Here is a 230686-nt window from a genome sequence, read left to right as displayed (position 1 = left end):
GTGGGACTGCAGACAGACCCAACAGTTGACCGTCCTGAAAAGAATAGACCAACACAGTCAGTTGTAGAGCGTTACATTCAGCTTAAAGCGTGCCGCTTTGTAGACGAGATCATTCCCTACACTACCGAGCAGGACCTCGAAGACATCCTACAGGCGTTCCCAATCGATGTGCGAATCATTGGAGAGGAATACCGCGAGAAAGATTTTACAGGAAAAAGCTATTGTGAGAAAATGAAAATCAAACTGATTTATAACAGAAGAAGACATCGCTTTTCCAGCAGCGGATTAAGAAAAGAAGTATACCAGAGAGAATCACTAAAACTAGTATGATATGATACATCCCGATACCGAAGTTCGTTTTATAAGCCCTGAGAAAGGATATGGCGTTGTAGCTACCAAACTGATCCCAAAAGGCACCATCACTTGGGTTCAAGATGATCTGGACCGTGTCTTTAAACGAAGCGAACTCCACAGCTTAAACCCGTTTATCAGAAGCCATCTGCACAAATATTCTTTTACCAACAGGCACGGAGATTTAGTGCTTTGCTGGGACCATGGAAAATTTGTCAACCATAGCTTCAATCCGAGTTGCTTTAGTACACCTTATGACTTTGAAATCGCCATACGAGACATCCATCCCGGCGAGGAACTTACCGATGACTATGGTTATTTAAACCTCGAGGAGCCCTTCAGCTGTATTGATGAAAACACCGATCGTAAGACGGTCTATCCTGACGATATTCTGCGATACCATCAACAGTGGGACGCACTGCTTTTGGAGCATGCGCGGGAAGTCCTTAAACTAGACCAAGCTTTGCTGGATCTGGTTCCAAAGAAAACTTGGTGCGAGTATATCAGTGCGGTGTACAACCCTTCCAAAATGCGCTCCATACTGGAATGCTATTATCAGCCCGAACCTTTGCTAAACGGCATGGCTCAGCGCTAAAGAAAGAGCCAAGAAAAGAACAATAGGAACTGTAAACAAATAAAAAGTATGCCTTCAGAAATTGTAATGAAATGCAGCGCTGCGCTGAAAAGAAAAAAATGGAATGTCTCCTTTGCAGAAAGCGTCACCGCAGGCCGTCTTGCCTCTGAGTTTTCAATGACCAAAAATTCCGGAGCTATCCTTCGCGGAGGAATCGTATGCTATGAGGCATTTGTTAAAGAACAACTTTTGCATGTGCCTCACGAGATGATTCAAAAGCATAGCGCAGAATCTGCCGAAGTCACCAAACTTCTCGCCCAACAGACAGCAAAGCTCTTTAATGCAAAGGTAACGGCCGCCATTACAGGACTTAGCTCGCCAGGAGGAAGCGAAACTCGCCAAAAACCAGTTGGCACCATATTCTTTTATATCATCACTCCTACAGAGCAAATACGCCACCGCGAGCTCTTTCATGGAACACCAGAGCAGATTGTGATGCAGGCTGTAGACAAGACTGCTCAACTGATCAATGATGCCATAGAAAGGTTATAGGTGGTAAATATATAAAATAAAAAAGACCTGCAATCATATATAGACTGCAGGTCTTTTTTTGCGCGAAAAGCTCTTATTGCTCTTGCGATTCCTCTTCTTCCGAAGCGTCAAAATTAATGGTGTTGTAGGCGGCCTCAGTGAGAATGGTATCAGCTTGTTTTTCCTCTTCAAGAGTCTGCTGGAGCAATTTTGCTGCCTCCTCTTCATTTAGAGTCAGGGCAAAAGCCGCAAGAGTTCCATAAGAAGCAATTTCATAATGCTCAATTTTTTGGGATCCCGCAATGATTCCCGCATCACGAACTGGACCTAGCTCAGTTTCCTCCATAATGCTTTCCCCTTCTTTAATGAGCCCTTCCATGGCTTCGCATTTTTTAGCGGAAGCCTTCACTCCTAAAATTTCAAAAACCTGCTCAAGCCTAGCCACTTGTTCTTGTGTTACAGCCAAGTGATCGTTTATTGCCGTGATCAAATTCTCCGAAGACGCATTCTTAGCCATTTTTGGAAGCGCTTTAGTAAGCGCTTTTTCCGCCCAATAGATGTCTTTAAGAGAATCTACAAATAATTCTCTAAGCCCTTCAGCCGCATTGGATTTTGCTGGCACGGCTTTTCCTCTGCTCTGAGCCTGTTTTGCCGGAGCCTTTTTGGCAGGCGCTTTCTTTGCTCCTGTCTTTGCAGTATCTGCTGTTTTCATAATATGCAATTTTTCAATTAAACTATACCAAATCTAAAGCCCAAAGCCAGCCCGCGCTTACAGAATTCTGTCTTAAGCTTATAAAATAAGCATCCATACCAAAAAGAGCATCATGGCAATTCTATAAAAATAAAACCTTACGTTGAAAAGATATCTTTGGGCGACCAGCTACATTTAGCGTTTAACCGCAAAACAAAAAGAAATGATAGAGAAAATTGACGCCCCCGAAAATGTTGCGGCCTTTAGAGCGAAAGGCACTGTAACAGCCGAAGATTACAAAAATGTGTTAGCTCCTGAAGTCTCCAAACTTGCAGAAAGGATCAATGAAATAAACTTTCTATTTGTAATTGACACCGATATCGAAAACTTTACAGCCGCCGCTTGGATGCAGGATGCCCTACTAGGTCTTAAAAATCTGGGAAAATGGAACCGCGCTGCAATCGTCACGGACTCCTCTAGAGCCATATCTTTTACCAATGGCTTCAGCTATCTTGTTCCAGGAGAATTCAGAGGCTATAAAAAAAATGACTTTCATGAAGCACTAAGGTGGGTACGCACTGGAGAAGAACCAGAAAATAATTAAAAACAAATCAGTAACATCCTTTCACTAAGAGAGCTAAGCTAATAATTAGGATTGCACTCATCAAAAGATTATTGACTATTCGAACTTTCTAAAACTAAAAAACGTCTTTTCAGACGTTTTTTAGTTTTTATCCTCAATTCTTCTTCTCAGCAGCTCCTTGAAAGACTCCTCTTCCACATGCTGGAGTGTTGAATGGATAATTTCCGTAAAATTCTCCTCACTCCAGCGTGAGGACGCATAGGTTAGCGTGGGCCCTGTATAGACATCTACCACAAAACAGCGTGCGGATGAAATGGAAAAAAATAAGCACGGACAGCGTAACTCCATAAAGAGTAGATAATCCGTCATTCTTATACTCTGGGCAAGCTGCATCACATTCACAAAAAGTAGAAAGGGATCCGTTCCTGCCTCAGAAAGTCTATACCCAGCCTCCCTTAACGATCCAAAACAGAGCAATGCATTTCTCATCTCCAATTTTTTAAAAATCTTTTGGAACAACACACAGTTTCCTTTGCTCCCATCAACTACTACTACAGGTCCAAGCTTATTCATAACTTCTGATTTTAGAATTGACAATCTGGACAAAACTGCAAAAATTGTCGTAATCATTTTTTTACAATCTACAATGCATTTTTACAGGATCACCATGCACTTTAAAACGCAAAAAATTCTAAAGCAACTTCTCTATGCAGCTTCTTAAAAAGAATTGAAGTGACATGGAAATTATATAAATATGAATAAAAATTATGTAAGCAGCACTGTGTAGTGAATTTAAATTTGCCTTACCTAAATCCAACTACCTATGTCTAAAAAACAGCCTACTAAGCTCTTATACTGCTTGTTAACATTTGGCGTTCATGCGAATGTGCTCCCCAGTACCGCGATGCTGAAGATTATGAAAAACACATTCATCGCCTAATCGATTCCACAACTATACAACCCTAAATTGCCCTTATGAACCTAAAAAAAACAAGCACCGTTCTGTATTTATTTATTCTTTATTCTTCTGCCCTTGTAGCACAAGGCGGCCCACCTCCCCCAGGGCTTCCCGATGACACTCCTGATCTGCCTATCGATGGGCAGTGCACTTTGCTGCTGGCGGCGGGCATTATATTGGGTCTAATCGTTACCGTAAAACGCCGAAAATCACACTGAGACTTATTTTTTGTATTTAAATCTTAACCCGAAACTGCACATGAAAAAACTGTCTACTCTTTTTTTGATGGCTGTGAACACTAGCTGCTTTTCCCAGCTATATTTGGCAACAGGGGCAAGCCTTTATGCCAAAAACGAAGTGCTTTATGTCAAAGAAAATCTTCAGCTCAATGCTAATTCCAATCTCTATTTAAGAAATGAAGCCCAGCTCATTCAAGGAGCCAGCCTCTCTAACAATGTTGGTCTGGGCTCTCTTTCAGTTTACCAAGAAGGCACATCAGATAATTTTGAATACAACTACTGGTGTGCCCCTGTCGGAATGCCTTCCAATACAACGGGAAACTCCAGTTTTGGCATCACCATGCTCTCACGTCCTGAAACGGCGATTCTTTCGACCTCTGCGTCGATTCTTCCACAGGGAAGCTATGACGGCGCAGCATCGCCTCTCGCAATCGCTTCCTCATGGATCTATAAACTTACCAATGCCAGCAGTTATTCACAGTGGAGCGCAGTTGGAGCAGCCACCTCTTTAGCTCCAGGCGAAGGCTTTACCATGAAAGGAACCTCTGGCACAGATCTTTTAGATCCTCTAGGACTCGGAATACCTAACAACCCTGGAGGTGCACAGCGCTATGATTTCAGAGGAAAGCCTAATAGCGGCAATATAAGCGTTACTCTAACAACGGGCAACGCCACACTCACCGGAAACCCCTATCCATCGGCTCTGAATCTGAATGCCTTTCTTTTGGATCCCGATAACCTTGCCATAACTGGAGGAACGGCCTATTTCTGGCAACAGGATAGAACCGTAAACTCCCACTATCTTAGCGCCTACCGTGGGGGCTATGGCTCCTATTCCCCTGTGAATGTGAATTCTGAAGGAATCTATGTGCCAGCGGCCTTTAACGCCTATAATCAGGATGGCACCCCAAACGCTGGCCCAGGATCTGGAACAGGAACTATTCTGCAGCGAAGATATTCTCCGATCGGTCAGGGATTCTTGCTGAATGGAACTTCCAATGGCACCGCAACCTTTAAAAATATCCATCGCATATTTTTTAGAGAGGGTACTGGAATCTCACAGTTCGAAAAAAAGACGCCACAATTACAAACGCAAAAGCAGGCAGAAGAGATAGAACCCCTATCCTATTTGAGAATAAATAGCATAATCAATGGCCAATTTACCAGACAACTTGCCTTGGCCTTTCTTTCTCAGGCCACAGATGGACCAGATCCTGGAATTGACGCGTTGAACATGACCACTGATCTGCCTGAAGACGTCAATTTCCGCATTGGCAATGCCTCCTACCTCATACAGGGAATCGCTTTTGATCCCTCAAAAAAAATTCCTTTAGCCGTAAAAGCATCCAAAGAGACGACCTTTAAGTTTCTTATAACAGAAACAGCCCATTTTGATTCCTCACAACCGATCTTTCTCTATGACAGCTCTGATGACTCCTACCATGACATCAGAAACATTGCCTATGAAATCAAAGTCCCTGCCGGTAACCACACCAGCCGCTTCTCCATTGCTTTTAAAGATGATCATAACCTAAGCCTGGAAGAAAACCCAGATTCAGAGCATTTTATAGTTTATCAGGACAGATTATCCAAAGCCATTAAGGCATCTAATCCCCAGCTGCTTACTATTCGCTCTATGTCTCTATACAATATGGCTGGAGAAAAGGTTTTTAAAACAAAAGAGTTACAAACCGAACTCACCTACAGTTTCACTCCTTCTAGACTACCAGCAGGTGTCTACATAATAGAGTTTCTTACCGATGACAATCGCAAGATCACCAAAAAAATCCTGCTCTCTACAGATGGAGATAAATGAGGATAGACGATTACCTAAACAAAAATGAAAACTAAAATAAACGATATGCATACAAAATCTACCCTATACCGAACAGCCCTAACAATGCTGCTTTTTCTACTTCTGACCGAAGCAAATGCCCAAATAGGAATCGGAACGATAACCCCAGATCCTTCCTCCATACTGGATATCTCCTCCACAGCTCAAGGAATGCTGGCTCCTAGGATGAGCACCGCACAGCGTACTGCTATTGCCAGCCCAGCTGAAAGTCTGCTGGTGTTTGACACCACCGACAAAGCGTTTTATTTCTATAATGCTGCAACTTCGGCTTGGATTAAAATGGCCAATGAAAGCACCTTAAAAAGAACCAATTACAAGCTGGTAAAATCAGCTGCTGATCTTGCGCCCGAGCTTGCTGCAGGAGGCGGATCATCGTATTTGCTCAACACCAATACATTATATGAAATCAACGGAACCATTTCTCTTACGCGTCCCATCAACATCAACAATGCATATGTCTCAGGCCTTGATGCCAACGAAGATGTGCTTTCCTATGCCGGTGTAATTTTTCAGGGTAATACAGGAGGCAGCATTCGAAACCTGACCTTAAGAGGTGCCACTGCCTTTGCTATTACGGGGCCAGGCGCGGCGACGTCTTCTTCCCTTCTGGTTCAGAATGTCGTTATAGACGGGATGAGTTCTAGTGTGGGTAGCATATCGGGTATCGGACTCTATTTTGGCAATATCATCCAGTTTGTCAACAATGCGAACGGCATTACTTATTCCAATATCGGCAATCTACTCCTAAATAACCAAGCTTGGGCTTCCAGCAACAATGGAACTTTCGAAACCTTCACGGGCACTTTTGGACTGATACAAAAAAACAGTGGTTTCAGCACCCTAAATGGCGCTGATGTAGCCATAGATGTGAGCAGTGCAACACTTAGCGTAGGAACAGGAGTATTACTTGGCACTGTCTTCTCTGGCACTACAACAAATTCTTCAGGCTACATTAATCGATATGCTGCCGCGTCGACCTACCCTGGCTACAACTTTAGCACAGCTTGGACCGTTGATGCGCCTGGCATACCAAGAGAAGGCGATGCCGATGCAACAGGCGATATTAATCTAGATGCCGCAGTTGGAGCCGGAACCACAACTTCTTTTACTGGAACAGGCACGGCCAGCAGGGTAAAGCTTAACGGTACCACGACTTCAAACAATCTGTTCCGATTCACTAGAGATGGTAATAACAGAATCACCTACAGAGGAAACAAAACCAGATATTTTCAGGTAAACGCATCGGTATCTTATCAGGGAACAGGCTCTGATATTACTCTTATTCTTTATATAGCCAGAAACGGCGTTGTGCTTACTGACACTAAAGTCTATGGTAGGCCTTCTACGGGATTCTTATCCACTGCCGGCATCCTTGCGCTTCCGGTTGTGGGCACGATGCAGCTCAAAAAGGACGATTACATTGAAATATGGGCTGAACGCTACGACGGAACTGGTGGCATGTCCACTGTATCTTTAAACTTAAGCGCCAGATAGGCCTTTCTGCATATCACATTAAAGTAAAAGCTCCGTTATGGGGCTTTTACTGTTCTTGAACCTACATCTGTAAAGCCACGACTTTCCGCATAATGCCAAGAAACTGTCCATAAAACGTAATCTCAGATCTTCCGCTTTAAATATCTTTAAGGAAATCTGAAATCCAAAGAGCAAGGAGAGACCAAATTTATAAATAGACTCCTAGGTCATTTCTGAGATCAACAGCACGGTTATAAAAGTAATAATAGACAAAACCATTACATTAATTATGGTGTCTTTTCTTTTTCTGGATTTAATGGCAGAGGCATTTTTATATACTTTGTATTTTTTATCTTTCTTCATTTTATCTTTTTCAATTAAGCATTTGAAACAGAAAAATCTGTTATCAATCATCTTTTCGAAATATTAGCACTTTCATTAAACTTGATAAATTATATTTAAAAGCGAACCACCTACTACTAGATTTGTTCTCAAGTTCTGAAAGCTAAATTATAATAGCTCAAAAATTGAGATTCACACAATTTCAGGTTATCATTATAAAATTCCCACAACTTTGAAATAGTGTTGCAATAGAAGTCTTCTTCGCTACAAATGTTCTGAGAAGCTAAGCAGTTATACCTTTCATTTTCAAACAAATATCCCATCAATAAAATCTCATAAAAACAAACTTTAGCGCTTTTGTTCGTATCTAACACAATAAGGTTTGAAAATTAAAACCAAAACACAATGATTTAAAAACCAGTATATTAACTATATAAAAAAGGGGAAAATTCCCCTTTTTTGGTAGCTTCTCATTTATCTAATTTAGTCAAATCTTAAAAGCACCCTTAGAAGCCTAATTTTCTAATTACATTCTCCGCCCTAAATCTTATTTCTTCCAATAAAATTTCATTTAGTATTTATAATAATTTTTATCAAAGATGATTTTTGAAGTAATACAAATAATTACAGAACAAGTAAACAACTATCTCGAAGAAATTGGGTTAGATAAATCTGTTGTTCCTGAAAATATTGCTTTTTTAGAATCTCAAAATGATGAAATTACAGACGCGTTAAAAAATGCTGTGGCACTTACAATAATCAATTTAGATGAAGAAGCTACTTTAAAAAACTTCCCAAATCATAGTATAGAAAATACGAAAACCATATATAAGAATAGTGTTATCAATTTAAACTTGTATCTGCTTTTTAGCGCTAACAGAGATAAATATGTCAATTCGCTAAAAGATATTTCAAAAATTATTGAGTTTTTTCAAGGGAAAAAGCTTTTTACTCAAGCCAATACCATCTTTAATAGAAATAGCAGCGCTATGAGTAATGTAGACAACTTTAGGTTTACGGTTGAACTCTACACTCCCACTTTTGAAGAATTAAATTATATCTGGGGAACACTTGGCGGAAAACAGCTTCCGTCGGCTTTATATAAAGTCAGCATGATCCAAATCGAACGCAATATTGCACAAGCAGAAGGACATCTTATTGGTGAATTTACAGGAATAACTAAAAAGAAAGAACAGTCATGAGTTATTCTTCTACATATGGTTTACTGTTTCAAGTGACGCTTCTTCATAATTATTTTTTGAATAATGGAGAAGAGACTTTTGCAAGCATGACAGATGATAAAAAAGAGAAAATGCTGCAGCAATTTAGTCCCGATGCATTTATAACAGTAACGCCAACTTTAGAAACCAATATTGTACTTAAAAACTACAAAATGGTATTTAAAAAAACCAAAACAGGTTTCGGAGTATATGTGAAAGTGAAAGATGAATCGGTCCCATTTATTAAAGTCCCTGCCGATTTGAACTTAAAGTTTTTAATTAATATTAATGATTATCAATTTGAAAATTATACTAATCTTGATTTTGCTCTTACTCGAGCATATTTTTTCAGTAATGTAAAGCCATTGACTGAACCCGTTTCGTTTAAGTATCTTCCAAAAATAAGTGACAACAAACTGATTTCAAATGCCTATCTAGTATCTGAAAAAACCACTGCCGACTTACTTTCAACACTACAGTCGCCAGAACAGCAAAATGTCTTTGGAATTATTTCGCTAACCGCTAAAGGTGACAACAGCTCGGAAGATATTATAGACAATTCGGATAAAATGTTAAGCCCAAACTTTAAAATTCATTTTGACAATAGAAAAACAATTTGGAGATACATCGACCGTAAAGCAAAAACTGTAATTAAAACCAATACCGCAAAACCGCTAACGCGATCTGGTTTTGTAGAAATTGATCCGCTTACAGATTTTACGCCTTCACAACCGGCAGAAAGTCAATATCCAAATCCATCTGTAAAATCAATAACAAAAATCGATAGTGATTACTATTCGGAAATATTTATTTAATAATTAAAAAACAAATCAATTATGGCAACAACTTACAAAACGCCTGGAGTATATGTTGAGGAAATCGTAAAGTTTCCCCCTTCTGTTGCCCAGGTAGAGACTGCGATTCCATGTTTCATTGGCTATACTGAAAAAGCCACGAACAAGATTAATGGAGATTTGAAACTGAAACCAACAAGAATAACTTCTCTTTTAGAATATGAGCGTTTTTTTGGTTTTGCAAAACCAGAGACAACAATTAGCGTTACCATTAATGACGTTTCAACGGAAAATGGAGACACGAGATCTATTGTTGTAGATCAGCCAACTGCAAAACAGCCTTTTTTGATGTATTATTCATTGCAGCTGTTCTTTGCAAATGGCGGTGGTCCTTGCTACATTATTTCAGTTGGGCGTTATGGAAATGATTTAGATGAAGAAGACATTCCAGTCACAACAATCACTAACAGCTCTAAATTGACCGACGGATTGGCTGAATTGGAAAAGGTAGACGAACCAACACTAATTCTATTTCCCGATGCTACAAGAGTGGATGCAATAACTCCAACTGATTTCTATGGATTGTACAATAGCGCATTAATGCAGTGTCAGAATCTTCAAGACCGATTTACTTTAATTGACACTTTAGGTTATGATGAGTCAAGCCCTACAGATCCAAATATAGATGCTTTGAGAGGCGAAATTAGTGCTGAAAAAGACACTATTAAGTATGGAGCTGCGTATTATCCGCACTTAGAAACTATTTTAGACTACGCCTTTGACAGCAGTAAAATTATATTAAAACATTACTCCTACACCGCAAAAGCATATGATAAAATTGCTGAAAGTCTAGTAGCTATCGAAAGTCCAACGTTGGGAATTGATGCAACTGTAGCTAAATTAGTTGATGTTACGACTACTCCTGGAGATATTTCTGGACAAATAAGCGATTTGTTTTTACAGATGTACAGCAATGATGCAACTGGTTTTGATTTAGGCGGGACTTTTGTCAGCAATCCTGCTAAAAAAACAGCATTCTTGGAAAAATTGAATATTCTGCTTACTTCTTTAGAAAGTCTATCCCTTTTAAGAAATTCATTAAACGACGAAGCAAATGCTGCAATCAGCACAATATCTGACGAGGATATGGTTATTGCAAATAACATCACAAGTGCTTTGACTACTTTTAACTCAAATTTTACCGCTGCAAATAAAATTGACTCTGTATATAAAAATTTAAAGACGTTAAAGAAAAAAATACAGGACGAGAACGCAACTGCTAAATTGCTTAAAATTGTATCGACTGACACTGTAAGTTTTGATAAAGAATTAAAAAAACTTGTAGAGTATGCTCCTTTAAATAGTCAAACTGCAATTACAGTATCTACAAATAATTTTTCCAATATAAAAGCTGACCTTCTTGCACTTTTAAATGCTATTAAATCTGTGAGCGGAAAAGATGTAAACAATGGGGCTTTAAACGGAAGAAAATTAAGCACTTTAGAAAGCATCGACAATGCAACTTACAACAAAATTCTTACTGAAATTTACAACCTGCCAATAACTCTTCCTCCAAGCTCTGCTATTGCTGGGGTTTATGCAAGAGTTGACAGAGACAGAGGTGTTTGGAAAGCTCCTGCAAATGTAAGCTTGAATTATGTCATAAAACCAACAGTTAAAATAACAAATACCATTCAGGACAACTTAAATGTTGATACTGTCGCAGGTAAATCTATAAACGCTATCAGAACATTTACCGGTAAGGGAACCTTGGTTTGGGGGTCAAGAACCTTAGCCGGTAACGATAGTGAATGGCGTTATGTACCTGTTCGCCGCTTCTTCAACATGGCTGAGGAATCAATTAAAAAGGCAACCGAACAGTTTGTTTTTGAACCTAACGATGCCAATACTTGGATAAGAGTAAGAGCTATGATTGAGAATTTCTTAATTCTTCAATGGAGAGCTGGAGCTTTGGCTGGAGCAAAACCAGAACAAGCATTTTACGTAAGAATCGGTCTAGGACAAACCATGTCTGCTATGGATATTTTAGACGGTAAAATGATTATCGAAATCGGTATGGCAGTAGTTCGTCCGGCAGAGTTCATCATTCTTCGTTTCTCTCACAAAATGCAGGAATCTTAATTAAAACATCATTAAAAAATATAAATCATGAGTTATCCGTTATCAAAGTTTCATTTCTCAGTTGACTGGGGTGGAACAAAAATAGGCTTTACAGAAGTTTCCGGATTAGATGTAGAAACTGAAGTTATTGAGTACCGTCAGGGCGCTAGTCCAGAGTACAGTAAAATCAAGATGCCTGGCATGCAAAAGTTCTCTAACATTACGATGAAAAGAGGCACTTTCAAAAGCGACAATGAATACTACGCTTGGTGGAATACAGTAAAACTAAACACCATCGAAAGAAGAGATATCACCATCAAATTACTTAACGAAGAGCACGAACCAGTGATTACTTGGAAAGTAAAAAATGCATGGCCGACAAAAGTGCAGTCAACCGATTTAAAAGCTGATGGAAACGAAGTAGCCATTGAATCTATTGAATTGGTCCACGAAGGTTTATCTATTCAAAATGACTAATCATGGCTAATTATTATCCACCCGTAGGCTTTCATTTTCTGGTTGAATTTGACCAACTAGGCACAAAAGAAAAAGACCATCAATTTCAGTCGGTATCAGGACTTTCCGTAGATCTTGAAACAGAAGAATTTGTTGAGGGTGGAGAAAACAGATTCAAACACAAGCTTCCTGTAAAAACCAAATATCCCAATTTAGTTTTAAAAAGGGGAATTCTTATTGATTCTGATGTAATTGAATGGTGCAGAAAAGCAATTGAAAACTTCGAATTTAAGCCTGTTGATTTAACGGTAAAACTCTTGAATCAAGATCACGAACCGTTAATGCATTGGAAAGTGGTACATGCTTATCCAGTAAAATGGGCTGTTGAAGATTTCAGTGCTTTAGAAAGCAAAATTGTTGTTGAAAGCTTTGAGCTTACTTATAATCATTTCACCCTTCATAAAAAATAATGTAGCCATGCCAATTGAAATCAAAGAGCTTCACATCAAAATAAATGTGAACGAAAGTCCAAGTTCAGGCGCAAAACCAGCTTCATCATCCTCTTCTTCTGCAGAAAAAGATAATGTAGCTGAATGTGTCGAGCAAGTAATGAAGATTATCGAACGAAAAAAAGAACGCTAATATGACAACTGGTGAATTAAAAAAACTGAAGATTATTGCCTATAGCGATCCACAATTCAACAGTCCCATTTCGGATATTGAAGAGTTCGTTACTTTGATGAATCCCGAGAAATATACTTTTCATTACAAAATAGAACAAGATACAACTCAAGCCGCTGGAACAAGTAGCCCTGCGCCAAGATTTACAGCAATTGCTCCAGAGGAATTAGAATTGGATTTTGTTTTTGATCGAACCGGTGTTATTGCTGGCAAAGAAAGTACTGAAAACGGTGTTATTGAAGACATTGAGCATTTTAGAAAAGTAATTTTAGAATATAATGGTACAGAACATAAGCCAAATTATTTAAAAATTGCTTGGGGAAGTCTGCTTTTTAAAGGATCTCTTACCGAAATGACCATTGAATATAAACTTTTCAGACCTGACGGAACGCCGATCAGAGCTATTGCAAAAGGAAAATTCAAAGGAGTTGTTGAAGATGAGTTAAGAGCAAAACAGCAAAACAATCAATCTCCTGATTTAACACACACTAGAACTGTAAAGGCGGGAGATACGCTTCCGCTAATGTCTTTTAAAATCTACGGCGATTCAAAATATTATCTCGAAGTAGCAAGAGTCAACAAGCTTATCAATTTCAGAAAACTAAAAATTGGTCAAAAAATATTTTTCCCTCCACTGCAAAAACAACAATAGATGAACAATAGTGACGTCATACAAACCAGTAAAAGTGCCGATTTAGTAACGCACAAATTGCTCATTGAGGGAACTGAGCTGTCTGGCGTTTACCAAGTAATGAGCATTGTAGTTCATAATGAGGTAAACAGAATACCTATGGCGCAGATTATTTTGACCGATGGAGATGCCGCTTCGAGAGATTTTAAATTAAGTAATGAAGATTTGCTTATTCCAGGTAAAAAGATAGAAATAAAAGTGGGCTATCACAGCGACGAAGAAACTATTTACAAAGGAATCGTTTTAAAACATTCTATAAAAATAAAAGACAATTCGTCCCTATTGATTGTAGAATGTAAAGATGAAGCCGTAAAAATGACCATTGGAAGAAAGAGCAAATATTTTTATGATGTAAAAGACAGTGACGCTTTTGAAGACATTATTGGCACTTACGGATTGCAAAAAGATGTAGAAAGTACAAATTATAGCCACAAAGAGTTAGTGCAATACAATACATCCGATTGGGATTTTATTGTCTCACGCGCACAGGCTAATGGAAAATTATGTTTTGTTGAAAATGGCAAAATCTCAGTTAAAAAGCCAGATTTAGCTTCAGAATCAATTGAAACGGTTGCTTTTGGTGCCACAATGCTAGACTTTGATGCTGAGATTGATGCTCGAAATCAGTTTGCTAAAGTTTCATCTTACAGCTGGAATGCGTCCAATCAGGAATTATTAGAAATTGAAGCTAAAGATCCAAGCGTAAGTCTAAACGGAAATTTATCAGCTTCCGATTTATCTGATATCGTAAAACTTGAAAATCTAGAATTACGTCACGGCGGTCATGTTACCGATACCGAATTGCAAGATTGGGCTGATGCTAAATTATTATTTCAACAATTGTCAAAAGTTCGCGGAAGAGTAAAATTTCAAGGTATTCCTGCTGTAAAACCCAATACAATTATCACGCTTGAAGGTGTTGGAGACCGCTTTAATGGCAAAGCGTACGTTACTGGAGTTTTCCATGAAATAGCAAATGGTAACTGGACTGTAAATGTGCAGTTTGGACTAAATCCTGAATGGTTTTCTGAAACGTATGATGTCAATACGCCATCGGCTTCAGGAATAATTCCGTCCATAAAAGGACTTCATATTGGTATTGTAACCCAGCTTCAAGACGATCCGGATGGAGAAGATAGAATTCTGGTCAAAATCCCAATCATCAATAACGAAGAACAGGGAATTTGGTGCAGAATCGCAGCATTAGACGCAGGAGACAACAGAGGCACATTTTTTAGGCCAGAAATTGAAGACGAAGTAATTATTGGTTTTATCAATGAAGACCCAAATGACGCTATTGTTTTAGGAATGCTTCACAGCAGTGCAAAACCTGCTCCGCTAAAAGCATCTGACGATAACCATCAGAAAGGGATTTTTACCAGAAGCGAAATGAAAGTGCTCTTTGACGATGATAAAAAATCGATAGCTATTGAAACTCCTGCAGGTAAAAAAATAACGCTGGACGAAGACAAAGGCTCTATAGTTGTTGAAGACGAAAATTCAAACGTCATTACAATTGACAGCGCAGGAATAAAAATGGAAAGCGCAGGCGATATTTCAATAAAAGCGACAGGCGATGTAAAAATTGAAGGCACCAATGTAAACTTAACAGCAACTGCCCAATTTAAAGCCGAAGGAAATGCTGGAGCAGAAATGTCATCGGCTGCGGTAGCGATTGTAAAAGGAAGCATTGTTCAGATTAACTAATTCATTATCTGAACTCTATCATCCAAAACTTAAACTAAAGGTTAACTATAAAAAATAAGTAGCTATGGGAGCACCAGCCGCAAGAATTAACGACATGCATGTTTGCCCAATGGTAACGGGAACTGTGCCTCATGTCGGAGGACCAATATTACCGCCAGGTTCACCTACAGTATTAATAGGCGGTCAACCTGCAGCTTGTTTAGGAGATATGATTGTTTGCACAGGACCGCCAGACAGTATTATAGCTGGTTCAAGCACAGTGCTGATTGGAGGAAAACCAGCCGCAAGAATGGGAGATTCAACTGCGCATGGCGGAACAATTGTATTGGGATGTCCAACTGTTTTAATAGGCTGATTATGGAAAATAAAGAAGCTTTTTTAGGAACTGGATGGAGTTTTCCGCCAGAGTTCAAAAAGAACAATAAAGCAGTCGTAATGACATCTGACGAAGCAGACATCAAAAGCAGTCTGGAAATATTGCTTTCTACCAAAATCGGCGAGCGCATTATGCTTCCCAGATATGGTTGTAACATGGATGAACTGCTTTTTGAAACATTAGACAGAACACTCAAGACTTATGTTTCAGAACTTATAAAAACAGCGATTTTATATTACGAACCGCGAATTGATGTTGAAAAAATTGACATCACACAAAGTGATGATTTAGAAGGAGAATTATTAGTCATAATTGATTACAAAATAAGAAGTACAAACTCAAGAAGCAATCTTGTTTATCCTTTTTACAAAGAAGAAGGCACTAATGTTTAAAAGTTTATAAGCAATGAGCACCAACGGCAGCCAAATAGACAATGTTATTTTTAAAAGAAATGGAGTGAACCAGGAAGAACGCTTTAGTGACGCTCTAGAGCCTAGCAACCTAAAACTTCATGATTTTACTATTGAAGACTGGTTGTTATTTGCTTATAATTTTGCCAAAGAAGTCAACTTTTTTGACACAAATCACGATAAAACCCCAGAAGGCAATTGGCAGGAGTTTTTTAGCTATTTCGGCTTTTCAAAAGATAATCTTCCAGATGGCATTCCGAAAAGAACAGAGAAAGAATATGCATCATTAAAAGAAAACATTACCAAGACATTATCCGTCACTAATATCAATCAAGACCTTACTCCTCACCTTACTTTGTTTGTGTGCTTCTTGAAATTATTGGAATTATCTCAAAACAAACTTAATCTCATTACCAAAAAGCATTTAGATTTTTTCTATAAAGACATACTTCAAATTGAAAAACTGCCTGCAAAAGCAGATAAAGTCAATATCATTTTTGAACTGGCAAAAAAAGTCGCTGAAGAAAAAATTGCCGTAAACACAGAACTTGATGCAGGAAAAGATCCCGATGGCAAAAAATTAATCTATAAAACCACAGAAGAATTTATTGCCAACAAAGCCAATATAGCATATTTAAAAAGTGTGTATAATGACGTTGATCGAGGCGAAATAAAACAGAGCGAAATTGCCAATTCTCTAGACGGAAAGGGCGAACCTTTAAAAGAAGATTCTCCTTACTGGTTTCCATTTGGATATACTTCCAATGAAGAAAAATATACAGAGCTAGACGATGCCAAATTAGGTTTTGCAATAGCTTCGGAATTATTTAATCTTAAAGAAGGTGACAGAAATATTGATATTACAATCACTTTTGATGATGTTTTAACTTTTCACAATCCATTTAACGTAGATGATCTTTTAGCTAATATTAGTATTTTATATAGCGGAAAAAAAGGATGGGTTGGAAATTTTAAATTGAGCGACAGTCTTCCTTTTAAAGCTGAAAATAGATCTTCAAGCATTAGCGGCAATCAGTTAAAACTGGTTTTTCAAATATCAAAAGATAATCCGGCAATTGTAAACTACGATCAGACAATTTTAGGAGAATTTTTCTCAACAGAATTACCTGTGATTCGATTTTTAATTAATACAGAAGATCCAAAAGGTCATACTCTTTTTAGAAGTCTGGTTACAAAACCCATAACTAGTATTAAAGTAAAAGTTGAAGTTAAGGATGTAAAATCTTTAGTATTAGAAAGCGACACTGGTCTTCTTAATGCCGCGAAACCTTTTTTCCCTTTTACAACTCAACCCGAAAAAAATAGCTCATTTATAATCAACTATCCTGAGATTTTTTCTAAAAAATGGACAGACGCAGATATTAACATAAAATGGAAAAATACTCCATTATCATTTGAAACTCATTATGCCGCTTACAAAAGTAGTTTTATAGAAAAAATAAGCAAAAAGATTTTTATTGACGCCATTTTTATCAAAGATAATATTGAGGCGAAAATGAACGTCAATCAACCTGAAGATGGAATTGCCAAAAAAAACAATTCAGAAATAGAAGCCATTTCAGAAGCCAACCATTCACTTGAAATAAATCCAGACAATCCAATTGTAACAAAGGATTATTTTAAAGCAACATTATCCGTTTTAAACAAAGAAGTTTGGCACGAACAAAATAAAACAGTCAATTTATTTGATGCTGATGAAGGTAATGTATTCGAATCAAATATCCACGTAAAAGGAGATTATGAACTTGGCAAAAGCGGTCCCATTCGATTGACCCTAAATCAGTCATTTTTACATTCACTATTTCCAAAAATATATACTTTGGCGATAATGAATGTGGCGACAGATCCATCAACGCCAATTCCAAATGAGCCTTACACACCTGTTGTAGAAAGCATAAGTTTGAATTATTCTGCAGAGGAAACTATTGATTTTGGTATTTCTGCCTACGAGTCTAACCGAATAAAATTGTTTCATGAAGCTCCTTTTGGACAGCGCGAAGAACATTCTTATTTGAAACAGCAAGCCATCAATAAAGAAATTTTAGAAGTTGAACCAATTACCAATTGTCTAGTTCCTGATTATTGCAATGGAGGCGAATTTTACATCGGTCTTCAAGATGCCGAAATATCACAACAGATTTCACTATTATTTCAAATATTGGAAGGGAGCGAAAATACTGGCGTACCCACCTTTACAGGAAAACAAAAAGTAGAATGGTACATATTGTGCGATAATTACTGGAAAAATCTTGACAAGGATATTTTAGCAAATGGGATAGATAACTTCTTAAAATCAGGAATCGTAAAATTTGGCATTCCAAAACAGGCATCCAATGACAATACATTGTTTCCAGCCAATACCATTTGGATAAAAGCCAAAATGCACAAAGATTATGATGCCGTTTGCAAAGTTATCGATGTGAAAACTCAAGTTGTTACCGCTCAATTTTTTGACAACAACAATAATTTAGCACATTTAGAGAGCACATTACCTGCCAAAACAATATCTAAATTAATTACACGAGTTCCGCAGATTAAAAGCATAGAACAGCCATTTAATTCGTTTGATGGAAAACCATTAGAATCAGATCCCTCCTATTATCTGCGTGTGAGCGAACGCTTGCGCCACAAAAACAGAGCTATAACGCTTTGGGATTATGAGCATCTTATTTTACAGGAATTTCCAAGTGTTTTTAGAGTAAAATGCCTTAATCATACTTTTATTTCGGGTACAGAAACCTCATTTTTATCTCCAGGAAAAGTAACGCTAGTCGTAATTCCAGATATCGTAGACAAAAATGTATTCAATATTTATGAGCCAAGAGTTAGCACAGCCACATTAAACAGCATTGAAAGTTTTATCAATTCTAAAAATTCCATGTTAGTATCTGCTAAAGTCATTAATCCTGATTATGAAAAAGTTATAATCAAACTGGATGTAAAGTTTTATCCCGAATTCGATGAGAATTTTTATAAAAAACAGCTTAATGAAGATCTTATCAAATTTTTATCGCCATGGGCCTTTGATACCTCAAAACAAATCATATTTGGAGTTGAACTGCAACGAAGCATTGTTATCGAATACATCGAAAACCTGTACTATGTAGATTTTTTATCTACTCTGGAAATGGCAATCTATATCGATAAGAAAACAGATAAGGAACATCCTAAACCATTAGAAGACACAGAAAACAATAAAGACAATATTCATCTTTTAGACTTTCAAACCACATTATCACCATCAAGCCCTAAGAATATTTTAGTCTCTGTTAAAAACCACATTATCAGCACCAACATCATAACCTGTAAACCAACAACCCACGAAGAACCTGAAAAATGTCGCTACTAAACCCACATATCACCATTCCTAAAAAATCAGCATCAGAAGATGATTTGGATTTCTTTTATCTAAGAAAAAAAGGAATCGAATATATTGAGTCTTTTGGCAGCAAATTCTGGACTGATTTTAACGAGCATGATCCAGGTATTACAATGCTCGAGATGCTTTGCTATGCCGTTTCAGATCTTGGCATGAGACTCAATCTTCCTATAGAAAATATATTAGCATCTGATGACATCAATAAAGACATTCCAAAGCAGTTTTTTAAGGCTTCAGAAGTATTGTCTTCTAGCCCTGTTACCCAAAATGATTACCGAAAACTATTTATAGACATAGATGGGGTTAGAAATTGCTGGCTCGCCAAACATGAGAAAACGGTTTATGTGGACTGCAAAAAAAATCAGCTTTCTTATGATGTTAACGATTATAATAATCTTGCAACAACTCCGAACTTAAGAAAGTCTTTCGAACTAAATGGTTTGTATGATTTGTATGTAGATTTCGAAAGTTCAAAACCATCAGAAATAGAGATTGTTAAAGAAAAAATAAGAAAGCAGTATCATGCCAACAGAAACCTTTGCGAAGATCTTGTCGATATCAAAAAAGTAGTCGATTATCCTATAAAAATATGTGCTGATATTGAAGTAAATACTGAAGCCGACGAAGAATTGGTTCATGCCAATGTTCTTCATGCTCTTGAAAGTTACTTATCGACAACGGTCAATTTTTATTCGTTAAAACAAATGATTGACAAAGGATATTCGACTTTGGAAATTTTTGATGGTCCATCTTTAGAGAATGGTTTCATTGATACCAAAGAATTGCTTAAAGCCGATTTGAGAAACGAAGTGCGTCTTTCAGATATCATGAGAATAATAATGTCGGTGCCAGATGTAATCTTAATTAAAGATATTTCTTTAGGAAACTGTGGTGGTGATGATTTAGAAAACAAATGGCTTATTTGCCTTGCGCCTTATCAAAAACCAGTTATTTGTGCCAAAAGTGTTTTCAATTACAACAAAGGATTATTGCCTCTGAATATCAATCAGGCACAAGTAAAAATTTATTTAGATGCCATAAAAGCCGAAAAAGACAAAGCTACAACCAACGCCAGTCAGAATAAAGAATTAGAAATACCAAATGGCGAATACCTAAACACCGATTTTTATACCACCATACAAAATGATTTTCCTGAAACTTATGGAATTGGCGAAGTAGGTCTTCCAACCCGAGCATCTATTGAACGTAAATCCAAAGCAAAACAATTAAAAGGATATCTTTTATTTTTTGATCAGATATTAGGGAGTTATTTTAAACAATTAGGTCAGGTAAGCGAATTGCTTTCGGTAAGCGGAAATTTGACCCGAACTCTTTTTACTCAAGTCGTAAAAGACATTGAAGGCGCGAATGACATTGTTGACGGATACGATAATTACACTGACGACAGCATTACAGAACTGCTTTTTGACCAGCAGGATAATAATATCGAAAGAAGAAATAACATTTTGGATCATCTTTTGTCTCGTTTTGCCGAAAATTTCTCAGAATACGTTTTTGTCAATAAAACTATTTATGGCAATACTACAGATCAAGTGGTATTGCGCGACAAAGAAAACTTTTTGAAAGATTATAAAGTTGTAAGCAAAGACCGAGGCAATGCTTTTGATTATTACAAACAGCCTATTGCCAATTTATGGAATACAAATAATGTTTCAGGAGCAGAAAAAAGGATTTCAAGACTCATTGGCATTAAAGATTACAACCGAAGAAATCTTTCCAACTCTTTTGTTCAGATGTACAATTTTATTGATTCAGACAATCAATTGGTATATAGATGGCGTATTGTGGACACAAATAATGAAATTGTACTTTCTTCAACGGCAGAATACTTTGATACTTCTGCTGCAAATAAAGAGCTTTATTTTGCAGTATTGCAAATTATTCAGACTCGGGAATATAAAATAAAAGAAGCCTTTAAAAACGGCACTGTAAAAGATTTATCCATTATTGACAATATCTTAATTCAGAAATCAGACGCTGGGAAATATTCGTATGACATTATAAACCCAGCCATCAAAGACAAGAAAAACCCAAACCGAATTATTGCCCGCAGATTTGAATATTATACTAATCTTCCTGATTTAGAAAAATCGATTCTGGATTTAATTCAATTCATGAAAGAAGATTTTACTGAGGAAGGAATGTTTTTGGTTGAACACATGATGCTCCGCCCAGATGTACATCAAACAATAGTAAATCCAGATACTTTCATGCCAATTTGCGCCGAAGAATGCGGCGATTGCGAACCGATAGACCCTTACTCCTACCGTGTGAGCGTAGTGCTGCCAGGATATACATTGCGATTTGCCAATACCGATTTTAGAAATTATATAGAAAAAATAATCAAAGAAGAGCTGCCAGCTCACGTTCTGGCAAAAATATGCTGGATTGGCTATAGGGAAAAAGATGTGAAAGACCCCGCAGAAAATCAGCTCGTTCAATTTGAAAAAACATACAAAGACTACTTGATTGCCAAAACCGATTTGAATCAAGAGCAGCCAGAACCACAATTAATCAGTTTTATTAAATCATTAACCAGTCTGGACAATGTTTACCCTACAGGTCGACTATTTGATTGCAGTGATGAAAACGAAAGATTGTCAGATAAAATTATACTAGGAAAAACGAATTTAGGATCACTATAAAAAACTATTCCAATGTCAGCTAAACTTTCAACAATAACAACACAATACCGACGATTCACAAAGAATCAGGTACTTACAGAAGGAAACCTTAATGAGGTTGTCGACTTTTTTGACGATCAGGATCGCCTATCCCGCATTTACCTGAGTGGCGTTGGTATAGTTTGCGGACTTTATCCTGCTTATAATGAGACGCAAAAAACGATTTCAATAACACAAGGAACTGGCATAACTACAGATGGTGATCTTTTTAAGTTATATCAGGCAGATGTCTTGGGAAACAAAAAAATCGATTTTGACTCTAAAACCTATACGCATTGCAAAGTTTATGATAATACAAAAGCGGCATACAAACCTTTTTTCTACGGTGGAGCAAATCAGCAATTGCCTCTTTTTGAACTCTTGACAGAAGAACAGCAAAAAAAAGAAAAGGATCCAAATTTTGCTTTAGCACAATTTAAAGCAAATACAAGTTTTGAGCTTAAAGATGCTGTTATTCTTTTGTACCTAGAGTCTTATGAAAAAGAATCTGACCTTTGCGTAAGCCTTTCATGCGATAATCAGGGATTGGAAATTGTAGGCAATTATAAAGTTTTAATTGTCAGCAAAGACGTTGCCGTAAAAATAATGAATTATGACAGCATGATTGGCAAAATCAATTATGGCAATTTATACCATATATTACCAGATTTAAAATCGAACAGAATTGTACTAAAAAAAGAAGATTTTGTTCACCTTGAAGCATTAAAACAAACTTTTACAAAAGGTATTTTCAAAAATAATGTAGTTAAGAATTTGCAGGATGGCTACAATAAGCTTCTGACAGGCTTAAATATGCCAATAGTCTTAGACGTTATTCAAAAAAAAATAACCGAACTATTTAATTTTGATGGAGATCCCATACTTCCTTCAGATTTTCAATATCGATATGATCTGCTTAATGATCTTGTGGATACTTACAACGAAACTAGAGCACTTTTACTCAATTTAGAGGATAGTTACTGTTATCCTGATATTAATGCTTTTCCGAAACACTTAATGCTGGGCGAACTATTCAAATCAGAACCTTATTTTGAATTTCGTCATGCCTTCTACAAATCGCCTTTGCTTACAGGAGAAAGCCTTACTCCTTGCAATGATTGCCTTGCAGATGATACTGATTCTGAAGAAAAAGACATCACATCAGATGAACTGAAAATATGCTATGGCGAAGATACAGCCAGACAAAGAATGTACAGTCTTATTCTAAGAAGTGCAGAATTATTAGAAAATTACAATACAGCCTATGATTTTATAAAAATCACGCCTTCACTGCAACTGGGCAAACTGGGCAAAAAAGCCATTCCTTTTTACAATGATGTAAACGAATCGCTTATTAAGGCTTGGGATTTTGACAAAACCATTTTAGGATTGCAAAAAAACAATGTTAGTTATCACGATGACTTGTTGAATACTAAAAAACCACTTGAAATACATCTTGATAGTGATTTTTATAGAATTGAAGGCCATCAAGGACGCAATTACAAAGAAGCACTAAAAGTAATCCAGCAAATTAGGCTGGATAATGGTCTTGGATTCAACATCATGATTCTGGCAGTAAATGCTAATGAATTGGATAAAACAATCCAAAAATTCACAGAGTATTACCTTAACAAAAATCATGGCTACGAGCATAAAGCAGGTGTAATTCCAGGAGGAACATTCATAATGATCTATTTGGAAGAAAAAGTACCTTATTACTATTATTATAACACCCGAAAACCATCTTTAACTGGAGATTTTGAAAAATTTACAGAAGGCATCCCTATTTTAAATCCAATTGTCGCCGATTTTTCGTTGCCTTATTTATGCTGTGACGAAAACAACATAGGCCTTAGTTTGCCTGTAGATAAAATTTGTTTTGACAGCAAAACACCTCCTCTGCCTTTTAAAGTATCTCCATCTGGAGGTTTTGTAAAAGCCAATGTTAGACCTGACCAAAATGGAGGAATAGCCGTAAACGAATATGGCGCACTTGTTTTTGATCCAAATTTAGTTAGTAAAGATTTAATTGGCCAGCCGATAACCTTTACAGTCAACAATTTTGATACGGATTGTAAAATAACCATTTTCGAAAAACCGAAATTCGATTTTACAGCCGTTCCTTCAAAATCGCCGGGAGCTGACGAAACGGAAATCACTTTTACCATAACTGGAGAAAATATCGAAGGGAATAAATTTACTTGGGACTTCGGAGACAAAACCGATTGGGTTACAGATGATAAAACCCAAATAACACATATCTACAAGTATAATAGCGAATCACAAAAGAAATTCACATTTGATGTTACACTTTACGCAGACAATGGCAATTGTGATTTTAAAGTAACACATCCGGTGACATTTGAAATTTCAGATCTAAAAGTACTGGTCGATGGTAAATTACTTAACAAAATATCTTTTTGCCGAAACGATAAACCTGTGGAACTTACTTTAGAACCTAATGTAAAAGGATCACAAATTTTAGGAGAAGGAGTTCAAGTTACATTCGGAGAAAAATATATGTTTGTTCCAGGTGAAGTATCTAAAGATGTCCAAACTGTAATCATTTTTATAGACGACAAACCATCCAATCTTACCATTACACTTTTAGATCTGCCTATTGCTAGCTTTAGTTATAATGTAGATGCCACGACAGGAATTCTAACCTTAAACAACAATTCTCAAAATGCTGCGGCCTATACTTGGCACATTGACAAGGAAGTAATTGTAACAGATAAAAAAGATCCTATAACGCGACAAACTTCCATGTATAATGAATCTTCAATCTCTGTTTCATTAATTGCTGAGGGTAAATGTGGTTCGGTAACCGATGGTCCAAGATCAATAGAGATTAGAAAAACCGTTGAAGAGAATACATGTCTTGATAATGCAGGTTTATTTATAAATAGCTCCATTGGAACGATCTCCAATCTAAGAGAAATTGCTGTTGTAAATAAATTCAATAGAGAAACCAATCGCTTAATTTCTGAAACGGAAAACAGATTGGCCGAAGTTCAAAAAAATCTTGAGAGCTACATTAGCGGTAAATTAAATGATACTTTATCTGAATTATTTACACAAGAAAATTTCAATTTAATATCCACAGTTGTTAGCACTGCCATCAAACTACAAAATCCAGAACTGATTGCCGCGGTACAAACACTTATATCGCTTAACACCTCATTGTTTTATACGATTTTAAGATGTCAAGATCCAGAAACTTTGAAAGCATCAGAAAAACAGATTATTCCAGTAGAATTACTTTTCAATAATTTATTTACAAGTTTTATCGAAATCAAATTCAATAGCGATAAAGATGGAACATTGAAAGCATTTTTGACTAGCATGCTGAAGGTATTTCCAAAAATCGATTTTATCATATCTTCTTTAAACATACAAATAGAAGCCCTTACAGCCAATGCAAAGCTTAGATAAACATATCATCAATAAAGTTTTCCTTGAGATAAATACCAATTCTAAAGAGAAAGGATATTATCTCAAGGACAATATTGATGCGTTTTTGCAAAAAGAAGTATTCACGCTTTTAGAAAATTATTTTAACGAAGTAGATTCAAAAAATCCTTCACACAGCATACAATTAGACAAGCTCAACCTTGATATTGCTATAAATCAAAATTTAGATTTCGAAAATTTCAAAGAGCAAATCCTAAAAAAAATTACAAATCAAATCAAAGAAGTTTTTGAAAAAGAAGATAAAAACATTGAAGGCTATAAACTCATCAAACCGCAAGAAAAGGAAATAGAAAGCTTCTTTCATTTTCTTGAGACTGGCACAAATGCTTGGTGGACAACTACAAATCATCATTTCAAAGTAGTAAACGACACCACATTTGATGAAATCTTAAATGATGAGAGCTTTTCTTTTAAATGGAACAATTGCATTCAAAAGCCAATTGTGAGAACACGATTTATCAAACAATTTAGTGATGTCCAAATTGTAAACATTATTAAAAAAGGAATATTACTCAAAAAAGATAGCAAAGACAGCAGTACCAAAATAATCAATATTGAAACAATAAAAAAATACATTGAAACCAGTATCGCTAAAAATCAATTGATTCCAAATCAAAGGTTTTTGGCTTGGGAAATAGTTCTTTTGAGTCTTTTGGAAACAAGTGGTACAAGTAAAGCAATTATAAGAGAAAAGCTTTCCCAATTAATTTTAAGCGTATTTGAATTTCATAAAAAAAACATCTTTATAGAACACAAAGATCTTTTTATAAAAGAAATTGAAAATAAGATAGAAAACCAAAATGAACTGGTATTATTGGCTCATCTTGATAAAATTGTTTCAATTATCGAAAAAAAATTAGAGCAAGTTATTTTAAAAGAAACAGAGCTAAATACTATCTCAAACAATCAAGTGACGACACAAACTGAGACAGAAACAAAAAATACATCAGAAACATTAAATGAGGTAAAAATTGAAAGTGAGACAGAAATAGAAAATGCAAAAAAAACAGAAAATCTCACAGAATCAGAAATCGATACAAAAATAGAATCAGAAAGAATACAGGAAAATAACGAAAATCTAGCGCAAGACCAGAGTTCTATTTTGTTTAAAAGCAAAGATGCGGCTATTAGCAATGACAATAAAAATATCGAAAACGTATCAAACAAATCAAAAGAAGAAACTCTTAGCGATCACGAAAAAACAATTGATAAAAAGGATGCTGTTTTTGAAAAAGAAAAAGTCAAAAACGAAAACCGATTTGATGAGAATGACATCATTAGCGAATCCTATGTTGATAATGCAGGTTTGGTATTGATTCATCCCTTTTTAAAATCTCTTTTTGAAAATTGCAAACTGCTCAATAAAGACAATACTATAAATGATCCAGAAGTTGCCGCTCATCTCTTGCATTATGCGGCCACGGGAAAAGAACAGGACTATGAAAATGCTATGGTCTTCGAAAAGTTTTTATGCAATATTCCGATAGCTGAACCTATTGAAAGAAACATTACACTCTCAGAGGAAATGAAGAAAGAAGCCTTCACAATGTTGCAAGCGGTATTGAGCAATTGGGATATCATGAAAAAATCTTCGGCAGAATTGCTTCAAAACGAATTCTTGCAACGCTCGGGGAAATTAGACATTAATGGTGACGCAAGTCCTGTAATCACCATGGAGCGAAAAACACAAGATATTTTGTTAGACAAATTAAACTGGAATTTGAGCATCATCAAATTAGCTTGGAAAAAACGAATCATATATGTGAACTGGTAAATATGAAAAATATGAATATTGATAACACCTCTTTTTTAGAATACGACAAAAAAAATATTCGCAGCCTTCAGCAAATGGCTTTAGAGTTTTTATTCAATAATGTAAATCTTTCTAAAGTAGTCTTTTGCGGAGGTGTTGCAGACTATCTCAATCTTCGCGAATATTATGATATTACCATTAATGATATCGATCTGATTTTTGAAAACGAACTGGATTTACAGCCCATGATGAACAAATTGGAGACAAAAAGATACCTCTCAAAATATTATAAAACAAAAAATGGCGAAGCGTTGGTGCATATTTTCAGAGTTGGAGAAAATTCAATTAATATAGACAGCTTTCAAAGGGATTTTTCAAATTCAACTTATATACAATCACCTTTGTTGGGCAAAATGGTCTGGCATACCTCATTTGAAGAAAGCAAAAAAAATCATAATACTGAGATACATCTCAACACTTCAGCAGTTAAAGGTGTCGATTATCAATGGAGACGATTGTACAAACACAGCCGCAAAGCTTCTTTGTACAATAATGTAACTTTTCTGGAAGAGAAAAACTTAATTCATACGATTAAAAAAAACATTTTATGAAGGAAGAGCCTAGAATAATTTACAGCTTAGATGCATTTCCTATCAGCAACAATAGATGGAATGAAGGCAATAAATTTAAAGAAACTATTTATTCTACTGCTCTAAGCATACTATACAGCCACTTATGGTACAAGGATATTGAACTTTATGCTGATGAAACGGCTTATAAGTTTCTGTATATGCTTCCCTGCAGAGTGACTAAAATTAGCAGCAATAAAGACGCTGTCATTTGGATGAAATCGAAGATTGATGTTATGGAAAAACAAACTAAACCTTTTATTCATCTTGATAATGACGCCTTTATAAAGAAAAAAATAAATTTTGATTTTGATAAAGTAATTGTTGAACAAAATGATTACGAACTGTACGGTATGTATCAATATCGATTGGATTTTTTTAATAAATATACTCAGGATCTAGATTATTGGAAACCCGATTTAGGATATGCTTTCAATTGTGGCGTATTAGGTTTTAGAGACTTAGAACTTCGGGATCAGTTTTTAAAAGCCTATTATACTTTAGAAGAAATTTTTATAAAAAATAATAATCCGGGGATAACAAGAATAGAACCTTGCATTGTTTTGGAGCAGTATAATCTGGCAACACTATTACATCATAAAAATATTAAGCCAACCTTATTGCTGTGGAAAAAAAACTTGTTCGAAAACAGCCAGCTGGCAGATAGAATTGGTTACACGCACATTGCAGGACAAAAAAAATACAGAATTGACATTGTTCAGGAAATAGAAAATAGACTTTCTAAACTGTTTCCGTATTGGTACAAAGAAGTAAAAAATGCTTTGGAGAAAGAAGGCATAGCTTAAAATAAAATGGTATGAAACAACAACACAAGATGATTTACAGCCTTGATGTACTTCCTATAACAAACAACAGATGGAATATGGGAGACAAATTAAAGGAAACGATCTACATGACCGCTCTAAGTATATTATATAGCCATTTGTGGTATGATGAAATTGAGCTTTATGTAGACGAAATAGGCTATAAATTCCTGTATATGCTTCCTTGTGCTGTTACCAAAATGCAAAACGACAATAGAATTGAACTTTGGATGAAATCAAAAATCAATGCTATGGAACTTCAAACAAAACCATTTATTCACATAGACACCGACATCTTTATTAAGAAAAAGATAGATTTTAGTTTTGATGATGTTATAGTAGAACGCAAAGAAGATACTTATGAAGTCCATTATAAGAAGCAGGTAGAGTTTTTTAATAAATACACTAAAAATCTTCCTTACTGGCATACCAATTTGGGCTATTCGTATAACTGTGGCATATTTGGTTTTAACGATCTCAAGCTCCGTGACGAATTTATAAAAAGCTATTACGACTTGGAGAAAATATATATCGAAAACCAAGAAGGCTTTACTTCATTAAAACAAGAAGGTTATGAAACCTGCATTTTAATAGAACAATATACACTTGCATCGCTGTTGAATTATAAAAACAATACTCCGACTATGCTTTTGAAAGGTGACAATATAACCGAACAAGGAAAACATGCCGATAGTATTGGGTATTCTCATTTTTTTGGAATGAAAAAATATGACAAATATGTTGTTGATGAAATTGAACTTCGACTCTCTAAAATATTTCCGTATTGGTATAAGCAAATAAAAAATGCATTAGAGAAAGAAGGTATTATCGCGAATAATCTGCAGTTTGTTTAGAGAAACAAATTAGTATTTCAAAATGATAAAATAATAATCATGAGAGAGTTTGAACAAAAGAAAATAGCCAATCACTCCCCTTCTACTTTTTTTGGACCAAAAGTTCAAAAAAAACTAACTACGGGCACTGTAGGAGACAAATATGAAGTAGAAGCCGACAATGTAGCTGATAAAGTAGTCAACAAACGCAAAACTGGAGGTTTACTGCAAACCAGAAGCGAAGAAGCTGTACAGCAAAAACCTCTTGCAGAAACCATTTCAACAGTTCAAAAAAAGGACTTGGCACAAGAACAGTCTTTGCAAAAAAAGGGCGAAAAAGAAGAAGACAAGAAATTGCAAAAGAAATCGGATAAGGAAGAGGATAAAAAAGTTCAAAAAAAAGGCGAAAAAGAAGAAGACAAGAAAGTCCAAAAGAAATCGGATAAAGAAGAAGATAAAAAAGTTCAGAAAAAGGGCGAAAAAGAAGAAGACAAAAAGGTTCAAAAGAAGTCGGATAAAGAAGAAGACAAAAAAGTACAGAAAAAATGTGCTGAATGTGAGAACGAAGATAAAAAGGCTCAGAAAAAAGAAGAAAAAACAGTTCAAGCAAAACGAAATGAATCGAATTCAGTTGATGAAAACGTAGAAAGTAATCTCAACAGCTCTAAAGGCCGTGGCAACGCTATGGACAAAAATACAAAGCGCGAAATGGAATCGGGTTTTGGAGCCGATTTTAGCAATGTAAACATCCACACCGACAGTAGAGCTGTTCAAATGAGCGAAGAATTGGGCGCGCAAGCATTCACGCATGGCAATGATGTTTATTTCAATAAAGGAAAATACAATCCAGAATCCAAAGAAGGCAAACATCTGCTAGCACATGAACTCACGCATACGATTCAGCAGACTGGATCCAAACAAAAATCAGCGACAATACAAAAATCTATCGAAAACCATTCAGAAGATCTACACGCAGAAAGACCAGAAAACCCACAGTTTAAAGGCAATCCACCATTGGAAAAAGCTAATGATAATCAGATGCTTATTTCTACCGGTCAAAAAGGGCAATATGTTTCAGAATTGCAGCAAGGTCTAATGAAAGCAGGTCAAAATTTACCAAAATTTGGAGCAGACGGCGATTTTGGAAGCGAAACACGAAATGCAGTAATAGGCTTCCAAGAAGAAAATGGTTTGAATAAAATTGACGGTATTGTCGGACCAGAAACTATAGGAGCTTTAGACAATAAACTAGTAGGACAAAAACGAGGTCGTGATAATTGTTGTGGTGAAGCGTCTCAATTACCGCAAACTAGGGATTTTAATGTCGATGATACCTCTGTGCCATCTACAACTTTCTGTTCAAAAGGAAATTTTAAAATAACTTCAACAGCAAATTGGGCCAAACCACATAATGCAAAACATTATCATATAGTATTAACAGCTATACAAGGAGGAACAATACGTAAAACTAGCAGAAGATATGATGTTGGCAGAACAGAAACACAATCATTTGCAGTAAAAACCAAAGACTGTATCTTCTTTAAAGTAGAGATTCAAGTAATTAATCCTGGAGGCAGTCCAAATTTAAAAGGATTTTTTAGCGTAACTAACTAGATGCCAGCATTAAAACAAATACCAAAATCAAATTCTCCGCACTCCTCGTCACATCATGACAAGGGGAAGGAATCTTTTTTTGGTGTTCAGGCAAAATTGAATATCGGAAAATCTAACGATAAATTTGAAGTAGAAGCCGATAGAGTCGCAGACCACGTGGTGGCCAATAAACAAACGCCAAAAGCAGACTCATTCTTTTCGCCATCGCCGGTAGTACAAAAGAAACTGGCCCGCAATGTTCAAAAGCAAGAAGAAAAAAATAAAGAAGCGCAACAAAAAACCGAAACTCAAACCATAACACCTGTTGTACAACTCAAAACCGATTTAATCCAAAATAAACTTGATTCTAGAATAACCGAAAAACGAGAAATTAATCCCGCTTTTTCTGGATCAAAATCATTAATTCAACGCAAGCAAGAAGATAAAGTCCAGAAAAAAGAAGAAACAGTTCAAAATAAAAAAGAAGTCAAAAAACCTGAAAAAGTTTCAAAAAGTACTCCAGCAACCAAACCTTTAATTCAAAACAAAGGAGAAGAAGAAAATGTACAGCAGAAAAAAGAAGAAGAAAAACAAACCTCAGACGAAGAAAAACAACTGCAAAAAAGCGCTGCTGGCGATGCCAATCCTAGCGATAATTCTAATATAGAATCCAAGCTAAACAGCAGTAAAGGCGGAGGCTCTCCTCTACCCGGAAAAATAAAAACCGAAATGGAATCTGGCATTGGAGCCGATTTTAGCAATGTCCGCATACATAATGACTCCAATGCTGTTCAAATGAATAAGCAATTAGGCGCTCAGGCTTTTGCTACGGGAAACAATATTTATTTTAACGAAGGAAAATACAATCCAAATTCAAAAGAAGGCAAGCATTTACTCGCCCACGAATTAACGCATACCGTACAGCAGGGAGCTGCAATTAGAAAAAAACCAGAACCCATCTCCCCTGCTCCAGAAATGATTCAAGGTTCATTCCTCGATTTAGTTCCAGATTGGATTATAGATGAGGCAAGGCATATTCCAGGTTACACTTTATTTACCGTTATAATCGGTTATGACCCGTTACGTCAAATTGATGTAGAACGAACTCCAATTAATCTGGTTGAAGGCTTAATGGGACTTATTCCGTTTGGAACTACCATATTTGACAAGCTTCAGGAATATGGAATTTTACAGCAGGTTTTTGACTGGGTAGAAGGAAAACTAGGAGAACTGGGACTAACAATTGACAGTATTCTTTATTTAGTTGAAGAAGTTTGGGATGAATTATCATTTCCTTACACAGGCATTATTGATTTAGTTACAGAAAAATTCAATGAAGTAGTTAATAGAATAACTTCTTTCGTAAGCGCTACAGTCGATCAGGTAATTACTTGGATAAAAGAAGCCTTAATTAATGTTGCTGAACCTTTATTGGCAGAAAACAAAGCTTGGTCATTAATTAAAAAAATAATCAAATACGATCCATTACGAGATGAGGCTGTAAATGCCACAACTGTAGAAATATTAGAAGATTTCTTAATACTGATAGACAAGCAGACTGAACTTGAGCAAATGCGCGAAAAAGGCACGCTGCAAAAAACTGCCGATTGGCTTGATACTCAAGTTGGAACTTTCAACTCCTTACTTGGCGAACTTCGCGGACTTATCACCTCAGCTTGGGATGCTATTCAGCCATCCAATTTGGTCAATATTGCAGATAATCTCTCTGCGCTTGCCACTCAAGCTGGAGACTTCCTGCAAAGAGTTTGGGATTTTGCTTCAGGTGTGGCGTTAAAAGTATTAGAACTTGTTAAGGAGTCACTATTAGGATGGCTTTCTGCTCAGGCCGCTACCGTAAGAGGGTATTCGCTTGTGAAAGTGATTATCGGAAAAGATCCTTTTACACAAGAAGTCGTACCTCGCACAGTTCCAAATATGATAAGAGGTTTTATGAGCCTTATGGATGGCGGAGAAGAACAATATGCACAAATGGTGGAATCTGGCGCAATAGCCAGAATTGCAGGCGAAATTGAAGCGGCAGTAGAGACACTCAACATGACGCCACAATCTATTATACAGCTCTTTACCGATATTTGGGATTCTATGACTATCGATGACCTTATTCATCCGATAGATGCTTTTACGAGAATCATTGAGAAATTTGGAGAACCTATAGGTCGACTAATTGCTTTTGTGGCTGAAATTGTCCGAATCGTTATTATGGCCATTCTCGAAATCATGAATTTCCCATTTGACCTTATCGGAAATATTATTACAAGAGCTTTAGAAGCGATTGAAGACATCAAGAAAGACCCAATTGGTTTCTTAAAAAATATACTGCGAGCACTTAAACAAGGATTTGTGCAGTTCTTTGACAATATCGTCACCCACTTAATCAATGGCGTAACGGGCTGGCTAATGAGCGAACTAAAAGATGCTAATATTCCAGTTCTCACTGATTTCTCTCTACGTGGTGTTATTACCTGGATTATGGAAGTGCTGAATATCTCGATGGAAAGAATCTGGGAAAAACTAGCCGCACATCCTCGCATTGGCCCTGCAAGAGTAGCTAGAATCCGTAGCATGATTAATACGCTTGAAGGCATTTGGACATTTATTAAAGATGTTCAGGAACGCGGTATGGCAGCCATTTGGGATAAAATACAAGAACAGCTGGGCAATTTATGGAATACCGTTCTCGATGCCGTGAAAAACTTTGTCATGGAACGTATTGTCAATAGAATTACCGCTAGACTTTTAAGCATGTTAGACCCAACGGGAATCATGGCTGTGATAAACGGTGCTATGGCGTTCTTTAATGCAATTCAAAGTTTTATAAAATACTTGCGCGAAATGCTCGAAGTGGTCAATTCGTTTGTCAATGGTGTAGCCGACTTAGCTCGAGGCAATGTCGCCACAGCCGCCGATTATCTAGAAAGAACCATGGGACAAGCTATGCCAGTCGTGATAGGTTTCTTGGCCAATCAAGTTGGTTTAACTGGTATTGGAGCAAGAGTTGGAGAAATGCTTATTGCTGTACGTCAAATGGTTGATGAAGCATTGACTTGGTTAGTGAATAAAGCCGTGGATACGGGAATGGCATTGTTGGACAGAGCAATGGCAATGGGCGCAAGTGTCCGTGATGCTATACTAGACTGGTTAGGTCTGCGAAAACAATTTAATGCAGATGGCGAAACTCACAGTTTATTTTTAAGAGCTGTTGGAGGAGTACCCCAAATGTGGGTGGCTAGCGAAGAAATGCCTTTTGGAACATTTTTAACAACCAAACAAACGGAGATTACAGCTATAACTGATCCAACATCAAAAGCAACAAAACAAACAGCTTTAGATAGAGCAAGTGCTATTTATACAAATGACATTCTAAGAATAAAAAATCTACTAACAACTGAAACGGATCAAGCAAGAAAGACGGATTTACAAAATCAACTTAATGCAAAATTTAATGAAATTGTGCCTTTCCTTGTTATAACTGGAATTGCAAGCGGAGGAAATGTTCCAGATACACGTGTTCAAATTGGAGGTAGCGGAGGTCGCGCTAGTTTTTCAGAAGCTGACCCGCTAACAAAAAAAGGCAGCAGAAAACCTCCTAGAGTATCTGCCGAGCCGTTGGGATGGGCTTCACATATCAAAACGATTGACAACTATGATGACATCTATGTAAGATTACATCTTTTACATTTTGATTTAGGTGGGCCTGGAAATGACACTGGAAATGTTACTCCAGGAAAAAAATCAGAAAACGGTTTAATGTATAACCAAGCGGAACAGAATGCTGTTAATCTAGTACATTCTGAAAATAAAGTTCTATGGTATAGAGCTGAAATTACATCTTATCGATCAGATGCAGGTTTTACAGATTTTGCTGAAGGAATTAGGGTTAGCTATGGATTGAAAGAGAAAAATGCATCTGGAGAATGGGTAAGAGTTGGCGGTATACTTTATGACAATGTATTTGCTGTTAGTAAACCTGATCCTCTTGGCAGTAGCAGCACAATACCTTCAATCAATAATGTTGCAGCACGTTATTGGGATATAGAATTAAAAAATATTTCAAATGCTCCAACTAGAGGCGTGTTTAGAGACTGGGTTAATACAAGAGGATCAGCAAATTATAGTACGTGGCAAGATTTTACGAACTCAACAGCCTTTAAAACCGCTGATTCTAGACATGGTGGAGGATTAGAATCTTGGTTCAGGACTGCAGTAGCGTTAAACAAATTAATTGGATTTTAATAGTTATGAAAAATTACTTAAAAAAAATAGAGCATTTAGTTGCTGAATTAAAAGCAGTACCTAGTATTTCAAACTTAATTTTTGAAAAAAATGCTGGAATAAGAGATGAAGATTTTAAAGATTATGCTGATGAATTTTCGATTAAAGTAGCAAACAATTTAAAAGAATTTTATGCTGAACTGGATGGTTTTTCATTAACATGGAGATATAATCAAATTGCTTCAGATTCAACAAATCAGTCTTTTGAAGGATATATAAACATTTTACCTTTCTACAAAATGTTTCTCGGTGACAATGATAATTTATGGGAAAATGAAATATGGGGAAATCACACTTCTGACAAAGAACTTTCGTTTTACAAGAATCTCAAAATATTTGATTATTTCGAAAAGGACAATATTCATTGCGTCTGCTTAGAGATTTCTCACGACACAATAACAGAAAATTTATGGATTTTTAGAGAAGGTTATCAACCTCTTCCTATGAAAATAAATTTAGAAGAATATATTGAAAAATTAATTGATACAAAAGGATTATGGGGCTGGCAATATTTATATGCTGAAGTAGATCTTTCATTAGACCAATATGAAGGAACTCGAGAAGGCATAAAAGAGTCAATAGCTTTATGGTCAGAATTATTATCTCCAGACGTCTTGGCTAAAATAAAAAAGGATTTTTCTAATGCAAATAAATGATAACTTAAAAAACATTAGTCATGCAAAAAACATTCTACCAAAAAGAGCTGCTTATTAAAGCAACACAACAAAGAAATGGAGCAAATAATAACAAGAAAGACGTCGAAAAAATTCAGTCTTGGCTTAATTTATTTGCTATGCAGCATCCTGGTTCGGGAACGGCAACAGGTATTGATGGCGATTTTGGTCCTGCAACAGAAAAGGCAGTATTGAATTATCAAAAATTCAACGGTTTGCCTCAAAACGGAAATGTCGATCAGAGCTTGTTTGATAAATTGGCATCGCCACTTAAAAAAGCATTTGAAAGTCCAATATCTGGAAGTAATCTGAGAGAATTAATTCTCAATACAGCCAAAAATCATCTCAAAAATCAACCTTTTGAACTTGTCATAAACAACCAAAGCAATACAGGACCTTGGGTTCGAAGCTATATGGACGGACATGAAGGAACGGATTGGTTTTGGTGCATGGGATTTGTTCAGGCTATTGTCGACCAGGCAGCTTCTATTCAAGGAAAAAATTTTAAAACGTTAATGCCTCTGACTTATAGCTGCGATACTGTTGGAACAACAGGTCTTCAGAAAAAAATCTTAACTCGTTTTCAAACAGCCAGAACCAATCCCGCTTTTATAAAACCGGGTGATATTTTTCTTCTTCAAAAAACGCCAAACGACTGGATTCATACCGGAATTGTAACTGCTGTTCATGCCGACACCATCGAAACTATTGAAGGCAATACTAATTCTGGCGGTTCTCATAACGGAAACGCTGTTATGGACAAAATCAGAAATTATAAACAATCTAAGCTTGATTTTTTCTCAATCGAATCATTAGTATAGAAAATGGAAAATGTATTTACCTATATCAAAAACCAATTTGTATTTCAGCTTGATACTCTTTTTCAGGTCGAAAATCCAACGGAAAAACCTTTTTTAGACCAAACTGAGGCGAATGGTTTTATTGACGAATTTATTATCGAAAATAATCTTTCAGAAATTGACGTTCTTATCTTGGGATTAGCTCTGGTTCCGCATATGAAACCCGATTTTCTGAGTTCGATTATTGCCGAATATTTGCCAAATGGCGGCGAACTGCCTGAGTTTGGCGGAATCAAAACAAAAAATCATCGCGGCATTTTGCCAACAGGCGAAACGGCACAGTTTTTAGTTGCTGGAAATGATCTTGAAAACCGAATTTCATTCTACAATTACCTGCACAACCAATCTTTTCTGTATCAAAAAGGCATTATCAAAATAGAAGCGGTCGCGAATGGCGAACCTAAACTAAGCGGTTTATTAATTTTAGAAGATGAATACATCGAAAAATTCATAACCGGAAAAATCCTGAAACCACAACTGAGCAGCATTTTCCCTGCCCAATTAATAGAAACGCAATTAGATTGGGACGATCTGGTTTTGAATTCCAACACTTTAAATCAGATAAAAGAAATAGAAACTTGGCTTAAATTCAACGATATTCTGCTTCACGAATGGAATATGAAAGCCAAAATAAAACCCGGTTTTAGAGTCATGTTTTACGGCGCGCCCGGAACGGGAAAAACCCTTACGGCTTCACTTTTAGGAAAATATACTCAAAGAGATGTTTATAGAATTGATTTGTCAATGGTAATTTCCAAATACATTGGCGAAACCGAGAAAAACTTATCTTCTCTTTTTGACAAAGCGGCCGATAAAGATTGGATTCTGTTTTTTGATGAAGCCGATGCCGTTTTCGGAAAAAGAACCAATGTACGTGACGCGCATGATAAATACGCCAATCAGGAAGTTTCGTATTTATTACAACGCATAGAAAATCATCCCGGATTGGTGATTTTGGCTTCTAATTTTAAAACCAATATAGATGCTGCTTTTACCCGCAGATTTCAATCTATAATTGAGTTTGAAGTGCCTTCTTATGGCGAACGTTTGAAACTGTGGCAAAATAATCTGCCAAAAGGAATTAAAATTGCCGAAGACGTAAATCTTCAAGAACTTTCAAAAAAATACGACATTACCGGCGCCAACATTGTCAATATCATTCAATATGCTTGTTTGAGAACTTTAGAAGACCATAACAAAAGCATCAACTTAAATCATTTGCTTCAGGGAATTAAAAAAGAATATACAAAAGAAGGAAAAATGATGTAACGGAATATGGCAACGACAAACCTAAAACTAACACTTCCATCAAAAGTATTGCCCATAAATACTCGTTAGCGCGGATTTGCAATCCGTGCTATCGTTGTGTTTTTTTTACAAAAATAACCACCAATCTGTAAGATCATGGTTACAAATCCGCGCTATCGTTGTGGGGATAAATCTTTGTGAGCTGGTTTCTATAAGAATTCTTTGGAGAGCTGAAAATGAGAATGAGCCCGATACAATATCGAGCTCATTATGATGAAATTCAATTAAAAATTCGTCTGAAGTTCATTTTCTAAATTTTAATCTTATCATTTTACAATCAATTTTTTAGAAACATTAAAAGCATTAGAATTAATTGTCACAATATATATTCCAGGGGCTAAATGATGGTTGATTTTTGAAGATGAACTGATTTTGTTTACCAAAACTTTTCTTCCGCTGCCATCAGCAACTGTTACAGTTGCTGTATCACCTGCTTTCAGTTCTGGCAAAACAATATTAAATTCATTATTAACTGAAGGATTTGGATAAATGCTAAATACAGAATTCTCAACTATAACCTCAGGAGTATTAACTTTTTTCGCTGTCGAAGTGTTTTCAAACTGCCATTGTGCACTATCCCAATTATTTTGACCTCCAAGATATTGCGCAGAACCATTTAGATTTTCAATATGAATCATCGCTGTTGTCTGCCATCTGTTTTTAATTCTTACCCAAGTTCCATCTACATTTTCAGAAGACCATTGCGCGCTCCACCAGCTGGACTGACCTGCTGTACATTGTACTGCACCAGTTAAATTCTCAATATGCATTATATCTCCTGTACCTACATTTTTAATTATATAGTAAGTGCCATCAATAGCCACTTTTTCCCATTTGTAAGTATTGTTTGATACTGTTGGACCATATCCTACATTGTTTCCGGCATCATATAAATAATTGCCTGTCCATTTGTTTTTAATGGTAAAATAGTTTCCTGTTGCAGCATTTACAGTAATGGCTGCAGTGCTCGTTTTATTTCCGTCAACTGTGGTTACCGTAATTGTAGCAGTACCCGCTGAAACTGCAGTGACTAATCCTGATGAATTAACCGTTGCTACACCTGTATTGTTTGAAGTATAATTAACAGACTTATTAGTTGCATTTGAAGGCAAAACTGTTGGCGTTAGCTGCTGTGTCCCGCCTACAGCCAATGTTGCTGATGAAGGACTTAAACTCACACTTGTTACGGCCACATTTGATGAATTTACTGTTATTGCAGAAGTTGCGGTTTTATTACCATCCTGAGTCGTTACTGTAATGGTAGCCGATCCCGAAGCAACTGCGGTTACTAAACCTGAACCACTTACTGTTGCAACACCAGTATTATTTGAACTATAACTTACTGTTTTATTGGTGGCATTGGCCGGAGAAACAGTAGGAGTTAATTGCTGTGTTGCGCCAACACCTAGAGTTACTGCTCCTGGCGAAAGCGTTACACCTGAAACCGGAACATTTGTAGTGGAACAGTTTCCGCTCTGCGTCCATGAAAATGTGCCAATTGCACTAATTTCTTCGTTAGTTGTGGCATTTCCGCCTCTATTAGAATAATTCATATTGCAATAGGTGCCATTTCCGCTTGGAGAACCTGCAATAAGCACAAAATAGCCTCTGCCCCAGTTTCTGTTCAATACATTGTTATTTGGATATTCTTTACCCGTTCCGTTAACGGTTATGTCTTTAAAAGAAAGATTATAAATACCATCTCCCGATCTTTTACTAATAGAAATTGCATCGTTTCTTGAATCTATAATATCAATGCTGTAAAGCTGAACATTCTTAACCTGACTTCCAGCATTCGTAGCGCTAAAAATATCAATTGCAGCCACCGGATTGTTGTAGGTATCATTAAAAGTTCCGCAGGCTGTTATGGTAATATCATGAATTTCGTGCATACCATCATTGTTAAATGGTGCTCCTGGAAAATTATTACTCACTCTGATTCCTGCTTCCAGATTATCTTTGATGATTAAATTGTAACCTTTGTTATTTTTCCCTCCGTAAATAGCAAGTCCACAAGCGCGCCAACAGTTTTCTGAAGTATTGTATCGAAATGTATTATTGATACATTCGAGTCCGTCAGCAGACCAAATTGCCTGATCGTCGTCTCCATTGTTTCTAAAATTACAGTGTTCTACAATTGAATTCGCTGTTCCTTTGCAAAGATTGATTCCATCAGCATAATTATTTCTAAAACGACAGTGCGATAATGTAAATCCGTCAGCAATTGCTGGTCCACCAGAATTGTATTGCGCAATCCAGGCACCACATTCAAAATGTTCTGCCCAGATATTTTTTACTATTGAACCACTTGTAAAAACTCCGTTTATTGCTTTATAAGAATTACTTCTCGAAGCCGAATTTGTTGTAAGATATAAATCTGTGAATGAAATGTTGCTTGCATTGGCACGTAATCCGCCATTTAAACTGCTCGTATTGGTAAAATTAATCTGTGTATACCACATTCCTGCACCAATTAGCGAAGTGTTTGCTGAACCAAAATATAATTCTCGGTTAACATTATAAACCCCAGCTGGAACAAATATTTTTTTTCCGCCATTTGCATCAATAAAAGTCTGAAGATCGCTTCCGTTTCCTGAATAAGTTACAGCACCTGCAGGAGCTGTAGCAGCTGTTGGCACTGGTTCCATTTCTGCAAAGTCAATATGAATATTACCTGATTCTCTCACCAATTTTAATGTTCCGTTTACAGCAATTTTAGCAGGAAGTTTATAACGAACTTCATCAAAACGCATTCTTGGGTTTTGATTTGTAATTCCGTTATTGTTCGGATTTCCGTTGCTCCACAAATATTCCCAAGACCAGACTGAAGTCAAGGTAAGCGTTGTAAGCTTTGTGTTGCCATTATAAACCCCAATAGTTCCGGATTGTCCGTCAGGAACACTATAGCGAATTACTAATCCGTCAGCAGCTTCATTAAGCGTCCATTGAACGGTCGCATTTGTGGCAGACATATTCACACACTGCTGATCTGAAGCTTCAGACTGAAGATCGGCCTGACTGTATGATTTTGCAGTAACTGAAGCACCATTAGACAATTGACCTAAATTTGCTTCGTACCTTTTATAAGGTGCATCATAATAACCGCGTTGGGCATAGGAACCTGAAGCAAAAAGAAGAAAAAAAAACCATAATATAATATGGTAATATTGGACTCTTCTCAAAAAAATAAAATGTAATTTGTTTCTCATAAGTTTTGGTTTATTAAATAGTTAGTACCTCACGAAAAGGTCATAACGAAACTATACTTAAAAAAGAAATTAAGGTAAAAGTGGACAAAAAATCAAGATCAATACAACGATTTTGTCATTATAAAAATCTAAAAATCAACGAAATACACTTTTTCTCAAAATAAAAAATCAAGAATCAATATAGATGCAAATTTGATAATTAAGGTCTTGAAAATGAGAATATAAAAAAACAACCTTATTTTTTAAACAAATCTATTTACTACAAAAACAATAAATTATATCCATAAAAAAACCAGTGAATCAACTTCACTGGTCTTCTAATCATTTTATATAAACTATCATCTCTTTTAAGATGACTTCTAAAACTAAATTTATTTTGTAATGCCAAACATCATGACCAGTTTATCGTTAAGATAAAAATTAAGCGTTTGGTCTGCTACATCAAAACGCAGGTCTTTATTGCTTAAATAAAATAGCATTTTTTGCTCTGTTTTATTTCCTTCTTCACCAATGCAAGCCATTTTTGTAGTCGCTATTTTATCAAAAGAAATAGTATCACCGCTAGTTTCATAAATTCCAAAGAAGTTATTGCAGCCTGTATTTCCGCTTACTTTCTTTTCTGATGGATTAAACTTAATAGAAGCTTTTCCGTAATCTTGCCCAACATTTTCTAATGCGATTAGTTTCCAATTATTTTTGGCAATAAAACTCCAAAGTTGGTCTTGAGTTGGAATAGAAAATTCCATAACCACTTTGTTCTTAGTATTTTTAAAGTACACTGTATTGTTTTTCTTTACAATTTTGAACTTTTTATTGGTTATTGCAGCGTTAAATTCTTTTTCCAATTTCATGCTTTCGTCGTTACAAGCCATTAAAGTTCCCATAGGAGAATTGGTCTTGATTTGATTTTTTGAAGAAAGCTTCGTGTATTTTACGTTGAAATTATTACATCCGTTTTTACCGCTTATTGTACCAGTTTCGTCATTAATTGTGATAAATGCTTTTCCGTTATTTACCTTTTTTCCGTTTAACTGGGTTAAAATCATTTTGGTATCATAAATTCCTTTTTCCTTGTTTACAGGGGTTTTAGAAATTATGCTTTTTAGTCTATACTGATATGCAGAAGCGTCAGCCGGAATAGGTTCTGGTCTTTTGGTTCTCGTTACCAGAATCTCATATCGATTTCCCTTTTCAAAATTAAAACCTTCAATATGATCATAAAATAACTGCCATTCTTTGTCATTATCATACTTTACCTGTAGACATTCCATAGGGGCAACACCCGTACATGGCGCTTTACTTTCTTTCACAAACATTTTTAAACTTTCCTGACCATATGTAAATGTTGACAATAACACTACTACAAAAACATACATACATTTAAATCTTTTCATTTATTTTAATTTTTTAGAACACCGATTAAGCGCTCTGATTATTCAATGATTTTTTTGCAGGCAGGAATTGTGCCACTTTAAAATTAAGAATGCTTTTAACTTTTCTTTATTATCGCTAAAACCCGTCTTTCTTTAATAATTAAAGTACTACATATTGATAATCAGTTCTTTGTTTCAAAAGGACAAAAAATCTTCTTTGTATTACATTTAAGAATAATTTGACAGGATTTTTACATGTGTTTACATTGAACTGACATCTCTGGAAATGCATTCTCTTTAAAACTGTCTAACAAATCAGCAACAGTCGATATTCTCCATCATTTTCTACAGGCGCTCTATGCACACAAGGCAGTACTTCTTGCTTTGGATGATCTACAGCCAAGCGCCAAAGATGTCCTAAACCTAAATTAATAGGTTTTGCATTTTCATGCAGCTGATAATGCAAATCAAAGTAATTTTCTTTTAAAAAGTCTTCAAACTCCTCTTCTGTTCCATCATGCAGTTCTTTGAGTTTTGCTCTAATTTCTGGAATTAAGATTTTTTGTTCTACTTGCGAATTAGCCACAATATCGCTTGCCGCTCCATGATAGGTGCATAAAAAAGTGTCGGTTGCAATGGGCGAACGGTCTACGTGAAAGGAATACACATCGGTCGAAATGAAATCAAATTCATCATCGCGTTCGTAACATTTCAGTAAATTAAGCGAAGGAGAAGCTCCAAAATCGGCTAATAATTGCAAATCATTTAAGATTATTTCTCTCGCTATATTTCCCTTTTCTGAGAGGTGAAGCGCCATTAGATCTTCTGGAGAAACTTCGGTTATATTTTCTTTTAAAGACAACTTGGCTACAATTTCTTTAAAATCACCATCCAAATTTCTATGCCAGCATAACGCATTCATTTCTCCTTTGAAATCGGTATGCACTAGTTCAGAAAAGGTTGGCACCACTCCTATTTGACTATTTTCAGAAAATGTATTGTTCATAGTAAAATATAAGAAGCTAATGGCTTCCTTATCTTACAAAATTATGCAATAGCGGGCAGTTGAAAAATATTTTGCAGAGGCTTTTTAGATAATAGTTTTCTATGACTGCTTTTTTTTATCCTTGGGATATAATTGCAGATATTACAATCGCAATCGATATTACCAAAACAGGCACAATAGAAAGTAAAATAGTATAGAATAATTCTTCTTGAAAAATGCCAATACTACATGAAGATTTGCGGTCAGCTAAAATGACGTAATTCAATAAAACCCAAATTGGAATAAAGATTATCAGCTCAATTACGCTTTTTAAATAGATCTTTTTAATAAAAGAAAATACCAAAAACACTATTGCTAAGAAAACGGCCGTCAGTAGAGACGCTAAATACACATTTTCAACAAAAGAACAATCTAAAAAACCCAATGATATTCTTTCAGAAAAATTTCCCATCGACCAGCAAATCTCCATATAAGTAATTGTAAAAAGTATTGCCCCCACCAATACTTTTTTCTTTAAACCCCGAACTATTTTATTCGGCATCCTTTAGAGATATGTTTTATTCTTAAGCGGACTATTATCATTAGTAAGCAAGTCATTTGCAATCTGTATCATTCCGCTGTTGTTTGAACCGCCCCAAACGGCTCTTCCAAAAATATAGCTCGTGGTGTATTCTTTCCAAGTAGTACAGTATTTCTTCAAATCGGTGTGGCATTTTTTTAAATATTCTTTGAGTTCATTTTCTGAAAGATAACCCAAATCGTAACAGCAACGCGCTAAGAAAGCCCCTCTTCCGTAATTCCAGCCACTGTCTTTGGTCTTTTTTATTTGAGAAAAATCCGTGATGATGTTTTGTTCCATTAGTTCTGGAATCGTATTATTAAGCTGTCTAAATAAATCTATGTAATGTTCAAACAAGCCTTCTTCTTTTGGCAGATTAGATTTTAAAATGTCCACATAATTTTCTCTATCCTCAAATGCTCGGTAAACGATTTCCATATTTTCGTCTTGGTTTCTGTCGTGCAGATTTTGCAGCACTTCAATAGCTTGCTCTCTATTATAGATTCCCCAATACTCTTCAGCCAATGTGACAATATTAGATCTATTCAAACCTGTTTCATAAGAATTCAAGTAAGCCGACTGCTGTTCTCCATACATGGAGCCAACAAGTAAATGATCTAATAAATAGCCTCTTACAGCATTTTGATTATTTAATCTAAGGCTTTGAAATGAATTCAAAATTTTTGAAAAGAATCCCATAACTCTTTATGCTACTTTTAAATGAGGAACTTTGTTTTGTAAAATATCGAGAAATCTTTCGCCAACTACTTGATATTTGGCTCTAGTTTCCAATTGTTTTTTCAAGTTCAGCATATCTTCGGGAGCAGTTACATAATTTAGCCTATCATGAATTTCAAGCGACAACGGACTTCCGTCAATATAAAAAGTGATGACGTGTGTTTTTGGCAAGTATTCTTCTGAAGATTTAGAATAAACGCCCAATTGCGATTTCAAAACGCCTCCATATTCAAGTTTAGCATCTTCAATTCTGAAATTATCAAAAACAATATGCTCGTCTAATTCGCCCACCGTATTGGTAGTAAAGAAATGCAAATCGTTTCCGCTCAAAACCCAAAAACAATCTGTTTCTACTCTTCTCAGTTTTACACCAATGGTAGATAATGCTGCATTTTTTAGACCATCGGTAATAATTTCTTGAACTTTACTGCTTGTAGATTGTGGCACAGATGCAGAAGTAAATGCATCTATAGCTTTACCTTTCATCCAATGCTTTAATTGTGAAAAATCATTAGCCAATAATTCTTGTTTGTATTGGTCATATTTTGTTCGTTCAAAATTTAAATCAATTTCTCCTTTTGCAGTCTTGTGTTTCTTATTTACATAAATCATAAAAACTATGCCTGCAATTACCAATACAATTGGAATAAAAATTAATGTGCTCATGCTTTTTTTTTGTTTGATTAATTTGTTTTTAGATATTTTGCTGGGTTTAATGTTATCTCAAAGCAAAACGATATTTCAAGACAAATTTTAGAAAAAAGAAAATGAGAATTTAAGCAGATATAAATTCGCTTGAAACGATTAGATATACGCAAATACTTTTTATAAATCCGTTTTTAATTACTTGACATTTTGGCGCAGAAATTTTTAATCACGCTTTAAACGACATTTTGAACAAAGTAAATTGACTTTTTAAGCAAAGTCAGACCTCCAAAGTGTGCCTTACTTTGCATCATAACTTTTAATAATTAAAAAAATGATACAGAACAATTATCAAGGAGCATTACAACAGCCGCTCAATTCAGGATTTAATGCATCATCAACAACCATTGATGTAATCAAAGGAATTAGTCTTGAGGGAAAAAATGTAATTGTGACAGGCGGAAATGCAGGCATAGGTCTTGAAACCACCAAAACACTTGCAAATGCGGGCGCGACAGTAATCGTAGCTGCAAGGGATATTGAAAAAGCTAAGAATAACTTGAAAGGCATTAAAAATGTAGAAATCGAAGCAATGGATATTATAAATCCTGATTCTATTACCGCATTTGCAGATAAATTTATCTCGTCAGGAAGAGCTTTGCATTTGCTTATAAATAATGCTGGGATTATGTGGGTTCCTTTACGCAGAGACAGTCGCGGAATCGAATCGCAATTGGCTACGAATTACTTAGGGCAATTTCATTTGACGCTAAAGCTTTTTCCTGCTCTTAAAAAAGCCAACGGCGCGAGAGTCATTAATGTATCTTCACTTGGACACCATATGTCGCCTTTCAACTTTGAAGATCCAAATTTTCTTCATCGCGAGTATGAAACCTTACAAGCGTACGGGCAGTCAAAAACGGCATGCAACTTATTTTCTCTTGAGCTGGACAATCGTATAAAAGCGTACCATATAAGAGCTTACTCACTTCATCCTGGCTCAATTGGAGGCACAGAACTAGGAAGAGAAGCATCAGTAGAATTATTTCAAAAAATGGGTTTCTTAGATGCAGAGGGAAATATGCTTCCTGAAGTTGCTGCAAGATTAAAGTCAATACCGCAAGGCGCAGCCACAACTATATGGTGCGCCACAAGTCCTTTACTGGAACATATTGGAGGTGTTTATTGTGAAGATGCAGATATTGCTCCATTAGCATCAGAAGAAAGCATCGGAATATATGGTGTCCAGCCCTATTCTTTAGATGAAACCAATGCTAAAAAATTATGGGATTTAAGTGAACAAATGACTGGTGTGTCATTAGCCACTGTAAACTAATATGGGTTTTGAACAAAAAGAAATGATACTTTCTATCTTTGTAATCATAAATTAATCAAATCAATTATGGATCACATATCAAGATATTTAACTCCAGAAATTAAACTTTCCTGCTATGAGGACAAATTCTTTAAATCAGATATCATGTTTGATGATCATATGCTCATTTGGTTTATCTCTGGTGAAACAAAAATTATACAATATGATGCCTCCTTTCTTTTTAAGAAAGGAGATATCTTTTTAATACCAAGAAACCAGCTTGCAACTATAATCAATTATCCCTCAAACGGAGAACCGCACAAAACAGTTGTAATGCACCTTTCTGTTGAACGGCTAAAAAAATTTTATCAGAATATCGAACTTGTAAAGAAACCGATACCTGAAAATAAAATTTATAGTTTTAATAATCATCCTTTGTTAGAAAGCTGCCTGGCTTCGCTTGTGCCTTATTTTGATTTGAAAAGCCATTTCTCAGAAGATTTGGCTTCTTTAAAAATAACCGAAGCTCTAAGCATTTTAAGAGCAATCGACAAAAATGTTGACAATGTACTCGCTAATTTTGATGAACCAGGAAAAATCGATCTAATTGGTTTTATGGAACGTAATTTCATGTTTAACATGCCTTTGGAAAAACTAGGCTATCTTACCGGTCGCAGTTTGTCAACATTCAATAGAGACTTTAAAAAGCACTTTAATACTACTCCTCAAAAATGGCTCACTCATAAAAGACTGGAATTGGCCTATTATCAATTGGCAGAAAAAAAGAAAAAGCCAATCGATGTGTATCTTGAAGTAGGTTTCGAAAACTTATCTCATTTCTCATACGCGTTTAAAAAACTATATGGCATTTCTCCCAAGCAGCTGATTTAAAAAGCATCTTTAACTCCATTCTGGAAATTGAGTTCTATTTAAATCCAATTTTTCAATCGCTTTCATATCAGCATCATCAAGCTTGAAATTGAATATATCTAGATTCTCTATAATATGGGCTTTTTGAGAAGATCTCGGAATAGCAACAATACCACGCTGGTAATGCCATCTTAGACTAACTTGGGCAGTAGTTTTACCATGCTTTTTAGCTATTTGAGTTAATGTTTCATTTGTAAAAAGACCATTGCGCCCTTCTGCAAAAGGTGCCCATGCCTGCATCTGTATAGTATGCTGCTTTAGCACTTTATAATCATTGGACTGCTGAAAATAAGCATGAGTTTCTATCTGATTCACAACTGGTTTTACCTGTGCATAAGACAATAGATCGGCCAACTGTTCAGGATCAAAATTGCTTATGCCAATAGCTCTGATTTTTCCTGCTTTGTAGAGTTCTTCCATTGCTTTCCAAGATCCTTTTACATCGCCTCTCGGACGGTGTATTAGATATAAATCCAGATATTCCACCTGCAATTTTCTTAGTGTTTCTTCAAAACCCTTTTTTGCATTTTCATAACCTGCATCATCAACCCAAAGTTTTGAGGTAACAAAAAGCTGTTTTCTGTCAATGCCACTTTGTTTTATAGCTTTGCCTACCTCTATCTCGTTTCCATACACTTTTGCAGTATCAATAAGGCGATAACCTGCAGATATAGCTTCAACGACAGATTTTTGACAGATCTCACCACTCAGCCCATAAGTTCCAAACCCGAGCATAGGCATCTTTAGACCATTATTCAGTTTAACATCTGGAATGCCTTTAGGCTCTTTATCTATCAAGACATTTCCGAACAGTTTAGGCATACCTAAAATACCTAAGTAAATTCCAGCTGTCGCTAATGAACTATTTTGTAAAAACTTGCGTCGGCTTATTTCGTTTTTTTGGTTTTGAGAATTCATATTTTTGGCACATTAATCAATTCATAATCAGCTAAAAGTAATATATTATTTTTTAAAAACACCAAGTATAAAGTTCTGAATAGTTTCAAAAGGAGTTTTATGATCAATTGTAAAAGAATCCACCAATTGAAAGTTTGATTTAAACCGTTCTGCCAAAGATTTCTCAGAATATTGTCTGATTTCGATTCCGCTGCATTTTGTTGGTCCAGTTTCAGAAAAAGTACCAATTGTCAAAATTCCATTTTTGTTTATTCCTTCACTGGCAATCTGGAGATATTTCAGAATATCTTTTTCTTCTGTCAAAAAATGAAATGCGGCGCGATCGTGCCAAAAATCATATTTATGAAGTGGTTTGAAATCTGTTATGTCAGATACGATCCAATTTACTTTTTCAGCTTCTTTTCCTAAACGGTTTTGGGCTTTTGCAATTGCTTCTTTAGAAATATCTAAAACAGTTATGTCTGAATAACCCAATTTCAGAAGTTCGTCAACCAAAAAGCTGTCACCGCCTCCAATATCAATAATTTTAGCTTGAAACAGAATATTATATTGCTTAAATAGATCTAGTGAAGTCTGAGGAACTGGCTGATACCAGCTAACTTCTGTCAGATCTTTTGTTTGATATATGTTTTCCCAATGTTTCTTTCTATCCATTTTTACAATTTTTAAACCGTTAATTCTTTTCTAAATCTCAGCAATTGTTTCAATAATTAGGAGACCTCATTAAAAAATAAAGATATAATAAGAATAAAAAAGTAAAAATAAAGTGCGGTAAATTATTCCGAAAATGTTATTTAAAAATATTTCGAATTGCTTTTCCTATTTCTGCAAAATCATCATGACTGCTTACAGATCTTTTTTCTGTATTGTTTGAAGCAATTTTAGAAAAAGGATAAATAAGCATATAGTTATTGTTTTTAAACCTGTGATTCAAAAGATCTGGAATATCTCTCATTTTGGGAAAATACGAATGCATTCCTCGGTCACCCATCATAATCACTAGGCCTTCGTTTTCTTCAATGGAAAGTGCTGTCTGTTCTGCATTTTCCCAATTTGAGAAAACATCAAATGTGGCTTCTATAGAGGCTTTTTTTGCAATTCTTTTCAGAATATTCAGCGTTTTCTCTTTTCCATAAAAACTCATTTTTGCTCCAGAATTACGGCCTATATTCCAGATTCTCAACATCGAATGAAAAAATCCAGCATCCAGCTCGGCATCTGCTGGTATAAAAACCAAATATCTTTTAATCGTGGCAGCAGGCTGTACAGCGTGATATACCATCAAATTGATGCTTTTATTTCGAAGATAACCGTTATACAAATTATAGACAAACGAAGCCGAAAAACCTTTTCCGCCTTCAAGCCCTACAATAAGGTCTGTAATTTCTTTTTCTTTTATCACATTACTTATTCCGCTTGCTATATCATTGTCGTGACGTGTAATTGGGTGCAATTCAACATCGGCAGCAGAAGCGGCTTTAATTGCATTTTCTAAAATCCGTTCGGCATTTTTTTCAGAAGATTCATTGGCATCTTCGTTAATTACATTTACAGCATACAGCTGCTTATTTGCAGAGGACTTTACCATCAGTCCAAGATTGACCATTTTTTCAACAGTAGCCTCATGGTTTACTGCCAAAAGTATATTTTCTTTCTCTTCGTTCTTACCCGATACGGTATTGTCTTTATCTGCCTGTGCTATACGCTGTGCACTTGCCATCGATACAAACGATGATACGGTACAAGAAACGAGAATAAGAAGAATACTGCCGTTAAGCACATGTTCATTTAAAAGTCTTATAGGTTCTCCCGCATCATTTTCACCAATAATTATATTATACCCAACCATTACAGATGCCAGTGTAGCTGCCGCAGATGCAGAACTCAGTCCAAAAATCAGCTGTCCCTCATCATTTGTAAGTTTAAATGTCTTTTTCGTTAGCATAGCTGCAACATATTTTCCTCCAATAGAAGCAATAAGCATAATTGATGCTACCCACAATGTCTCCCAACTTTGTATAAAAGCACTAAAATCAATCAGCATTCCTACACTTATTAAAAAGAAAGGAATAAAAATGGCATTTCCGACAAACTCCACCCTATTCATCAACGATGAAGTATGCGGAATTAACTTGTTTAAAGCCAATCCAGCAAAAAAAGCTCCAATGATAGATTCGATACCTGCCAATTCGGCCAAAAGTGAAGCCAAATAAATCATGACGAGTACAAAAAGATATTGAGAGATTTTATCGTCCACATTTTTAAAGAACCAGCGGGCAATTATCGGAAAAACAAGCAGTACAATTAATGTAAAAATGACCATCGAAACTGATAACTTCACCCAGAAAGCTGTTCCGACTTCTCCCTGTGACATTCCGACTACAGCGGCCAAAACGAGAAGCGAAAGCACATCAGTAATCATCGTTCCTCCTACTGTTATATTAACTGCAAGATTTTTGGCAATTCCTAAACCGCTTACCATCGGGTAAACGATTAAAGTATGTGACGAAAAAAGACTGGCAAAAAGAATTGAGGTAAGCAATGAAAATCCCAGTATATAGTAACCACCAACGAGTCCTAAAATAAAAGGAACAGCAAAAGTGAAAATAGAAAAAATGATACTCTTCCATTTGTTCTTTTTAAAATCGGCCATATCGATTTCCAGACCTGCTAAAAACATAATGTACAAAAGACCTGTAGTTCCAGTAACTACTACACTGCTGTCCCTAGAAAGCACTCCAAAACCATTTGGACCTATTAGCGCACCGGCAATAATAAGACCCAACAGATGTGGCACTTTAATTTTATTCAATAAAAGCGGAATGCATAAAATAATGATAATCTCGATAAGATACTTTAACAAAGGATCTTCAATAGGAAAACTTATATGATGTATACTCAGCTGCATAAATTACTTTTTATTGGATGGAGTAAGTTCAACTGAGAATTTTGCGATGCAATTATCTTGACCCGTAATGGTCTGCGTGCCTTTGATTATATTTTTTTTAATATCATCAAGTACCACGCTCACTTTTATTTTGTTTTTAGCAGAAGCTTCTTTTGCCGAATCCAGCACTATTTTATTCTCAAGATATTGTCCTGTAAAAACTCGTTTAATTTCATTATTGCTCAATACATTGGTATACATTCCTGTCGAATCTGATCGGAACTCCCAAGTTTCAGTGCGCTGATCGCCAATGACATAATTACTGCAATTCGATTCCCTGCAGACCATTTTGCTGTTCCATGCCACTTTTAGGTTTTCAGGCCATTCTTTTATTTTTGGAAGCGTATCTTTTACTTTAGAGAGAGACAGTAAACTGTCTTTCATTTTTAACAGCTTTTCGTATTCTGCTTCTTTATCTTGAAACTGTTTCTCCCTTTCTAAAAGTGAGTTTTCGCGCACAATAAGCTCCTGCTCTTTTTTGTTTCCACAAGAATATAATGCAAGTATAAAACCGACAAGAATAAGTCCCTTTAAAGTCATAAGAATTGATTTTGGATTCTACAAGTTAAGCAGAAAAATCCTTTTAACCTTCCAAAAACTGATAAAAAAAGGAAAAATTGTTTTTTAATTTGCAAGGATCTTAAAAGAAAAAGACGCCAATTATAGCGTCTTTTTACGTTTATTGCTTTTCGCTAATATTATTTTTTCAAATCAAATCTATCCAGATTCATTACTTTAGTCCAAACGGCAATAAAATCATGCACAAATTTCTCATGTGCATCAGATGCAGCATACACTTCTGCAATTGCTCTCAATTCTGAGTTTGAACCAAAAACAAGATCGGCACGTGTTCCTATCCATTTAGGCTGTCCAGTGCTTCGGTCGTTTCCTGTATAAAGTTCTTTATCGTTAGAAACGGCTTGCCATTGTGTGTTCATATCCAAAAGATTTACAAAGAAGTCATTTGTCAGGCGACCTGGTCTAGTGGTAAAAACACCATTTTTGCTTCCGTCAGCATTAATATCCAGCACACGAAGACCTCCTAAAAGCACTGTCAATTCTGGCGCTGTAAGGGTCAGTAAATTAGCTTTATCGATAAGCAATTCTTCTGTCAAAACAGATGATTTTGTTTTTCTGTAGTTTCTAAAACCATCTACTTTTGGCTCAAGATATCCAAATGATTCAACATCTGTCTGTTCTGCAGATGCATCCATACGTCCAGGAGCGAAAGGCACAGAAACTGAAGCTCCTGCATCTTTAGCCGCTTTTTCAACGGCAGCAGAACCTCCTAAAACAATTAAATCTGCTAGTGAAACTTTTTTCCCGTCATTTTGCGCTGTATTAAATTCGTTTTGAATGGCTTCTAATTTATCTAAAACCACTTTTAATGCAGTTGGATTGTTTACTTCCCAGTCTTTTTGAGGCGCAAGTCTTATGCGCCCGCCGTTTGCACCGCCTCGCTTATCTGATCCTCTAAACGTAGAAGCAGAAGCCCAAGCTGTTGAAACTAGTTGAGACACCGTTAAACCTGAATTTAATATTCTTTCTTTAAGTTGAGCTATATCCTGATCATTTATTAGAGTATGATTTACTTCTGGAATTGGATCTTGCCATAACAATTCTTCCGCTGGCACTTCAGGTCCTAGATAAAGGGCGCGCGGTCCCATATCACGGTGCGTCAGTTTAAACCAGGCACGTGCGAAAGCATCTGCAAATTCATCTGGATTTTCTAAAAATCGGCGCGATATCTTCTCATAAGCTGGATCCAATCTTAATGATAAGTCGGTTGTAAGCATGGTTGGCAAGTGCTTTTTATTAGGGTCAAAAGCGTCAGGAATAATGGCCTCAGCATTTTTTGCTACCCATTGATGAGCACCGGCAGGACTTTTAGAAAGTTCCCATTCGAAGCCAAATAAATTCTCGAAAAAGTTATTGCTCCATTGTGTTGGCGTTTTTGTCCAAGTTACTTCAAGTCCACTTGTAATGGCGTCTGACCCTTTTCCTGAACCATAGCTATTCTGCCATCCTAAACCTTGCAATTCTAAACCAGCAGCTTCTGGCTCTTTCCCCACATGGTCTGAAGAAGCAGCTCCATGAGTTTTACCAAAAGTATGTCCACCAGCTATAAGTGCTACAGTTTCTTCATCATTCATTGCCATACGACCAAAAGTATCTCTAATATCTTTTGCAGCCGCAATCGGATCAGGATTTCCGTCTGGCCCTTCTGGATTTACATATATAAGTCCCATTTGCACTGCGGCAAGTGGTTTTTCTAGATTTCTACTATGAATATTTCCATCTGCATTATCATCGGATGAAACAACACCATGATCTTTCGGCACGCCTTCAGATCCATCTTTATAACGTTCATCACCACCAAGCCAAGTCGTTTCAGATCCCCAATATACAGATTCGTCTGCTTCCCACACATCGGCACGTCCTCCTGCAAAACCGAATGTTTTAAAACCCATTGATTCTAAGGCTACATTCCCTGTTAAGATTAGCAAATCGGCCCACGAAATCTTTTGACCATACTTTTGTTTTATTGGCCAAAGCAATCTTCGTGCTTTGTCTAAGCTCACATTATCAGGCCAGCTATTTAGCGGCGCAAAACGCTGTTGCCCTGCTCCTGCTCCTCCGCGCCCGTCATGAACTCTGTAAGTACCGGCACTATGCCAAGCCATTCGAATGAAAAGTCCTCCGTAGTGGCCAAAATCAGCAGGCCACCAATCTTGTGAATCAGTCATAAGAGCATGTAAATCTTTCTTTACAGCGTCAAGATCTAGAGTTTTAAACGCTTCTGCGTAATTAAAATCCTTATCCAAGGGATTTGACAATACTGAATTTTGTCTCAGGATATTTACCTTTAACTGTTTAGGCCACCAGTCACGATTTTTTGTTCCTGAAGCCGCTTGCTTGTCCATGCTCCCATTATGAAAAGGGCATTTGCTGATGTCATTTGATTGATTATCCATAGTTGAAAATTTTTATTTTTGACTAAATTACAAACTAATGAAAGAGAAAATTAGGGCTGTAGATTGTAAATACTACTTCCGAAATAGACAAAATCTATTCATGTCTATTTTTAATATTTAAAATACTTATAAATCAGACAGTTTAAAAAAACATCTTTTATTGATGAAAATGACATTTTTCAATATGAGATATTAACTTATAAATTTAATAAAAAGAATCTTTTATTTATATAAAATTTTACAGTACAGCTATTTGCACAAAGTCTGTCCTTAACACTTAAGTATTTCAAGGAAAAATAATGGTCTGAATTCTCCCAAAAGAAGATAAAAAATAGAGCCTGTATTTCTATGTACGTAAAAACGTACTTTATTACTCCTTCCCAAAATTATTATTGCCCAACTTTACACTTTCGGTTCCAATACCATAATCTACTATCTATTATTACTAACTATTAATCGTTTACTAACCTTAAAAAATTAAAAGATGAAGAAATTCTTAAAATTAACCAGTATGCTATTAACCATGGCATTAGTGCTTACTTCTTGTGAAAAGGAACAAGAAGACATGAACGGTCTCCAAACCGCTAAAAAAGAGGCACAGCAAATCGCAAGTAAAGATACTCTTGGATCTAATTCGGCACTGGATGGCAACACAACAGCAAGAGGGACAGCCGGAGCAAGAACAATTACATTGCAAACCAATACCTTATCTTGTCCTGGCGGTTTATGCACATCGTATGGTGTTTGGTCAACTGGCGTTTACACGGTTTGGTTCCAAATGAAATTTAATAACGGATTTTACTGGAGCCGAGGCGGAAAATGCGGATACGGAATCTTAATTGGTGACCAAAATACAGGTGGCGATGCTGCATGGGATGGAAATGGAGGAAGCGCCAGATTTATGTGGTATTGTCCAAACGGATCAAACACAGCTAAAGGAAGCGGCGCTTATCTTCAGCCTTATGTATATTATAGAGATCAGCCAGGACAGTACGGAAATGATTTTGGAAAAAAATATTACATTCAAGAAGGCGTTACCTATAACTGCCAGATATCTGTGAAACTGAATACGGGTTCAAATACAGACGGATATGTAAAGTATTATGTAAATGGTACAGAAATTTTGAATGAAAAGATTCGTTGGGTAACTAATGATGCTAAGAGAAATGTTAATGCTGTAAGCTTCCACACTTTCCGTGGGGGAAGCCAAAGTTATTGGACTGCTCCTGTAACAAGCTCTATCTACTATCCAAGTGCATCTTGGGATGCTCTGTAGTGCATAAGCTTTAAAAAGAATTTGGACCGAAAAAACAAAATATACAACTTCGATGTTTTTATCATTACCAATAAAACATCGGAGTTGTTATTAATACAAAAATCAGACAGGCAAAGGATGCTAATTGAATTGATTTTTAAAAATAAATCCTGAACCAAATTATTGATTCAGGATTTTATTTTTTTAAGCAAATAGAATCTATCTCCAACCCAATGCCGGAGCCACGTGTTCTAGTATAGAAGATAAAATGTGTACATTATAATCTACACCCAAAGTATTCGGAATGGTCAACAGCAATGTATCTGCTTCCTGAATGGCTTCGTCTTGCGCCAATTCTTCAATCAGTTTATCAGGTTCTGCGGTATAGCTTTTACCAAAAATTGCTCTTTTGTCTTGCTCTATATAACCAAAACTATCATTGCCTTTGGCTTGTCCGCCAAAATAATATTTGTCTTGATCGTTGACGAGTGCAAAAATCGAGCGACTGACAGAAACTCTCGCTTCACGCTGATGCCCAGCTTTTTTCCATGCTTCTTTATATAATCTTATTTGCTCTGCCTGCTGAATATGGAATGGTTTTCCATTTTCGTCATATTTAAGCGTAGAACTCTGAAGATGCATGCCGTTCTCTGCTGCCCAAATAGCAGTTGCATTAGATGCCGCTCCCCACCAGATTCGTTCTCTTAATCCTTCAGAGTGTGGCTCTATGCGCAACAGGCCAGGCGGATTTGGAAACATCGGGTACGGATTGGGTTCTGCAAATCCTTCTCCATTTAATTTATCCAAAAATTCCAAAGCTTTTTTACGCCCCATATCGGCATCGGTTTCACCTTCTTCGGGTTCATAACCAAAGTAACGCCATCCGTCAATAACTTGTTCTGGTGATCCTCTGCTTATTCCAAGTTGTAAACGTCCTTCTGATATCAAATCGGCTGCTCCGGCATCTTCAACCATATACATCGGATTTTCATAGCGCATATCGATTACGCCCGTCCCAATTTCTATTTTGCTCGTTTTAGCTCCCACTGCCGAAAGCAACGGAAAAGGAGACGCTAACTGCTGTGCAAAATGATGCACACGAAAGTAAGCTCCATCTATTCCTATTTCTTCTGCAGCTACAGCTAAATCAATAGATTGCAGCAAAGTATCTGCCGCTGTGCGAGTCTTGTATGATGGATGATTAGCCCAATGCCCAAATGATAAAAATCCTATTTTCTTCATAATGGCTTCTATTTTTTATTCTCTCAAATATACGCATCACAACCGAGTAATGCTATACTTTGCATGATAATTACGTTGCAGATAAAATCTTAAAAATTGACATGTATTTTCTAAAAAGCTCATCTTGATTATAAAAACATGTTTCAAATTATAATTTGCAACCCAAGTTTTTTTGTTTCAAGTTATAACTTGAAACATCTCTAGCCCTAATTTTATGCAATTATTCTGACTTTCTGGTCTAATTTTGAAAGACATAAAATATCTGCCCTTAAAATCTCCTCGCCAATTTTTCTGCCTCCCTGCGATTTTCATAATCAATTATTGACAATAACTAAAACAAATACTTTATGGATTGGATTATTACTACATTAAAAGATTATCCCGAACTAGCCATTTTTCTCACCTTATCTTTAGGCTACTTTATAGGAAAATTTAAAATCGGAAGCTTTTCTTTAGGAACTGTAACTAGTGTTTTACTTGTTGGAGTCTTAATCGGACAATTAGATATTGTGATTTCTCCTAACGTAAAATCTGTATTTTTTCTGATGTTCCTTTTCGCTGTCGGATATAGCGTAGGACCACAATTCTTTGGAGGTCTAAAAAAAGATGGGCTGCCTCAAATGCTGTATGCTGCAGTAGTATGCGTTTTATGTCTAATTTGTCCTTATCTGGTAGGCAAAATTATGGGCTACGATATGGGACTGACCGCTGGTATGCTTGCAGGTTCTCAAACCATATCTGCTGTTATTGGTGTGGCCTCAGATACCATAAATCAACTGAGCATTCCTGCCGATCAAAAAGCGGCTTTAATTAATAAAATTCCAGTTGCCTATGCAGTCACCTACATTTTTGGAACCGCTGGATCGGCTTGGCTATTAGCTTCTATTGGTCCAAAATTATTAGGTGGCAACTTAGTAGAAAAAGCAAAAGAACTTGAAATTCAGCTGGGTGGTGATGCCATTGGCGATGATCCGAGTATTGCCTCTGCGTATGATCGCGTAATATACAATGCCTATGAGATTGCTGCACATTCTTATGCTTGTAATAAAACCGTTTTAGATGTTGAAAATGAGTTAGAAAGCAAAGGAAGACGCTTATTTATACAGCGAATCAGAAGAGGAAAAGAAATCATAGATGCTACTCCAGAATTTGTAATTCAAGAAAATGATGTAGTTGCCTTGGGCGGAAGAAGAGAATATATGATGAATTATGTGGCTGTAAATGAGAAAGAAGTTCTGGATATCGAACTTCTTAATTTTCCAGTAGAAGTTTTAAGTGTCTTAATTGTAAAAAAAGAAGTAATTGGCAAAACTCTTGCAGACTTGCGTCATCTCAAATACATGCATGGAGTTGTCATCAGATCATTAAAACGATCTGGAATCCAGATGCCTATATTGCCTAATACCGTAATGCAAAAAGGAGATATGATCGAATTAGTAGGAATCAAACGAGATGTGGATCAAGTTGCCACTCATATTGGTTATCCAGATCGTCCAACAAACTCAACTGATATGGCTTTTGTGGGTTTAGGAATAGTTCTAGGCGGATTACTAGGTGCATTGACCGTCAAAATTGGTGGAGTGCCAATAAGCCTAAGTACAAGCGGAGGTGCCTTAATATCTGGACTTTTCTTCGGATGGTTAAGAGGTCAGCATCCAACTTTTGGGCGAATTCCAGAACCTGCTTTGTGGATTATGAATAATGTTGGATTAAACATTTTTATAGCCGTAGTGGGTATTACAGCAGGACCAAGTTTTATCGTGGGATTTCAAGAAGCTGGCTGGGGACTTTTCATCGCGGGCGCGGCGGCAACATCAATTCCGTTAATTCTTGGACTTCTTATAGGACGATATATTTTCAAATTCCACCCTATTATAAACTTAGGATGCGCCGCTGGTGCAAGAACTACTACAGCCGCCCTCGGAGCTTTGCAAGATGCCGTAAAAAGCAAAACACCTGCTTTAGGATATACCGTAACCTACGCCGTCGGCAATACGCTGCTCATTATATGGGGCGTCGTCATCATTTTAATCATGAGTTAATCAAATTTTATATAATCTCTAAAACAATTTAAATCATGGCAATTGATATTTCAAAAATAAAAACATCTCGAGAGGTCGAGAAAACACTTCAAACCCTAAGTCCGTTTGAAATCAAAAATGAATTAATCCATCTGGCAGAAGAAAGCGCCCTTAAATCGACAGCGATAACCCTTAATGCCGGAAGAGGAAACCCAAACTGGATTGCTACGGTTCCGAGAGAAGCTTTTTTCCTTTTCGGACAATTTGCACTAGAAGAATGTCGCAATGTTATGGAAGAACAAGGCATTTTGGCTGGTATTGTGCAGAACAAAAACGGTGTGGCTTCACGTTTTGAAACGTTTTTGGCTAAACACAAAGATGCTCCTGCTGCATCACTTTTAGAAAAAACATACCATTATGGTGTCGACAAACATGACTTTGACGGCGATGCATGGATCCGTGAATGGATAGAAGCCGTAATCGGATTTAACTATCCTGTTCCTGACCGTATGCTAAGTCAAATAGAGGTCATTGTACACGACTATTTAGTACAGGAAATGTGCGGTACAGGAAACGACAAAGGCAAATATGATATTTTTGCTGTTGAAGGAGGAACTGCAGCGATGTGCTATATTTTCGATTCCTTAATGCAAAACCATCTTACCGAACGCGGTGATAAAATAGCGCTCCTTACTCCTACTTTTACGCCTTATATTGAAATTCCGGAATTAGATCGATACAAATTTGATGTCGTTTACGTACAAGCTAGCGGAGTTGGCGAAAACGGATTCCATACTTGGCAATATCCAAATTCTGAATTAGACAAACTGAAAGATCCTGCTGTAAAAGTTGCCTTTGTAGTAAATCCGAGTAATCCGCCCTCTTCTGCAATGAGCAGTGAGACATTAAATTATATTGCCGATATTGTAAAAAATGATAATCCGGAATTGATGGTCATTACTGATGACGTTTATGGAACATTCGTTAATAATTTCAAATCCTTAATGGCTATTATCCCTCATAATACGATTACGGTTTATTCATATTCAAAATACTTCGGATGTACAGGCTGGAGACTTGGAACCATAGCCATTCATGAGGACAATATATTCGACAAAAAGATTGCCAATTTAAGTCCTGCTCTCAAAAAAGAATTGCATGACCGCTATTCCAGCTTAACATTAGAACCGGAAAAAATCAAGTTTATTGATCGACTGGTTGCTGACAGCCGACAAGTGGCTTTAAACCACACGGCAGGATTATCATTACCTCAGCAATTTCAGATGATGCTTTTCTCTGCATTTTGTTTACTAGATACTCAAGATGTTTACAAAACGCTTACGCAATCTATCATTCATAAACGTCTTAATTTATTGTGGGAAGGATTAGAAGTGCCAATTCTAGAAGACCCAATGCGAGCAGGATATTACTCTGAAATTGATGTTATGGTGGCTGCCAAACATTTTTATGGAGATGATTTTGCCAATTGGCTAAAAACCAATTTCGAACCTGTTGATGTATTGTTTCGCTTAGCCGAAAAAACAGCCATTGTACTTTTAAATGGTGGCGGTTTTGCAGGTCCAGAATGGAGTATCAGGGTTTCTCTTGCCAATCTTCCAACTGATAGTTATCTGATTCTTGGAAAAAATATCCGTAAAATTTTATTGGAATATGTAACCAGCTGGGAAAATTCAAAAAAATAATAGAATTGTAAAATATAAACATTTGATCTATGAAAAATCTATTTACTTTATTATTATCCGTTTTATTAGTAACAGGCATTTATGCTCAAAAATTACCTCGAATTAAAATACTAGCAACTGGAGGAACAATTGCAGGCCAAGGTGCATCTGCAGATCGTTCTGCTTATACCGCGGGACAATTACCTATAAAAGATTTAATTGCAGCAGTTCCAGGAATTGACAAAGTTGCAGAGATTTCAGGAGAACAGATCTCAAATGTAGGAAGTCAGGACATGACTGTAGACATTTGGATTAAACTGAATAAAAGAATAAATGAGATTTATAAAAATAATGAAGCTGACGGAATCGTAATCACCCACGGAACAGATACTCAGGAAGAAACTGCTTATTTTTTATCATTGACAGTACGATATGACAAACCTGTAATTGTTACAGGTTCTATGCGTCCAGCAACAGCCATCAGCGCAGACGGGCCAAAGAATTTGTATGATGCAGTAACTCTCGCAGCTTCAAAACAAGCGGCACACAGTGGCGTTTTATTGGTATTTAACGAATACATTTTTACAGGAAGAAGTGCCGTAAAAACCAGTACAACACACTTAAATGCGTTTACAGCGCCAAACAATGGTCCAATTGGGCAGGTTTATGACGGTAAAGTCATTCTTTATGAAACTCCGGTAAGAAAAGCCAATAAAAATACCCCGTTTGATATTACAGGTTTAACAACTTTACCTGAAGTCGCGATTGTCGAATTATATGCTGATGCACCTGCAACTGCAATTAATGCATATGTAGCATCTGGAGTAAAAGGAATTGTAACTGGCGGTTTGGGTAACGGAAATCTAAATAAGGTAAATTCAGATGCTGCAGCTAGCGCTGTTAAAAAGGGGATTGCCGTTGCAAGAGCTTCCAGAGTACCGTCTGGAAGAGTTACTTTATTTGACGAAACCGATGACCAAAAGCTTGGAACAATTGTCACCGATGATTTGATTCCGCAGAAAGCACGAATTTTACTAATGTTGGGCCTTACACAAACAAGCGATAGCAAAAAACTGCAGGAGTATTTCTTTGAGTATTAAACTTGAAATTGTAAATTATGCGTGTCTTAACTTCAATAATTTTGGGCGTTTTTTTGGCTTCAAGTGTTTACGCACAGCAAGAAAAACAGACTGATACGGTCCTGAATCATAAAACACCACTAATAAAAGCAACAAAAGTTGATTTGCTCAATAATGTTGATTTAATTTTCAATACACAAGTAGGGTTCAACACCTATTTTGATGACGGAAATTACACTGGCAGTAAATTTGAAGTAAATCAGTTTAGATTGGAAATAAAAGGAAAAGTGTATAAGGACAAAGTTTTTTTTAGGTTTCGAGACCGATATACTAAAGAAACTGAACCGCAATCTACCGATAACATCAGCAGTTCTACTGACTTGGCTTTTATTGGTTATAATATATCCAACAGAACAAGTATTGCAATTGGAAAAATGACGGCTAACTGGGGTGGTTATGAGTTTGATATGAACCCTATTGACATCTATCAATACAATGACATTGTTGATAATTCGGATAACTTTCTGACAGGAGTTCAGGTAAACTGGAAATTGAATGCCAACCATGTCTTTTCGGGACAGATCTTAAATTCAAGAACCAAAACTTTTTCTGAACTCTATCAAAATGTGCCAGATGTAGAAGAAGCAAAATTTCCGGCAGCTTACGTTGGAAACTGGAACGGAAGTTTTTTAGGCGGAAAATTCAAAACGATATACAGTTTCAGTATTTTTCAGGAAGCCACAAAAAATGGAAGGCCTGTAAATATGTACTATACGGCATTAGGAAATCAATTTAGAAGCAAAAAATGGCTTTTTCAATATGATTTCAAATGGAGCAGTGAAGATCTAGACCGAACAGGAGTGGTTAGTACTATTATTCCAGATACCGTTTTAGATCATGCCGCAGAAAATGTGTATTATGTAGAACATTGGCTTAGAACGGTATATTCTCTGAATGAACAATGGAAACTTACGGTTATCGGGATGACAAGTAAAGCCTCGTGGAAAGAGATTCCTGATCCGACTGTAAGCTCGAACCGAATTCGTACCGCATACGGCATTATTCCAACAGTAGAATTTTATCCGATCAAAAACTTCAACTTAAAGTTTTTTGCCACATATGTGCAGCGATTCTACAATTATAGCGATTATGCTAAAACAGATTTGGGACAATCGAATATCACAAGCGGAAGAATTATGCTTGGCATAATTTCTCCATTGGTGGTATTGTAATAAATTTAGGTAAGTAAATAACTCAATTAAGAAGCTGGAGCAAATCGTAAAATGCGATTTATTCCAGCTTTTTTTTATTTGTTCTCTCGCAGATTTGGCAGATTGAGCAGATTTAAAAATTATTAATAATTCAAAACTCTCGAAGTTGAGTTTTTTTTATGAGTTGCCTCCAACTTGAGCTAGAGTCAATTCAAATTATACCATATCATTCGTATCCCCGTGGTTGAAACCCACGGGCTATGTATGAATGTATGCGTAACGATTAGGCAAAACTCATAACTCATAACTCATAATTCATAATTCATAACTCATAATTCATAACTCTTTACTCGCTAAATATCGTAAGCGAACAAAACAAATTGTGCTATAAAAAGCAAAAAGCAATATAAGATGCAATAAAACAGACGGATTGTTCCATAAACTCGCACCCGATTGTACGATGGACGTATACAAAACAATAAAAGGCGTTGTCGGCAAAAGGTTGGACAGCCATTGTAATACTAGCGGAAGCGACTCAAACGGCCAACTGTAACCTGTAATCAAGAAAATTGGATAAGTAGAAAAAGCCATCATCTGCAAACAAAGCAATTGCGATTTGAACAAAGAACCAATAAACTGAGCCATCGGAATTAAAGTGACAATGAACAAAAGCAACAATAAACTCAATTCCAATCCGTTGCCTCTCATGGGTAAATTAAGCAATTTGTAATTTACATTTAAAAAGAAAAAGCCATAGGAAGAAAAAAGAATCAGATAGAACAATCCTTTTCCCCAGATGCCATTAGAAATACCAGAACCCAACCATTCGCTCAAACGAGAACGCTGACGCTCGCCTGCAACACTTTCGGATAGACCAATCAGTAAGGTCTGCTGTAAAATCAGAGCTAATAATCCAGGCAACAAAAAGGCTCCATAACTTGATCTTTCATTAAATAACGGACGATAATCTAAATTTACAGGCATTACATTTTCCATAGCAATAGTAGTGCTCATGCCTTCTTTTTTCTGATAATACTGAAGCCTCACTCCCGCCCCAACCGTGAGACATATCTGTTGGACATTTAGTAAGAGATCGCTCGAGGGAAGAAACCTTGCAGCATTGATTGCCAATACAACATTACTTTGTTTTAAACTCAGCAAATTGGCTTCTGTCCCTTCTGGAATATAAAAATAACCTTGGCAATTGCCTTGATACATCTGCTCTTTTGCCTGTTCTAGATTAGAAAAATGAATGAGTTCTACTATCGGAGAATCGTCGATGTTTTGCTGCAGCAAGCGGGATAATCTCGAATTATCATCATCGACAACAGCCAATTTCACATCAAATTCTTCTTTATTGATATAAATGCTTCCGTAAAAAAAAGCATAAAGCAAAGGTGCGATAAGAAGCGTTAGCAGCAAACTATGATCTTTTACTACCTGCGAAGCTTCTCTCAAAAAAAAATTAGTCAGCGATTGTTGCGGTTTCTTTTTCATTTTTAATCGAATTAAATTGACGTTTGAACAACAACATAGCTGTCGGGTACATTACCGCACAGAACAATAAAAGTTTGGAGAAATCTCCTAAAGCATATTTTAAAGGGAGATTCATATAATAGACTTTAAAAAATCCATCTAAAAACGAGGTATAAGGCATAATAAGCGCATAGTATTGGTCGTACCAAGGCATTGCCCATCTCGGAAAAGTAAATCCGCTGAAAACAAAAGCGGGTGAAGTATAGAAAAGGGCAACATCTCCCGAAAGCATTACGTCTTTAAACAAAGCCGATATAAACATGCCAATGCCTATACAGGCTAAAGAAAGCAGTGTATAAATGATAAAAAACTTACCTGTTGCTGCAGAAACACCAATATCAAAAAAGGGAAATATGACACCTACAATGATGATAAAATTAATCCAGCTGATGGCGAGATGCGCAATTGTTTTTCCAACAATTACAGCAACGACAGAACCTCTAGATGAATCGTAAAGTTCGTGCATTGTTTCTGTCACCCATTCATAATTTAAAGCCAGCATAGAACCAATAATTAGAATCATCTGCATACCGACAGTTATTAATCCTGGAACCAAATATTCCTGATAATTATAAGTCGGATTATAAAGCTGATAGGTATTGAGACTAATCGGATTCGCAATTGCCATTGCCCGATCAGATTTCATTCCGGTTTTTACCAATTTCTGCAAAATTACGCCTGTGCTTCCAGTAATTACAACTTCGGCAACAGCCTTATAAACTAATTTGGCAGGAACTAACGCCGCAGCATTAGTATACAAGGTTACAGTACTTGGATGTCTGCTGTAAATATTCTTTTGAAGATTTGCGGGAAAATGTATGGCTCCTAAGATTTTACCTTCTTGTATCAGTTTTTTTACTTCGGCTTCACTGCTTACTCTTCTAGTAATTTGCAATGCTTCTTTTTGCTCTAATAAAAAAAGCAATTCACGGCTAACAGGGCTTTGATCTTCATCCCAAACCGCAAATGCCAAATTTTTAGCCTCCTGCTTCTGATAAATAAGAGCATAGAAGAAAAACAAAGCCGCAGGAACCACAAGCATTACCAAGTAAAACACTTTCAAACTTAGAATGCGCTTCCATTCCCTAACAATTATGTTCTTGATAGCATTCATTAAGGAAGAATTAAAGAAGCTGTCATGCCAGAACGAAGTCCTTTTATCTGTGAAAGGTTTTCAGGCTTTAGTTCTATGGTAAAAGTTCTCAGTTCAAATTCTCCTTTGTCTTTAGACGGAACCCAATTGGCAAATTCCAATGTAGGCGCAATAGAATGTACGGTAGTACTAAACGTTTCAGGTTCGCAGCCTGGAACTTTAACCGATACTTTGCTTCCTACCTTTAGCAGATTTGATTTATCTTGTCTGATATTAAACTTAATTATAGTTGAGTTTTTCTTCTCTATTGTCATGATCGGATACCCAATTGATATAATTTCTCCTTGATGTGTAACCAAACTCGAGATTACGCCATCTGCTGGAGCATATACTTTTGTATTATCTCCAAGTGCCTTCGTCAATTCATAAGCTTGTTCTGCTTGTTTTACAATTGCATTTGCAGTTTTTAGCAATTCAGGTCTTGTACCATTTTTTAGCATTTGCAGATTTAACTGAGCGGTTTCCATTTCTTTTTTCGCAGCTTGAAACTTAAAATAGAAAACATCTTTTTCCTGTCCCGATATAACATCTTCTTTGTATAATCGTTCCATGCGGTCATAAGTAGTGCTAAACAATTTATATTGCTCCTGACTGATTTGATACAATTTAGAAGTGGCTTCAATGAGTTCTGGCCTTGCTCCCTGCGTAAGCAGTTCCTGCTGACCTTTTGCTGCATCTATAGCCGATAACGCCTGCGCTTTAATCGCATTTATTTCGTTAGATCGAAGCACGGCCAATAATTGCCCTGTTTTTACAGTGTCGCCCTGCTGAACAAGCAACGAATCTAATCTGCCTGGGAATTCTGCCGCTACATCAACACTTGATGCATCGACCATTCCTATGAAATTATTTTCTTCGTTATTATCTTTTAAGAAAAAAATCAATCCTGCTATTACTACAAAGATCGGAATGATCAGCGCCCAATAGTTTTTAAATATCTCTTTCATCTATTTAATAAATTGCGTTATTTGACTTGGATTTCCTAAGCTATTAAAATATTCGGCTAATGCCAGATAGTATCCTAATACAGCGGTATAATATCCTTTTTCAATTTCCGTTTCTACCAATAAAGCATCATTCACGTCTTTTGGTGATGACAGCTGATTGTTCATTCTTTTGGTAATTAAACTGCTTGTTGTAGCGGCTTCTTTTCTGGCTGCATCCATGGCATCAACATCGTTTTGAAGAGAACTCATTTTATTCTTAGCTACTCTCGACTGCACTTGAAGCATTAAACTCGAATTCTCCTCTCCTAACTTGGCCTCTTCTATCATCTGTTTCGCGGCCAAAGTTTTTTTGCTTGTCTGTCCGTTGTACAAAGTCCATTGCAATTCCAACCCCACAAACCAATCTGGAATAGAAACCGGTAAATCTTTCTGATATAAGTTGTAATTTCCTATTGCAAAAATATTAGGCAAAGCCATTGATTTGCTGATTTTTTCAGCAGTTTCTGCGTACGTAATTTTGTTGTTTGCAATTCTGTAAACGGGATTTGTAAGCCAGTAATCCTTAACAGGCTTCTCTAGATTCACTGCATTGTATCTCAAGGTGTCTGAAATCACTATTTGGGTATTAAGGTCAACTCCCATAAGCTTATTCAGTTCCAAATGGGCATTTTGCTTTTCCAACTTAATATTGTTGTATTGGCTTTGTGCTTGAATTAAGACCACATTCGTCCAATTCTTCTGGTAAGGAGGCAGTATTTTATTTCTTACTAGCTCTTCTGCGTAATTTTTATTTTTATCTAAAGCATTTACAATCTGTTCCTGTTTTTTAATTAAAGAATTGAGATATAATATTCTGATGTATTGAATTGCAATTAAAAAATCAACTTCTTTACCAGCAAGCTCGACACCAATATCTGCTGAATTGACAACGGATTGAGCCAAATCAATGCTGGAATTTATTTTATTTCCCAAAAAAATAGGTTGACGAACTCCTACCCCCGCAATAAAATAGGATTGCTTGCTTAAACTAGGATTGTAATCTGGATAAATACCGCTAATCACTTTTTTTGAAGCATCGTAAATACGATCCTGAGCAGCCTGCGACAAATTGCCGCCTGTAATTTCATGATAAATTTCGTTGGCAGTATTTACACTTTGCTGCGATGAACCTTCGACAATTCCATCTTTTACCGTTTGCAGATTTATAGTAAGCGGGTTGCTTAAATAAGAATAACTCGACAAAAGATCCACCTTAGGGAAATACCCTTTCTTCTCGGCCTGAAGATTGTATTCGCCTGTTTTTAATGCAGATTTTGCTTGTTTTATGGTAATATTATTTTGCTGTGCTATAGAAAAACATTCCTCCAGAGATGTGGTTTGTGCTTTTGTTTCCAGACAGGATACTAAAAAGCAAAACAAAATACAGGGTTTTAGAAAATTTAGTCTTACGTACATCTATATATTATTCTTATAAATTGAAATTACTTTGAACTAGCGACTTCTTTTGCTGTTTTATTAAAACTGCAGGATAAAATAGAAATGAGATAAAAACTTATTGTTCCAGATAAATCCGGAATTATCCGAATGACCGAATTTAAATTGCTGTTTATGAAAATGGGGTCTTAATCTAAACAACAACGAGAAAAGTATAGCGTATAGACCGATATACCAACTAGTTAAAGATAAGATTTTATTTAATAACTGCCTGTTAATTTTTCTAAAATCATATATTTTTTCTTTTTAAAAAACTAGTAATAAAAAAAGATATTTGAACCTTTTCTAAACATTTGCATGTCTCTTCGCTAGAGCATCAGAACAATTGCCTCCAGCTTTAGCTGGAGGTTACAGAAATTTAAGCATATAGGGCTTTAGCCAAATTTATATACAAAACTTTACTATTTCAAAACCGTTTTCATGCCGCTCCTCTGGAGCTTTTTGTTTCTGTGAAATGGATCCTTCTACAAATATTTTGCTCCGCTGGAGCATTTAAATAACTTTTGCTTTTATAGTGTTCTTCTCCATTGGCATATTTCTTGAAAAAATATTCTTCATTATTAACTGATTTAAAACTATTTATCATGAAAGTTACTTACTACGGGCATTCGTGTTTTTCGGTTTATGCTAACGGAAAACACCTTCTTTTTGATCCTTTTATTACGCCAAACGAATTGGCCAAAGAAGTTGACGTTGATGCCATAAAAGCAGATTATATTTTTATTTCTCATGCGCATTATGACCACATTCTCGATGTAGAACGAATTGCAAAAAATACGGGAGCCAAAGTGCTCGGAAATTTTGAAATCTATAATTGGCTATTGAAAAACGGAATCGAAAATGCGCATCCTATCAACCCTGGCGGTAAATTTGATTTTGATTTCGGAACTGTAAAATGTGTCGTTGCTCAGCATCCCAGCAGTTTTATAGATGGTTCTTATGGAGGAATCGCTTGTGGTTTTGTACTCAAAACTTCTGACGGAAATTTTTACTACAGCGGCGATACTGCTTTGACTTTAGACATGCAGCTTATTCTTAAATTTGCAAAACTTGATTTTGCAGTTTTCCCAATTGGTGACGGACTTACAATGGGTATTGAAGAAGCTATCGAAGCCTCAAAACTGGTTGGAGTCAATAAGATATTAGGCGTTCATTACGACACTTTCGGTTTTATTGTCATGGATCATCAAAAAGCTTTAGATGCCTTTAAAAAGGCTTCACTTCAATTATTTCTTCCTAAAATAAACAGCACTATAGAGATATAAATTGGTTATTCTCTTTGTTATATTTCGCTAAAAGATAACTTTTAGCGAAATATCATCTGCAATTAATGCTGCGCTAAAAAAGATTCTGATTTTTTTTCATGAAAAAAGGAATAGCTGCTGACACTATTCCTTTCAACAGAAAATAGCTATGCGACTATTTTCTGCAATTTATATTTCTGTTTTTTGTTATGTATAGCTCACAAAATTAATGATGTACTGCGCTGTAAGTTCAGGATATTGATGTTGAGGTCCGTGTCCTGTTGCAGTGTAAACAATCATTTGCGTATTTGCCATCTGGTTGACAAACGAGTACCAATTTTCTACAGCAAAACTGATATCATGATCTCCAGAAATAATTAAAATAGGCGTTTTGATCTTCTTTATCTGTTCTCTAAAATTAAGAGGATCATCTCTAAAAGTATCACCTCCTCCAAAATACAATTGAAAAACATCCATAGTAGAAGGGATTTTTCCGCCATCGATTTTTTTATGAATTCGATCATGAGAAGCTTTTGCTGCTAATCGGCTAGATTCTGATTTTGGTTCGAAAAACAAAACAATTTCATCCTCAAAATCGTTTACTGGTTTTAGCGCCGCATCAAAAAATGCCTGTTCTATAGGAATCTCATTTTTCCCCGGCGGATTTGTTCCAACTAAAACCGCATGCGTTACAAGATTAGGATATAATAAAGTTGCCGTTTGTGCCACTAATCCACCGTAAGACCATCCTAGAACAACAATTGAATCCAACTTTAAGTAATCAGCAAGATCTTTAACATCTTTTGCTACAACGGTAATATCTGGCGCAAGACTGCCTGTAGAAGAACCAATTCCAGAATAATCAAATACAATAACATTAAACTTTTCGGCCACCTTTGCCACAAACAGCGGATCCCACGTATCTAACGTTCCTCTAAAACGGTTTACAAAAATTATTGCCTTTCCTTTTCCATACGAGCGATAAGCAATGGTACGATCGCCTAATTCTGCGAAACTTGTTTCTGTGTCATAAATTTTTTCCATAATTATAATTTAAAGATTGAAACCCATATTGTTTTTTGAGGGAGACAAAGATTAAACCAAAACGCAGAGCCTTTAAAATAAAGGATTTACTAGATTTTTTTTTGCTTGAACTTATGATATTTCAAGAATCAAAACTTGTTTTTAACGATATATAATAATTCTGCCACTAGCTGTTCTAACAATGCTTTTATAATCAATACTTTATAAAAAAGGCATTTCTTTTGTTTTCAAACTGTATTACTTTCTGAAAACTAACCTAATAGCTTCGATATGATGTATTTATCTAATAAAAAAACCATTATGTTTATTACTGGAGCATTTGTAAGCCATATTTGTTGGAAAGAATGGATCGTTTTTTTTGAAAGTAAAGGGTATAAAACTGTAGCACCGCCTTGGCCACACAAAAATGAACTGCCTGCTGCCTTAAGACAAACGCATACTAATTCAAAAATTGCTTTAAACGGTTTGAATATTGTATTGGATTACTATATCGAAATTATGGACAAACTTCCTGAAAAGCCTATTCTAATAGGCCATTCTTACGGAGGTCTTTTAGCTCAATTGCTGATTCAGAAAGAATTGGGTTGTGCTGGAATCTGTATCAATTCTATTCCTCCTTACAATGCATTTCATTTTAATTTTTCCTTCTATAAAACCATTTGGGACCTATCAGACATTTTCAGTTCGGCAGCCAAAACTTACTTACTGCCTTTTAAAAAATGGCAACACTATTTTAGCAGCCAAATGACTTTTGAAGAACAAAAAGAAACCTACGAAACATTTTTAATTCCGGAATCAAAATTAATAATGCGTGATATTTTTACGAAAACAGGAAAAATCGATTTTAAAAAGAAACACGAACCTCTTCTATTTATATCCAGTTCAGAAGATGTCTTTACGCCTGCTTCTCTGAATTATGCTAACTTTATAAAATACAAAAATCTGCACTCTATAACTTGTTATAAAGAATTTCGAAATTCAAATCATCTGAGCATAAATCAGGAAAATTGGGAGAATATTGCTGAGTTTATAGCAAATTGGCTGATGAAAGTTACTTAAACATTACTAATCATTTTAAACACATAGAAATATAGTTTAGTCAAACTTAAAAAAGGCGTTTCACTAATTGAAAGAATAGGACAAACTATGTGAAAAAAATAGTTTTCTCTTTACCATGTTTTACACATAGAACATAAAATCTATGTTCCAATGTGTTTATTTTTTAAGATATGACTTAAATAATCCCTTTCTTAATCTCCAGCTTTTTAATTTTAGAATTCAATGTTGACGGATGAATATCCAGAATTTCGGCCGCACCGCCAGATCCAGAAATTTTTCCGTTGCATTTTTTAAGGATGTAAAGAATGTAATCTCTTTCATTTTCTAATATTGTTTTGATCGAAAATGATTCAGCTGGTTGTTCAGGATGCATTTTGGCAGACATCGAAAGTTCTATTTCCTTGATTGTGTTTCCTTCTGTCAATAAAATTGCGCGCTGGATGACATGTTCAAGTTCACGAATATTTCCCGGCCAATTGTAATTCATAATCTGCTGCAAAGCAAAATCAGACAGCGCTGGTGCTTTTCTGCCCATCTTATCACTGTAAAGGGCTATAAAATGATTGGCTAAATCTGGAATATCTTCTTTTCTCTTTTTTAATGGAGGAACCATAATTGGGAAAACATGCAGACGATAATACAAATCCATTCTAAATCTTCCTGCTGCCACTTCTTCTTCGAGATTTTTGTTGGTTGCCGCAATAATCCTAACATCAATTTTCATAGGAGAAGTACCGCCAACGCGCTCAATTTCTCTTTCCTGCAAAACACGCAGCAATTTGACCTGAAGTTCTAGAGACATCTCTCCTACTTCGTCTAGAAAAATAGTTCCACCGTCAGCCAATTCAAATTTACCGATACGTTTATCTAAAGCCCCTGTAAAAGCACCTTTTTCGTGACCAAAAAGCAGTGATTCGGCAAGATTTTCAGGAATTGCTCCACAGTTGATAATAACCAGAGGCTTATCTTTTCTGGGAGATAAAGCATGAATGCTTTGCGCAATTTTTTCCTTTCCTGTTCCGCTTTCGCCAAGAACCAGTACCGAAGTATCGGAAGGTGCTACTTTTCGAATATAATTAAAAACAGAATTCATTTGCGAGCTATTGCCAATAATCCCTTCAAAGCCTTCTTGGGTGCTTACTGGTTTAGCGTTTTTGGCTTCAGCTTTTTTCGGAGCCACACTAAATTCTTCTTTCGAATAGATTTTTGCTATAAACTGCCCGAATATAGGTTCTAGTGAAGTCAAAATTCGCAGATGTTCCTGGGAATACACATTCAGGTTACGGCTGTAAAAAGTAAAATGATAGCTCTGGATTGCGGCAATCGAAAGCGGAAAAACTAAATATGATTTTATTCCGAAATTATGCGAGATCAAAGCTTTTATTGGCGCTTCCTGAAGGTTGTTTATCAGTGCTTCTTCGCTATAAATAATCGGTTCTCGATCTATTTTTGATTTCTTGTACGTTTCATTTATCTCTCTCTCAGACAATTCTGTTATTTGAACAAGTTTCTGCAGGTTAATAATCTGATACTGATCGATATTTCTGCGGACAATTCCGAGATTATCGTAATGTGTACTGGCCACAAAACCAGTCTCTAAATAATCGAAAGGAATAAAAGTCTGAACTGCTTTTGCAAAAGCCAACAAAGCCTCTTCTTTCTTTACATTTGAATTTATGATCTCTGAAATTGCTTTTTGAAGCTGAAATTGCTGTCTCAACTGGCTTTCTAAACTATATTGCTGACGATAAAAAGCGATTTCGAGAGTCGTGAGAACATCTTGCTCTCTAAATGGTTTTACAATAAATCCGTATGGTTGCGTAGTTTTTGCTTCGTCTAAAATACTTTTGCTGGAATTGGCCGAAATAAAGATAAAACCAATATGCTTTTCTTTAAGAATATGTGCTAACTCTATGCCGTCCCGCTTGCCTTTGAGCATAATGTCCAAAAAAACAAGATCTGGTTTTTCAATCTCAATCTGTTCCAAAGCCTGCTCTACCGATCTTGCAATTCCTGTAACTTCATAATTAGCTTTTTCAAGAATAAGCTGTAAATCGTGCGCTTCAATAAACTGATCTTCAACAATTAAAATTCGCTTTTTTAATGCTGAAACTGCAGCTTTATTTCCGTTATCGGCAGACTTTTTCATAAGTGGGTAAATTTTGTCCTACATAACACTTAATTAATTGATACAAAAATAGTTAATTATCACATTTAAAATTAAGCGTTTTCAAATTTAGTTAAATAAAAATCATATTTTACCATAATTTTCTCGTTATTTTGCAAGCCAAACTCAATTGTTTCTCTTTATATTTGTTAATCAAAAACTTACTAAATCTAATCCCATTCAAATTCATGAAGCTGCTGTATCCTTTTTGTCTTCTATTCTTTATTGCAATTAATTCTGAAGCGCAAAATCACCCTGCTACAGCGGGCTATGATTTAAAAAAGAAACGTTTGCTTATACAAACCTGTTCTTCTTATCTGTATAATTCAAATCAAGGATCAATAGATCTAGACAGTGCAGTAGTTTTAACCTGTAAAGCCTATAAACTGCCTATTTCTTTAGCCTATGACGAAGGTTTTAATGATGGTTCTTATTTGATTGGAAAAGATTTAATTGAAAAAGGCAATATCGATGCTGCCAAAAAACTTTTTCAAAAACCAAAAGGTGTAAACAAAGTAAAACTAGCGTTGCAATTGGGAATTTTTTATCTGTTTAAACCCTTTACCAAACCAGATGATATCAAAAATGCGCATCATTTTATAACAGAAGCAGTCAAAATCAGCAATCAGTTAAAAATTCAAAAATGGCAACATCAGAGTTTGATGCTTTTAGGAAAGTTTTATTTCCAGATCAACAATTATCCTGAAAGCAAAAAATGCTTTTCGCAAGTAGTAAACGAATGCCGAAAACAAAACGACAAAGCTGCTTTAGCAGACGCTTTATTCTATCAGGCAACAAACCAATATGATTTAGATCCCGCAAAAGAAAAAATCCTGAAAGAAGCCGAAGCTTTATACAAAACTTTAGGCTTTGAAGAAAAAAGAATAATCACAAAAGCAAGAATATGTACCATCTATTTCTGGCACGGAAAAATAAACGATGCCAAGAAAATCTTATATCAAAATGCTGCCGATATGCGAAAAATTGGCTTCAGGCAGCAGCAATACATTGAAACCACAATTGCTTATATAGAAGGCGTACAATTCAATATTAAAAGTGCTCTTTATTATGCTTTAAAGAGTGTAAAAAGCATGGAGTCTACAAAAGATTACACTTTTGCTGACATTTTTTATATGCGCTTAGGATTGGTGTATTTGCAAATGGGACACACAGATGAAGCCATAAAAATGTCTGAAAAAAGTATTAGATACGGACAAAACATTTTTAGTAGCGGCAGTTGGTACAAAAGTTTTATGACAGCAACCGCATCTTTATCCATGAAAGGAAAAAACAAAGAAGCCATAGAATACATGAATTCTATTACGAGCCACTATCCTCCTCCAAATAAGTTTGACAATATGCTTATGAATTATGGTTACGCCAACTGTTACTGGCGAATCAAAAATTATGGCACAGCCGAAAAGTATTTTATAAAAGCTGGAGAAGCTGCTGATGGTTTAGACTCTCCACAAACCTACAGAGATGTCTGCAACACGTATTCGTCTATTGCTTTATTTTATGCGAATCGAAAAAACCTTCATAAAACAAAATTGTATATCGATAAGATTGATGCTGTATCAAAAAAATATAGCCAGAACTATAATTCTGAAGCGTTGCAAATGTCCTTATACAAATTAGATTCGTTGAACGGCAATTTTAAATCGGCATTAGAGCATCATAAATTGTATAAAAAAATGAGTGATTCCGTTTTAGATTATGCTAAAAACAAGCAGATTGAAGAACTTAGATTCCAATACGAAACAGAAAATAAAGAACAGAAAATCAAATCATTAAATCAAGAAACTAGTTTACAGGAAACAGCCTTAAAAAAATCAAAATTATTAAATACAGTTTCTATATCGAGTTTGGTTTTATTGGTTCTTATTATTGCCTTATTGTACAACAGATATCGTCTGAAACAGAAAAACAATGCCGAACTTGAATTGAAAGAAAAAGAAATCAATCAGAAGAATATTAATCTAAGACATTTACTGGATGAGAAAGAATGGCTTTTAAAAGAAATCCACCATCGTGTAAAAAACAATCTTCAAACTGTAATAAGTCTGCTCAATTCGCAATCTGCTTATCTGGAAAATGATATGGCGCTATCGGCAATTAAAAACAGCCAGCACCGTATTCATTCTATGTCGCTCATTCATCAGAAATTATATAATTCCGAGAATATTTCGACTATCAATATGCCGAATTATATCAAAGAATTGGTCGAATATTTAAGAGAATCTTTTTCGCTTGGACAAAGAATCCGTTTTGAATTAAAAATTGATCCCTTGGAATTGGATGTAGCACAGGCCGTTCCAATTGGACTTATTCTTAACGAATCGATTACAAATTCTATAAAATATGCGTTTCCAGACAACAGAACTGGAATGATTTACGTCACTTTACAGGCTACATCTGAAAACAAATATCTTCTTACCATTGCAGATAATGGAGTTGGTTTTGATGCTAATATAAGCAATAAAAAAATCAACTCATTTGGATTGAGCCTTATAAGAGGTTTAAGTGATGACTTGGATGCCACTTTTTCTATGGAAAACAATAATGGAACGATTCTTAAAATTGAATTTTCAAAGGAATTTCCAATCAATGAAAAGAGAAGATAATTTGAACAGCAGACAATCATTATTTTTATAGCGAAATCTCACGAATCTAAATCCGTTTAGCGATATATAGCGCTTGTAAACGAACAAAAAGCACTAAAACACTGATTATTACACAATATAACGGCATGGCATATAAATTGGTTTTCTACGGAAGTTAACCCTTAAAACCATGTATTATGAAAAATTCAATATTGCTATTAATCATTCTATTTCTAAATTACAGCGAAACTAGAGCATGCGACAAATGTGCCACTTACAATAACAGCGATTTTAAGATTAAATCGGCAACCATTACTCATAAAGCTGATTTGGAACTTACTGTTTGGGATATTAAAGTCGAAGGAACAGCAGGAAAAACAATACCTAAACCTATAGGACAATTAAATGGTGCTCCTGTTTTGGCTTACGTTTTTCCGACTACTCTAAAATCATCTGATATTGGTTTTGGTCAAACTGAGGGAATTGTGGCTCTTGCCCTAACTTCTCATCCTGACTTTGAAGACACACCGCTTTGGGACGAAAATCTAGACGGAAATTATCTCAATGATGGTTTAGTATGGCATGCCCATTGGGTTTTGCTTGTTGAAGACAAACGTGTTGGCGGCGGACTTTCGGTAAAAGAATTTACAAAAGGAGATCCAAAAGTAGTACTGCCTCCAACCAATCCTGGTATGGCTATGTATATGGACAGTCCTGGTTTTAACATCGTAACTAAAGGCAATTCTATAAAAGTTATTGTGCCTAATTCTAGAATTAACAACAAAACCAACTTTAAGTTTGATGCTGTAAGCTGTTATATGGAAGTAAGTACTGGCGCTGGCGGTTCTCATGATTCTGAAGGCACTAAACCAATGCTTGGAGTTTACAAAGTGTATACTGTTGCAAGCGGTAATTTATCATTGCCTTATTCGGTCAAATAAATTAATCTTAAAACAGAATTTTGTTCTTCCTAAAAACAAAAAGCCATAACCCACTGAAAAAGAATATTTTAAATATATAAAATTTGTAAATTTAATGTCCTAAACGAAAAGTTATGCTTCAACAAGAAAACACTGGCTTAATTATAATTGATGTGCAGGGAAAACTTGCCCGAATTGTACAAAACAGTGAAAAGCTGGCTGAAAATCTGGAGAAACTTATCAAAGGCTGTCAAATATTGTCTATCCCGATTGTTTGGGCAGAACAAAATCCAAAAGGCCTTGGAAGAACTATCCCTGAATTGGAAAAATTATTGCTTCATCAGAAACCCATTGAAAAATATACTTTCAATGCATATGAAAATGATGTTTTCAAACAAGCAATTATGGATTCTGGAAGAAAACAATGGCTAATCTGCGGCATCGAAGCTCATATTTGTGTTTATCAGACTGCTATCGGATTATTGTCTAACAATTTTGAAGTAGAAATAGTTATCGATTGTGTTTCTTCACGAGAAACAAAAAGCATTGAAACTGCTATACAAAAACTGCAGCAAAAAGGAGCTTCTGTAACCAATATTGAAATGTGTCTCTATGAATTGGTAAAAGACTCCAGACGAGATATCTTCAAAGAAATTCTAACATTAATCAAATAAAATCATGTCAAAATCAAAAACAATTGTACTTATACACGGAAATTTTGTCAATGACAAAACTTGGGCCGATTGGAAAAAGCACTATGAACAAAAAGGATATACGGTTTACACTCCTGCAAACCCTGGACACGATGGAAATCCTGCTGATTTAAGAACAAAAGTTCATCCAGATCTGACTAAAACTGGGTTTATTGACATCGTCAACAACATCAGCAGATTAATAGATACTTTACCTGAAAAGCCTTTGGTTATTGGACATTCAATGGCTGGTATGGCAACTTTAAAATTGGTAGAATTGGGCAAAGCCGCTGCGGGAGTAAGTATTGACGGAGCACCACCAAAAAATGTGTTTCCGCCATTTCAAACTTTAAAGACTGTAATTCCTGCTTTTGGCTTTTTTTCTTCTTCTAAATATTTTATGGGAAGCCGAAAATGGTACGATTATGCCTTTTTTAACACCATACCTGAAGCACAAAAAAGTATTGCTTTTGAGAAATTTGCTGTGCCAGAAAGTTATAAAGTAAGCCGAGAATTGGTTTTGAATTCTTTCTCCAATATCAATTTTAAAAAACCGCATGAACCTATTCTCTTTGTTGGCGGCGGAAGTGATCATATTTTTCCACCTAACTTAACAGAAACAATTGCCAGTAGATATAAAGAAAATGCAGGACGAGTAGACCTTAAAATATTTGATGGCAAAAGCCATTTTATCTGTGGAGAACCTGACTGGGAAAGTGTAGCCGATTATATTTTAAATTGGTACGAAAACCTATAAAAAAATTGTAATTGAAATAAAAGCCCTGTAGCAAAATATGGTACAGGGCTTTTTTAAAATCAAAAAAAAATTTATTCCGTAGGAATATTGATTACTGTTATTTCAGTCAACAACATCTGCTAAATTCTAATTCGTTTATATTGTATTTATTATTAATTTAGAACTTACTATAAATCAGTTAATTTACTTCTAAATTACAACAAAAAGCGATATGCAGATTTTACCGTCCGCCAGTTTAGCGCCGTTTATAAAAAATTATACTGTTGTTACAATCGAAAAAGATCTCGACAACGAAGTTTTTTATCCAAGCGGATATGTCGATTTGATTATAAATATTTCTGGAGGATTTGCAGCTACTATTATTAACGGAAAACAAAAAGATACTCCTGCAATAGAATTATTGGGACATCTTACGCTTCCAACACGTCTTTCTGTAGCAAAAGGAACGTCCGTACTCATAGCAAGAATTTATCCGTATGCCAGCGCACTGTTTTTTTCAGATCCTCTATCAGAATTTACCAATTATGCCACCGATATGTATGATGTTGCTTTGGGAGAAAATAGAGATTTGTATGACCAGATCATGGAAAGGGACGATTTATTGTCTAAAATAAGTGTTTTAGAAACGTACTTTCTTAAAAAATTAAAGAAAAATGAAACTCGATTAAAAAAAGTTTCAATAGTTCAGAATCTGAGTCAGGAGCTTTTTCGACATCATAAGCAATTGGATTTACCTTTCCTTGCCCACCATTCGGGATTATCAGAAAGGTATATCCAAAAACTTTATTTGTCTAATATTGGCATAAGTCCTGCTGCTTTTACCTCTGTAGTCCGATTTAATAAAAGTCTGGATTTAGTACTCAACACGACAGAATCATTGACGACTATAGCTTACGATAATGGCTATTATGACCAATCTCATTTTATTAAAGAGTTTAAGAAGTTTACTGGCATTACGCCATCTGCATCCAGAAATTCGATGCTAAAAAACGATACCGATTTACAGCAGGCAGTTAACATTGGTTTTTAATCTTGTTTTGCAGGATGATTGCTGCTAAACATATCACGATGCATTTTCCAGCCATCTTTGGTTTTCTTCCAGATCACGATTACTTTTCCGTCATCTAGTTTTTTGCCATTCATATCAGTCATTTCATAAAAACTTTCTTCAGTAACGGCTGTTTTTGCGTCTCCATAAAGATGCTGGATTGTGAATATAACATGCACTTGAGGTCCGCCTCTAAAAAAGGAATCAATTTGTTTTGCTCCGCATTTTGGCTCTCCATTTGGCGGAAATAGACAAGCATCATCCGTATATCTTGCAACAATAGAACCATCGTTCTTGTTGGTAAAGTCGGAGAACGTTTTGTTACTGGCTTCAATAATTTTTTTTACCTCTTTTAAAGCAGGATCTGTGTTTTGGGCATTACACCAAAAAGTAAGCATCATGAATGTGCTTAAAATGATTTTTGTTTTCATGGTTTATATATTTTTTTACAAAGAAAATTATTCTGCTAGCCCAAAAATTGTAAAATAACGAACAACTTTATCATAATTGAAAACAATGCAAAAACCCCGCATCAAAGTTTGATACGGGGCTTTTTTGATGAAATTTATTAAATTCAGATTTATTTCACATCAAACCATAATTTGGTTGTCAGTAAATCTTTTCCTTGATCTGCAACAGCAGCTTGATAACTTGCTCCATTAAGAGATTGTTCTGTACCCGGATAGAAAAGACGTGAAGGAATTTTTCCGTCTAAAACAGTTGCTGGACCAGCAGTTAAGACAGGATAATCCAATCTTCTCCATTCTGTAAATGCATCAAGACCTTGTCCGAAGAAAGCAATCCATTTTTGTGTACCGATTGATTTAGCATAGTTTGAAGCATCATATTTCACGCTTGCCTGATTCAAATACGTTGAAATAGTTGTAGCATTTGTAATTCCAAATTGATTGAAAGACGCTGTAATAGCATTTTTATAATACTGCTCTGCATCTCCAGAAATATATCCTCTTGCCGCAGCTTCTGCCAAGTTAAACAAAGTTTCAGAGTAAGAAGCAATTACAGCAGGCGAAGCTGATGTAAGGAAATAAGTTCCTGGTTTTGATGTTTTTGCAAAACCTTGGCTATTGGCATCACTGTTTGATAATCCGTTAGCACCACCAACATATTTTCCTACGCTTGCATCTGATGGCAATTGTGCAAATACTGGCAAACGCGGATCAGATAATGCATACAATTGATCTACCATAGTTTTTGAAATACGGAAATCGTCTCTCGTTTCAAACCAAGCTGAAGCTGGATTTTGCTGTGGCGAACTAGTGTAAGTGAACTTAAATGTTTCACTTTCGCTGCCGATTAGTCCTGCAGCATCGCTTGTTGCCTCAATTGCAGCTTGTTTCGCCAGAACAGGTTCTCTGTCTGAAATTCTTAAAGCAATTCTCAAACGAAGCGAATTCACAAATTTTTTCCATTTTGCTATATCGCCTTTATAAACCAAATCTCCTGTTACAGAACCGTTAGCAGCATTTAATAAAGATTGAGCTTGTTTCAAATCTTCAAGCAAACCTGTATAAACTTCTTTTTGAGTGTTATACGCTGGCGTTACTTTTTGACCTGCTTCTTTGTACGGAATGCTTCCGTAAGCATCTGTCAGCAATAAAAATGTCCATGAACGTAGCGATAAGGCAATTCCCTTATAGTTAGAATTCGCCTGTGCATCTGGAAACTTTATAATTGTGTTCAAATCTGTAATTAGAGTTGAATATCCTTTATCCCACAATGAAGTGAAAGAAGTGTTCGAAACATCGTAACGGTCTGGTTCTGTATATTGAATTTTAGCCCAATGCTGTACAAAAAGTAATGTTGAGTTAAAGTTATTTGCATCTCCCCAATACAAATCTGCACCTTGTTTTAAAGTACCAGTCAAAAGGTACGGCGCAAGTGGCGTTTCAGTTGCATTTGGGTTTTTATTTATATCGTCAAGAGTATCACTGCAAGAGCTCAGTGTCAATGCAAACAGTATTGTATATGATAGTTTTTTTAGCATGATTCCGAGTTTTTAAAATTTAACATTAAGGTTAAGACTGAAGTTTCTAGTTGTTGGCAACGCTAAACTTTCCAATCCTTGTGCATTTCCTGTATTGAAAGCTGTTTCAGGATCAATATTTGGCGCATCTTTATAGATAAAGAATAAGTTACGTCCAGCTGCAGTAATGCTTGCTCCTTCTAATCCTAACTTTTTAACCAATTTTTTATCAACATTATAAGTTAGTTTGATCTCTCTCATTTTTACAAAAGTTGAGCTATAGATATAGGCTTCGCTAATATTGTATGATGCTTTATAATATTCTTGTGCACTAATCACTTTATTATTTGGCGTCCCGTCAGCAAATACACCGCCGAAAATCATTCCGTCATCATAAACCGTTACACCGCTTGGAGCAGCTCCTCCGCTTACAAGAGTCTTCGGGTTCGCTGTATTATTTCCTGGGTAATAGTAGCTTAATCCGCCGTTTTCAGCGCCACGTCCTGGAAGAGTCTGTGCTAAAACTCCTGTATAGTTTCCTGTTCTGTTAGTTCCAGAGAAAAGTTCACCGCCAACGCTAGCATCAACAAGGAAAGAAAGCTCAAGATTTTTATAAGTCAAAGTATTCGTAAGACCTGCTAAATAATCTGGCGTATAATGTCCTAGAACCTTTTTTGTCGGATCTGCTTTTGGAAGACCGTTTGCTCCTACTACAATATTGCCGCTTGCATCACGCTGATAAGCTGTTCCGTAAAGTGCTCCGTAAGCTTGCCCAACAGACGCCAATACATCAACACCTCCAGAAGAACCAATTGTATAGTTTTTAATATCTCCAGCGTAATCTAGAATTTCTACTTTACTCTTATTTTTTGAATAATTTACAGCCACATTCCATTTGAAGTTTTCCGTTTGAACTGGATTTCCGTCCAATTGCACCTCAATACCTTGGTTGTTGATTTTACCTGCATTTATTAACTGCGAAGTATAACCGCTTGATGCTGTAGTTTTAATTTCTAAAATTTGGTCGAAACTATTTGTATTATAGTATGCTACATCAAAATGAAGTCTGTTTTTCCAGAAAGAAGCTTCTAGACCCACCTCTGTAGAACGTGTTGTTTCTGGTTTTAGGTTTTCATTTAATTTCTTTTGAGAAGAAGTCTGAATTGGGTTTCCGTCAAATGCTGTTTGGAAATTGTAAACCGTAGACAATTGGTACGGATCTGCATCGTTACCTACTTCAGACCATCCACCTCTAACTTTTAAGAAATCAAGTGTACTGCTCTTAATGTTCAATGCATCTGTTAAAACTACACTTCCGTTAAAAGAAGGATAGAAATAAGAACGGTTGCTGCTTGGCAATGTAGAAGACCAGTCATTACGCGCTGTAACGTTTAAGAAAGCATAGTTTCTAAATCCTACTTGAGCAGATGCGTAAGCACTATACACTCTTAATCTTGACAATGAATTTGATGAAGTCAACGGATCTCTAGAGTTAGTTAAAGTATATAAATCTGGAACCGCTAAACGTGGCGCTTTCTGATAATTATTTGCATCGCTATGGTTACGAATATTGAAACCTGCAAGCGCATCTAAACTGAAATCATCATTTAGCTGTTTTGTATATTGAAATATACCCTCAGTATTTTGTTCATTTACTGTGTAAGCATCTTCAGCATACGATCCGAAAGGAGTTCCGTTTGTACCATACTTAATAGTATATTTTCTGCGGTCATTATAATAATCAACACCTGTACGGAATCTGAAGTTAAGTCCTTCAGCCAATTTCGCGTCTAAATGGACATCTCCAATTATACGGTTACGCTGTTGGCTTGTTGTATTGTAATAGGCGTTCCAATATGGGTTACTGTAGTAGCTATTGTTCCAGTTCGTATTCCAGTCTTTATCCAATTCATTAATGTCGACCTGACGTCCGAACCAAAGAAACTGAAGCATTACACCCGCAGCACGCCCTCCTGATGGACCACCTGGCAATTGTGGAGCATTTGTAACAATATAATTTGCATTAACACCAACTTTTACATTTTCAGAAATCTGATAATTGGTATTAATTGTAAAGTTTGTTTTGTTTATTTCACTGTTTGGTACAGTTCCAAGCTGTTTCTGATTGTTTACACCTAAACGGAAATCTCCTTTATCATTAGCTTTTGCAATAGAAACACTATTGTCGTAAGTAAGTCCTGTATTAAAGAAATCTTTTACATTGTTTGGATGCGCTACAAAAGGAACAGCTTCACCTTTAGAATAAAACTGAGGTATTAAACGACCGTCCATTCTTGGTCCCCAGCTTTCATCAACTCCATCATTAACTCCTCCTCCTTTTCCGTCTACGTAGCTAAATCTTCCGTTAGAACCTTGACCAAAAGTATTTTGGAAAGAAGGTAAAGTAGCCACTTGAGAAACGGTTATACCAGTATTAAAAGTAACTCCATATCCTGATTTTTGTCCTTTTCCAGATTTTGTAGTAATAAGTACCACACCATGCGCAGCACGCGATCCGTAAAGTGCGGCAGCATTTGGTCCTTTCAAAACAGTCAAAGTTTCAATATCCTGCGGATTTAAATCGGCAATTGCATTTCTGAAATCACGAGTTGCTCCTCCAAAGTTCAATTGTGAGTTATCTACAGGAACTCCATCTACTACAAAAAGTGGCTGGTTGTTTCCTGCAATAGAAGTTTCCCCACGGATAATAATACGTGAAGATCCCATATCTCCTTGTGAATTTGTAATACGAACACCCGCTAATTTACCCGAAAGACCATTCAAAAAGTTCGTTTCTTTCGTAGTAGCCAATTCTTTTCCTTTTAGTGCCTGAGTCGTATATCCTAGAGATTTCTTTTCTTTTGAAATTCCAAGTGCCGTAACCACAACTTCAGACAATGCATTCTGTTCTTCAGTGAGACTGATAGTGATAGCGTTTTTGTTTACTACAACTTCTTCTTTTTTATATCCTAAATAACTAATTAAAAGTGTGTAAGGGAATTTTTGTCCGGTTTGAAAGAAAAATTTTCCATCTGTATCCGTAACAACACCGTGTGTAGTACCTTTAATGGTTACCGAAGCTCCGATAATTGGCTCTTTTGTAATGGCATCAACTACGGTTCCTTCCAGTTTAGACTGAATTAACGGCTTAGTATCTTGAGCTTTAACTCCTATGGAAATCAACAAAATACATAGCCAAGCATATCTTTTTAATTTTATTTTCATTACTTTGTTTTAGTTTAATAAATAAGGCGAGCCTCGAACAGTTTTAGACTATTCATGCTTTCCTTTTAGAGATGACAATTTCTTTAAACTCTGACCATTTCTGCTGCAACAGAAATGGTTTTCTTTTTTATCTGCAGCACATTCGTTTTTTCATTTTTACTTTTTTTTAGATTATTATTTTATTTGGCCTATACAATTTTACCCCTGTTTCAGGATAGTGTTATTAAAAATTTACAAATGAATTTAAAAGAGGAATTTTAACCGTAGTGATGCATAAGGTGCAAATGTGTTATGCTTTTATATTTCTGAAAATGAAATGATAAGGCTTAAATCTCTGTATTTCTAATTAAATTTTAAACTCTACTAATTTGATAGAACAAAAGTATGTTAAAAATTTTAGTTCCCAAATTTTAATTAAACTTTTTGCAAAAAAAATGTTAATCCCTGTAAACAAAAGGACTTAAGCATCTAAAAATAAAACAGTTATAAAAAATGCGCGTTTTTACAGTTTTATAAGAATTGTACTAATCTTGAAACTCAAAAAATGCTTTTAATAGCATTTTAGCAAAGTTTCGTGCAAAAAAAAAAGCTCCAAGATCATAAGACCTTGGAGCTTCTATTTTAGTATTGAAATATTATAACTCGTTAAACTCGTGCAACGATTTCAATGTAGTTTCATAAAATAAGATGGCCGCGATAAGATTTCCTTTATCAGAATAAGGCATCATTTTTCTTTGGAAATCTACTGTAGTATCTAAGAAAACAGTGGTGCCTTCTGCCTGTCCATCTAAGATTTTTTTATTCTCACTTGTATCTGGAATACCTAAATCTGCCATTGTTACACCAGGTTTAGTAACCAAAGCAATATAAGGAAGTGTTTTTACTAGAACTTTAATACGTTCAATGTACAATTCTAAAAGTTCTCCTTTTTGCATACCACTTAGTTCTTTTTGGTCATGGTATTTGCGGATTAAGGCAGTTGTACTAATGATACTTCTTGGAGCATTTTTTGCCTGTGCAGAAACGGCAGCAGTCGTCAAGAAGAAAAGGACACATAATAAAATAATCTTGCTCTTCATTTTCTTAATAGATTGGTTCTTGAATAAAAGCAAAAATATATAAATTATGTTAAAATGCAACTTTTATACTTTCTTTTTCACAATAAAATTATAATTGTTACGTTGCGATAAGGAAAATATTACAGTAAAACAGGAATTTTGGCTATTTCAGCACATTTTTCCCAAAGCTAATTGTATTGCTTTTATGATTTAATTATTCTAAAACGGCTCGGATATTTAATCCATAAACTTTTTTTGTTTCCGTAATAGTCCATAAATTCTCCGCAGACAAAAACAGCATGCACTTTTGACCAAGCCACAACGCCGCAATATTCAGTTCCAGATTCTTTTTTCAATTTCTGAATCTGTTTGCCTAATGTGAATCCAAGGTACTTATAAATAGTCGGAGTATACACTGTACCGTCTTCTAGATCTTCCAACGCTTTGTCAAAAGTGGCTTCCTTATCAATAATCTGTTTGTATTTTGCCATTACAGCATAAGTCAATTCTGCATAATTGGTAATTTTCTCACTATCGCAGTTGTCCTTGATATAGACAAAACCTGCAGATTCTTTAGCTTTGCTTATTTCTGTAGTGTTCAGGTTGAATGAGGCATTGTTCTTTAAAGTAATTTTATATAAATCGTCGGTTAGCTTTTCGGTTACAAAAAGATTATCTAATCCGTAAACATTTAAAGAAGCTTTAATAAAAGCTATAGATGAACAATTGGTGCGTTCACCTTGCTTAAAACTTTCGAATATTTTATCAGAACTCAATTGAGCGAATGCATTTGAACAGATAAACATTAAAAGTAAAAAAACTGAAGTAACCGATTTCATGCCTTGTATTATATATTGTTTCCCAATTATTATTGAGAGATTGTATTAGATTTTTACAAATCTATAAAAATCATGTCATATTTTTCACTTCTTCACTTTTATCTCTTAAAAAAAGTCTTTTTAAAGAGGAAAATGGATTTGTGATGAAAAGAAGAATAAAAAAACGTCCCAAAAAAACTTCAGGACGCATTAGCATTATTTTTTATCTTCATTATTCAATTTATCATCGAGTTCAGGTTCTTCTCCTTTGAACTTTTTAGTGTCAACATCATAATTTTCATCATTTGTCAACACTTCATCATGTTCTTTATATTGATGTTTCCTTGTATCATTTCGATGATCTCCCCCGCCCTGTTGTTTAGGGTTTGGGTTTTTCTGGGTTTGATTATTCTTTTCCATAATTTCTTCTTTTTTAAAATGATTATTAAAATTAAGTCAAATGCAATGGTCTGGCTTATATAATCATTTTTAAAAATTATAAAATGAAACGGCTTTGGTCAATTCACTTTATTTCGATAAATCCGTTAAATATCGCAGTTTTCATTTTGTCATATTTTGAAAACATCAATAAAACTGCATCATAAACAAGTGGCATATTATTAGGATACAAGAACTTAACTTAAAAACTTTAAAATTATGGGCTTGTATCAACTTCAAAAAACCGCACTTGTCATTATTGATCCATTTAATGATTTTCTTTCTGAAGGAGGAAAATTATTTCCTGTAACAAAAGAAACTGTTGAAGGAAATAAAGTAGTCAGCAACATCAAAAAACTATTGACTGCTGCGAGAGAAAAGAAAATTCAGGTAATTTACGCACCGCATCGCAATACCCAGATAAGAGATTATTTGAACTGGAAATTTATGGCGCCTTCGCACCTAGGAAGCAAAAGCATTACTTTGTTTGAAAAAGGTTCTTGGGGAGCCCAATTTCATCCCGATCTCATTATGCAGGAAGGCGACCTTATTGCGCAAAATCATTGGACTGCCAGCGGTTTTGCCAACACCGACTTAGATTTTCTTTTACGTCAACATGATATTGACCAAATTGTTCTTGCCGGCATGAGAGCCAATACCTGTATCGATTCAACTGCGAGATTTGGTGTCGAACTAGGCTATCATGTCACTTTAATCAAAGATGGAATTGGTGCTTTTAATTGGGAAGAAATTAAAGCAACGGTCGAAACTAATTTTCCGAATTACGGGCATGTTCTTCTCTCTACTGAAGAATTCATAAATAACATCAACTCCTGAGTTATGGAATCTTTTACAGAAAGCACGACAACAGCTATAATTAATGCTCCTTTGGAAAAAATTGATTTGACAGAATGGCTTTTTACTTTAAAAGACAAAGAGTATCAAGAATGTTCTGCATCGCATATTGCGGCAGGAAACTCAATAGCAGAAGATGGACGTAGAATATCTATTAATGTAGAACAGATTGCAGGAAATCTATTAATTCAGCATTATGTTGAAGATATTTCAGAAAGAAATCATTGCGCTGTAAATTCAGTTTCAGATTCTTTGTCTCCTCTTGGGCGCACTACTTTGATAATTAAATGGGAATTGAAGGTTAAAAAGCTATCCGATTCTTCTTGTGAATTTTCCAATCATGTCGTGATTTCGCTTACCGAACATTTCCTTCAATTGCTCCATGAAGCTGGCGTTTCAGATTTAGAACCCGTTCGTATTAATATGAAAGATAATTTGGAAACACATAATAAAGAAGAGACACCATTGTTTGCGGCAAACATTCAGAAAAAAGCTTTGTCTGGCATTTGGAATTAGATTAGCTAATCTAAAAAATACTGATTATCAAAGATTTGACAATTCTTAAACTTCAATATTGAAAATCAGTAGTTTAAACGTAACTTTGCGGCCTCAATAAGTTACAATAGAATATGTGGACTATATGCCATGAATGCCAAGGACAGGGCAAAATAAATCGCGGACTCAGTAAAAAAGCGCAACGTCGTTATCAGATGGAATTAGCTGCATATGAGCAATCGCCAAACTTAAAAACTGCGCCAGTTCGTCCAAAAGCTCATCTGCATTTGTGCATAAATTGTTCAGGATCAGGATTAGTTCAATCTGAAAAGTATCTTGAACCTGATCTCACTAAACCGCATGTTGCCATTATTGGTGCGGGTATAGGCGGAGTTGCCTTAGCAGTAGCCTGTTTACATCGCGGAATTCCTTTTACAATTTACGAAAGAGACGGAGACTTTGATGCCAGATCTCAGGGCTACGGACTTACTTTACAGCAAGCCAGTAAAGCCATGAAAGGTTTGGGAATTATTTCTCTAAACGGTGTAATTTCGACAAAACATATCGTACACAATACCGATGGAAAAATATTGGGCGAATGGGGAACCAGAAAATGGCTGGAAACCGCCATTAAATCACCTGCAAAACGCACCAACATACATATCGCAAGACAATCGCTTCGATTAGCTCTTTTGGAACAGCTTGGAGGAAACAATACTGTACAATGGGGACATCAATTAGTAAATCTTACAGCATCTGAAGAAAGTGTAGAATTAAACTTTCAGGCAAACGGAGAAATAATAACAGCAAAAGCCGATCTTGTTGTAGGTGCAGATGGCATTAGAAGCGCTGTTAGAAGATTTATAATTGACGAAGAAGCAACACCGCTTCGTTATTTGGATTGTATTGTAATTTTAGGGATTTGTCCTTTAAGTTCTCTAGGAGAACTTTCGAGTGATTTGCTAGATGGTGAAACAATATTCCAGACTGCCAACGGAAACGAACGTATTTACGTAATGCCATACACGGCCGATTCTGTAATGTGGCAATTAAGTTTCCCTATGTCTGAGGAAGAAGCCAAAGAATTAAGTACCAAAGGACCGCAAGCCTTAAAAGAAGAAGCCTGCCGAAGAACGCAATGGCACACTCCTATTCCCCAGATTTTGAAAGCCACGCAAGAAAATCTAATTTCTGGATATCCTGTTTATGACCGTGAATTATTAAGTGCATCATTATTAGAAAAAAATCACAATATCACTTTAATTGGCGATGCAGCGCATCCGATGAGTCCGTTTAAAGGACAAGGCGCCAATCAAGCTTTGTTAGATGCTTTAAAGTTGGCTAGAAAAATTTCGAAAGGCTGTAATGCAAAGTCAAAATGGAAAGAAAGAGGATTGAGAGAATGCGTATTAAACGAATTTGAAGCTGAAATGCTCGAGCGAAGTGCCGCAAAAGTTAAAGGCTCTGCCGATGCTGCGCAGTTCTTGCATTCTGAAATTATACTTCAAGAAGGCGATGAACCTAGGGGAAGGTGCCTTAAGAGGGAGAAAGATTCAGAGAAAAAAGACAAAGATTAAAGACGAAAGATTAAAATTCAAAAAGCTAAACAAAATTTGTTTAGCTTTTTTTATATTATTAATTCTCAACCCTATACATGTAAATTAAACAACAATTTAATATTATTTTATAACTGAATTACTTCTCATCTTTTTAATTTTATGATCTCATTTACAAACCATATAAAAAAAACACGTCATGAAAAATTTACAAATAAATTTCAGTCCAAACAATGAAACCTGTACAGACCGAACTTTGGTTTGTAAAGGTGACAATAACGAATTAATATTTCGTAAAACTTATGTAGGCGATTGGGGAGATTGGGATGAAAAACCAGAAGATGCTTTACAAGATAAGCCTCTTTATCTGGATCAAAATACAAGTTTTACAAGTGCAGTTTAAGCGCAAACTGTTATAAAACTATTTAGGCAATACAATTATGTGAAAATTATGAATTATCCTAAAACACTAATTGTGTTGCTTAAATTTTCTTTGTTTATAAAATCCAGAATAAATTCTTTTACTTCGTTGCTTGCTTCTGTTTTTGTTGCAAACGAATTAATATAAAATTCATCATCCTTATCACTAATATGAATAATTTCTGTGTAGCCTTTTGTAATTAAACTGCCTTTTAGTTTGATTACGTTTACCTGTTGCTTCCCATCAAGTTCTTTGCGAACCTGTAATTTTATAGCTCTTTCCATATTCAAATAATTTAAATAATTAACTATCATTCAGTTACTAAATTTAAAACATTTAATCTATCGAAATCAGATTTTAACACTATCCGCAACGTATTATTTATCAACATATTATAAACATTTCTTTTTTTTTTATAATAGAAATGCTAAATACCAGTAAAATCAAGTCTTTCGAGGTTAATTTCCTGTAAATTCTTTGTCGCTAAGAGTTTTCATAAACGCAATAAGGTTTTCTTTTTCGGGTTCTGTCAGCGGAATTTTATTTCCGTTATTTTTAAAAATAGGATCCAAATTTTCTGCTTCCAAAACACCAGTGTCAAAATAATCCAAAACAGATCTTAATGTAGCAAATTGACCAAAACTTCCATAAGGCGCTGTATATTCAATATTACGCAGACTTGGAACTCTAAAACTCATAAAATCAGATGGGATTCCGGTAACTCTTCCTCGTCCTGCTTCATTAGAATCTGTATTTACTGGAAACCCAATATTTCTAAAACTTTGATCTGTAAACAATTCTGTGCTATGACAGCTGGCACATTTCCGCTGAAATGTTGCGTAGCCTGCCGCTTCACTTTCTGTAAACGATTGTCCTTCTTTTCGTTTTACTTTATCATATTTGCTGTTGGCAGAAATTAAAGTGTATTCAAATTGTGCGATACTTTTATAAATCCTGTCAGCAGTAATTTCCTGATCGCCAAATGCTTTTTTAAATAAATCTTTATAAGAAGCATCATCTTTAATTTTTCCGATCACTTCCAGAATCGATGAATCCATTTCTTCATGCGTAATAATTGGCACTAAAGGCTGCGTTTCCAACTGCAGTCTGCTTCCATCCCAATTAAAAAACTTTAAAAACATCAAATTCTGAAGCGGTGGTGCATTTCTTAGTCCAACTCTGCCTTCAATTCCAATTGCTCGCGCATTATGATCTGCAAAAGCATTCGCTTGGATATGACAGCTTGCACACGAAATTGTATTGTCTGCGCTAAATCTTTTGTCAGAGAAAAGTTTTTCACCCAATTCAACTCCATATTTTGTAGGCTTGTTCAAACTCACGTAACTGTTTACTTCTGGAAAATCAGTCGGAATAGACAATGCAAGTTCAGGATTATCAAAATAAGTTTCATCAGAATCACTACTGCTACAAGAAGCGAAAAAGATTACGATTATGATGAAGCCAAATATTTTTTTCATTTAAACGAATTTTAAAATAGAGCCGTCTTTTAATTTCAGACGGCTCCAAAATATATTTAGTTTTCTACACTAGTAACAGAAAACATTCCTGAGATATCATTTGTTCCATTTCCTCCCAAATTATCCACAAATTTTACCATCTGAGCTGCAGTATGAATATTCGGAGTTGCATTATCAGTCATTGTTGTTCCAGTCGATAATGTAATTGTATTGATTTTTCCGCTCAATAACTTATCAAAATCAGCTTTAATTTTGATTTTTGGAGCTTTGCTTCCTACCACTGCGTTTGCTGTAAGGCTTAATGTAATATCTCTGTAAGCATTTACACCTTGAGTATAAGCGCCTTCTTTTCCTGCTACAGTACTTCCAGTATGAATAGACATAACTTTATTATCAGTATCATAAAAACCTTCTACTTTCGTAAAACGGTATCCTGTACCCCATTCCCACATCATTTGAGTATCATTGGCTCCTGCTGCTGCATAAAATTTAGGAAATCTAGTCTGATCTAGAGTATTCTGCTCTGTTTTAATACCCAAACCAAATTTAATCTGTTTGTATGTTGCTGATGGCACATTGCTCAAAACATAGCTCAATGATTCTGTTTTTGCCTGATCGATTACAGTTGCGCCTTTATCTAAATCATTTACATTGTAAGGCACTTCACTCCCATCATCTTTTATAAGACGAATATTGCTGATTACGTATTTTAACTCAGAAAAATGGTGAATTTGCCCTGCTGCAGAAGTATTTGTTGTTGCTGAAGCTGAAGTTGCATCACCTAAAACAATTGTCTTTTCTTTGAAAGTATTATTGAATTCCAGGGTTAAGTTGTTTGCCGCAGGTGTATCGTCATCGCTTGAACATGATACAAATGCTAAAGTAGCCGCTGATAATAAAAGGTATTTTTTTAAAGTTTCCATTATATGATTTTAATTTTTGTATTGCATTCTATTTTAATTAATTGACAAGGACAATTATAAAATAGGCGGCGGTACAAAAATTTCAAGACAAGGTTCTGGCTGACCAGATTCTTTATATAAATTTACTTTTTTAGAATGAATTGCTTTTGGAACAGAAACCGCAAATTCGATATTAGCAATCAAAGCAATATCAATCTTTTTGCTGATGCTTCTCAATTCTAAATCTGTATTTTTTTCGGTTTCCTGAAGTTCTTTTTTCAAATGGCATTTACCATGGCATTGCAATTCTGGCTTGGCTTTGTTAACGCAAAATTCTTTTTCTATAGCATTTTGGTTCAGTTTAAAGTGCACAATGATAAGCGCCTGCTGGAAAGAAACCAGCAGGAACAGAATCGTCATAGTGATACTAAAAACTTTTTTCATTTTACTTGTATAATGATTCTAACACATAAAAACATAGTTTTTAGAAATTTGTAAAAGGTGTTTCACTTTTAATAAAACTCATAGAACTATGTGTTAGAAACTAGTTTCTTTCTTTTTCTTTTCAAGATCACAGAAAATCTATGTTCCTATGTGTTTAAATTTAATCTTGATGTTTTTCTAATTAGAAATTCAATTTTAAAGACGTGAAAATATTACGCCCCATTCTCGGGATATTTCCCCAGTCAGCATACGTACTGTAATATTCATTTAATACATTCTCTGCACCAATCTGAATTGTGCTTCTCACTTTATTGATTGCAAAAGAATAATCAGCAGAAATATTCCAAATGGCATAAGCTGCAGTCAAATCCTCTCCGTATTCCGGACTGTAATTAATTTGCTCAAAATCACCATTGACAGAAGTCTGGATTCCGAAATTTTTATACATATAATGCAATGAAGTCAAATAGCTTAACGGACGTATAAATGGCAGATTTCCTCCTTTATTGTCCATTCCGCGAGCATAAGTCAGCGTTCCTTTCCAGTGCAGATGCTCTAAAATATCGTAGCTTACATTCGCAGACATATTCAAAAGTGTTGCATAATCTAAAGAAGTATAGCCTTTTACCCCAACCGACTGATAATTCATTGGACTTCCTAAACTCAAGATTTTACCAATAATATAATTGTCAATGTAGAAATAGTTGATTTTTCCCTGAATACTTAATCTTTCGTTTGCAAAACCTGCGCTTGCATTTCCTTCATACGAAATTTCATTTTTCAGATTTGGATCTCCGATATAATCGTAGCGGTCAAAACTATTATAAATGTAATATCCGTAACCTTCAGAAACAGAAGGCGCTCTATGACCATAACCCGTTCCAACAGAAAAATTAAACTGATCTATATTTAATTGGTAACTGGCATTTAAACTTGGCAGAAATCTCGTTTTTTCCTGAGGCGCGCCTGGGTGAAAAATCCAGTTGAACTCTATATATTTAGAATAATTGTAGTTCACCCCCAAAGAACCGCCAAGATTCACAGTGCTTTTCTCCGAAAGCTCCCAAGAATTATTCATAGAAAGTCCTGCAAAACGTGTTGTTACCCAGGGCCAGCTATAGGCAAACATGGTTCTTTCGCTTCGATCCTGCGGATACATACGCATTTCTGCAATAGACAAATTATCGTAGGCATTCAACTGAATTTCAGACGAATAGTCATTTCTTTTCAAATTGGCTTTAGAAACTAATCCGTACGTTGTGCTCCAACCTGGCATATCCATATGAACCAAATTCTCAGGACGTGTAGTATCATCCATATAATGTTCGATTGCATTAAAATATACTTTCGTATCCACTACTCTAACCAAACCTTCTTCAAACATTTGTTTGTAAGAAGCCGAAGTAATGAGTGCGCGAGAAAGCCACAAATCCATTGGCAAGGCAGGATAACCTACGTCTTTTGCCACATCAAAAATCGCGTCTAATCGTAATGATGATAAATCGCTGGTTTTATAAGCGAATCCTAATGAAGTATTGAATTTATTGTATTGCGAATGCTTTACTTCATCGTTGTTTCCGTCATGATAATTATCGGCCGTTCGGTAGGAAATGCTTCCGTCAGCCACAAATTTAGTTCCCGAATAAGAGATATTTCCTAAATTGAAAAACTGCTTATTATTAAACTCAAATCCTGTCTGATACGTTCCATTCCATTTCTTTTGAAGTCCAAACGGCGTGCTTTTTCTTTTTAAATCGATGCTTCCTGCAATTGTTGATCCATGCAGGCTTCCCTCTTGTCCCGATTTAATATCGATTGCCGCGAGATTATTGCTTTCTACATAAGACGTAATCGGATCCATTTTATCGGTACACGCGCCAAACACATGCATTCCGTCAATGGTAACCGTAGAACGTTCGGTGCTCATATTGTTCAACAAAGGTTCCCATGCATAAGCTCCACGCTTTATAAAACTGATATTCTCTGACGATGACAAAAATTCATCAACAGAAACCGCCATTTTCATCTCGGTTTCAATTTTCTTTTTTGCGGCGTTTTTTACTGTTACTTCTTCTAAGTTTTTAATACTGTCGTGATGTGCATGCTGGTTTTGAGCCGTTACAGACATTCCCAAAAAAAGTAGCATTATAATATATTTCATGTTATTAGAATAAAGTATCAATATATAGTTCGCTTTTCACGCCTTCAACCCCCGGCGTATGATCGGTCGGAACTACAGTTCCTTTTACGATTAATCCGTTTTGATTCATCATAATTAAATTCAATGTCCAGTTTCCTGTCATCGTATAATTAACCACACCGTGATACAAACCATCATTTCCTTGCGTTAAATCTTTATTATTTGGCGAAGAATGATTGCCCATTGAAGGTTCAGGCATTCTAGGATCTAACTTTAAAGTGTAGCCTACAACTTCTGAATATGAAAACTGTGTTGGATCAGGGAAAGTTCCCGCAGGCGTGGTTGGTTTGTTGTATTTATAAACCCCTGCCACAAGTGGATTTTCTGAAACCATAGGTTTTTGAGGCGAAATCAATGCTATAACATATTGTTCTCCATCATTTCCTGCAAAAGCCGTCATGTTTAGATTTTTATTGGGTTGCTGTGCTACCGAAATATCTTTATTAATCTCATATTTTTGGTTATCAGCCGTAAAACTAATGTACAATTTCCAACTTGCAGTCGTTGAGCTTTCGCCAGTAAAAACAGAATAACCAATGTAGTATTTGTTAGTAGGATCATATGCTAGATTATATTCATGCGGACATGAACTTTTGCTTCCGTCAGCATTGCTCAAAATAGGCAGAAAAGTTACAGCAGAAGAAGTTAGCTCCTGATTGTTTTGAGTGCTCACAATTTTGAAGTGAAGCTCATTATATCCTTTATAGAATTTTCCGTTTAAGGCATCTATGGTTATCTTATAGTTACCGTTAATAAACGAAGCTGCTTCTTTAAATTCGTAGCTTTCAGGAACTTCAGAACCAGTTTCAGCTTCGTAATCTGTTTTATCGATTGTACAGGAAGTAACCGCAAACAATAGTGCGATTATCCAAAAATTAAAAGATTTCATTTGATGATGTTATAAAAAAAGTTCAATATTTAGCACTTGGCCATAAATTTTTGAATATCAAAAAAGAACCAAAATGCTGTGAGCAAACCAAAATATTGGCAGTGTAAATGAAAATGGAAGTGTTTTCCTTTCAATTACAAAAGAAGATCAAAATCAGTTTTAGAAAAATAAATTGAGTAATTTTATCTCAACTAGAATTATAAGCACTAGTAAATCGAGCAAAACAAAACTATTCGAAAATTCAAATTTCAGAATTGGAATTTGGAATTTCACAAATTGGATTTTATAAAAACAACAGGATTTTAATCTCTATACTGTATAGAGAGGAGGATGAAAAGTAAGATTAGAAGCCCCGATAGGTTTCTTTTCAAATAAAATTGAAGTATTCTCTTTTGATTCGATAACTGGAATTGTACTAAAATTAATTTCAGCAGTATTTTGAACGTATACAAGCTCTAATTTATCTTTTAGGCTATCCTGCATTTTTCGTTCGTTATCAGAATATTTTTTAATGCTTTTTTGAAGTTCGCAACGACCATTACAGCTATTAAAAGCTTGTTTGCGTTGCACACAGATGGTTTTTGCAATTTCTTTTTGATTGATTTTAAAAGAAGCATAAACGAACAAGCTGCCAAAAGATGGCGACAGTATTAAAATAGAAAGCGCTATGATAATTACTCTTTTCAATGCTTGTTCAATAGTTGCTGGCAAAAGTACATACTATTTTGTATTTATTTTAACGAATTCTTCATTTTTTATTGGATAATAACTAATCAATTGCATTTGCAAAAAGCGAACTCCTCATCAATTAACGAAATATCGCAAATAAAAAACTTTCTCTTTTCGATAAAGCCTTTAAAATAAAGCCATTGTAAATAAGGCACGTTAATTGGCTACTGTCTGGCATAATTTCCAAATATAAAATGAATAATATGAAAATTAAGCAAACATCCTTCTTTCAGCATGCCCCACCACGTATTCTACACAAAAATTTTCACTTCTTAATCTAGATTAACCGATAGGCCTTTCAATCTGCAATACATTTGCAGTGTAATCATAACAAAACAAAATATAATACCACTTATAAGTTTAAAATTTAAACATATAAATCAATTTAAATTAAAAATATAAACAAATATTAATCTTAAAATCAAAAACCATGAGCACATTTACAGTAAAAGACGGAACAGAAATTTATTACAAAGATTGGGGAACAGGACAGCCAATTGTTTTTCATCACGGATGGCCTTTATCAAGCGATGATTGGGACGCACAGATGATGTTTTTTCTTCAAAAAGGATACAGAGTTATTGCACACGATCGCCGCGGTCATGGACGTTCAAGCCAGACTTCTATAGGAAATAACATGGAAACTTACGCATCAGACATTGCTCAATTAGTTGAGGCTCTTGACTTAAAAGATGCAATTCACGTTGGTCACTCAACAGGAGGCGGTGAAGTAATTCGTTATGCTGCAAAATACGGAAAAGGGCGTATCTCAAAAGCAGTAATCATTAGCGCTGTACCGCCAATTATGGTTCAAAGCGAATCGAATCCTGAAGGTGTGCCTTTGTCTGTTTTTGATGAAATCAGAAAAGGAACGGGTTTTACCAGATCACAATATTTTTATGATTTCCCTATTCCTTTTTACGGATGGAATCGCGAAGGTCAAACCGTTCAAGAAGGAATTAAGCAAAATTGGTGGCGTCAAGGAATGATGGGCTCTGTATTATCTCATTATGAAGGAATTAAAGCTTTCTCTGAAACTGATTTTACAGAAGATCTTAAAAGTTTAGATATTCCGGTTCTTGTGTTGCACGGAGAAGATGACCAGATCGTTCCTTATCATCAAGCGCCAAAATCAGCAAAACTGCTAAAAAACGGAAAATTGATTTCTTACCCAGGATTTCCTCACGGTATGCCAACCACAGAAGCAGAAACGATCAATAATGATATTCTAGCTTTCATAAAATAACTCTTAAAACCTAACTGTCTGCAAAACTTCTTTGCAGACAGTTTAAATCTCTCCAAGTTATGAGTTCATTACAACAACCTTATTTTGAAACCGTTACCGAAGCTTTACAATGGCTAAATGTACAAGGTTTTACAGAAAACTTCAATCTTGATGTAGATTGCATCAGATGCAATACCAACACGCTTAGAATGTCTCCAGAAGAGTTCAGAATCGAATATTTATTTCGTTTCGAAGGTGATACTGATCCCGGTGATGAAGATATTGTATACGGCATAATCTCTGACATTTACAATGTAAAAGGTGTTTTAACCAGCGCTTTTGGAATTTATGCAGATTCAGTTTCTGCTGAAATGATTAAAAAACTTTCTACACATTAATATCAAAATAACAGCCTATCGTAAGAATAACGATATATCGCTAGTTCTCTCGAAAATTAAATACTCTATTGACTAATTATAAAATCTAAAAAATAAACATCATGAAACCATCATCTAACTTATTGACACCAGACAATCACGCCTTAGTATTAATCGATTTTGAAGGTCAAATGGCTTTTGCAACAAGCAATCTTCCTGTACACGAATTGCGTACAAATGTGGCAATCGTTTCTGGAGCATCAAAAATATTTAATGTGTCAACAGTGGTAACTACAGTTGCAGAAGAAAGCTTCTCGGGTCCTGTTTTTCCTGAGGTTGAAGAATTTTATCCAATCGCTACTTCTGGATATATTGACAGAACAACAATGAATACTTGGGAAGACGAAAATGCCTATAAAGCTATTGTAGCAAAAAATAAAAAGAAAATAGTTCTTGCTGGATTATGGACAAGCGTTTGTATTGTTGGGCCTGCTTTATCTGCTATTGAAGAGGGATACGAAGTTTACATTATTACAGATGCCTGTGGCGACGTAAGCAAAGAAGCTCACGAACGTGCCGTACAGAGAATGGTACAAGCTGGTGCAATTCCTATAACTTCTATCCAATATTTATTAGAACTTCAAAGAGACTGGGCGCGAGAAGCTACTTATGGTCCTGTAACTTCTTTAATGAAAAAATATGGCGGTTCTTATGGAATAGGCATTCAATATGCACATACTATGTTGAAACACTAATCTAAAGAGTTCATTTAAACCTATATACCTATCCGAGGCTCTACTCTAAATAATTTAATTATGAAAGCAGATTTAATTTTATTCAACGGAAAAATTCATAGTTTCAATCCAGAAACTCCAAATATAACAGCAGTCGCGATTAAAAACGGAAAATTTATTGGCGTTGGAAATGACAGCGATATCATGCAGTTTGCTTCTGAAGAAACCAAAATAATCGACCTTCAGAATAAGAGAGCTGTTCCAGGAATCAACGATTCGCACATTCACCTTATTCGTGGCGGATTAAACTATAATTTAGAATTACGCTGGGATGGAGTTCCGTCTCTAGCCGATGCGCTTCGAATGCTAAAAGAGCAAGTTGATCGCACTCCAAATCCGCAATGGGTACGTGTAGTGGGCGGTTGGTCTGAATTTCAATTTGCTGAACGCAGAATGCCAACTTTAGAAGAAATCAACGCTATTGCGCCAGATACTCCTGTTTTTATTCTGCATTTGTACGATAGAGCGATTATGAACAGAGCGGCACTGAGAGCTGTTGGATATAACAAAAATACGCCTGCGCCTCCAGGCGGACATATTGAGCGCGACTCAAACGGAGAGCCAACAGGACTTATTATTGCAACACCAAATGCGATGATTTTGTATTCGACTTTGGCTAAAGGCCCTACTCTTTCTTATGAGCATCAGCTTAACTCGACACGTCATTTTATGAAAGAATTAAATCGTTTCGGAATCACCAGTGTGATCGATGCTGGCGGCGGATTTCAGAATTTTCCAGACGATTATAAAGTGGTGAATGAATTGAATGAAAAGAACCAATTGACAGTGCGAATTGCCTACAATCTTTTCACACAAAAGCCAAAACATGAATTTGAAGATTTTTCAGATTGGATTGATACCGTAAAATTATATCAAGGAAATGATATGTACCGCCACAATGGCGCTGGTGAAATGTTGGTTTTCTCTGCTGCTGATTTTGAAGATTTTCTACAGCCAAGACCCGATCTTCCAGAAAACATGGAAGCCGAATTAGAAAAAGTGGTTCGTCTTCTGGTAGAAAACCGTTGGCCGTTTAGACTGCATGCGACTTATAACGAAAGCATTACCAGATTCTTGAATGTATTTGAAAAAATCAACCAAGATATTCCTTTCAACGGACTTCCGTGGATTTTTGACCACGCAGAAACTATTGATGAAAGAAACATCGAACGTGTAAAAGCTTTAGGAGGCGGAATTGCTGTTCAAAGCAGAATGGCTTATCAAGGAGAATATTACACAGATCGTTACGGAGCTAAAGCTGCAGAAAACACACCTCCAATCAAAAAAATGATTGAAATGGAAGTTCCTGTTGGCGCAGGTTCGGACGCCACAAGAGTAAGCAGTTACAATCCGTGGGTTTCCATGTATTGGATGACGGTTGGAAAAACTGTTGGAGGCTTGCAATTGTACAATGAAACCAGATTGAACAGACAAACGGCTTTGGAATTGTACACCAGAGGAAGCGCTTGGTTCTCGCAAGAACAAACAAAAAAAGGAGATATTAAAGTTGGAATGTTTGCCGATTTAGTGGTTTTAGACCGAGATTATTTTGCAATTGACGACGAAGACATTAAAAAAATCGAAGCTGACTTAACCATTGTAGACGGAAAAATTGTGTATGCAAACGGAGATTTTTCTTCTTTCTCCCCTCCTCACATTCCGATTCTTCCAGATTGGTCACCAACAAATATTTATAACGGATACCCTGTAAGGAGCGGTTTGCAAAGTGCAATTGAAAAAAATGCAAAAGCCGATGCAAAACCAAAACTGACTTCGCAGATTCATAGCTGCAGCGGAAGTTGCGACGTTCATTTACACAATCACAACGCTGCCCGATTGAGCAATGTTCCTGTTAATAATTATAATGCATTCTGGGGAGCTTTGGGCTGTTCTTGTTTTGCTTTTTAAATCTCAAAAAATGATTGATATTATAAAACAAATCCTGTATTCCGATTTAGGGACATCATTCAACAATGCAACTCTTTTAGCTTTTAGAGTTCTGCTTGCCATTGAATTATTCAGAGTACACGGAATGAAAAAATTTAGAGTCGAAAACGGACAAAAAGAACATGTTCCAAATCCGCTGCATCTGCCAGAAAAACTAAACGGTTTGGTAGCAACATTTTCAGATACTGTCATCCCGTTTTTCATCATTTTGGGGTTTGGAACAAGGCTCGCGGTCTTACCTACAATTGGTGTCACAGCAATTGGCTATTTTGTGGTTCACCGAAACGATTCGCTAGAAGTGCGCGATGTGCCTTTTATGTACACTTTATCTTTATTACTGCTTCTTGCCCTTGGCGCAGGAACGTATTCACTAGATTACTATTTAGTAACATTATTAAACAATTAATTTAAACGCAAATATTTTTTAACACATAGAAACATAGATTTTTTTGGGAGCAAATAAAAGACGTTTCACTTTGCATTAATACACATAGCATATTTTATTCTCTCGCAGATTAAACAGATTGGGCAGATATTTTCCATTACAAACTTTGTCAAAGTTTAAAACTTTGACAAAGTTCTCACAAAGCGTTAATAAATCTATGTGTTAGAAACTAGTTTCTTTCCTCTCCTTTTCAAAACAAAGAGAAAAACTATGTTTCTATGTGTTTATTGATTTAGATTCCTCCACAACTCAAAACTCATAACTCATAATTAATAACTTATTAAAACCCAATTCAAAATGAAAGCAAACATCGGAATCAAACAAGAAAACATTTCAAAAATCGTAGAGATTTTAACTAAAGTTCTTGCAGACGAATTTATACTTTACACCAAAACAAAAAGAGCACATTGGAACGTTGAAGGTCCTGATTTTTACAACAAGCACATTTTCTTCGAACAGCAATATGATGCGATCGATGAAATTGTGGATACTGTTGCAGAAAGAATTCGTTCTTTAGGCCATTATACTCCAGCTACTTTAAAAGATTTCTTAGCGTTAACACATCTTAGCGAAGAATTACAAGAGAAAAATGACAGTAATGGTTTTATTAAAGAATTGCTTCTCGATCATGAAAGCATCATTATATATCTGCGAGAAAACATCAATCTTATTGCGAATGATCTCCAAGATGCAGGGACAAGCGATTTTATTACAGGTCTTGTAGAAAATCACGAAAAAATGGCGTGGATGCTTCGCGCTCATTTAAACTAAAAAGAAATTATGGAAATAAAACAAAACAATATTTGGTACGTAACCCTGCTTCTAACCATAATAGCAGGGTATTGCGATACCGTAACCTTTGTCGCAGCCGATTCGATATTTTCGGCGCATGTTACAGGAAACTTTATCGTATTTGCCTACCAGATTATCAAAGGTTCAGACTTGCATGCTTGGATAAAACTGCTAACTTTTCCCATTTTTATTATCGCAGTAATTACAGGGGGAAGAATTGCTTTAAAAGCCAGAAATCGCTACACTATTTTATTTTGGGAAGGGATAATACTGGTTTTAAGCGGCATTGCATCCTACGCCTTTGGTTATCTGCAAAATTTCGAAGAATGGACGATGTATACCATCGCCATGACAACTGTATTTGCCATGGGGCTTCAGAATGCTTTTGGAAAACTTTACGCTAAAGAAACGCACGGCCCGACAACTATGATGACAGGAAATGTCACTCAGGCTTCGCTTGACCTCGGAAATCTATTAAAAAACGGATTTAAAGATGCCGAAGTACTTTTAAGTTTTAAAAAACAATTAGTTACAATAATTGGATTTCTTATCGGATGTTTTCTTGGTGCCGTTGCAGGAAAGTTTTTCGGATTAGGCACTTTAATTCTGCCTGGAACTGCTATGATTATTTGCTATTTATACCACCGAGACAGCCAGTAAACACGCATTTTTGAATTGCAGTTTGCCAATAATATAGTATCTTTAAAGAATGGTTTTTATCTCTTTTCCTAAAAAAGAAATTGCTGATATAGGAATAAAACAAAATAGAACCCAATAATATGGAAACAATAAAATTAGAATTAGACGAAAAAAAACACGGCGCTTTTAATCTCTATGTCGACGATAAAAAACTAGGCGAAATGACAGTAAGCATTAAATCAGATTTGTTGACGGTTTATCATACTGGAGTTGAACCAGAAGCAGAAGGAAAAGGTTATGCAAAGAAACTTTTAGAAGAAATGGTAGCATACGTTCGTGCCAATAATTTAAAAGTTTTACCGCTTTGCCCTTATGTTCACGCGCAATTCAAAAGACATCCAGATGAGTACGAAGATATTTGGAAGCAGTAACGTTGAAAAGACGAAAGATTAAAGACGAAAGATTAAAGACGAAAGATTGGAGATGAAAGACTCTGATCTCTAGGCTAAAAATTAAAGATTAAAAAACTATGAATATAGATATATTAACAGATGGTGTTCCTTTAAATGAAGCCAAAAAAGCCCTCATCATGATTCACGGTCGTGGTGCAAGCGCGCATGATATTCTTTCTATCGCCAAACATCTTAAAGTAGAAGATTTTGCATTGGTTGCGCCTCAGGCAGAAAACAGAACTTGGTATCCGTATTCTTTTTTGGCACCCCTAAACGAAAATGAACCTTCATTTTCAAAATCATTAGAAGCTATCCACCAGGTTGTTGTTGCAATTCAGCAAAACGGAATCGAAAAAGAGAATATTTATTTCTTGGGCTTTTCTCAAGGAGCTTGTCTTGCTTTGGAATTTACAACCCGAAATGCCGCAAAATATGGCGGAATCGTAGCTTTTACAGGTGGGCTAATTGGCGATAAGGTGTATGAAAATCATTATTCAGGAAATTTTGAAAATACTCCTGTTTTTATAGGAACAAGCGATCCTGATTTCCACGTTCCTGTAGAAAGAGTGAATGATACAGAAGCGCTTATGGAAAAAATGGGTGCTGACATTACTAAAAAAATCTATCCAAATATGGGACACACCATCAGTCAGGACGAAGTAAATTGTGCAAATGCATTGATTTTCAATAAAAAGTAATGATTACTATAACTCGTGTTTACAGCGATGCTAACGGAGAAAGCCATTTTGAAGAGTTTCAAGTTCCGTTGAAAAACAATGGAGATATTGGATTTTTATCTGATGATGAGCCTGTCAAATCTATTGTTTTTAGAGAAGTAAGTCCGTCTTACGATTACGATTTTCATAATGCGCCAGACCGCCAGTATATTGTGTTACTGGAAGGAGGCGTAGAAATCGAAACTTCGCTGGGAGAAAAAAGAACATTCCCGACGGGTTCAATTTTATTGGTGGAAGATACTACTGGAAAAGGCCACAAAACTAAAAATATCGAACCAAAGCTTCGAAAATCAATATTTATAAAATTGTAATTTAAAAAGGGCCACTCCCGATAGCTATCGGGATAAAGAATTAAATTGATTTTTTTTTCCACGAAGGCGCTAAGACACAAAGTTTTTTTCAAATACTAAAAAAGAATCTCGCAAAGACACAGAGCCGCAAAGTTTTACTTTAAGTAATTTAATCTGCTTAAACCTTTTAAACCTGATAGCTATTGGGAGCGTGAAAAAAATCAAAAGTAAGCGCGAAAAACTATGTGCATTTAAATAAGTGAAACGCCTTTTATACATCTAAAAAGCTATGTTTCTATGTGTTTAAAAAAAATATAAACCTTTACTTAAATCTTTTAATCCCGATAGTTATCGAAAGCGTGAAAAAATTTCAATCTTAAAGATTTTTCTTTTTATTGATTCTCTAAATATACATTTTCCATTATCAAAATCACGATATATCGTGTAATATCAAATTGGCTCTTTCTTAAAAACCCTAATAATAAAGCACTTACTCAAATGGAACAGGGTTTGGTTATTCTTTAAAAAACATCAAAAACGTGCCGTATTTCATTTCTTAATCTAGGTTAATCGATCCAGAAGCATAACGAACGTAAATTTGTAAAAGAAAAATCAATAACAATTTAATATAACAAATACCATGGAAAATAAAATATTAGGCTTACACCATATTACTGCAATCGCAGGTGACGCTAAACTTAATTTTGACTTTTATTCAAAAGTTTTAGGACTAAGATTCATCAAAAAAACAGTAAACTTTGACGATCCTGGAACATACCATTTTTACTTTGGCGACGAAGTAGGAAGCGCTGGAACAATTCTAACTTTTTTCCCTTGGGGAGAAGGAATCCAACAAGGAAGAAAAGGTTCTGGAATGGCAACAGAAATTGGTTACTCTGTTCCAAAAGGAAGTTTGGATTTCTGGCAGAAACGTTTTGAGAAATACAATGTAATTTACAATAAACCAGCTGAAAAGTTTGGAGAAAAATATTTGACTTTTTTAGATCCAGACGGACTAAAATTAGAGTTAATCGAATCTAAAACAGAAGATAACCGAAAAGCTTGGGAAACAGATGAAGTAAAAGCAGATGTGGCAACAAAAGGTTTTCATAACATTACTTTGACTTTAAACAGCATCAAAGCAACTGCTGCCATCTTAACTGACATTTTTGGTTATAAATTAATCGATCAAGAAGTAAACCGCTACCGTTATGCAACAGATGCTGTAGAAAATGCTGCCATTGTTGACTTGGTGGAATTACCAGAGGAAAAACGTGGATTAAATGCAAACGGAACTATTCATCACGTAGCATTCCGTGTTCCAAATGATGAAATTTTGATGAAATTCAGAGAGAAAATCGAAGATTACGGATTACAGATCACTCCCCAAATTGATAGACAATATTTCCATTCTCTATATTTCAGAGAACCGGGCGGAGTTTTATTCGAAATTGCAACTGATAATCCTGGATTTACTGTAGACGAAAGCTTAGAAGAATTAGGTCAAAACTTAAAACTTCCAGCTCAATACGAACCACAAAGGGCTGCTATTGAAGCTCATTTGGTTAAAATTAATTAATTGAAAAGCTAAACTGGGTTTGATCCCGAAACACACAACTATTTTGAAAAAGCTGTCCTTAATGGGATGGCTTTTTTATTGGGGGGATAAATGGACTTTTGATTTGTGAAAAAACCTATTTAAATTTACTAACAAATAACTATATATCATCTATAATTAAAACTTACTTCTGAATTCATAATGGAAAGAATTAAAGAAATTGCCGAAAAATATATAAGTAGTCTCCCATTTATTAGAAATTTTACATGCACTCTTTTAAAAAATCTAAATTCTTATAAACAACATGGAACAGGAGTTTTTGTAAAAATTGGAGATAATTTTTTTTTATTCTCCGCTGCTCATGTTTTTGATGATTTTGAAGAATTATTTATACCAATTGAAGAAGGCAAAACATTAATAAAACCAGGAGGAAATATTATTAAAAATCATCCAAAAAAAGAAAGAAAGTGTGATGAGTTAGATGTAGCAATTTTAATTTTAGACAACCAATCTGTAAAAGATTTGAGCAAAGATTATTCCTTTCTCGAAAGTTCAAATTTAGAGATTAATCATTCTTCAATTGATTTTATGAGTTACATAGTTTTTGGATATCCTAGTACTTGGTCAAAAAAATTATACTTGCAAGATTGTTTTCATTCCATCCCATTTATTGGATTCACGAAAAGTGTGAATTCAAACGAGTTTAAGAAATTAAACAGAAATGATTTTTTAAATATTATTGTAGAATACGATCGACAAAACACACCAAATCTAAAATCTAAATCAATATGCTATGGACCTGATTTGTTTGGAATTAGCGGATGTGGCTTATGGTATATTGATAATTTTGACTTGACTAGCGAACCAAAATTAGTTGGAATTATGAATGAGTGGTCAATATCTAATAGAGATCGATTAATAGCAACGAGAATTGATGCGTATACAGAAATACTACGTGGAAAAGGAATAATAGATTTTAATGAAACGAATTTATTCGGATTTAAATAAAACCCCTGCTATAAGAAACATTACGCAACGAACTCAATTTAGTTTCTAACACAAAAAAGCATGCCAAAATTTTCAATCTACACAAAGTCTAATAAATTTCATTGGAGCCCAGAAATTATTACATATTCAATACTATTTTTTTGTTGTGGAGTTATGCTTTTTAAACAAGAAGTTCTTAACCTAGAGCATAACTTTATTGATGAAATTTTTATTTGGTTTACCGTTGGCACATTTATGTTTGGTGCAATTTTAAAATTCTATAACTTAAATAAAACTGAACCACTTCGCGGAAAATTTGAAGGTTACTTATCATTTGAAAAGGAATCAATAACTGTGGGCAACGAGATTTATCCAATTGAAAGAATACGAAAAATTCAAATCTCCAATGATGATTATGTTGGTAGATTGGCTCATATTTCAAGCGGAAATTTGGGACCAGCGCTTTCAAATGGAACGAATAACTTTGTAATTATCTATTTTGAATCCGGCACATCAAAAAGATATGATTTTGAATTAATTAATTCAGATGATTTTCAAAAAGTAAGGGAAACGCTTATTTGTTATCACTTAATTGGAAAAATTGATTATTGGGAATTGGCAAATGTATTGGGCGAAAAAAGTACTTCAGAAATTCGTTCACTTACTGATGAAATTAATACGAAAAGAGATATCGCTAAATTTTAAACACTTACTACGAACACACTATAAAAAAAGTTGCCTAGAATCCCGATAGCGCGGATTTGCAATCCGTGCCCGTAAAGATTGTCAATTTTCTGTAAATACAAAAAAACATATTTAGTGTTAAGCTTGTATTTGATAATTTATATTATGTCTCACTGTTGCGGGCACGGATTGCAAATCCGCGCTATCGATGTGACATATTTTAAACCCGAAGACTTGGGATGGCATCTCAAAATCAGCGATCCATCCACTGTTTAAAGAAAGGCGTTTTTTCGCGACTTATGATTACCTCGCGTTCTGGATCAAGTTTTAATTGGATTTTTAGTTTTGCGTTGAAGTAGTTGGCAATAGATTTAATGCTTTCTGCACGAATGAAAAACTGGCGGTTGGCACGGAAGAAAATATTTGGATCTAATTCTTGTTCCAGTTCTTCCATAGTTTGCGGAATAGAAATAATTACACCCGATTTTAGGAATAAATTACTGGTTTTAAATTCAGAATATATAAAATCAATATCGGCGACATCTACGCTTTTGTAGCCGTCGCGATAGGTTACTAAAAAACGCATTCTGAATACAGGTTTCTCAATCAGTTCTTTTAGAATTCCAGCTATATTGGCAACGTTGGCTTCGTTTTTATTTAAAGATTTAAATTTGTTTAAGGCAAACTCCAATTCGTTTTTTTCTATAGGTTTCATCAAATAATCGATGCTGTTAACCTTAAAAGCGCGAATCGCATATTCGTTATACGCTGTCGTAAAAATAACAGGGCAAGTGATTTCGATTTCGTCAAAAATAGCAAAGCTTAGTCCGTCAGCTAAGCGGATGTCCATTGTAATGAGATCTGGAGGCGGATTCAATTTTAGCCATGCAACAGTATCTACAACTGTATCAATAATGCCAAGAATTTCGCAGTTGGGTTCGAGCTCTTCCAACAGCCTTTTTAAACGGCTAGCGTTAATGCTTTCATCTTCTACAATTAAAATCTTCATAACTCTTATATTAATGGCAGACGTACGTCATAATAACCGTTTGATTCAGTGAAAATGGGCATTCTCTGAGATAAAATTTTATAACGGAATTGAATGTTTTTATTTCCAATTCCTGTCGAAACCAACGTTTTTCCAGCGGTTCTTTGCAAATTATTTCGAACAACAATATCGCCAGAATCAGAAAAAACAGAAATCGTAAGCGGATTCGCTAAAGTTGCCATATTGTGTTTTACGGCATTTTCTACCAATAACTGCAAGGTTAAAGGCGGCAAATGAAGAGCTAAAGAAGACGAATCAACTTCAATTTTTAAGTCGATTTTTTCTCCCAATCTTTTCTTCAACAAATAAAAATAGGCATTCAGAAATTCAATCTCCTCTTTTACAGTAATCGTGTCTTTATTTGAGTTTGAAATCATATAACGATATACTCTCGTTATATTTTCTAAGAACGAAGCGGCTTCTTTCTGATCTTCATAAATCAATTCTGTCAAAGTGCTGAAATTATTGAACACAAAATGCGGATCTAACTGCATCTTTAAAGATTCTAATTTTGAACGTGTTACCGCTTCTTGAAGTTCAGAAGCTCTAACTTTTAATTCAGCAGTTTCTATAGCTTTTAAACGCCACCTGTTTAGAAGAAATATTCCAGTATGAATGGCACTTATGAAAAGCGAAATAATTGCAGCCATAATTTTAGACTGCCAAATGGTAACCAAATCATTTTCTTCTAAGGCTGTACATGGATAGAAATAATCCCAAACACTGGAAAAAATAAAATTTAAGAGACTATTTCCGGCAATTAAACAAATAAACTGTGCTATTGCCCTAAATGCCGGATTTTGTTCCCATCTTATATAATAATTCAATTTTCGCCCCACAAAAAGTGTGAGCTCTGTCAAAATCGCGCAATAGACTAAAATAATAAAGATATCAAAGGTCTGATCTAAATCGAGCAGGCTTTGTTGTTCGAAATCTCGGTACGGATTGAGCCAATAATAAGAAGAAAGATAAACCAAAAAAACGGCTGGAATTACTATAACTCTGTAATATTTATAGAAAAAATTCTTGCCTGATTTTTTATTTTGGTTCTTTCTACTCATTAATTCATTCAAAAAATCCAATCCTATCTCATTAGTGTTCTACCAGAACAGCTTCTGCCTTAGTGGTTGCTGTAATAGTTTCAGCTGATTTTCTCTCGCGCATAACTCCCCATTTTAAGCAAGTTGCTCCCCATGAAAATCCTGCTCCAAATGTAGTTATCAATACATTCTGTCCTTCTTTAAAATCATCTTTAAAATCCCATAAACACAACGGAACTGTTGCAGAGGTTGTATTTCCGTAACGGTCAATATTTACTTTTACTTTTTCGAAATCAATTCCTAAACTTTCGCCAACAGCAGTAATAATTCTCAAATTAGCCTGATGTGGAACCACCCAGTCAATTTGGTCTGCTTCTAATTCATTTTTTGCCAAAGCATCTTGCGAAACCTGGCTCATGGCCGCAACGGCTCTTTTAAATACAAAAGCACCATCTTGTTTTAAATAGTGTGTTCTATGTAAAAGACTCTGCATAGACGTTGGATTTCTAGAACCTCCAGCTGGCACAGCCAAAGAAGAAACTCCACTTCCGTCCGTTTTCAGGATTGTTTTCATTAGACCAGCATCAGATTCACTTTTTTCTAATAAAATGGCTCCTGCTCCATCTCCGAAAAGAATACACGTATTACGGTCTTCGTAATCTACGATTGAGCTCATTTTATCTGCTCCAACGATGATTAATTTTTTATAACGCCCGCTTTCAATCATGTTTGCCCCCATTTCCAGCGCATACAAAAACCCGCTGCAGGCTGCATTCATGTCAATTCCAAAAGCATTTGTAAGTCCGCTTTTATCGCAAACAATACTTGCTGTTGGTGCCAAAATGTGATCCGGAGTAGCTGTTGCTACTAACAAAGCTTCTATTTCTTCACGGTCTACATTATAATTTTCGATAAGGTTTTCAATCGCAGCTGCGGCAAGATCAGATGTTGCCGTATCGTCATCTGCGATTCTGCGTTCTCTAATTCCAGTTCTTTTGATGATCCATTCTTCCGATGTATCAACTGTTTCTGAAATTTTTTTGTTGGTTAAAATTGATGATGGTACGTAACCACCTATAGCTGTAATTACTGCGCTCATTGTTTTTTATTTTTTTTTAAGCTTTGTACTCTTAGAACCCAACGCTTAACACTTTTTTTCTTTTTTTGGACTGCTCATGATAGGAATAGAATCTTTGAGGTACCACAGGAAACCAATATAGCATTCCTTAAAAACCGATTAAATCTGTTGGCAATAACTTTTACTGAGAAATAGTGTTTAAAAAACTTAACAAACTATGAACATTATACAAAATCCAATTAAAATAAATTAAAAACCTATACAAAGTGTTCTCTCGGTATTACTCTGTATAGAACCTTTAATTTACCTTATTTTTAAAATCATACTATGCGGTTTCAGTTTGCAGATAATTCCCAATTTTAGCTGTTGCTGTACTGATAAAAAAACCTTTGCATTACGTTTTTAGAGTGCCACAAAATTAATTTAAAAATATCTTAAACCATCAGGTTATTAAGAATAATTAACAAAACTGGTCGAAATGTTAAAATATAATTTTGAAATTCGACAATTAGCTCCAAAAATTATAGAATCTCTAAAATCAAAAAATATCTGTTAAATTTTATTTTGATACTATTTCCTCAAAAAAACTTTATAATTTTTATATCATTAATTTTAAATCAAATCAATCATTAATAATTCGGAAATGACAATAATGGGATATCTAGACCCGCTGCCAGAATTCTAGTTTTGCTTCTGTGAACCAAAGAATCCCAAAAACCGTATTTTTGAGGCACCATAATCAGCAGATCGGCCTCATAATTTTTAATTTCTTTCCTGATTTCGTTAATAACAGCATTCGATCTTACCGTTTTATACAAATATTTTACATCTTCAAATTCTTTTTCAATATTTGAATTCATCAAAATTCTCTGCTGCTCTTCTTTCAAATCATCCAATTTATCATCGACAGTAAAAAACTCAATTTCTGCTCCAAAACCTCCTAAAGTATTTTTGATCCAGCTGAATTTCTTAATAGCCGAAAAACTTAAGCTGTCACAAGCATATAATACCTTTTTTATGTTCACAAAACGGGCAGCCTGAGGAACAGCCAAAACCGGAATCTGTAAGTTTTTAATCGCTGTTGTCGTTGAATTTCCTAATAATTCCTGCTCAAAAGAACGCTCAGCCATTCCCATTACGACAGCATCAGCGTTGGTTTCCTTAATGATTCTCGGAAGCTCATCTTCTAAAAAAGAATAAGTACAAATTGCTGCTGTTTCTATTTGAAATGAATCGGCTATTTCTTTCGCTACATTTTCAAGCTTAGAAATTGCTCGGTCAATCTGCTTCTGCATTGCATCTGCAGTTATATGCGAGTTGGCACTATGCACACTCAGAGAAAATGAATTAAATAAAACCAATTTTGCGCCAGTAGCTTTGGCTAAACCAGCAGCATACGCAACGGCGTTATTTGCAATATCAGAAAAATTTGTCGCGGCGATTATAGTAAGAGGTGAAATCATAAATTATGTAATTAAGCTTTCTGCAAAATTGCCCAAATAAACGCTTTACACCTTTTTTATATCACCGAATAATCATTTTTTACGACCCAACCGTAAAATTTCATCCCCGAAAAAACAGGCTTTATTTTTTGGTTTCTTACTTTAAAAACAAGAAAAATCAAGTCTGTCAGTTTTTATATTTATTACTTTTACTTATTATTAAAACTTAGCGAATGGACGCCAAATCTCTCTTAAAAGAACATGTTTCTAAAATTGTTTCATTGACCGACGAACAATTCGAGTATTTCTTTTCGCATTTTAAAACAGAAACTTATAAGAAAGGGCAAACTGTTATTAGCGAAGGGCAGAATGTTGACAAAGAATATTTTGTTATTTCGGGCTGTTTAAAATCTTTTTATGTTAATGATGAAGTAAAAATGTATATTCTGCAGTTTGCCATGCCTACTTGGTGGGCGTCAGATTATGCGGCGCTTTACAACAAAACCAAAGCAACAATTAATGTTGATTGCATTTCGGATGTTGAAATTCTCTCTCTTTCAAATGACGACCGAGAAAAACTCTGCAGAGAAATACACGAAGTGGAGCATTTTTTTAGATGGAGAACCAATCGCGGTTATGTGGCTTCTCAGAAAAGATTGCTTTCTTTTATGAATAATGATACGAAAACGAGATACGAAGAACTGCTGGCTCTCTATCCTGCCCTATACAATGCTGTTCCCAAACATTTAATTGCTGCTTATCTTGGTGTTTCAAGAGAAACTTTAAGCCGATTGTACAACGCTTCTAAACCACACTAACGAATGTGATCTACATCACGTAATCAATTTTGAATACCGCCATTACTTTGTATTATAAATTAATAACAATTTAAAATACAGAATAATGGAAACTAAAAATTTTAAAATTTCGAATACTGAAAGTCAAGTAAACTGGATAGGAAAAAAAGTTACTGGACAGCACAATGGAACAATTAATATTCAAGAAGGCACTTTTACTTTTTCTAATGACGAACTGACTGGAGGAAATGTTGTAATTGACACCACTTCTATCGTAATTCTTGACGTCACAGATCCTGCAACAAATCAGCAATTTGCCGGACATTTGGCTTCAGATGATTTCTTTTCTACAGACAAATTCCAAACAGCAGCTTTAGACATTACAGCTGTTTCTAAACAATCTTCTTCAAATTATTTTATTGAAGGCAATCTTACGATTAAAGCCATTACACATCCAATTGGTTTTAATCTTGAAGTAAAAAGAAACGATAGCGACTTGAAAGCTACGGGCAAAATCATCATTGACCGTACCAAATATGACATGAAATTCCGTTCTGGAAACTTCTTCACTAATCTTGGCGACACTTTAATCTACAACGATTTTGAATTGGATTTTAACCTAACAGCAAAACTTGCTTAATATCTAGAAATCATGCCATATGTAAAAATTGAAGTAACTCGTGAAGGCGTTACAAGAGAACAAAAGCAAAAGCTAATATCTGGAATTACACAATTAATAACAGATGTTTTGGACAAAGACCCTAGCCTTACACACATCGTAATTCAGGAAATAGAATTGGATGATTGGGGATTTGCAGGCGAACAAGTTTCAGTATTGCGAGAAAAAGGCATTACGGCACAAAAGAAATAATCTCTTTAAAATTAGAAAAAATGAAAACAATTATCATAACCGGTGCTTCTACAGGCATTGGTAAAACAACAGCACAATTATTTTTAGAAAAAGGGTATAATGTGGTGATCAACTCCGCAAATTTACAAAACCTTGAAAACACATATCAAGAATTAGGTCATACGAACCGATTAGCGATGGTGCATGGCGATGTAAGCCTTATTGCTACCGGGAAAAAATTAGTCGAAACGGCCTTAGAACGCTTTGGAAGCGTTGACGTTTTAATCAATAATGCGGGAATTTTTCAGCCACAATCTTTCTTAGATGTAGAAGAAAAGGACTTGGATCGTTTTTTAAACATTAATTTAAAAGGAACTTATTTTACAAGTCAGGCAGCTGTTAGACAAATGCTGCAACAAGGAGAAGGATCTATTATTAATATCGGAACCGTTTTGGTTGACCATGCTATTGATGGATTTCCTGCTACAGCACCAATTTCAAGCAAAGGCGGCATTCATGCTTTTACCAGACAGCTGGCTGCTGAATTCGGAAAAAACAATATTCGCGTAAATGCCATTGCCCCAGGAATAATTAGAAGTCCGCTTCAGGCTAAAACTGGCGTAGACAATGCTGATAGTTTGGCTGGGCTGCATTTATTAAACCGCATTGGAGAAACCGATGATGTGGCGCAACTGGCTCTTTATTTGGCTGAAAGCAATTTTGTAACGGGAGAAATCATTAATTTAGATGGCGGTCACGTTGCTGGCCATAGCATTTGATAACTTCAAAAGTTAAAATCATGGAAAATTTTAGCACAAATGCAGCTTTAATTACGGCTGTACTTATGAATTATTTTAACGGAATTTATAATGGTGATGTTCCTCTACTTCAAAGTGTATTTCATCAAGAAGCGATTATTGGTTTTGATCTTAATGGAGAAACCCATTTTAAAACCGTAAATCAATATTTGGAAGGTGTAAAAAACCGTAAAAGTCCACAGGAATTGGGAGAAGAATTCAAAATGAAAATCCTATCTTTAGAAATTATCAATAATACCGCTGTCGCGAAAGTTCAGGTTCCGATATTCGAGTATAATTATTATGACTTCTTAAGCCTTATCGTTGTTGATGGCAAATGGGTTATCAGTAATAAATTAGCAACTAAAGTAAATTAAAATACAATGTGGAATTCAACCAAAATAACACAGTTACTAGGCATTGAGTATCCAATTTTACAAGGTCCAATGGGCGGTGGTTTTTCAACTGCCGCTCTTTTGGCTTCTGTAAGCAATGCGGGAGGATTGGGCAGTTACGGTGCTTATACGCTCACGCCAGAAGAAATTCGTGAAGCTGGAAAAGAAATCAAACTCGCTACTTCTAAACCTTATAATATCAATTTATGGGTTAATGATGTCGATAAAAGCCTTTTAAATTATCCTTCAGAAAAACTAGAAAAGATAAAACTGCTTTTTAAACCTTATTTTGATGAATTAGGGATTCCGCTTCCCGATTTATCTTCTGATATTCCTTCTAAATTTGAAAAACAAGTTGAAGTTTTATTCGAACTCAAACCAGCCGTTTTTAGTTTCATTTTCGGAATTCCGTCGAAAGAAATACTTCTAGAAAGCCGAAAGTTGGGAATAAAAACTATCGGAGCTGCAACCACTTTAGAAGAAGCGCTTGCACTAGAAGATGCCGAAGTCGATGCTATTATTGCCGCAGGATTTGAAGCTGGCGGCCATAGACCATCTTTCCTAAAACCTGCACAAGATTCTTTTACAGGATTATTTACCCTTGTACAACAATTAAAAGCTAAAACCAAAACGCCAATTATTGCTGCAGGCGGAATTATTGATGCAAAAGGCATAAAAGCTGCTATGGCTTTAGGTGCCGATGCTGTGCAATTGGGAACTGCTTTTATGGTTACCGATGAATCTGGCGCAGCTCCCATTCACAAAGAAATGCTTTTTTTAACCCCAAACACTCCAACAACAGTTTCGAAATCACTAACAGGAAGAATGGGTAGAATGATAAGTAATACCATTTCTGATGCTGTTCCTTTTGAAACTGAAGTATTGCCTTTTCCGCTTCAGACCAAATTAATTGCACCTTTAAAAGTAGCCGCACTCGCGCAAGGAAGAACTGATATGGTTAGTTTTTGGTCGGGACAGAATACAAGCAACTTAAAATACCATAAAGCAAGCGAGTTAATGCAGGCTTTGATTGCTGAAATGTCTGCCCTGCTGTAGTTTTTTACCGTAATCCCGATAGCAATCGGGAGTTAAGTTTTTTGCTTTAGATTGTGTTTTTAAGTTCGCAAAGCATTGTCTTTTATAATCTCGCAAAGTCGCAGAGTCGCAAAGGATTTTATTTTTGAGCCACAGATTATTGTGATTAAAGGAATTTGTCTCTCGCAGATTTAGCAGATTTAACAGATTTTTTTCATATTTAAAAATATAATCTGCTCAATCTGCCAAATCTGCGAGAAATAAAGAAAACTTTGCGACTCTGCTACTTTGCGAGATTAAAAATCATAATATTTTCACACAAAGCTTTGCGAACTTAAAATCTCTAGCATTTATATAAAAAAGATCCTTGCGCTCTTTGCGGTTAAAAAACACCACCCAACATCCCGTCCATTTCACCCCGAAGTTTGTCCGCTTCAACATATTTTCGATTTCGATTTTAAGGCTTTCAACGCACATTTGTACCGTTAAATAACTTTAAATATCAAAATCATGAACTCAAAAACAACAAAAATTATCTATTGGACAGGTGCAGTATTAACTTCTTTATGGTTTGGCGCAAGCGGTTTCTTCGAACTAACAAATAATCCATTAGTTTGGGGAATTACACAGCAATTGGGTTATCCAGCACATTTTATTTATATCCTTGGCGTTTTTAAAGTAGCCGGAGTAATTACACTTTTAATTCCGAACAAATTATTGCGATTGAAAGAATGGGTTTTCGCAGGCGTATTTTTCGACATCATTTTTGCTTTCTTTTCAAAAATAGCCGTTTTAGGTTTTGGTGCTGCGACTGATGCCATTGTAGCCTTTATAATGGTAAGCGTAACTTATGCAATGTATAGAAAACTATATACAGCAACTTACGTTCCTTCAGAAATCAATTAATACAAATTACATTAAAATAAAAATGCCTAATAATTAAACATTAGGCATTTTATTATTTTCTATTTAATCTTTCTTTAATTAATTATCATGAAAAAGATCATCTTAATTCTCTGTTTTATACTTTCAGCTTTGTTCTTTATAAGCTGCTTTATGTTTCCTGGATTGTAAAATCAAACCAATTAGTTTATCTGAAAAAATGATGAATTAATTGGTTTTATCGATTTTCCAACCAGCTTAAAAATGCCGTTGCTTTTTCTTTTCCAACCAATAATTTTTCTTCTGTTGGCACACTTAATTTCACAATTATTTTACGAGAAAAATAATGTTCTGCTTCGCGAATCGCCGAAAAATTAACCAAATATTGTCTATTGATTCTAAAAAACTGAATTGGCGATAAAAGCTTATGAATTTCATCTAACGACTGTGTTAACGGGTATTCGTTTTTATCTAAGGTCATAATTGTCGGCATTTCGTTTTTGATGTAAAAAAACGCAATATTCTCCGTTAAAACCGTTTGGTATTTATTGTTTTTGAAAACCAAAAAACTACTTTTCCCTTTGTTTTCTCCATTTCGCGTTAGCAAATAATCAAAATCGGGCATTGCTTTTTTATTTCTCTGAAAGAAATTTTTTAGTTCTCCCGCTTTCTTTAAAGCCTGCGAAATGCTTTCTCTTGAAAAAGGTTTCAAAACATAATCAATTCCGTTAGATTTAAAAGCATCGATCGCATAATCATCAAAAGCGGTACAGAAAATTACAGGCGATAAAACCTCAACGTTTTTAAAAATCTCAAAACACTGACCGTCTGCCAGCTGAATATCCATAAAAATCAAATCGGGCTGATCGTTTTCTGAAAGATAATCGACCGCGCCGTCAATGCTTTGTATATAAGACAAAATCTGAACATCAGGTCTGATGCTCAGAATAAGTTGGCCAAGAGCTTTGGCTGTTTTTACTTCATCTTCAATTATTATGATAGTCATAATCAAGTGGTATTTTTACTTTAAAGGTAGTTTCGTCTTTGTCAATTTCAATTTCTTTATGAATCAGGTGCATAAAACGCTGGTTGATATTATCTAACCCAACACCTGTAGACACAGCGCCTCTTTTGAGCTGAATCTTATTTTCGACCACTAAAAACTCATTTTCTGTATAGAGTTTTATTTTCAACGGCTTATCTAAAGAAACGACATTGTGTTTGATGCAGTTTTCAATTAACAATTGCAACGTGAAAGGCGGAATCGCCGAATCATATTGTTTTGGATTAATTTCATTTTCTAAAACAAATCCGTCTTCAAAACGCGCTTTCAGCAGATAAACATACGAATCTAAAATTTGTAGTTCTTCGCTTAGCGGAATCAAATCCATTTTTCGGCTTTCGAGCGTAAAACGATAAAAATCAGATAGTTTCAAAATAAAATCAGAACTCTGCGGGTCTTGAATATCAACCATAGATTTCAGCGTATTCAAACTATTGAACAAAAAATGCGGATTGACCTGCTGTTTCAATAATTCGTATTGAGCGCCTAGATTTACTGCTTTGGTGCGTTCTAGTTCGACTCCCATTTGCTGGGTTTGATAGTTCTGAAAAAGCAGATGCAAGAACATATACACAATCAGATTGATCAAAACTCCGCGAAGTTCGAACATAATCGGCGCATCCATTTTTGAAACCTGAAACAATTCTTGATGCGCAATTACCAGAATCACCATCAAGACAATCCCAAGAATAACACTCAGCAAAAGTTTCCAGTTAAACAGACTTTTATTGGCATGATTAGCAGAAAATTTGGGTAAACTGTAGATGTTGTAATACCATATAAAAAGAGAAAACAACAGCGTAATCGAAGAATTTATAATAAGATCTCCAGGTGTAGAATCGGCATCAAATAATTTGGGTATCGAAGCCATAACTGCCAAGGCAATCGAGCTTCCCCAAATGACTTTGAGCGAAACCTGAAAACGTTTTTGTTTTTCCATAATTGAAGTTTGTTTTTTTGATCTTACTCTGTCAAAGATAGGTTTATTTTGAAAAATTAAATTAGATTTTTACTCTCGCAGATTTTGCAGATTTAGGAGATTTTTTTTTGAGAAAACCAACGTTACACGTTTAGTTTGTCATTTCGACGAAGGAGAAATCTCCACAAGTAACTCCATACAGAATGTCGCCAATCTTTGTAGAGCTTCTTACGGAGATTTCTCCTTCGTCGAAATGACAACTAAGGTGACCCTAAGCACGTTTCACCCCAAGAATAGCACCCGATTTTATATCTTGAACAAAGCCAATAATTTCAAAATCTTGCGTATTAAAATTCTTAGGCAAAGTGATTGCCGAGTTTCCTTTTGCTACTTTCAAATCGATAGTTTGCAAACGCTGTACAATTTGGTAATGTGATAAAACGCGATGCGCATTTTCTCCTCGCTTTACATTGCTTTTAGCCGATTTCTGAACTACTGCAATAAGCAAATGACTGTTTTTAAAAGTACCATTAATACTGTAATTCAGCGACAATTTATCATTTTGCTGTTTGGTTTCTAAAGACAAATCAACCGCAGCGGGTTTTGAAAGCGCCAATTTTATTCCGTTTCTAAGACTTGTTTCCTGAGAACCTATATAATCTGTTTTTCCGTTAATGATTACTTGAGGCGTATAAATCGGTTCTTTTCCTATAAACTGAGCGTAATCGTATTGTCTTTTAGTAAAATCAGCATTACTGAAAATATCTTTCCAACCCTGTTTATCCCAATAATCAACATGATACGCCAATACATAAACATTCTTATCCTTGTATGCATTCTGAATTTTTCCCAGCAATTCATCTGCTGGTGGACAGCTCGAGCAGCCTTCTGAAGTGTATAATTCTAAAAGTGCAAAACCTTTTGAATTGTTTTGGCTGAATATGCTATTTCCAATCAGAAGAAACAGCGAAAAAATCAATATTATTTTTATCCTTTTCATAATTTCTATTTAATTAAACCTGACAGGTTTTAAAAACCTGTCAGGTTTGTTAAGAGTAGAGTTTTCGGGTCAACTCATAACTCATAATTTAAAACTCTTTTTAAAGAATATTAATCTCAACGTTTATATTTCCTCTAGTTGCTTTAGAATACGGACAAGTCTGATGCGCTTGAGCTGCCAAAGCTTCTGCAGTTTGAATATCAATTCCTGGAAGGCTGATATTTAATCTTGCCTGAAGAGAATATTCACCACTTGTTACACATAAATCGACCTCAGCGTCTACCGCAGTTTCAGCCGGAAGTCTAACTCCCAGTTTAGAAGCAGCAATTCCAAGTGCTCCCATAAAACAAGCCGACCATCCCGCTGCAAATAACTGTTCTGGATTTGTTCCCGGACGTGAAGATCCTGGTGTGCTTAATTTGATATTCAATTGTTCATCTGAACTTTGAGAAGCTCCTTCTCTACCGCCCGTTGTGTGTGTTTTTCCTGTGTATAAAACTTTTGTTTCCATGATTTTCTTGTGTAAAATGTTATATGTAAAATGTTATATGTAAAATGTTATTTGTGAAATGTTTATTGTTATTGATTTTTGATATTGTTATTTGATTTGGAATTTGGAATTTCAAAAAAAATGGAATTTATTTAGATACATCAATTATCGCTTGTGCAAATGCTTTTGGATCTTCTTGCGGAACGTTATGTCCGATTCCTTTTAAAATTCTGTGTTCGTATTTTCCCGTGAATTTGCTTGCGTACGCTTTTCCATCCGCAAAAGCGCCATCAAAATCACTCCCTATTGTAATAGTCGGAACTTTAATTTCTGGTTTTGCAACCAAACGTTTTTCTAGATTATCGTATTTTGCTTCTCCTGCTTCAAGGGACTGTCTCCATCTGTAATTGTGAATCACAATCGCTACGTGATCTGGATTATCAAAAGATTGCGCTGTTTGATCGTAAGTAGCTTTGTCGAAGTTCCATAACGGAGAAGCGATTTTCCAGATCAGTTTATTAAAATCATAAGTGTTTTGTGTGTAACCTTGTTTTCCTCTTTCGGTTGCGAAATAATATTGGTACCACCATCCTAATTCGGCTGTTGGAGGAAGCGGTTTTAAGTTTGCTTCTAAATTCACCACCAAATAACCACTTACAGAAACCAAACCTTTTACGCGCTCTGGCCAAAGCGCTGACATTACAACTGCTGTTCTTGCTCCCCAATCGAAACCTCCAATTACAGCTTTATCGATTTTTAACGCATCCATAAAAGCGATAATATCACTTGCTAAAGCTGCCTGCTGACCGTTTCTGAATGTGTCTTTCGAAAGGAAAGTTGTTGTTCCGAATCCGCGTAAATATGGTGTGAAAACGTGATATCCTTTTGCTACCAAAATCGGAACGACTTCATTGTAACTGTGAATATCGTATGGCCAGCCATGAAGCAAGATTACTGGCGTTCCGTTTGACGGACCTGCTTCGGTATAACCCACGTTTAACAATCCGGCATTGATTTGTTTTAATGTTCCTAAAGAACTGTTTACTTCAATTGTTTTTTTCTGTGAAGTTTGTGCTTGAGTGAAAGCTACATTCATAAAAAGAATAGCGATTAGAATATTGGATAGTGTTTTCATAATTTTTATTTTTTGATTAGTTGATTATCAGTTAATTTCTTCGTCAAAGGTATTTTGACAATGCTTGTTTTAAAAGGTAAAAAAAGGTGAAGTGGACAAAGTTGAGGGTGAAATGGACAGGATTCGGGGTCGTGTTTTTTTACCGCAAAGCACGCAAAGGTTTTTTGTCTAGATTGCGTTTTAAGTTCGCAAAGCTTTGCAAATAATACGATGTGAAATTCTCGCAAAGTCGCAAAGTTTTAAAAACAAAAGCTTTGTGAACTTAAGGTCTTTAGACATTTATCTCAAACAAAACTTAGCGACCTTTGCGTTAAAACTATACGCATTTCAACCTGAAGCTATTTTTTCATTACAAGTATCGGTTTTCCTTTTTCTACGATATAAGTTGCCAGTTCCGAAGCCTTAAAATTGGTATTGTTTTTAGCAGAATGAACTACTCCTGCAGGAATAAAAAGCACTTCTCCTGCTTTTAGTGTCACTGGTTTTTCTCCTTCAATCTGATATTCCAGCGAACCTTCAACAACGTAAATGACTTCTTCGCCTGGGTGAGAATGTTTTCCGAAAGCTGAATGCGCATCAAAATCGATTCTTGCTTGTACCATTTCTTTTCCTGGAGTGCTTAGATCATGTTTTTGCAAATCGATGCGTTTTACTCCTTGTGCAGTAATCTGATTCGGAACTAAAAAGGCAATAATTCCTAAAACTATAATCGCGATTATAACCCATGTTTTTTGTTTTTTCGTTTCCATGATTTTTTATGTTTTTTAGTCTAGTGTATATTTCATTTATTTCACGCAGATTTCAAAAAGATTTGCGCTGATCTGGCAGATTTTTTTTAATTTATATTTGCGTTAATCTGTAAAATCTGCGTGAAACAACTTTTATTTTTTTCCCTATGTTCTTTATTAATGTTTTCCTCTTAAACTTCTGAAAGCATCACGAAGTTCAACCGTAAAAATTTGTGGTTCTTCCCATGAGGCAAAATGACCTCCTTTATTTACTTCATTGTAATAAGACAAGTTTTTGTATGCTTTTTCAGCCCAGCTTTTTGGGGCTTGATATATCTCTCCAGGAAAAACCGTGATCGCTACTGGAATTTTAATATCAGCTGTTTTCTGTTCGAAAGCATTAAAATTGTTATTGTTATTTTCCCAATATAATTGAGCCGAAGAATTAGCGGTATTAGTCAGCCAATACAATGAAATATCGTCTAACATTTGGTCTTTAGTAAGTGATTTTTCGGCATTTCCTCCGCTATATGTCCATTCGTTGAATTTATCCAAGAAGAATGAGGCCAATCCTACAGGAGAATCTGTCAATCCGTAACCTAAAGTCTGCGGGCGCGTTACCATCATTCCGGCATAACCACCGCCTTTTGTATACAATTTGTTTAGCGAATTAAAAGCTGCTTTTTCCTTAACCGATAATCCTGCAGGAGCTGGATCGCCATTTTTTAATGCCTTAGCAACATCAGCAGGAACAGTTGCGGGCATATTCACATGAATACCCAATAAACCTTCTGGAGCTTGGCGTGCCATAGCATCTGCAATTACAGAACCCCAATCACCACCTTGCGAAACATAGTGTTTATAGCCTAAACGTTTCATTAAAACGTCCCAAGCATTTCCAATTTTCTCTGGCCCCCAGCCTGCTGTTTTTGGTTTTTCAGAAAAACCGTAACCTGGCATCGACGGAATTACCAAATCGAAAGCATCTTCTGCCTTTCCTCCGTAAGAAGTCGGATCTGTAAGCGGTCCAACCACTTTTAAAAGTTCAAAAACCGAACCTGGCCAACCGTGTGTAATAATCAGCGGCATTGCATTTTTGTGTTTCGATTTTACATGAACAAACTGAATATCCAATCCGTCTATATTGGTTACAAACTGAGGCAAAGCGTTTAGCTTATCTTCGGCTTTATGCCAATCATAGTCCGTTCCCCAATATTTTACAAGACTCTGAATCTGATTCAGTTTTACCCCTTGCGACTGATCATTTACCGTTTCCTGATCTGGCCATCTTGTAGCATTGATGCGATTGCGAAGATCTGTAATCGCTTCCTCTGAAACACTGATATTATAAGGGCGAATTAGACTTGCATCATTTTTATTTTGTTTGTCCTTATTCTGTGCAAAAGAAGCCGATGCCAACAACATAAAAGTTCCAGTTGCAATTGTTTGTATAAATGAATGTCTGTTTCTCTGAAGTGTTTTCATTTTTTTGATTTTTAAATTAGTGTTATTCGTTAATTTCTTTGTCAAAAGTATTTCGATAACCCTTCATACGAAATCAGAAAATAGGTGAAGCGGACAAACTTCAAGGTGAAATGGACAGGCTGTAAGTTGTGAATTATGAGAGGGATTTTTACCGCAATCCCGATGCTATCGGGATTGCGAACTTTGCGGTTAAATAAGCAGTTAGCAAAAAAAAAATCAGGTATAGTATGTTATCACTATCCTGATTTATATAATTCTTCTATGGCTAATTCTAATTCTCTAATTTCAAATAATTACCATCAAAACTAATCACGACTTTTTTAAATTGCCCGAGTATATCCTGACCGATATTCCCATAGTTTACTTCGCCATAAACGCCATAATCCGTTGGGGCAATTTCCATTTTTGGAAGCTGAATTGCTTTATTTCCGAGTGATATAGACTGGTCTTTTAAAACCAAAACTTCAGTCGAAACTACTTCTGCACCAGCGCTAGAAGATTTTGTCGTTTCTAAAGTGCCTATAGAATCCAGATCCGTTTTGAATGTTTCGTAAAATGCTTTGTTAAACAAACTTACTTTTGCACCGCTGTCAAAGTTAAACGGCAAGGTTTTGTTTTTATACTTCAACATTACAATCGCTCTGAGTTCGTCGACAAACAAGTTTTTTTCGTTTGCACTTGATTCTGATTCTTTAGAAAACGTCAATTTATCTTTTTCAAAAGTAATTGTTCCTAATTCTTTTATTATCGGAAAACCAATAATTCCGTTAATCACATACGCTCCATCTGCAAAAGTAAAAGCCTTATCTGGATATACTAAAAACACTGCGTTATGAATTTTCAGTTCTCCTAAATTAATCTCCGACGCAACACCAATACGGACTTTATTCTTCTGCCCTGTAAAACTCTCCACCGAAATATTATGGTCTGGAAGAATTTTAACTCCCATTTTTTTCGCTATGCTTTCTGTAATACAGCTAATTCCTGCTCCAGTATCAAAAACAAAATGAGAAACAGTGTCTTTTGCTTTAACCTCTGTTGTAATCAAACCCGCTTTGTCTTTTACAGCAGCAACAGTAATTTTAGTAAATTTATCTATAGATTGTGGCCTAGTGCCTCTAAGCGTCTTCCAAATTTGCTGCGTGTTTATTTCATCCTGAAGTTCTTCTTTGGTAAAACGCTGCTGAAATTTCATTGTTAAAACTTTAGAAGCCATATAAGCCGAATTGTAACTAAAGAGTTTGATGTAATTATCATCTTTCAATTTGGCAAATTCGTACGTATTTATAAGTTCATTGTTTTTTAAACTATCTAAATACTGATTTGATAACTTTGGCTTGTTACACACATTGGCATATAATCCTTTATAGAAATAATAATCTTTACCCTTTTCTTTGCTGTTAAGACTATCCATTTTAGCAAACTGATGCTGTTTACTCAGCTGTTTTAAAATAGAATCCGATTTTGTCTGCCCCAATAGTATTTGCACCGCAAACAAAAGGCCAAGTAAAAGTTTATTAGAATTCATTTATCTGATTTTTTGAATGTTAAATATAAGGAAAATCCGAAAAAATTAAAGTTTCAAATTCCAATTCTTTGTCTTGAAATTTGAGTTTTTAAAAATTGAAATTTTCAAAAAAAAATCAGGTCTAACATTTCTGTCCTTCCTGATTTTTTTTGAATTAATTAACCTTTACACTTATTTATCTTCTTCCTCTAAAACCTCCGCCGCCTCTAAAACCGCCACCGCCGAAGCCACCTCCATTAAAACCTCCGCTTCTTTGAATATTTTGGAAACTTCGAGTTTGCATTTCGCCGCGATCTCTTGAAAAAGCGGATCGGTCTAGATCTCTTGTAACATCAGGATGACCTGCCTCTCCAAGCGGTTTATTTGGTTGTCCAAGCGTTTGATCTGCTTTAGGGAAATTATCCCTCTGAATTCCGTCTCCCATTCGAGTTTCACCTCCTAGGTTTTGGTTGTCGCGCTGCATACGTTCTCCAGCTCCATTTGCACCAAGTCCTTGATTATCGCGTTGAATTCTCTCTCCTGCTCCATTTGCGCCAAGTCCTTGATTAGGTCTGTCACGCTGAATCCTTTCTCCCGCTCCGTTTGCGCCAAGTTCTTTGTTAGCTCTATTCTGAATTCCTTCACTCGCTTTTTTAGACGAACCCAAAGTTCCTGCTTGCGTCCAGCCGCCGTTTCCGTTATTATAATGGCTCCAGTTTCCGTTGGCATCTCTTTTATAGACATGCCCATCGTGACCAGCATACACATTATTATTAGTGTGAATTGTTGTTCCTCCGCCTCTTCTATGCATAATTACACCTTTTTTTCCGCTCGAAGTTTCATAACCAATTGCAGTTCCGCGTCGCGTTGTAATATGTCCTGTCTGCGCCCACTGATTTCCGTTTGTTGCTGCAGAATGCCCCCATTGTGCATACGCATTGTGCCCTTGATTCGTTCTTGCATAATTTCCTGTCCATGGATTATAAGTGCTTGCAGCGGTGCGTCCGCCATACCAACCTTGCACACTTGCAGAACGTCCGTATCTTCCCGTTGCGGGATTATACCAAGCCGAAGTTCCAGCTGCACCATAAGGCCCATAAACACGTCTTCCAGCCGCATAACCACCTGTCCACGGATTATAAACGGCTCCTCCTCCATACGCATAAGGCCACGGACGATAAATCGGATACAGTCCGCCGTAATACACATAAGGCGGATAATACCATCCAGTTCCATAAGTCAAGATAGCGCCAAAAGTTGCGCCAATTATAAAAGCACCCAAATAACCTGCTGTTGCACTGCTTTCAACCGTTGTATCGGTTGTGGTTTGCGTAACATACGTCACATTATACACAGGCGAACTTGGCGGAATCGTATAAATTTCTTTCGGAACCGAATCGCATGTTTTCCAAGGTCCGTTCGGACTTGTCGACATAAACCAAACCGCTTGAAAACACAAATAATACAAATCGCCCACTTTTATAATCTTCTCTTGCGTGTTGCTTGCATATTGCATTTTAGTTCCATCGATAGGTTTAAACTGAGGCGTTCCGCCATCATACGATACTTTTACTTTTGACTCAGCATCCGATTTCTTTAAAATAGCGGTTGTCGGAACTTGCGATAACATAACAGCATCATTTGCTTCTTGTGTTCCAGGCACAGATGACAATACATTGGCACGCGGAGAATCTTTCGGAATTTTAGCAAAATCGGCCGGAAGACTATTACTGGCATAACTCCACGGTCCTGTTAGTTCTTTAGACTTAAACCATCTTCCAGACAATAATACATAGTACTGACCTTTATTTTCGTCAGCAAAAATATCATTCTCGGTATTGTCAATATATAGCAATTTTGTCCCTGGAATTTTAACAAACTTCGGGCTTCCGTTTATGGCAATCAATTCGGCTGGTTTATTGCTGTAGAAAACCTCGGGAGCTCCTCCAGAAGACGGAGGCGGAATCATTTTCTTAACATCATCAAAATTCTGTCCCGAAGGCAGATGGCTTAAACCTGAAGGCAGTTTGGTTGTTTTAGTCCATTTACCTGCGAGATTTTTCGAAGTTAGCCAGATATTCTCCACCAATACATAATAATCTTTTGTGGTTTTATCAAAAAACAAGTCCCAATTGGTATTTACCACATATTGAATATCCGTTTTTTCTACAGGCACCAAAACGGGTTCGCCTTGCACAATAAGCAAAATCGACGGATTCGTACTGTAAAAAATAGTTGGAGGATCGTTTTTAGCAGCAATTCCCTTTGGCGGACTTTTGGTATGACTTAAATCTGCCAAAATACGGTCTACCGAGATTGGATCTCCGCTCTGAGGCAGCGTTTCTTTAAACATCTCTTCCATTTCAGGCACTTTCTTTTCATCCAAAGCTGGAAATCGCACATCGGTTACCTGAATATTTTTAATAAAAGCGCTTCGATTGTCTTTGTCGACCAATGTCCCAGCTTTTAAAGAAGCTACACCCAAAACCTGTTTTCCGTCTTTTGGAGTCAGCGAAAAAGCCACTCGGGCAATAATTTCTTTAAAATCTTTCCAGTCATCTATCTGAGGCTGATAATAAACCAATTTTGTACCGTTATTTTCAGCTTCGCGAGGCCAGCCGCGATCTGCAATTAATGTAGAGTCGGCAAGATTTGACTTTTCAGTTTCGGTAGATTGACCTGTTTCTTTATCTTTTTTGCACGAGAACAAAACTGCACTCAAACAAACTCCAATTATTAGAAAAGCATTTCTCATAAATTTAAAAGTTAGATTATTCATTGAAAACTTATTTTCTCGATCGTCTTATAAAATTGTTTCGCATAAAATTAAATTCACCTCATAAATAAAACTACAAATCAGTCCCTTACTTTGTTTCACATTATAATTTGAAACCAAATAATCCTTCTTTTGCGAACCTAGATTTTAAATCTGTTTCTAAATAAGTATGATAAAGTGAAGCATTGACATTGACATTGATATTAATTAGGAGCTGCTTCCCGCTATCCGCTATATCTTTTCCTTGATAAAGAAGCAAGAAAAAGGATGCCGCTACTATCGGGGCTAGGGCATTCATTTTCAAAAGGAAGTTTTCGAAAAATTTATTTAAAGTCTTTTGCGTTCTAACCCCAATCTAATCAATACTTATAAATTATTTTTATAAATACTAAAAATTATTAATTTGATTAATAAACACCTTCCCTATACCTTTGTCTCATCAAAATCAAAGAAATGATTTGAACATCTTAAAAAATAACTTAAAAAATAGAAATTATGAAATTTACAAGAAGAGCAAACGCAAACTGGAAAGGTACAGGAATGGAAGGAAAAGGAACCATTAGTACACAAAGCACAACTTTAGACAATGCGCAATTATCATTTAAAACCCGTTTTGAGCAAGGTGTTGGAACCAATCCTGAGGAATTAATCGCAGCGGCACATTCTGGCTGTTTTACAATGCAGTTAAGCTTTTTATTATCTGAAGCTGGTTTTGTTCCAGAAGATTTAGATACAACGGCTAAAGTAACTTTTGAGGACGGAACTATCACTTTAATTCAGCTAGAACTGACTGGAAAAGTACCTGGAATTTCAGCAGAGGACTTTCAGCAAACCGCTCAAAAAGCAAAAGAAATTTGTCCAATTTCTAAATTGCTGAATACTGAGATTACTTTATCAATCACTTTACTTTAAATAAATCCCAATATAAAAATCCCAAATTCCAAATCTGAATGGAAAATTGGAATTTGGAATTTTCAAAATTGAAATTTCTATTCAACTTTAAAATCTAAATAAAATGAAAACAATATTTAAAAGCTTTTTAGCATTCGCAGTACTAATTTTTAGTTTAGCATTCACAAACGTAAACGCACAAACTACTCCTAAAATTAAAAATGTCGTATTAGTTCACGGTGCCTTTGCAGATGGTTCTGGATGGCAAGGATTATACAAGGTTTTGACAAAAAAAGGCTATAATGTAACCATCGTTCAGAATCCGTTGAGTTCTTTGGAAGATGACGTTCAAGCCACAAACTTAGCTTTAGACAAACAAGACGGACCAACAATTTTGGTTGGACATTCTTGGGGTGGAACCGTAATTACAGAAGCTGGAAATCACCCAAAAGTAGCGGCTTTGGTTTACGTAGCGGCTTTACAGCCTGATAATGGCGAAAATTCTGTTCAATGGTTGCAAACTGCTCCTCCAGCTCCAGAAAACGGTGTATTGCCTCCAGATGAAAAAGGAATTGCGTATTATGACAAAGCTAAATTTCACGCTGGTTTTGCAGGAGATTTGAGCAAAGAGCAAGCCGATTTTATGTATGCTTCGCAAGGTGCTTTTCATGCAAAAGGTTTTTTAACACCAATAACTAAAGCCGCTTGGAGAACTAAACCTTCTTACGGAATCGTAGCGACAGAAGACAAAAGTATTGTTCCGAGTATTCAGCACGCGATGTACAAACGCTCTAATACAAAAATCACTGAAATTAAAGGTAGCCACGTAGTATTTATTTCTCAGCCAGAGAAAGTTGCTAATGTTATTATTGAAGCGAGTAAAAATTAAATTCCAATGTTTTAAATTCCAAATTCCAAGTCTCTTGTCATTTCGACGAAGGAGACCCGAGCGATAGCGAACTGGCGAAGCAAATCTTCACTAGAAATTCTACAAAGATTGGCGACAAACATTACGGAAACCCGCCTGTGATTTCTCCTTTCAGTCGAAATGACAAACTGTGTGCAAAAATTCCAAATTCCAATTACTGTATAGCTTGGAATTTGGAATTTTTTGTATTGGAATTTCTCCCAAATCAATTGGAATTTGGAATTTTTATTTTGGAATTTCTAACGATACTTACTAATTTCTTTAATAAAATAAGGCGAATCGTTCCAGCGGATTTTCTTATACGAGAAATCTTTTTTTAATGACTCAGGAAGGCAGTTCCAGATGGCTTCATTCATTTTCTCCAGCAATAATTTCTTCGAGAAGGAATCAGAAACTACTAGACTTATTTCTCTTACGGGAACAGGTTCTTTGAAAGGTTTAAAAAGTCCGCCTGATTCGTTTAAGGTAGAAAGTTTAGGGATAATCGCAAATCCTAAATGGGCGCGAACCAGATTTTTTAAGGTCTCTATCGAATTAATATCGTATGTAAATTGTTCCTTTATTTTATCGGATGTTTTTAGTCCGCAGATGTCTAGTAATTGTGCGTTGTAGCAATATTCGTGATGCAGTAACAACAATTCGGTTTTGTCGCCGGGCTGCATTTCGTAAAATTCATCATTCGCCATAGGATGCGTCTGATTTAAATAGGCAACAAACGGTTCTTTAAAAACAACATGTTCTATTAAATTCGGGTTTCCTGTTGGCGTAGCCATAATGGCAACGTCAATTGCACCCGTTTCCAAATCGCGCATTAAATGTCCCGTATACCCTTCTTTAATAATAAAATGCACATTTGGCGCCGCTTCTTTCATTGCCTGAATAAAAAGCGGAATCAGATAAGGCGATAAAGTGGAAATAATGCCAAGTTTCAACTCTCCTTCCAACAGATTTTTTTCGTTGATCACAAAATCACGAATTTCATCGACTTCACGAAGTATCTTTTTGGCTTTATTGATAATTTCAATTCCTAAAACGGTTGGTGTCAACGGCACTTTATTTCGATCAAAAATCTTAATTCCGATTTCTTCTTCCAGATTTTTTAACTGAATGGTCAATCCTGGTTGTGTTACCATACAAACTTCGGCAGCTCTTGCAAAATGCCGTTCTTCGTCTAAGGCAACAATATATTTTAACTGCTGAATGGTCATGTTTTCTAGTTTCTTAGGTACTGAGTTGCTAAGGTACTGAGTTGCTCTTTTTTATTGTTAGTTTTTTAAGAAAACTTTGTGTTGGTTATTTCTGAATTATGTTTTTTCAAATAGACTAGAATAACAAAAGCGATCATAAACGGATCGCTTTTGTTGTTTAATGATAAGGATTTCTCAAAATACCCTATTCTATTACTTTTTTGTCTTTTACAGGTCTTTGTTATTATTTCTCCCTGTCTATATTTACCATAATATCGCACTAAAAATACTGCGCATATACTAGCAGTAAATCCAACTACATTTTAGGAATCCCACTATTCTCCTCTATATCAAAATAAAGGATCGCAAAACCATTGCATCAAATTAACCTAAAACAAACATAATGAGCTTTCTAGCAAACTATAAATCAACGAAGAAAATGTAACAGCACGATCAAATTCAAACGCTATTATCAATAGAACGGACTGCCAAAGAATCGGTTTTTGGCGATGCCAAGTTCTTAAAAAAAAGATTTCAATTTAACCAATCAATACCTTATTTAAATTTCTAAAAAATGTCAAAATTCACAGAACAGGTACATATCACTATAGAAGGCTTTACCCAAAATGTTATCTATTACAATCTTGAGCTTTCTCAAAAAATGGCAGACCATCACCATTTTTCTTTCTTTTGGCAATACACAGGAAAACCTATTATTGCACCACAAGATCAAGAAAAAGCTTTTAGCAATTACATTGGCAGCGAGGTAATTTTCACCTTTAAAGTAAACGGAATACGCTTAATGTCTAAAGGCAGAATTACAAAATTAGGTTCTATCGATCTGCACGGAAGCCCAGCTGGACTGCACGTCACAGGAACAAGCCATACGATTGCTCTTGATGACATGCCAAAATCCAGAATCTTTCGCGAGAAAAACCTACAACAGATTGCACTCGAAATTTTTGCAGAAGAAAATTCGGGAGAATTCTATCAGAGAGAAGCCATAGTTCCTACCTATACAAAAGAATTCAGTTTTAAGACGCAGTACAACGAAACAAGCTTTGATTTCCTTAAACGTCTTTCTGCACGTTATGCCCAATGGTTTTATTTTGACGGAATGCGTATGCAGTTTGGCCAGATTAAAAACACCGAAATAAAACTTATAAACGAATCTTCACTGCATAATTTTAGCATCGAAGCCAATTTAGTTTCACATAAAACTTCGTTCAGCAGTTATGACTACAATAGCGCTTCTAATATAAAAAATGGTGCAGAAAAAACCTCGGTAGGAAGTCAAGACCGATTTGCCACGCTAGCCGTTTTTAAACAGCCTTATATTGTAAGACCCGGACTCGAAAACGGCGCATATACCAGCAATGCTCAAAATAAAGATGAAATTGACGAAATGGTAAAAATGCAGACCGCAGGACGCGATGCCAACAGCATATTCTACAGCGGCACCTCCTATTTGCCAATAGGTTTGGGACAAACTTTTTCTATTGAAAATAAAAACGTAGAGCATCATTTACTCGCAGTTGAAATTATTCACTGTTCTGAAGTAAACGGAAATTACACCTGCAAATTTAAAGCCATTCCCGCCGATGTGGCAGCGCCGCATTACACAGACGTAACTGCATTTGCTCACGCTGAAAGCCAGTCCGCAATAGTAATTGACAATAATGATCCCGAAAAAATGGGGCGCATAAAAGTGGATTTCTTCTGGAATGGCTGGGCAACTAAAAGCGATTGGATGCGTGTGGTACAGCCTTACTCTGGCTCTGGAAAAGGGCTATATTTTAGACCCGAAATTGGCGAAGAAGTTCAAGTAAGTTTTGAAGCCAACAATGCAGAACGGCCGTATATTTCTGGCACCTTTTATAACGGAAAAGAAATGCCCGATTTCTTTGATACAAAAAACCGAATTAAAGGTTGGAAACTCCCTTTTGGAATGCTTTTCAAGTTTATTGAAAAAGTCTGCATCATACTCTCTGATCCAAGTGGGAATGAACTGCATATGAATGAGGAAACCAAAAGCACCACTTTGACTGTACCAGAGACATTGACGCTTAATTGTAAAAACTTAATTATAAATGCTTCTGAGAGTATTACGACTACTGCGGGAATGAATATTTCTGAAACTGCTACAGTAGATAAATCTACAATGGTTGGCGGAATGTTACATACAAATGTTACTGGCAATAGTATGTTCTATGTTGGCGGTAATCATGATGAAAATATCGAAGGTGATCTAAACTCAGATATCAGGAAGGATAAAATTTATACAGTTGCTGGAAAAAACATTCATCAAAGTGAAACTGGACATGAATTTCATTCCGATAAAACTATAAAAAATAATAGCTCCGAAGATACGAGACAAAACTAAACCGGAAGAAAATAAAAAAATCAAGAAATGACCAAAACAAGACGTGTTGGTGGTAATGCAACTTACATAGTTGGAGGAACTACAAAAGAATTTGCCAACGAAATAGAAATAAACTCCAACGGGCGTATCGATTATTATGCCCCCGAATATACTTATGGAGATCCAGAGCCAAGACCAGTTAGAGAAGAACCTGAAAAAGCCTTTTCTGGCTGGTGGAGTCCAGATTATGAAGGAATGAGAAATATTCCTGAACAAGATGCCAATTGGCCAAAAGCCTATTTGGAAGAAACGGTTTATTTTCAATTGAATGTAAGCGACAGTATCCCTGTTGGAACAAGTATAACGTTTCAACTTTGGGATAAAAACACTCCTTTTAAAGACCTGACCATTTTTGATAATCCAAAATTTGATGGAAAAATGGTTTACAAAACCGCTATGGTAAGAGAAGTAAACGGACAACACAGAATAACAATAGAACTATACCTAGACCCAAAATGGCATATTGAAATTAAAAAAGATGAAAAAGGAAGCATCAACAGCCGTCTTGAATTTTACTGGACTTGGAAATATCATAATACTTACTGGAAATCTAACAACAATATACTAGGTATATATCGTTCTAAAACCACTCTGTTTATAAAACCTGCCTATGAAGGATATAATTTTCCTGAAATTAGAACTTCTGATGGAGATATTGTTGTTTTTTCAAAAGGTATTGGGCTTGAACATGAACCATCTAATGAACTAGAAAATCAATTAAACACTATTGCTGATAATATAAAAAGTGAAATGTACGGAGATGTTCGTGAGGCAATGATGAAATACAGTGACAATATACGCCACACGATTGCAGTAAGACAATTAAAGAGAGGATATTTAGCAAACAATCTTGGAAAAACAGAATTCAGCCATAAAATTTATACTAAGCCTGTTTATGACAATAGCGGAGAGCTTTATGAAATTACAAAAGCTGGAAATTTCGGATATAGAAAAAATGGAAAACTAGTTACTACAAAAGGGATAAGCCAACTTGACTATTTCAAGGAAATAGGTGTTTTTAACACCATAGCAAAAGCCTCTAAAGAATTATTAGGAATATTCGATTTTGCATCAGATGTAATAAACTTCGCAATGGATGAAAACCCAAAAACAATTCCGACTGGTTTTGCACCGCTGGATTTTCTTGTAGCATTGGTTATGCCAAGTATTAGTGATCCCATTTTAGAAACATGGGATAATGTTGCATTCGAATTAGCTGAAAAAGCAAAAGATAAAGGAGTGCGAGGAATTAATGATTTTATATTAACGAATGCTGGAAAAGACATTAGATATGGATATAATTTTTTGCAAGTAAATCAAATTGTACTTGATAAATTACTTAAAGGAGAAATAAAAAAAATAGACGATTTACAAAATTTACAAAGAGAGAACAATAATTTTTCATCTTCTCCCTCTTACATACTTTTTTATTATAAACAGAAACAAAAAGATAGAGATGAAGAAGAAACAATAATAGATTGCATATTTATTAACTGATAAACAATAAAATGAAAAAAATAATTTTGTTAGCCTTTACAGTTTGTGCTATATATTCTTGCAGAAAAAAAGAATCCATTACCATAAAGCAAATTATTTCAGATCAAATTGTAACTATTACTCCAAATCTTAAAAAAATAGATGCAAAAGATAGTGTTTCAATTAGTATTCCAATAGAGTTAGAAATAAAAACATATGACTCCTCTTTAGAATCCATTGATTTGTATTACGTAATTAATCAAAAAAATTTAATGCAAATTTCAGAATTTGAGATGTTTATTCATAATGATAAAAATAATCCTACAAACAATCTAAAGTCTTATTTATCAGTTGAAAAACCACTTAGAATTATTCTTAGAGAAAAGAATCATTTAATATCGAAAAATTATGCTAGAGAATTATTGAAAAAGTATAATATAAATCAATCCTTAGAAGATTTTAAATTAAGCGACACAATAAAATTAACTTCTTACAATCAATTTAGAAAAGAAAACTCTTTCATTTTAAAAGACCTCAGAAAAGTGAGTGATACTATAATTATTACTACTAGAAAAAAAGGCGAGAAAATTTATAAACCAACAAAAATTAAAATCAATTGGTAAAAGGCTACGTAAAATTTATCATGCTACTAAGCAGAATTAACAACAATTCGGCAAAATATCGTAACACATTTTGCAAAATAAATTAAAGACTAAAAAATATGAAATTTATAATTGTATTCGTGTTTTTAACACAACAGTTCGTTTTCTCTCAACAAAAAGATATTGATTTCTCACCCTTAAATAAAGAGAATTTTCAAGTTAGACTTAACTAAGTAACTTATAAGTTTTCTGTTCTGGCAAGTAAATATAAAAACCGTTATGATCTCGCTCGAGACACAATATTAAAAGAAGGAAATTACATAATTAAATACGACGATTTTTTTACAAAATTTTCAATAAATAAAGCTGGCAAAATTGACGGAAAACTTGATGAAAAGTTTATGAAGCGTGGTGAAACATATACGATTAAATACATAGTGACAGATGGTTTTGTAGATAAAGCCACTTTATATGATTTTAAGAATAGTTTGATTCATGACAGTGATGTTTATTATTGCGGAGACATTATTGAAATAGTTAGAATTGCAGCAAATGGTGAGAAAATAATAACAATTGAAACTCCCCACACTACAGAAATTAGAAAATATGATAAAAATGGCGCTTTTTTAGATGAAGAAATATGGAATAAAGCAGGAATAGGTGGTCCTAATAAATAAATTCCCAAGATTAATAATAAACAAAACACTTAAATTCCAGTTTGATAACCCGTTGTGCTAGTAGATTAAAATAATAATGTACTTGTGAACATGATGTTCACGCAAATGATATTAATAAAAACAATGATTACAGAGAGAGAAATTGACATATTGAAAAAATCTATTCTACTCATTAATAGTTTTGAAGACAATGTTAATAATATAAATTCGGGAAAAGAATTTATTTTTATTCACAATCGCAATTTAGAAACAATTGAAAAGATAGCCACTGATCGTAACTCAGAATATCTAACAACAAGACTAGATGAATATCCAAACATAACGGCTGCACAAATAGATGAATATATTAAAATTCAGAAAAACGAATTTAGCCTATTAAATTTTTTGCTAGTCTTTCTGTTTGGCATCTTCATCGGTTTATATTATATCCTTTTTGAAAGATTTTTAAAAACAGGAAAAATTACTGGCAAGCAAATAAAATCCAAAGTGTCAACAATAATAGAAGTTAATACATATATCCTAGAAGTCATAGAAAATCCATATATGGAAAAGTTGCGTTTAAAATAAAGGGACTTATATTTTTCATGCTAAAACAAACATACTTACCCAGAGGGTTTAGTTCACGTGTTCTATTCTGAAAAGGATATCAAAAACAGCAGTAGTGAAAAAACAAGACAAAACTAACTAAGATGACAGTAAAAACAATCAACGGTATTACAATAATAGGAAGCATTGGCAATTACAGTTTTTACAACTCCAAAAATAGCGCTCATTTTTTCTTGAAAGACAACAATGTCAGTTATAGTGATCCCTACGGGAACCACATGACCAATCATCCCTGTCATATCCGAATTAATTTTGAGGCTTTTAGATTAGAAAAAATGGGCGATGAAATTCGAAAATCAGATGGCACCATAATTATTATGATGCCGAAAGAACAAATAGAAGAAATTGCCAATAAAAACTTTTATGCTGATGGGCAGTTTCATGCAATAGATTTTTTAACCTATACTATAACCGAAGAAAAATAACTTTAAGAATTATACTACTTTTCATAACATAAAACCAACTTCTTTTTTAATATATTTGCGCTTCCTAAATTACAGAAATATGATACTTAAAAAACTTCTTGCCCATGTGGTATGGTGGCGGCATTGGAAACAACCGTAACGCTTCTGTAAGCGTAGGACACCTAAGCTACATGGGTTTTATATTTCCTAAATTACAGAGTTATGAGTACCAAAATCCTTTCAAAAGAAGCCGAAATCGGTCTAATGAATTTCTTCAACGATAGAATTGACCCACTCGATATGGCGAGAGCCATAAGACAGGTAAATCTAACCCTCGCATTGGGCGTTCTAAACGATCAAGAAAACATTCAGTTAAACGCTGCCAAACTTGGAGACAGCTTCTATTGGCTCAATGAACTAGCCGAAATTTTAGATCCTTATCTGGATTTGGAGTAAAAGGTTTGTGCTTTTTTGAAAAAATTAAAACCCTCAGTTCTTTAAAAGATTGAGGGGTTTGTTTTTAAATGGAAATATTTTTACCCCAAACTCATCCCACCATCCATAATAACATCAGCTCCAGTCATAAACACCGCAGCTTCACTACTCAAGTAAGAAACCATTTGAGCCACGTCTTCTGCCCTTCCCATTTGTTTTAGCGGGACTTTTTCTACTACGACATCCATAATGCCTTTTACGGTGGTTTCATCTAGGCCTACTTTGTTCATGACTTCGGTTTGAGTTGGTCCTGGGCTAACCGAATTGACACGAATTTTTCTTGGTGCTAATTCTAAAGCTGCCGATCTCATAAACGAATTCAAAGCCGTTTTACTCGCCGAATAAACCGAAGATCCCGGACCTGGCATACTAGCAGTATTCGAAGAAAGAAATACCACCGAAGCGCCATCTTTCAGAATCGGGATAAATTTACTTAAAGTGAAAAAAGCACCTTTTAAGTTCACATTCATAATACTATCGTACAACTCTTCTGTGGTTTGTTCTATCATTCCTAAACCTGCAATTCCCGCATTGATAAACAAAATATCAACCGAACCGAAATCGGTTTTTACCTTTTCGGCCAGTTTTTCGATATCCGAAATATTCGATTGGTCTGCTGTGATAGCTGTAACGCCTAGTTCTAAAGCTGCTTTTTCTATGGCTTCTTTTCTTCTTCCTGTAATAATTACGTTTGCGCCTTGTTCTTTTAATTGTTTGGCTGTTGCGTAACCTATTCCGCTGTTTCCGCCTGTTATAACGGCCGTTTTATTTTTTAGATTTTCCATCTTTTTGATTATTTAAAATTTATTTAGCAAATTTAAACTCAAAATGGTATAACTTTGTAACCAGTATCATGAAGTATACCAAACTAATAAATTCGATTTGTTACAATTGGTAAATTTATAGCCACGAATGCACGAATTTATTTTATAATCTATGTCGAAAAATGTGATTAATTACACGAATTATAATTATTGATTTATATTCAGTCGCCATAATTCGTAGCTAAATATTTGTGAATTACTTCGTCTGTCCCTTCGGTCGAGTCGTGGCGGAAAAAAAATAAACAATATGGAAAGAAATCAGAAAGAAGAAGTACAGGCGCTTCAGGACACGCTGCATGTTTTGGGCGGAAAATGGCGTTTGCCTATCATCAATTCGATTTGTAACGGAAATCATCGTTTCAGGGAAATCGAACGCAGTATTCCGGGCATTACAACACGCATGCTTTCGCGAGAGCTCAAAGAAATGGAATTGAACATGCTCATTAAAAGAACCGAAGACCGCGATGCCGAAATTCAGGTTAAATACGAATCGACACCGTATTGCAAATCATTTGGTCCTGTGATTGAAGAAATGATCAAATGGGGAAAATCGCATCGAGAGGAGATTATTCGAAACTCTTAAAATATTCTCCCGCAGATTGCGCAGATTTTGCAGATTATACAAATCAAAAAAATCTGCTTTATCAGCTGAATCTGCGAGAGAAAAAATAGAGAGATGCTAAAATTGTTTTAAACACATAGAAACATAGATTTAAAAGCTATCCGAAAAAAATAACAAAAGAAACTAGTTTCTAACACATAGTCATATAAAACTTTGTCAAAGTTCCAAACTTTGATAAAGTTGATATAGCAATCGAAAATCGCATCGAGAGGAAATTATTCGAAATTCCTAGAAAAAAGTCAATCCAAAGCTCCATCCTATCCATCCCAGAATATCTTTGCTGTTATTTTTAATTACAGTATAATTCTTGGTGCGATCTTGAACAAATGTCGAAGTATTTAAATTGCCGTCTTTATCTTGTTTCTCAGACCAATAAAAATTCAAAGAAGGACCTGCAGCTATTGCAACGCCTTTACACAATTGAAAAGAAAAAGAGGAGTCAAATTTGGATAAGGAATTATAGATATCCCAATTTCCTAAATAAAGATACTGTGTGCTAAATTCGGGATTAAAAGTGAAGCGTTTCCCTAACGGAATGTTCTTTCCTAATCCAATTCCGAAAGAGAATAGCTTTTCTTCGTCTTTTCGATCGCTTCTTCCTGCCATCAAAATAGTATACATTTTATGGTCTCCCGTTTTTACAGCAAGATTTATATCTGAAATTTCGTTGCTTGTAACACTGATTTTCTTATAACCGCCTTTTTTAAAGTTTAACAGACCAAAACTATAGCCCGAAGGCGAATCTGTAACATTTACTAATCCAAATTGGACTCCTTGTAATTCTTTAGCATAATTAAAAAGTCCCGTAATTTGAGCGCCACGCACGGTATCTTTTCCAATATTGCAAATTCCTGAAAGCTGTAATCCGTTTTGCGAACCCTTTACCGTGTTGCTAATTCCTGCAATTTGAAGTCCTTTTGAATCTTTATACACGTTGTTATAAATGCCGCTCATTTGCAAACCAATTTGCGAGCCTTTCACACTATTATGAATACCGCTTATCTGCAATCCTCTTAAATTGCCAAAAACATTATTATAGATTCCGGCCAACTGCACTCCATTTACAGATCCTCCAACGGTATTAAATATTCCAGCCATTTGAAGCGCGTCGACATTCATACGGTTAATATTATAAAGTCCAGCCATTTCTAATCCGCGAACTCCAGCATTATAACCTCCCAAAATATTTAAAGAAAAATTATTGACAATCTGCGTATTCAGCATTCCGCGCGTGCTGATACTCGGAATTAGTGAAGCCTGTACGGGAACTTTAGAAATAAATCCGCCCAGATTGAGTGCTTGTATTTTTTGTTTGGAAGAAATAAAGAAACGGCCAATTCCTGATCTTTCAATTTCAGAAAAATCTCCATCGATATAATCTGTTTTATTCTTTTTGTCTCCCATCTGAATTTTAATTTCAGAAAGAAATACCATTGTCACCGTTTTATAATTCTCCTTAACTGCCGTCAGTTCTATGGCTTGGGGCGCATTTTTTAATCTAAGTTCAAAATAACCATCTTTATTGGTCAATGTAGACAGCAGTGCATTTTTCTCCAATACACTCACATTCTCAAGACGATTGTTCGTTTTTGTATCTATAATATAACCGATTACAATTTGCTGTCCGTCACTCATAACGGTATTTTTCTCCAATACAAGAGCCAATTCTAAAGGAGCATAACGCACAATAATATATCCTGGCGATTCTTTATATTCATATTTGGCACCTAACAACTGATCTAAAACTCCTTTTATAGTAGTATTATCAGTATGAACGCTAACAATGCTATCTTTTACAGCCAGTTTGCCATAATAAGCAAATCTAAAACTTCCTTTTTCTTCCATTAAATCCAAAACATTGCTTAATGGTTTCTTATCTGCATGAACAGATATTTCGTTTTCTAATATGGATTGGGCATTTACTTTAAAAAAGGCGCTCGAAATGATCAAGAAAATGACTGTAAAAACAAGCTTTGTGTGACTTGGCATATAAAACGGGAACTAATAATTTAATGAATTAAATTTTTGGATTAAATGATTGGGTTTTCAAAAATACCTCAATTCCTATATTTTTAATAAACATTTTTATAATTTTTCACTTCTTTTCTCTTTCGAACATGAAGCTGCTTCTAATAAAAGTATTCACAAATAGCATTAGCAGTATTACAACGATTTAGTTGAAAAATAGCAATAATAAGCGTAATTTTTACACATAAAAAGTATCACAATAAAGACCAAAAGTGAACGATTTTACCCCTTATTTTTCAGCATTTTTCTCTAACTTAGCGGTCTACATTTTGAAATGTAAGATTAAAATAACCATTGTTTTGCTGCAAAACATTGAATGAAAAAGAATTACCATACTTTCTCTTACTTTTTGCTGCTAAAACATTTCTTCTAATAATTTAGTTAATTGAAAACTATGAGCAAATTTGATTTTGGAATTGTAGGGCTCGGTGTAATGGGCCGTAACTTACTTTTAAATATCGCCAGCCATAACTTTGCGGCTGCAGGTTTAGACTTAGACACCGAAAAAGTCAATTCTCTTCAACAAGAAGCCGACGCCAATCACACTATTGAAGCTACGACAGATGTCAAACATTTTGTAGAGCTTATTCAACAGCCAAGAGCGATTATGTTATTGGTTCCTGCTGGAAAACCAGTTGACAGCGCTATTGCAAGTTTATTGCCTCACTTAGATAAAGGAGACATTATTATTGACGGTGGAAACACTTATTTTACTGATACTGACAGAAGATTTTTGGAATTGTCTGAAAAAGGAATCCACTTCTTCGGAATGGGAATTTCGGGCGGTGAAAAAGGAGCCCGTTTCGGTCCTGCTATGATGCCAGGGGGAGATCAAAAAGCTTATGAAAGACTTCGCCCTATTTTTGAAGCGATTGCAGCAAAAGTAGATGGCGAGCCTTGTGTGGAATATTTAGGAAACGGTTCTGCTGGAAACTACGTAAAAATGGTTCACAACGGAATTGAATACGGAATCATGCAATTGATCTCTGAGATTTATGACTTAATGAAAAGAGGTTATAACTTGGATGACGAAACGATTCAGAAAACTTTTGAAGAATGGAATCAAACTGATGATTTGAGATCATATTTGATTGAAATCACTGGAAAAATACTGAAGCAAGAAGACACAGACGGAGGTCTTTTAATCAATAAAATTTCAGATTGGGCAAGATCTAAAGGGACAGGAAAATGGACTTCGCAAAACGCCATGGATTTACAAGTTCCAGTTCCGACAATCGACGCTGCGGTTAATATGCGCGATATGTCTAAAACAAAACCTGAAAGAATTGAAGCGGCTAAAAAATTAGTTTGGAATTCTAATCCAAGCGATGTCAACGCAAGCGAAGCTATTGCTGCTTTAAAATCGGCTTTGTTCTTTTCTATCGTTGTTACGTATGCTCAAGGTTTAGCTCAGCTTCACACCGCTTCTAAAGAATACAACTACGGATTAAATCTGGAAACGGTTGCTAAAATCTGGCGTGGCGGATGCATTATTCGTGCGACAATTTTAGAAGATTTCAGAAAAGCATACGTGGCAAAAGCAAATTTGCCAAACTTACTTTTAGATGGCAGCATCGCTTCAAAATTAACCGAAAATCAAGCAGGAATGCGTGCGGTGATTCAATTTGCTGTTCAAAAAGGCTTGCCAATTTCGGGATTAATGAATTCGTTAGCGTATTTTGATGCTTACCGATCTGAAAACCTTCCGACAAATCTAATTCAAGCACAACGTGATTTCTTTGGGGCACACACTTACGAGCGTATCGACAAAGAAGGCGTTTTCCATACCCAATGGGCTGAATAAGACAACTAAAAAAAAACAACACAACCACACACAATGACTAAAAACAAAAATATAAATCCGACAATTATTGTAATTTTTGGCGGAACCGGAGACTTGGCAAAGAGAAAGCTCTTTCCGGCTTTTCAGAATCTGTATCTTGATGGCCGTATGGCAGAGAAGTTTCAGATTATTGCTCTTGGTAGAGCTCAAAAAAGTGATGAGGAATTCCGCAGTTATGTTTTAGAAAATCTAAATACTTTCTCTAGAAAAAAAGGACTTTCTGATGCAGAAACTCAAAAATTTCTTTCTCATATAAGCTATCACAGTCTTGATATCGACAAAGAAGAATCGTATTTGGGATTGAGCGAAAAGATAAACAGTTTTGACTTAGAGTTTGGCGAGCGTTCAAACCGTCTTTTCTATCTTTCGATAACGCCTTCTTTTATCTCGACCATTTCGAGCAATATCAAGAAAATTGGCCTTGCGGCGAATGCCAAACAGGATCGTATTATTATTGAAAAGCCTTTTGGTTACGATAAAGCTTCTGCAATAGAGTTGAATGAAATGCTTTCGCAAACTTTCAAAGAAGAGCAGATTTATAGAATCGACCATTATTTAGGAAAAGAAACAGTTCAGAATATTTTGGCTTTCCGTTTTGGAAATTCAATGTTTGAACCATTATGGAGCCGTAATTTTATTGATTTCGTGCAAATTACCGTTGCGGAAGAAGTCGGCGTTGAAGAACGAGGCGGATTCTATGAAGGTGTCGGCGCATTGAAAGACATGATTCAGAACCATTTGTTTCAGATTTTATGTATGACCGCTATGGAAGCGCCTGCTTCTTTGGCAGCAGACGATATTAGAAATCGTAAAGCAGATGTGCTGAAATCAATCCGAAGAATTAAACCGGAAGAAGTTGATCACTACATTGTAAGAGGTCAATACGACGCTGGAACTATCAATGGAAAACCTGTTCCTGGTTACCGCCAGGATAAAGGCATTGCACCAGATTCTAATACAGAAACTTATGTGGCGATGAAAATTTACCTAGACAACTGGAGATGGCAGGGAATTCCGTTCTATCTGCGTTCTGGAAAAAGAATGGAAGAAAAACAGTCGTCCATTATTATCCAGTTTAAACCAGTGCCACACTCTTCGTTTTCTTATGGAAAAGAAGGCATGACTCCAAACCGTCTGATTATTAATATTCAGCCGGATATGGACATCAAACTGCAGTTTATGACCAAAAAACCTGGTTTATCAATGTCGTTGCGACCAGCTGAAATGGTATTTGATTATTTTGCTTGTTCGACCATGTCGCCAGAAGCGTATGAAACTTTATTGGCAGATGCTTTGGCAGGAGATCCTACTCTATTTATGCGTTGGGATCAGGTAGAAGAAGCTTGGGACGCGATTGAAACGATTCAGCAGGTTTGGAAGACTACTGCTCCAACCAATTTTCCAAATTACAAAGCAGGAAGTTGGGGGCCAGAAGAAGCTGATGAACTATTGGCACGTCAAGGACACAAATGGATTCCGAATACACAAAACATTAAAAAAGAAGAAGAAATTCTAAATGGTACAGATATACAATAACACCGACGAAATTAATACTAAAGCAGCGGATCTTTTTGTAGAATCGGCTCAAAAAGCGATTGCCGCAAAAGGTAAATTTACAGCCGTTCTAACGGGAGGTTCTTCTCCAGCGGGAATCTACAAATTATTGGCTTCTGATGCTTACAAAAATAAAATAGACTGGAGTAAGGTTTATATTTTTTGGGGAGACGAAAGATGGGTGCCGCTAAATGATGATTTGAGTAATGCTAAAATGTCTTATTCAACTTTGTTAAGCCACGTGCCTATTCCGCAAGAAAATATTTTTGAAATGTACAAAGATGGTGTAACTCCTGAAGATTATGCTGCTGAATACGAAAAGTCTATCAGAACTATTTTAGGCGAAGAAGGTAAATTTGACCTGATTCTATTAGGAATGGGAGACGACGGACACACGGCTTCTCTTTTCCCAGGCGAAGCAGTTCTAGAGGAGCAAACCAAATGGGTTGACGCTTATTATTTAGCTCCTCAGAAAATGTATCGTATCACGCTTACAGCTCCGTTAATCAATAAAGCGGAAAAAATTGTAGTAGTGGCTTTTGGCGAAAAGAAAGTTCACGCTTTGAAAGAAGTGACAACTGGCGAATACAACCCGACTCTTTACCCAATGCAATTGATTAAACCAGTTTCGGGTGAATTATTGTTTTTAGTAGATAAAGTGGCTGCCGGAACGAACTAAGAAATTGTTTTTTTATATAATTTAAGGTCTATGCTGAAAAGTGTAGACCTTATTTTTTTGATTTTTTTCTCCCGCAGATCTTGCAGATTTGGCAGATATTATAATTAAAAAATCTCTTAAATCTGCAAGATCTGCGAGAGAACTTTTATGCTCAAAGCAATTCAAAAACCGCCCACAAAACACTGAAAAACAAATATTTAAAAAACCTATTTCTTTTTTATTTAATTTTGTTTAATACTCTCCGATTCAATCTATTAGATTATAAGCATCATTTTTCTTTCGAGCTTTTACATTGATTATATAATTTCAAATCTATTTTGCAATGAAATATAATTACTTCCTAATTGCGGTTTTTCTTCTTTTTGTTTGCTGTAAAGAAAAAAAAACAGAACCCAAATCAGTTAAAGTCAGCGCTTCGCAAGGATGTTATATTCCGAAAACGAATGATAAGGATTGGTACACCCAAAACAAAAAAGCACCAAAGTTTAAAGGTCTGGAAGGCGTTACGTTTAAAATTACAACCAATAATCCAGAAGTTCAGGAATATTTCAATCAGGGGTTAATGCTGGCCTACGGATTTAATCACGCCGAAGCAGCGAGATCATTTTATGAAGCTTCGCGTTTAGATCCGAATTGCGCTATGGCGTATTGGGGTTTTGCTTATGTCTTAGGTCCAAATTATAATGCGGGAATGGAAGAAGATAATTTTCAGCGTGCTTATGATGCCGCCCAAAAAGCCAAAAAACTTTCTGCTAAATGTTCTCCGAAAGAAATTTCCATGATTGATGCCTTATTAGTGCGTTATGCTAAAAATCCTCCTGCGGACAGAAAACCATTGGATACCGCTTACGCCGCAGCCATGAAAAAAGTCTATCTTAAATTTTCTTCAGATCCTGATATTGGCACGCTCTATGCCGAATCCTTAATGAATCTCCATCCTTGGGATTTGTATGAAAAAGATACCGAAGTGCTCAAAAAATGGACACCGCAAATATTGGCTGTTTTAAACGAGTTAATCAAAAAAAATCCCAAACATCCTGGTGCTCATCATTTTTTGATTCATGCCGTAGAAGCTTCTGCACATCCAGAAAAAGGACTCAAAAGTGCCAAATTACTGGAGACTTTAGTTCCGGGTTCGGGACATTTGGTGCATATGCCTTCTCATATTTACATTCGTACGGGAGATTATCATGAGGGTACACTTTCCAACATTGAAGCGGTTCGAATTGATAGTTTGTATTCTACTGCCTGTAATGCACAAGGCGCTTATCCTCTAGCCTATTATCCGCACAATTATCATTTTTTGGTGGCTACAGCGGCTTTAGAAGGAAATTCAAAATTGGCTTGGGAATCGGCACAAATATTACAGCAGCATATGTCCCCGAAAATCATGCTTGAAGCAGGTTGGGGAACTTTGCAGCATTATTACAGCATTCCCTATTACATCGCTATAAAATTTTCGATGTGGGATGAAATTATGAGAATTCCGCAGCCCGAAAAAGATCTGGTATATCCAAATGCGATTTGGCATTATGCAAGAGGAATGGCCTATCTCGGAAAAAATGATATCGCCAATGCCGAAAAACAGCTTGCTTCTCTGAACCAATTAGCCAAAGATAAAACCTTAAAAGAGGTTACGATTTGGAATATCAATACAACTTATGATTTGGTTCAGATTGCTAATAATGTTCTTTCAGCGGGAGTTGAAGCGAAAAAGAATAATAAGGATAAAGCAATCGCGCTTTTAAATAAAGCAATAGAAATTGAAGATCAGTTAAATTACAACGAACCGCCAGATTGGTTTTTCTCCGTTAGACATTATTTAGGTACAGTTTTACTTAAAGCTGGAAAATATGCCGAAGCCGAAAAAGTATACAGACAAGATTTACAAACGCTCCCAAAAAACGGCTTCGCCCTAATCGGACTTTATAATGCTTTAAATCAACAGAAAAAAGAAAAAGAGGCTTTACAAATTAAAACCTCTTTTGATGATGCTTGGCAATATGCTGATTTTGAGATTAAGGAATCTTCCAGTATTTTGGAGTGATTTTACTTTTTAAGATGTCATCGTAAAAAGTCAGAGACTTTTATCACGTTTAGAAATTCTAAGACTAAAAAAAATTACGCAAAGTCAGAGACATTTGCGCAGCTTTTCAATTCAAACTTATCACTCTTTACGGAGCGGAGTTTATTATTCGTAGAAAACTTTTTAGTTAGTTAATACATCATAGTCTTTTAAAATTTGTCTAAACTCATCTGATGGCTTAAAAAATACTGTTTTAAGTCCGCCTAAATTTTCTTTATTAGGCAATTCTACTTTTATTATTGAAAATTTCATCTCTTTTAAGAGACTAATTACAAAATCAATATACTCTGACTTTCCTCTGTAGAATAATTCATCTTCAGAAATCGATGCGCCACTGTTTAAAAAAGCTCCTAAGAGAAATGACAATTTTACTTTTTTTTCTTTAAATGCTTTTCTACTTAATTTAAGAGTATAAATCTTATATTCTTTATCATCTTTTGGATCAGAATAAAAATCGTTTTTGTAAATTGTTTTATAATACTTTTCAAAGGGATTATAAGGACTTAAATTGTACAACTCCAGAAAATCGTTCTCTTGAAAAGAATATTTAAAACCACTCTTTTGTCCATATAAAGAAATGCTATCTTTAAAAATTTTAAGCATTTTTTCCTTGCCGCCTAGAAAAAATGTCAATCTGTTTTTTAGTATCGGATGCTCGGGAATATATATATCTCCGCTGAAATGATTAAACATTCCAATTAAAAATGCTTCCCTTTCTTTTACCAATTCATTTCTATTTTGCCCAGCCACATAGTTTACTAAAAAAAACATACATATTAAAACTATTTTTCTTATGGTCGCCATACGCTAAAAATTTGATAAATATTATTAAATGTTGCTCTTGTACTGTGCCCTGCAGAATCCATTAAATATAATCTATATCTTGAAAAGTCTTCAAGATATTGAATTTTTGTCACAAGACTAGCATGCCCCCAGCTCTCCGAAGTCTTCCTAACTAGTGCTGCGCAAATGTCTCCGACTTTGCGCCATTTATAACTTTTCTAAAAAAAAAAAAACAAAAACTTCTAAAAAGTCTCCGACTTTAAAACTAAAACTAATACAAGCCATAAATATTTATTGATTTCGGATCCAACACATTTACTATTGGATTATCAGCCTTCTCAATTTTCAATAAGCCTGAATCATTTACATAATTAGTTGCGCTTGAATAAATATAATCTGAAGCTTTAGCCACTAATCCAGCTCGCACGGGATTCAAATGTACATAATGAAGCTTTGACCACATAAATTCTAGCGAATAAATTTCTTCTGCGTGGTTTCCGTATTGCCAAAATTGATATTTTTTATTTCTCTGATGGCCTTCAGCTGCAAGTTCAAAACGTTGCAGCATCCATTCTTTTCTGCTTTCAGGGCTATTTTGAATTTTTTCTAGAATATTTTTTGCAACAAACTTTTTAAAATCTCTTATCAAATCTGACAGTTTTCCATCTTCAGATTGTATTATTAAATGCATATGATTACTCATAATCACGTAACCGTATAAAATCATTCCTTTGTTTTTAATACAATAATCGAGAGACTCTATAACTATATCACGATAACATTGACGCGTAAAAACATCAATCCAGTCTACAATTGTCGGCGTAATAAAATGTGGTAGTTTTTGATCTCGAATAACATAACCTTCTTTCATTTGATTTTTTTTATTCAAAAATAACGATTTTTCTGACTTATTAGTTTTTTTAGAAGTAATCGTAAAAAGTCGGAGACTTTTATCAGGTTTATAATATCTGAGACCAAAAAAAATTGCGCAAAGTCAGAGACATTTGCGCAGCTTTTCAATTCAAGTATGGCACTCTTTGTAGAGCTGGGCGTGGGCAGCTTTTCTATTCAAATATGGAACTCTTTGCAGAGCGGAGGTTCTCGTTATTGTTAAATTCAACTTTATTTATTTTTTTAAATTTAATACTCATAACTAATGTTTAATTTAGGAATAGTTCTTTGTAATGCTGAGCCTTTTTGTACAGCAAGCAACTATCATCTCTAAATTACTTTTTTTACTGATATTTATTTTATTTCAATATATTAGAGATCTAAAATCTCATATTCTTAATCTTGAAACATAACCAATTTGAACTACTATGACAAAATTTGAGCTATCTCTTTAGTTAGATTATGTATTACAAGCCATTTTGGATTAGTTAAAAAAGAATCACTATTCCAATCTTTACTCTCAATATCTTGTATAAGAACAAATAGTCGTTCTAATTTAAATCTAACTTCATCGTCAATCAAATTTTCTGAATGAAGTTTATTAATATTAATAGGATTTAAAAAGGTATAAAAATCTCCTTCTAATTCTTCTAAATTAAATTCAATTAAATGATTTCTCTCATCAATGTTAATACAGTTTGGAACTACCATTAATTTTAATGTATCTTCTAAAGACTTATAGACACCTATTATCTCGTTATCTTTTCTTTGCATAGAATATTCTTGATTTATCATTAGCTGTTGCTCTATAACGTTCCCCTACAACCTTATACTTACCTATTGAACCTTTACGTATTTTTTAATATGTTGAATTTGGATGGTGGCTGTTTCCTGTAGTAAATGAGATGAATCCATCACCACCTTTCTCTAGAAATTTCCAACCATCACTTGATAGCGCGGATTTGCAATCCGTGATCCCAAAAGCTTTCTGGATCTACTTTGCGTTACCTCTAGCGCTTCTTAAAAGCACTGAACCTCAAAAAATCTCCGACTTTAAAACGAATACAAGTATAGAGATATATTGTTTTTAAATCCAAAAATTTACTACGGAAATATCAACTTTTCTTCAATTTCTCATAAGTCTAAAACATTTAAATCATAACTTATAACCAAACAAAAAATCAATCCCCTAAAAACCAACTCCAATTATTATCAAATTTTTAAATCTCATGGTTTTTAAAATAATTTTAAGAAACCTTATTTTTCAAATTACTATATTTGGCGCACGTTAAACAAAATAAATCCTCTTTTTAAGGAACAAGATTATAATTACCGCTGCACTGAATGAAACCCATGAAGTTCATATATATCTTCCTACTATCGCTGCTTTGCTTTTTCAGAGGCACCGAGACGTATCAGCCGATTCATCATTTCAGCAATTGTATTACCTTAGATAGTGTTGCGGCAGACGACACGCAGATTTTTTCTTCGGACTTTTCTTCTTCTAAGAATTTAGAAGTTCATTATAAACTCAAAAAGAAAATGAAATGCAGAGCGACTACTTTAGAACAAAGTACGATCAAAGCTCCGTATCTCAGCAATTTGGTTAATTTCAAGCTTTATAAAGAAAGCTTAATCTATGGTATAGCTTCAATATACCATATCGAAAGGCATCCTCATCTTCATTTGTACCAACTTTTCTAGGCTGCAAAATTTCGTCGTTTTTATATTCTAGCATTCTGGAACAATACCTCATTTACGCATGTGATTGAGTTGCTATTGTTATAAAAACATTTCTCTAAAACGGTGCTTTTCCAAATAAAAGCATCCGTACGCCTTATTATTTTCAAAATCCAAATTCAGACTCCCGATATTTTACTATCCAGGGAGCACGTCTATTTATTCAAAAAATTTAAACCTAATGATGAGCATTTATAAAAATCAATTTCTTTTATGCACCTTGGCTTTATTCGTTTTAGTCTCGTGCGGTGATAAAGCAAAAAAAGATTCAAACAACATAAAAACGGTTCCTGTTTATAAGGTAACCCTAAAAGACACCATAGTTTCGAGCAAATTTGTTGCCGATGTGCATGCTAAAAACAATGTAGAAATTCACGTTCGTATTCCGGGTTTACTGGATAAAGTTTACGTTAGCGAAGGACAAAAAGTAAAAAAAGGGCAAATCCTTTTTAAAATAAGCGATGTTGAACTTCAAATTCAGTTACTAAAAGCAGAAGCCGTTTACAAAAGCGCAAAAGCCGATTTAAGAATTGCAACTGTAGAATTGGAACAGGCTCAAACCCTTTTTAATAAAAAAGTAATTGCAGATAAAGAATTAGAATTATCTAAAGCAAAATATGAAGCCGCTTCCGCGAAAGTTGCACATGCAGTTGCCGAAAGAAAAGCAATCAACCAACAGATTAGCTTCACCACTATCCGAGCGCCATTTGACGGCACAATCGACCGTATTCCGTTCAAAGAAGGAAGTTTAGTAGAAAACGGTTCATTATTGACTACTGTTTCTCAATTAGATGATGTTTACGCATATTTCTCAATTCCAGAGAATACCTATTTCCAAATGATGGAAGACAAAACTTTAAACACGCAAGGTGATATCAAATTGGTGTTGCCAAACGGACAAGTTTATGATCAAAAAGGAGAATTAAGAACTGCCGACGGAGAAATCGACAGACAGACTGGTTCTATTCAATACAAAGCAAAATTTCACAATCCGCAAGGATTTATCAAACATGGAACTTCTGGAAAACTCATTATTTCAGAACCCAAAACCAATGCAATTTTAATTCCGCAGAAAGCTGTTTTTTCTATTCAGGACAAACAATACGTTTTCCGCGTGAACAAAGATGGAGTAGTTAAAATGACGAATGTTACAATCGAAACGACTCTAGATGATGTGTATATCTTGAACGAAGGTCTAAAAAGCGACGACCTAATCGTGCAAGAAGGCACACAATCATTGAGAGACGGCGATAAAATCAACATGAAACAAATGTAGGTTATCGACCTGTAAAACAGTTATTTAATTATTTATCTAAAACATTCAAAATGATAGAGTTATTTATCAGAAGGAAAATATTGTCATTAATCATCTCGGTTATGATAGTCCTTCTGGGATTGCTGGCGTTGTTGCAGCTTCCTATTACCCAATTCCCAGACATTGTACCACCGTCTGTAACCGTTACAGCAAAATATACAGGAGCAAACGCAGAGGTTTCGGCCAATGCCGTCGCCCTTCCGTTAGAAAGAGCCATAAATGGAGTTCCCGGAATGACCTATATGTCAACCGTAACTTCCAACGATGGTTTGACTTTAATTCAGGTTTTCTTCGAAGTAGGAACCGATCCCGATCTGGCTGCCGTAAACGTACAGAACAGAGTTACGACGATTCTGGACGAACTTCCAGAAGAGGTTATTCGTGCCGGAGTTACGACCGAAAAAGAGGTAAACAGTATGTTGATGTACTTGAACATCACAAGTACCGACAAAACTCAGGATGAGCAGTTTATCTTCAACTTTACCGATATTAATATTCTTCAGGAATTAAAGCGTATTGATGGTGTCGGACGTGCCGAAATCATGGGGCAGAAAGAATATTCGATGCGTGTTTGGCTAGATCCACAAAAGATGCTTTCGTATAACATTTCGGCAAATGAAGTGATTGCTTCGCTTCAAAAACAAAATATTTCTGCCGCGCCAGGTAAAGTGGGTGAAGGTTCAGGACAGATGAACAATCAGCTGCAATATGTAATTAAGTACGGCGGAAAGTTCTTTGAACCAAAACAATACGAAGAAATTCCTTTGAGAGCCAATTCAGACGGAACTATCTTAAGATTGAAAGACATTTCGAAAATCGAATTTGGCGCGATGAGTTACGGAATGGTTTCTAAAACCGACGGAAAACCTTCTGCCTCAATCATGCTAAAACAACGTCCAGGTTCAAACGCTTCTGAAGTTATTGCCAGCGTAAAAGAAAAAATGGCTGAATTGAAAGCCTCTTCTTTTCCTCCTGGAATGGAATTTAATATTGCCTACGACGTTTCACGTTTCCTTGACGCTTCGATTCATGAAGTATTAAGAACTTTGGTTGAAGCTTTTATTTTAGTAGCGTTCGTCGTTTTCCTTTTCCTTCAGGATTGGAGATCGACTTTGATTCCTGTACTGGCAGTACCTGTGGCGCTTATTGGTTCGTTTACCTTTATGTCGATGATGGGATTCTCGATCAACTTATTGACGCTTTTCGCTTTGGTACTTTCCATTGGAATTGTGGTCGATAACGCCATTGTCGTTGTCGAAGCCGTTCACGTAAAAATCTCCGAAGAACATATGTCGCCAATGGATGCGACCATTAGCGCGATGAAAGAAATTACAGGTGCCGTTATTGCAATTACCATTGTAATGGCCGCGGTATTTATTCCTGTTGCTTTCTTGAGCGGTCCTGTTGGGGTTTTTTACAGGCAGTTCTCATTGACCATGGCCATTAGTATCGTGATTTCAGGTATTAACGCGCTTACCCTTACTCCTGCCCTTTGTGCGATTATGCTAAAAGCGCACGATCCTAACAAAGAGAAAAAATCGCTTTTAGACCGTTTCTTCCATAGATTTAATCACTGGTTTGATAATATTACTTCAAAATACATCAAAGTATTAGTGAAATTCGCTGATCGCAACACTGTAACCGTTGGTTTATTAGTGCTTTTCTGTGTATTAACTTGGGGAACAACTAGATTTTTAGCGTCAGGATTTATCCCAACCGAAGATCAGGGAATGGTTTACGTAAGTGTTACAACACCACAAGGAGCAACAGTTGAACGTACCGAAAAAGCTTTGGACGAAGTAACCAAAATTGCTCAAGGAATTAAAGGTGTCGACAACGTAACGACTCTTGCGGGTTATAGTATTGTAACCGAGATCGCAGGAGCTTCGTACGGAATGGGAATGATCAACTTAAAAGACTGGAGCGAACGCGATATTTCGGTTACCGAATTCATGGCAGAACTTACCGAAAAAACCAAAAACATTACCGACGCACAAATCGAGATTTTTGCACCACCAACTGTTCCTGGTTTTGGTAATACCAGTGGTTTCGAGCTTCGTTTATTGGATAAATCTGGCGGAAGTATTACCAATACCGATAAGGTAACCAAAGAATTCATTAAAGAATTAAATGCTTCGCCAGAAATTCAGAACTCATTTTCGAGTTTTGATGCTACTTTCCCGCAATATTTAATTCATATTGATTATGATTTGGCTGCTAAAAAAGGAATTTCAGTAGATAATGCCATGAGCACTTTACAAACTATGTTAGGTTCTTTTTATGCAACCAATTTTATCCGTTTCTCTCAAATGTATAAAGTGATGGTTCAGGCAAGTCCGCAATTCCGTCAAAATCCAGAAAGCATTTTGGATATGTATTTGAAAAATGATGCAGGCGAAATGGTTCCGTTTTCTACTTTCATTAAATTAGAAAGAGTTCACGGACCAGAAGTTTTAACGCGTTACAACATGTACATGTCGGCTATGATTAACGGTGAACCAGCCGAAGGTTACAGTTCTGGAGATGCCATTGCTGCTGTTGAAAGAATTGCCGCAGAAAAACTGCCAAGCCGTTTTGAAGTGGAATGGTCAGGTATGACGCGTGAAGAGATTTTGTCTGGTAACCAAACCATATACATTTTTGCCCTTTGTATACTATTTGTATACTTACTGCTTGCGGCTCAATACGAAAGTTTATTGCTTCCGTTCCCAGTACTTTTAAGCCTTCCAGTTGGAGTTTTCGGTTCTTACATTGCACTTGTAATGGTCGGACTGGACAATAATATTTATGCTCAAGTAGCGCTCGTCATGCTGATTGGTCTGCTCGCCAAAAACGCCATTCTGATTGTAGAATTCGCCATGGCACAAAACAAACTCGGACGAGATATTGTCGAAGCAGCGATTGAAGGAGCCAGACTTCGTTTCCGTCCAATTTTAATGACCTCTTTTGCTTTTATTTCAGGATTGATTCCGCTGTGTATTGCTTCTGGTGCGGGTGCAATTGGTAACCGTTCGATTGGTACAGCAGCTGCGGGCGGAATGTTAATCGGAACCGTCTTTGGGCTTTTAATTATTCCAGGGCTTTACATACTGTTTGCAAAATTGGAAAAACGAATGAGTAAATCTTAATGTATAATTTTTAAACACATAGAATCATAGAATTTAGAGAATCTAAAAAGGCGTTTCACTAGCATAAACACACATAGGCTATGTGTTAGAAACTAGTTTCTTTCAACTCCCTTTTCAAAAAAAAGAAAATCTATGTTTCTATGTGTTAAATAAAAAAATACACAGAAGATTCAACAAATAAATTAAACAATGAAAGAGATATTAAATCAATATAAAAATGCTGATATGCAGTTTATAAGGACAACCAAAAGTGCCGTTATAATAACCGGAATTCTACTTTTGACCGCTTGTTCTGCACCAAAAGTCAGCAACAAACTAGACGCTGCAAAACTTCCTGAAAATTTTGATGCTCAAAGAAAAGAAGCTTCAACCGAAACATTTATTCCGTTAAAAACAGAGACCTTCTTTAAAGATCCAAAATTAGAAGTTTTACTAAAGAAAGCCATTGCCAAAAATCCTGATTATTTAATCATGCAGGAAAGAATTCTTATTGCCAATTCGCATTTAAAAGTGGCAAAACTGGCGCTTCTTCCCTCTTTAGATCTTGTGGCAGATGCATCTGGAACACATTTCGGAAAATACACTATGGAAGGTGTTGGAAACTATGATACCAACTTTTCTCAGAATATTACCGAAAAACAAAGAATAAACGAAGATGTTACTCCTAACCTATTTTTAGGAGCAAAAGTTTCTTGGGAAGCCGACATCTGGGGAAAACTGAGCAATCGTAAAAAAGCGGCTCAACAAAGATTTTTTGCTTCTCAGCAAGGAATGCGTCTTTTGCAGACGCGTCTGTTGGGCGATATTGCAGATCTTTATTTCAAATTGATTGCTTTAGACAAACAAGCCGCTATTTATGACAACAACTTGAAAACACAAGAAAAAGCCCTTGATATTGTTTCGGCTCAAAGATCTGTCGGAAAAGCTACAGAATTGGCTGTACAGCAGTTTAATGCACAAAACAATAACATTCACGCCGAAGCTTCAGAACTAAAATTAAGCATTGATCAGACTGAAAAAGCTTTATTGACTCTTTTGGGTGAATATGGAGGGAAAATTGACCGAAGCAATGATTTTCTAGCAGGGCATTTGGAGGTTTTAAACCAAAAAATAAGCGTAGATTCTATCATTCATAAAAGACCAGATGTATCTGAAGCTTATTTTGAATTATTAGCAAGCAACGCTGACGCTAAATCGGCTCGCGCCGCTTTTTTTCCAACGGTAAATCTAGGCGGATATGCAGGTTTCAATTCGTTTTCATTCAACACTTTTTTTGATGCAGGTTCTTTCGCTTGGCAGTTGCTGGGCGGATTAACAGCTCCTGTTTTTAATAAAGGACAGATCAAACAGGAATTTTATGTTTCCAACAGAAGACAAGAAATATCATTCCTTCAATATCAGAATGCAGTCACCACAGCTTTCAATGAGTTAAGTGCTTTACTGCACCGAAACGAAGCTTATGAAGACGTTTTAAAATATAAATTGAACGAAATTGATCATCTCGAAATTGCCGTAAACGTCTCAAACGATTTGTATTTGAGCGGTTATGCCAATTATCTGGAAATCATCAATGCACAAAAAAATAAATTGCAGGCCGAACTGGATTTTGTTGATATCCAACTTCGAAATGCAAACTCACAAGTATTGCTTTACAAAGCTTTAGGCGGAGGAATAAATTAGTTTATATGTTGGTCAAAAATTGCTTCTGTTTATAATAGCTCATCGCAGAGGTTATTTTATATCCCATTTCTTTTGAAGTGGGATTTTTTTATTTAAAATATGACCCGTTGGACTAAATTATTTTTAACACATAGATAAAAGCCATATATTTTACCGCAAAGTCCGTAAAGTTTTTTTAGAATCATTACAGTGAAAAAGCTCTCAAAGCTATGTCTGCAGAAAGCTTTGCGAACTTAAAATATCGATTAGGATTAGTCTCAAAATAAAAATGTCTTTGCGAACTTTGCGTTAATTTTTATACCCTTCAACAGGAAAGCAATTGTTTTTTTATCGAAATTTTTCGGTTACACTTAACAACTATTATCTTTATTCCAAAAAACAAAAAATGGATATTTCCAACATTCTTGATCGCATACACGAACTTCCTGAGCAGTCTAAATTGGCTCTGCAAAACAATGTCACAGAAATAGCTCTTGTTAAAGGACATATTTTGCTAAAAGCCAACAAAATAGAATCTAATATTTATTTTATAAAGAAAGGATTGGTCAGAGCTTATGTTGAAAGAGATAATGAAGTTACGTTTTGGTTTGGAAAAGAAGGTGAAACCATCATTTCGATGAAAAGTTACGTGGAAGATCAGCCCGGATATGAAACTATCGAACTTTTGGAAGACTGCGAATTATACGAACTTAAAACAGAAAACCTAAGAAAACTCTTTAATGAAGACGTTCACATAGCCAATTGGGGACGAAAATTTGCCGAAAAAGAATTAATCAAAACAGAAGAACGTTTGATTTCTAAACAGTTCAAAAATGCGTCTGAACGTTATTTGGAATTAATGAAAGATCATCCTGAACTGCTGCAAAGAGTGCAATTAGGACATATCGCTTCTTATTTAGGAATTACACAAGTCAGTTTGAGCAGAATTCGTGCAGAATTAAAATAATTTCATTTTTTATCATTTGTTAATTTTTTTCTGATTTTCATAAAAGAACTTTGCACCACAAAATTTTAACTATATGAACTGGATTATTTTAATCATCGCAGGACTATTTGAAGTAGCCTTCGCCTCATGTCTCGGAAAAGCAAAAGCAACAACAGGAACCGAAATGTACTATTGGTATATTGGTTTCTTTATATCATTAACCGTAAGTATGCTTTTACTAATTAAAGCTACAGAAACACTTCCACTAGGAACTGCTTACGCTGTGTGGACAGGAATTGGCGCTGTTGGAACTGTACTAGTAGGAATCTTTATTTTTAAAGAACCTGCAGCTTTCTGGAGATTGTTTTTCTTAGCCACTTTGGTTGGTTCTATTGTGGGTTTAAAAGCGGTTTCTCACTAAATATATATTTTAAGATTATCCTCAACTTTGTCAAAGTTTAAAACTTTGACAAAGTTTTTTTTTTTTAAACACATAGGAATTCTCCAATCTTGTCATTCCAAGGAAGGAGGAATCACACTAGAAAGTCCGCACAGAATGTCTACTATCTTTGTCGAATCTCGAGTGTGATTCCTCCTTCCTCGGAATGACAAACTGTTGCCTGAACTTTGTCAAAGTTTAAAACTTTGACAAAGTTTTCATCTTGGAATTTGGACTCGAGCGATAGCGAATAGGCGAAGCAATTTAAAAGAACTAATGCAATTCCAGCATCACATGATAAAAAAATAGCATTTTTAATCATTACTCAGGCTTTTATCTTTGTCAAAAATTAAAGCCTAAAATAAAAAATGACATTCAGCCATTCCATTAAATCTTTTGACGAGTTAACCAATCACGAATTGTACGATATGCTTCGGTTAAGAAGCGATGTTTTTGTAGTCGAACAAAATTGTCCTTATCTCGATTTAGACAATAAAGACCAAAAAGGTTTTCATTTATTGTATTATGTCGATAACGAATTGGCAGGTGTGACGCGCTTACTTCCAAAAGGAATATCGTATGATGAAGTTTCGATCGGAAGAGTTGTAATTGCCAAATCCCATCGCGGATTAGGTTTAGGAGTAAAACTAATGGAAGCTTCGATTGAAGGTTGTGAGGAAAAATTTGGAAAAGGACCAATTAGAATCAGTGCGCAATACCATTTGTCCAATTTCTATCAATCTTTAGGATTTGTAGAACAAGGAGAAGTTTATGATGAAGACGGAATTCCGCATATTGGAATGCTGAGAGCTTAAGGGTTTACGGAATAATCAATTTCAAAACATTGGCCAAAACCGGGTTATGATCTTCGGTTCTCCAATTGACATATAAATCGGTCTCTAAAGGCAACTTTATAAATCGGATTCCTGGAATTTCATGATAAACATACGAATCGGGTAAAATGGCAATTCCGAGTCCTTTTCGAACCAAAGCGATAATTGCAGAACCAAATTCGGAATAAAGATAAACTTCGGGAGCATTTTCGAAAGAATTAAACAACCTTCGGATAAGATCACTATAACTGCTTCCTTCGTCATTGGTTGGTAAAATAAACTTTTGAGAAGCAAGCGTTTCCTTGGTTAAATCGGCAGGTGTCTGATAAGGATGATCTTCTGGAACGACAATTGCCAAATAATCGGTTTGGATTTTTTGAGACTGAATATCTTTATCGGTATTAATATCTCTGGTAAAAGCCAGATCAATTTTATAATTGCGAAGAAAATCCTGCTGATTCTCGTATAAAACCTGAACTAGTTTGATTTTAAGCTTCGGAAAAGCGTCTGAGATACGGGATAAGATTTCGGGCATAGCAGAAGCCGAAATAGAATCGGGATGAGAAATCGTAATCGTACCGCTCTCTCCCAACTGAATCTGGCGGGCAGATTGATGAATAAATTCCAATTTACTCAATTCTACCTCCCATTTTTCTTTTAAGAATTGGCCAGCGGCAGTAAGTTTAACATTGCGTTTGTTACGTTCAAACAACTGAACGCCCAGCTGATTCTCAAGAGACTGAATCTGACGGCTAAGTGCTGATTGTGTAATATTCATTTTTCCGGCAGTATTCCAGAAATGAAGTTCGCGAGCCAAAGCCAAAAAATATTTAATCTGCTGTAAATCCATTGATGCAATTTACGCATTTATCAAGAATAAAAAACAGCTTTTACGCATTAAAGAAATAAAAAATGAACGATCTAAAAATAACTAAAGCAACGATTGATGATGTTTTAAAGCTTCAATCTATCGGCAGACAAACTTTTTCTGAAACTTTTGCCGATGTCAACAGCGAAGAAAACATGAAAAAATATCTGGACGAAAGCTTCGCTACAGAAAAACTGAGTGCTGATTTGAAGAATCCGTCTTCTTATTTTTATTTAGCGGTTTTAGGCGAAAAAGTTGTGGGCTACCTGAAACTGAATACTGCAGATGCACAAACCGAAAAAGAAGATTTAAACGCCTTAGAAATAGAACGTATTTATGTTGCAAAAGAATTTCACGGCAAAAAAGTCGCGCAAGCATTATATGCTCAGGCAGAAAAAATAGCCGAAGAAATTAAGGCAACCTATGTGTGGCTTGGCGTTTGGGAAAAGAATTTCAGAGCTGTGAGTTTCTATACTAAAAATGGTTTCGTACAATTTGATACGCATATTTTCAGATTAGGTGACGACGAACAAACCGATTTAATGATGAAAAAAGTATTGATTTAAAATGGAAAGAAGACAGCTTTTATTGTTTTTATTAATTCTTGGCACTGCATTTTGGGGAATCTCATATTCTATTACCAAAATGGCAATTGGCGAATATTCACTAAATGTATTTTTATTTTACCGTTTCCTTTTGGCTGTCGCGGTATTAAGCATTATTTTTTGGAAATATGTTAAAGACATCAATCGAGAAGCTATTAAAACAGGTTTTTTGCTTGCTGTTCCAATGTTTTTAGGCATTCAGCTACAAACTGTTGGACTTAAATATACAGATGCTTCACAATGCTCTTTTATTGCGGGATTAACCGTTATTATTATTCCACTATTAAAACTGGCAATTTATAAAACCAATGCTTCTCTAAAAATCTGGATTGCTGCTTTAACGGCTTTAACCGGTTTATTTATTATTGCCATTCAGGATAAATTCACCATAAACTTCGGGGATTTATTTACCATTGCTGGTGCGTTTGCTTTTGCGGTTTATTTAATTGCTGTCGAAAAACATTCGGCTACCAAAAACCTCTTATATTCCATTGTGCCAATGTTTGCGTTTTGTGCGCTTTTTACTTTTTTAATAGCGTTGGCAGATAGTTCATCAGAATGGTTCCCTCAAAATAATACCTTTTGGATGGGCGTAATTTATTGTGCTTTATTTTCTACAGCTTTTATGTACACGGTTTCAAACGTTTCACAACGTTACTTATCGGCAGAACGTGTAGCGGTTATTTATTTGTTTGAACCTGTTTTTGGTGCAATTGGTGCTTTCTTTATTTTGGGCGAAAACCTAACTTGGCGTTTGCTTTTGGGCGGAACTTTAATTTTTGCTGGAACTATTATTTCTGAAGTCAATTTTAAAAGTGAAAAACTAAAACTGCTGATTAGAAAAAACTAATGCTTTTCTTGGTTTTAACACATAGAACCATAGCTGATTGGAGTTTATAAAGGCGCTTCACTTTTCTAAAAATCACATAGCTGTCTTGTAATCCCAAAGCTAAACTTTGGGCTAAGTTTAATATTTACTTTGAGCTCTACTTTTCGTAAACTTTTACAAAGTTCTCAAGCAGAAATGACATCTTTTATATCTATGTGTTAGAAACTAGTTTCTTTCAACTACCTTTTAGATAAAGAAAAAAATCTATGTTTCTATGTGTTTAAACAAAAACTTTGACAAAGCATTAATCCTCAATCAAACTAATCTCAAAAACCGTTTTTTCATTTTCGTTTTTATGCGAAATATAACCTCCATGCGCTTCAATAATATTTTTGGATAAAGTCAGGCCAATACCAGCGCCTTCGGGTCGAGTGGTAAAAAACGGGAGAAATATTTTTTCTTCAATTTCTTTTTCAATTCCTTTTCCGCTATCTGAAACTTTTATAAAAATGCGATTATTCTTGGCTTCTGCCGAAATAGAGATTTGTTTCAGATTGCTGTTTTCTAAAGCATTAATAGAATTCGTCAATAAATTAATAAACACTTGTTCAATCTGTTGCGAGTCGATATTTATCAAATAGTTTTGAGTAACAGAATTGGTAACTTCGATGTTGTTTTTTCTCAACAACGGATTCATAATCTGAATACAGTTTTCAACCACCTGCTGCAATGCTGTTTTTTCTTTCTTAGGAGAAGGAAGCATAGCCAGTTTTCGATACCCTTCAACAAATTTCTGCAAATGATCGCTTCGTCTCAACATTGTCTGCACACTGTGTTTGACATCTTCTAAATCTTCTGCCGAAAGCGAATCTTGCTCTACTAAATCTTCCAAATTCTGGCAAATAGAACGAATAGGCGTTATGGAATTTAACAATTCATGCGAAATCACTTTCATCAAATTGATCCAAGCATCCTTTTCTTTTTTTTCAACCACACTCTGAATCGAGTCGAGCAAAACAATAAAATAATCCTGTTCGAAAATTTCGGTTCGTGAAGCCTGTAAAACAAACGTCTGTTTACTTTGTTTGTTTATACTAAGCTCAATCGAAGTTTTGATTTCATGAAAATCATCTTTTTCGATAATTTCACACAAAGATGGCAGCTGATTCTTGAGGTATTTCCATTTTGAAACTTTAGGCACATTAAAATGGCTCGAAAAGTAATCATTCATTAAAAAAATACTCCAGTCGTTTTCTTGCTTTTGCAAAATAATAACGCCCGATTCTATATTGTTTAAAATCGAACGGTAAATAATATCTCTCGTAACTTGCTCATTTTGCTTGTTTTTTAATGTTTCATACAAAGTAAAAAGCTCGTTATATGTACTATTGAATTTATGTTTAGAAAAATCAGAACTAAAATCATCCTGCAATATCGAAGAAATGGTTTTATTATAAATCAAAACCATATTTCTAACATAAAAATACATTTCTCTTCCAAGCAGAAAAACCATACAGAGACCAAAAATCCCCGTAAAAAGCAAACCAATTCTAAAGAAATACAGCGACAATTCGATTCCGATCACGATAAAAATTAATCGTAGAAAAAGGAGTTTGTAAGTTTGTAAAGTCCTTAACATAACTAGTCGATATTGATATTAAATTTCTCCAAACGTCGGTACAGCGCGCCTCTTGACAAACCCAGTTCTTCGGCTGTTTTACTGATATTGTTGTTATTCTTAAGAAGTGCTTTTTCAACCGCAGCTTTTTCAACCGAAGAAAGCTGAATATCATCTGAGTTTTCTTCATAAGGCGTAATCGTTTCTAAATCTAGATCGGAAACCGTTATGGTGTTATTTTCGCAAAGAATTACGGCACGTTCAATTTTATTTTCCATTTCGCGGATATTTCCGTTCCACGCATGTTTTTCAATCTGTTCCAAGACTTTTTTGTCAAAAGTGATTTCGTCACGACCATATTTTTCAATCATTTTATCCAAAAGATATTCGGCAAGCGGAATCTTATCTTCGTGACGTTCTCTCAGCGGAGGCAGAACAATTTCCATTGTATTGATGCGATAATACAAATCTTCGCGAAAATTTTTATAAGCAACTTCTTGTTTTAGATTCAAATTGGTTGCTGTGATAATTCTAACATTCAAAGGCCTTCCTTTCGTTTCTCCCAATCTTGTTACGGTTTTGGTTTGAATAACTTGAAGTAGTTTTGATTGCAAATGAAGGGGCACATTCCCAATTTCATCCAAAAAAATAGTTCCGTTTTGCGCCATTTCAAAGCGTCCTGCTGTATCCGTTTTAGCATCGGTAAAAGCGCCTTTGGCATAACCAAACAACTCGCTTTCGAAAATATTCGAATTTAAAGAACCTAAATCGACTGCAATAAACGGCTGGTTTTTCCTTTCGGATTGTGTATGAATATGATGCGCGAGAACAAATTTTCCGGTTCCATTTTCACCTAAAATCAGAACATTAGCATCGGTTTTGGCGACTTTATCTGCCAGTGAATAGGCCTTTTTTATAATTTCAGAACTGCCGACAAAAAAGTCTTCTTTTAGCTCAACCTCTTTATTTTTCTTCTGTTCTTTTCGAGATTTATCTACGGCTTGTTTTACCGATTCTAAAAGCTTTTTATTTTCCCAAGGTTTTAGAATATAATCAAAAGCACCCGATTTTAAACCTTCGACAGCTGTTTCTACTTTTCCAAAAGCCGTCATAAGAATGACAACTGTTTTTGGCGAAAGCGTTTTGATTTCCTTCAAGAGATACAGCCCTTCTCTCCCATCTTCAAAACCTAATCTGTAATTCATGTCTAATAACACTACATCAATGGCATTTTTCGCCAATAATTCGACAATGTTTTTCGGATTATTGAGCGTATAAATGTTTTCAAAATACTTTTTCAGATAAACTTTTGATGCAAAAAGAATGTCTTCCTGATCGTCGATGATTAAAATAGATGCGTTGGTCTTTTTCATTATTGTTCAGTTTTGGACGAAAGGTGTCCATTTATGGACAGTTTAGATTTTTATCAAAAAATAATCCCTTAAAAACAAGGCTTTTACAAGGTTTAATTTACTGGCACGAAAATCACATTAGAACTTGTAAATCATTAAGAATTAACCTCTTTAGGAAGTACAAATAACAAAATAAATAGCGATAAATTAAAAAAATTTTATCTTAATTTTCAGACTTGTTTCTGTTATTTCCGAAGGGCATAAAAATTTTAAAAGAAAATCAATCAAAAATTAAAACAGTCAAATTATGATTACCATTACAAAACTTTCGAAAGTATTTAGAACTGAGGAATTAGAAACCAAAGCATTGAGTGAAATTTCGTTAACCATTAATCAAGGCGATTTTGTTTCGATTATGGGACCTTCGGGAAGTGGAAAATCGACTTTATTGAATATTGTTGGACTTTTGGACAGCGCTTCAAGCGGAAGTTACCAACTTCTTGATCAAGAAATGGTCGGCTTGAAGGAAAAACAAAAATCGCAAGCCAGAAAAGAAAACATCGGATTCATCTTCCAGAATTTCAACTTAATTGACGAATTATCAGTTTTTGACAACATCGAATTGCCTTTAATTTATAGCAATGTGCCTTCTGCCGAAAGAAAATCGCGAGTAAACGAAATGGCAAAAATTTTGGGAATCGCACACCGATTGAAGCATTTTCCGCAACAGCTTTCAGGCGGACAGCAGCAGCGTGTAGCCGTAGCAAGAGCTTTAATCAATAATCCGAAAATTATTTTGGCCGATGAGCCAACAGGAAATCTAGATAGTAGAAACGGAAACGAGGTTATGGAATTACTAACCGACCTTCATGCTAGCGGATCGACAATTTTGATGGTGACACACTCCGATTATGACGCTTCTTTTTCGCAAAAAACCATTTTCATGAAAGATGGTGCAATTCTTTCAGAAAAAGTAAATCATAGAAATGTTGATGTATTGGTAAATTCAAATTACTAGGGTCATGCTTAAAAACTGGACAAACATATTTATTTACCATATTAGGAACAACAAATTCTTTACAGTTCTAAACATATTAGGCTTAAGTATCGGAATTGCAGGTTTAATCTTTGCCATTCTATACTGGAATGACGAACACGCTTACGATAAGTGGAATCCTGAAAAGGATAAAATTTATAACGTAATGAATGATTTTGGCGGGGGAAATATCTGGACAACAAACTCTCCAATTCCTGGCCGAATGCTAAAAGAAACTACTTCTTATTTAGAGCAATATTGCTATTATAGACCGTATTATACAAAAGAAACGATTCAGTACAACGGAAAAATAGAATTGGTCGACAAAATCTTTTCGGCCGAAAGGAGCTTCTTTTCTTTTTTCCCTTTTGAGTTTATTCAGGGCAATGCCAAAACAGCCTTTAGCGATCGCAACAGCATGGTGCTTTCTAAAGAAACTGCCACGCGCATTTTTAAGAATGAAAATCCAATAGGCAAACAGGTAAAATATGCCGATCGAATTTTTGTTGTTCGCGGTGTTTACAAATTACCTGAAAAATCGTCGGTAATGCCAGCTGTAGTGACTCCCGTAGTTGAAGAAGAATTAGAAAAAAATAAAGAAAACTGGGGTTTCAATTACGGATTAATGCTTAAGCTGAAAAAACAAAGTGATACGACAGCTGTAATTCAAAATTTGGATAAAATATTTCTTGAAGACAACTACAAAAAACAAGCAAAAGCTGAAGGTTTATCTCTTGAACAATTTATAAAACAATATGGAGATCCCATAAAATCAAGGCTTCTTCCGCTTTCAAGGGCAAGACTTTTTCAAGGTAATTATGCGTTTCCTGAAAAAAATGGCAATTTACAGTTCTTGAAGATTGTAATGGGTTTATCAATCTTAATTTTAATTCTTTCGATTGTAAACTACATCAATATGGCAACTGCAAATGCGATAAAACGTGCCAAAGAAGTTGGAGTTCGCAAAATAATTGGCGCTTCAAAGTCTCAAATTATTGCTCAGTTTGTATTTGAAACCACACTAATGACGTTATTTTTTGTTCTGCTGGCCATGGTAATTGTTGAGCTTTCACTGCCCTTCTACAATTCTTTTTTAGAAAAAAATCTAGTCCTAATCGGAGCTCAATTTTACTTTCAGCTGATTGTAGTTTTCTTTGCTGTAATATTGGTTTCCGGCGTTTTTCCAGCAGTTTACATTTCAAATTTTGAAACTCTGAAAGTTCTAAAAGGCAATTTTTCGAGAAGCAAAAACGGTGTCTGGATTCGTAACGGAATGCTTGTTTTACAGTTTTCTATTGCTACTCTTTTTATTATCGGGTCTTTTATTGTTTACAAACAAGTAAACTTTATGATGGCGAAGGATTTAGGTTTTAATGGATCTCAGGTTATGGATATTTCATTTAAACCGCAAAAAGGAAAAAATCAATATGAAAGGTATAAAGCAATTAAACAAGAACTTCTAAAAATTAAAGGCGTTGAAGGTGTTTCTGCTGGAATGTTTTCTATTGGAAGCAATGAGAATTCTTGGCAAGGGCTGCACTATAAAGCAAATAAAGAAGTGATTACGCAGCAATTGCCTATGGATTTCGGACAGCTGAACCTCTTAGGAATCAAAATATTAAAAGGAAGAGATCTGAATCCTGAATTGGCAACAGACAGCATCTCGAGCGCTTTATTGAATGAAACCGCGGCCAAAACCCTAATGGTAAAAGACCCTGTAAATCAAGATATCACATTTGGAGGTCAGAAATTTAAAGTGGTAGGTATTGTCAAAAATTTCCATTACATCGGATTAGAATATAATGTTGCTCCAATGATCTTTTTTCATATTAAGGCGTTTGACTGGATGACTAATGATATGCGAAATATTACGGTCAAAATATCTCCAGACCAAATGCCCGAAACGATTGCAGCTATAGATAAATTCTGGAAATCTAAAGTAGATCAGGAATATCCGTTTGAGTATGATTTCGTAGATAAAAACTTCGCCAGAACCTATAAAAAATATCAAGATCAGAGAAATCTGTTTGCTCTGCTGAATGTGGTGGTCATATTAATTGCTGTTTTCGGATTGTTTGCTTTGGCTTCTTTTTCTATGGAAAGAAGACTGCGCGAAATTGCCATCAGAAAAACGCTTGGCGCTGAAACCAATACTTTGCTAAAAGAATTATCCAAACAGTATGTCGTTTTCTGCATAATTGGTTTCCTTATCGGAATTGTTCCTGCCTATTTATTAATGCAGAAATGGCTTGAAAACTTTGCTTCTCGAATTGAGATTCCGATACTGCCTTTTCTAGCAGCTTTTGTTTCGCTGTTATTTCTAACACTGACAATTGTTTTAGCCAAAGCCTACCAAGTAACAAAAGTGGATGTGCTGAAATATTTAAAATACGAATAAGTTAGTTTTGAGTTTTTGTAAAAAGCTGTGCAAGTCTGAGCCCTTGCGCAGCTTTTTTATTTTGATTAAGCGTAAAATCTTTTTAAAATTTTCTTGGCACTATCTGAAGCTACAATCAGTCCACCACTCATCATGATAATGTCTTTGAGAACCAAACGGCCTCCAACTGAAAGATACGGAAAACCAAACTGTGGCGTTGGAAAATCACCTCCCAAATTCGGAACGTAAACTTCTGGTGTTGTAATTAAAAATGATAAGGTTACAAATGCCATTCCGAATGTCAGAAGTCCTCCCAAAAGACCAATTTTAGGAAACCAGATGCCTAAAAGAACCAATAAACCTATTGTTACAATAACAGTTCCTAATCCGTAAGAGAAAATGTATGTGCCGTTTTCTTCGTGCCATTTGATGTTTCTCTCAACAGTTTTGCCTTCGAGGTTTTTGTAAAGTGTGTAGGCTTTTACCGTTTTTCCTTCATCATTTACAATTTGTTTATCGGCATCTTTATAAAAGAAACTCATAAACGGACTATTCGCGACAAGCGGAACTATTCCGTCTGCTTCATATTTAAAGGCTTTTAATCCGCCAATCCAAGCCATTACAACAAATATGGCAATTCTTAAAAAGTGAATAAAGTTGTTTTGTCCACCAGCAATAAATCTTATAAATTTTTCCATTTTGATTATGTTTTAAATACATATCAAAATTACTTTACAGCTAACGGGATAAAAATGGACGTAAAGGAGTTTTCATGGATTATTTTGCCACGATAGAAATACCGACTTCTTTTCTAAATACTGTAGGCGAAATTCCAACACTTTTCTTGAAATAGCGGCTGAAATAGAATTCGTCTTCAAAATTAAGATCGTCTGCTATTTCTTTTATCGTTTTGGTTGTCAAATGCAGCAATTTCTTGGCTTCCAAAACAATTCGATCTTGAATAAGCTGAGAAGGTGATTTTCCGAAATGCTTTTTAATTCTTTTACTAAAAGTATTCACACTCAAATTGTATTTTGACGCATAAAAAGCAACTTCTTTTGCTTCTAGAAAATGCGTGTCTAACAAATGCTGAAACTTCAAAATATCAGCATTTCCTATAGATTCCTGAATTTGTGGTGACATTTTAAGTTGTTTTTCCTTGCTGCTTAAAGCTAGAATAACTTGCAAATAGGATTTTATAATCGAATTATCATAATCCAAATCAGAGTCTTCCACCCTTTTCATTCTTTCCATAATACTCCTAATTTCTTCGTAAATAAAATCGGAAACAGTTACAAAAGGTTCGCTGTAAATATCATTAAATAAAATTCCGTTGCATGCCACTTCTTTTTTATGATATTCAATGCAGTAAAAATCTCCGTGAAAACTTAGAATATTTACGAAAGACGCTGTCGAACTTTTCCATTGCAATAATTGATACGGCGTTAAAAACAAAAGACTCTTTCCTTTGCATTCATAATCAGTTAAATCGACAGAGAAAACAGCTTCTCCGTCAAACATTAGAATGTTGTAATAAGGCTCGTTGATTTCCTTTTGAAGAAAAGAATATTGCTGCAGTTCGATTTTCATATTACTAAATTACGGTTTGTTTCTTTTGTTTCTCCAAAAAAACTAAACCGTATAAGTTTAGCTTTTTATTCTTTCTTGGTAAATCCTTTTCTTGTCATTTCACCCCAGCCTTTTGTTCCCATAATTTTTTCTTTATACCCGACCAAAGCCGCATAAACAGTAAGCGGATGAAAGTAAAACGGTTCGACAAATGCAGCCATTAAAAGCTTGAAAAAATCGGCTTGTTTGGGGTATTTATGATAGGTTTTTTCTTCACTGTATAAAGCGATCACAGAAAACAAAACTGCAAACGAATACACAAAAAACAATAGTAAGAAGAAAAAATGCCAATTCAACAGACCGAATATTATAAATACAGCAGTGATTATTAAACCAATAAATTCTATCCCAGGCGCTAGAAATTCGAACAAAGTCCAATACGGCACGCTTAACATTCCTAGTAATTTATATTTTGGATTAAGAAACATTCTGCGATGAATGCTTAATGTTTCTATTGTACCTCTCATCCAGCGAGAGCGCTGTTTTTTGAATATTTTGAAATCCTCAGGTGCTTCTGTCCAACAAAGAGGATCTGGAATGTAACTTACAGAATAAGGCAGTTTATTATCCAGCATATAACGGCGCATTCTTACTATAAGTTCCATATCTTCTCCGACTGTTTTGGTGCTGTAACCACCAGAAAGTATGGCTATTTCTTTGTCAAAAGCGCCAAAAGCACCGCTAATCAGCAATAATCCGTCTAGTTTTCCCCAAGCCATTCTTCCTAAAAGGAAAGCTCTTAGATACTCTAAAACCTGAATTCTCGAAAGCATTACATCTGGTACATTTACTTCGACCAAGCGTCCATTTTTTATCACACACTGATTAGCGATTCGCACCACCCCACCAGTAGCAATAATACGTTTTCCGTACGACTCTAAAAATGGCTTTGCGAGTTTTAAAAGCGAATCTTTATCTAAAATGCAATCGACATCAATACAAACCACATAGGGATTTTGAGCAATATTAAGTCCGACATTTAATGCATCTGCTTTTCCTCCATTCTCTTTATCAACAACAATCAGTTTTTTGAAAGCTGCATTTCTAGAAGTATAAATTCCTCTAATCTTTTTGGTTTCAATTTGTGGATGGAAGTCTAAATCGGTTAAAACCAAATCGTAGGTTTTGGTTAAGATTTCCATCGAATTGTCTTTGCTTCCATCGTTTACCACGATGACCTGATAATTATTATAATTCAGAGAAAGTAGAGATTTTACATTTTCTTCGATGGTTAGACCTTCATTGTAAGCGGGCGCAATAAGCGAAAGTTTTGGTGCAAACTCGCTGGTTAAGAGCACATCATAATCAACAAAACTGTTTCGTTTGAGATATTTTCTAAGCTCTTTTGTAGAAATATAAGCCAGCATTAAATAAGAAGACATAATTAGTATGGCGTAACCAAGAATCAGGAGTATGTATACATCCAAAAACCGCGTTATTTCAGTATTAAAAAAAGTCATTTTCTTATAAGATTATGCTGTTAAGGTCTGTAAAAGACTCTGTGCTTTGTATTTAATTACCGTGTTTGAAGTATTGTCTGCTAACTGAACTACATAAGGAAGTTTCTGTGTTAGTTTAAGTTCTTTTATAAGTTTTAATCCAAGCGCAATTACAGTGGTGTTTTGCGATTCTAACAAATGTTCAATCCCTTCCCTATCACCAACATCATGTTTTTTGAAAGCGCCAATAATATTCAGCTGCATCCAATCGTCTATGGGATCTAAATGGTCTACCAAATATTTTATACTCTCAGTACCTTCAAGTTTTATAGCGGCATTTAATGCCACAATCTTTAGTGTTTTTTTTCTCGCTTTAGAGTAAGCAATAATCTGATCGAATGCTTCTTTAATATTAAATTCTGCCAATTCAGTAATTCCTTTGCATTTTACTTCCCATTTCAAGCTTTTAAGCTTTCGGAAGGAAGATTTTATTAATCCCGAATCTTTATAAAACTCTTCCAATTTCTGAGCATAAATTCCTTCGTAGTTTTTATGCAGATTGATAAGGGATTCCATTAAAACTTCTCTAAAAAAAGGCGTGTCAAAAAGCACAAGAAAATTTTTGTCTTTTTTTACTTCAGCAAAAGAAATATTCTCAAAAATGACAGCCGATAATACTTTATCTATCACAACACTGTATTCTTTGCTAAGACGTTCTTTTTTGATTTTACCATTTCTGCTGGCTACTATAATAAGATACAGAATAAGTGAACCCGCTAAGAACAGATAAATGGAGAAAGTAAGAAAAGGCACTTCCCACTGGCCGTTTTTATATAGTTCCCAGAATTCTGTCATCTTAAAAACGTTTTGTTACAATTAACTGTACATTAAACTTATTTCTGTATTCGCTAGGAATATATTCCTCATATTCATAAAGGAAAATCGGGCGCACAAAAAACGAATCCCCAAAACGATGCTGATATTGAAGTCCGACACGATAAGCTTTTAATGGCTGTGTAAAACTATTGTAGAGATACAGATATGGAACATTTCCGTATTGCAATTCCAATCTGATAAGGCGTTCTTTTTCTTCATTTACGCGCTGAACGCTTAAAACATGAGAAAAAAGTTCGTTTGAAATATCATAATAAGGTCTATAAGCAAAATTATAAACTCCTGCATTGTATGCCACTTGTCCTGTCAGCAAGGTAATATCGTCTGTATCAAAATGCATAAATCTTGCTCCAAGCGAAAAATCAAACTTTTTCTGTGGAGCAAAATAATATTCCAAACCACCTTTTGCTACAGGAAATATGGTTTTTCCTGTTGATACTCCAGCATTTGCATACAAATAACTTTTGTTTGAAAAGGTCTGATAAAAATCGGTTTCAAAAAGCATTTGAGTTTCGTTGCTGATGTTTCCAATATTTGCCCTTCCTACAATCGCTGATTTACTGAATTTATGCGAGTACTCTGCGTATCCATAATGAAACGGAGACTGTCCAGGATTTGATGTCGAAATATTTAGATAAGAAAACGAAACTGCATTTTTGGCTTTGCGCCCAATAAGCGTACGGATTCCTCTGAAAGCTTGAGTGCTATTATCAATATAAGAGGCTTTGTCTATTACATCTAATGCTTCCTGATCGCGGTTTAATTTCTCAAGACATGTGGCCTTAATTTTCAAAACCTCAACGGATTTGGGATCGATGGCAAGATATTTATCACAATACAAAATGCATTTTTCATAATCTTCTGTCCAGAAATAAACGTTTATAAGCGCTTGCAGTGCCTCAGGATTGGGATTGTTTCTGTCTGCCATGGGAGACAAAACTTTTACTGCCGTTTTATAATCCTTTTTCCAGCTGTAAATTCGTCCCGCAAAAGTCTGCACATCCTCGTTTTCAGGATATTTTGCGCGAAGGGGTTCTATCAGCGACAATGCTTTATCATAATTTTCTTTTTCGGCTTCACGCCTTGCATTTGCCAGAATCACATCAACATTGATTTCTTGGCCAATTGCAATTGTAGAAATAAAAAGCAGGAAAATAGAATAATATACCAACTTCATCATATTCGAGTCTTTAGCAGTTTATTAATCCTCACTAAAAGCACAGCCGGACTTACAGGCTTAGCAATAAATTCGTTTGCTCCAATGTCAAAAGAATCAAGCTCTGTCTGCTCAACACCCGAAGAAGTTAATATAATGACAGGAATATCAGATTTAAGGTTCTCTCTAACATGCTGGGTAATTTCCATTCCGCTTATTCCTGGCATATTTATGTCGGTCAATATCAAATCATAGTTTTCTTTTTCGATCGCCTCTAGCGCCTCTTTACCATCAGAAAACTGGTCAACATTAAATCCTTTAGACTCTAAGAAAAAAGACAACGATTTGCGTAGGATATCATTATCTTCGGCTACAATAATTCTCATTTTTTAATTTTTTCTCTTTGGGACAAACTAAATCATATTCATTATTACTATAAAACTACAGTATATTTCCGTTATATCATAACTCTTTTAAAATTTTAACGACTTCCTCAATTCCACAACTGAAAATATTCATTTTATCTAAAACGTCTGCCGTAAATTTACCATATGAGGCTTCTTCCTCAATAATTGACAGGCAATTGCTCAAATCCTGCAGCATAAAAATATCCATGCTTGATTTCATATTATGCGCCAGTTTCCTTACGTTGTCGTAATCAGTTTCCTTAAATGCTTCTTCTAACTGTGCCACTTGATTCGGAATTTTTTCAATAAAAAGATTAATCATATCTTTTTTAAATTCTGGATCGTTTCCAGACATTTCATCTAGAAAAGACATATCAATAATTCTCTTATGATGCGCATCAGCGTCTGGTGACATTACCGTTTTTATTGCTTTTAAAAGAACGGACTGCTTAAACGGTTTTGGCACATAAGCATTCATTCCTACTTTGTAGCATCGCTCCTGCTCTCCTACCAGAGAATGTGCTGTCATGGCAATAATCGGAATGGCGGAATTCATTTCATTTCTAATATATTCTGTGGTTTGGTAGCCATCTTTAACGGGCATTTGTAAATCCATTAAAACCAGATTATATTCATTTTGAGACAAAAGTTCGATGCCTTCTTCACCGTTTTGTGCAATATCCAAATCAAAACCAAAATTATTAATTACGCTTTTTGCAAGCTTTTGGTTTAAAACATTGTCTTCACAGAGCAATATTTTAAGATTTCCCAAATCATTATTAGAAACAGTTTTGACTTCTGCTTCCCTAGCGTTTGATTTTTTATATGACAGGGTAAAGAAAAATTCCGAACCACGGTTTAAGGTACTTTTTACATGAACTTCTCCTTTCTGAAGTTCGACTAGCTGTTTTACTATATTCAATCCGAGTCCAGTGCCTCCAAATGTTCGCGTTGTGCTTTCCTCACCTTGCGTAAACCTTTCAAAAATAGTTTCGAGCTTATCTTTTGCGATTCCAATCCCAGTATCTTTAATAGAAAATTTAAACGAATAGCTGTCTTCGGTCTCCTCAATTTTCTTTACCGAAACGGTCACTTCTCCTTCATTTGTAAACTTCAGCGCATTTCCAATGAGATTTACCAATATCTGATTGAGCCTTCCTTGATCTCCAATCACCATGTCTGGCAATTCAGCATCAAGAAAAAGATTAAACTCAACTTCCTTCTGCACTTTTACTTTCAGCAAACTATAAACGTGTCTGAGGGTTTTCTTCAAATTAAATGGCTCGGCTTCGATTGGTAAATTTCCAGATTCCATTTTCGAAAGATCCAGAATATCATTTACTATCAAAAGTAAATTTTCGCCAGCAATTTGGACATTTCCTATATAATCACGCTGTGTATCATCAAGTTTTGTTTGTGCCAGCAGATCTGTAAAACCAATAATTGCATTAAGAGGCGTCCTAATTTCATGACTCATATTGGCCAAAAAACTATCTCTTGCCAAAACCGCTCGTTCTGCGATTTTTCGTTGCGTATACAATTGATTGTTTTTTGTGCTTAATTCCAATGAAGTAATAACATGTTTGGCCACAATAGAAAGTGCATTACGCTGATTTTCATTCAATACTTTGGCCTCATGATCAATAGCACATAATGTTCCAATATTATACCCGTCTGGCGTTGTAAGCGGTACCCCTGCATAAAATCGTATATTAAAACTTCCAGTAACATTAGGATCATCTTTAAAACGATCATTAAGTAAAGTATCGTTTATTTCTGTCATTTTAGAGTCTAAGATGGTATACTGGCAAAAACTGATTTCACGCGGCACTTCAGAAACGCCTATTCCAATCTCCGATTTAAACCATTGCCTGTTTTCATCAATAAAAGAAATATGCGCAATTGGCACGCCGCAAATATAGGCTACAAGTTTTGTTGCATCGTCAAAAGCATCATCTGGAAGCGTATCAAGTATATTATAGCGTTTTAGAGCTGCTAAACGCTGTAGTTCGTTTTCTGGAATGGGGTAATTATTATTCATTTCTTTGGCGCAGTAAAAAGTATAAAGATAAAGCAAAATAGTCTAAAACCCTTGTCCAGCATAGAGTTTATTATAAAATTATATCCACAAAGACTTAAGTATTACGGTTTGGATTACTTATTTATTCTTTTTTCAATTTTCTATTATCAAATTTATGTTACAATTTAAGAATACTGTTTAATTCCAATATTGTCATTCCTTCAGGAAGCGCTTTGGGTGCTTTTACTAGTTTTTCGGCTAAAAATGAGGTTGCAATTGGTTTCAGATTTTTAAAAAGCCCTATCGCATTAAAGAATTTTATTATTTTAACTGAAATCTTTTCGCCCAAACGATCTGTATTCTCACGAATTAGAGGTCCAGGTCTAAAAATAATATATTGAGAAAAATGAAGCTCTTGGAGGTATTCTTCTAGTTTTCCTTTCATCATAGAATAATATACACTGCTTTTGGCTGAGGCTCCGTACGAAGAAACTAATACCAAAGATTTTACCTTATTTTGTTTTGCAACAGCTGCAAATTCGGCCGGAATATCATAATCGATTTTCCATTGTTTTTCTTTTGAACCTGCATCTTTCAGGGTGGTTCCCAAACAAGAAAAAAGAACGTCTCCATAAATTACGTTCTGAAATGAAGCTACATTTGAAAAATCAACAATATGTTCAGTGAGTTTTGGATGTGATTTTTCTATTGGACGTCTTACAAAAACGGAAACTGCTTCGTAATCATTATTTTCCAATAGCAGGTTAACTAGCTCTTTTCCTGTAGCGCCCGTAGCTCCAATTACTAATGCTTTCATGATTTTAGAAATTTTGTATCGTAAATATAAGGATCTTTTTAAAAAACTTCTACCGATATTCCTCTGAAGCATTCGGAAAATTCCCTTTCAAATGTTTTTTAAAACCTAAAAAATAGACTAGCACAACGTATAGTTTCTCTAACTTCAAATTAGAATTTTTAATTTTTTAATCATGATTTACCATCTGGCGAAAAAGCAATAATTCTCCATTACTGTTTTTTTTCCAAACATTTATACTTTTTCCTTTTACATTTCCGTTTTTTTCGTCGTCACGCCAATCAACGTTATAAAAGCCAAATTCTACAATGGCTTTTTGGGCATAAATGATATTTGAAGTTTGAATAGAAATCTGTTCAATACGCAATTTACCAGGCTTTTCGTGTTCTGTAAAATAGGCTGTAATCTCTTTTTCGCCAGAAAGAATCGGAGTATAATAAGTCAAATACATGGCATCTGGCATAAACATTTTGGCATGCTCTGCTCCTTGCCTATTCTGAACTAATTCTTTAATTCTATTATTTCTTTCTTTTACTTCTAAAGTTAACTTGTCAGTCGGAATATATTCTTTCGTCGGCGGCACTGCGATATCGTCTATATTCGGAATATTTTTATCATCAAAATAGCTTGCCGAACCCCAAATTTCTGCGGCAATTGTTGGAGGCAGGCTCCTATTGGAAGACTTTTTCCATAAAACTGAATATTTTCCAGAATACGAAAACGGATTCTGGCCGTTTACATTTAAGTTTTCAGCGAAAGTTCCAATCTCTAAAACGTAATTGCCGAGGTCCTGCAACTCTAAAATAGTTCTTTGGTAAGCACTGACTTTTGCCTGTGCCAGCCATTGTTTGTAGAAATCTCGAATAGTTTCTTTACCCACTCGCTGCCTGCTGTGTTCTGGCATAAATAGGGTTTGATCGGTATAAGATTTTACCAAATCTTCTTGTTTTCCATTTATAAAAGCGGTGGCAAAAGAAGCATTATACTCTTCAATCTGCTTCTTTATAGCAGAATCTGCTTTGTTTTCTTGAGCAAAAACACCAATTGTCAAAAAAAGAAAGGCTAAACTTAACTTGATCATAGCATATTTGTTTTGGTTAGACAAATATACAATATTGATATTCAGTATTTTAAAAACAACAAAAAGGATTCAAAAACCACTTTGCAATAAGTCCATTTTTTATTAGAAAGCCTAAAACGGAAAAGTTAATTTTTAGAAAAATAACCATTTATAAGACAATAATTGGTTTTATAAAATGTTTATATATAAAAGATTATGATGCATCTAATTTTTTTAAATCAATACCACACAAGATTAAATAGTATAAAAACATGAAAAAAATATTTTTGATAATTGCCTTTGCTTCTTTTTCAATGCACAGTTTTGCTCAGGAATTGGATAATAAATTCAAATCAATTCCAGCAAAAAAATCTCCTGTAAAAGAAGTTATTCCTCCAGCAGAAGCTGCTCCCAAAGAAAACCCACCAGCGCCTATCGAGAAGCCAGCTCCATTGCAGGTTAATCCAGACGAATTATTTAAAAACACTAATCTTTATAAGCCGGAAGCCAATGTTGAGGGAATATTTTATAGAAGAAATCAGTTTTTAGGCAATTTCAACACTACTGCCGTTACTTCTACTATAATGTACCGAGATGCAGCTTTTGTAGACGGAGATAAAGTAAAAGTATATTTGAACGATAAAGTTATTGAACCTGAAGTCTTTTTGAACGGCGATTTTAAAAGTGTCAAAATAAATTTGGAAAAAGGAATCAATAAAATTGATATTGAAGCCTTAAACGAAGGTTTTGCTTCTCCAAATACAGCCGAATTTAAGGTTTATGACGATAAAGGCCAAGTTATTTCATCAAGCGAATGGAATGTTGGTACGGGTTATAAGGCTGTTATTGTTTTAGTTAAAGAATAAAAAAGAATAAAAAAAATTGTAATAAATCATAAAAAACACTTAAAACTGCTAGGTTCAGCAGTTTTTTGCTTGGATATATGTAGTTAACTACGTAGTTTTGTACTCATATTTTAATTTTAAAATGCCATGCAGATTAAACCTATACAGAATGAGTACGAAAATGAAATCGTAGATCTCATATTAAACATTCAGCAAAAAGAATTCGATGTACCGATAACTTTAGCAGATCAGCCAGATTTATTAGATATCCAAAACTTTTATTTCAAATCGGGCGGTACATTTTTAGGCGCTTTTATTGACGGAAATTTGGTTGGCACAATTGCTTTGGTAAAATTTAATCCAGAAGCTGCAGCCATCAGAAAAATGTTTGTCAAGAAAGAATTCAGAGGAAAGGAATTTCAAATTGCCCAGCAATTATTGGAGCAATTAATTGAATATAGCAAAGAAAACGGAATTAAAAACTTATATTTAGGAACGGTTTCTTTATTGCAAGCTGCTTTGCGCTTTTATGAAAAGAACAGCTTTGCAACAATACCAAAAGAAGCGCTTCCTGCTGATTTTCCGTTAATGAAACCTGACAATGTTTTTTGCCATTTAATATTAAATCCATAACAATGAATATAATTGACGAAATAGGCATTTTGGCCATATCAACACGTTTGCAGCGTCTGAGCGAGCAATTGCGCAAAGACGGCGCACAGATTTACAGTTATTTTAATATTGATTTTGAACCAAAATGGTTTCCTGTAATTTACACGCTACATGTAAAAGAAATGCTGAGTGTAGTTGAAATTGCTAGCGAAATTGGCTACAGCCACCCTTCGACGATCAGTTTATTAAAAGAATTGGAAAAAGAGAAAATCATTAGCTCTAAAAAAGACAAACAAGACGAACGCAAGAGATTGATCATTTTAACAGCAAAAGGAAAAGAACTGGTTTCTAAAATGCAGCCCGTTTGGAGCATTATGACAAAAGCATTAAACGAAATTACCAACACTCAAAACAATCTTTTACGAGCAATTGAAGAAGCAGAACAGAATTTAACTCGTCAGGGATTTTTTCAAAAAGCCATTGAAATAAAAAGCAAAGACTAATCTTTGCCTGTAATTTTCTTTCTATGGTTATGCCCCCATTTTGCAAGAGAATCAATAACCTCTTTTAAGGTATGTCCGTATTCTGTTAACTCATACTCAACCGTAACAGGCTGTGTATTGAGAACAGTTCTCGTTACCAGCTGATTTTCTTCAAGGTTTTTCAATTCCCTGCTCAGCATTTTCCCAGAAATGCCTTCCACTTCTCGCAATAAGTCGGTAAATCTCAATGTATTGAAGCATAGTGATGCTATAATAGAAATTTTCCATCTTCCGTTTAAAATATACATGGCGTCATGGACTGCCATAATATGCTGATTGCACGATTTTTTATCGTGTATGGGTTCTTTTATCATATTATATTAGTAGGTTACCTCTATGTTACAGTTACTTTTGGTAATCTTATGACAAAAATACACTTAAAGTTTTTACATTTGAATACAATTTTAATCAATTAAAAAAAATGGCCTTAATAGATGCACTAAAGTGGCGTTATGCTACAAAAAAAATGAACGGACAAGCTGTTCCACAAGAAAAAGTAGATTATATTCTGGAAGCTGCAAAACTGGCACCTTCTTCTTCTGGTTTACAACCTTATAAAATCTTTGTCATTACAAACCAAGAGCTTAAAGAAAAACTAAGAGCGGTAAGTTTTGATCAAAGCCAAGTTACAGACGCTTCTCACGTTTTGGTTTGGGCTGCTTGGGATGGTTACAGTTTAGAGAAAATTTCTGCCGTATTTGACAAAACCATTGCTGAAAGAGGAATTCCTGCTGATGCAATGGATGAATACAAGCAAAGACTTTGGGGAATGTATGAGCCTCTAGGTCAGGAATGGCATGCTAACCATGCGGCAAAACAAGCTTATATTTCGTTTGGTATTGCAATCGCTGCCGCGGCTGAACAGCAAGTAGACGCAACTCCAATGGAAGGTTTTATTCCGTCTGAAGTAGACAAACTTTTAGGTTTAAACGAACTTGGTTTAAAAAGTGTTTTAGTTTTACCTCTTGGTTATAGAGATGATGCAAATGACTGGTTGGTAAACTTGAAAAAAGTAAGAACTGCTCAAGAAGAATTTATAACAGTAATTAAGTAAAAAATTAATTTTTGCTTAAAAGAAAATGCTTTTGAAAGGTACACCAGTACTTTTTTCAAAAGCATTTTTAGTTTAATTATTTCATTTTCAATCCAAAACAAAATCCAGTTTAAAAAACAAAAAACCAATTTTATCAGACTTATGTTATTTTTTAATTATTGTATAAAAAAAGGTACGCAATGCGGATAATTAAATAATATTGTATCCCTAATTTTGCTTTTATCCAAAACTATTCAGTCTTATTTACAACAACTAAAATTCTAAAATTATGTCTGATTTTTTAACTCAATTTGGGGAAGACCTAAAAAAGAACGTCCCAGGGTTCATCGCAGTTTCTGTAGCTGAAATTGCAAGCGGCATGTCATACTATTCTCAATCTGTAGTAGCAGATTTTGATCCTGAATTAGCATCGGCTTATAATCTAGAAGTGGTAAAAGCAAAAATGAATGCTATTAAAGCTTTAGGATTAAAAGACCAGGTAATTGACAACATCATGATAACGCTAAGTTCTCAGATTCACATCATTGATGTATCTGACAATCAGGAATACTTTATTTATCTGGCTGTAGATTCTACAAAAGCTAATTTAGGTATGACAAAATCTATCCTTAATAAATACAAAAAAGAAATAGTAGCTAAATTATAACACAATTTTACCTTTGTAAAGAGGAATATTCGTTCTCGAATATTCCTCTTTATTTTTTATACAAATTGTTATTCGTTTCTTTTTAAAATATTTTATATTTCGAAATGTAAATAATGGATTTGTATAGATGGAGCTACGCACCTATTTTGAAAAATATTCTGATGAAGCAACCTGTATTGAAGAACTTAAAAACAAACGTTTAGAAAACGGACTTTTATGCAGGAAATGCGGACATAATACGCATTCTTTCCGTCAGAATGATTTAAAATTTCAGTGTCGCAAATGTGGCAGCCGCACTAGCCTGCGCTCAGGCACTGTAATGGAAAACTCCAACCTTCCGATTCGATACTGGATGATCTGCATTGAATTGATGACGCTTTCGCACAGAAGATTATCCATTCTCAAAATTCAATATTTACTAGGACATAAACGTTACGAACCTATCTGGATGATGGTGCAGAAAATTCGTCTAGTTATGAAAATCAGGGACGAAAAATACAGATTAAAAGCCTATTCTGAATTTGATCCAGAATTTCTTCAAAAAATAGACAAACTCGCAATAAAGAAAAAAGCAGAAAGCAGTAAGTTGTGAATTATGTTATGAGTATCAATTTTTTATTTTTAACGCAAGACATTAATAAAAAGCCACAGATTATAGGATTAAAATGATTTCTTAAAATCTGTATCAATCCTATAATCTGTGGCTTTATAAATATTGCGGAAGCTTCGATTTCTCTCAGCTTGACAATTAGAATTATCAATTGTTAATTGTTAATTGTTAATTCACCATTATTTCTTCTTATTCTTTTTAGCTTTCGATCTTTTCGCTTTGTTTTTAGCTATCTTTTTTGCCTTTGCTTTTTCTTTAGCTTTTTTAGCCTTGGCTTTCTTTTTAGCTTTCGCTTTTAGTTTTGCTTTTTTAGCCTTCTCTTTCTTTTTGTCTTTTTTCTTAGCTGTAGCTTTTTTCTTTTTCAGTTTTTCTTTTTTCTCTTTTTCTTTCACTTTTTTATTTTTTTTAGATTTTGGCTGGTCTTCTTTTTCTTCTGATGTCTCCGCTAATTGAGATGTAGTTTCCTCTCCTTCTGCTGCCTGTTTTGGTTCTTGCACTGCCTCATTTGTGCTTTCTTCTTTTTCTGCAGTTTTTCTCGGAGCTCTTTTTGGTTTAGGTTTTTCTAGAGTTTCAACCGCTTGAGATGCTGGAACCAGAGCATCTTTTTGCTCGTTTTCATCATTAGAGATAACTTGACTAGCTTCTACCTCTTGATCGATTTCATTAGTAAGCACTTCTTTTGCCATTATTCTGTTAATTTTAAGAAATTGATTAAATTTATTTTGTATTAAACTAATTTTTAATGTTATTAAATCATTAAATTAACATCAAAAAATAATAAACAAAGATAGATTGAAAAACCTATTCGCCAATGTTAAGTTTTTCATGAGCATAAAAACCAGATTGTATTCATTTACAAATCAGACACTTATCCAATGTTAAGTTTTTTACCATTGCTTTTACAAAATTAAAAACGCCTTTACAGCCTTTTTACAGCTGTTTTTTCTCCGTCATAATGAATACTGAATTGCAAAATTTCGATTTAAATCAGATAAAAGGATTTACGATTTAGAATATTCAAAAACATTTATAAAAAAGCATTGAAAAGGCTCTAAATTCTGTATTTAAAGCATTTTTATTTGATGATATTCCATTTTATTGTTTCAAAACCTGTTTTTCGTGTTTCATTTTATAATCTGCAACATAGAAAAAAAAATTTCCTGACTTTGTTTCTTTAAATTTGAGTATTCCCCAAAATCAGATTAAGATAACTACACATTAATGCTTAAATCAATTTATTAATTTAAGGTGGTTATAAATTGCTGTGCTGCCTTTTTTATTCCTGATTGCTTATGGCACAATTTTATTTTTCCTGGAGAATTTGCACTTTATCAAAAAAACTGGCTTTTACTGCATTAGTAGTTTTCCTCACTATTTATCAAACCAATGCTCAAAACTGTACTGTAAATGCTGGAGTTTTAAATGAAACCATTTGTGAGACAGACGCGCTGGTTTTGACTGGAAATAATCCGAGTCCAATTATCGGCACAGTCAAATGGACACAGATTTCGGGTCCTGCAGTAACAATCAATTCGCCAACTAGTCCAAGCACAACAATTTCAGGCTATACAGGAGGCAATACTTATATCTTTAGATATAGTGCAACCTGCGGTGATGGTATCGTGTCGTATCAGGATAAAGTAGTAAATGTTAAACCCATAACAAAGGCTAATGCTGGCGCCAATATCGCAAGCTGTCCCAATAACAATGGGACATTGGCTATTATTGCAAATACTCCGCAAAACACAGGAGAAACAGGATATTGGGAAATCGTAGGAGCCAATAATGCAGGAGTTGTCATTAATTTTCCTAATCTAGCCACTTCAACCATCACTCTACCCGAAACTAGCTGTGGCGTTACAACACTTCAATGGGTTATTGAAGGGCCAGAATATGCTCCTGGACAACGTTGCAGAACCACTTCTCAAATAACCGTAACCAATTATGGAGGCGTAAAACCTGTTTCAGCAGGTCCAGACCAGACTTTAAGCAATTGTTACACTACAACGCAATCAACTAACTTAAATGGCACTTATGGTGGCTGCGGACTTAATGGCCAAAATGGGCAATGGACATTTGTAAGCGGACCTAATACACCAACTATAGCCAACCCAAATGCCAATAATACAGGAATTTCAAATCTAGTTGAAGGCACTTATACTTTCAGATGGACAGTTACTGGTCCTTGCGCTTCAGGAAATGATACGGTTGTAATCACTGTACCGCCTGCAACTCAGGATGTAACACAGCTGCCGGGTGGAGACGAAAACATATATTTTTGCGACAATACTATAAATCAGGTAACTCTTGTTGCGCAGACTCCTCTCTACGCAGGTGAAACGGTGGCCTGGTCTCAGATCTCTGGCGACAGTGGCGCTGTAATTGTATCGCCAACAAACCCTACCACATTGGTAACCAATATTTTTCAGGGAGGCGATCCGTATCGTTTTCGTTACACTCTCACAAATACCAATACAGGCTGTATTTTCACCAAAGATTATATCGTGCAATATAATGGGCAAACAAGGACTATTGTGGCAAATGACGGGAAAGATATTGTTGGAAGCTGTAATGCGACTGTCTTTACAATTCCACTCACAGTAACTGGAACAGGTTCCAACCAATACCGCATCGTTAGCGGCCCTCCGCTCTCTCCTTTAGGGCCTTTTCCTACTGCATTGGCAGATGTTGGAAATTCACTTACTCTGACTCTTACTGCACCTGGGGAATATACGGTTGAATTTATCAGAAAACAAGGTGGAGCATTAACTGTAGAATGTGATTATGGTTTTGATACCCTCAACATTTTGGTTTCTGGAGATCCTACGCCATCAAATGCAGGAACCGATGTTAGTCTGCCCTGCGGTGATACAACAACTGTTCTTTCTGGAGTAAGCACAGATGACGGCTTGCATTTTTGGAGTCAACTCAGTGGACCCAATACAGCTGTTATTGCTGATAATTTTGCAGTCGATACGCCAGTCAGTAATCTTATTTCAGGAACCTATGTTTTTCAATATATCACAAAAGGAGGCGGTGCTACCTGCGGTTTTTCAGTGGCAACAGTTACCGTTTATGTTTCAGACAGTTCGATAGACGATGTTGATGCTGGAACTGACCAAGTAACCTGTGCCGGTTCGCAAGTGCCTCTTACGGCTGTCCAAGCTTCAGCTGGCGAATTAGGTACTTGGAGTCAAGTTTCAGGCCCAGATACAATTACTTTTTCAGATGTAAATGATCCAAATGCCATTGCTTCTGGTTTTCTAACACCTTCTTCTACATATGAATTGCAATGGACAGTTGCTTATTCGCATCCAGGACCTTCTTGCGGTGGATCCGTTTCTGATACCGTAACAATTATAACGAATAATAACAATGCGCCCACAACATCAGATGCAGGACCAGACGCTTGTTATTCTTCAGGCACAACCACTTTTAATCTTAGCGGCAATACACCAGTACTAACTGATTTTGGTACTTGGAGCGTTGAACCATCGGCTGGAGTTGTTTTTACAGACGTAAATGATCCAAACACAATGGTAACCGTTCCTGGAAATGGAACTTATATTTTTACATGGTCAATCATTTCAAGGTTTAGAACCTGTCTTCCGAGCGAAAGCAGCGTATCTGTTACTGTTGCACAAACTCCCCCAATTGCTGATGCGGGACCGGATCAGGAAACTTGCGGTGATACGGTAACAATGGCTGCTACACAAAGTGGCGGATCAACTGGCACATGGACAAGAATTTCTGGCGTTGGAAATTACACCATAAGCGATATTCATGATCCAAATGCTGTTTTTACTTTCTCCTACAGTGGATATTACATTTTCAGATGGACAGTTGATGCTGGTACTTGTGGTCAGGCATTTGACGATATCAATCTAACTATCGGACTTCCTCCTGATCAGGCTGCAGCAGGTCCAGATCAAAATATATGCAACAACAGTACAGTTACCATGGCAGGCAATGCCTATGATAGCTTTTTCGAATCAGGCCAGTGGTCTGTACTTACTGGTTCTCCCAATCAGCCTCTAATTGTAGACCCTTCCAATCCAAATACAGAAATTAATGGTCTTATAGCAGGTACATATACATTTAGATGGACGATAACTGCAAAAAGCATCTTTTTATGTCCAGGCAGTTTTGATGATGTAGTTGTAGTAGTTGACCCAGCAGCAAATGCGGGACAAGACCAAACCTATTGTGATGTTACAAGTGTACAGCTTATAGCCAACGAAAATTCAACAGGAACTTGGTCACTGACCAGTACAACAGGAAACCCCGCTGATGTTATCATTACACAGTCTCCATCAAATAGCTATATTGCTAATGCAACTGTAGTTCCTGGAAATGATTATGTCTTTACATTCACTACCAGCACTACTACATTTCCAAATGGCGCTACATGTAGCGGAACTTCAGATTCTGTAAATATTACTGTTTTTAGCGGTGCCAGTATTGATCCAGACGCAGGTCCAGACCAAACATTATGTATTAGTGATGTTGGCGGTGTTGCAACCATGAGCGGAAATACTCCCCCTCCAGATGTTACAACATTTGAATGGCGATTTGTTTATCAGCCCGCTGGAAGTGTAGCTGTTATTGATACTCCAACAGCACCATTGACAACAGTTTCAAACCTAACCGTTCCAGGCCTTTATATCCTCGAATGGGTATTCAAAAGCAATGATTGCCGAACTCTTTCAGATATTGTGCGAATAGAAATGAACGCACCGCCAAGTGCTGCCAATGCAGGTCCTGATGATACCGTTGCCTGTCAGACCACTTATAAGACTGCGGCGGTTCCTCCGACGGTTGGTATTGGAACTTGGACGTTTTTCTCTCAGCCTCCTGGAGGAGCTGCAGTGATTGACAATCCGAACAGTCCTGTTACTACTTTATCCAATATTAATGTTTTAGGAACTTATATCTTAACATGGACAGTTACTAATGGTCCTTTTACGAATCCTTCACTATGTCAACCTACTTCAGATCAGGTAGAAATAACTTTCAATGATGTCCCGCCATCTATAGCAAACGCTGGTCCTGATCAAGAACTCTGCAATTTGACCAGTGCTACTATGAATGCTGTTACGGTAACATCAGGTTTAGGAACATGGACACAGGTTTCTGGTCCAAACACAGCTGGCATTGCATCTCCAAATAATGAAAATTCATTAATGCTAGGGCTAATCGCTGGCACGTATGAATTTAAGTGGACCGTAACTACAACTAATTTAAACGGATGTTTCTCTGAGGATTCTGTTCTTGTAACGATATATCAGAATCCTTCAACTGCCGATGCAGGGCCAGATCAGACTATGCCTCAATTTTCTCCTATCAATATGAATGCTGTTGTTCCAACAGTTGGCACTGGCAGCTGGACTCAGATAGCAGGCCCGAGCACAATAGGATTTACAGATCCTACTAGTCCGACAACTGCAGTAACTGGGACTATTCCTGGCATCTATACACTTCAATGGAACGTAACAAACGGAAACTGTACAGCTTCATCTGATACTATGACGCTTAGAATACTCGCTGTAGCGGATCTTGAATTAACCAAAACTGTAACCCCTACAACAGGAAGTGCTGGTGACGTAGTTACTTTCAATATTAATGTTTTCAACAACAATGCACTAGGCGGATCTGTTACGGCCACCAATGTTGCCATACGTGATTATATTCCGCTTGGCTTTGCACTTGTTGCAGGATCTGTTACTTCGGCAGGAATATACAATGTTGGCGATAACACGATTACTTGGAGTAATTTGACCATTCCAAGCGGTAGTATCTTAAATTTATCATTTAAAGCTACCATATTACCTGCAGGAGGATCTTACGTAAATACCGCAGAAGTTATCTCCTCTGACCAATTTGATCCTGATAGTACGCCAAATAATCAAAACCCTACGGAAGATGATCAAGACAGTGCTATTGTAGTACTAGATTTAGCCGATTTATCGCTTAAAAAAACAGTTTCTCCTAGTACAGTTAGCATAAATGACAATGTCATTTTTACCATTTCGGTGACTAATAGCGGACCAAATAATGCAACTGGAATAACGGTTTCAGAAAAGCTTCCTCCTGGATACACTTACGTAAGTGACAATGGAGCCGGAAAATACAATAGTCTTACTGGAATTTGGAATGTTGGCAATTTAAACAATGGAAATACGCTCACTTTACAAATTACCGCTAAAGTAAATGTTGTGACGTCTATGAACTATTACTTTAATACGGCAGAGATTCAGACTGCAGATCAGCTTGATCCTGATAGTACTCCTGGAAATGGTATTACAACAGAAGATGATATATCTACAGCTTCTGTTTCGCTGAAGCAAGCTGATTTGGAACTTACAAAATCTGTCACTCCTACTTCAGCCGCAGCAGGTGAACAAGTTACCTTCACTATAAATGTGAATAACTTAGGCCCAGGAAATGCAACTGGAGTTGGTGTAAAAGATGTTATTCCTGTTGGCTATACGCTTATTCCGGGATCAGTATCAAATGGTGGCACTTATCAGGTGGCCACTGCTACTCTAGAATGGAGAAATCTGTATCTTCCAGCTAATTCGAATGTGAATCTTACCTTTAATGCTTTTGTTAATCCTTTAGGAAATTATCTGAATGTTGCCCAAGTCATAACCAGCGATCTGCCTGATCCTGACAGTGTCCCAAATAATGATATTCCTACCGAAGATGATCAAGATGATGCCGAAATTATCTTTATCGGACCATCTGCAGATTTATCTTTAGTTAAAAATGTGGTGGCAGGCAATACAAGCCCTGTGGTTGGAAGCCAAATTTCGTTTGAACTTAAAATAACAAATGACGGTCCAAATAATGCCACTGGAGTACAGGTAGCGGATTTATTGCCTTCTGGTTTCGAATATGTAAACTATAGCTCTTCTGCAGGAACATACGATAGTACTACTGGAATTTGGAATGTCGGAACGGTTGATTCTGGTGTTACCGAGTCTCTTATATTGGATGCCAAAGTATTGCCGACGGGTAATTATCTCAATATAACTCAAGTAATTGCGAGCGACCTTCCTGATCCTGATAGTACACCTAATAATGATGATGGCGATCAAAGCGAAGATGATGAAGACAATGCTGTAGTAACACCTATCCCTCCTTCTGCGGATTTATCATTAACAAAAACGGTAAGCAACCCAACTCCGCTCGTTGGATCAACTGTAACTTTTACCATTATAACCACAAACAGCGGCCCGCAGGATGCAGCACTTGTTCAGGTAACCGATTTATTGCCTTCTGGTTATACGTATAGCAGTTTTAATGCCACAAGTGGAACGTATGATAATACGACGGGATTATGGACATTAGACATATTAAGAAGCAGTGAGTCTGAAACACTACAGATCAATGCCATAGTAAACCCGACAGGAGATTACACAAATATTGCTGAAGTTACAAATAGCGATACTGCCGATCCTGATTCGACACCTAACAACGGCGTAACTACTGAAGACGATTATGGAACGGCAACTACTGTTCCTATTCCTCAATCTTCAGATCTTTCATTAACAAAAACAGTCAATAATGCAACACCATTGGTAGGCTCGCTTGCTACTTTTGAAATTGTCGTAACAAATAATGGCCCTCAAGACAATTTTGGCGTACAGGTGACCGATGTGCTCCCATCTGGCTACGCATTTACCGGATTTACTGTTTCAACAGGAACCTACGATATTGCCACAGGAATATGGACAGTTGGCAATTTAGTGGCTGGTGATTCTGAAACGCTTCAAATTGTAGCCCGAGTTAATCCAAACGGCATTTATCTAAATACAGCTGAAGTTACCGCTGCAAATCTTCCTGATCCTGATTCCACTCCAAATAACGGAATCACAACAGAAGATGATTACGCAGAGGTGATAACAACGCCAATTCCAACATCAGCAGATTTATCGCTGACTAAAACAGTGAGCAATACTACTCCGCTTGTGGGCACTCAGGTAACCTTCAGTATTCAGATTACAAACTCTGGACCGCAAGAAGCAGATGGCGTTACCGTTACAGATTTATTGCCTTCGGGCTATACATACGTGTCGTACAGTGCAACAACTGGAACTTATGACCCTGGTACAGGACTTTGGGATGTTGGAAATATGCCAGTCACAGATTCGTATACTTTGCAGATAACAGCTTTGGTTAATTCAATAGGAAATTATACCAACAGTGCAGAAATTACAGCTAGCAGCCAGCCTGATCCCAATTCTACTCCGAATAACGGAATTACAACTGAAGACGATTATGCTGAAGCTTCAACAACACCAATAGCAACATCGGCCGATTTATCATTAACTAAAACAGTAAGCAATACTACGCCTCTTGTGGGTTCCCAAGTAACTTTTAGCCTTCAGGTAAATAACGCAGGACCGCAAGCCACAGATAATGTAGCAGTAACCGATTTATTGCCCTCAGGCTACACCTATGCATCTTACACCGCAACAGCTGGAAGTTATGATGCGGTAACAGGACTTTGGTCAGTTGGAAATATGCCTGTTGCATCAAATCATACTTTACAAATAAATGCTGTAGTTAATGCTGCGGGAAATTATACAAATACTGCCGAAATTACAGCTAGCAGTCAGCCTGATCCCGATTCTACTCCGAATAACGGAATTACAACTGAAGATGATTATGCAACAGCAACAGTCACTCCAACAGCCCAATCTTCCGATTTGTCTTTAACCAAAACGGTAAATAATGCAACGCCATTAGCGGGTTCATCAGTTACTTTTACAGTTGTTGTAACCAATAATGGTCCGCAAGACAATACCGGTGTTCAAATTACCGATTTATTACCTTCAGGATATACCTTCAGCAGTTTTACAGTTTCTACAGGAACTTATACTCCTGCGAATGGAGTATGGAATATTGGTAATTTAGCAAACGGTGAATCTGAAACACTTCAAATTACAGCTACAGTAAATGCCACAGGCGATTATGTAAATATAGCCGAAGTAACAGCAGCTGATCTTCCTGATCCTAATTCAACTCCTAATAATGGTGTTCCAACAGAAAATGATTATGCAACAGCTACCATAACGCCAACTGCGCAAGCAGCAGATTTATCTTTAACCAAAACAGTCAATAATACTAATCCGTTAGTAGGCTCCTTAGTTACTTTTGAAATAGTTGTAACTAACAATGGTCCGCAGGACACATCGGGTGTAACGGTTACAGATTTACTTCCAAGCGGCTATACTTACTCTAATTTTACCATTTCTACAGGAACCTATAATCCTACAACAGGATTATGGACAGTTGGCAATCTAATTAATGGGAAATCAGAAACTTTACAGATTCTCGCTGTAGTAAATGCTACAGGAAATTACGTTAACGTTGCCGAAGTAACTTCAAGTGCACTTCCTGACCCTGATTCGACTCCAAATAACGGTGTTGCAACAGAAGACGATTACGCAACAGCGACAGTTACTCCAAATGCTCAAGCTGCAGATTTATCGTTAACTAAAACGGTTAACAATGCCACTCCATTAGCAGGTTCGCCAATTATTTTTGAAATAATTGCAACCAACAATGGTCCACAGAATACTTCTGGTGTAGAAATAACCGATTTACTACCTTCTGGGTATACTTTTGTTACTTATAGCGCTACAAAAGGAGTTTATAATGCTGCAACAGGAAAATGGACAATTGGTACATTCCTAAACGGAGATTCGCAAGTTCTAAGAATAACTGCTACTGTAAATCCTACAGGAGATTACACCAATATTGCAGAAGTAACTGCCAGCAATTTACCAGATCCAAATTCAACACCTGGAAACGGCGTTCCTACTGAAAATGATTATGGAACAGCTACAACGGCTCCGTTAGGACAATCTGCTGATTTATCTTTAACCAAAACAGTTAATAATCCTACTCCATTAATTGGATCATCGGTAACTTTTGAAATCATTGTTTCAAATAATGGCCCACAGAATACTTCTGGAGTTGAAGTGACCGACTTACTGCCTACAGGATATACCTTTAGCGGTTTTACAGCAACAAAAGGAACTTATAACAGCACAACAGGAAAATGGAATATTGGTTCTTTAGTTAATGGAGATTCTCAGACATTGCAGCTAACTGCTAGTGTAAATGCAACTGGCAATTATTTAAATACGGCCGAAGTTACTGCAAGTAGCCTTCCAGATCCAAATTCAACTCCAAATAACGGAGTTACTACTGAAAATGATTATGCAGAAATTGCAACTGTTCCTATTCCTCCAATGGCAGATTTATCTCTTATAAAAGCAGTAATTGGCGGAAATCTAAGCCCAATATTTGGAGCAACAATTACATTCCAAGTAACCGTAACAAACAGCGGTTCGCAGGATGCTACTGGAGTAAAAGTAATCGATATGCTGCCAAGCGGTTACGAATATGTGGTATACAGCTCTACATCTGGGCAATATTATAATACAACTGGAATTTGGGATATTGGCACTATACCAAGTGGAGCTTCAGAGTCTTTGCAAATAGGTGTAAAAGTTAATACGACAGGCAATTTCCAAAACGTTGCAGAAGTTTACGCTTCAAATGAACTGGATCCAGATTCGACACCAAATAACAATGTCAGCGGTGAGGATGACATGAGTTCGTTACTATTAACGCCGGTTCCTGCACTAGCCGACTTATCTCTTGAGAAAAAAGTAATCAATAACAATCTAACTCCTGCTGTTGGATCTCAGATTTCATTCTCAATTACAGTAACCAATTCAGGTCCAAGCAACGCAACTGGAGTTACAGTAAAAGATGTGCTGCCGTCTGGATATGATTATGTTTTTTATAATTCTACTTCTGGAGCCTACAATCGCACGACTGGCGAATGGAATCCTGGTGTTATCCTTCCTGGAAATAGCCATACACTTTTGTTAAATGTTTTTGTAAAAAGTCCGACAGGCACGCCAGATGAATATCTAAACACAGCAGAAATCATGACCGCTGATCAATTTGATCCAAACAGTACGCCTGGCAACGGAGTTACTACCGAAGATGATTATGACAGTATTTCTGTTACGCCTGTAATTGTAATGGCAGATTTATCTATCAGAAAAACAGCACTCAATCAGAATGCCGTATATGATGTTGGCTCAACCGTTATTTTCACTGTCACAGTAACCAATGACGGTCCTGGAGATGCGACTGGAGTAAGAGTTAAAGACCTTTTACCGCCTGGGTTCACCTATCAGACTAGCAGTCCAACAAGTGGCTTATATAACTATATTACTGGAGTTTGGAATGTCGGTAATATTCCAAATGGAACCGATCAGTCATTGGATATTTACACCACAGTAAACAAGCCCACAGGTGCAGCAGAAGAATTTACAAACATTACCGAGGTAATTGCCAGTAACCTGCCCGATCCAGATTCGACGCCAAATAATGGAGTTGAAACGGAAGACGATTACGACAGTTTACAAATAAATATTGCTGTTGCCGATTTAAGTCTGGAAAAAACTGTCAATAACAAAAATGCAAATGTAGACGAAGTAGTAACATATACGCTTCTGCTTAATAATGATGGACCAAGTACAGCGACTGGAGTCGCAGTTGAAGACATGATACCACTTGGATTGAAAAATATTTCGAATATTAATAATGGAGGCGTTTTCAGCAAGGATATCATAAAATGGGTAAACCTAACAGTTCCTGTAGGGGGTATTACCTTAACCTATCAAGCAACTGTTGACAACCCGCTTGGACTTGAAAGTGTTGATTATGTTAATATTGCCCAAGTGACGGCCAGCAATCAATTTGACCCGGATTCTACTCCAAATAATGATAACGGAGATCAAAGTGAAGACGACGAAGATTCTGAATTTATCAATATTCCTGCTACAGATATAGCTATAAACAAGGAAGTAGATAAAACCGATGTGCCAATGGACTCTCAGGTAACTTTTACCATTACAGCAGAAAATCGCGGAGGCCTAACAGCTACAAATGTAGAAGTACAGGATGCATTGCCAAAAGGATACTCATTTGTAAGCTCAACTGTAACTTCAGGAGCTTATGATCCCAAAACGGGCATTTGGAGCATTCCATCAATCAATACTGGAGCTTCTCAAACATTGACTTTAACAGTTAAAGTGGTCGATTTCAATGATTATCTGAACACAGCACATTTGACAAAACTTGATCAGATAGACACCAATTCGGCAAACAATCAGGATAACGCAACTGTTTCTCCAAACTGTCTGAAAATCTACAATGAGTTTTCACCAAATGATGATGGCCAAAATGATTACTTCTATATCGATTGTATCGAAAGATATCCTAATAACCAGCTGGAAATCTTTAACCGCTGGGGTAATTTGGTTTACTACCAAAAAGGCTACAAAAATACTTGGGACGGAAAAGCAGACGGCTCTGCCAAAACGCTTCCTGAGGGCACCTATTTCTATATTCTCGATTTAGGAGACGGATCTAAAAAAACCTCTGGATGGGTTTACCTAAAATAAAACCATCCAGAAAATGAAAAGTTTAAGAATAGGATTAACCAAAATAGAATTGGCTATGATTAAAAATATGAAAAAGGTTTTCGCGATAATTACTCTATTCTCGGTATATGGAGCCTTTGCACAACAGGACCCGCAATACACGCAATATATGTATAACACAATGACCGTAAACTCAGCTTATGCCGGATCTCTTGGACATTTAACCGTAACTGGTCTTTTAAGAACGCAGTGGGTTGGTATTGAAGGCGCTCCAGATACTCAAAGTTTTTCATTAGACACTCCACTCGGAAAAAATGTCGGTCTTGGAATCTCAATTATAAATGAAGAAATCGGACCAACAGAAGAACAATATTTAGATGCCAATTTCTCATATACCATCAAATCTGGCGAAACACATAAGCTCTCATTCGGATTAAAAGGCGGCGGGCGTGTTATTAATATTGACTGGTCTAAAGGAAGCCACAAAGACCCTGATTCCCAATTTCGAGAAAACATTACCAATAAATTTTTGCCTGTTGTAGGTGCTGGACTATACTGGCATGGAGAAAGAGATTATATCGGGCTTTCGATTCCGAATTTCATGACACGTGAACGCTATACCTACGATGATATCAGCGATGATCTAGTCAATCAGAGAATACACGTATATCTTATTGGAGGTATTGTTTTTGATCTTTCGGCACATACCAAATTTAAACCCGCTGTACTGGTAAAATACGTTGCTGGCGCACCAATTATTGCCGATTTTTCAGCAAATTTCATGTTCAACAATGCAATAACGCTGGGAGCTTCTTATCGCACTTCAGACTCTGTAAGCGGTTTGGTCGGAATCCAGATTACGCCAATGATTATGGCTGGTTATGCCTATGATTACACCACAACCGCTCTGCAGAATTACAACAGTGGCACACACGAAATCATGCTTCGTTTCGAACTGGTTTCGCGCAAAAAAGGATTAAAATCACCAAGATTCTTTTAATACGGATAGTCTATGAAAAGAACAATTACTATACTCGCATTATTGGTTATACAGCTGATTTATTCACAAACCAAAAACAAGGCTGCCGACGCACTTTTTGATAAGATGTATTACGTTGAAGCGGCAAAATCATATGAGCTTTCCATTAATAACGGAGATGCTTCTAAAGAAATACTTCAGCGGCTTGGAGATGCTTATTATTTTAATACCAAAATGTCAAGCGCATCAAAATGGTACGGAAAACTAATTGCAGACTATCCTAACGAAGTTTCAGCCGAATATCTATTTCGGTATGCGCAGTCATTGCAAGGGATTCAAAATTACGAATTGGCAAAAAAATGGATGAAAGCCTTTGCTGAAAAGCAAAAATCAACAGATCCAAGAGCTAAGAACTTTTCACTTAAAAATGTGACTCTAGAAGACATTGAAAATATAAAGCCTTCTTTTATACTTGAAAACCTAGACATTAATTCTGCTTATTCTGATTTTGGTCCGATGTTCTATAAAGGAGATTTGGTTTACTCTACCACAATTGACTCCTCGTATTATAAAACTGAAAAATATGGATGGAATGATCAGCCTTTTCTTAATATGCAATTAGGAAAAATCAGCGAAACGCAGTCAAATGTTACTTTTAAAGAACGTTTCGGAAAAGATATCACTACAAAATATCACGAAGCCTGCATCGCTTTTTCTCCTGATGAAAAAACGATTTATTTCACCCGAAATAATTACAACGGAAAACTAAAGCGTGACAGCAAAGGCATCAATAATCTCAAAATCTTTTCTGCTACGGCATCAGAAAATAGTAATGGCACAGTTTCTTGGAAAGATATTCAGGAGCTGCCTTTTAATAGTGACGACTATTCTGTTGGACATCCGTCGGTAAGCAAAGATGGCAAAAAACTCTATTTTGTTTCAGATATGCCAGGAACGATTGGCTCAACAGATATTTTTGTAGTGGATATTTTGGGCAACAATCAATTCTCTCAACCAAAGAATTTAGGAGAAAAAATAAATACAACAGGACGAGAAATGTTCCTATATATTACCGATCAGGCGCTATATTTTTCTTCTGATGGATTTTTGGGCTTAGGAGGTTTAGACGTATTTGAAAGTCGAATAAATGATGGCGTTTTTGATGCTCCAGCCAATCTCGGAGCACCATTAAACAGCAATAGAGACGATTTCGGCTATATCGTTAACGAATCAACCAATAAAGGTTTTGTATGTTCTAACAGAAAAACAGGAAAAGGAGATGATGATATTTATTCTTTTGAAAGATCGTGCAATCAGGCAATAGGCGGTTATGTTTTCGATGCCATTTCAAACAACAGAATCGCTGGTGCAATGGTCACGTTAAAAAATGCCAACGGAATAAAAGTGGCTGAAACAGTTTCTCAACTCGACGGAAAATACGATTTTAACAACAATGTAAATTGCAATACGTCGTATACTATCGAAGTATCAAAAGAGAATTATAACAATAATACTAAAGCAATTGTAACGGCAAACAGTTCAGGAAAAACCGAAGCTTTAGTCGGTTTAGATCCTGCCCTAATTGTTCGCGAAAATGGTCTTTTAAAAATAAAAATCGGAATCATATACTTTGATTTAGACAAATCAGACATTCGCTATGATGCTGAAATAGAATTAAATAAAGTAGTTCTCTTAATGTATCAGTATAATACTGTTGTAATCAGAATTGAATCGCATACCGACTCGCGCGCCAACGATCAATACAATCTAGAATTGTCTGACCGAAGAGCAAAAGCTACAAGAGATTACCTTATTTCTCAAGGAGTCGCTCCCGAAAGAATTGAAAGCGCAATTGGCTATGGAGAAACCCAGCTGCTCAACAATTGTTCAAACGGAATTCCTTGCACAGAAGCACAGCATCAAGTCAATCGCAGAAGTGAATTCATCATTACAAAAATGTAAAAAAAGCGTCCCAAGAAATACTCTCAGGACGCTTCTTTTTTCTAATATCTTTATTCTAGCAAGCATCAAGTCTTTTTCTCTTGCTTCTTGCTTCTCACTTCTTTTCTCTTTATTCTTTATTCTTTATTCTTTATTCTTGCTTCTTTATTCTAATCACTGCAGCTTCACACACATCCACTCGCCTTTCATAATCAATTTATCTTCATCAAAAGCTTCGCCCGATTGTTTTATGATTTTTTCGCTCGTACGAATGTTTTTTACCACAAATTTAACGAGTTTATTGAATTCAACACCTCCAAAAAACTCAACATTATCTAAACTCACCAAGCCAAAAACGCCATCTGCGATTCCTAAAAGCTTTATCCCTGCACCTCCACACTGCGCCATCGCCTCAATTAAAATCGTTCCAGGAACAAAATTAAAGTCCGTAAAACTGCCTTGAAGCCAGGCATCTTTTTCTGTAAACGTCTTTAAACCAATGATTGTATCTGTTGTATAAGAAATAATTTCATCAACAAAAAGAAATGGAGCACGATGCGGAATTAAGTCTTCTATTTTTTTAGTCATGATTTGTATTTTGGAACAATGTACGAATCTGAAGCGAAATAAGCAACGTTTTAAATTATATCTCTATTAATTACTTCACGGCTTTTACTTTAAAAAAAACAAAAAAAAGAGACACCGAAGCATCTCTTTTCACGTTATCAATTCTAAAAATCACAAAGCTTTTATTCTTGCAGTAAAACAAAACTTTTAGCATTTGCTTTGATTTTAGTTCCTTCAAAATCAATATCAATAATTGCCGCTTTTCGTGGCGAAACTCCGCTATTGCTGAAGTGAGTATGCATCACATATTTCATTTTTCCGTTTTTATCATAGAAAACATCACCGTGGCCAACTCCATTAATTCCAACATCTTTTTTACTAATGATTGGGCTATCTGTCGCTTTTTCCCAAGGTCCAAGTGGACTCTTAGCAGTTGCATAGCCTACTGCATAATCGGGATTTCTAAAATCGTTGGCAGAATAGATCAGATAATACAAATCATTATGTTTTAAGACCGTTGGCCCTTCTGTAACTGGCCAAGAAACATTCTGCGTATTTTCCCAAGGAAGAACGCCAGAAATACATTCTTTAAGCGTTTCTTCTTTAATTGCGGACAAATCATCTTTCAGTTCTGCTACAAAAATTCGGTTGCCGTCAGTCAAACGCACGTGATAAAGGTATTTTTTGCCATTCTGATCAACAAAAAAGAAAGGATCGATCTGATGACCGGAATTAAACATTGAAGCCTTAGAATCGTTCTTAAATGGTCCAAGCGGACTATCGCTGATTGCCATAGCAATATTTTCATCGGCAGTATAAATCATGTAAAACTTATTGTTGTGTTTGAAAACCTGTGGCGCCCAAAAACCTTTCGTTCCGTAAGCATCTCCTTTTTTTAAAGCTAAACCATTTTGTGCTCCAGATGGACCATCCCATTTTTTTAAATCGGAAGAAGTGTACACCTGAAAACCTTCTCCGTTACGAAAATCTCCTGTCGTTGTTCCGTACAGATAATACACTCCATTTTCATAAAAAATAGTTGGATCTGCGAGCAAGATTGGTTTGGCTTTTGAAGCCGATTTTTTAGCCGTTTCTTTCTCTTGAGAACAGCAAATAAAGACACAAAGTAGACTTAATAGGCTAAAATATTTTTTTATTTTCATTATTAAACTTTTTATTTAATTAATTACATTTAAAAACTAAAAATCAAATAGTTAAACTATTACCATAGAAAAATTCTATAGCAGAAATTTTAATAAAAATCAGTCATTTTACACAAAAAAGAATCTTCTAATTTCGAAAAAAAAAGAAAAAAATTCTCTTTCAAAACGTTTTCCTACTTCCTAATTTTGAACTCAAAACTCATCACTTTTCAACCGAAAATTGATACAAAGAAACGGTATGATACTTCTCTCCTGCTTTTAATGTTATTTGAGGGAATTTTGGCTGATTTGGGGCATCTGGAAAATGCTGTGTTTCTAAGGCAAAAGCAGTCCTAAAATCGTCTTTAACACCTGATTTAAAGGTATTTTGACTTTGCATGAAGTTTCCGCTATAAAACTGTAGTCCAGGTTCTTCTGTATAAATATCTAAAGCAATACCTGAAACATCTCCTTTTATCGTTGCCGCATGAATAAAACCATCTCTTTTTTCATCATTCAACACATAATTGTGGTCATATCCTTTTCCAAATTTCAGCTGTTCATCTTTATTTTCGATTCTTTCACCAATTGTATGTTTTGACGTAAAATCAAACGACGTATTTTTAACTGATTTAAATTCGCCGGTCGGAATCAAGCCTTCGTCAACTGGTATAAATTTTTCTCCATAAATCTGCAATTCGTGATTTAAAATCGTACCGCTTCCTTCCCCATTCAAATTAAAAAAAGCATGATTAGTAAGATTTACAATTGTAGTTTTATCTGTAGTTGCTTCATATTCCATTCTAACTGCATTATCATCTGTAATAGAATAAGTTACTTTTACATTTACATTCCCTGGAAAACCTTGTTCTCCATCTGGCGAAACATAGGTAAAGACCAAAGTCTTTTCATTTGTCTTTTCAGCATTCCAAACAACATCTTGAAACCCTTTTACACCACCGTGTAAAGCATTTTTCCCATTGTTTAACGGAATCTGATATTGCTTTCCTTCAAGCGTAAACTTGCCTAATGCAACTCTGTTGCCAACTCTTCCAATTGTAGCGCCAAAGTAAGGTTCTGTTGAGTTTTTATAGCCTTTTATGCTATTCATTCCGACCACGACATCGGTCGATTTTCCATTTTTATCTTTAACCCACAAACCTATCAATCGTCCGCCATAATTGGTAAAAGCAGCTTTTATATCTTTATTCTCGATCCAATACAAACTGACTTTTTTACCATCAATGATAGTGTCAAAATTTTTAGTTTCTAAAACCGTTTTTATAGAATCTGAAGCTATTTCAGACTTATCTTTTGAAATTGTATTTTCTTTTTTGCTGTCTTTACAATTCAATTGAAAAAGCACAAGCAACAAAACTGCAGCAATTTGAATATTTTTCATTTTTTATGTCATTGCGAGGAACGAAGCAATCTTATCCTCCGATTATTTTTTTATTTTGACGGAATAGCCAATGGCACTCCTTCACTAACTGGCTCGCCTAAAACTGGAAATCCATTGGCATCCCAATCAATTCTCTGCATTCTTGGCGATCTTTTATTCCCACAACCCTCGCCAGGATTTGAATTGGCGTGGTATAAAATCCAATCTTCTTTTCCATCAGGAGATTTAAAGAATGAATTATGTCCAGGCGCATAAACTTTATTCTTTTGTGATTGTTTGAAAATGGGTTCTAGGGATTTTTTCCAAGCATTTACATCTAGCAAATTATCTGTGCCGTTAAAGGTTAACAATCCTAAAGCATAGAAATCGGTCCAACATCCGCTGGCAGAAAACACAATAAAAATTTTACCGTTTCTCTCTAAAAACTGCGGTCCTTCATTCACATTTACCTGTGGCGGATTTACATCATCATGCAAAGCGCCATGTGTCTCCCAATCGTTTGTTGGCGCAGAAATCATAACACGGTCACCGTCAATTTCAAGCGGATTTTTCATTTTGGCAATGTAAATGTTCTGCTGTCCGTTTTTGTCTGCTTCCCAACCTGCCCAAATCATGTATAGCTGTTTTTTATATTCAAAAACATTTCCATCAATTGCCCATTTATCGGTTTGTGCAGCGATTTTGCCTTTAAACTCAAATTTCCCTTTAAACGGATCTGAAGATTTATTTTCCAAAACATACATCCTGTGATTGTTGTTATCGCCATTATCTGCAGCGAAATAGCAATACCATTTTCCATTTATGATATGAAATTCCGGCGCCCAGATTTCTGCTGAATAATTGGTGTTTTTGGGTGGCGCCCAAATGACTTTGCTTTCTGCATTTTTAATATCTGAAAGGTCTTTTGTTTTCCATAAAACCAATTTATTCCCAAGCGTATTGGTATAGTAATAATAGCCTTTGTAATACGTACTGTAAGGATCTGCTCCCGCTGGCAGAATTGGATTAGTAAATGTTTTCTGCTGTGCAAAACTTATTGTGGTAAGAAGCAGAAGGATTAGATATTTTTTCATTTTTAGTTTTTTGTTAGTCTTTGAGTTTTCTCTCGCAGATTTCGCAGATTTTGGAGATTTTTTTTATCAGCGTAATCTGCCAAATCTGCGGGAGAAATAAATTTAACTCTAATTCAAAGCATTGATAACCTCCGTATTAATCTTATTTACCGCTTTAAAATCCATTTTGTCCACTTTTCTGTCGTAGGTCATAAAACCGTTCACTTCGCCTTCAACATCGGTTGTTTGAGTGTAGACCGCAGCTGAGAATCCCGTTTTTACGTATTTTCGAAGCATTTCCGCGTACTTTATGTATTCGGCGGTAACTTCACTCGCATTTTTAAATTTAATGTAACCCCAGTTATCATTTGCCCTCCAAAGATGTCCTTCTAACGGAAGTCCGATTCCGCCGTATTCTCCAAGCACTGTAACTCTTCTTGCATCGTACAAATACATATCTGGACCTGGATAATTATGCAAATCCAAAATATCTCCTGTTTGAAAGTGATTTCCACCGCTAGCAGAATTAATCAAACGGGTTGAGTCGTGGTTTTTAGTCCACTCTGTAATCTCAACGGTTTTAAATTGTCCCCAGGCTTCGTTAAACGGAACCCAAACCACAATACTTGGATACGAATACAAATGATCCATAATCTCTCTCCACTCTTTTCTATAGATTTCTTCCGATTTTGGCGAGCGCTGTAATTCTGTTCCTTCAAAATACTTTCTATTTTGCCAAACTGGCTGATCGTCTCCGCTTGGCATATCCTGCCAAACCAAAATTCCTAATTGATCGCAATGTGTGTACCAACGCTCTGGTTCGACTTTTACATGCTTACGAATCATATTAAAACCTAGCTCTTTAGTTTTAACAATATCATATTTTAAAGCCTCATCGGTTGGCGCAGTATACAATCCGTCTGGCCACCAGCCTTGGTCTAATGGTCCGAATTGGAAATAATCTTTGTTGTTCAGTTGCATTCTCATGATTCCGTTTTCATCGCGTTTAGATGAAATCTTACGCATCGCAAAATAGCTTTTCACCTCATCAACTACTTTGTTTTTGCTGATTAAGCGAATTTTAGTCTGATATAAAAACGGGCTTTCAGGCGACCATAATTTCGGATTATTCAAAACAATATCGTTGCTTTCGCCCACAACCGCTTTTTCTTTAGCGATTTCTTTTCCGTTGTCGAAAACAGAAATTTCTACTACATCTCCTTTTTCTGCTCCATTTACCTCAGCTTTTATGCTTATTGCATTTTGATCAATATTTGGAGTTGTTTTTAATGCTACAATGTTTTTAGCATTTACAGGCTCAATCCAAACCGTCTGCCAGATTCCGGTAACTGGCGTGTACCAAATTCCTTCTGGATTTTTAACTTGTTTTCCTCTTGGCTGAGGCCCATCGTTTGACGGATCCCAAACTTTTACAACCAGTTTCTGATTTTTTCCTTTTTGAATGAATGACGTAATATCAAACGAAAATGGCGTATAGCCTCCCGTATGCGAACCGACTTTTACGTCGTTCACAAAAACTTCTGTTTTCCAATCGACAGCACCAAAATGCAAAAGGATATTTTTTCCATTCCAGCCCGATTCAATCGAAAATTGGGTTTCGTACCAAAGTTCATTTTTAGCACCAACTTCTTTCATCACTCCAGACAAACTCGATTCGGCCGCAAACGGAACCAGAATCTGCCCGTCATATTTTGAAGGAGCGGCTTTTCCAAATTCTTGAATGCTATAATTCCACAAACCATTCAGATTTTTCCATTGACCGCGCTCCATAATCGGACGGGGATATTCGGGTAAAGTTTTCTTCGGATCGACCTGCTCTGCCCATTTGGTCTTTATTTTATCTCCTTGCGGTTTCCATTGCGCATTTACAACAAACATGGATAACAAGGCTAAAAAAAGGATGCTTTTTCTTTTCATGTTCTATATTTTTAGACATTCAACGAATGCCATGATTTTCTTCTGAATCAAAATGAATTACCGGGCTCATCTCCACATAAGCCCGATAATTACTGAACTAAACTAACTTAACTAACCATTTTTTTGAGTTATGAATTATGAATTATAAATTAACTTCAGAGTAATATTTATTCACTTGATAAGTAATGAGCCAAACTCATAACTCATAACTCATAACTCATAACTCATAACTTCTTCGTAAGGCCAAATTTCTTCACCAAACTGTCGTATTCTTTTTTAGAGATTGTAATCATGCAGCCGTGACGCACTTTTTCTGGGAGACTGTATTTGTCCCAATCGGAGAAAAAAGTGTAGCCTGAGGCTTGAAACCAAGGCCCGTTTAAGTTATCAGCAATTGATAATCCGTACGAAACACCTGGATATTGTTCGTAATACATGTACCAAATTTTGTCATCCGGAGAAGGAATCAACATTGGCGCTTCTCTAAAGTTTGGACTGATAGATTGCTGGGGCAAAGAATAAGGTCCTAAAAGATTTTTTGATTTGGCAATTCGGATGGTTTTTCCGGTTGTCCAATACAAAGTTGGATACGTTTCGTCTTTAATCACGGCATAGTAGGAATCGCCGACTTTACGAATAAAAACATCAATCGTTCCCATATCCCAATCAAATAAACGTTTTGGAGTTCCTTCAAATGTTTTTAAATCTTTAGACAAAACGTACAATGTTCGCTGACTTGCCCAATAGCGCTCTCCGTCTTCTTTTGTTCCTTCCAAATGAGGCGTATGCCAAGTCATGATGAACTTTTGAGAAGGTTCGTCATAATATAATTTTGGAGCCCCAATTCGCTGTAAAGCGTTTGAATAATCCGGCGTGCTTTTTAAATCTGGCGTATAATCGGAATGTTTTTTCCATGTAATCAAATCATCCGAAACCCAAATATTGATAGCTTTTGCATCGTCACCAGTATTTCCTGCGATATAATATTTTCCATCAGGACCTTTGCAGATGTCGGGATGACCTTTATACTCTTCAAAAACTCGTTTTCCGTTATTCAGATTTTCCCAATGAAGTCCGTCCAAACTAACTGAATAGTATAATCTGCCGTAATCGTTATGCGTCATATGCGCAAAAAGATAAGCTTCGTTTTTAGGTTTTTCATTTCCTTTTACTTGTCCCGGTGGATCTGGTTGTTGCGCTTTCGCGGAAAATCCGATCGCAATTGCCATTATTAAAAGAAGTTTTTTTATTGTGTTTTTTTTCATGTTGCTAAAAGGTTTAAAAGTTTTTTCGCCACGAATTCCACTAATTTTCGCTAATTTTTTTTGCCACAGATTTCACAGATTAAAATGATTTTTTTTCTAAAATCACAAATTCCACAAATTTTCACTGATTATTTTTTTACTGCCACAGATTAAAAGGATTAAAAAGGATTAAAAAGGATTTTTTTCTTCTGCAACATAAAACATAGCCCAAGGTTTCAAACTTGGATGCGCAATGAATTTACGAACGTTGTGTTTCCAAGGTTGAAACCTTGGGCTATGTTTGAAAAAAATCATTTAATCTGTGAAATATATGGCCAAAAGCAATTATCTAATTATCAAATTGACACATTGTCTAATTCTTTTTATTTGCCTCAGATGTCATCTTTTTAATCAAATCTGTTTCAGCTTTGATGTAAGGTGTTCCGTCTGTATGAAGAACTTCATGAAACCAAAGTTTTGGTTCGGCAGTGTATGTTTTTGTCCAACTGTCCCAAGCGTATTTGGTTTGTGTTTTTCCGTCTACGAATCCCCAATTGATCATTCCTACATTGTATTTTCTGGCTATTGGAAGAAACCCCTCGAAAGTGCTTCCGTTTGGTCTTGCCATATATTCTGTGCAGATTAATGGCTTTCCGTAACGCTGTAATTGTTTGATTACTTTTTCGAAATCTTGAGGCGTATTGTAATTGTGGAAAGAAACAATATCAGATTGTTCAATCTGCATTTTGTGCATTGGCTTCATTTTCGCTTCGTCGCTCCAATCTCCAACCCAAACTCCAGAAGTCAATGGCTGAGAAGGATTGCTCTCTCTTGCCCAAACAAAAACATCTTTTAAAAGCGGTAAAACTAAATCGATTTTGTTTTTGATTTCAACTTTTTCGTAAGATGGTCCTGTCATGTTATCTGGTTCGTTCCAAACATCCCAACCTAAAATTCGTTTATCATCTTTAAAATGAGAAACTGTTTCTTTTACATATTTCTCTAAACGCGGATATTGTGTTTTATCCTGAAGCGCCTTTTGTCCTGGAGCCTGAACCCAACCTGAATTATGCGTATGCGGTTTTGGCGCACGCTGTTTTCCTAAAGCAGGAAACGGATCCCAACAAGAATCGAATAAAACAAAAAGGGTTTTGATGTGGTGTTTATCAGCAATTTCAAGAAACTGATCCATGCGTTTGTAAAGTCCTTCTGAATCTTGCTGATGCAATAAATCGTGCAGGTACACACGCATTACATTCATGTCTAAATTTTCTGCCCAACCCAATTCTTGATCGATTCTTTTTGGGTCAAAAGTATCTTCCTGCCACATCTCTAACTGATTTATAGCTGTGCTAGGAGAATAATTTGCCCCAACCAACCAAGGCTGTTCTGCATACCATTTATTGGCCTGATCTTTTGTCCAGATTTCTCTTTTTTCTATTGAGGCGGTTTCGCTTTTATTTTCTTCAGGATTACTTTTTTTATTGCTGCAGCTAAGCAATACGAGTCCTGCTAACATAAATGTCAGACACAATTTTACTTTCTTCATTTCAATTTTATTTTTTTGAACAATCGTTCTTTATGAAAGGGAATCAGCTTAATTCTGCTGATTCCCTCAAAAAAATCAGTTTTTAACACATTGGGTGAAATTATTTTTAACACATAGAAGCATAGATTTTTATTGTTCTGCTTACGGCTATAGAAAAAGCAAGCTTTCACACATAGAACTATGTGTATTATTCTAAGTGAAACGTCTTTAATAGATTCCTAAGGACTATGTTTCTATGTGTTAAGATTAAATTCTGTTCAATTTCACCCAATGCATATCGTTAATATCCAGAGTTCTGCTCTAGATTTGGATTATTGTCTACATCGCTTTGCGGAATTGGCATTCTGTGATTTTTACCAACCGTGAAGTTTTTAAAATCTGGATCATGAAGCGCAATTTTATCAACAGAAGCTTGAGTATTTAAGTCTCCCCAACGTTTTAAATCTTCCCAACGAACACTTTCGCCACATAATTCTAAAACTCTTTCCATTTTCAAACGCTCTAGGAATTTGTCATGATCGTTTCCAATTTCAGGATGTGCTGTTGCCAATGCATTCATGTTGGCACGAGTTCTTACCAAATCAACATATTGGTACGCTTGAGCAGTGTTTCCCAATTCGTTTAGAACTTCCGCGTAGCGTAATAAAATATCCGCATAACGAACCAATCTGTAGTTTACTTGGTTGTAATAATCCTCATTATTTCTATAATAATCACGGCTTCCTTTTCTAAACCAAGCTTCATTATTGTTCCACTCCCAGTTTCTGCCGTATGTTTTGTCTCCGAAATCAGCTAATAATTGAGGATAAAATAAACTCCATCTTAATCTTTCATCCAATTTTCCGTCTTTATTGTTTTCTTGTTTAAAAGCATCCACTAACCAGATACGCGCTTGTCCGTCAGACCATCCAATTCCTCTTGGTGCGAAGAACTGAGAACGATTACTAGAAACTGCTGCATTTTGATCTTCACCAGTTCCACCTTTTCTTTGATCTCCAAATTGGATTTCAAAAACAGATTCACTGTTGTTTTCATTTGTATCTGTAAAATTATCTCGGTAGTTAGACACCAAACTGTACTTCGCTCCTGCTCCAGAAATTAAAAATTCTAAAGCCGTTTTTGCTTCTGGCCATTTGTGCTGTTGCATATAAACTTTTGCTAGAAAAGCTTTAGCAGCACCTTTGTCTGGTCTTCCTAACTGGTCTGCTGACCAATCTCTTGGCAAATCCTCAAAGGCTTCATTCAAGTCTTTTTCTACTTGAGCCCAGATTTCAGCTACTTTTACTTGCTTTGGCAAATCTGCTGGCGTAGATGGCTCTAAAACCAACGGAATATCTTCCCAAATTACAGCTGCATAGTAGTAATGCAAGGCTCTAAAGAATTTTGCCTGAGCTATAATTTTCTTTTTATCATCTTCATTTTGAAAAGTAATATTCGGAACATTCGCCAAAACCTGATTACATCTAAAGATAGCTTTGTAAGTATCTCTCCACGTTACGGCATTTCCTTCCCAAAAATTGTAATTGATATAATTGAATCTCGTCCAATCTGCTAATTCCGTCCACGGACTCACGCTATACCCTTCATCAGAAGTTAAATCCAGACGGAAATAAATCCATCTTGCCCACAATCCGTCTTTATAAAACATGGCATAAATAGAGTTTACACCGGCTTGTGCATCACTTTCAGTTTTCCAATATTGGTCAACTGTAATATCATTCGGGCTGTTTAGATCCAATTCGTTTTCACAAGCGGTAAAAACAAGACCTAGAAAAGCTGCTGTCAGTATGATTATTTTTTTCATTACGCTATTTTTTAAATTAAAAGCTAAATTCAACACCAAAAGAATACGTCTTCAGATTCGGGAAAGAACCATTATCTACACCTCTTTCGAAAATTCTGTTATCGCCCGTATTGCTAAACTCAGGATCTAAACCTTTGTATTTCGTGATAGTCAAAATATTTTGTGCAGATAAAGTCAATCGTGCTCTTGTAATTCCTGATTTTTCTAAAACACTGCTTGGCAAATTATATCCAAATCCAATATATTTTAGTCTGATGAAATTGCCGCTTTCTAAGAAACGGTCACTGTCTCCTCTTGAGTTCAAAGTCGAACCTTTTGTAACTCTAGGAAAATCGGTATTTGGATTTTCTGGCGTCCAAGGCTGAATGCCTTTTCTGTAGTTACTATTATCATCAAAACGATCTACAACACTTCTAAATCCGTTGTAAACAGTAGCTCCGTTTGAAGCAATCCAGTTCATAGAAAAATCAAAGTTTTTATATTCAGCTCCAGCGTTTAAACCCATTTCAAATTCTGGCCACGGACTTCCCACGATCGCTTTATCTTCGTTTGTAATTTGTCCGTCTCCATTATTGTCTTTAAAACGGATATCTCCAGGAACCGCGTTTGGCATAATTACTTTTCCGTCAGCATTTTTGTAATTGTCAATTTCCTGCTGATTTTGGAATAATCCGTCTGTTTGTAAAACATACCACATTCCTACCGGGTTTCCACTTCGGGTCATGGTGTTTCCAATAATGTTTTCGTTTTGTCCGTTACCTAAAGAAACCAACTTGTTATTCACTTTTGTGAAGTTTACAGAAGCATTAAAAGAGAAATCATTGATTTTTTTGCTGTACGCCAATTCCAACTCAAAACCTTTGTTTTCTACAGTTGCAGCATTAGAAATCGGATTTCCACCGTCGTTTCCTGTAGTTAATAAGATTGGGAAACCAAATAACACGTCTTCTGTACGAGCAATGAAATAATCTGCTGTTAAGCGCAAATCGTTATTTAAAACTCCCAAATCTAATCCGATGTTGGTTTGTTTTAGTTTTTCCCAACGTAGTTGAGAGTTTGATAGTTTTACTTGAGTTGCAGAAGGATACAAAGTTTGGTCTTTGCCTAATACGACTTGTCCGAAATTATTAACGAAGCTTTTAGATTCATATTCTCTGATATTTCCAGAACCTAATTCACCATAACTTGCTCTTACTTTTAAATCTTTAATGAATTCTGATTTAAAGAAAGATTCGTTGCTAATTCTCCATCCCGCAGAAAGAGAAGGGAAATTGCCCCATTTATTGCCATCGCTAAATCTAGAAGAACCATCGCGTCTGATTACCGCATTAAATAAATAACGATTATCATAGTTGTATTCTAACCTTCCTAAATACGATGTTAAAGCCGCTTCGTTAATGAAACCTCCCACAACTGGCGAATCTCCTTGATTTAATACCTCATAATATTGACCAGTTCCAGAATTCATCGGAAGATTTCTTTTTGTTCCGTAAATCTGATCGTAGTTGTCTTTTTGATACGTCTGACCTACTAAAAGCGTAATGTCATGTTTTCCAAATTCTTTTTTGAAAGTCAGTGTATTTTCAAACAACAAGGTTTCTGATCTTCCTTTGTTTTGATCTGTTTGAGAAGGATCTTGTGGCTGGTTTAATGTCCAGCTTCCTTTTTTTCGCATGTATTTATAAGAATCAAAACTCGTTTCATAACCAAAATTGAAACGGTATTTCAGCCAAGGCACAAATTTTAATTCTGACCAGATGTTTCCTCTAATTCTAAAATTTTGATTCGTCACATTAGAAAAATCAGCCAATGCCAAAGGGTTTGTACCAAAAGTGTCCGCAACTCCTTGTTTTCCGTAACCATATCCACCTGGATTAGACGGATCGTAAAGCGGAATAGTTGGCGTCATTCTGTACACATCAATAATTGGATTTCCAGACATTTCATCTGTTTTAGCATTACTGATTGCTAAGTTTTCTCCAATGCTAAAAATTCCTTTTGTACCGCTTGAATTGACACGAAATGAAATTCTGTCAAAATCGGTTCCGATTACTGTTCCTTCATTTCCAAAGTAATTTCCAGACATAAAGAAACTCGAATTCTCATTTCCTCCAGAAAAACTAGCGTTATAATCCTGAATCATCCCTGTTTGAAAAGTTGCATCTTGCCAATCTGTATTTACAGCCATATTCAGGTTTTGTCTCGGAAGTCCAGCATTGTCATACGCCATATTGTTGTATTTGGCAAATTCCTCAGTACCCATTAAATCATAGCGAGGCATAATTTGAAAACTGCTTTTTGCAGAAACTTCAACCTGTAATGGTCCTTTTTTTCCTTTTTTAGTGGTAATAATAATGACACCATTTGCAGCTCTAGAACCATAAATTGCTGCTGCAGAAGCATCTTTTAAAACCTGAATCGATTCAATATCATTTGGATTAAAGTCTCTGTTTGCAGAAGTTACTAAACCGTCAATTACGTATAATGGATTGGTGTTTTGAAGATTTTTAAGACCTCGAATTTCCACATTGGCTTCTTGTCCTGGGCGTCCGCCTCCGCGAACTTTAACTCCGGTAACCAAGCCTTGCAGTCCGTCTGCAACTGTAGTTACCTGTCTTTTCTGAATTTCGTCTGGTTTCACTAATGCGACAGCTCCCGTAAGGTCTTTTTTCTGTTGCGATCCGTAACCTACAACCACTATCTCATCGAGTTTCATGGCATCTTCTGCCATTGTAACGTTTATAGAAGTTTTGTTGTTGATGGCAATTTCTATTGTCTTATAGCCTTGCGAACTAAAAACTAGAGTCTGATTTCCGCTAGCCGAAATTTTAAAGCTTCCGTCAAAATCGGTAACAGCGCCATTCTGTGTTCCTTTTATCAAAACATTCGCAAAAGGAACCGCTTGTCCGTCTGCGGTAGTCACTTTTCCCGTAACATTTATTTGCTGGGCAAAAGCGGACTGCAGTAATAAACTAAAGAAAACTAAGAGGTAATATCTCTTCGTTAAAAAGTGAGTGAACTTTGTTTTCATTGATTTTTGCATTTTAGATAGTTTTATTTCTTTTTGTGGTTTGGTTGAATGAATATGGCGCTTTTTTTAGCCGTCTGGTATACGGGCAAAAAAATAACTAATATTCTTTAGTTGTAATAAATTGTTCATTTTGTTTCAAAATTATTAATGGTTGGATTTTTCAAACTTTATTTTATTGATAGTGTATTTTTAAGCTTAAAATTTTATCAATATCATTTATTTGAAAATTCAAAGTAGGCGCTTTTTATTCAAAATAAAATGCTTCATTTGTGTCAATATCTCTCTCAAATGATTCAAATTGTATTAAAGACAGCCCATTTTCATTCAGCTGCAACATTTTGTAGAATATTGAGACGATTTGCAGAAATCTAGATTTTAGCCTAAAAAATACAACTATGCGTAAATTCTTTCTTTTTTTATATTTCAGCTTTTTTTCGATAAATTTTTCGAATGCGCAAGACTATTATTTTAAACATTATCAAGTAGAAGAAGGACTTTCAAACAACACGGTTTTGACCTCAATACAAGATAATGACGGTTTTATGTGGTTTGGAACTAAAGATGGTTTGAATCGTTTTGATGGTTATCGCTTTAAAACCTATAGAAGCAGCGGAGATCCTGTTCATAGTTTAGGAAGCAATTATATTCAATCTTTACACGAACATAATGGCACAATTTGGGTGGGTACTGATAAAGGTTTGTACCATTATGATAAAAAACTAGATCGCTTTACGATTTTGAACGAAGCCATAAATGATCGCATCAACGACATCAATCACGATCAAAAAGACAACATTTGGTTTGTTTCGGGCAACATTTTGTATAAATATGCATCAAAAAAGCAGCAAACAACCACTTTCAATCCAAACAAATACTTCATTACCACTTCGATTACGAAAGATTATAAGGGTGAAATCTGGGCTTCTTCTCTCAATAAAATCTATCATTACTCAGAAGAGAATCTTTCTTTTGAAAATATTCCATTAAATCCGCCCGCGAATAAAGCTAATTTCAGAATTACCGTGATTTATGCGGTCGATTCAGAAAGTATTGTAATTGGAACACAAGATCACGGCGTACTCCTATATAATAGAAAAAACAAAAGCACAACTGAATTACAATTCGCAATAAAAGAACCGGTTTTCGTTCGTCAATTCAGGAAAAAAGGAAATGACGAACTTTGGATTGCAAGCGAATCGGGCGTTTATGTTTATAATCTAAAAACTAAAACGGCTGTAAATCTTAAGAAAAACTACAACGATCCGTATGCGATTTCAGACAATGCGGCTTATTCAATCACGATTGACAAAGAAAACGGAATCTGGATTGGAACGTATTTTGGCGGTGTCAATTACCACCAGAAACAATATACGCAGTTTAAAAAGTATTTTCCTCAGAACAATCAGAATTCCATTAGCGGAAGCGCCGTAAGAGAAATTCATAAAGACGATCACGGCGATTTATGGATCGGAACAGAAGATGCAGGCGTAAATCGTTTTAATCCGAAAACGCAGAAGTTTACTTCTTATAACGTTTCGTATTATAATATTCATGCTTTAATGCCAAGAAAAGACAAAATCTGGGTCGGAACTTTCGAGCATGGTTTAGATGTTTTAGACCGAAATTCGGGCGCAATTCTCAAGCATTACAGCGCCAATGATGGCCGAAGCGGACTGCACAGCAATTTTATTATTTCTTTTTATGAAATGAAAAACGGAGATCTGATTGTGGTAACAACATCAGGACTTTATCGCTATAATGAACAGGCGGATAATTTTGAAATTCTGAAATTCTTTCCAGAAACGTATCATTACACGAATATGAAAGAAGACAGCGACGGCAATCTTTGGGCGGGAAGTTATCGCGATGGGTTGTTGTTTTACAATCCGAAAACGAAGAAAAAAGAGGTATTTACGTATGATTATAAAAATCCGAAAGGAATTAGCAATAATACGATAAATGCCATTTTTGAAGATTCATCAAAAAACTTATGGATTGCAACCGAAAACGGACTGAATCTCGTAAACAGACAAAACCACACTTTTACCAAATTCACAACCAAAAACGGAATGCCAAGCAATGTTTTCTATTCTATTTTGGAAGATGATTCTAGAAATCTCTGGCTGACCACTTCTAAAGGTTTGGTAAAATTTGGTCCAGATCATAAAACCATCAAGATTTTCACCACCGCAAACGGATTATTGAGCGATCAGTTCAATTACAATTCGGCTTTTAAAGATACGAACGGCGATATGTATTTTGGAAACCTCAACGGAATGATCAGCTTTAATCCGAAGCATTTCAGCAAAAACAAATACACGCCTTTTATTTATATTACCAATCTTCAGATTAATAATAAAGATATTGAGGTAAACAGTCCTGACTCACCCATTGAACAGTCTATTTCTTTTCTCGACGAATTGGAATTAAACAACAGCCAGTCTTCTTTTAATCTTGAATTTGCATCTTTAAATTATACCGCGCCAGAATTGACCGAATATTGGTTTCAGCTCGAAAACGTAAACAATGACTGGGTTTATTTAGGAAGAAACAACAAAGTCTTCTTTACCGAACTCTCGCCTGGCGATTATGTTTTTAAAGTAAAATCACTGAACAGTTTTGGCGTTTGGAGCAAAGAAGTAAAACTGAAAATCCGAATTCTTCCGCCGTGGTACGCCAGCATCTATGCTTATTTGCTGTATTTCGCATTGATTTGCGCTGGTTTTTATTACATTATTCGTTATTCTCAAAATCTGACTCAGATTAAGAATAACCGCAAAATCAAGCATCTAAATGACGAAAAAGAAAAAGAAATCTATCAGGCTAAAATTGACTTTTTTACAAACGTAGCGCACGAAATCAGAACGCCTTTGACTTTGATTAAAGGCCCTTTAGAAAAGCTTTTGGGAATGAAATACGAATCGGAAGAAGTGCCTCAGCATCTTTCGATTATGAAGAAAAACACATCGCGTTTACTGAAACTGGTAAATGAATTACTTGATTTTAGAAAATCTGAAATTGGCGGTTTGAAATTGACTTTCGTCGAAGCGAATATTTCTTCGATGGTTCGAAATTTCCATTTGAGATTCAGCCAATTAATTGAAGAGCGTGAATTGGAATTTGACTTGGAATTGGGAGAAAAAGACATTCATGCTTTTGTCGATAAAGAAGCATTCAAAAAAATTCTAAGCAATTTGATCAACAATGCAATTAAATATTCGAATAAAAAAGTCTCTATTTCATTGTTCAGAGATGAAAAGAAACTACATTTGATTGTAAAAAATGACGGAAATGTGATTCCAATTCATTTAAAAAATAAAATTTTCGAACCATTTTTCAGGGTTGATGACAGCAGTACAGCTTCAGGAACAGGCATCGGACTTTCATTAGCACATTCTCTTGCGCAATTGCATAACGGAAGTTTGGAATTGATTGAAGATTCTCAATTCAATATTTTCGAATTGACCGTTCCGCTACATCAAGAAGAAGAATTTATGCTTTATGCCGATTCTGAAAAAGAACAAACGGAAAATGAAACGCCAAAAGAACCAATTGAAATCAAAAACGAAAAAGCACAAGTTTTGGTTGTTGAAGATAATGAAGATCTCTTGAATTTTATCACTACCGAATTGGCGGGGACTTACACTGTTTTAAAAGCCCAAAATGGCGAAGAAGGCATCAAAATCATTCATAATGAAAACATTCAGCTTGTAATTTCAGACGTAACCATGCCAATTATGGACGGATTTACAATGTGTAAAAAAATCAAAACCAATCTTGAAACGAGTCATATTCCCGTTATTTTATTGACGGCGAAAAACTCATTAAAATCACAAATCGACGGACTTGAAGTTGGTGCAGATGCTTATGTCGCAAAACCTTTTTCTATGGATTATCTGAAAGTGCAGGCCAATAATTTGATTGAAAACCGAAGACAGATCATGAATTATTATGCCAGTTCACCGCTTTCGCATATTAAAAGCATTGCGCATAACAAAACAGACGAAAAGTTCTTGAAAAAACTGGATGACGAAATCCTTAAAAACATTACCGATCAGGATTTAAGCGTAGAATCGCTTGCTGAAATTATGAATATGAGCCGGTCGACTTTATACCGAAAAATTAAAGATATTACCAATCTGAGTCCGAACGAATTAATCAATATTGTACGTCTCAAAAGAGCTGCAGAATTGTTACTAAATGAAAACTATAAAATGTATGAAATCGCAGAAATGGTAGGTTATAAATCACAAACGAGCTTTGGTCGAAATTTCCAGAAGCATTTTAATATGTCTCCAACGGATTATATCCAGAAAAATCGTTGATTATTTAACCGCAAAGTTCGCAAAGGATTTTCGCAAAGAAACGCAAAGTTTAGTTATTGCATTTTATTTTAAGTTCACAAAGTTTTTCAAGTTCAGCCTTTGTGAACTTAAAATAAAATGTATTGGCTTAGAAATACTTCGCGAGCTTTGCGAAAATCCTTTGCGAACTTTGCGGTTAAAAAACTTATCTAATTCCTAAAAGTGAATACAATTCCTCCTTTTTATTCAAAGCAACAGAAATATTTTTCCCATCAATCAATTCTACAACATTTCCGTTAAGACTTCTCACCGCTTCGAGATTTAGAATAAAAGAACGCTGCACGCGAAAGAAAATGGGTAATTTCAGCACTTCTTCCATTGACTTTAAAGTTCCTAAAGTGGTATAAGAAGCGCCATCAATTACAAATTTCAAATAATCTCCTTGTGCTTCCACATATAAAATTTCACTCAAAAGAATCTTAATCAGTTTTCCTTCCGATTTGATAAAAATACGATCAGAATTGATCTGATGAACCGAAGCTGTTTTCTTTAGCGAAAGATATTCTTTGGCACGATTTACCGCCTTCAAGAAACGATCAAAACGAACGGGTTTCAAGAGATAATCGGCTGCTCCGGTTTCAAAACCTTCTAGCGCAAAATTGCGGTGTGCTGTGATAAAAATGATGACTGGAGCGTTGGTAAGCGATTGCGCCAATTCTAAACCATTAAACTTAGGCATTTCGATGTCGCTGAAAACAATATCTATTTCATTTTCCTGCAGAAACAATAGTGCTTTTGAAGCTTCTGCAAACGAACCTTTAAGTTCCAGAAACGGAATTTCGGCAATAAAAGATTCGATAATATCTCTTGCAATTGGTTCGTCGTCAACAACAATGCATTTCAACTTTTCCATTATTTTCTTAAAACTATTTTTAAATCGACTCTAAACGAGTTTTCAAGTCTTTTAATTTCTAATTCGTATTGGTCTGGATATAGCAATTCTAAGCGTTTACGGGCATTCTCCACTCCTATTCCGCCAAAGTCAGAATCTTTTGCCGTTTCTTCCAAATCGTTCTCTAAACTAAACCAAAAAGTATTGTTTTCAATCTTTATATTTAGTTTTATAAAGGCATTTTGGCCTTTTAAACCATATTTAAAAGCATTTTCTATAAAAGTAAATGTCAGAAGCGGCGCAACAAAAAGTCCAGCGGCTTGTCCTTCAATAACAACTTGAATATCCGTTTCATCAGCATATCGCATTTTCTCTAAAGCGATATAGTTTTTAATGAAATCCAATTCTTTTTCCAAACGGACAATTTCAGTGTTCGATTCGTAGAGCGTGTAACTCATAATATCTGAAAGGTTCAAGATGACTTCTGGAGCCAGATTGTCTTTTCTAACCGTTAATCCGTACAGATTATTTAAGGTATTGAATAAAAAATGCGGATTCAGCTGTGCTTTCAGAAAGTCTTTCTCAATTTGAATATTCTGAATTTCCAAAGCCGTTTTCTCTCTTTCTATTTGAAATTTCTTGTTGTATAATTTCGTGATTTCGACCAATATTTTAGCAAAGCAAAAAGGCGAAAGCAATGAGATAATAATTATGGTTTGAGAAAGCATTCTTTTTGGAGAAACTGCTTCCAGAAAAGTTTGGTTTGCACTCATTTTAATGACGCCTTTCAGTTCTCCAAAAGTAACTTCAATACCTAAAGCATAATAAAAAAGTGAAATAAAATACGTTGCCGCCATCCAAACAAATATTGAAATTGGAAAAACCAATATTATCAGTATTACAATTCTGGTTTTGCTTCCTGAAAATATCTTTGGCAACAAAAGGTAAAACAGCATATAAAACACAATCATATTGACCAATGCCATTCTTATTGTTAGTAAAACAGCATCAAAATAGACTAATTTATAGCCAATTACATAACTCAAAAAAAGCAAAATAGAAAAACCTAACCACATGAAAACGTGCAGTAAAACTCGATTTCCTTTGGTGAAAAAGTGATCAAAATTCAGCGAAGCGATTCTATCTAAAAAATATCCCGAAGTCGATGTGGTATTTGGCATGTAATTCAGTTGTAAAGCAGTTTCAAATATAATTTATTTTTTTTCCATTGAGTGCGAAAATATATTTAACACATAGAAGCATAGATTTTCTTTGCGCTTAAAGACGTTTCACTTTGTTATAATACACATAGTCGTTTTGAAGATATTTACAAAGGTTTACATCTATGTGTGAGAAACTAGTTTCTTTCTCTCTTCTTTTTCGAAATAAAAAAATCTATGTTTCTATGTGTTTTAAAATTAATTAGATATTGAATTCCTTTTTTATAAAATTCTAATCACCGCATTGATCAAATTAATCGTATTATGCCCTAGAATAGAATAAATAAGATTTCCCGAAAACTGTCTTAAAATTCCAACGCTTAGAGAAGAAATCAAGGTTAAGTACAGCATGGTAATAATATCAAACTTCAAATGGAAATCCTGATCCAAAACTGCTCCGTGAGAAACTCCAAACAAAACCGTTACAATAACAAACGCCCAGCCAAATTTAATTCCGCGATAATTCCATGTTGGCGCAAAAGCTTTGTCTAAAAGCCATAAAGAGATCCCTCTAAAAAGTATTTCTTCTGTTAATCCTGGCATTGTAGCTTGAAAAAGAAAAGTTTCTAAATAGAAAGGATTGCCTTTTGGAAATAAAATCAGTTTGAAAATAATATCAAATACCGTAAACCCGAAGAAAACCAATAATCCGAATTTCAAGCTTGCTAGCGAATTGGTTTTAGAAGTAAATCCGATTTTGATTCTTTCTTCTTTTGAAACTGAAAAGATAATAATCAATCCTAAAACTAGACTCAAGATTTTCCCAGTCCAATTAAATTTTAAATCAAGATCAATCAATTGTTTTCCTGAAGCCTGCAAAAACACATCGGCTAGAAAATATAAAATAAAAAATGCTAAATATTTTAAGTTTGGTTTTTCCGATTTAAAGCATGCAATAACAATAATCGGAGCGATTAACAAAATCCAAAGAAGAGGCGTAAATAATGACATAATTTTGATTTTTAAGGTTTTAATTTAAGCCAAAAGTATATCGAGAGTATATCAATTAAAATTATGATCGGTAGAACACAGCATCCGCTCGGTGAAAATGTAATTTTAAACGATAAGAGATAAATGTTCCTACGGAACATCTCATCGGTAGAAAAAAATATGTTTTTAAATTGTTTTTACGGAACGTAAATTGGGCTGGATACCATTTTTTTCTACCGACGAAACATTCCTACGGAATGATAGCACCTGTTAAATATGGAGAGTTCGATTCAATTCAATTCAATTCAATTCGATTCAATTCAATTTAAAACAAACCACTAATTAGAAAATGTGCCAATTAGATAATTTCTCGCATTATCTAATTGGCACATTTTCTAATTGCCACATTAATCAATTTCTACCACATATATTTCAAAATCAAACGCGCATTAAACGGTGTTCCTGCCGTAAAATGAATTTCTTCTACAGGATCTGTTTCATTTGCCAATCTTGATTCGGTTAAGAATTGTGTTTCTTTCCATTTGGTATTGAAAATATTATCGATGTTTACACCAATTGACACTTTCTTAATCTGATAATTCACAGAAAAATCGGTAATGCAATACCCTTTTGCTACAACCGAATTGTCTTCGTTTGCTGGTCTGTCGCCTAAGAAACGAGTTCTTATACTTCCTGAGAAACATTTTAAATCTTTTACCGAAAGTCCGCTCATCAAAGTGTTTTTTGGAGCAAGCGGCAAATAATCATTACCTTTTGTTTCGTCAATTGCTCTTGCGTGTGTATAGGTATAATCCGCATTCCAGAACAACCAATTGGTCAATTGATATCTAATTCCAAAATCGAAACCTTTTCGTTCTGTTTTTCCGCTTGGTTCAACAACAGCTTCGTCTCCTACGTACACAAATTCCTGAGCTAGATATAAATACCAAAGAGCCGAATTGACAATCATTCTTGGAAATGGTTTCCAGTTTAAACCTAAATCTGCTCCGTACGTTTCTGGAAGAATTTTTTCTCCTTTTTGCGCCACAACTACACGGGTATCATTACTGTGAAATCCTTTTCCTAACTTCAAGAAATAGTTTAATTTGTCATTTTGAGTATACAAAAAGTTTAGTTTCGGGCTTACAATTGCTTTGGTCTGCGTCTGATTACTATAAGTTGCAGCCAATTGATCTTCATATCCAAATTTGAAATAATCTAAACGCAATCCTCCGTTTACTAACCATTTTCCAGCTGTAAAATCAAGACTTGAATAGGCAAAAAGATTGGTTTGGTTGACATTTCCTAAACTCAAATAATCTAAAACTGTTTTTCTGTTTAACGTATGAGACAATTCTACATCTTTATTATTGTCATTTCGAAGTCCAGCGCCTAGTTTAAAACGCCATTTTTCATTTAGTTTCTGATCGTATTCAGATTGAAAGCCTACAATAGTTCTGTTTTCTTTCTGCTTAATCTGATCTCCATTTACAGGATCGTTTAAGAAAAAAGTAAAATTAGAATACAATTCAAAATCATATTTGCTTAAATAAGCACTGCTTTTAATATGAGTATTTTCATCCATTTTGGCATCGTACTGCAGATTGAAGTTCGTTCTATCTGTATTTCCTCCTTCATTCGGATCGATTGCTCCGAAATGCGAAATTGTTCCGTCATTTACTGCACGGTCAGGAATCTGTCCGCTCGCATCCCACTGGCTTTTAAAATGTGAAACCGAAATAGCTAAACGATCTCCATTTTCCATTTTAGCATTGTATTTTCCAAACAAATTAATTCGGTTAAAATTCTGAGGAGCATCAAAATAACCGTCGGTCATCATGTATTCTCCTGCAAAATAAGCCGATTGGTTTTCTTTATTCAATAAATTAAACATCGCAACCGTACGAAAGGTATCAAATTGCCCGCCTTCAAAAGAGATAGAACTATTTTGCAAAGCGTTTTTGGTATTAAAACCAACATATCCTGCAGTTGTAAAATCGCCTTTATCTACAAAATAAGCTCCTTTATCAAAATCAATATTATCTACTGTTTCTGGAATTACAAAGTGCAGATCAGAATAACCTTGTCCATGCGCGTGTGAAACCATATTTACTGGCATTCCATCAACGGTGATATTAATATCGGTTCCGTGATCGCAATCAAAACCTCTTAAGAAGATTTGCTCTGCTTTTCCTCCACCCGCATGCTGACCAATGAAAAGCCCTGGAACTTTACGCAGTAAATCCTGAGAATTTGAAATAGGCTGAATTTCAAAATCGATTTTAGAAATGGTATTTAGGTATTTTAGATTATTGTCAATCTTAACCTCTTCCAACAAAAATGGTTTTTCTTCTAATTGAATGGAAAGAAAATCTAAAGAGGCTAATTTTATTTTTTGAGTTGAAAATCCTTTTTTGGTAATAATCAGACTATCATTTATCTGTGTTCCTTCTAAGGTAAATTTTCCATTTGCATCGGTATGTGCATGTGTTTTTGAATTTAGATTTCGAATTAAAACTTCTGCTGATGCTTTTCCATCAGAATCCTTTACGATACCATTTACTGATTGTGCATTAATAGAAAAAGAGAGAATAAAAAAGATAAGTGCTGATAAAGATTTCATTGCTATTTTGGTAACTTATTGGAATAATTTGAGCGCAAAAATAGCATAAAAAAGCATTTTTCAGGTTTATTCCAGAGAATCTGAGATATTGTTGCTCTTAGGATCGTAGAGCATGGCAGTACACAAACAATTCTTTCTTTCTTTGCTCAATAATATTGGACAATTGATACAGCTTTTGCAGTTTTCCCAAAAAAGTTCATCATTTGGTAATTCAGAATAAGTTACGGGTTCAAAACCGAGTTCGTGATTCATTTTCATAACGGCAAGACCTGTCGTCAAGCTAAATATTTGTGCTTTTGGATATTTTTTACGGCTAAGTTCAAAGATTTTTCTTTTGATTTTTTTGGCTAAACCTGTATGTCTAAACTCAGGTGCGACAATTAATCCAGAATTAGAAACATATTTACCGTTTTCCCATAAAGATATAAAAGCAAAACCTGCCCATTTTCCGTCTGGTGCAAATGCGATAATGGCTTCACCTTCTTTCATCTTTTTCTCAAGCAGTTCTGGCGGTCGGCCTGAAATGCCTGTTCCTCGAGCTTTCGCAGATGATAATGTCTCTTCACAGATCTCATTTATATAGAAAATATGTTTAGCCGTTGCTTCTTCAATAACGAAATCATAAGATTCGCAAACTTTTTCATTTAAAGAAAAAACAGCCGTATCTGTTCTGTCCTGAATGGTTTTCATACTATAGCACTAAACTATTTTAGCGATTAGCATAACCGTAATAAAAAGAACAACTGTAAATACCATTAAGTTGACGAATCGATCTTTGTTTCGTCTAGATTTATTTGAAAAATACGTTTTTGTGATTTCTTTATTTCTTTTGTTACTTGTTTTCATATTCTTTACATGTTTTACAATTAAGGGCTTGTTTAATAATCCTCAACATAAAAACAAAAGGCGTGCCACAGCAACTCATTATATAATAAACCATTCATTATAAAACAAATAATAAAAAATCAGTTTGAGTTAATTTAGAAATGGCTATCAAAATGATACGATGATTTTCAAAATGAAAGGGATTTAAATAAAAAAGCCCTAAATCGAAATTTAGAGCTTCTTTAATTTATTATAATTGATTTGCAAATTAATCCCACTGATTGTTTTTGGAAACGGCAAATTTACCTGCTCCAGTAAAAAACAATGCAAGAGCGCCTAAAAAATACAGCATTAATAATTCTAAAGCATATCCTCCATGCTCACTAATTGAGAAAATTTCCTGACTGTGCATTGTTGCAACTGCCACCACACAAGTTATTGCCAAAAGAACTGCTGCAATTCTAGTTCTGAATCCTAATAAAATGGCAATTGGCGCCAAAACTTCTCCGATGTAAACCGCATATCCAAATGCACCCAAGTTTTCTACAAGGAACGAAACTCCATGAATCACTTTAGAAACACCGTGAAAAAGCATTAACCCGCCAGTGCTGATGCGCAACAGTAATAATCCAAGGTCTGTGTTTTTTGAAATCATAAATAATTTTGTTTTAGGTTAAAAAATTTATACTCAATTTGGTTTGTAAGCCGACTAAAATACAAAAATTTCTTATTTAAAAACAATATTATTTAAAACTGTTCCAAATAACTATTCTAAGCTATCAGAATGCCGATTTTATGTTTTAGAACTTAATCGCAATTTTTCCAATTGTCTTTCCGGATTCTAAAAGTTCATGTGCTTTTTTAAGATTTTCGGCTGTAAGTCCGTTTAAAGTTGTGTTCAATGTAGTTTTCAGAATGCCGTCGTCTAACAAGTCTGCTACAATATTTAAGATATTATGCTGTTCAATCATATCTTCTGTCTGATACATTGATCGAGTGTACATTAATTCCCAAGAAAAAGAAACACTTTTGCTTTTCAGTTTGTTCAAAACTACAGGCTCAGCGCTTCCGGTGATCGAAGCGATATGTCCCTGCGGTTTAATCAATTCAACCATCGTGTCCCAATAAGCATTGGTGTCTACGAAATCTAGAATAAAATCAACATGTTCAAAGCCTGCTTCACGAACAGAAGAAATCAGATTTTTATGATCTACCACAAAATCAGCTCCTTGCTGTTTGCACCATTCAATTGTTTCAGGACGAGAAGCTGTTGCAATAACAGTTAAACCTGCAATTTTCTTGGCCAATTGAATGGCAATCGAACCTACTCCGCCAGCACCGCCAATAATTAGAATCGATTTCCCTTTGTCTTTGTCAGCATTAATTCTGATTCTGTCAAATAAAATTTCCCAAGCCGTTAAAGCAGTCAACGGAATCACGGCCGATTCTTCAATGCTTAATGATTTTGGCTTTCTGCCTACAATTCGCTCGTCAATAATCTGATATTCGGCATTGCTTCCTTGTTTGGTAATATCTCCAGCGTAATAGACAGGATCGCCTACTTCAAATAAAGTAACGTCTTGTCCAACAGCCTGCACAATTCCTACAGCATCCCAGCCAATGATTTTTGGGGTATCTAAAACGGTTTCTTTTGCCGAACTCTGACGAATTTTAAAATCGACGGGGTTGACTGAAATCGCGTCAATTTTAACTAATAAATCGTGTGGTCCAGGGACTGGTTTTACGGTTTCAAATTCGATAAAACTTTCTGGGTTTTCTATGGGTAATGATGTTTTAAATCCTATTGCTTTCATTGTTTTAATGTTTAAATTAAAATTGTTATACAAATATAAGGCGAGTTAAAATCTCCTGATTGGTATATATTGAGCGTATATTTGTACATTTTTTTCAAAGATTCTAAGTTTCTTTCTCCCGCAGATTTAGCGATTATGCAGATATTTCAAATATTAATCTGCTAAATCTGCAGAATCTGCGAGAGAAAATATTTAAATGAAGTAAATTTGTTTGCACTAAAATCTTCCACATGAATATCAGAAAAGCCGAAAAATCAGACTCAAAATATATTGCACCTATATTATTATTAGCAATGGAAGATATTATCTACAAGTTTATTGCTAAGAAAGATTACGCTTCCGCGAAAGACTTTCTGGAATATTTCGTTGAAAGAGAAAACAACCAATATTCGTATCAAAATTGTTTTGTGGCTGAGGAAAATGGAGAAATCATAGGCGCAGTTAATATTTACAATGGTTCTGATATAGAAGCTTTACGAAATCCGATTGTGGAATATGTTAGAGCACATTATAATCCAGAATTTGATCCCGAGTTTGAAACACGTGCTGGAGAATTTTACATTGATTCATTAGGCGTAAATCCAAATCATCAAGGAAAAGGAATTGGTTCTAAACTGTTGGTTTTTCTAATTAACGAATATGTTCATCAAAACAAACAGACATTAGGTTTATTGGTGGAAGAAGAAAATCCGTTGGCGAAAAATCTTTATTTAAAACTCGGATTTAAAATTGTGGGCGAAAAAACTTTGGTTGGCAAAAAACTGGAACATCTTCAAATTGGCAATAAATAGTACTGCTTTCGCTAAAGAAAATCATTAATTTTAAATCCAAAACAAACCGCAATGAACCTTAATAATGTATTTGAATCAAATTATAAAAAACTGGGATTTCTGGTTCTGAATCAGGAAACTGTAGAAGCAATAAACAGCGACGAATACAAAGCGTATATTAAGGTCTTATATCTTCCGGAAGATTATCAGGTTACTATTGATTTTAAACAATATCAAACCAAAAGTCCTTCTCTGTTTTTTATCAACAGCAATCAATATCTACAGATTAATAAGGAAGGGAAAAAGCAGGGGTATTTTATGTATTACAATCGTGATTTTTACTGTGTGCAGATTCACGATGCCGAAGTAGCCTGCGACGGATTGCTATTCAACAATATATTCGAAATGCCGATGACCACTTTGCCCGATAAAGAGGTTTTGTTTATTGAAGACATTTTCAATCAGATTCAGGAAGAGTTTGTTTCGCCCGATTCGTCTCAGGAAGAAATGATTCGAACGTATTTGAAACAGCTTATCATTAAAGCGACGCGAATCTGGAAAATTCAGCAATTAGGTGTTTTAAACGAAGAACCTTCTAAAGAAATGGATTTCTTTAGAGATTTCAGCCGATTGGTCGAAATTCATTTCAGAACCAAACATACCGTTGCCGATTATGCCGATATTTTAGGCGTTGCTCCTAAAACCCTTTCTAATAAATTCAATCGTCTGGAACTAACACAGCCAAACGATATTATAAAAGACCGCATTATTCTGGAAGCTAAAAGGCTTTTGGGTTATTCATCATTAAGCGTAAAAGAGATTGCATACCAGCTCGGCTATGAAGATCCAGCTTATTTTAACCGACTTTTTACCAATAAAGTTGGCGACACTCCGTCTAATTTCAAGAAAAAATACCTTCAAGGGAAAAATGTACAATTAGAATAGACTTTTATCCATTTTCAGAGCTTTACTAGCGCCATATCTTTGTCCTATCAAATTATAAATGATTAAAACATAAAGGATATGAAAACTATTAAAGTATTACAACAGAGTTTATTTATTGCAACATTATTAATCGTAAATACAGTTGCTTCAGCACAAGAAAGACCTTATAAAGGGCAAAATGACCCAGAAATCTTTACAGAGGTTCGCAGTTTTTTAAATGCATTAAATTCAGGTGACGGAAAACCATTAGAACAATTATCTGTTACAGATGCAAGAAACGTTTTAGTAGGTGCTCAAAAATCGGTCCAAGTAGATTATTCTGGTATCGAAGAAACTGAAAAAGTAATTTCACAAAACGGCTTAAAAGTAAAAATTCATATTACTAAACCTAAAGGAGCAAAAGCAAATGCGCCGGTATTTATCTTTATTCACGGTGGCGGATGGGTTTTAGGAGATTATCCTACTCATAGAAGATTAGTGAGAGATCTGGCTGTAGAAAGTGGTGCCGTTGCGGTTTTCCCAGATTATACGCCATCTCCTGAAGCCAAATATCCAGTAGCGATTAACGAAATTTACGCTGCAACACAATGGGTTTCTGAAAACGGAAAAGAAATTGGCGTAGATGGTAAAAACCTTGCTGTTGTTGGAAACAGTGTAGGCGGAAATATGACTGCTGCGATTACTTTAATGGCTAAAGATAAAAAAGGGCCACATATTAAATTACAAGTTTTATTATGGCCTGTAACCGATGCTAATTTTGAAACTGAATCTTATAATTTATATGCTAACGGACGTTTCTTAACTAAAAACATGATGAAATGGTTCTGGGATAATTACTTGCCTGATACTGCAAAAAGAACTGAAAAATATGCTTCTCCATTGCAAGCTAGTTTGGCTGAATTAAAAGGCTTACCTCCTGCTCTAGTGCAAACTGCTGAAAATGACGTTTTAAGAGACGAAGGTGAGGCTTATGCCAGAAAACTTAATGAAGCTGGAGTTCCTGTAACCTTAACAAGATACAACGGTTTGATTCACGATTACGGACTTTTAAATCCGATTGCTAATGTGCCAGCTATTCAGACTGCGATACAACAAGCAGCAATTGTGATCAAAACGACATTGAAATAAGAATTTCAAAACAAAAAAAGCTTTCCATTTTGGAAAGCTTTTTTTTTAAGCTTCAGAGAAGCGGCATATTTATAGAAAAGAATAAACGGTTACAATATAAAGCTCCGGAGGAGCTACATATATTATAGAAATATATTGCTCCTCCAGAGCTTTTACCATATATTACATTGAAATTCTATAAATATTGTGCCCCGCTGAGGCTTTACCAATAAAATAATTTTCGTTCCCAACATCCATTCAAAAAAGCTATTCTTTTGAAACAACCCCTTTTTTATGCATTTTGTCGTTTATTTTAAACAATTTGCCGATGATTCTGTCGTTATTAAAAAAAACAGTTCGACAATTTTTGTCTTTTTTGAGATAAAATTTGCAGAATGAAATTGCAATAAAAATTAATAATCAGAATGAAAAACATAACCATATTAGAAGCAGGTTTAATTTTAAGAATAGTTTTAGCCATCACGATGCTTTCGGCCGTAGCAGATCGATTTGGAATCTGGGGAGCTCCAGGCTCAAACGGAGTCGCATGGGGAAATTGGGAGAACTTTGTAGTTTACACTAACACTTTAAATCCTTACGCAAATAAAGCAACAGCAGAAATTTTAGGCGCGATTGCCACTTTCTTTGAAGTTGTGTTGAGTCTGCTATTATTGTTTGGCTTTAAAACCAGACTTGCCGCTTTAGGAACTGTTTTTTTATTGTTCTTTTTTGGATTTGCAATGGCCGTTTCGGTTTCAGTAAAAGCGCCTTTCGATTATTCGGTTTGGACAAGTGCGGCGGCGGCTTTATTATTGGCCAATATCGGGAAAACAGCTTTTGCTGTTGACAATAGGATATAGTTTTTGGTTGATGGTTGATAGTTACGGCTCTCTATAGCTTTGACAAAGCTATAAACTTCAAAAAGTCAAAACAAAAAACACTAAAACAAACAACCAACCAAAAACTACAAACCATCAACTATAAACATTTTTAAGGTATATTTAAGTTCGTGAACAAATTTGTATTCGTAAATTAGCAGATACAAAAACATATCTTAAATGACAATACTTACCTTTACGCTTATAATGATTCTCGGAGCCTTTTTGGCTGGATTTATCGGTTCATTATCAGGCTTAGGAGGCGGTATCATTATTATTCCGCTTCTTACGATTATTCTCGGTGTCGATATTCATTATGCCATTGGAGCTGCTTTAGTCTCTGTTATCGCCACTTCTTCAGGCTCAGCCGCAGCTTATGTAAAAGAGGGAATTACCAACATGCGAATGGGAATTTTTCTCGAAATCGCCACTACAATCGGAGCAGTTTGCGGAGCATTGCTTTCTACCATTGCGCCGACTTCTTTTATAGCCGTACTATTCGGTTTAACGCTGATTTTCTCTGCTATTAATTCGCTTCGAAAAAAAGAAGAACATATTGTTTTAGAATCTAGTCCTTTGGCTAAAAAACTAAAATTGGACGGAACTTATCCTTCTCACGACGGTGAAGTCATAAAATACGGAACTAAAAACGTGCTTGGCGGTTTCAGTATGATGGGCGTTGCTGGAATGATGTCTGGTCTTCTCGGAATTGGTTCTGGCGCTTTTAAAGTGATTGCAATGGACAATATTATGTGTGTTCCCTTTAAAGTTTCCACTACAACCAGTAATTTTATGATGGGAGTTACAGCAATGGCGAGTTCTGTAATTTATATTCAAAAAGGATATATCGAACCTGGAATCTGTATGCCGGTTGTAATTGGAGTTTTGTTTGGTGCCATGGCTGGAGCCAAGATCTTAGTACGAACAAATCCGAAGAAATTGAGAATATTTTTTGCCTGCCTGATTTTTGTTTTGGCAATAAACATGATTTATAACGGACTAAATGGAAAAATCTAATATGGTACAGGAAGAAAAATTTGGAGAAAAAGATTTTCAAACTATTATAGGAAACTTACTTCGCTACGGAGTTTGGATTTCGCTATCAGTAGCTTTTATTGGCGGAATTGTTTATTTGATTCACAATGGAAGCCAGATTGAAGATTATTCTGTTTTTAAAGAAAATAATAGAAATATATTTGAAGTAATTGCGGCTGTTTATAATGGTGCAATTCAAGGAAATGGTGAATCCTTAATATTTACTGGTATTATTTTGCTTTTCCTTACGCCAGTTTTACGTGTTTTGCTTTCGCTATTTTCGTTTTTATTAGAAAAAGATTATTTATATGTCGGCATTACATTAATTGTTATTGCGATTATTATTATCAGTATTTCATTTGGATTCTCACACTAGATAATTGTAGATTTTAGATTTCGGATTTTAGATTTTAGATTTTGAAATTTGGAATTTGGAATTTCCCAATATTGGAATTTAAATTAAGCTTATGGAAATAGGAATAGACAGTTTTGCTTCGGCAATGTATGGCGACAACAACACTCTGAGCAGTGTTGATGCCATGGAACAGCTATTGCAGAGAATTGAATTTGCAGATCAGGCTGGTCTAGATGTTTTCGGAATTGGTGAACATCACAAAAAAGAATTTTTAGATTCTGCTACAGCTGTTATTTTGAGTGCAGCGGCGGCAAGGACAAAAAATATTCGACTCTCAAGTGCTGTAACCGTTTTAAGTGCAGCAGATCCTGTTAGAGTTTATCAGAGTTTTGCGACTTTAGATTTAATTTCAAAAGGAAGAACTGAAATTGTTGTGGGAAGAGGATCTGCCATTGAAGCTTATCCCCTTTTTGGATATGATTTGAGAGATTATGATGCTCTTTTTAAAGAAAAACTCGAGCTATTGCTTCAAATCAGAGACAATGAATTTGTTACTTGGGAAGGAAAATTTCGTCCTGCGCTAAATAATTTACCGGTTTACCCAAGAGCTTTACAGGAAAAATTGCCTATTTGGCTTGGCGTTGGAGGAACACCCGAATCTTTTATTAGAGCAGGTTCGTTGGGACTTCCCTTAATGGTTGCCATAATTGGCGGGCAAACACATCGTTTCAGACCTTTAATCGATTTATATCGCGAAGCTGGAAAAGCAGCTGGCTATAAACCTGAAGAGTTGAAAGTGGGCTTGCATTCACCAGGTTATGTTGGCACTACCACAGAAAAAGCAATTGAAGAATACTATCCTGGATATGCTGAATTATGGACCAAATTAGGCTATGAAAGAGGTTGGCCTCCTGTAACAAGAGGAAAATTTGACGGGTTAATTGATGATTTAGGCGTTTTAATCGTTGGAGGTCCAGAAAGAACTGCAGAGAAAATCCTTCGTCACAGCGAAGCACTGGGCGGTGTTGACCGATTTACTTTTCAGATGGATAATGCTGGATTGACACACAAACAATTAATGAATGCCATTGAATTGATTGGTACAAAATTGATTCCGTTGATTAAGGAGGCATAATTATATTCTTGCAATCCCGATAATATCGGGAGCAAAGACGCAAAGATTTTTTTTAAAGCCACTCCCAATAGCTATCGGGATACACAGATTAAAAAGGATTTTTTAGAAATTAAATAGCGTCCAGCTTTAACTGGATGAAATTATAAAATAAAATTAAAGGCTTTAGACAAACATCTCTAGTTTGGCTAAAACCTTTATTCCTTTGTTACTTTGTTACTTTG

Annotated in this window: 191 protein-coding genes and 1 pseudogene (1 of these 192 cut by a window edge); 108 read left to right on the top strand and 84 right to left on the bottom strand. The window is 35.6% G+C overall.

Translation table 11 applies throughout. The features are described 5' to 3' along the window. The 3 genes in view from FF52_RS05330 to FF52_RS05320 are tightly spaced (at most 48 nt apart) and all read left to right on the top strand, a layout consistent with a single transcriptional unit that may run on beyond the window. Positions 1 to 330 carry the 3' portion of an adenylyltransferase/cytidyltransferase family protein gene (locus tag FF52_RS05330; RefSeq protein ID WP_008463616.1) on the top strand. Its footprint begins 111 nt before the window's first position, so only the last 330 of its 441 coding nucleotides appear in the window; its start codon lies beyond the left edge, outside the window; its stop codon occupies positions 328 to 330. 1 nt (position 331) lies between these two features. After that, positions 332 to 946 (top strand): SET domain-containing protein, encoded by a 615-nt coding sequence (locus FF52_RS05325; RefSeq protein WP_008463614.1) that lies wholly within the window; start codon positions 332 to 334, stop codon positions 944 to 946. A gap of 48 nt (positions 947 to 994) precedes the next feature. Beyond that, positions 995 to 1477: a CinA family protein gene (locus FF52_RS05320; protein WP_008463613.1), complete on the top strand. Its 483-nt coding sequence runs from the start codon at positions 995 to 997 to the stop codon at positions 1475 to 1477. A gap of 73 nt (positions 1478 to 1550) precedes the next feature. Here FF52_RS05320 and FF52_RS05315 read toward each other — a convergent pair whose 3' ends face one another. Then, the gene (locus tag FF52_RS05315; protein ID WP_008463612.1) at positions 1551 to 2168 is read right to left on the bottom strand and encodes a ferritin-like domain-containing protein; all 618 of its coding nucleotides are present in this window, start codon (positions 2166 to 2168) and stop codon (positions 1551 to 1553) included. 202 nt (positions 2169 to 2370) lie between these two features. Between FF52_RS05315 and FF52_RS05310 the strand changes: the two genes are divergently transcribed. Further along, positions 2371 to 2751, top strand: coding sequence for an STAS/SEC14 domain-containing protein (locus tag FF52_RS05310; RefSeq protein WP_008463611.1), 381 nt, complete (start codon positions 2371 to 2373; stop codon positions 2749 to 2751). A 120-nt stretch (positions 2752 to 2871) separates the two neighbouring features. Here the strand turns inward: FF52_RS05310 and FF52_RS05305 are convergent, their stop codons facing one another. Further along, positions 2872 to 3303, bottom strand: coding sequence for a hypothetical protein (locus FF52_RS05305; protein WP_035690864.1), 432 nt, complete (start codon positions 3301 to 3303; stop codon positions 2872 to 2874). 643 nt (positions 3304 to 3946) lie between these two features. On the opposite strand from FF52_RS05305, the gene FF52_RS05300 reads away from it, so the two are divergent. After that, positions 3947 to 5743, top strand: a complete 1797-nt coding sequence (locus tag FF52_RS05300) for a T9SS type A sorting domain-containing protein (protein WP_035690861.1) — start codon at positions 3947 to 3949, stop codon at positions 5741 to 5743. Between the two features lie 24 nt (positions 5744 to 5767). After that, positions 5768 to 7276, top strand: a complete 1509-nt coding sequence (locus FF52_RS05295; protein ID WP_008463607.1) for a hypothetical protein — start codon at positions 5768 to 5770, stop codon at positions 7274 to 7276. Between the two features lie 201 nt (positions 7277 to 7477). Here the strand turns inward: FF52_RS05295 and FF52_RS05290 are convergent, their stop codons facing one another. Next, entirely contained in the window at positions 7478 to 7618 is a 141-nt protein-coding gene (locus FF52_RS05290; RefSeq protein ID WP_157498517.1) for a hypothetical protein, read from the bottom strand. Between the two features lie 578 nt (positions 7619 to 8196). Here FF52_RS05290 and FF52_RS05285 point away from each other — a divergent pair. The 22 genes from FF52_RS05285 (at position 8197) to FF52_RS05185 (ending at position 38339) form a co-directional block, all read left to right on the top strand. Then, positions 8197 to 8799, top strand: coding sequence for a DUF4255 domain-containing protein (locus tag FF52_RS05285; protein WP_008463605.1), 603 nt, complete (start codon positions 8197 to 8199; stop codon positions 8797 to 8799). Continuing rightward, positions 8796 to 9632: a hypothetical protein gene (locus FF52_RS05280; protein WP_008463604.1), complete on the top strand. Its 837-nt coding sequence runs from the start codon at positions 8796 to 8798 to the stop codon at positions 9630 to 9632. Before FF52_RS05285 ends, FF52_RS05280 begins: the two co-directional genes overlap by 4 nt. Before the next feature lie 21 nt (positions 9633 to 9653). Further along, positions 9654 to 11753: a phage tail sheath C-terminal domain-containing protein gene (locus FF52_RS05275; RefSeq protein WP_008463603.1), complete on the top strand. Its 2100-nt coding sequence runs from the start codon at positions 9654 to 9656 to the stop codon at positions 11751 to 11753. 27 nt (positions 11754 to 11780) lie between these two features. Beyond that, entirely contained in the window at positions 11781 to 12209 is a 429-nt protein-coding gene (locus FF52_RS05270; RefSeq protein WP_008463601.1) for a phage tail protein, read from the top strand. A 2-nt stretch (positions 12210 to 12211) separates the two neighbouring features. Beyond that, entirely contained in the window at positions 12212 to 12658 is a 447-nt protein-coding gene (locus FF52_RS05265) for a phage tail protein (RefSeq protein ID WP_008463599.1), read from the top strand. Positions 12659 to 12665: 7 nt separating this feature from the next. Beyond that, positions 12666 to 12830, top strand: a complete 165-nt coding sequence (locus FF52_RS23735) for a DUF5908 family protein (RefSeq protein ID WP_008463598.1) — start codon at positions 12666 to 12668, stop codon at positions 12828 to 12830. A 1-nt stretch (position 12831) separates the two neighbouring features. Continuing rightward, positions 12832 to 13521, top strand: a complete 690-nt coding sequence (locus FF52_RS05260) for a CIS tube protein (protein WP_008463597.1) — start codon at positions 12832 to 12834, stop codon at positions 13519 to 13521. Further along, positions 13522 to 15267: a type VI secretion system tip protein VgrG gene (gene vgrG / locus FF52_RS05255; protein WP_008463596.1), complete on the top strand. Its 1746-nt coding sequence runs from the start codon at positions 13522 to 13524 to the stop codon at positions 15265 to 15267. A 64-nt stretch (positions 15268 to 15331) separates the two neighbouring features. Beyond that, complete coding sequence (locus tag FF52_RS05250) at positions 15332 to 15622, top strand: PAAR domain-containing protein (protein ID WP_008463595.1); 291 nt, start codon at positions 15332 to 15334, stop codon at positions 15620 to 15622. 2 nt (positions 15623 to 15624) lie between these two features. After that, positions 15625 to 16035: a GPW/gp25 family protein gene (locus tag FF52_RS05245; RefSeq protein WP_008463594.1), complete on the top strand. Its 411-nt coding sequence runs from the start codon at positions 15625 to 15627 to the stop codon at positions 16033 to 16035. A gap of 13 nt (positions 16036 to 16048) precedes the next feature. After that, positions 16049 to 19423: a baseplate J/gp47 family protein gene (locus tag FF52_RS05240; RefSeq protein ID WP_008463593.1), complete on the top strand. Its 3375-nt coding sequence runs from the start codon at positions 16049 to 16051 to the stop codon at positions 19421 to 19423. Continuing rightward, positions 19411 to 22119: a hypothetical protein gene (locus FF52_RS05235; RefSeq protein WP_008463592.1), complete on the top strand. Its 2709-nt coding sequence runs from the start codon at positions 19411 to 19413 to the stop codon at positions 22117 to 22119. Before FF52_RS05240 ends, FF52_RS05235 begins: the two co-directional genes overlap by 13 nt. A 12-nt stretch (positions 22120 to 22131) precedes the next feature. After that, the gene (locus FF52_RS05230; protein ID WP_008463591.1) at positions 22132 to 25572 is read left to right on the top strand and encodes a hypothetical protein; all 3441 of its coding nucleotides are present in this window, start codon (positions 22132 to 22134) and stop codon (positions 25570 to 25572) included. Beyond that, positions 25556 to 27385, top strand: a complete 1830-nt coding sequence (locus FF52_RS05225) for a contractile injection system tape measure protein (RefSeq protein ID WP_008463590.1) — start codon at positions 25556 to 25558, stop codon at positions 27383 to 27385. Before FF52_RS05230 ends, FF52_RS05225 begins: the two co-directional genes overlap by 17 nt. 11 nt (positions 27386 to 27396) lie before the next feature. Then, positions 27397 to 27975, top strand: coding sequence for a hypothetical protein (locus FF52_RS05220; protein ID WP_008463589.1), 579 nt, complete (start codon positions 27397 to 27399; stop codon positions 27973 to 27975). Then, positions 27972 to 28799, top strand: a complete 828-nt coding sequence (locus FF52_RS05215) for a DUF6734 family protein (RefSeq protein WP_008463588.1) — start codon at positions 27972 to 27974, stop codon at positions 28797 to 28799. The genes FF52_RS05220 and FF52_RS05215 overlap by 4 nt, the downstream gene beginning before the upstream one ends. Before the next feature lie 11 nt (positions 28800 to 28810). Further along, entirely contained in the window at positions 28811 to 29671 is an 861-nt protein-coding gene (locus FF52_RS05210; protein WP_008463587.1) for a DUF6734 family protein, read from the top strand. A 39-nt stretch (positions 29672 to 29710) separates the two neighbouring features. Beyond that, positions 29711 to 31264: an eCIS core domain-containing protein gene (locus tag FF52_RS05205; protein ID WP_008463586.1), complete on the top strand. Its 1554-nt coding sequence runs from the start codon at positions 29711 to 29713 to the stop codon at positions 31262 to 31264. Beyond that, positions 31265 to 35497 carry an eCIS core domain-containing protein gene (locus FF52_RS05200; RefSeq protein WP_008463585.1) on the top strand — a complete coding sequence of 1411 codons (4233 nt, stop codon included), beginning with the start codon at positions 31265 to 31267 and terminating at the stop codon, positions 35495 to 35497. 5 nt (positions 35498 to 35502) lie between these two features. Next, positions 35503 to 36192, top strand: coding sequence for a hypothetical protein (locus FF52_RS05195; RefSeq protein WP_008463583.1), 690 nt, complete (start codon positions 35503 to 35505; stop codon positions 36190 to 36192). Between the two features lie 20 nt (positions 36193 to 36212). Beyond that, positions 36213 to 37031: a peptidoglycan-binding protein gene (locus FF52_RS05190; RefSeq protein ID WP_008463581.1), complete on the top strand. Its 819-nt coding sequence runs from the start codon at positions 36213 to 36215 to the stop codon at positions 37029 to 37031. Between the two features lie 3 nt (positions 37032 to 37034). Continuing rightward, positions 37035 to 38339 carry an ATP-binding protein gene (locus tag FF52_RS05185; protein ID WP_008463576.1) on the top strand — a complete coding sequence of 435 codons (1305 nt, stop codon included), beginning with the start codon at positions 37035 to 37037 and terminating at the stop codon, positions 38337 to 38339. A 305-nt stretch (positions 38340 to 38644) separates the two neighbouring features. Here FF52_RS05185 and FF52_RS05180 read toward each other — a convergent pair whose 3' ends face one another. From FF52_RS05180 to FF52_RS05155, 6 genes are all read right to left on the bottom strand, one after another. After that, positions 38645 to 41587 carry an Ig-like domain-containing protein gene (locus FF52_RS05180; RefSeq protein WP_008463574.1) on the bottom strand — a complete coding sequence of 981 codons (2943 nt, stop codon included), beginning with the start codon at positions 41585 to 41587 and terminating at the stop codon, positions 38645 to 38647. Positions 41588 to 41958: 371 nt separating this feature from the next. Then, positions 41959 to 42981 carry an META domain-containing protein gene (locus FF52_RS05175; protein ID WP_008463571.1) on the bottom strand — a complete coding sequence of 341 codons (1023 nt, stop codon included), beginning with the start codon at positions 42979 to 42981 and terminating at the stop codon, positions 41959 to 41961. A 286-nt stretch (positions 42982 to 43267) separates the two neighbouring features. Next, positions 43268 to 43966, bottom strand: a complete 699-nt coding sequence (locus FF52_RS05170) for a DUF1826 domain-containing protein (RefSeq protein ID WP_008463568.1) — start codon at positions 43964 to 43966, stop codon at positions 43268 to 43270. 115 nt (positions 43967 to 44081) lie between these two features. Then, complete coding sequence (locus tag FF52_RS05165; RefSeq protein ID WP_008463566.1) at positions 44082 to 44507, bottom strand: hypothetical protein; 426 nt, start codon at positions 44505 to 44507, stop codon at positions 44082 to 44084. A 3-nt stretch (positions 44508 to 44510) separates the two neighbouring features. Then, positions 44511 to 45203 (bottom strand): DUF1266 domain-containing protein, encoded by a 693-nt coding sequence (locus FF52_RS05160; protein ID WP_237718525.1) that lies wholly within the window; start codon positions 45201 to 45203, stop codon positions 44511 to 44513. A gap of 27 nt (positions 45204 to 45230) precedes the next feature. After that, positions 45231 to 45929, bottom strand: a complete 699-nt coding sequence (locus FF52_RS05155) for a hypothetical protein (protein ID WP_008463562.1) — start codon at positions 45927 to 45929, stop codon at positions 45231 to 45233. 313 nt (positions 45930 to 46242) lie between these two features. Here FF52_RS05155 and FF52_RS05150 point away from each other — a divergent pair, with 313 nt between their 5' ends. Both FF52_RS05150 and FF52_RS05145 read left to right on the top strand, forming a co-directional pair. Then, complete coding sequence (locus FF52_RS05150) at positions 46243 to 47244, top strand: SDR family NAD(P)-dependent oxidoreductase (protein WP_008463561.1); 1002 nt, start codon at positions 46243 to 46245, stop codon at positions 47242 to 47244. Positions 47245 to 47310: 66 nt separating this feature from the next. Further along, the gene (locus FF52_RS05145) at positions 47311 to 48114 is read left to right on the top strand and encodes an AraC family transcriptional regulator (protein WP_008463560.1); all 804 of its coding nucleotides are present in this window, start codon (positions 47311 to 47313) and stop codon (positions 48112 to 48114) included. Positions 48115 to 48123: 9 nt separating this feature from the next. Here FF52_RS05145 and FF52_RS05140 read toward each other — a convergent pair whose 3' ends face one another. From FF52_RS05140 to katG, 5 genes are all read right to left on the bottom strand, one after another. Continuing rightward, positions 48124 to 49071 carry an aldo/keto reductase gene (locus FF52_RS05140; protein ID WP_008463559.1) on the bottom strand — a complete coding sequence of 316 codons (948 nt, stop codon included), beginning with the start codon at positions 49069 to 49071 and terminating at the stop codon, positions 48124 to 48126. Positions 49072 to 49116: 45 nt separating this feature from the next. Further along, entirely contained in the window at positions 49117 to 49725 is a 609-nt protein-coding gene (locus FF52_RS05135) for a class I SAM-dependent methyltransferase (protein WP_008463558.1), read from the bottom strand. 136 nt (positions 49726 to 49861) lie between these two features. Beyond that, the gene (locus tag FF52_RS05130) at positions 49862 to 51979 is read right to left on the bottom strand and encodes a cation:proton antiporter (RefSeq protein WP_008463557.1); all 2118 of its coding nucleotides are present in this window, start codon (positions 51977 to 51979) and stop codon (positions 49862 to 49864) included. Positions 51980 to 51982: 3 nt separating this feature from the next. Then, positions 51983 to 52558, bottom strand: a complete 576-nt coding sequence (locus tag FF52_RS05125) for a hypothetical protein (protein WP_008463556.1) — start codon at positions 52556 to 52558, stop codon at positions 51983 to 51985. Between the two features lie 158 nt (positions 52559 to 52716). Continuing rightward, a complete protein-coding gene (gene katG, locus FF52_RS05120) occupies positions 52717 to 54993 on the bottom strand; it encodes a catalase/peroxidase HPI (RefSeq protein ID WP_008463553.1) in 2277 nt (758 codons plus the stop codon). A gap of 484 nt (positions 54994 to 55477) precedes the next feature. Here katG and FF52_RS05115 point away from each other — a divergent pair, with 484 nt between their 5' ends. Further along, complete coding sequence (locus FF52_RS05115; protein ID WP_008463552.1) at positions 55478 to 56269, top strand: polysaccharide lyase; 792 nt, start codon at positions 55478 to 55480, stop codon at positions 56267 to 56269. 198 nt (positions 56270 to 56467) lie between these two features. Here FF52_RS05115 and FF52_RS05110 read toward each other — a convergent pair whose 3' ends face one another. Continuing rightward, a complete protein-coding gene (locus FF52_RS05110) occupies positions 56468 to 57490 on the bottom strand; it encodes an LLM class flavin-dependent oxidoreductase (RefSeq protein ID WP_008463550.1) in 1023 nt (340 codons plus the stop codon). Positions 57491 to 57837: 347 nt separating this feature from the next. Between FF52_RS05110 and aspT the strand changes: the two genes are divergently transcribed. From aspT to FF52_RS05090, 4 genes are read left to right on the top strand one after another with little or no spacing between them, the layout of a single operon-like run. Continuing rightward, entirely contained in the window at positions 57838 to 59532 is a 1695-nt protein-coding gene (gene aspT / locus FF52_RS05105; RefSeq protein WP_008463549.1) for an aspartate-alanine antiporter, read from the top strand. A 35-nt stretch (positions 59533 to 59567) separates the two neighbouring features. Next, positions 59568 to 61214, top strand: a complete 1647-nt coding sequence (gene aspD / locus FF52_RS05100; RefSeq protein ID WP_008463546.1) for an aspartate 4-decarboxylase — start codon at positions 59568 to 59570, stop codon at positions 61212 to 61214. A 29-nt stretch (positions 61215 to 61243) separates the two neighbouring features. Continuing rightward, positions 61244 to 62293 (top strand): type II asparaginase, encoded by a 1050-nt coding sequence (locus FF52_RS05095; protein ID WP_008463543.1) that lies wholly within the window; start codon positions 61244 to 61246, stop codon positions 62291 to 62293. A gap of 17 nt (positions 62294 to 62310) precedes the next feature. Continuing rightward, positions 62311 to 63504: a porin gene (locus tag FF52_RS05090; protein ID WP_008463541.1), complete on the top strand. Its 1194-nt coding sequence runs from the start codon at positions 62311 to 62313 to the stop codon at positions 63502 to 63504. Positions 63505 to 63819: 315 nt separating this feature from the next. Here FF52_RS05090 and FF52_RS05085 read toward each other — a convergent pair whose 3' ends face one another. Genes FF52_RS05085 through FF52_RS05070 form a run of 4 tightly spaced genes read right to left on the bottom strand, consistent with a single transcriptional unit; the run spans position 63820 to position 68574 of the window. Continuing rightward, positions 63820 to 64980, bottom strand: a complete 1161-nt coding sequence (locus FF52_RS05085; RefSeq protein ID WP_008463539.1) for an ABC transporter permease — start codon at positions 64978 to 64980, stop codon at positions 63820 to 63822. Further along, positions 64949 to 66133, bottom strand: a complete 1185-nt coding sequence (locus FF52_RS05080) for an ABC transporter permease (RefSeq protein ID WP_008463537.1) — start codon at positions 66131 to 66133, stop codon at positions 64949 to 64951. Before FF52_RS05080 ends, FF52_RS05085 begins: the two co-directional genes overlap by 32 nt. Then, positions 66133 to 67119 carry an HlyD family secretion protein gene (locus FF52_RS05075; RefSeq protein WP_008463535.1) on the bottom strand — a complete coding sequence of 329 codons (987 nt, stop codon included), beginning with the start codon at positions 67117 to 67119 and terminating at the stop codon, positions 66133 to 66135. Before FF52_RS05075 ends, FF52_RS05080 begins: the two co-directional genes overlap by 1 nt. Then, positions 67120 to 68574: a TolC family protein gene (locus FF52_RS05070; RefSeq protein WP_008463532.1), complete on the bottom strand. Its 1455-nt coding sequence runs from the start codon at positions 68572 to 68574 to the stop codon at positions 67120 to 67122. Between the two features lie 623 nt (positions 68575 to 69197). Here FF52_RS05070 and FF52_RS05065 point away from each other — a divergent pair. Beyond that, complete coding sequence (locus FF52_RS05065) at positions 69198 to 69878, top strand: metal-dependent hydrolase (protein WP_008463530.1); 681 nt, start codon at positions 69198 to 69200, stop codon at positions 69876 to 69878. 186 nt (positions 69879 to 70064) lie between these two features. On the opposite strand, the gene FF52_RS05060 is transcribed toward FF52_RS05065, so the two are convergent. Continuing rightward, entirely contained in the window at positions 70065 to 70901 is an 837-nt protein-coding gene (locus tag FF52_RS05060; RefSeq protein WP_008463529.1) for an alpha/beta fold hydrolase, read from the bottom strand. A gap of 270 nt (positions 70902 to 71171) precedes the next feature. Here FF52_RS05060 and FF52_RS05055 point away from each other — a divergent pair, with 270 nt between their 5' ends. Beyond that, on the top strand, positions 71172 to 71960 hold the full coding sequence (locus FF52_RS05055) for an alpha/beta fold hydrolase (protein ID WP_202802103.1): 789 nt from the start codon (positions 71172 to 71174) through the stop codon (positions 71958 to 71960). 175 nt (positions 71961 to 72135) lie between these two features. On the opposite strand, the gene FF52_RS05050 is transcribed toward FF52_RS05055, so the two are convergent. Further along, positions 72136 to 74109, bottom strand: a complete 1974-nt coding sequence (locus tag FF52_RS05050) for a sigma 54-interacting response regulator (protein ID WP_008463526.1) — start codon at positions 74107 to 74109, stop codon at positions 72136 to 72138. 206 nt (positions 74110 to 74315) lie between these two features. Here FF52_RS05050 and FF52_RS05045 point away from each other — a divergent pair, with 206 nt between their 5' ends. The 5 genes from FF52_RS05045 (at position 74316) to FF52_RS05025 (ending at position 80129) form a co-directional block, all read left to right on the top strand. Beyond that, positions 74316 to 76751, top strand: coding sequence for a sensor histidine kinase (locus tag FF52_RS05045; RefSeq protein ID WP_008463525.1), 2436 nt, complete (start codon positions 74316 to 74318; stop codon positions 76749 to 76751). Positions 76752 to 76927: 176 nt separating this feature from the next. Further along, a complete protein-coding gene (locus tag FF52_RS05040) occupies positions 76928 to 77671 on the top strand; it encodes a hypothetical protein (RefSeq protein WP_008463524.1) in 744 nt (247 codons plus the stop codon). Positions 77672 to 77784: 113 nt separating this feature from the next. After that, positions 77785 to 78324 (top strand): hydrolase, encoded by a 540-nt coding sequence (locus FF52_RS05035; RefSeq protein WP_008463523.1) that lies wholly within the window; start codon positions 77785 to 77787, stop codon positions 78322 to 78324. Positions 78325 to 78328: 4 nt separating this feature from the next. Beyond that, on the top strand, positions 78329 to 79099 hold the full coding sequence (locus tag FF52_RS05030; protein ID WP_008463522.1) for an alpha/beta hydrolase: 771 nt from the start codon (positions 78329 to 78331) through the stop codon (positions 79097 to 79099). Between the two features lie 211 nt (positions 79100 to 79310). Next, the gene (locus FF52_RS05025) at positions 79311 to 80129 is read left to right on the top strand and encodes a helix-turn-helix transcriptional regulator (protein ID WP_008463521.1); all 819 of its coding nucleotides are present in this window, start codon (positions 79311 to 79313) and stop codon (positions 80127 to 80129) included. Here the strand turns inward: FF52_RS05025 and FF52_RS05020 are convergent. The 6 genes from FF52_RS05020 to FF52_RS04995 form a co-directional block, all read right to left on the bottom strand. After that, positions 80126 to 80578, bottom strand: a complete 453-nt coding sequence (locus FF52_RS05020) for a YybH family protein (RefSeq protein ID WP_157498515.1) — start codon at positions 80576 to 80578, stop codon at positions 80126 to 80128. The genes FF52_RS05025 and FF52_RS05020 overlap by 4 nt on opposite strands. A gap of 149 nt (positions 80579 to 80727) precedes the next feature. Next, on the bottom strand, positions 80728 to 82152 hold the full coding sequence (locus tag FF52_RS05015; RefSeq protein ID WP_008463517.1) for a SusD/RagB family nutrient-binding outer membrane lipoprotein: 1425 nt from the start codon (positions 82150 to 82152) through the stop codon (positions 80728 to 80730). Between the two features lie 12 nt (positions 82153 to 82164). Further along, complete coding sequence (locus FF52_RS05010) at positions 82165 to 85356, bottom strand: SusC/RagA family TonB-linked outer membrane protein (protein WP_008463515.1); 3192 nt, start codon at positions 85354 to 85356, stop codon at positions 82165 to 82167. Between the two features lie 635 nt (positions 85357 to 85991). Next, entirely contained in the window at positions 85992 to 86435 is a 444-nt protein-coding gene (locus FF52_RS05005; RefSeq protein WP_008463513.1) for a hypothetical protein, read from the bottom strand. 182 nt (positions 86436 to 86617) lie between these two features. Further along, positions 86618 to 87253 (bottom strand): hypothetical protein, encoded by a 636-nt coding sequence (locus FF52_RS05000; protein ID WP_008463511.1) that lies wholly within the window; start codon positions 87251 to 87253, stop codon positions 86618 to 86620. 195 nt (positions 87254 to 87448) lie between these two features. Continuing rightward, positions 87449 to 87652 (bottom strand): hypothetical protein, encoded by a 204-nt coding sequence (locus tag FF52_RS04995; RefSeq protein WP_008463510.1) that lies wholly within the window; start codon positions 87650 to 87652, stop codon positions 87449 to 87451. A 237-nt stretch (positions 87653 to 87889) separates the two neighbouring features. Here FF52_RS04995 and FF52_RS04990 point away from each other — a divergent pair, with 237 nt between their 5' ends. The 4 genes from FF52_RS04990 to FF52_RS04975 all read left to right on the top strand — a co-directional run bounded on the left by FF52_RS04990 (position 87890) and on the right by FF52_RS04975 (position 90979). Then, on the top strand, positions 87890 to 88507 hold the full coding sequence (locus tag FF52_RS04990; RefSeq protein ID WP_008463508.1) for an isochorismatase family cysteine hydrolase: 618 nt from the start codon (positions 87890 to 87892) through the stop codon (positions 88505 to 88507). A 3-nt stretch (positions 88508 to 88510) separates the two neighbouring features. Continuing rightward, positions 88511 to 89041 (top strand): hypothetical protein, encoded by a 531-nt coding sequence (locus tag FF52_RS04985; RefSeq protein WP_008463506.1) that lies wholly within the window; start codon positions 88511 to 88513, stop codon positions 89039 to 89041. A gap of 194 nt (positions 89042 to 89235) precedes the next feature. Beyond that, the gene (locus FF52_RS04980) at positions 89236 to 90597 is read left to right on the top strand and encodes an FAD-dependent oxidoreductase (protein ID WP_008463505.1); all 1362 of its coding nucleotides are present in this window, start codon (positions 89236 to 89238) and stop codon (positions 90595 to 90597) included. 178 nt (positions 90598 to 90775) lie between these two features. Further along, positions 90776 to 90979 carry a hypothetical protein gene (locus FF52_RS04975; protein WP_008463503.1) on the top strand — a complete coding sequence of 68 codons (204 nt, stop codon included), beginning with the start codon at positions 90776 to 90778 and terminating at the stop codon, positions 90977 to 90979. Positions 90980 to 91032: 53 nt separating this feature from the next. Here the strand turns inward: FF52_RS04975 and FF52_RS04970 are convergent, their stop codons facing one another. The 7 genes from FF52_RS04970 to FF52_RS04940 all read right to left on the bottom strand — a co-directional run bounded on the left by FF52_RS04970 (position 91033) and on the right by FF52_RS04940 (position 97621). Continuing rightward, a complete protein-coding gene (locus FF52_RS04970) occupies positions 91033 to 91281 on the bottom strand; it encodes a hypothetical protein (RefSeq protein ID WP_035690839.1) in 249 nt (82 codons plus the stop codon). Between the two features lie 174 nt (positions 91282 to 91455). Further along, positions 91456 to 92475 carry a cytochrome-c peroxidase gene (locus tag FF52_RS04965; RefSeq protein ID WP_008463500.1) on the bottom strand — a complete coding sequence of 340 codons (1020 nt, stop codon included), beginning with the start codon at positions 92473 to 92475 and terminating at the stop codon, positions 91456 to 91458. 56 nt (positions 92476 to 92531) lie between these two features. After that, complete coding sequence (locus tag FF52_RS04960; protein ID WP_008463498.1) at positions 92532 to 93398, bottom strand: MbnP family protein; 867 nt, start codon at positions 93396 to 93398, stop codon at positions 92532 to 92534. A 54-nt stretch (positions 93399 to 93452) separates the two neighbouring features. Continuing rightward, a complete protein-coding gene (locus tag FF52_RS04955) occupies positions 93453 to 93821 on the bottom strand; it encodes a hypothetical protein (RefSeq protein ID WP_052017582.1) in 369 nt (122 codons plus the stop codon). 181 nt (positions 93822 to 94002) lie between these two features. Then, entirely contained in the window at positions 94003 to 95982 is a 1980-nt protein-coding gene (locus FF52_RS04950; protein ID WP_008463494.1) for a TonB-dependent receptor plug domain-containing protein, read from the bottom strand. Between the two features lie 4 nt (positions 95983 to 95986). After that, positions 95987 to 96910 (bottom strand): hypothetical protein, encoded by a 924-nt coding sequence (locus tag FF52_RS04945; RefSeq protein ID WP_008463492.1) that lies wholly within the window; start codon positions 96908 to 96910, stop codon positions 95987 to 95989. Between the two features lie 309 nt (positions 96911 to 97219). Continuing rightward, a complete protein-coding gene (locus tag FF52_RS04940) occupies positions 97220 to 97621 on the bottom strand; it encodes a hypothetical protein (protein ID WP_008463490.1) in 402 nt (133 codons plus the stop codon). A gap of 448 nt (positions 97622 to 98069) precedes the next feature. Between FF52_RS04940 and FF52_RS04935 the strand changes: the two genes are divergently transcribed. From FF52_RS04935 to FF52_RS04875, 13 genes are all read left to right on the top strand, one after another. Beyond that, complete coding sequence (locus tag FF52_RS04935) at positions 98070 to 98885, top strand: alpha/beta fold hydrolase (protein WP_008463488.1); 816 nt, start codon at positions 98070 to 98072, stop codon at positions 98883 to 98885. Positions 98886 to 98944: 59 nt separating this feature from the next. Then, positions 98945 to 99262, top strand: coding sequence for a hypothetical protein (locus FF52_RS04930; protein ID WP_008463485.1), 318 nt, complete (start codon positions 98945 to 98947; stop codon positions 99260 to 99262). Positions 99263 to 99363: 101 nt separating this feature from the next. Continuing rightward, the gene (locus tag FF52_RS04925) at positions 99364 to 99996 is read left to right on the top strand and encodes a hydrolase (RefSeq protein ID WP_008463483.1); all 633 of its coding nucleotides are present in this window, start codon (positions 99364 to 99366) and stop codon (positions 99994 to 99996) included. 60 nt (positions 99997 to 100056) lie between these two features. Continuing rightward, positions 100057 to 101943, top strand: coding sequence for an amidohydrolase (locus FF52_RS04920; RefSeq protein WP_008463481.1), 1887 nt, complete (start codon positions 100057 to 100059; stop codon positions 101941 to 101943). A 10-nt stretch (positions 101944 to 101953) separates the two neighbouring features. Next, positions 101954 to 102388, top strand: coding sequence for a DoxX family protein (locus FF52_RS04915; protein ID WP_035690904.1), 435 nt, complete (start codon positions 101954 to 101956; stop codon positions 102386 to 102388). Between the two features lie 336 nt (positions 102389 to 102724). Next, positions 102725 to 103198, top strand: a complete 474-nt coding sequence (locus tag FF52_RS04910) for a Dps family protein (protein ID WP_008463478.1) — start codon at positions 102725 to 102727, stop codon at positions 103196 to 103198. A 9-nt stretch (positions 103199 to 103207) separates the two neighbouring features. Beyond that, on the top strand, positions 103208 to 103879 hold the full coding sequence (locus FF52_RS04905; protein WP_008463475.1) for a YoaK family protein: 672 nt from the start codon (positions 103208 to 103210) through the stop codon (positions 103877 to 103879). 119 nt (positions 103880 to 103998) lie between these two features. Further along, a complete protein-coding gene (locus tag FF52_RS04900) occupies positions 103999 to 104289 on the top strand; it encodes a GNAT family N-acetyltransferase (RefSeq protein ID WP_008463473.1) in 291 nt (96 codons plus the stop codon). 98 nt (positions 104290 to 104387) lie between these two features. Further along, positions 104388 to 105008 carry an alpha/beta hydrolase gene (locus FF52_RS04895; protein ID WP_008463471.1) on the top strand — a complete coding sequence of 207 codons (621 nt, stop codon included), beginning with the start codon at positions 104388 to 104390 and terminating at the stop codon, positions 105006 to 105008. Further along, the gene (locus tag FF52_RS04890) at positions 105008 to 105358 is read left to right on the top strand and encodes a hypothetical protein (protein ID WP_008463469.1); all 351 of its coding nucleotides are present in this window, start codon (positions 105008 to 105010) and stop codon (positions 105356 to 105358) included. Before FF52_RS04895 ends, FF52_RS04890 begins: the two co-directional genes overlap by 1 nt. Positions 105359 to 105977: 619 nt before the next feature. Next, positions 105978 to 106916 (top strand): ring-cleaving dioxygenase, encoded by a 939-nt coding sequence (locus tag FF52_RS04885; RefSeq protein WP_008463467.1) that lies wholly within the window; start codon positions 105978 to 105980, stop codon positions 106914 to 106916. 180 nt (positions 106917 to 107096) lie between these two features. Then, positions 107097 to 107903 carry a hypothetical protein gene (locus FF52_RS04880; RefSeq protein ID WP_008463466.1) on the top strand — a complete coding sequence of 269 codons (807 nt, stop codon included), beginning with the start codon at positions 107097 to 107099 and terminating at the stop codon, positions 107901 to 107903. A 60-nt stretch (positions 107904 to 107963) separates the two neighbouring features. Beyond that, positions 107964 to 108587, top strand: coding sequence for a hypothetical protein (locus FF52_RS04875; RefSeq protein WP_008463465.1), 624 nt, complete (start codon positions 107964 to 107966; stop codon positions 108585 to 108587). Between the two features lie 232 nt (positions 108588 to 108819). Here FF52_RS04875 and FF52_RS04870 read toward each other — a convergent pair whose 3' ends face one another. The 4 genes from FF52_RS04870 to FF52_RS04855 form a co-directional block, all read right to left on the bottom strand. After that, positions 108820 to 109575, bottom strand: coding sequence for a LytR/AlgR family response regulator transcription factor (locus tag FF52_RS04870; RefSeq protein ID WP_008463464.1), 756 nt, complete (start codon positions 109573 to 109575; stop codon positions 108820 to 108822). 5 nt (positions 109576 to 109580) lie between these two features. Beyond that, the gene (locus FF52_RS04865) at positions 109581 to 110675 is read right to left on the bottom strand and encodes a sensor histidine kinase (RefSeq protein WP_008463463.1); all 1095 of its coding nucleotides are present in this window, start codon (positions 110673 to 110675) and stop codon (positions 109581 to 109583) included. A 31-nt stretch (positions 110676 to 110706) separates the two neighbouring features. Beyond that, the gene (locus FF52_RS04860) at positions 110707 to 111753 is read right to left on the bottom strand and encodes a beta-ketoacyl-ACP synthase III (RefSeq protein WP_008463462.1); all 1047 of its coding nucleotides are present in this window, start codon (positions 111751 to 111753) and stop codon (positions 110707 to 110709) included. Between the two features lie 608 nt (positions 111754 to 112361). Beyond that, positions 112362 to 113195: a universal stress protein gene (locus FF52_RS04855; protein WP_008463460.1), complete on the bottom strand. Its 834-nt coding sequence runs from the start codon at positions 113193 to 113195 to the stop codon at positions 112362 to 112364. 212 nt (positions 113196 to 113407) lie between these two features. Between FF52_RS04855 and FF52_RS04850 the strand changes: the two genes are divergently transcribed. The 7 genes from FF52_RS04850 to FF52_RS04820 all read left to right on the top strand — a co-directional run bounded on the left by FF52_RS04850 (position 113408) and on the right by FF52_RS04820 (position 117954). Continuing rightward, positions 113408 to 113992 (top strand): Crp/Fnr family transcriptional regulator, encoded by a 585-nt coding sequence (locus FF52_RS04850; RefSeq protein WP_008463458.1) that lies wholly within the window; start codon positions 113408 to 113410, stop codon positions 113990 to 113992. An 85-nt stretch (positions 113993 to 114077) separates the two neighbouring features. After that, positions 114078 to 114611: a YceI family protein gene (locus FF52_RS04845; protein WP_008463456.1), complete on the top strand. Its 534-nt coding sequence runs from the start codon at positions 114078 to 114080 to the stop codon at positions 114609 to 114611. 12 nt (positions 114612 to 114623) lie between these two features. Further along, positions 114624 to 114842: a tautomerase family protein gene (locus FF52_RS04840; protein ID WP_008463454.1), complete on the top strand. Its 219-nt coding sequence runs from the start codon at positions 114624 to 114626 to the stop codon at positions 114840 to 114842. 20 nt (positions 114843 to 114862) lie between these two features. Then, entirely contained in the window at positions 114863 to 115600 is a 738-nt protein-coding gene (locus FF52_RS04835) for an SDR family NAD(P)-dependent oxidoreductase (RefSeq protein ID WP_008463452.1), read from the top strand. 20 nt (positions 115601 to 115620) lie between these two features. Beyond that, positions 115621 to 115995, top strand: a complete 375-nt coding sequence (locus FF52_RS04830; protein WP_008463450.1) for a nuclear transport factor 2 family protein — start codon at positions 115621 to 115623, stop codon at positions 115993 to 115995. 6 nt (positions 115996 to 116001) lie between these two features. Beyond that, complete coding sequence (locus tag FF52_RS04825) at positions 116002 to 117069, top strand: NAD(P)H-dependent flavin oxidoreductase (protein WP_008463448.1); 1068 nt, start codon at positions 116002 to 116004, stop codon at positions 117067 to 117069. 489 nt (positions 117070 to 117558) lie between these two features. Continuing rightward, positions 117559 to 117954: a DoxX family protein gene (locus tag FF52_RS04820; RefSeq protein ID WP_008463447.1), complete on the top strand. Its 396-nt coding sequence runs from the start codon at positions 117559 to 117561 to the stop codon at positions 117952 to 117954. A 214-nt stretch (positions 117955 to 118168) separates the two neighbouring features. Here the strand turns inward: FF52_RS04820 and FF52_RS04815 are convergent, their stop codons facing one another. The 10 genes from FF52_RS04815 to FF52_RS04770 form a co-directional block, all read right to left on the bottom strand. Then, positions 118169 to 118936: a LytR/AlgR family response regulator transcription factor gene (locus FF52_RS04815; protein ID WP_008463446.1), complete on the bottom strand. Its 768-nt coding sequence runs from the start codon at positions 118934 to 118936 to the stop codon at positions 118169 to 118171. Beyond that, a complete protein-coding gene (locus FF52_RS04810) occupies positions 118917 to 119933 on the bottom strand; it encodes a sensor histidine kinase (RefSeq protein WP_008463445.1) in 1017 nt (338 codons plus the stop codon). Before FF52_RS04810 ends, FF52_RS04815 begins: the two co-directional genes overlap by 20 nt. Positions 119934 to 120183: 250 nt before the next feature. Then, positions 120184 to 120912: a DUF1223 domain-containing protein gene (locus FF52_RS04805; RefSeq protein WP_035690832.1), complete on the bottom strand. Its 729-nt coding sequence runs from the start codon at positions 120910 to 120912 to the stop codon at positions 120184 to 120186. A gap of 100 nt (positions 120913 to 121012) precedes the next feature. Next, entirely contained in the window at positions 121013 to 121423 is a 411-nt protein-coding gene (locus FF52_RS04800; RefSeq protein ID WP_008463442.1) for an organic hydroperoxide resistance protein, read from the bottom strand. A 127-nt stretch (positions 121424 to 121550) separates the two neighbouring features. Continuing rightward, positions 121551 to 122537 carry an alpha/beta fold hydrolase gene (locus FF52_RS04795; RefSeq protein WP_008463440.1) on the bottom strand — a complete coding sequence of 329 codons (987 nt, stop codon included), beginning with the start codon at positions 122535 to 122537 and terminating at the stop codon, positions 121551 to 121553. Positions 122538 to 122875: 338 nt separating this feature from the next. Then, the gene (locus FF52_RS04790; protein WP_008463438.1) at positions 122876 to 123286 is read right to left on the bottom strand and encodes a cupin domain-containing protein; all 411 of its coding nucleotides are present in this window, start codon (positions 123284 to 123286) and stop codon (positions 122876 to 122878) included. Positions 123287 to 123442: 156 nt separating this feature from the next. Next, positions 123443 to 124750 carry an epoxide hydrolase family protein gene (locus tag FF52_RS04785; protein WP_008463436.1) on the bottom strand — a complete coding sequence of 436 codons (1308 nt, stop codon included), beginning with the start codon at positions 124748 to 124750 and terminating at the stop codon, positions 123443 to 123445. 271 nt (positions 124751 to 125021) lie between these two features. After that, a complete protein-coding gene (locus FF52_RS04780) occupies positions 125022 to 126278 on the bottom strand; it encodes a retropepsin-like aspartic protease (RefSeq protein WP_008463434.1) in 1257 nt (418 codons plus the stop codon). A gap of 175 nt (positions 126279 to 126453) precedes the next feature. Then, complete coding sequence (locus FF52_RS04775; RefSeq protein WP_237718524.1) at positions 126454 to 129012, bottom strand: hypothetical protein; 2559 nt, start codon at positions 129010 to 129012, stop codon at positions 126454 to 126456. Between the two features lie 124 nt (positions 129013 to 129136). Beyond that, positions 129137 to 129331, bottom strand: a complete 195-nt coding sequence (locus FF52_RS04770) for a hypothetical protein (protein ID WP_008463430.1) — start codon at positions 129329 to 129331, stop codon at positions 129137 to 129139. 197 nt (positions 129332 to 129528) lie between these two features. On the opposite strand from FF52_RS04770, the gene FF52_RS04765 reads away from it, so the two are divergent. Together FF52_RS04765 and FF52_RS04760 are read left to right on the top strand one after the other, a co-directional pair. Next, complete coding sequence (locus FF52_RS04765; RefSeq protein WP_008463427.1) at positions 129529 to 129945, top strand: OsmC family protein; 417 nt, start codon at positions 129529 to 129531, stop codon at positions 129943 to 129945. A 103-nt stretch (positions 129946 to 130048) separates the two neighbouring features. Continuing rightward, a complete protein-coding gene (locus FF52_RS04760) occupies positions 130049 to 130813 on the top strand; it encodes an alpha/beta hydrolase (RefSeq protein ID WP_008463425.1) in 765 nt (254 codons plus the stop codon). Positions 130814 to 131091: 278 nt separating this feature from the next. Here the strand turns inward: FF52_RS04760 and FF52_RS04755 are convergent, their stop codons facing one another. Then, positions 131092 to 132060 carry a hydrogen peroxide-inducible genes activator gene (locus FF52_RS04755; protein ID WP_008463422.1) on the bottom strand — a complete coding sequence of 323 codons (969 nt, stop codon included), beginning with the start codon at positions 132058 to 132060 and terminating at the stop codon, positions 131092 to 131094. A gap of 553 nt (positions 132061 to 132613) precedes the next feature. Between FF52_RS04755 and FF52_RS04750 the strand changes: the two genes are divergently transcribed. The 7 genes from FF52_RS04750 to FF52_RS04720 all read left to right on the top strand — a co-directional run bounded on the left by FF52_RS04750 (position 132614) and on the right by FF52_RS04720 (position 138682). Next, positions 132614 to 134422, top strand: a complete 1809-nt coding sequence (locus FF52_RS04750) for a type VI secretion system Vgr family protein (RefSeq protein ID WP_008463421.1) — start codon at positions 132614 to 132616, stop codon at positions 134420 to 134422. A gap of 27 nt (positions 134423 to 134449) precedes the next feature. Next, positions 134450 to 135958: a hypothetical protein gene (locus FF52_RS04745; RefSeq protein WP_008463420.1), complete on the top strand. Its 1509-nt coding sequence runs from the start codon at positions 134450 to 134452 to the stop codon at positions 135956 to 135958. Between the two features lie 11 nt (positions 135959 to 135969). After that, positions 135970 to 136560: a hypothetical protein gene (locus FF52_RS04740; RefSeq protein ID WP_008463419.1), complete on the top strand. Its 591-nt coding sequence runs from the start codon at positions 135970 to 135972 to the stop codon at positions 136558 to 136560. Between the two features lie 380 nt (positions 136561 to 136940). After that, complete coding sequence (locus tag FF52_RS04735) at positions 136941 to 137216, top strand: hypothetical protein (RefSeq protein ID WP_008463418.1); 276 nt, start codon at positions 136941 to 136943, stop codon at positions 137214 to 137216. A gap of 123 nt (positions 137217 to 137339) precedes the next feature. Then, positions 137340 to 137783 carry a hypothetical protein gene (locus FF52_RS04730; protein WP_008463417.1) on the top strand — a complete coding sequence of 148 codons (444 nt, stop codon included), beginning with the start codon at positions 137340 to 137342 and terminating at the stop codon, positions 137781 to 137783. 122 nt (positions 137784 to 137905) lie between these two features. Continuing rightward, entirely contained in the window at positions 137906 to 138247 is a 342-nt protein-coding gene (locus tag FF52_RS04725; RefSeq protein WP_035690823.1) for a hypothetical protein, read from the top strand. A 201-nt stretch (positions 138248 to 138448) separates the two neighbouring features. After that, entirely contained in the window at positions 138449 to 138682 is a 234-nt protein-coding gene (locus FF52_RS04720; RefSeq protein ID WP_008463415.1) for a hypothetical protein, read from the top strand. Between the two features lie 80 nt (positions 138683 to 138762). On the opposite strand, the gene FF52_RS04715 is transcribed toward FF52_RS04720, so the two are convergent. Continuing rightward, entirely contained in the window at positions 138763 to 139506 is a 744-nt protein-coding gene (locus FF52_RS04715; RefSeq protein WP_008463413.1) for an SDR family oxidoreductase, read from the bottom strand. 286 nt (positions 139507 to 139792) lie between these two features. Here FF52_RS04715 and FF52_RS04710 point away from each other — a divergent pair, with 286 nt between their 5' ends. Continuing rightward, the gene (locus tag FF52_RS04710) at positions 139793 to 140128 is read left to right on the top strand and encodes a winged helix-turn-helix transcriptional regulator (protein WP_008463411.1); all 336 of its coding nucleotides are present in this window, start codon (positions 139793 to 139795) and stop codon (positions 140126 to 140128) included. Positions 140129 to 140395: 267 nt separating this feature from the next. Here FF52_RS04710 and FF52_RS04705 read toward each other — a convergent pair whose 3' ends face one another. Then, on the bottom strand, positions 140396 to 142156 hold the full coding sequence (locus FF52_RS04705; protein WP_008463409.1) for a hypothetical protein: 1761 nt from the start codon (positions 142154 to 142156) through the stop codon (positions 140396 to 140398). 433 nt (positions 142157 to 142589) lie between these two features. On the opposite strand from FF52_RS04705, the gene gndA reads away from it, so the two are divergent. From gndA to FF52_RS04685, 4 genes are all read left to right on the top strand, one after another. Next, positions 142590 to 143999: an NADP-dependent phosphogluconate dehydrogenase gene (gene gndA, locus FF52_RS04700; RefSeq protein WP_008463406.1), complete on the top strand. Its 1410-nt coding sequence runs from the start codon at positions 142590 to 142592 to the stop codon at positions 143997 to 143999. 33 nt (positions 144000 to 144032) lie between these two features. Then, positions 144033 to 145574, top strand: a complete 1542-nt coding sequence (gene zwf / locus FF52_RS04695) for a glucose-6-phosphate dehydrogenase (protein WP_008463405.1) — start codon at positions 144033 to 144035, stop codon at positions 145572 to 145574. Continuing rightward, the gene (gene pgl, locus FF52_RS04690) at positions 145555 to 146271 is read left to right on the top strand and encodes a 6-phosphogluconolactonase (protein ID WP_008463404.1); all 717 of its coding nucleotides are present in this window, start codon (positions 145555 to 145557) and stop codon (positions 146269 to 146271) included. The genes zwf and pgl overlap by 20 nt, the downstream gene beginning before the upstream one ends. Positions 146272 to 146593: 322 nt before the next feature. Beyond that, complete coding sequence (locus tag FF52_RS04685; RefSeq protein ID WP_008463403.1) at positions 146594 to 148318, top strand: tetratricopeptide repeat protein; 1725 nt, start codon at positions 146594 to 146596, stop codon at positions 148316 to 148318. Positions 148319 to 148480: 162 nt separating this feature from the next. Here the strand turns inward: FF52_RS04685 and FF52_RS04680 are convergent, their stop codons facing one another. From FF52_RS04680 to FF52_RS04670, 3 genes are all read right to left on the bottom strand, one after another. After that, entirely contained in the window at positions 148481 to 148990 is a 510-nt protein-coding gene (locus FF52_RS04680) for a hypothetical protein (protein ID WP_192811805.1), read from the bottom strand. 421 nt (positions 148991 to 149411) lie between these two features. Continuing rightward, entirely contained in the window at positions 149412 to 150011 is a 600-nt protein-coding gene (locus tag FF52_RS04675; RefSeq protein WP_008463401.1) for an REP-associated tyrosine transposase, read from the bottom strand. A gap of 446 nt (positions 150012 to 150457) precedes the next feature. Beyond that, positions 150458 to 150826: a hypothetical protein gene (locus FF52_RS04670; RefSeq protein ID WP_035690820.1), complete on the bottom strand. Its 369-nt coding sequence runs from the start codon at positions 150824 to 150826 to the stop codon at positions 150458 to 150460. Positions 150827 to 151384: 558 nt separating this feature from the next. Between FF52_RS04670 and FF52_RS23340 the strand changes: the two genes are divergently transcribed. The 7 genes from FF52_RS23340 (at position 151385) to FF52_RS04635 (ending at position 160073) form a co-directional block, all read left to right on the top strand. Next, entirely contained in the window at positions 151385 to 151735 is a 351-nt protein-coding gene (locus FF52_RS23340) for a hypothetical protein (protein WP_008463399.1), read from the top strand. A 217-nt stretch (positions 151736 to 151952) separates the two neighbouring features. After that, positions 151953 to 153047 (top strand): efflux RND transporter periplasmic adaptor subunit, encoded by a 1095-nt coding sequence (locus FF52_RS04665; protein ID WP_008463397.1) that lies wholly within the window; start codon positions 151953 to 151955, stop codon positions 153045 to 153047. 50 nt (positions 153048 to 153097) lie between these two features. Beyond that, positions 153098 to 156214: an efflux RND transporter permease subunit gene (locus FF52_RS04660; protein WP_035690817.1), complete on the top strand. Its 3117-nt coding sequence runs from the start codon at positions 153098 to 153100 to the stop codon at positions 156212 to 156214. A 189-nt stretch (positions 156215 to 156403) separates the two neighbouring features. Continuing rightward, positions 156404 to 157894 carry a TolC family protein gene (locus FF52_RS04655; protein WP_008463394.1) on the top strand — a complete coding sequence of 497 codons (1491 nt, stop codon included), beginning with the start codon at positions 156404 to 156406 and terminating at the stop codon, positions 157892 to 157894. A gap of 385 nt (positions 157895 to 158279) precedes the next feature. Continuing rightward, complete coding sequence (locus tag FF52_RS04650; RefSeq protein WP_008463393.1) at positions 158280 to 158840, top strand: Crp/Fnr family transcriptional regulator; 561 nt, start codon at positions 158280 to 158282, stop codon at positions 158838 to 158840. 73 nt (positions 158841 to 158913) lie between these two features. Then, the gene (locus tag FF52_RS04645) at positions 158914 to 159240 is read left to right on the top strand and encodes a DMT family transporter (RefSeq protein ID WP_008463391.1); all 327 of its coding nucleotides are present in this window, start codon (positions 158914 to 158916) and stop codon (positions 159238 to 159240) included. A 386-nt stretch (positions 159241 to 159626) separates the two neighbouring features. Next, a complete protein-coding gene (locus tag FF52_RS04635; protein WP_008463388.1) occupies positions 159627 to 160073 on the top strand; it encodes a GNAT family N-acetyltransferase in 447 nt (148 codons plus the stop codon). A 4-nt stretch (positions 160074 to 160077) separates the two neighbouring features. Here FF52_RS04635 and FF52_RS04630 read toward each other — a convergent pair whose 3' ends face one another. Continuing rightward, entirely contained in the window at positions 160078 to 160941 is an 864-nt protein-coding gene (locus FF52_RS04630; RefSeq protein ID WP_008463386.1) for a LysR family transcriptional regulator, read from the bottom strand. A 62-nt stretch (positions 160942 to 161003) separates the two neighbouring features. Between FF52_RS04630 and FF52_RS04625 the strand changes: the two genes are divergently transcribed. Continuing rightward, entirely contained in the window at positions 161004 to 161525 is a 522-nt protein-coding gene (locus FF52_RS04625) for a GNAT family N-acetyltransferase (RefSeq protein WP_008463384.1), read from the top strand. Position 161526: 1 nt separating this feature from the next. Further along, positions 161527 to 162414, top strand: coding sequence for a DMT family transporter (locus FF52_RS04620; RefSeq protein WP_008463382.1), 888 nt, complete (start codon positions 161527 to 161529; stop codon positions 162412 to 162414). Positions 162415 to 162697: 283 nt separating this feature from the next. On the opposite strand, the gene FF52_RS04615 is transcribed toward FF52_RS04620, so the two are convergent. Both FF52_RS04615 and FF52_RS04610 read right to left on the bottom strand, forming a co-directional pair. Then, positions 162698 to 164032, bottom strand: a complete 1335-nt coding sequence (locus FF52_RS04615; RefSeq protein WP_008463380.1) for a sensor histidine kinase — start codon at positions 164030 to 164032, stop codon at positions 162698 to 162700. 2 nt (positions 164033 to 164034) lie between these two features. Continuing rightward, positions 164035 to 165384: a sigma-54-dependent transcriptional regulator gene (locus FF52_RS04610; protein ID WP_008463378.1), complete on the bottom strand. Its 1350-nt coding sequence runs from the start codon at positions 165382 to 165384 to the stop codon at positions 164035 to 164037. A 286-nt stretch (positions 165385 to 165670) separates the two neighbouring features. Between FF52_RS04610 and FF52_RS04605 the strand changes: the two genes are divergently transcribed. Both FF52_RS04605 and FF52_RS04600 read left to right on the top strand, forming a co-directional pair. Continuing rightward, positions 165671 to 166381, top strand: a complete 711-nt coding sequence (locus tag FF52_RS04605; protein ID WP_008463377.1) for an ABC transporter ATP-binding protein — start codon at positions 165671 to 165673, stop codon at positions 166379 to 166381. Positions 166382 to 166385: 4 nt separating this feature from the next. Next, positions 166386 to 168797: an ABC transporter permease gene (locus FF52_RS04600; RefSeq protein ID WP_008463376.1), complete on the top strand. Its 2412-nt coding sequence runs from the start codon at positions 166386 to 166388 to the stop codon at positions 168795 to 168797. Between the two features lie 65 nt (positions 168798 to 168862). Here the strand turns inward: FF52_RS04600 and FF52_RS04595 are convergent, their stop codons facing one another. The 9 genes from FF52_RS04595 to FF52_RS04555 all read right to left on the bottom strand — a co-directional run bounded on the left by FF52_RS04595 (position 168863) and on the right by FF52_RS04555 (position 178216). Then, a complete protein-coding gene (locus FF52_RS04595; protein WP_008463375.1) occupies positions 168863 to 169474 on the bottom strand; it encodes a DUF417 family protein in 612 nt (203 codons plus the stop codon). 79 nt (positions 169475 to 169553) lie between these two features. Continuing rightward, positions 169554 to 170366 (bottom strand): AraC family transcriptional regulator, encoded by an 813-nt coding sequence (locus tag FF52_RS04590; RefSeq protein WP_008463374.1) that lies wholly within the window; start codon positions 170364 to 170366, stop codon positions 169554 to 169556. A 65-nt stretch (positions 170367 to 170431) separates the two neighbouring features. Then, complete coding sequence (locus FF52_RS04585) at positions 170432 to 171865, bottom strand: glycosyltransferase family 2 protein (RefSeq protein WP_035690809.1); 1434 nt, start codon at positions 171863 to 171865, stop codon at positions 170432 to 170434. A 12-nt stretch (positions 171866 to 171877) separates the two neighbouring features. Beyond that, entirely contained in the window at positions 171878 to 172699 is an 822-nt protein-coding gene (locus FF52_RS04580) for a hypothetical protein (RefSeq protein WP_008463372.1), read from the bottom strand. A 1-nt stretch (position 172700) separates the two neighbouring features. Continuing rightward, positions 172701 to 173918, bottom strand: a complete 1218-nt coding sequence (locus FF52_RS04575; protein ID WP_237718522.1) for a YaiO family outer membrane beta-barrel protein — start codon at positions 173916 to 173918, stop codon at positions 172701 to 172703. Beyond that, the gene (locus FF52_RS04570) at positions 173915 to 174280 is read right to left on the bottom strand and encodes a response regulator transcription factor (protein ID WP_008463369.1); all 366 of its coding nucleotides are present in this window, start codon (positions 174278 to 174280) and stop codon (positions 173915 to 173917) included. Before FF52_RS04570 ends, FF52_RS04575 begins: the two co-directional genes overlap by 4 nt. A 76-nt stretch (positions 174281 to 174356) precedes the next feature. Next, positions 174357 to 176342, bottom strand: coding sequence for a GAF domain-containing hybrid sensor histidine kinase/response regulator (locus tag FF52_RS04565; protein ID WP_008463367.1), 1986 nt, complete (start codon positions 176340 to 176342; stop codon positions 174357 to 174359). A gap of 157 nt (positions 176343 to 176499) precedes the next feature. After that, positions 176500 to 177138: an NAD(P)H-binding protein gene (locus FF52_RS04560; RefSeq protein ID WP_008463366.1), complete on the bottom strand. Its 639-nt coding sequence runs from the start codon at positions 177136 to 177138 to the stop codon at positions 176500 to 176502. Between the two features lie 166 nt (positions 177139 to 177304). Beyond that, positions 177305 to 178216 carry a YybH family protein gene (locus tag FF52_RS04555; protein ID WP_008463365.1) on the bottom strand — a complete coding sequence of 304 codons (912 nt, stop codon included), beginning with the start codon at positions 178214 to 178216 and terminating at the stop codon, positions 177305 to 177307. A 251-nt stretch (positions 178217 to 178467) separates the two neighbouring features. On the opposite strand from FF52_RS04555, the gene FF52_RS04550 reads away from it, so the two are divergent. The 3 genes from FF52_RS04550 (at position 178468) to FF52_RS04540 (ending at position 180155) form a co-directional block, all read left to right on the top strand. Beyond that, complete coding sequence (locus FF52_RS04550) at positions 178468 to 179061, top strand: hypothetical protein (protein WP_008463364.1); 594 nt, start codon at positions 178468 to 178470, stop codon at positions 179059 to 179061. A 126-nt stretch (positions 179062 to 179187) separates the two neighbouring features. Further along, the gene (locus tag FF52_RS04545; protein WP_008463363.1) at positions 179188 to 179673 is read left to right on the top strand and encodes a GNAT family N-acetyltransferase; all 486 of its coding nucleotides are present in this window, start codon (positions 179188 to 179190) and stop codon (positions 179671 to 179673) included. A 2-nt stretch (positions 179674 to 179675) separates the two neighbouring features. Further along, the gene (locus tag FF52_RS04540) at positions 179676 to 180155 is read left to right on the top strand and encodes a MarR family winged helix-turn-helix transcriptional regulator (RefSeq protein ID WP_008463362.1); all 480 of its coding nucleotides are present in this window, start codon (positions 179676 to 179678) and stop codon (positions 180153 to 180155) included. Here FF52_RS04540 and FF52_RS04535 read toward each other — a convergent pair. Further along, on the bottom strand, positions 180152 to 180508 hold the full coding sequence (locus FF52_RS04535; protein ID WP_035690806.1) for a winged helix-turn-helix transcriptional regulator: 357 nt from the start codon (positions 180506 to 180508) through the stop codon (positions 180152 to 180154). The genes FF52_RS04540 and FF52_RS04535 overlap by 4 nt on opposite strands. A 107-nt stretch (positions 180509 to 180615) precedes the next feature. On the opposite strand from FF52_RS04535, the gene FF52_RS04530 reads away from it, so the two are divergent. From FF52_RS04530 to FF52_RS04520, 3 genes and pseudogenes are all read left to right on the top strand, one after another. Continuing rightward, entirely contained in the window at positions 180616 to 181248 is a 633-nt protein-coding gene (locus FF52_RS04530; protein WP_008463360.1) for a nitroreductase family protein, read from the top strand. 268 nt (positions 181249 to 181516) lie between these two features. Beyond that, positions 181517 to 181894 (top strand): hypothetical protein, encoded by a 378-nt coding sequence (locus FF52_RS04525; protein WP_008463358.1) that lies wholly within the window; start codon positions 181517 to 181519, stop codon positions 181892 to 181894. Positions 181895 to 182021: 127 nt separating this feature from the next. After that, positions 182022 to 182474, top strand: a pseudogene (locus FF52_RS04520) (transposase); the annotation flags it as partial. Between the two features lie 209 nt (positions 182475 to 182683). Here the strand turns inward: FF52_RS04520 and FF52_RS23730 are convergent. After that, on the bottom strand, positions 182684 to 183190 hold the full coding sequence (locus FF52_RS23730) for a hypothetical protein (RefSeq protein ID WP_008463355.1): 507 nt from the start codon (positions 183188 to 183190) through the stop codon (positions 182684 to 182686). A gap of 606 nt (positions 183191 to 183796) precedes the next feature. On the opposite strand from FF52_RS23730, the gene FF52_RS04510 reads away from it, so the two are divergent. The 3 genes from FF52_RS04510 to FF52_RS04500 are packed head-to-tail and all read left to right on the top strand — an operon-like array spanning position 183797 to position 197924. Then, positions 183797 to 195004, top strand: coding sequence for a T9SS C-terminal target domain-containing protein (locus FF52_RS04510; RefSeq protein ID WP_008463354.1), 11208 nt, complete (start codon positions 183797 to 183799; stop codon positions 195002 to 195004). 13 nt (positions 195005 to 195017) lie between these two features. Continuing rightward, positions 195018 to 195983: a type IX secretion system membrane protein PorP/SprF gene (locus FF52_RS04505; protein ID WP_008463353.1), complete on the top strand. Its 966-nt coding sequence runs from the start codon at positions 195018 to 195020 to the stop codon at positions 195981 to 195983. 12 nt (positions 195984 to 195995) lie between these two features. After that, a complete protein-coding gene (locus FF52_RS04500) occupies positions 195996 to 197924 on the top strand; it encodes an OmpA family protein (RefSeq protein ID WP_008463351.1) in 1929 nt (642 codons plus the stop codon). Between the two features lie 153 nt (positions 197925 to 198077). Here the strand turns inward: FF52_RS04500 and FF52_RS04495 are convergent, their stop codons facing one another. The 9 genes from FF52_RS04495 to FF52_RS04455 all read right to left on the bottom strand — a co-directional run bounded on the left by FF52_RS04495 (position 198078) and on the right by FF52_RS04455 (position 211632). Then, positions 198078 to 198491, bottom strand: coding sequence for a 3-hydroxyacyl-ACP dehydratase FabZ family protein (locus FF52_RS04495; protein WP_008463349.1), 414 nt, complete (start codon positions 198489 to 198491; stop codon positions 198078 to 198080). A 161-nt stretch (positions 198492 to 198652) separates the two neighbouring features. After that, complete coding sequence (locus FF52_RS04490) at positions 198653 to 199633, bottom strand: glycoside hydrolase family 43 protein (RefSeq protein WP_008463348.1); 981 nt, start codon at positions 199631 to 199633, stop codon at positions 198653 to 198655. Positions 199634 to 199835: 202 nt separating this feature from the next. Next, positions 199836 to 201014 carry an aldose epimerase family protein gene (locus FF52_RS04485; protein WP_008463346.1) on the bottom strand — a complete coding sequence of 393 codons (1179 nt, stop codon included), beginning with the start codon at positions 201012 to 201014 and terminating at the stop codon, positions 199836 to 199838. Between the two features lie 50 nt (positions 201015 to 201064). Continuing rightward, positions 201065 to 202087 (bottom strand): family 43 glycosylhydrolase, encoded by a 1023-nt coding sequence (locus FF52_RS04480; protein ID WP_008463344.1) that lies wholly within the window; start codon positions 202085 to 202087, stop codon positions 201065 to 201067. Between the two features lie 108 nt (positions 202088 to 202195). Further along, the gene (locus FF52_RS04475) at positions 202196 to 204004 is read right to left on the bottom strand and encodes a glycoside hydrolase family 2 protein (RefSeq protein ID WP_008463343.1); all 1809 of its coding nucleotides are present in this window, start codon (positions 204002 to 204004) and stop codon (positions 202196 to 202198) included. Positions 204005 to 204228: 224 nt separating this feature from the next. Beyond that, positions 204229 to 205269, bottom strand: a complete 1041-nt coding sequence (locus tag FF52_RS04470) for a glycoside hydrolase family 43 protein (protein WP_008463341.1) — start codon at positions 205267 to 205269, stop codon at positions 204229 to 204231. A 352-nt stretch (positions 205270 to 205621) separates the two neighbouring features. After that, positions 205622 to 206797: a cellulase family glycosylhydrolase gene (locus FF52_RS04465; protein WP_008463340.1), complete on the bottom strand. Its 1176-nt coding sequence runs from the start codon at positions 206795 to 206797 to the stop codon at positions 205622 to 205624. 280 nt (positions 206798 to 207077) lie between these two features. After that, positions 207078 to 208601 carry a RagB/SusD family nutrient uptake outer membrane protein gene (locus tag FF52_RS04460; RefSeq protein WP_008463339.1) on the bottom strand — a complete coding sequence of 508 codons (1524 nt, stop codon included), beginning with the start codon at positions 208599 to 208601 and terminating at the stop codon, positions 207078 to 207080. Positions 208602 to 208617: 16 nt separating this feature from the next. Beyond that, a complete protein-coding gene (locus FF52_RS04455; protein WP_035690802.1) occupies positions 208618 to 211632 on the bottom strand; it encodes a SusC/RagA family TonB-linked outer membrane protein in 3015 nt (1004 codons plus the stop codon). 395 nt (positions 211633 to 212027) lie between these two features. Here FF52_RS04455 and FF52_RS04450 point away from each other — a divergent pair, with 395 nt between their 5' ends. Then, entirely contained in the window at positions 212028 to 215957 is a 3930-nt protein-coding gene (locus FF52_RS04450; RefSeq protein WP_008463337.1) for a hybrid sensor histidine kinase/response regulator transcription factor, read from the top strand. A 184-nt stretch (positions 215958 to 216141) separates the two neighbouring features. Here FF52_RS04450 and FF52_RS04445 read toward each other — a convergent pair whose 3' ends face one another. The 7 genes from FF52_RS04445 to FF52_RS04415 all read right to left on the bottom strand — a co-directional run bounded on the left by FF52_RS04445 (position 216142) and on the right by FF52_RS04415 (position 224240). Continuing rightward, positions 216142 to 216849: a LytR/AlgR family response regulator transcription factor gene (locus FF52_RS04445; RefSeq protein ID WP_008463336.1), complete on the bottom strand. Its 708-nt coding sequence runs from the start codon at positions 216847 to 216849 to the stop codon at positions 216142 to 216144. Further along, positions 216849 to 218009 (bottom strand): sensor histidine kinase, encoded by a 1161-nt coding sequence (locus tag FF52_RS04440; protein WP_008463335.1) that lies wholly within the window; start codon positions 218007 to 218009, stop codon positions 216849 to 216851. The genes FF52_RS04445 and FF52_RS04440 overlap by 1 nt, the downstream gene beginning before the upstream one ends. A gap of 261 nt (positions 218010 to 218270) precedes the next feature. Further along, entirely contained in the window at positions 218271 to 218999 is a 729-nt protein-coding gene (locus FF52_RS04435; RefSeq protein WP_008463334.1) for a CPBP family intramembrane glutamic endopeptidase, read from the bottom strand. A gap of 397 nt (positions 219000 to 219396) precedes the next feature. Beyond that, entirely contained in the window at positions 219397 to 221601 is a 2205-nt protein-coding gene (locus tag FF52_RS04430) for a TonB-dependent receptor (protein ID WP_008463332.1), read from the bottom strand. Positions 221602 to 221667: 66 nt separating this feature from the next. Beyond that, a complete protein-coding gene (locus tag FF52_RS04425; protein ID WP_008463330.1) occupies positions 221668 to 222291 on the bottom strand; it encodes a GNAT family N-acetyltransferase in 624 nt (207 codons plus the stop codon). 403 nt (positions 222292 to 222694) lie between these two features. Next, positions 222695 to 223081: a DoxX family protein gene (locus FF52_RS04420; protein ID WP_008463328.1), complete on the bottom strand. Its 387-nt coding sequence runs from the start codon at positions 223079 to 223081 to the stop codon at positions 222695 to 222697. 145 nt (positions 223082 to 223226) lie between these two features. Then, the gene (locus tag FF52_RS04415) at positions 223227 to 224240 is read right to left on the bottom strand and encodes a zinc-binding alcohol dehydrogenase family protein (protein ID WP_008463327.1); all 1014 of its coding nucleotides are present in this window, start codon (positions 224238 to 224240) and stop codon (positions 223227 to 223229) included. A 230-nt stretch (positions 224241 to 224470) separates the two neighbouring features. On the opposite strand from FF52_RS04415, the gene FF52_RS04410 reads away from it, so the two are divergent. The 7 genes from FF52_RS04410 (at position 224471) to FF52_RS04380 (ending at position 230465) form a co-directional block, all read left to right on the top strand. Further along, the gene (locus FF52_RS04410; protein ID WP_008463326.1) at positions 224471 to 225031 is read left to right on the top strand and encodes a GNAT family N-acetyltransferase; all 561 of its coding nucleotides are present in this window, start codon (positions 224471 to 224473) and stop codon (positions 225029 to 225031) included. A 51-nt stretch (positions 225032 to 225082) separates the two neighbouring features. Continuing rightward, on the top strand, positions 225083 to 225955 hold the full coding sequence (locus FF52_RS04405) for a helix-turn-helix domain-containing protein (RefSeq protein WP_008463325.1): 873 nt from the start codon (positions 225083 to 225085) through the stop codon (positions 225953 to 225955). Between the two features lie 78 nt (positions 225956 to 226033). Next, positions 226034 to 227083 (top strand): alpha/beta hydrolase, encoded by a 1050-nt coding sequence (locus tag FF52_RS04400; protein ID WP_008463324.1) that lies wholly within the window; start codon positions 226034 to 226036, stop codon positions 227081 to 227083. A 404-nt stretch (positions 227084 to 227487) separates the two neighbouring features. Then, on the top strand, positions 227488 to 227922 hold the full coding sequence (locus FF52_RS04395; protein WP_008463323.1) for a DoxX family membrane protein: 435 nt from the start codon (positions 227488 to 227490) through the stop codon (positions 227920 to 227922). 198 nt (positions 227923 to 228120) lie between these two features. Next, entirely contained in the window at positions 228121 to 228957 is an 837-nt protein-coding gene (locus FF52_RS04390; RefSeq protein WP_008463321.1) for a sulfite exporter TauE/SafE family protein, read from the top strand. Beyond that, complete coding sequence (locus FF52_RS04385) at positions 228944 to 229351, top strand: DUF1634 domain-containing protein (RefSeq protein WP_008463319.1); 408 nt, start codon at positions 228944 to 228946, stop codon at positions 229349 to 229351. The genes FF52_RS04390 and FF52_RS04385 overlap by 14 nt, the downstream gene beginning before the upstream one ends. Before the next feature lie 91 nt (positions 229352 to 229442). After that, on the top strand, positions 229443 to 230465 hold the full coding sequence (locus FF52_RS04380; RefSeq protein ID WP_008463317.1) for an LLM class flavin-dependent oxidoreductase: 1023 nt from the start codon (positions 229443 to 229445) through the stop codon (positions 230463 to 230465). Positions 230466 to 230686 lie beyond the last annotated feature (221 nt).

This window comes from Flavobacterium sp. F52, from assembly GCF_000278705.1.
Lineage (GTDB): Bacteria > Bacteroidota > Bacteroidia > Flavobacteriales > Flavobacteriaceae > Flavobacterium > Flavobacterium anhuiense.
Note: the sequence above shows the minus strand (reverse complement) of the source record. Positions and strands in the feature narration are given on the sequence as shown.

Coding starts and splice junctions, on each gene's coding strand:
- FF52_RS05235 (WP_008463592.1), top strand. CDS start 19,411: ATGTCGCTACTAAACCCACATATCACCATTCCTAAAAAATCAGCATCA.
- FF52_RS04435 (WP_008463334.1), bottom strand. CDS start 218,999: ATGTCATTATTTACGCCTCTTCTTTGGATTTTGTTAATCGCTCCGATT.
- FF52_RS05190 (WP_008463581.1), top strand. CDS start 36,213: ATGCAAAAAACATTCTACCAAAAAGAGCTGCTTATTAAAGCAACACAA.
- FF52_RS04405 (WP_008463325.1), top strand. CDS start 225,083: ATGAACCTTAATAATGTATTTGAATCAAATTATAAAAAACTGGGATTT.
- FF52_RS04845 (WP_008463456.1), top strand. CDS start 114,078: ATGGAAACTAAAAATTTTAAAATTTCGAATACTGAAAGTCAAGTAAAC.
- FF52_RS04445 (WP_008463336.1), bottom strand. CDS start 216,849: ATGGAAAAGTTGAAATGCATTGTTGTTGACGACGAACCAATTGCAAGA.
- FF52_RS04540 (WP_008463362.1), top strand. CDS start 179,676: ATGAATATAATTGACGAAATAGGCATTTTGGCCATATCAACACGTTTG.
- FF52_RS04615 (WP_008463380.1), bottom strand. CDS start 164,032: ATGTTAAGGACTTTACAAACTTACAAACTCCTTTTTCTACGATTAATT.
- FF52_RS04755 (WP_008463422.1), bottom strand. CDS start 132,060: ATGACCATTCAGCAGTTAAAATATATTGTTGCCTTAGACGAAGAACGG.
- FF52_RS04625 (WP_008463384.1), top strand. CDS start 161,004: ATGAACGATCTAAAAATAACTAAAGCAACGATTGATGATGTTTTAAAG.
- FF52_RS04450 (WP_008463337.1), top strand. CDS start 212,028: ATGCGTAAATTCTTTCTTTTTTTATATTTCAGCTTTTTTTCGATAAAT.
- FF52_RS05165 (WP_008463566.1), bottom strand. CDS start 44,507: ATGCCGAATAAAATAGTTCGGGGTTTAAAGAAAAAAGTATTGGTGGGG.
- FF52_RS04585 (WP_035690809.1), bottom strand. CDS start 171,865: ATGACTTTTTTTAATACTGAAATAACGCGGTTTTTGGATGTATACATA.
- FF52_RS04925 (WP_008463483.1), top strand. CDS start 99,364: ATGAAACCATCATCTAACTTATTGACACCAGACAATCACGCCTTAGTA.
- FF52_RS04395 (WP_008463323.1), top strand. CDS start 227,488: ATGAAAAACATAACCATATTAGAAGCAGGTTTAATTTTAAGAATAGTT.
- FF52_RS05000 (WP_008463511.1), bottom strand. CDS start 87,253: ATGAAATCGGTTACTTCAGTTTTTTTACTTTTAATGTTTATCTGTTCA.
- FF52_RS04635 (WP_008463388.1), top strand. CDS start 159,627: ATGACATTCAGCCATTCCATTAAATCTTTTGACGAGTTAACCAATCAC.
- FF52_RS05180 (WP_008463574.1), bottom strand. CDS start 41,587: ATGAGAAACAAATTACATTTTATTTTTTTGAGAAGAGTCCAATATTAC.
- FF52_RS04955 (WP_052017582.1), bottom strand. CDS start 93,821: ATGAAAAAAGTTTTTAGTATCACTATGACGATTCTGTTCCTGCTGGTT.
- vgrG (WP_008463596.1), top strand. CDS start 13,522: ATGAACAATAGTGACGTCATACAAACCAGTAAAAGTGCCGATTTAGTA.
- FF52_RS05090 (WP_008463541.1), top strand. CDS start 62,311: ATGCGTGTCTTAACTTCAATAATTTTGGGCGTTTTTTTGGCTTCAAGT.
- FF52_RS04670 (WP_035690820.1), bottom strand. CDS start 150,826: ATGATAAATCAAGAATATTCTATGCAAAGAAAAGATAACGAGATAATA.
- FF52_RS04485 (WP_008463346.1), bottom strand. CDS start 201,014: ATGAAAAATATTCAAATTGCTGCAGTTTTGTTGCTTGTGCTTTTTCAA.
- FF52_RS05175 (WP_008463571.1), bottom strand. CDS start 42,981: ATGAAAAGATTTAAATGTATGTATGTTTTTGTAGTAGTGTTATTGTCA.
- FF52_RS05170 (WP_008463568.1), bottom strand. CDS start 43,966: ATGAACAATACATTTTCTGAAAATAGTCAAATAGGAGTGGTGCCAACC.
- FF52_RS04705 (WP_008463409.1), bottom strand. CDS start 142,156: ATGCCAAGTCACACAAAGCTTGTTTTTACAGTCATTTTCTTGATCATT.
- FF52_RS04775 (WP_237718524.1), bottom strand. CDS start 129,012: ATGAGAAATGCTTTTCTAATAATTGGAGTTTGTTTGAGTGCAGTTTTG.
- FF52_RS04725 (WP_035690823.1), top strand. CDS start 137,906: ATGACAGTAAAAACAATCAACGGTATTACAATAATAGGAAGCATTGGC.
- FF52_RS04665 (WP_008463397.1), top strand. CDS start 151,953: ATGATGAGCATTTATAAAAATCAATTTCTTTTATGCACCTTGGCTTTA.
- FF52_RS05025 (WP_008463521.1), top strand. CDS start 79,311: ATGCAGATTTTACCGTCCGCCAGTTTAGCGCCGTTTATAAAAAATTAT.
- FF52_RS04460 (WP_008463339.1), bottom strand. CDS start 208,601: ATGAAAAAAATAATCATACTGACAGCAGCTTTTCTAGGTCTTGTTTTT.
- FF52_RS04505 (WP_008463353.1), top strand. CDS start 195,018: ATGAAAAGTTTAAGAATAGGATTAACCAAAATAGAATTGGCTATGATT.
- FF52_RS05020 (WP_157498515.1), bottom strand. CDS start 80,578: ATGAAAACAAAAATCATTTTAAGCACATTCATGATGCTTACTTTTTGG.
- FF52_RS04380 (WP_008463317.1), top strand. CDS start 229,443: ATGGAAATAGGAATAGACAGTTTTGCTTCGGCAATGTATGGCGACAAC.
- FF52_RS05300 (WP_035690861.1), top strand. CDS start 3,947: ATGAAAAAACTGTCTACTCTTTTTTTGATGGCTGTGAACACTAGCTGC.
- FF52_RS04990 (WP_008463508.1), top strand. CDS start 87,890: ATGGGCTTGTATCAACTTCAAAAAACCGCACTTGTCATTATTGATCCA.
- FF52_RS05015 (WP_008463517.1), bottom strand. CDS start 82,152: ATGCTAAAAAAACTATCATATACAATACTGTTTGCATTGACACTGAGC.
- FF52_RS04870 (WP_008463464.1), bottom strand. CDS start 109,575: ATGAAGATTTTAATTGTAGAAGATGAAAGCATTAACGCTAGCCGTTTA.
- FF52_RS05070 (WP_008463532.1), bottom strand. CDS start 68,574: ATGTACGTAAGACTAAATTTTCTAAAACCCTGTATTTTGTTTTGCTTT.
- FF52_RS05135 (WP_008463558.1), bottom strand. CDS start 49,725: ATGGATAGAAAGAAACATTGGGAAAACATATATCAAACAAAAGATCTG.
- FF52_RS05095 (WP_008463543.1), top strand. CDS start 61,244: ATGAAAAATCTATTTACTTTATTATTATCCGTTTTATTAGTAACAGGC.
- FF52_RS04910 (WP_008463478.1), top strand. CDS start 102,725: ATGAAAGCAAACATCGGAATCAAACAAGAAAACATTTCAAAAATCGTA.
- FF52_RS04610 (WP_008463378.1), bottom strand. CDS start 165,384: ATGAAAAAGACCAACGCATCTATTTTAATCATCGACGATCAGGAAGAC.
- gndA (WP_008463406.1), top strand. CDS start 142,590: ATGAGCAAATTTGATTTTGGAATTGTAGGGCTCGGTGTAATGGGCCGT.
- FF52_RS04935 (WP_008463488.1), top strand. CDS start 98,070: ATGAGCACATTTACAGTAAAAGACGGAACAGAAATTTATTACAAAGAT.
- FF52_RS05195 (WP_008463583.1), top strand. CDS start 35,503: ATGAAAAATTACTTAAAAAAAATAGAGCATTTAGTTGCTGAATTAAAA.
- FF52_RS04765 (WP_008463427.1), top strand. CDS start 129,529: ATGAAATTTACAAGAAGAGCAAACGCAAACTGGAAAGGTACAGGAATG.
- FF52_RS04815 (WP_008463446.1), bottom strand. CDS start 118,936: ATGACTATCATAATAATTGAAGATGAAGTAAAAACAGCCAAAGCTCTT.
- FF52_RS04805 (WP_035690832.1), bottom strand. CDS start 120,912: ATGAAAAGGATAAAAATAATATTGATTTTTTCGCTGTTTCTTCTGATT.
- FF52_RS04510 (WP_008463354.1), top strand. CDS start 183,797: ATGGCACAATTTTATTTTTCCTGGAGAATTTGCACTTTATCAAAAAAA.
- FF52_RS04840 (WP_008463454.1), top strand. CDS start 114,624: ATGCCATATGTAAAAATTGAAGTAACTCGTGAAGGCGTTACAAGAGAA.
- FF52_RS05275 (WP_008463603.1), top strand. CDS start 9,654: ATGGCAACAACTTACAAAACGCCTGGAGTATATGTTGAGGAAATCGTA.
- FF52_RS05040 (WP_008463524.1), top strand. CDS start 76,928: ATGAAAAATTCAATATTGCTATTAATCATTCTATTTCTAAATTACAGC.
- FF52_RS05185 (WP_008463576.1), top strand. CDS start 37,035: ATGGAAAATGTATTTACCTATATCAAAAACCAATTTGTATTTCAGCTT.
- FF52_RS04675 (WP_008463401.1), bottom strand. CDS start 150,011: ATGAAAGAAGGTTATGTTATTCGAGATCAAAAACTACCACATTTTATT.
- FF52_RS04545 (WP_008463363.1), top strand. CDS start 179,188: ATGCAGATTAAACCTATACAGAATGAGTACGAAAATGAAATCGTAGAT.
- FF52_RS04645 (WP_008463391.1), top strand. CDS start 158,914: ATGAACTGGATTATTTTAATCATCGCAGGACTATTTGAAGTAGCCTTC.
- FF52_RS04995 (WP_008463510.1), bottom strand. CDS start 87,652: ATGGAAAAGAATAATCAAACCCAGAAAAACCCAAACCCTAAACAACAG.
- FF52_RS05055 (WP_202802103.1), top strand. CDS start 71,172: ATGATGTATTTATCTAATAAAAAAACCATTATGTTTATTACTGGAGCA.
- FF52_RS04500 (WP_008463351.1), top strand. CDS start 195,996: ATGAAAAGAACAATTACTATACTCGCATTATTGGTTATACAGCTGATT.
- FF52_RS05010 (WP_008463515.1), bottom strand. CDS start 85,356: ATGAAAATAAAATTAAAAAGATATGCTTGGCTATGTATTTTGTTGATT.
- FF52_RS05140 (WP_008463559.1), bottom strand. CDS start 49,071: ATGAATTCTCAAAACCAAAAAAACGAAATAAGCCGACGCAAGTTTTTA.
- FF52_RS04865 (WP_008463463.1), bottom strand. CDS start 110,675: ATGAGTAGAAAGAACCAAAATAAAAAATCAGGCAAGAATTTTTTCTAT.
- FF52_RS04630 (WP_008463386.1), bottom strand. CDS start 160,941: ATGGATTTACAGCAGATTAAATATTTTTTGGCTTTGGCTCGCGAACTT.
- FF52_RS05030 (WP_008463522.1), top strand. CDS start 78,329: ATGTCAAAATCAAAAACAATTGTACTTATACACGGAAATTTTGTCAAT.
- FF52_RS04985 (WP_008463506.1), top strand. CDS start 88,511: ATGGAATCTTTTACAGAAAGCACGACAACAGCTATAATTAATGCTCCT.
- FF52_RS04525 (WP_008463358.1), top strand. CDS start 181,517: ATGTCTGATTTTTTAACTCAATTTGGGGAAGACCTAAAAAAGAACGTC.
- FF52_RS23730 (WP_008463355.1), bottom strand. CDS start 183,190: ATGGCAAAAGAAGTGCTTACTAATGAAATCGATCAAGAGGTAGAAGCT.
- FF52_RS04535 (WP_035690806.1), bottom strand. CDS start 180,508: ATGATAAAAGAACCCATACACGATAAAAAATCGTGCAATCAGCATATT.
- FF52_RS04600 (WP_008463376.1), top strand. CDS start 166,386: ATGCTTAAAAACTGGACAAACATATTTATTTACCATATTAGGAACAAC.
- FF52_RS04385 (WP_008463319.1), top strand. CDS start 228,944: ATGGAAAAATCTAATATGGTACAGGAAGAAAAATTTGGAGAAAAAGAT.
- FF52_RS05270 (WP_008463601.1), top strand. CDS start 11,781: ATGAGTTATCCGTTATCAAAGTTTCATTTCTCAGTTGACTGGGGTGGA.
- pgl (WP_008463404.1), top strand. CDS start 145,555: ATGGTACAGATATACAATAACACCGACGAAATTAATACTAAAGCAGCG.
- FF52_RS04810 (WP_008463445.1), bottom strand. CDS start 119,933: ATGGAAAAACAAAAACGTTTTCAGGTTTCGCTCAAAGTCATTTGGGGA.
- FF52_RS05065 (WP_008463530.1), top strand. CDS start 69,198: ATGAAAGTTACTTACTACGGGCATTCGTGTTTTTCGGTTTATGCTAAC.
- FF52_RS04420 (WP_008463328.1), bottom strand. CDS start 223,081: ATGATTTCAAAAAACACAGACCTTGGATTATTACTGTTGCGCATCAGC.
- FF52_RS23735 (WP_008463598.1), top strand. CDS start 12,666: ATGCCAATTGAAATCAAAGAGCTTCACATCAAAATAAATGTGAACGAA.
- FF52_RS04795 (WP_008463440.1), bottom strand. CDS start 122,537: ATGAAAACACTATCCAATATTCTAATCGCTATTCTTTTTATGAATGTA.
- FF52_RS04595 (WP_008463375.1), bottom strand. CDS start 169,474: ATGGAAAAATTTATAAGATTTATTGCTGGTGGACAAAACAACTTTATT.
- FF52_RS05245 (WP_008463594.1), top strand. CDS start 15,625: ATGGAAAATAAAGAAGCTTTTTTAGGAACTGGATGGAGTTTTCCGCCA.
- FF52_RS04885 (WP_008463467.1), top strand. CDS start 105,978: ATGGAAAATAAAATATTAGGCTTACACCATATTACTGCAATCGCAGGT.
- FF52_RS04555 (WP_008463365.1), bottom strand. CDS start 178,216: ATGATCAAGTTAAGTTTAGCCTTTCTTTTTTTGACAATTGGTGTTTTT.
- FF52_RS04440 (WP_008463335.1), bottom strand. CDS start 218,009: ATGCCAAATACCACATCGACTTCGGGATATTTTTTAGATAGAATCGCT.
- FF52_RS04490 (WP_008463348.1), bottom strand. CDS start 199,633: ATGAAAATAAAAAAATATTTTAGCCTATTAAGTCTACTTTGTGTCTTT.
- FF52_RS04895 (WP_008463471.1), top strand. CDS start 104,388: ATGAATATAGATATATTAACAGATGGTGTTCCTTTAAATGAAGCCAAA.
- FF52_RS05230 (WP_008463591.1), top strand. CDS start 22,132: ATGTCAGCTAAACTTTCAACAATAACAACACAATACCGACGATTCACA.
- FF52_RS05215 (WP_008463588.1), top strand. CDS start 27,972: ATGAAGGAAGAGCCTAGAATAATTTACAGCTTAGATGCATTTCCTATC.
- FF52_RS05155 (WP_008463562.1), bottom strand. CDS start 45,929: ATGAGCACATTAATTTTTATTCCAATTGTATTGGTAATTGCAGGCATA.
- FF52_RS04425 (WP_008463330.1), bottom strand. CDS start 222,291: ATGAAAACCATTCAGGACAGAACAGATACGGCTGTTTTTTCTTTAAAT.
- FF52_RS05005 (WP_008463513.1), bottom strand. CDS start 86,435: ATGAAGAGCAAGATTATTTTATTATGTGTCCTTTTCTTCTTGACGACT.
- FF52_RS04760 (WP_008463425.1), top strand. CDS start 130,049: ATGAAAACAATATTTAAAAGCTTTTTAGCATTCGCAGTACTAATTTTT.
- FF52_RS05080 (WP_008463537.1), bottom strand. CDS start 66,133: ATGAATGCTATCAAGAACATAATTGTTAGGGAATGGAAGCGCATTCTA.
- FF52_RS05305 (WP_035690864.1), bottom strand. CDS start 3,303: ATGAATAAGCTTGGACCTGTAGTAGTAGTTGATGGGAGCAAAGGAAAC.
- FF52_RS05320 (WP_008463613.1), top strand. CDS start 995: ATGCCTTCAGAAATTGTAATGAAATGCAGCGCTGCGCTGAAAAGAAAA.
- FF52_RS04965 (WP_008463500.1), bottom strand. CDS start 92,475: ATGAAAAAAATATTTGGCTTCATCATAATCGTAATCTTTTTCGCTTCT.
- FF52_RS04950 (WP_008463494.1), bottom strand. CDS start 95,982: ATGAAATATATTATAATGCTACTTTTTTTGGGAATGTCTGTAACGGCT.
- FF52_RS04620 (WP_008463382.1), top strand. CDS start 161,527: ATGGAAAGAAGACAGCTTTTATTGTTTTTATTAATTCTTGGCACTGCA.
- FF52_RS04970 (WP_035690839.1), bottom strand. CDS start 91,281: ATGGAAAGAGCTATAAAATTACAGGTTCGCAAAGAACTTGATGGGAAG.
- FF52_RS04455 (WP_035690802.1), bottom strand. CDS start 211,632: ATGAAAACAAAGTTCACTCACTTTTTAACGAAGAGATATTACCTCTTA.
- FF52_RS05325 (WP_008463614.1), top strand. CDS start 332: ATGATACATCCCGATACCGAAGTTCGTTTTATAAGCCCTGAGAAAGGA.
- FF52_RS23340 (WP_008463399.1), top strand. CDS start 151,385: ATGAAGTTCATATATATCTTCCTACTATCGCTGCTTTGCTTTTTCAGA.
- FF52_RS05290 (WP_157498517.1), bottom strand. CDS start 7,618: ATGAAGAAAGATAAAAAATACAAAGTATATAAAAATGCCTCTGCCATT.
- zwf (WP_008463405.1), top strand. CDS start 144,033: ATGACTAAAAACAAAAATATAAATCCGACAATTATTGTAATTTTTGGC.
- FF52_RS04400 (WP_008463324.1), top strand. CDS start 226,034: ATGAAAACTATTAAAGTATTACAACAGAGTTTATTTATTGCAACATTA.
- FF52_RS05085 (WP_008463539.1), bottom strand. CDS start 64,980: ATGAAAAAGAAACCGCAACAATCGCTGACTAATTTTTTTTTGAGAGAA.
- FF52_RS04530 (WP_008463360.1), top strand. CDS start 180,616: ATGGCCTTAATAGATGCACTAAAGTGGCGTTATGCTACAAAAAAAATG.
- FF52_RS05240 (WP_008463593.1), top strand. CDS start 16,049: ATGAGCACCAACGGCAGCCAAATAGACAATGTTATTTTTAAAAGAAAT.
- FF52_RS04730 (WP_008463417.1), top strand. CDS start 137,340: ATGATTACAGAGAGAGAAATTGACATATTGAAAAAATCTATTCTACTC.
- FF52_RS04715 (WP_008463413.1), bottom strand. CDS start 139,506: ATGGAAAATCTAAAAAATAAAACGGCCGTTATAACAGGCGGAAACAGC.
- FF52_RS04430 (WP_008463332.1), bottom strand. CDS start 221,601: ATGAAATCTTTATCAGCACTTATCTTTTTTATTCTCTCTTTTTCTATT.
- FF52_RS04565 (WP_008463367.1), bottom strand. CDS start 176,342: ATGAATAATAATTACCCCATTCCAGAAAACGAACTACAGCGTTTAGCA.
- FF52_RS04605 (WP_008463377.1), top strand. CDS start 165,671: ATGATTACCATTACAAAACTTTCGAAAGTATTTAGAACTGAGGAATTA.
- FF52_RS04790 (WP_008463438.1), bottom strand. CDS start 123,286: ATGGAAACGAAAAAACAAAAAACATGGGTTATAATCGCGATTATAGTT.
- FF52_RS05115 (WP_008463552.1), top strand. CDS start 55,478: ATGAAGAAATTCTTAAAATTAACCAGTATGCTATTAACCATGGCATTA.
- FF52_RS05285 (WP_008463605.1), top strand. CDS start 8,197: ATGATTTTTGAAGTAATACAAATAATTACAGAACAAGTAAACAACTAT.
- FF52_RS05050 (WP_008463526.1), bottom strand. CDS start 74,109: ATGAAAAAGTCTGCCGATAACGGAAATAAAGCTGCAGTTTCAGCATTA.
- FF52_RS05205 (WP_008463586.1), top strand. CDS start 29,711: ATGAGAGAGTTTGAACAAAAGAAAATAGCCAATCACTCCCCTTCTACT.
- FF52_RS04800 (WP_008463442.1), bottom strand. CDS start 121,423: ATGGAAACAAAAGTTTTATACACAGGAAAAACACACACAACGGGCGGT.
- FF52_RS04975 (WP_008463503.1), top strand. CDS start 90,776: ATGAAAAATTTACAAATAAATTTCAGTCCAAACAATGAAACCTGTACA.
- FF52_RS05295 (WP_008463607.1), top strand. CDS start 5,768: ATGAAAACTAAAATAAACGATATGCATACAAAATCTACCCTATACCGA.
- aspD (WP_008463546.1), top strand. CDS start 59,568: ATGGCAATTGATATTTCAAAAATAAAAACATCTCGAGAGGTCGAGAAA.
- FF52_RS04905 (WP_008463475.1), top strand. CDS start 103,208: ATGGAAATAAAACAAAACAATATTTGGTACGTAACCCTGCTTCTAACC.
- FF52_RS04415 (WP_008463327.1), bottom strand. CDS start 224,240: ATGAAAGCAATAGGATTTAAAACATCATTACCCATAGAAAACCCAGAA.
- FF52_RS04920 (WP_008463481.1), top strand. CDS start 100,057: ATGAAAGCAGATTTAATTTTATTCAACGGAAAAATTCATAGTTTCAAT.
- FF52_RS05310 (WP_008463611.1), top strand. CDS start 2,371: ATGATAGAGAAAATTGACGCCCCCGAAAATGTTGCGGCCTTTAGAGCG.
- FF52_RS04580 (WP_008463372.1), bottom strand. CDS start 172,699: ATGACAGAATTCTGGGAACTATATAAAAACGGCCAGTGGGAAGTGCCT.
- FF52_RS04750 (WP_008463421.1), top strand. CDS start 132,614: ATGTCAAAATTCACAGAACAGGTACATATCACTATAGAAGGCTTTACC.
- FF52_RS05060 (WP_008463529.1), bottom strand. CDS start 70,901: ATGGAAAAAATTTATGACACAGAAACAAGTTTCGCAGAATTAGGCGAT.
- FF52_RS05045 (WP_008463525.1), top strand. CDS start 74,316: ATGAAGCTGCTGTATCCTTTTTGTCTTCTATTCTTTATTGCAATTAAT.
- katG (WP_008463553.1), bottom strand. CDS start 54,993: ATGGATAATCAATCAAATGACATCAGCAAATGCCCTTTTCATAATGGG.
- FF52_RS04590 (WP_008463374.1), bottom strand. CDS start 170,366: ATGAAAATCGAACTGCAGCAATATTCTTTTCTTCAAAAGGAAATCAAC.
- FF52_RS04980 (WP_008463505.1), top strand. CDS start 89,236: ATGGAATTAGCTGCATATGAGCAATCGCCAAACTTAAAAACTGCGCCA.
- FF52_RS04660 (WP_035690817.1), top strand. CDS start 153,098: ATGATAGAGTTATTTATCAGAAGGAAAATATTGTCATTAATCATCTCG.
- FF52_RS04860 (WP_008463462.1), bottom strand. CDS start 111,753: ATGAGCGCAGTAATTACAGCTATAGGTGGTTACGTACCATCATCAATT.
- FF52_RS04960 (WP_008463498.1), bottom strand. CDS start 93,398: ATGGAAACTTTAAAAAAATACCTTTTATTATCAGCGGCTACTTTAGCA.
- FF52_RS04745 (WP_008463420.1), top strand. CDS start 134,450: ATGACCAAAACAAGACGTGTTGGTGGTAATGCAACTTACATAGTTGGA.
- FF52_RS05075 (WP_008463535.1), bottom strand. CDS start 67,119: ATGAAAGAGATATTTAAAAACTATTGGGCGCTGATCATTCCGATCTTT.
- FF52_RS05260 (WP_008463597.1), top strand. CDS start 12,832: ATGACAACTGGTGAATTAAAAAAACTGAAGATTATTGCCTATAGCGAT.
- FF52_RS05315 (WP_008463612.1), bottom strand. CDS start 2,168: ATGAAAACAGCAGATACTGCAAAGACAGGAGCAAAGAAAGCGCCTGCC.
- FF52_RS04480 (WP_008463344.1), bottom strand. CDS start 202,087: ATGAAAAAATATCTAATCCTTCTGCTTCTTACCACAATAAGTTTTGCA.
- FF52_RS04900 (WP_008463473.1), top strand. CDS start 103,999: ATGGAAACAATAAAATTAGAATTAGACGAAAAAAAACACGGCGCTTTT.
- FF52_RS04465 (WP_008463340.1), bottom strand. CDS start 206,797: ATGAAGAAAGTAAAATTGTGTCTGACATTTATGTTAGCAGGACTCGTA.
- FF52_RS04770 (WP_008463430.1), bottom strand. CDS start 129,331: ATGAATGCCCTAGCCCCGATAGTAGCGGCATCCTTTTTCTTGCTTCTT.
- FF52_RS04830 (WP_008463450.1), top strand. CDS start 115,621: ATGGAAAATTTTAGCACAAATGCAGCTTTAATTACGGCTGTACTTATG.
- FF52_RS05200 (WP_008463585.1), top strand. CDS start 31,265: ATGCCAGCATTAAAACAAATACCAAAATCAAATTCTCCGCACTCCTCG.
- FF52_RS04890 (WP_008463469.1), top strand. CDS start 105,008: ATGATTACTATAACTCGTGTTTACAGCGATGCTAACGGAGAAAGCCAT.
- FF52_RS05280 (WP_008463604.1), top strand. CDS start 8,796: ATGAGTTATTCTTCTACATATGGTTTACTGTTTCAAGTGACGCTTCTT.
- FF52_RS05210 (WP_008463587.1), top strand. CDS start 28,811: ATGAAACAACAACACAAGATGATTTACAGCCTTGATGTACTTCCTATA.
- FF52_RS05125 (WP_008463556.1), bottom strand. CDS start 52,558: ATGACTTTAAAGGGACTTATTCTTGTCGGTTTTATACTTGCATTATAT.
- FF52_RS04780 (WP_008463434.1), bottom strand. CDS start 126,278: ATGAATTCTAATAAACTTTTACTTGGCCTTTTGTTTGCGGTGCAAATA.
- FF52_RS05035 (WP_008463523.1), top strand. CDS start 77,785: ATGCTTCAACAAGAAAACACTGGCTTAATTATAATTGATGTGCAGGGA.
- FF52_RS04475 (WP_008463343.1), bottom strand. CDS start 204,004: ATGAAAAGAAAAAGCATCCTTTTTTTAGCCTTGTTATCCATGTTTGTT.
- FF52_RS04720 (WP_008463415.1), top strand. CDS start 138,449: ATGAGTACCAAAATCCTTTCAAAAGAAGCCGAAATCGGTCTAATGAAT.
- FF52_RS04930 (WP_008463485.1), top strand. CDS start 98,945: ATGAGTTCATTACAACAACCTTATTTTGAAACCGTTACCGAAGCTTTA.
- FF52_RS04850 (WP_008463458.1), top strand. CDS start 113,408: ATGGACGCCAAATCTCTCTTAAAAGAACATGTTTCTAAAATTGTTTCA.
- FF52_RS04945 (WP_008463492.1), bottom strand. CDS start 96,910: ATGAAATCTTTTAATTTTTGGATAATCGCACTATTGTTTGCGGTTACT.
- FF52_RS04650 (WP_008463393.1), top strand. CDS start 158,280: ATGGATATTTCCAACATTCTTGATCGCATACACGAACTTCCTGAGCAG.
- FF52_RS05150 (WP_008463561.1), top strand. CDS start 46,243: ATGATACAGAACAATTATCAAGGAGCATTACAACAGCCGCTCAATTCA.
- FF52_RS04835 (WP_008463452.1), top strand. CDS start 114,863: ATGAAAACAATTATCATAACCGGTGCTTCTACAGGCATTGGTAAAACA.
- FF52_RS04575 (WP_237718522.1), bottom strand. CDS start 173,918: ATGATGAAGTTGGTATATTATTCTATTTTCCTGCTTTTTATTTCTACA.
- FF52_RS04710 (WP_008463411.1), top strand. CDS start 139,793: ATGGAAAGAAATCAGAAAGAAGAAGTACAGGCGCTTCAGGACACGCTG.
- FF52_RS05250 (WP_008463595.1), top strand. CDS start 15,332: ATGGGAGCACCAGCCGCAAGAATTAACGACATGCATGTTTGCCCAATG.
- FF52_RS04560 (WP_008463366.1), bottom strand. CDS start 177,138: ATGAAAGCATTAGTAATTGGAGCTACGGGCGCTACAGGAAAAGAGCTA.
- FF52_RS04875 (WP_008463465.1), top strand. CDS start 107,964: ATGCCAAAATTTTCAATCTACACAAAGTCTAATAAATTTCATTGGAGC.
- FF52_RS05110 (WP_008463550.1), bottom strand. CDS start 57,490: ATGAAGAAAATAGGATTTTTATCATTTGGGCATTGGGCTAATCATCCA.
- FF52_RS04785 (WP_008463436.1), bottom strand. CDS start 124,750: ATGAAAACACTTCAGAGAAACAGACATTCATTTATACAAACAATTGCA.
- FF52_RS04655 (WP_008463394.1), top strand. CDS start 156,404: ATGAAAGAGATATTAAATCAATATAAAAATGCTGATATGCAGTTTATA.
- FF52_RS04410 (WP_008463326.1), top strand. CDS start 224,471: ATGAATATCAGAAAAGCCGAAAAATCAGACTCAAAATATATTGCACCT.
- FF52_RS04495 (WP_008463349.1), bottom strand. CDS start 198,491: ATGACTAAAAAAATAGAAGACTTAATTCCGCATCGTGCTCCATTTCTT.
- FF52_RS04855 (WP_008463460.1), bottom strand. CDS start 113,195: ATGATTTCACCTCTTACTATAATCGCCGCGACAAATTTTTCTGATATT.
- FF52_RS04685 (WP_008463403.1), top strand. CDS start 146,594: ATGAAATATAATTACTTCCTAATTGCGGTTTTTCTTCTTTTTGTTTGC.
- FF52_RS04550 (WP_008463364.1), top strand. CDS start 178,468: ATGAAAAAAATATTTTTGATAATTGCCTTTGCTTCTTTTTCAATGCAC.
- FF52_RS05145 (WP_008463560.1), top strand. CDS start 47,311: ATGGATCACATATCAAGATATTTAACTCCAGAAATTAAACTTTCCTGC.
- FF52_RS04740 (WP_008463419.1), top strand. CDS start 135,970: ATGAAAAAAATAATTTTGTTAGCCTTTACAGTTTGTGCTATATATTCT.
- FF52_RS05265 (WP_008463599.1), top strand. CDS start 12,212: ATGGCTAATTATTATCCACCCGTAGGCTTTCATTTTCTGGTTGAATTT.
- FF52_RS04470 (WP_008463341.1), bottom strand. CDS start 205,269: ATGAAAAAAAACACAATAAAAAAACTTCTTTTAATAATGGCAATTGCG.
- FF52_RS05130 (WP_008463557.1), bottom strand. CDS start 51,979: ATGCAGCTGAGTATACATCATATAAGTTTTCCTATTGAAGATCCTTTG.
- FF52_RS04825 (WP_008463448.1), top strand. CDS start 116,002: ATGTGGAATTCAACCAAAATAACACAGTTACTAGGCATTGAGTATCCA.
- FF52_RS04570 (WP_008463369.1), bottom strand. CDS start 174,280: ATGAGAATTATTGTAGCCGAAGATAATGATATCCTACGCAAATCGTTG.
- FF52_RS04390 (WP_008463321.1), top strand. CDS start 228,121: ATGACAATACTTACCTTTACGCTTATAATGATTCTCGGAGCCTTTTTG.
- FF52_RS04880 (WP_008463466.1), top strand. CDS start 107,097: ATGGAAAGAATTAAAGAAATTGCCGAAAAATATATAAGTAGTCTCCCA.
- aspT (WP_008463549.1), top strand. CDS start 57,838: ATGGATTGGATTATTACTACATTAAAAGATTATCCCGAACTAGCCATT.
- FF52_RS04915 (WP_035690904.1), top strand. CDS start 101,954: ATGATTGATATTATAAAACAAATCCTGTATTCCGATTTAGGGACATCA.
- FF52_RS05220 (WP_008463589.1), top strand. CDS start 27,397: ATGAATATTGATAACACCTCTTTTTTAGAATACGACAAAAAAAATATT.
- FF52_RS04735 (WP_008463418.1), top strand. CDS start 136,941: ATGAAGCGTGGTGAAACATATACGATTAAATACATAGTGACAGATGGT.
- FF52_RS05225 (WP_008463590.1), top strand. CDS start 25,556: ATGCAAAGCTTAGATAAACATATCATCAATAAAGTTTTCCTTGAGATA.
- FF52_RS04820 (WP_008463447.1), top strand. CDS start 117,559: ATGAACTCAAAAACAACAAAAATTATCTATTGGACAGGTGCAGTATTA.